General features: G+C 61.3%; 222 protein-coding genes and 2 tRNA genes (2 of these 224 only partly in view). 91 read left to right on the forward strand and 133 right to left on the reverse strand.

Annotation, left to right across the window (positions count from 1 at the left end):
• Positions 1-550, forward strand: partial view of a hypothetical protein gene (locus tag ACM5SV_RS09515; RefSeq protein ID WP_222014382.1) — the 3' portion only. It extends 323 nt beyond the left edge of the window; the window shows 550 of its 873 coding nt (coding positions 324-873); its start codon lies beyond the left edge, outside the window; its stop codon occupies positions 548-550.
• Here ACM5SV_RS09515 and ACM5SV_RS09520 read toward each other — a convergent pair whose 3' ends face one another.
• The 6 genes from ACM5SV_RS09520 to ACM5SV_RS09545 all read right to left on the reverse strand — a co-directional run bounded on the left by ACM5SV_RS09520 (position 551) and on the right by ACM5SV_RS09545 (position 7,984).
• Positions 551-709 (reverse strand): hypothetical protein, encoded by a 159-nt coding sequence (locus ACM5SV_RS09520; RefSeq protein WP_184501200.1) that lies wholly within the window; start codon positions 707-709, stop codon positions 551-553.
• Positions 710-755: 46 nt separating this feature from the next.
• The gene (locus ACM5SV_RS09525; protein ID WP_003546802.1) at positions 756-947 is read right to left on the reverse strand and encodes a hypothetical protein; all 192 of its coding nucleotides are present in this window, start codon (positions 945-947) and stop codon (positions 756-758) included.
• A gap of 131 nt (positions 948-1,078) precedes the next feature.
• The gene (locus tag ACM5SV_RS09530; RefSeq protein ID WP_222014379.1) at positions 1,079-1,978 is read right to left on the reverse strand and encodes a uracil-DNA glycosylase; all 900 of its coding nucleotides are present in this window, start codon (positions 1,976-1,978) and stop codon (positions 1,079-1,081) included.
• 70 nt (positions 1,979-2,048) lie between these two features.
• A complete protein-coding gene (locus ACM5SV_RS09535; RefSeq protein ID WP_130701687.1) occupies positions 2,049-3,341 on the reverse strand; it encodes an Hsp70 family protein in 1,293 nt (430 codons plus the stop codon).
• A 219-nt stretch (positions 3,342-3,560) separates the two neighbouring features.
• Positions 3,561-6,677 (reverse strand): efflux RND transporter permease subunit, encoded by a 3,117-nt coding sequence (locus tag ACM5SV_RS09540; RefSeq protein WP_012756730.1) that lies wholly within the window; start codon positions 6,675-6,677, stop codon positions 3,561-3,563.
• Positions 6,674-7,984 carry an efflux RND transporter periplasmic adaptor subunit gene (locus ACM5SV_RS09545; RefSeq protein WP_222014377.1) on the reverse strand — a complete coding sequence of 437 codons (1,311 nt, stop codon included), beginning with the start codon at positions 7,982-7,984 and terminating at the stop codon, positions 6,674-6,676. The genes ACM5SV_RS09540 and ACM5SV_RS09545 overlap by 4 nt, the downstream gene beginning before the upstream one ends.
• Positions 7,985-8,277: 293 nt before the next feature.
• On the opposite strand from ACM5SV_RS09545, the gene ACM5SV_RS09550 reads away from it, so the two are divergent.
• On the forward strand, positions 8,278-9,156 hold the full coding sequence (locus tag ACM5SV_RS09550) for a phosphotransferase family protein (protein ID WP_222014375.1): 879 nt from the start codon (positions 8,278-8,280) through the stop codon (positions 9,154-9,156).
• A gap of 10 nt (positions 9,157-9,166) precedes the next feature.
• On the opposite strand, the gene ACM5SV_RS09555 is transcribed toward ACM5SV_RS09550, so the two are convergent.
• Positions 9,167-9,955, reverse strand: a complete 789-nt coding sequence (locus ACM5SV_RS09555; protein ID WP_128439201.1) for an SDR family oxidoreductase — start codon at positions 9,953-9,955, stop codon at positions 9,167-9,169.
• A 252-nt stretch (positions 9,956-10,207) separates the two neighbouring features.
• Between ACM5SV_RS09555 and ACM5SV_RS09560 the strand changes: the two genes are divergently transcribed.
• Complete coding sequence (locus ACM5SV_RS09560) at positions 10,208-11,872, forward strand: electron transfer flavoprotein-ubiquinone oxidoreductase (protein ID WP_222014366.1); 1,665 nt, start codon at positions 10,208-10,210, stop codon at positions 11,870-11,872.
• A gap of 135 nt (positions 11,873-12,007) precedes the next feature.
• Complete coding sequence (locus ACM5SV_RS09565) at positions 12,008-12,622, forward strand: L,D-transpeptidase (protein WP_012756735.1); 615 nt, start codon at positions 12,008-12,010, stop codon at positions 12,620-12,622.
• Between the two features lie 98 nt (positions 12,623-12,720).
• On the opposite strand, the gene ACM5SV_RS09570 is transcribed toward ACM5SV_RS09565, so the two are convergent.
• The gene (locus ACM5SV_RS09570) at positions 12,721-13,626 is read right to left on the reverse strand and encodes a DMT family transporter (protein ID WP_012756736.1); all 906 of its coding nucleotides are present in this window, start codon (positions 13,624-13,626) and stop codon (positions 12,721-12,723) included.
• A gap of 96 nt (positions 13,627-13,722) precedes the next feature.
• Between ACM5SV_RS09570 and ACM5SV_RS09575 the strand changes: the two genes are divergently transcribed.
• The gene (locus ACM5SV_RS09575; RefSeq protein ID WP_017993465.1) at positions 13,723-14,244 is read left to right on the forward strand and encodes an Lrp/AsnC family transcriptional regulator; all 522 of its coding nucleotides are present in this window, start codon (positions 13,723-13,725) and stop codon (positions 14,242-14,244) included.
• Positions 14,245-14,267: 23 nt separating this feature from the next.
• Here the strand turns inward: ACM5SV_RS09575 and mgtE are convergent, their stop codons facing one another.
• Both mgtE and ACM5SV_RS09585 read right to left on the reverse strand, forming a co-directional pair.
• Positions 14,268-15,641 carry a magnesium transporter gene (mgtE, locus tag ACM5SV_RS09580; protein ID WP_222014364.1) on the reverse strand — a complete coding sequence of 458 codons (1,374 nt, stop codon included), beginning with the start codon at positions 15,639-15,641 and terminating at the stop codon, positions 14,268-14,270.
• A 315-nt stretch (positions 15,642-15,956) separates the two neighbouring features.
• Positions 15,957-16,970 (reverse strand): zinc-binding alcohol dehydrogenase family protein, encoded by a 1,014-nt coding sequence (locus ACM5SV_RS09585; RefSeq protein WP_222014362.1) that lies wholly within the window; start codon positions 16,968-16,970, stop codon positions 15,957-15,959.
• A 161-nt stretch (positions 16,971-17,131) separates the two neighbouring features.
• Between ACM5SV_RS09585 and ACM5SV_RS09590 the strand changes: the two genes are divergently transcribed.
• A complete protein-coding gene (locus ACM5SV_RS09590; RefSeq protein ID WP_419425186.1) occupies positions 17,132-17,476 on the forward strand; it encodes a winged helix-turn-helix transcriptional regulator in 345 nt (114 codons plus the stop codon).
• Here ACM5SV_RS09590 and ACM5SV_RS09595 read toward each other — a convergent pair.
• The gene (locus tag ACM5SV_RS09595) at positions 17,435-18,679 is read right to left on the reverse strand and encodes an MFS transporter (RefSeq protein ID WP_222014360.1); all 1,245 of its coding nucleotides are present in this window, start codon (positions 18,677-18,679) and stop codon (positions 17,435-17,437) included. The genes ACM5SV_RS09590 and ACM5SV_RS09595 overlap by 42 nt on opposite strands.
• 299 nt (positions 18,680-18,978) lie before the next feature.
• Between ACM5SV_RS09595 and ACM5SV_RS09600 the strand changes: the two genes are divergently transcribed.
• On the forward strand, positions 18,979-19,923 hold the full coding sequence (locus ACM5SV_RS09600) for a diacylglycerol/lipid kinase family protein (RefSeq protein WP_012756741.1): 945 nt from the start codon (positions 18,979-18,981) through the stop codon (positions 19,921-19,923).
• Between the two features lie 34 nt (positions 19,924-19,957).
• On the opposite strand, the gene ACM5SV_RS09605 is transcribed toward ACM5SV_RS09600, so the two are convergent.
• On the reverse strand, positions 19,958-21,310 hold the full coding sequence (locus tag ACM5SV_RS09605; protein ID WP_222014358.1) for a glutamine synthetase family protein: 1,353 nt from the start codon (positions 21,308-21,310) through the stop codon (positions 19,958-19,960).
• An 82-nt stretch (positions 21,311-21,392) separates the two neighbouring features.
• Here ACM5SV_RS09605 and ACM5SV_RS09610 point away from each other — a divergent pair, with 82 nt between their 5' ends.
• Entirely contained in the window at positions 21,393-22,760 is a 1,368-nt protein-coding gene (locus ACM5SV_RS09610; RefSeq protein WP_222014356.1) for an aspartate aminotransferase family protein, read from the forward strand.
• 25 nt (positions 22,761-22,785) lie between these two features.
• Here the strand turns inward: ACM5SV_RS09610 and ACM5SV_RS09615 are convergent, their stop codons facing one another.
• From ACM5SV_RS09615 to ACM5SV_RS09640, 6 genes are all read right to left on the reverse strand, one after another.
• Complete coding sequence (locus ACM5SV_RS09615; protein WP_080518538.1) at positions 22,786-23,088, reverse strand: type II toxin-antitoxin system RelE/ParE family toxin; 303 nt, start codon at positions 23,086-23,088, stop codon at positions 22,786-22,788.
• 4 nt (positions 23,089-23,092) lie between these two features.
• Entirely contained in the window at positions 23,093-23,344 is a 252-nt protein-coding gene (locus ACM5SV_RS09620) for a ribbon-helix-helix domain-containing protein (protein ID WP_017993470.1), read from the reverse strand.
• Positions 23,345-23,522: 178 nt separating this feature from the next.
• Entirely contained in the window at positions 23,523-25,010 is a 1,488-nt protein-coding gene (locus ACM5SV_RS09625) for an ArnT family glycosyltransferase (protein WP_222014354.1), read from the reverse strand.
• A 1-nt stretch (position 25,011) separates the two neighbouring features.
• Positions 25,012-26,511, reverse strand: coding sequence for a glycosyltransferase family 39 protein (locus ACM5SV_RS09630; RefSeq protein ID WP_222014352.1), 1,500 nt, complete (start codon positions 26,509-26,511; stop codon positions 25,012-25,014).
• A 12-nt stretch (positions 26,512-26,523) separates the two neighbouring features.
• Complete coding sequence (locus tag ACM5SV_RS09635) at positions 26,524-27,540, reverse strand: glycosyltransferase family 2 protein (protein ID WP_222014351.1); 1,017 nt, start codon at positions 27,538-27,540, stop codon at positions 26,524-26,526.
• A 137-nt stretch (positions 27,541-27,677) separates the two neighbouring features.
• The gene (locus tag ACM5SV_RS09640) at positions 27,678-29,171 is read right to left on the reverse strand and encodes an ArnT family glycosyltransferase (RefSeq protein ID WP_222014349.1); all 1,494 of its coding nucleotides are present in this window, start codon (positions 29,169-29,171) and stop codon (positions 27,678-27,680) included.
• A gap of 173 nt (positions 29,172-29,344) precedes the next feature.
• On the opposite strand from ACM5SV_RS09640, the gene ACM5SV_RS09645 reads away from it, so the two are divergent.
• Complete coding sequence (locus tag ACM5SV_RS09645) at positions 29,345-30,307, forward strand: lysylphosphatidylglycerol synthase domain-containing protein (protein WP_017993475.1); 963 nt, start codon at positions 29,345-29,347, stop codon at positions 30,305-30,307.
• Here the strand turns inward: ACM5SV_RS09645 and ACM5SV_RS09650 are convergent.
• The 4 genes from ACM5SV_RS09650 to ACM5SV_RS09665 are packed head-to-tail and all read right to left on the reverse strand — an operon-like array spanning position 30,275 to position 32,614.
• Entirely contained in the window at positions 30,275-31,516 is a 1,242-nt protein-coding gene (locus tag ACM5SV_RS09650) for an RNA polymerase sigma factor (protein WP_222014347.1), read from the reverse strand. The genes ACM5SV_RS09645 and ACM5SV_RS09650 overlap by 33 nt on opposite strands.
• Positions 31,517-31,525: 9 nt before the next feature.
• On the reverse strand, positions 31,526-31,885 hold the full coding sequence (locus ACM5SV_RS09655) for a YciI family protein (RefSeq protein ID WP_222014345.1): 360 nt from the start codon (positions 31,883-31,885) through the stop codon (positions 31,526-31,528).
• Positions 31,886-31,887: 2 nt separating this feature from the next.
• Positions 31,888-32,247: a YciI family protein gene (locus tag ACM5SV_RS09660; RefSeq protein WP_221973281.1), complete on the reverse strand. Its 360-nt coding sequence runs from the start codon at positions 32,245-32,247 to the stop codon at positions 31,888-31,890.
• A gap of 10 nt (positions 32,248-32,257) precedes the next feature.
• Positions 32,258-32,614, reverse strand: a complete 357-nt coding sequence (locus tag ACM5SV_RS09665) for a YciI family protein (protein WP_221973280.1) — start codon at positions 32,612-32,614, stop codon at positions 32,258-32,260.
• A 154-nt stretch (positions 32,615-32,768) separates the two neighbouring features.
• Between ACM5SV_RS09665 and ACM5SV_RS09670 the strand changes: the two genes are divergently transcribed.
• Positions 32,769-32,984: a hypothetical protein gene (locus tag ACM5SV_RS09670; RefSeq protein ID WP_260689519.1), complete on the forward strand. Its 216-nt coding sequence runs from the start codon at positions 32,769-32,771 to the stop codon at positions 32,982-32,984.
• Between the two features lie 9 nt (positions 32,985-32,993).
• On the opposite strand, the gene ACM5SV_RS09675 is transcribed toward ACM5SV_RS09670, so the two are convergent.
• From ACM5SV_RS09675 to ACM5SV_RS09695, 5 genes are all read right to left on the reverse strand, one after another.
• Positions 32,994-34,496: an AMP nucleosidase gene (locus ACM5SV_RS09675; protein WP_221973278.1), complete on the reverse strand. Its 1,503-nt coding sequence runs from the start codon at positions 34,494-34,496 to the stop codon at positions 32,994-32,996.
• Between the two features lie 184 nt (positions 34,497-34,680).
• Positions 34,681-34,860, reverse strand: a complete 180-nt coding sequence (locus ACM5SV_RS09680; protein ID WP_012756756.1) for a hypothetical protein — start codon at positions 34,858-34,860, stop codon at positions 34,681-34,683.
• Between the two features lie 210 nt (positions 34,861-35,070).
• Positions 35,071-35,367 carry a type II toxin-antitoxin system RelE/ParE family toxin gene (locus ACM5SV_RS09685; RefSeq protein ID WP_012756757.1) on the reverse strand — a complete coding sequence of 99 codons (297 nt, stop codon included), beginning with the start codon at positions 35,365-35,367 and terminating at the stop codon, positions 35,071-35,073.
• On the reverse strand, positions 35,364-35,633 hold the full coding sequence (locus ACM5SV_RS09690) for a CopG family ribbon-helix-helix protein (protein ID WP_012756758.1): 270 nt from the start codon (positions 35,631-35,633) through the stop codon (positions 35,364-35,366). Before ACM5SV_RS09690 ends, ACM5SV_RS09685 begins: the two co-directional genes overlap by 4 nt.
• A 72-nt stretch (positions 35,634-35,705) precedes the next feature.
• Positions 35,706-36,044, reverse strand: coding sequence for a DUF2147 domain-containing protein (locus ACM5SV_RS09695; RefSeq protein ID WP_128439188.1), 339 nt, complete (start codon positions 36,042-36,044; stop codon positions 35,706-35,708).
• A 443-nt stretch (positions 36,045-36,487) separates the two neighbouring features.
• Between ACM5SV_RS09695 and ACM5SV_RS09700 the strand changes: the two genes are divergently transcribed.
• Positions 36,488-36,757, forward strand: coding sequence for a sel1 repeat family protein (locus ACM5SV_RS09700; protein ID WP_003546876.1), 270 nt, complete (start codon positions 36,488-36,490; stop codon positions 36,755-36,757).
• A 141-nt stretch (positions 36,758-36,898) separates the two neighbouring features.
• Here ACM5SV_RS09700 and ACM5SV_RS09705 read toward each other — a convergent pair whose 3' ends face one another.
• From ACM5SV_RS09705 to ACM5SV_RS09715, 3 genes are all read right to left on the reverse strand, one after another.
• A complete protein-coding gene (locus tag ACM5SV_RS09705) occupies positions 36,899-38,014 on the reverse strand; it encodes a pyridoxal phosphate-dependent aminotransferase (RefSeq protein WP_222014340.1) in 1,116 nt (371 codons plus the stop codon).
• A 97-nt stretch (positions 38,015-38,111) separates the two neighbouring features.
• Positions 38,112-38,513 (reverse strand): pilus protein PilZ, encoded by a 402-nt coding sequence (locus ACM5SV_RS09710; protein WP_003558031.1) that lies wholly within the window; start codon positions 38,511-38,513, stop codon positions 38,112-38,114.
• 199 nt (positions 38,514-38,712) lie between these two features.
• Positions 38,713-39,114 carry a DUF2177 family protein gene (locus ACM5SV_RS09715; protein WP_222014339.1) on the reverse strand — a complete coding sequence of 134 codons (402 nt, stop codon included), beginning with the start codon at positions 39,112-39,114 and terminating at the stop codon, positions 38,713-38,715.
• A 161-nt stretch (positions 39,115-39,275) separates the two neighbouring features.
• On the opposite strand from ACM5SV_RS09715, the gene ACM5SV_RS09720 reads away from it, so the two are divergent.
• The gene (locus ACM5SV_RS09720; RefSeq protein ID WP_128439185.1) at positions 39,276-39,722 is read left to right on the forward strand and encodes a host attachment protein; all 447 of its coding nucleotides are present in this window, start codon (positions 39,276-39,278) and stop codon (positions 39,720-39,722) included.
• A gap of 65 nt (positions 39,723-39,787) precedes the next feature.
• Here ACM5SV_RS09720 and ACM5SV_RS09725 read toward each other — a convergent pair whose 3' ends face one another.
• Positions 39,788-40,654, reverse strand: a complete 867-nt coding sequence (locus ACM5SV_RS09725) for a LysR family transcriptional regulator (RefSeq protein WP_222014338.1) — start codon at positions 40,652-40,654, stop codon at positions 39,788-39,790.
• Between the two features lie 90 nt (positions 40,655-40,744).
• Between ACM5SV_RS09725 and ACM5SV_RS09730 the strand changes: the two genes are divergently transcribed.
• Positions 40,745-41,008: a hypothetical protein gene (locus ACM5SV_RS09730; RefSeq protein WP_113547140.1), complete on the forward strand. Its 264-nt coding sequence runs from the start codon at positions 40,745-40,747 to the stop codon at positions 41,006-41,008.
• On the opposite strand, the gene ACM5SV_RS09735 is transcribed toward ACM5SV_RS09730, so the two are convergent.
• A complete protein-coding gene (locus ACM5SV_RS09735; RefSeq protein ID WP_003558042.1) occupies positions 40,959-41,291 on the reverse strand; it encodes a hypothetical protein in 333 nt (110 codons plus the stop codon). The genes ACM5SV_RS09730 and ACM5SV_RS09735 overlap by 50 nt on opposite strands.
• A 355-nt stretch (positions 41,292-41,646) precedes the next feature.
• Between ACM5SV_RS09735 and ACM5SV_RS09740 the strand changes: the two genes are divergently transcribed.
• Both ACM5SV_RS09740 and ACM5SV_RS09745 read left to right on the forward strand, forming a co-directional pair.
• On the forward strand, positions 41,647-42,087 hold the full coding sequence (locus ACM5SV_RS09740; RefSeq protein ID WP_012756767.1) for a glyoxalase superfamily protein: 441 nt from the start codon (positions 41,647-41,649) through the stop codon (positions 42,085-42,087).
• Between the two features lie 81 nt (positions 42,088-42,168).
• On the forward strand, positions 42,169-43,536 hold the full coding sequence (locus ACM5SV_RS09745) for an MATE family efflux transporter (protein WP_222014337.1): 1,368 nt from the start codon (positions 42,169-42,171) through the stop codon (positions 43,534-43,536).
• Positions 43,537-43,640: 104 nt separating this feature from the next.
• Here the strand turns inward: ACM5SV_RS09745 and ACM5SV_RS09750 are convergent, their stop codons facing one another.
• The 8 genes from ACM5SV_RS09750 to ACM5SV_RS09785 form a co-directional block, all read right to left on the reverse strand.
• Complete coding sequence (locus ACM5SV_RS09750; protein WP_012756769.1) at positions 43,641-43,802, reverse strand: hypothetical protein; 162 nt, start codon at positions 43,800-43,802, stop codon at positions 43,641-43,643.
• Positions 43,803-44,005: 203 nt separating this feature from the next.
• A complete protein-coding gene (locus ACM5SV_RS09755; RefSeq protein WP_012756770.1) occupies positions 44,006-44,839 on the reverse strand; it encodes a helix-turn-helix transcriptional regulator in 834 nt (277 codons plus the stop codon).
• 66 nt (positions 44,840-44,905) lie between these two features.
• The gene (locus ACM5SV_RS09760; RefSeq protein WP_012756771.1) at positions 44,906-45,115 is read right to left on the reverse strand and encodes a DUF1127 domain-containing protein; all 210 of its coding nucleotides are present in this window, start codon (positions 45,113-45,115) and stop codon (positions 44,906-44,908) included.
• Between the two features lie 89 nt (positions 45,116-45,204).
• A complete protein-coding gene (gene iolB / locus ACM5SV_RS09765) occupies positions 45,205-46,002 on the reverse strand; it encodes a 5-deoxy-glucuronate isomerase (RefSeq protein ID WP_222014334.1) in 798 nt (265 codons plus the stop codon).
• A gap of 197 nt (positions 46,003-46,199) precedes the next feature.
• The gene (gene iolE / locus ACM5SV_RS09770) at positions 46,200-47,117 is read right to left on the reverse strand and encodes a myo-inosose-2 dehydratase (protein WP_026157298.1); all 918 of its coding nucleotides are present in this window, start codon (positions 47,115-47,117) and stop codon (positions 46,200-46,202) included.
• 63 nt (positions 47,118-47,180) lie between these two features.
• Positions 47,181-49,031 carry a 3D-(3,5/4)-trihydroxycyclohexane-1,2-dione acylhydrolase (decyclizing) gene (iolD, locus tag ACM5SV_RS09775; protein WP_419425180.1) on the reverse strand — a complete coding sequence of 617 codons (1,851 nt, stop codon included), beginning with the start codon at positions 49,029-49,031 and terminating at the stop codon, positions 47,181-47,183.
• Between the two features lie 199 nt (positions 49,032-49,230).
• Complete coding sequence (locus ACM5SV_RS09780) at positions 49,231-51,165, reverse strand: bifunctional 5-dehydro-2-deoxygluconokinase/5-dehydro-2-deoxyphosphogluconate aldolase (protein ID WP_012756775.1); 1,935 nt, start codon at positions 51,163-51,165, stop codon at positions 49,231-49,233.
• A gap of 92 nt (positions 51,166-51,257) precedes the next feature.
• A complete protein-coding gene (locus ACM5SV_RS09785) occupies positions 51,258-52,133 on the reverse strand; it encodes a MurR/RpiR family transcriptional regulator (protein ID WP_222014332.1) in 876 nt (291 codons plus the stop codon).
• Between the two features lie 207 nt (positions 52,134-52,340).
• On the opposite strand from ACM5SV_RS09785, the gene ACM5SV_RS09790 reads away from it, so the two are divergent.
• The 4 genes from ACM5SV_RS09790 (at position 52,341) to ACM5SV_RS09805 (ending at position 56,684) form a co-directional block, all read left to right on the forward strand.
• Positions 52,341-53,456 carry a Gfo/Idh/MocA family protein gene (locus tag ACM5SV_RS09790; protein ID WP_012756777.1) on the forward strand — a complete coding sequence of 372 codons (1,116 nt, stop codon included), beginning with the start codon at positions 52,341-52,343 and terminating at the stop codon, positions 53,454-53,456.
• 186 nt (positions 53,457-53,642) lie between these two features.
• Positions 53,643-54,860, forward strand: coding sequence for an NAD(P)/FAD-dependent oxidoreductase (locus ACM5SV_RS09795; protein WP_026157300.1), 1,218 nt, complete (start codon positions 53,643-53,645; stop codon positions 54,858-54,860).
• Positions 54,861-55,029: 169 nt separating this feature from the next.
• A tRNA-Ser gene (locus tag ACM5SV_RS09800) sits at positions 55,030-55,120 on the forward strand.
• A 556-nt stretch (positions 55,121-55,676) separates the two neighbouring features.
• Positions 55,677-56,684, forward strand: a complete 1,008-nt coding sequence (locus ACM5SV_RS09805; protein WP_012756779.1) for a porin — start codon at positions 55,677-55,679, stop codon at positions 56,682-56,684.
• Between the two features lie 102 nt (positions 56,685-56,786).
• On the opposite strand, the gene ACM5SV_RS09810 is transcribed toward ACM5SV_RS09805, so the two are convergent.
• Both ACM5SV_RS09810 and ACM5SV_RS09815 read right to left on the reverse strand, forming a co-directional pair.
• Entirely contained in the window at positions 56,787-57,683 is an 897-nt protein-coding gene (locus ACM5SV_RS09810; RefSeq protein ID WP_222014330.1) for an alpha/beta fold hydrolase, read from the reverse strand.
• A gap of 65 nt (positions 57,684-57,748) precedes the next feature.
• Positions 57,749-59,824, reverse strand: coding sequence for a lytic transglycosylase domain-containing protein (locus tag ACM5SV_RS09815; protein WP_222014328.1), 2,076 nt, complete (start codon positions 59,822-59,824; stop codon positions 57,749-57,751).
• Between the two features lie 214 nt (positions 59,825-60,038).
• Between ACM5SV_RS09815 and dapA the strand changes: the two genes are divergently transcribed.
• Both dapA and smpB read left to right on the forward strand, forming a co-directional pair.
• Complete coding sequence (dapA, locus tag ACM5SV_RS09820) at positions 60,039-60,923, forward strand: 4-hydroxy-tetrahydrodipicolinate synthase (protein WP_012756782.1); 885 nt, start codon at positions 60,039-60,041, stop codon at positions 60,921-60,923.
• A 102-nt stretch (positions 60,924-61,025) separates the two neighbouring features.
• Positions 61,026-61,505 (forward strand): SsrA-binding protein SmpB, encoded by a 480-nt coding sequence (gene smpB / locus ACM5SV_RS09825; protein WP_003558077.1) that lies wholly within the window; start codon positions 61,026-61,028, stop codon positions 61,503-61,505.
• Between the two features lie 68 nt (positions 61,506-61,573).
• Here smpB and ACM5SV_RS09830 read toward each other — a convergent pair whose 3' ends face one another.
• Positions 61,574-62,155, reverse strand: coding sequence for an NYN domain-containing protein (locus ACM5SV_RS09830; protein ID WP_012756783.1), 582 nt, complete (start codon positions 62,153-62,155; stop codon positions 61,574-61,576).
• 297 nt (positions 62,156-62,452) lie between these two features.
• Between ACM5SV_RS09830 and rpoZ the strand changes: the two genes are divergently transcribed.
• The 12 genes from rpoZ (at position 62,453) to ACM5SV_RS09890 (ending at position 72,985) form a co-directional block, all read left to right on the forward strand.
• Positions 62,453-62,857 (forward strand): DNA-directed RNA polymerase subunit omega, encoded by a 405-nt coding sequence (rpoZ, locus tag ACM5SV_RS09835; RefSeq protein WP_003558080.1) that lies wholly within the window; start codon positions 62,453-62,455, stop codon positions 62,855-62,857.
• 204 nt (positions 62,858-63,061) lie between these two features.
• On the forward strand, positions 63,062-65,296 hold the full coding sequence (locus tag ACM5SV_RS09840) for a RelA/SpoT family protein (protein ID WP_012756784.1): 2,235 nt from the start codon (positions 63,062-63,064) through the stop codon (positions 65,294-65,296).
• A 193-nt stretch (positions 65,297-65,489) separates the two neighbouring features.
• Positions 65,490-65,639, forward strand: coding sequence for a DUF3563 family protein (locus ACM5SV_RS09845; protein ID WP_012756785.1), 150 nt, complete (start codon positions 65,490-65,492; stop codon positions 65,637-65,639).
• Between the two features lie 160 nt (positions 65,640-65,799).
• Positions 65,800-66,390, forward strand: coding sequence for a DUF2062 domain-containing protein (locus tag ACM5SV_RS09850; RefSeq protein WP_419425181.1), 591 nt, complete (start codon positions 65,800-65,802; stop codon positions 66,388-66,390).
• A gap of 38 nt (positions 66,391-66,428) precedes the next feature.
• Complete coding sequence (acpS, locus tag ACM5SV_RS09855) at positions 66,429-66,833, forward strand: holo-ACP synthase (RefSeq protein ID WP_012756787.1); 405 nt, start codon at positions 66,429-66,431, stop codon at positions 66,831-66,833.
• Positions 66,834-66,990: 157 nt separating this feature from the next.
• Positions 66,991-67,734: a signal peptidase I gene (lepB, locus tag ACM5SV_RS09860; protein ID WP_012756788.1), complete on the forward strand. Its 744-nt coding sequence runs from the start codon at positions 66,991-66,993 to the stop codon at positions 67,732-67,734.
• Positions 67,731-68,450: a ribonuclease III gene (gene rnc / locus ACM5SV_RS09865; protein ID WP_003546941.1), complete on the forward strand. Its 720-nt coding sequence runs from the start codon at positions 67,731-67,733 to the stop codon at positions 68,448-68,450. The genes lepB and rnc overlap by 4 nt, the downstream gene beginning before the upstream one ends.
• 7 nt (positions 68,451-68,457) lie before the next feature.
• Complete coding sequence (era, locus tag ACM5SV_RS09870; RefSeq protein ID WP_012756789.1) at positions 68,458-69,399, forward strand: GTPase Era; 942 nt, start codon at positions 68,458-68,460, stop codon at positions 69,397-69,399.
• A gap of 150 nt (positions 69,400-69,549) precedes the next feature.
• Complete coding sequence (locus ACM5SV_RS09875; protein ID WP_012756790.1) at positions 69,550-70,302, forward strand: Crp/Fnr family transcriptional regulator; 753 nt, start codon at positions 69,550-69,552, stop codon at positions 70,300-70,302.
• A gap of 208 nt (positions 70,303-70,510) precedes the next feature.
• Entirely contained in the window at positions 70,511-70,996 is a 486-nt protein-coding gene (locus ACM5SV_RS09880) for a response regulator (RefSeq protein ID WP_012756791.1), read from the forward strand.
• A gap of 120 nt (positions 70,997-71,116) precedes the next feature.
• Positions 71,117-71,887, forward strand: a complete 771-nt coding sequence (gene recO, locus ACM5SV_RS09885; RefSeq protein WP_222014325.1) for a DNA repair protein RecO — start codon at positions 71,117-71,119, stop codon at positions 71,885-71,887.
• Between the two features lie 102 nt (positions 71,888-71,989).
• Positions 71,990-72,985 carry an aldo/keto reductase gene (locus ACM5SV_RS09890; RefSeq protein WP_222014323.1) on the forward strand — a complete coding sequence of 332 codons (996 nt, stop codon included), beginning with the start codon at positions 71,990-71,992 and terminating at the stop codon, positions 72,983-72,985.
• A gap of 67 nt (positions 72,986-73,052) precedes the next feature.
• Here ACM5SV_RS09890 and ACM5SV_RS09895 read toward each other — a convergent pair whose 3' ends face one another.
• From ACM5SV_RS09895 to ACM5SV_RS09905, 3 genes are all read right to left on the reverse strand, one after another.
• Positions 73,053-73,910, reverse strand: coding sequence for an MOSC domain-containing protein (locus ACM5SV_RS09895; protein WP_222014322.1), 858 nt, complete (start codon positions 73,908-73,910; stop codon positions 73,053-73,055).
• A gap of 9 nt (positions 73,911-73,919) precedes the next feature.
• The gene (locus ACM5SV_RS09900; protein ID WP_222014460.1) at positions 73,920-74,579 is read right to left on the reverse strand and encodes an HD domain-containing protein; all 660 of its coding nucleotides are present in this window, start codon (positions 74,577-74,579) and stop codon (positions 73,920-73,922) included.
• A gap of 136 nt (positions 74,580-74,715) precedes the next feature.
• Positions 74,716-76,617, reverse strand: coding sequence for a putative bifunctional diguanylate cyclase/phosphodiesterase (locus ACM5SV_RS09905; protein WP_222014321.1), 1,902 nt, complete (start codon positions 76,615-76,617; stop codon positions 74,716-74,718).
• Between the two features lie 427 nt (positions 76,618-77,044).
• On the opposite strand from ACM5SV_RS09905, the gene ACM5SV_RS09910 reads away from it, so the two are divergent.
• Both ACM5SV_RS09910 and ACM5SV_RS09915 read left to right on the forward strand, forming a co-directional pair.
• Complete coding sequence (locus tag ACM5SV_RS09910) at positions 77,045-77,398, forward strand: hypothetical protein (RefSeq protein WP_222014320.1); 354 nt, start codon at positions 77,045-77,047, stop codon at positions 77,396-77,398.
• A 138-nt stretch (positions 77,399-77,536) separates the two neighbouring features.
• Complete coding sequence (locus ACM5SV_RS09915; RefSeq protein WP_012756798.1) at positions 77,537-78,052, forward strand: superoxide dismutase family protein; 516 nt, start codon at positions 77,537-77,539, stop codon at positions 78,050-78,052.
• 102 nt (positions 78,053-78,154) lie between these two features.
• Here the strand turns inward: ACM5SV_RS09915 and ACM5SV_RS09920 are convergent, their stop codons facing one another.
• The 8 genes from ACM5SV_RS09920 to ACM5SV_RS09955 all read right to left on the reverse strand — a co-directional run bounded on the left by ACM5SV_RS09920 (position 78,155) and on the right by ACM5SV_RS09955 (position 83,217).
• Positions 78,155-79,039 (reverse strand): mechanosensitive ion channel family protein, encoded by an 885-nt coding sequence (locus ACM5SV_RS09920; protein WP_222014319.1) that lies wholly within the window; start codon positions 79,037-79,039, stop codon positions 78,155-78,157.
• 58 nt (positions 79,040-79,097) lie between these two features.
• Entirely contained in the window at positions 79,098-79,628 is a 531-nt protein-coding gene (locus tag ACM5SV_RS09925; protein ID WP_113547993.1) for a tyrosine phosphatase family protein, read from the reverse strand.
• A complete protein-coding gene (locus ACM5SV_RS09930; RefSeq protein WP_011651215.1) occupies positions 79,625-80,233 on the reverse strand; it encodes a YfbR-like 5'-deoxynucleotidase in 609 nt (202 codons plus the stop codon). The genes ACM5SV_RS09925 and ACM5SV_RS09930 overlap by 4 nt, the downstream gene beginning before the upstream one ends.
• Positions 80,230-81,084, reverse strand: a complete 855-nt coding sequence (locus ACM5SV_RS09935) for a YgfZ/GcvT domain-containing protein (protein WP_419425182.1) — start codon at positions 81,082-81,084, stop codon at positions 80,230-80,232. Before ACM5SV_RS09935 ends, ACM5SV_RS09930 begins: the two co-directional genes overlap by 4 nt.
• A gap of 97 nt (positions 81,085-81,181) precedes the next feature.
• Positions 81,182-81,940, reverse strand: a complete 759-nt coding sequence (locus tag ACM5SV_RS09940; RefSeq protein ID WP_113547992.1) for a hypothetical protein — start codon at positions 81,938-81,940, stop codon at positions 81,182-81,184.
• 18 nt (positions 81,941-81,958) lie between these two features.
• Positions 81,959-82,216 (reverse strand): hypothetical protein, encoded by a 258-nt coding sequence (locus ACM5SV_RS09945; RefSeq protein ID WP_003546972.1) that lies wholly within the window; start codon positions 82,214-82,216, stop codon positions 81,959-81,961.
• Between the two features lie 103 nt (positions 82,217-82,319).
• Positions 82,320-82,766 (reverse strand): TIGR02301 family protein, encoded by a 447-nt coding sequence (locus ACM5SV_RS09950; protein ID WP_171815676.1) that lies wholly within the window; start codon positions 82,764-82,766, stop codon positions 82,320-82,322.
• Positions 82,767-82,800: 34 nt separating this feature from the next.
• Positions 82,801-83,217 carry an NUDIX hydrolase gene (locus ACM5SV_RS09955; RefSeq protein WP_012756805.1) on the reverse strand — a complete coding sequence of 139 codons (417 nt, stop codon included), beginning with the start codon at positions 83,215-83,217 and terminating at the stop codon, positions 82,801-82,803.
• Between the two features lie 71 nt (positions 83,218-83,288).
• Between ACM5SV_RS09955 and ACM5SV_RS09960 the strand changes: the two genes are divergently transcribed.
• Complete coding sequence (locus ACM5SV_RS09960; RefSeq protein WP_012756806.1) at positions 83,289-83,609, forward strand: YnfA family protein; 321 nt, start codon at positions 83,289-83,291, stop codon at positions 83,607-83,609.
• 41 nt (positions 83,610-83,650) lie between these two features.
• Entirely contained in the window at positions 83,651-84,415 is a 765-nt protein-coding gene (locus tag ACM5SV_RS09965; RefSeq protein WP_012756807.1) for an SOS response-associated peptidase, read from the forward strand.
• A gap of 223 nt (positions 84,416-84,638) precedes the next feature.
• Here ACM5SV_RS09965 and ACM5SV_RS09970 read toward each other — a convergent pair whose 3' ends face one another.
• The 5 genes from ACM5SV_RS09970 to ACM5SV_RS09990 all read right to left on the reverse strand — a co-directional run bounded on the left by ACM5SV_RS09970 (position 84,639) and on the right by ACM5SV_RS09990 (position 90,972).
• The gene (locus ACM5SV_RS09970; protein WP_003558132.1) at positions 84,639-84,785 is read right to left on the reverse strand and encodes a hypothetical protein; all 147 of its coding nucleotides are present in this window, start codon (positions 84,783-84,785) and stop codon (positions 84,639-84,641) included.
• A gap of 310 nt (positions 84,786-85,095) precedes the next feature.
• Positions 85,096-85,941, reverse strand: coding sequence for a CDP-diacylglycerol--serine O-phosphatidyltransferase (gene pssA, locus ACM5SV_RS09975; RefSeq protein ID WP_012756808.1), 846 nt, complete (start codon positions 85,939-85,941; stop codon positions 85,096-85,098).
• Between the two features lie 79 nt (positions 85,942-86,020).
• Positions 86,021-86,719: a phosphatidylserine decarboxylase gene (locus ACM5SV_RS09980; protein WP_012756809.1), complete on the reverse strand. Its 699-nt coding sequence runs from the start codon at positions 86,717-86,719 to the stop codon at positions 86,021-86,023.
• 132 nt (positions 86,720-86,851) lie between these two features.
• Positions 86,852-88,729: an ABCB family ABC transporter ATP-binding protein/permease gene (locus tag ACM5SV_RS09985; protein ID WP_113547987.1), complete on the reverse strand. Its 1,878-nt coding sequence runs from the start codon at positions 88,727-88,729 to the stop codon at positions 86,852-86,854.
• A gap of 212 nt (positions 88,730-88,941) precedes the next feature.
• Positions 88,942-90,972, reverse strand: a complete 2,031-nt coding sequence (locus ACM5SV_RS09990; RefSeq protein WP_012756811.1) for a LysM peptidoglycan-binding domain-containing protein — start codon at positions 90,970-90,972, stop codon at positions 88,942-88,944.
• A 155-nt stretch (positions 90,973-91,127) separates the two neighbouring features.
• Between ACM5SV_RS09990 and ACM5SV_RS09995 the strand changes: the two genes are divergently transcribed.
• The gene (locus tag ACM5SV_RS09995; RefSeq protein ID WP_003546992.1) at positions 91,128-91,751 is read left to right on the forward strand and encodes a TIGR00730 family Rossman fold protein; all 624 of its coding nucleotides are present in this window, start codon (positions 91,128-91,130) and stop codon (positions 91,749-91,751) included.
• 115 nt (positions 91,752-91,866) lie between these two features.
• Here ACM5SV_RS09995 and rarD read toward each other — a convergent pair whose 3' ends face one another.
• From rarD to ACM5SV_RS10035, 8 genes are all read right to left on the reverse strand, one after another.
• Positions 91,867-92,781 carry an EamA family transporter RarD gene (gene rarD, locus ACM5SV_RS10000; RefSeq protein WP_222014318.1) on the reverse strand — a complete coding sequence of 305 codons (915 nt, stop codon included), beginning with the start codon at positions 92,779-92,781 and terminating at the stop codon, positions 91,867-91,869.
• A gap of 217 nt (positions 92,782-92,998) precedes the next feature.
• On the reverse strand, positions 92,999-94,612 hold the full coding sequence (gene cimA, locus ACM5SV_RS10005) for a citramalate synthase (RefSeq protein ID WP_012756813.1): 1,614 nt from the start codon (positions 94,610-94,612) through the stop codon (positions 92,999-93,001).
• A 182-nt stretch (positions 94,613-94,794) separates the two neighbouring features.
• A complete protein-coding gene (pip, locus tag ACM5SV_RS10010; RefSeq protein ID WP_222014317.1) occupies positions 94,795-95,757 on the reverse strand; it encodes a prolyl aminopeptidase in 963 nt (320 codons plus the stop codon).
• Positions 95,754-96,230, reverse strand: coding sequence for a GFA family protein (locus ACM5SV_RS10015; protein ID WP_012756815.1), 477 nt, complete (start codon positions 96,228-96,230; stop codon positions 95,754-95,756). The genes pip and ACM5SV_RS10015 overlap by 4 nt, the downstream gene beginning before the upstream one ends.
• Entirely contained in the window at positions 96,227-96,715 is a 489-nt protein-coding gene (locus tag ACM5SV_RS10020; protein ID WP_012756816.1) for a GFA family protein, read from the reverse strand. Before ACM5SV_RS10020 ends, ACM5SV_RS10015 begins: the two co-directional genes overlap by 4 nt.
• The gene (locus ACM5SV_RS10025; protein WP_222014316.1) at positions 96,712-97,188 is read right to left on the reverse strand and encodes a GFA family protein; all 477 of its coding nucleotides are present in this window, start codon (positions 97,186-97,188) and stop codon (positions 96,712-96,714) included. The genes ACM5SV_RS10020 and ACM5SV_RS10025 overlap by 4 nt, the downstream gene beginning before the upstream one ends.
• The gene (cysS, locus tag ACM5SV_RS10030; RefSeq protein WP_222014315.1) at positions 97,185-98,576 is read right to left on the reverse strand and encodes a cysteine--tRNA ligase; all 1,392 of its coding nucleotides are present in this window, start codon (positions 98,574-98,576) and stop codon (positions 97,185-97,187) included. The genes ACM5SV_RS10025 and cysS overlap by 4 nt, the downstream gene beginning before the upstream one ends.
• Positions 98,577-98,643: 67 nt before the next feature.
• On the reverse strand, positions 98,644-98,871 hold the full coding sequence (locus ACM5SV_RS10035; protein WP_155739757.1) for a hypothetical protein: 228 nt from the start codon (positions 98,869-98,871) through the stop codon (positions 98,644-98,646).
• Between the two features lie 59 nt (positions 98,872-98,930).
• Here ACM5SV_RS10035 and ACM5SV_RS10040 point away from each other — a divergent pair, with 59 nt between their 5' ends.
• A complete protein-coding gene (locus ACM5SV_RS10040; RefSeq protein ID WP_164564509.1) occupies positions 98,931-99,680 on the forward strand; it encodes a GH25 family lysozyme in 750 nt (249 codons plus the stop codon).
• Positions 99,681-99,689: 9 nt separating this feature from the next.
• Here the strand turns inward: ACM5SV_RS10040 and ACM5SV_RS10045 are convergent, their stop codons facing one another.
• The 4 genes from ACM5SV_RS10045 to radA all read right to left on the reverse strand — a co-directional run bounded on the left by ACM5SV_RS10045 (position 99,690) and on the right by radA (position 104,266).
• Complete coding sequence (locus ACM5SV_RS10045) at positions 99,690-100,430, reverse strand: SDR family NAD(P)-dependent oxidoreductase (RefSeq protein ID WP_113547978.1); 741 nt, start codon at positions 100,428-100,430, stop codon at positions 99,690-99,692.
• Between the two features lie 80 nt (positions 100,431-100,510).
• Positions 100,511-102,001, reverse strand: a complete 1,491-nt coding sequence (purF, locus tag ACM5SV_RS10050) for an amidophosphoribosyltransferase (protein ID WP_017993519.1) — start codon at positions 101,999-102,001, stop codon at positions 100,511-100,513.
• Between the two features lie 148 nt (positions 102,002-102,149).
• Positions 102,150-102,776 carry a CvpA family protein gene (locus ACM5SV_RS10055; protein ID WP_128407196.1) on the reverse strand — a complete coding sequence of 209 codons (627 nt, stop codon included), beginning with the start codon at positions 102,774-102,776 and terminating at the stop codon, positions 102,150-102,152.
• 89 nt (positions 102,777-102,865) lie between these two features.
• Positions 102,866-104,266: a DNA repair protein RadA gene (gene radA / locus ACM5SV_RS10060; protein ID WP_026157303.1), complete on the reverse strand. Its 1,401-nt coding sequence runs from the start codon at positions 104,264-104,266 to the stop codon at positions 102,866-102,868.
• A 160-nt stretch (positions 104,267-104,426) separates the two neighbouring features.
• Between radA and ACM5SV_RS10065 the strand changes: the two genes are divergently transcribed.
• Entirely contained in the window at positions 104,427-105,062 is a 636-nt protein-coding gene (locus ACM5SV_RS10065) for a LysE family translocator (protein ID WP_012756825.1), read from the forward strand.
• A 9-nt stretch (positions 105,063-105,071) separates the two neighbouring features.
• Here ACM5SV_RS10065 and alr read toward each other — a convergent pair whose 3' ends face one another.
• The 7 genes from alr to ACM5SV_RS10100 all read right to left on the reverse strand — a co-directional run bounded on the left by alr (position 105,072) and on the right by ACM5SV_RS10100 (position 112,032).
• Positions 105,072-106,241 (reverse strand): alanine racemase, encoded by a 1,170-nt coding sequence (gene alr, locus ACM5SV_RS10070; RefSeq protein WP_222014459.1) that lies wholly within the window; start codon positions 106,239-106,241, stop codon positions 105,072-105,074.
• An 89-nt stretch (positions 106,242-106,330) separates the two neighbouring features.
• Positions 106,331-107,827, reverse strand: a complete 1,497-nt coding sequence (locus tag ACM5SV_RS10075; protein WP_012756827.1) for a replicative DNA helicase — start codon at positions 107,825-107,827, stop codon at positions 106,331-106,333.
• 372 nt (positions 107,828-108,199) lie between these two features.
• Positions 108,200-108,778, reverse strand: coding sequence for a 50S ribosomal protein L9 (rplI, locus tag ACM5SV_RS10080; protein ID WP_012756828.1), 579 nt, complete (start codon positions 108,776-108,778; stop codon positions 108,200-108,202).
• A gap of 22 nt (positions 108,779-108,800) precedes the next feature.
• Positions 108,801-109,787, reverse strand: a complete 987-nt coding sequence (locus ACM5SV_RS10085) for a DUF2232 domain-containing protein (RefSeq protein ID WP_221967472.1) — start codon at positions 109,785-109,787, stop codon at positions 108,801-108,803.
• A 155-nt stretch (positions 109,788-109,942) separates the two neighbouring features.
• Positions 109,943-110,191, reverse strand: coding sequence for a 30S ribosomal protein S18 (gene rpsR, locus ACM5SV_RS10090; protein WP_003547038.1), 249 nt, complete (start codon positions 110,189-110,191; stop codon positions 109,943-109,945).
• Between the two features lie 14 nt (positions 110,192-110,205).
• Positions 110,206-110,673, reverse strand: a complete 468-nt coding sequence (gene rpsF, locus ACM5SV_RS10095; protein ID WP_003547040.1) for a 30S ribosomal protein S6 — start codon at positions 110,671-110,673, stop codon at positions 110,206-110,208.
• Between the two features lie 315 nt (positions 110,674-110,988).
• Positions 110,989-112,032: an aldo/keto reductase gene (locus ACM5SV_RS10100; protein ID WP_222014313.1), complete on the reverse strand. Its 1,044-nt coding sequence runs from the start codon at positions 112,030-112,032 to the stop codon at positions 110,989-110,991.
• A gap of 215 nt (positions 112,033-112,247) precedes the next feature.
• On the opposite strand from ACM5SV_RS10100, the gene fabD reads away from it, so the two are divergent.
• The 7 genes from fabD to gmk all read left to right on the forward strand — a co-directional run bounded on the left by fabD (position 112,248) and on the right by gmk (position 118,833).
• On the forward strand, positions 112,248-113,192 hold the full coding sequence (gene fabD, locus ACM5SV_RS10105) for an ACP S-malonyltransferase (RefSeq protein WP_222014312.1): 945 nt from the start codon (positions 112,248-112,250) through the stop codon (positions 113,190-113,192).
• 51 nt (positions 113,193-113,243) lie between these two features.
• Complete coding sequence (fabG, locus tag ACM5SV_RS10110) at positions 113,244-113,981, forward strand: 3-oxoacyl-[acyl-carrier-protein] reductase (RefSeq protein WP_003547046.1); 738 nt, start codon at positions 113,244-113,246, stop codon at positions 113,979-113,981.
• Positions 113,982-114,267: 286 nt separating this feature from the next.
• Entirely contained in the window at positions 114,268-114,504 is a 237-nt protein-coding gene (locus tag ACM5SV_RS10115) for an acyl carrier protein (RefSeq protein ID WP_003547058.1), read from the forward strand.
• A 93-nt stretch (positions 114,505-114,597) separates the two neighbouring features.
• Positions 114,598-115,860: a beta-ketoacyl-ACP synthase II gene (gene fabF / locus ACM5SV_RS10120; RefSeq protein ID WP_003558188.1), complete on the forward strand. Its 1,263-nt coding sequence runs from the start codon at positions 114,598-114,600 to the stop codon at positions 115,858-115,860.
• Between the two features lie 183 nt (positions 115,861-116,043).
• Positions 116,044-117,261, forward strand: a complete 1,218-nt coding sequence (gene mltG, locus ACM5SV_RS10125; RefSeq protein WP_222014311.1) for an endolytic transglycosylase MltG — start codon at positions 116,044-116,046, stop codon at positions 117,259-117,261.
• A gap of 18 nt (positions 117,262-117,279) precedes the next feature.
• The gene (locus ACM5SV_RS10130) at positions 117,280-118,167 is read left to right on the forward strand and encodes a YicC/YloC family endoribonuclease (RefSeq protein ID WP_221965084.1); all 888 of its coding nucleotides are present in this window, start codon (positions 117,280-117,282) and stop codon (positions 118,165-118,167) included.
• 3 nt (positions 118,168-118,170) lie between these two features.
• Positions 118,171-118,833 carry a guanylate kinase gene (gene gmk, locus ACM5SV_RS10135; protein ID WP_003547062.1) on the forward strand — a complete coding sequence of 221 codons (663 nt, stop codon included), beginning with the start codon at positions 118,171-118,173 and terminating at the stop codon, positions 118,831-118,833.
• A 44-nt stretch (positions 118,834-118,877) separates the two neighbouring features.
• On the opposite strand, the gene rsmA is transcribed toward gmk, so the two are convergent.
• From rsmA to ACM5SV_RS10170, 7 genes are all read right to left on the reverse strand, one after another.
• Complete coding sequence (gene rsmA / locus ACM5SV_RS10140; RefSeq protein ID WP_017993530.1) at positions 118,878-119,705, reverse strand: 16S rRNA (adenine(1518)-N(6)/adenine(1519)-N(6))-dimethyltransferase RsmA; 828 nt, start codon at positions 119,703-119,705, stop codon at positions 118,878-118,880.
• The gene (pdxA, locus tag ACM5SV_RS10145; RefSeq protein ID WP_012756835.1) at positions 119,705-120,733 is read right to left on the reverse strand and encodes a 4-hydroxythreonine-4-phosphate dehydrogenase PdxA; all 1,029 of its coding nucleotides are present in this window, start codon (positions 120,731-120,733) and stop codon (positions 119,705-119,707) included. The genes rsmA and pdxA overlap by 1 nt, the downstream gene beginning before the upstream one ends.
• A 6-nt stretch (positions 120,734-120,739) precedes the next feature.
• Positions 120,740-121,684, reverse strand: a complete 945-nt coding sequence (locus ACM5SV_RS10150) for a peptidylprolyl isomerase (protein WP_017993532.1) — start codon at positions 121,682-121,684, stop codon at positions 120,740-120,742.
• Between the two features lie 164 nt (positions 121,685-121,848).
• A complete protein-coding gene (locus ACM5SV_RS10155) occupies positions 121,849-124,179 on the reverse strand; it encodes an LPS-assembly protein LptD (protein ID WP_017993533.1) in 2,331 nt (776 codons plus the stop codon).
• Complete coding sequence (gene lptG / locus ACM5SV_RS10160) at positions 124,179-125,267, reverse strand: LPS export ABC transporter permease LptG (RefSeq protein ID WP_012756838.1); 1,089 nt, start codon at positions 125,265-125,267, stop codon at positions 124,179-124,181. Before lptG ends, ACM5SV_RS10155 begins: the two co-directional genes overlap by 1 nt.
• On the reverse strand, positions 125,264-126,445 hold the full coding sequence (lptF, locus tag ACM5SV_RS10165; protein ID WP_012756839.1) for an LPS export ABC transporter permease LptF: 1,182 nt from the start codon (positions 126,443-126,445) through the stop codon (positions 125,264-125,266). Before lptF ends, lptG begins: the two co-directional genes overlap by 4 nt.
• Positions 126,446-126,545: 100 nt before the next feature.
• Positions 126,546-127,319: a phosphatase PAP2 family protein gene (locus ACM5SV_RS10170; RefSeq protein ID WP_221965086.1), complete on the reverse strand. Its 774-nt coding sequence runs from the start codon at positions 127,317-127,319 to the stop codon at positions 126,546-126,548.
• A gap of 144 nt (positions 127,320-127,463) precedes the next feature.
• On the opposite strand from ACM5SV_RS10170, the gene ACM5SV_RS10175 reads away from it, so the two are divergent.
• Together ACM5SV_RS10175 and ACM5SV_RS10180 are read left to right on the forward strand one after the other, a co-directional pair.
• Positions 127,464-128,954, forward strand: a complete 1,491-nt coding sequence (locus ACM5SV_RS10175; RefSeq protein WP_221965088.1) for a leucyl aminopeptidase — start codon at positions 127,464-127,466, stop codon at positions 128,952-128,954.
• Positions 128,954-129,403 carry a DNA polymerase III subunit chi gene (locus ACM5SV_RS10180; protein WP_012756842.1) on the forward strand — a complete coding sequence of 150 codons (450 nt, stop codon included), beginning with the start codon at positions 128,954-128,956 and terminating at the stop codon, positions 129,401-129,403. The genes ACM5SV_RS10175 and ACM5SV_RS10180 overlap by 1 nt, the downstream gene beginning before the upstream one ends.
• Positions 129,404-129,518: 115 nt before the next feature.
• Here the strand turns inward: ACM5SV_RS10180 and ACM5SV_RS10185 are convergent, their stop codons facing one another.
• The 7 genes from ACM5SV_RS10185 to ACM5SV_RS10215 all read right to left on the reverse strand — a co-directional run bounded on the left by ACM5SV_RS10185 (position 129,519) and on the right by ACM5SV_RS10215 (position 138,009).
• Positions 129,519-130,022 (reverse strand): hypothetical protein, encoded by a 504-nt coding sequence (locus tag ACM5SV_RS10185; protein WP_222014458.1) that lies wholly within the window; start codon positions 130,020-130,022, stop codon positions 129,519-129,521.
• Positions 130,023-130,095: 73 nt separating this feature from the next.
• A complete protein-coding gene (locus tag ACM5SV_RS10190) occupies positions 130,096-131,022 on the reverse strand; it encodes a Gfo/Idh/MocA family protein (protein ID WP_017993537.1) in 927 nt (308 codons plus the stop codon).
• A 100-nt stretch (positions 131,023-131,122) separates the two neighbouring features.
• Positions 131,123-133,165, reverse strand: coding sequence for a prolyl oligopeptidase family serine peptidase (locus tag ACM5SV_RS10195; RefSeq protein ID WP_130686208.1), 2,043 nt, complete (start codon positions 133,163-133,165; stop codon positions 131,123-131,125).
• Between the two features lie 68 nt (positions 133,166-133,233).
• Positions 133,234-134,079 carry a polysaccharide deacetylase family protein gene (locus ACM5SV_RS10200; RefSeq protein WP_017993539.1) on the reverse strand — a complete coding sequence of 282 codons (846 nt, stop codon included), beginning with the start codon at positions 134,077-134,079 and terminating at the stop codon, positions 133,234-133,236.
• A 241-nt stretch (positions 134,080-134,320) separates the two neighbouring features.
• Positions 134,321-136,204: an ABC-F family ATP-binding cassette domain-containing protein gene (locus ACM5SV_RS10205; RefSeq protein WP_130686209.1), complete on the reverse strand. Its 1,884-nt coding sequence runs from the start codon at positions 136,202-136,204 to the stop codon at positions 134,321-134,323.
• A 102-nt stretch (positions 136,205-136,306) separates the two neighbouring features.
• Positions 136,307-137,356: a GGDEF domain-containing protein gene (locus ACM5SV_RS10210; protein WP_017993541.1), complete on the reverse strand. Its 1,050-nt coding sequence runs from the start codon at positions 137,354-137,356 to the stop codon at positions 136,307-136,309.
• 143 nt (positions 137,357-137,499) lie between these two features.
• Positions 137,500-138,009, reverse strand: coding sequence for a DinB family protein (locus ACM5SV_RS10215; RefSeq protein ID WP_012756849.1), 510 nt, complete (start codon positions 138,007-138,009; stop codon positions 137,500-137,502).
• A 139-nt stretch (positions 138,010-138,148) separates the two neighbouring features.
• Here ACM5SV_RS10215 and ACM5SV_RS10220 point away from each other — a divergent pair, with 139 nt between their 5' ends.
• A complete protein-coding gene (locus ACM5SV_RS10220) occupies positions 138,149-138,838 on the forward strand; it encodes a glutathione S-transferase family protein (protein ID WP_222014310.1) in 690 nt (229 codons plus the stop codon).
• Positions 138,839-138,919: 81 nt separating this feature from the next.
• Entirely contained in the window at positions 138,920-139,342 is a 423-nt protein-coding gene (gene ndk / locus ACM5SV_RS10225) for a nucleoside-diphosphate kinase (RefSeq protein ID WP_003547097.1), read from the forward strand.
• 84 nt (positions 139,343-139,426) lie between these two features.
• On the opposite strand, the gene ACM5SV_RS10230 is transcribed toward ndk, so the two are convergent.
• On the reverse strand, positions 139,427-139,930 hold the full coding sequence (locus ACM5SV_RS10230) for a hypothetical protein (RefSeq protein ID WP_222014309.1): 504 nt from the start codon (positions 139,928-139,930) through the stop codon (positions 139,427-139,429).
• Positions 139,927-140,472, reverse strand: coding sequence for a CGNR zinc finger domain-containing protein (locus ACM5SV_RS10235; RefSeq protein ID WP_222014308.1), 546 nt, complete (start codon positions 140,470-140,472; stop codon positions 139,927-139,929). The genes ACM5SV_RS10230 and ACM5SV_RS10235 overlap by 4 nt, the downstream gene beginning before the upstream one ends.
• A gap of 64 nt (positions 140,473-140,536) precedes the next feature.
• On the opposite strand from ACM5SV_RS10235, the gene ACM5SV_RS10240 reads away from it, so the two are divergent.
• On the forward strand, positions 140,537-141,433 hold the full coding sequence (locus ACM5SV_RS10240; RefSeq protein WP_222014307.1) for a branched-chain amino acid ABC transporter permease: 897 nt from the start codon (positions 140,537-140,539) through the stop codon (positions 141,431-141,433).
• Position 141,434: 1 nt separating this feature from the next.
• Here the strand turns inward: ACM5SV_RS10240 and ACM5SV_RS10245 are convergent, their stop codons facing one another.
• From ACM5SV_RS10245 to ACM5SV_RS10265, 5 genes are all read right to left on the reverse strand, one after another.
• Entirely contained in the window at positions 141,435-141,896 is a 462-nt protein-coding gene (locus ACM5SV_RS10245; protein ID WP_222014306.1) for a molybdenum cofactor biosynthesis protein MoaE, read from the reverse strand.
• Between the two features lie 258 nt (positions 141,897-142,154).
• On the reverse strand, positions 142,155-142,409 hold the full coding sequence (gene moaD / locus ACM5SV_RS10250; protein WP_012756855.1) for a molybdopterin converting factor subunit 1: 255 nt from the start codon (positions 142,407-142,409) through the stop codon (positions 142,155-142,157).
• Entirely contained in the window at positions 142,406-142,996 is a 591-nt protein-coding gene (pgsA, locus tag ACM5SV_RS10255; RefSeq protein ID WP_003547103.1) for a CDP-diacylglycerol--glycerol-3-phosphate 3-phosphatidyltransferase, read from the reverse strand. The genes moaD and pgsA overlap by 4 nt, the downstream gene beginning before the upstream one ends.
• 215 nt (positions 142,997-143,211) lie before the next feature.
• Positions 143,212-145,254 carry an excinuclease ABC subunit UvrC gene (gene uvrC, locus ACM5SV_RS10260; protein WP_222014305.1) on the reverse strand — a complete coding sequence of 681 codons (2,043 nt, stop codon included), beginning with the start codon at positions 145,252-145,254 and terminating at the stop codon, positions 143,212-143,214.
• Positions 145,251-146,018, reverse strand: a complete 768-nt coding sequence (locus ACM5SV_RS10265) for an SDR family oxidoreductase (RefSeq protein ID WP_012756857.1) — start codon at positions 146,016-146,018, stop codon at positions 145,251-145,253. The genes uvrC and ACM5SV_RS10265 overlap by 4 nt, the downstream gene beginning before the upstream one ends.
• Before the next feature lie 365 nt (positions 146,019-146,383).
• Between ACM5SV_RS10265 and ACM5SV_RS10270 the strand changes: the two genes are divergently transcribed.
• Entirely contained in the window at positions 146,384-147,019 is a 636-nt protein-coding gene (locus ACM5SV_RS10270; protein ID WP_012756858.1) for an outer membrane protein, read from the forward strand.
• An 85-nt stretch (positions 147,020-147,104) separates the two neighbouring features.
• On the opposite strand, the gene ACM5SV_RS10275 is transcribed toward ACM5SV_RS10270, so the two are convergent.
• Positions 147,105-147,701: a glutathione S-transferase gene (locus ACM5SV_RS10275; RefSeq protein ID WP_222014304.1), complete on the reverse strand. Its 597-nt coding sequence runs from the start codon at positions 147,699-147,701 to the stop codon at positions 147,105-147,107.
• A gap of 60 nt (positions 147,702-147,761) precedes the next feature.
• Positions 147,762-148,631 (reverse strand): 23S rRNA (adenine(2030)-N(6))-methyltransferase RlmJ, encoded by an 870-nt coding sequence (locus ACM5SV_RS10280; RefSeq protein WP_221973248.1) that lies wholly within the window; start codon positions 148,629-148,631, stop codon positions 147,762-147,764.
• A gap of 16 nt (positions 148,632-148,647) precedes the next feature.
• Here ACM5SV_RS10280 and ACM5SV_RS10285 point away from each other — a divergent pair, with 16 nt between their 5' ends.
• From ACM5SV_RS10285 to ACM5SV_RS10295, 3 genes are all read left to right on the forward strand, one after another.
• A complete protein-coding gene (locus ACM5SV_RS10285) occupies positions 148,648-150,852 on the forward strand; it encodes a molybdopterin-containing oxidoreductase family protein (protein ID WP_222014303.1) in 2,205 nt (734 codons plus the stop codon).
• Positions 150,849-151,442: an NUDIX domain-containing protein gene (locus tag ACM5SV_RS10290; RefSeq protein ID WP_012756860.1), complete on the forward strand. Its 594-nt coding sequence runs from the start codon at positions 150,849-150,851 to the stop codon at positions 151,440-151,442. Before ACM5SV_RS10285 ends, ACM5SV_RS10290 begins: the two co-directional genes overlap by 4 nt.
• Positions 151,443-151,586: 144 nt before the next feature.
• Positions 151,587-152,756: an alpha-D-ribose 1-methylphosphonate 5-triphosphate diphosphatase gene (locus tag ACM5SV_RS10295; RefSeq protein ID WP_012756861.1), complete on the forward strand. Its 1,170-nt coding sequence runs from the start codon at positions 151,587-151,589 to the stop codon at positions 152,754-152,756.
• On the opposite strand, the gene purN is transcribed toward ACM5SV_RS10295, so the two are convergent.
• Entirely contained in the window at positions 152,753-153,424 is a 672-nt protein-coding gene (gene purN, locus ACM5SV_RS10300; protein WP_012756862.1) for a phosphoribosylglycinamide formyltransferase, read from the reverse strand. The two genes, ACM5SV_RS10295 and purN, sit on opposite strands and share 4 nt — an antisense overlap.
• Positions 153,421-154,494: a phosphoribosylformylglycinamidine cyclo-ligase gene (gene purM / locus ACM5SV_RS10305; protein WP_017993551.1), complete on the reverse strand. Its 1,074-nt coding sequence runs from the start codon at positions 154,492-154,494 to the stop codon at positions 153,421-153,423. The genes purN and purM overlap by 4 nt, the downstream gene beginning before the upstream one ends.
• A gap of 246 nt (positions 154,495-154,740) precedes the next feature.
• Between purM and ACM5SV_RS10310 the strand changes: the two genes are divergently transcribed.
• The 4 genes from ACM5SV_RS10310 to ppx all read left to right on the forward strand — a co-directional run bounded on the left by ACM5SV_RS10310 (position 154,741) and on the right by ppx (position 160,374).
• On the forward strand, positions 154,741-155,865 hold the full coding sequence (locus tag ACM5SV_RS10310; protein ID WP_012756864.1) for an AI-2E family transporter: 1,125 nt from the start codon (positions 154,741-154,743) through the stop codon (positions 155,863-155,865).
• Positions 155,858-156,571 carry a DnaA regulatory inactivator HdaA gene (gene hdaA / locus ACM5SV_RS10315; RefSeq protein WP_012756865.1) on the forward strand — a complete coding sequence of 238 codons (714 nt, stop codon included), beginning with the start codon at positions 155,858-155,860 and terminating at the stop codon, positions 156,569-156,571. Before ACM5SV_RS10310 ends, hdaA begins: the two co-directional genes overlap by 8 nt.
• A gap of 65 nt (positions 156,572-156,636) precedes the next feature.
• Complete coding sequence (locus ACM5SV_RS10320; protein WP_012756866.1) at positions 156,637-158,841, forward strand: RNA degradosome polyphosphate kinase; 2,205 nt, start codon at positions 156,637-156,639, stop codon at positions 158,839-158,841.
• Positions 158,842-158,853: 12 nt separating this feature from the next.
• Positions 158,854-160,374 (forward strand): exopolyphosphatase, encoded by a 1,521-nt coding sequence (gene ppx, locus ACM5SV_RS10325; RefSeq protein WP_012756867.1) that lies wholly within the window; start codon positions 158,854-158,856, stop codon positions 160,372-160,374.
• Between the two features lie 275 nt (positions 160,375-160,649).
• On the opposite strand, the gene ACM5SV_RS10330 is transcribed toward ppx, so the two are convergent.
• The 4 genes from ACM5SV_RS10330 to ACM5SV_RS10345 all read right to left on the reverse strand — a co-directional run bounded on the left by ACM5SV_RS10330 (position 160,650) and on the right by ACM5SV_RS10345 (position 166,054).
• Positions 160,650-162,008, reverse strand: a complete 1,359-nt coding sequence (locus tag ACM5SV_RS10330; protein ID WP_222014302.1) for an esterase-like activity of phytase family protein — start codon at positions 162,006-162,008, stop codon at positions 160,650-160,652.
• A 105-nt stretch (positions 162,009-162,113) separates the two neighbouring features.
• Entirely contained in the window at positions 162,114-163,175 is a 1,062-nt protein-coding gene (locus ACM5SV_RS10335) for an adenylate/guanylate cyclase domain-containing protein (RefSeq protein ID WP_128405757.1), read from the reverse strand.
• Positions 163,176-163,352: 177 nt separating this feature from the next.
• Positions 163,353-164,498, reverse strand: coding sequence for a ribonuclease D (gene rnd, locus ACM5SV_RS10340; protein WP_128405758.1), 1,146 nt, complete (start codon positions 164,496-164,498; stop codon positions 163,353-163,355).
• A 164-nt stretch (positions 164,499-164,662) separates the two neighbouring features.
• Complete coding sequence (locus ACM5SV_RS10345) at positions 164,663-166,054, reverse strand: multicopper oxidase family protein (RefSeq protein WP_128405759.1); 1,392 nt, start codon at positions 166,052-166,054, stop codon at positions 164,663-164,665.
• A 253-nt stretch (positions 166,055-166,307) separates the two neighbouring features.
• Here ACM5SV_RS10345 and aspS point away from each other — a divergent pair, with 253 nt between their 5' ends.
• Positions 166,308-168,098, forward strand: coding sequence for an aspartate--tRNA ligase (gene aspS / locus ACM5SV_RS10350; protein WP_017993558.1), 1,791 nt, complete (start codon positions 166,308-166,310; stop codon positions 168,096-168,098).
• Positions 168,099-168,161: 63 nt separating this feature from the next.
• On the opposite strand, the gene ACM5SV_RS10355 is transcribed toward aspS, so the two are convergent.
• Positions 168,162-169,328: a serine hydrolase domain-containing protein gene (locus tag ACM5SV_RS10355; protein WP_128405761.1), complete on the reverse strand. Its 1,167-nt coding sequence runs from the start codon at positions 169,326-169,328 to the stop codon at positions 168,162-168,164.
• A 66-nt stretch (positions 169,329-169,394) separates the two neighbouring features.
• Between ACM5SV_RS10355 and ACM5SV_RS10360 the strand changes: the two genes are divergently transcribed.
• Entirely contained in the window at positions 169,395-170,036 is a 642-nt protein-coding gene (locus ACM5SV_RS10360) for a TetR/AcrR family transcriptional regulator (protein ID WP_017993560.1), read from the forward strand.
• Between the two features lie 58 nt (positions 170,037-170,094).
• Here ACM5SV_RS10360 and ACM5SV_RS10365 read toward each other — a convergent pair whose 3' ends face one another.
• Positions 170,095-171,282: a membrane protein gene (locus tag ACM5SV_RS10365; protein WP_017993561.1), complete on the reverse strand. Its 1,188-nt coding sequence runs from the start codon at positions 171,280-171,282 to the stop codon at positions 170,095-170,097.
• Between the two features lie 235 nt (positions 171,283-171,517).
• Between ACM5SV_RS10365 and parC the strand changes: the two genes are divergently transcribed.
• Complete coding sequence (gene parC / locus ACM5SV_RS10370; protein ID WP_003558286.1) at positions 171,518-173,773, forward strand: DNA topoisomerase IV subunit A; 2,256 nt, start codon at positions 171,518-171,520, stop codon at positions 173,771-173,773.
• Positions 173,774-174,031: 258 nt separating this feature from the next.
• Positions 174,032-174,490: an SRPBCC family protein gene (locus ACM5SV_RS10375; RefSeq protein WP_012756877.1), complete on the forward strand. Its 459-nt coding sequence runs from the start codon at positions 174,032-174,034 to the stop codon at positions 174,488-174,490.
• On the opposite strand, the gene ACM5SV_RS10380 is transcribed toward ACM5SV_RS10375, so the two are convergent.
• The 6 genes from ACM5SV_RS10380 to hemB all read right to left on the reverse strand — a co-directional run bounded on the left by ACM5SV_RS10380 (position 174,480) and on the right by hemB (position 178,593).
• On the reverse strand, positions 174,480-174,872 hold the full coding sequence (locus tag ACM5SV_RS10380) for a type II toxin-antitoxin system death-on-curing family toxin (RefSeq protein ID WP_017993562.1): 393 nt from the start codon (positions 174,870-174,872) through the stop codon (positions 174,480-174,482). The genes ACM5SV_RS10375 and ACM5SV_RS10380 overlap by 11 nt on opposite strands.
• Positions 174,869-175,090, reverse strand: a complete 222-nt coding sequence (locus ACM5SV_RS10385) for an AbrB/MazE/SpoVT family DNA-binding domain-containing protein (RefSeq protein ID WP_012756879.1) — start codon at positions 175,088-175,090, stop codon at positions 174,869-174,871. The genes ACM5SV_RS10380 and ACM5SV_RS10385 overlap by 4 nt, the downstream gene beginning before the upstream one ends.
• Before the next feature lie 59 nt (positions 175,091-175,149).
• Positions 175,150-176,037: a DMT family transporter gene (locus tag ACM5SV_RS10390; RefSeq protein WP_017993563.1), complete on the reverse strand. Its 888-nt coding sequence runs from the start codon at positions 176,035-176,037 to the stop codon at positions 175,150-175,152.
• Positions 176,038-176,814, reverse strand: a complete 777-nt coding sequence (locus ACM5SV_RS10395; RefSeq protein WP_003558295.1) for an arginyltransferase — start codon at positions 176,812-176,814, stop codon at positions 176,038-176,040.
• A 206-nt stretch (positions 176,815-177,020) separates the two neighbouring features.
• Positions 177,021-177,479 (reverse strand): RDD family protein, encoded by a 459-nt coding sequence (locus ACM5SV_RS10400; protein ID WP_003547150.1) that lies wholly within the window; start codon positions 177,477-177,479, stop codon positions 177,021-177,023.
• 100 nt (positions 177,480-177,579) lie between these two features.
• Positions 177,580-178,593 (reverse strand): porphobilinogen synthase, encoded by a 1,014-nt coding sequence (hemB, locus tag ACM5SV_RS10405; RefSeq protein WP_012756882.1) that lies wholly within the window; start codon positions 178,591-178,593, stop codon positions 177,580-177,582.
• A gap of 229 nt (positions 178,594-178,822) precedes the next feature.
• Here hemB and ACM5SV_RS10410 point away from each other — a divergent pair, with 229 nt between their 5' ends.
• From ACM5SV_RS10410 to ACM5SV_RS10440, 7 genes are all read left to right on the forward strand, one after another.
• A complete protein-coding gene (locus ACM5SV_RS10410) occupies positions 178,823-179,260 on the forward strand; it encodes a DUF6163 family protein (RefSeq protein WP_026157306.1) in 438 nt (145 codons plus the stop codon).
• A 128-nt stretch (positions 179,261-179,388) separates the two neighbouring features.
• A complete protein-coding gene (ldtR, locus tag ACM5SV_RS10415) occupies positions 179,389-179,904 on the forward strand; it encodes a transcriptional regulator LdtR (RefSeq protein WP_003547156.1) in 516 nt (171 codons plus the stop codon).
• A 445-nt stretch (positions 179,905-180,349) separates the two neighbouring features.
• The gene (locus tag ACM5SV_RS10420) at positions 180,350-181,651 is read left to right on the forward strand and encodes a L,D-transpeptidase family protein (RefSeq protein WP_012756884.1); all 1,302 of its coding nucleotides are present in this window, start codon (positions 180,350-180,352) and stop codon (positions 181,649-181,651) included.
• A 216-nt stretch (positions 181,652-181,867) separates the two neighbouring features.
• A complete protein-coding gene (glyA, locus tag ACM5SV_RS10425) occupies positions 181,868-183,166 on the forward strand; it encodes a serine hydroxymethyltransferase (RefSeq protein ID WP_003558306.1) in 1,299 nt (432 codons plus the stop codon).
• 9 nt (positions 183,167-183,175) lie between these two features.
• Positions 183,176-183,652, forward strand: a complete 477-nt coding sequence (gene nrdR, locus ACM5SV_RS10430; protein ID WP_003547190.1) for a transcriptional regulator NrdR — start codon at positions 183,176-183,178, stop codon at positions 183,650-183,652.
• A gap of 3 nt (positions 183,653-183,655) precedes the next feature.
• The gene (gene ribD / locus ACM5SV_RS10435; protein ID WP_222014301.1) at positions 183,656-184,972 is read left to right on the forward strand and encodes a bifunctional diaminohydroxyphosphoribosylaminopyrimidine deaminase/5-amino-6-(5-phosphoribosylamino)uracil reductase RibD; all 1,317 of its coding nucleotides are present in this window, start codon (positions 183,656-183,658) and stop codon (positions 184,970-184,972) included.
• Positions 184,972-185,583: a riboflavin synthase gene (locus tag ACM5SV_RS10440; RefSeq protein ID WP_222014300.1), complete on the forward strand. Its 612-nt coding sequence runs from the start codon at positions 184,972-184,974 to the stop codon at positions 185,581-185,583. The genes ribD and ACM5SV_RS10440 overlap by 1 nt, the downstream gene beginning before the upstream one ends.
• 122 nt (positions 185,584-185,705) lie before the next feature.
• Here the strand turns inward: ACM5SV_RS10440 and rfbA are convergent, their stop codons facing one another.
• The 9 genes from rfbA to ACM5SV_RS10485 all read right to left on the reverse strand — a co-directional run bounded on the left by rfbA (position 185,706) and on the right by ACM5SV_RS10485 (position 194,095).
• On the reverse strand, positions 185,706-186,575 hold the full coding sequence (gene rfbA / locus ACM5SV_RS10445; protein ID WP_012756888.1) for a glucose-1-phosphate thymidylyltransferase RfbA: 870 nt from the start codon (positions 186,573-186,575) through the stop codon (positions 185,706-185,708).
• A 10-nt stretch (positions 186,576-186,585) separates the two neighbouring features.
• Entirely contained in the window at positions 186,586-187,473 is an 888-nt protein-coding gene (gene rfbD / locus ACM5SV_RS10450; RefSeq protein WP_128439633.1) for a dTDP-4-dehydrorhamnose reductase, read from the reverse strand.
• A gap of 3 nt (positions 187,474-187,476) precedes the next feature.
• Positions 187,477-188,532: a dTDP-glucose 4,6-dehydratase gene (gene rfbB, locus ACM5SV_RS10455; protein WP_017993569.1), complete on the reverse strand. Its 1,056-nt coding sequence runs from the start codon at positions 188,530-188,532 to the stop codon at positions 187,477-187,479.
• 6 nt (positions 188,533-188,538) lie between these two features.
• On the reverse strand, positions 188,539-189,117 hold the full coding sequence (rfbC, locus tag ACM5SV_RS10460) for a dTDP-4-dehydrorhamnose 3,5-epimerase (protein WP_222014299.1): 579 nt from the start codon (positions 189,115-189,117) through the stop codon (positions 188,539-188,541).
• Positions 189,118-189,140: 23 nt separating this feature from the next.
• Positions 189,141-191,117: a glycosyltransferase family 1 protein gene (locus ACM5SV_RS10465; RefSeq protein WP_222014298.1), complete on the reverse strand. Its 1,977-nt coding sequence runs from the start codon at positions 191,115-191,117 to the stop codon at positions 189,141-189,143.
• A gap of 250 nt (positions 191,118-191,367) precedes the next feature.
• Positions 191,368-192,174, reverse strand: coding sequence for a hypothetical protein (locus ACM5SV_RS10470; RefSeq protein WP_012756893.1), 807 nt, complete (start codon positions 192,172-192,174; stop codon positions 191,368-191,370).
• A gap of 316 nt (positions 192,175-192,490) precedes the next feature.
• Positions 192,491-193,006, reverse strand: a complete 516-nt coding sequence (locus tag ACM5SV_RS10475; RefSeq protein WP_222014297.1) for a GNAT family N-acetyltransferase — start codon at positions 193,004-193,006, stop codon at positions 192,491-192,493.
• Between the two features lie 10 nt (positions 193,007-193,016).
• Positions 193,017-193,520 (reverse strand): cupin domain-containing protein, encoded by a 504-nt coding sequence (locus ACM5SV_RS10480; protein WP_113545993.1) that lies wholly within the window; start codon positions 193,518-193,520, stop codon positions 193,017-193,019.
• A 215-nt stretch (positions 193,521-193,735) separates the two neighbouring features.
• On the reverse strand, positions 193,736-194,095 hold the full coding sequence (locus ACM5SV_RS10485; protein WP_012756896.1) for a hypothetical protein: 360 nt from the start codon (positions 194,093-194,095) through the stop codon (positions 193,736-193,738).
• A gap of 346 nt (positions 194,096-194,441) precedes the next feature.
• Between ACM5SV_RS10485 and ribH the strand changes: the two genes are divergently transcribed.
• From ribH to ACM5SV_RS10500, 3 genes are all read left to right on the forward strand, one after another.
• Positions 194,442-194,897: a 6,7-dimethyl-8-ribityllumazine synthase gene (ribH, locus tag ACM5SV_RS10490; RefSeq protein WP_017993572.1), complete on the forward strand. Its 456-nt coding sequence runs from the start codon at positions 194,442-194,444 to the stop codon at positions 194,895-194,897.
• Between the two features lie 3 nt (positions 194,898-194,900).
• Complete coding sequence (gene nusB / locus ACM5SV_RS10495) at positions 194,901-195,383, forward strand: transcription antitermination factor NusB (RefSeq protein ID WP_012756897.1); 483 nt, start codon at positions 194,901-194,903, stop codon at positions 195,381-195,383.
• 198 nt (positions 195,384-195,581) lie between these two features.
• On the forward strand, positions 195,582-197,720 hold the full coding sequence (locus ACM5SV_RS10500) for a sodium-translocating pyrophosphatase (protein WP_012756898.1): 2,139 nt from the start codon (positions 195,582-195,584) through the stop codon (positions 197,718-197,720).
• Positions 197,721-197,816: 96 nt separating this feature from the next.
• Here the strand turns inward: ACM5SV_RS10500 and ACM5SV_RS10505 are convergent, their stop codons facing one another.
• Positions 197,817-198,350 carry an outer membrane protein assembly factor BamE gene (locus ACM5SV_RS10505; RefSeq protein WP_012756899.1) on the reverse strand — a complete coding sequence of 178 codons (534 nt, stop codon included), beginning with the start codon at positions 198,348-198,350 and terminating at the stop codon, positions 197,817-197,819.
• A gap of 138 nt (positions 198,351-198,488) precedes the next feature.
• On the opposite strand from ACM5SV_RS10505, the gene ACM5SV_RS10510 reads away from it, so the two are divergent.
• The 6 genes from ACM5SV_RS10510 (at position 198,489) to ACM5SV_RS10535 (ending at position 202,968) form a co-directional block, all read left to right on the forward strand.
• A complete protein-coding gene (locus ACM5SV_RS10510; RefSeq protein WP_017993574.1) occupies positions 198,489-199,130 on the forward strand; it encodes a ubiquinol-cytochrome C chaperone family protein in 642 nt (213 codons plus the stop codon).
• Positions 199,131-199,141: 11 nt separating this feature from the next.
• On the forward strand, positions 199,142-199,696 hold the full coding sequence (locus ACM5SV_RS10515; protein WP_012756901.1) for a YceD family protein: 555 nt from the start codon (positions 199,142-199,144) through the stop codon (positions 199,694-199,696).
• A gap of 98 nt (positions 199,697-199,794) precedes the next feature.
• Positions 199,795-200,841, forward strand: a complete 1,047-nt coding sequence (gene plsX, locus ACM5SV_RS10520; protein WP_012756902.1) for a phosphate acyltransferase PlsX — start codon at positions 199,795-199,797, stop codon at positions 200,839-200,841.
• A gap of 20 nt (positions 200,842-200,861) precedes the next feature.
• Positions 200,862-201,833, forward strand: coding sequence for a beta-ketoacyl-ACP synthase III (locus tag ACM5SV_RS10525; RefSeq protein ID WP_026157310.1), 972 nt, complete (start codon positions 200,862-200,864; stop codon positions 201,831-201,833).
• Positions 201,834-201,938: 105 nt separating this feature from the next.
• Positions 201,939-202,277: an integration host factor subunit alpha gene (locus ACM5SV_RS10530; RefSeq protein WP_003558352.1), complete on the forward strand. Its 339-nt coding sequence runs from the start codon at positions 201,939-201,941 to the stop codon at positions 202,275-202,277.
• 151 nt (positions 202,278-202,428) lie between these two features.
• Positions 202,429-202,968, forward strand: coding sequence for a MerR family transcriptional regulator (locus ACM5SV_RS10535; RefSeq protein ID WP_012756904.1), 540 nt, complete (start codon positions 202,429-202,431; stop codon positions 202,966-202,968).
• Positions 202,969-202,977: 9 nt separating this feature from the next.
• Here the strand turns inward: ACM5SV_RS10535 and ACM5SV_RS10540 are convergent, their stop codons facing one another.
• Positions 202,978-203,325, reverse strand: coding sequence for a response regulator (locus tag ACM5SV_RS10540; protein ID WP_222014296.1), 348 nt, complete (start codon positions 203,323-203,325; stop codon positions 202,978-202,980).
• A 373-nt stretch (positions 203,326-203,698) separates the two neighbouring features.
• On the opposite strand from ACM5SV_RS10540, the gene ACM5SV_RS10545 reads away from it, so the two are divergent.
• Positions 203,699-205,345: an ATP-binding protein gene (locus ACM5SV_RS10545; RefSeq protein WP_222014295.1), complete on the forward strand. Its 1,647-nt coding sequence runs from the start codon at positions 203,699-203,701 to the stop codon at positions 205,343-205,345.
• Between the two features lie 39 nt (positions 205,346-205,384).
• On the opposite strand, the gene ACM5SV_RS10550 is transcribed toward ACM5SV_RS10545, so the two are convergent.
• A complete protein-coding gene (locus tag ACM5SV_RS10550) occupies positions 205,385-205,699 on the reverse strand; it encodes a DUF1236 domain-containing protein (RefSeq protein ID WP_012756907.1) in 315 nt (104 codons plus the stop codon).
• A gap of 324 nt (positions 205,700-206,023) precedes the next feature.
• On the opposite strand from ACM5SV_RS10550, the gene bcsN reads away from it, so the two are divergent.
• The 7 genes from bcsN to ACM5SV_RS10585 all read left to right on the forward strand — a co-directional run bounded on the left by bcsN (position 206,024) and on the right by ACM5SV_RS10585 (position 216,086).
• Positions 206,024-207,004 (forward strand): cellulose biosynthesis protein BcsN, encoded by a 981-nt coding sequence (gene bcsN / locus ACM5SV_RS10555; RefSeq protein WP_128405777.1) that lies wholly within the window; start codon positions 206,024-206,026, stop codon positions 207,002-207,004.
• 58 nt (positions 207,005-207,062) lie between these two features.
• Entirely contained in the window at positions 207,063-209,255 is a 2,193-nt protein-coding gene (bcsA, locus tag ACM5SV_RS10560; RefSeq protein ID WP_012756909.1) for a UDP-forming cellulose synthase catalytic subunit, read from the forward strand.
• Positions 209,252-211,714, forward strand: a complete 2,463-nt coding sequence (locus ACM5SV_RS10565; protein ID WP_222014294.1) for a cellulose biosynthesis cyclic di-GMP-binding regulatory protein BcsB — start codon at positions 209,252-209,254, stop codon at positions 211,712-211,714. The genes bcsA and ACM5SV_RS10565 overlap by 4 nt, the downstream gene beginning before the upstream one ends.
• Entirely contained in the window at positions 211,711-212,757 is a 1,047-nt protein-coding gene (locus tag ACM5SV_RS10570) for a glycosyl hydrolase family 8 (RefSeq protein ID WP_222014293.1), read from the forward strand. The genes ACM5SV_RS10565 and ACM5SV_RS10570 overlap by 4 nt, the downstream gene beginning before the upstream one ends.
• On the forward strand, positions 212,754-215,129 hold the full coding sequence (locus tag ACM5SV_RS10575; RefSeq protein ID WP_222014457.1) for a cellulose synthase: 2,376 nt from the start codon (positions 212,754-212,756) through the stop codon (positions 215,127-215,129). The genes ACM5SV_RS10570 and ACM5SV_RS10575 overlap by 4 nt, the downstream gene beginning before the upstream one ends.
• Before the next feature lie 113 nt (positions 215,130-215,242).
• Complete coding sequence (locus tag ACM5SV_RS10580; protein ID WP_222014292.1) at positions 215,243-215,911, forward strand: HAD family hydrolase; 669 nt, start codon at positions 215,243-215,245, stop codon at positions 215,909-215,911.
• Between the two features lie 98 nt (positions 215,912-216,009).
• Positions 216,010-216,086 (forward strand) — tRNA-Pro (locus ACM5SV_RS10585).
• A 185-nt stretch (positions 216,087-216,271) separates the two neighbouring features.
• Here ACM5SV_RS10585 and ACM5SV_RS10590 read toward each other — a convergent pair.
• Complete coding sequence (locus ACM5SV_RS10590) at positions 216,272-216,904, reverse strand: class I SAM-dependent methyltransferase (RefSeq protein WP_113545984.1); 633 nt, start codon at positions 216,902-216,904, stop codon at positions 216,272-216,274.
• A 536-nt stretch (positions 216,905-217,440) separates the two neighbouring features.
• On the opposite strand from ACM5SV_RS10590, the gene ACM5SV_RS10595 reads away from it, so the two are divergent.
• Positions 217,441-217,659, forward strand: coding sequence for a hypothetical protein (locus ACM5SV_RS10595; protein ID WP_113545983.1), 219 nt, complete (start codon positions 217,441-217,443; stop codon positions 217,657-217,659).
• Positions 217,660-217,665: 6 nt separating this feature from the next.
• Here the strand turns inward: ACM5SV_RS10595 and ACM5SV_RS10600 are convergent, their stop codons facing one another.
• The gene (locus ACM5SV_RS10600; protein ID WP_113545982.1) at positions 217,666-217,899 is read right to left on the reverse strand and encodes a DUF982 domain-containing protein; all 234 of its coding nucleotides are present in this window, start codon (positions 217,897-217,899) and stop codon (positions 217,666-217,668) included.
• Positions 217,900-218,096: 197 nt separating this feature from the next.
• Between ACM5SV_RS10600 and ACM5SV_RS10605 the strand changes: the two genes are divergently transcribed.
• Positions 218,097-218,309 carry a hypothetical protein gene (locus ACM5SV_RS10605; RefSeq protein ID WP_012756917.1) on the forward strand — a complete coding sequence of 71 codons (213 nt, stop codon included), beginning with the start codon at positions 218,097-218,099 and terminating at the stop codon, positions 218,307-218,309.
• Positions 218,310-218,312: 3 nt separating this feature from the next.
• Here ACM5SV_RS10605 and ACM5SV_RS10610 read toward each other — a convergent pair whose 3' ends face one another.
• From ACM5SV_RS10610 to ACM5SV_RS10625, 4 genes are all read right to left on the reverse strand, one after another.
• The gene (locus tag ACM5SV_RS10610; RefSeq protein ID WP_012756918.1) at positions 218,313-218,462 is read right to left on the reverse strand and encodes a hypothetical protein; all 150 of its coding nucleotides are present in this window, start codon (positions 218,460-218,462) and stop codon (positions 218,313-218,315) included.
• A 75-nt stretch (positions 218,463-218,537) separates the two neighbouring features.
• Complete coding sequence (locus ACM5SV_RS10615; RefSeq protein ID WP_003547265.1) at positions 218,538-218,831, reverse strand: helix-turn-helix domain-containing protein; 294 nt, start codon at positions 218,829-218,831, stop codon at positions 218,538-218,540.
• A gap of 73 nt (positions 218,832-218,904) precedes the next feature.
• Complete coding sequence (locus ACM5SV_RS10620; protein ID WP_012756919.1) at positions 218,905-220,086, reverse strand: ROK family transcriptional regulator; 1,182 nt, start codon at positions 220,084-220,086, stop codon at positions 218,905-218,907.
• A 547-nt stretch (positions 220,087-220,633) separates the two neighbouring features.
• Positions 220,634-221,248 carry a GNAT family N-acetyltransferase gene (locus ACM5SV_RS10625; protein WP_221973335.1) on the reverse strand — a complete coding sequence of 205 codons (615 nt, stop codon included), beginning with the start codon at positions 221,246-221,248 and terminating at the stop codon, positions 220,634-220,636.
• 177 nt (positions 221,249-221,425) lie between these two features.
• Between ACM5SV_RS10625 and ACM5SV_RS10630 the strand changes: the two genes are divergently transcribed.
• Positions 221,426-222,183, forward strand: partial view of an extracellular solute-binding protein gene (locus tag ACM5SV_RS10630; RefSeq protein ID WP_128406356.1) — the 5' portion only. Its footprint extends 580 nt past the window's final position; only the first 758 of its 1,338 coding nucleotides appear in the window; the start codon lies at positions 221,426-221,428; its stop codon lies off the right edge, out of view.

Genomic DNA, 222,183 nt, shown 5'->3' on the forward strand with positions numbered 1-222,183 from the left:
GCGGCGGCCACGTCATTTCGAACCGGCCGACGTCAGCCATCAGGGAATGTTTGCCTGGCTTTTCTCCAATCTCGCCGCGCTCGACCTGCTCGACGGCGGTCAAAGGGCCGCCTTATTCCAAGCAAATCCATCACTGATGCGGCTCATTCAGCCGCGCATTGCCCGCCATTGCATCGAAGATGCCGCCTGGCGCGAACCGCCGGAGCAGGTGGCGTTGTTCCTCTGGACGGAAGCCGGCGGCCTCGTCGTCGACAACTTCATCGGCCGGATGGATATGGAAAGCAGCGAGCCGGGGCGGCTGTCCGTCGGCCGTGTCGAAACCCGTGCTCTTGCTGCCGATTTCATGATGTCGCGCACGCACCTGCAGCGGCTGCTGGCAAAAGCGGCGCAACGCGGCTGCGTCGGCTGGTATGACGAGCCGCGCAAGACGCACCTTTGGATATCACGGGATTTCGTCGAGGAATATTGCGCCTGGCAAGCCGTCAAGTTCGCCTATGTCGACGAAGCCTTCGAATGGGCGAAAGCCCAGATCGAGGAAATGGCCGTTTGATCAGAGAACGATCGCCGCTGTACCTGCGCCATTGCACGTGGCGACATCGGCCGGCTTGACCGAGAGCTCGCGCTCATATTCCCGCGCGGCGCAGACCGCGACGCGGATGTGCTCGAAGGTTTCGATGTTGCGCAGAAGCGATATCAGGATCGTCGACATGTTGGGTACTCTTGACACGAAAGGGCAGGCGAAGTGTGCCTGCCGCTCAATATTGCTGGAAGTCCGAAAAAATGGCGTTCGGGCGCGCCGTACGGCTGTTGATGCCGGTGCCGCGGGCAATCATCTGTTCGTTCGTGGCAAAACCGAAACGGCTGTAGCCTTGAGTAGAACGAACCTGGTCGCCGGCGAGGCGAAGGGTTTCAAACCCGCTATGGATAGGACGAAAACGTTTGTTCATGGCCTTGGTTCCTGTGATTCCTCCCAAGACACAGCTGATATTGCGATGCAGCATAGATTCCGCAATGCGTCACGACGGGATGCAGCCATGCGAAAAACGCATGGATTGATTCACAAATTATTCAACCTTGGCTAATTTCTAAGCAAAGAGAGGGACTTAAGCTTCGCTTGAAAGGCGAGCAGGTCGTTCCAGGCCAGCCGCTTGTTTACAGGTGCGGTTAACAGATCCTGCGGATGCAGGCTGGCTATGGCAGGAATGACACAGTCCGCAGCCGCAATCTCCTTCCAACGACCACGCAGGCCGTGAATCGTATCGTTTTCGCCGAAGAAGAAACGCGCCGAAAAATTGCCGAGCAGCAGGATCGCTTTCGGTTCGGCAAGCGCGATCTGCCGCTCGATGAAGGGTCGGCAGATGTCCATTTCCGCCGCCGAGGGCGCACGATTGCCAGGTGGTCGCCAGGGGATGACCTGCGTCAACAGAATGGCTGAGCGCGTCAGTCCGATCGCCGCCAACATCTTGTCGAACAGCTGGCCGGATTTTCCGGAGAAGGGCAAACCCTCGCGATCGTCTTCGGCGCTCGGCGCCGAGCCGATCACCATGATCCCGCTTTCGGCATCGCCGCTGGCAAAGATGGTCGAGCGGGCGCTGTGCTTGAGGTTGCAGCCGTTGAAGGTTTCGATTGCGGTCTTGAGCTCGACTAAAGATCGCGCGGTTTCGGCGACGAAGCGCGCCTGCTGCACCGCCTCGCCATCCGGGATTGCCGGTTGCGGACCGGACGCTGCGCGTTCGGCAGGCGCTGGGCGGGCTGCGGTGTTCGGGCGCGCCGGTGACTGACCTGGGGCAGGGCGTTCCCCAGCGGCGGGACGTTGCTGCTGCGCCTGTGCCGCCGGGCGGCGGGCGGCCTTCATTGCCTCGAACTCGGCGAAGCGATCGATCGCCTCTTCCTCCAGCAGCCATTCCACGCCGGCATCGGCATGGAAATGCAGAAGCGCTGCGAGCTCGGCTGGGGAAAGGTCGTTGGCGGAGATCATGTGGGCAAGCTTAACGGAGTGACAGGGGCATTGAAAGGGCGGGCGGCAGATTGCCCGTCCTTGTCTGCCTCTATTGCACAGTCCATTGCGCGATGTCGTCGCGTTCGCCGATCAGCGCCAGGCCATGGGCGATCGACAGCAGTTCACCGCCGCTTTCGATCCGATCGCGCTCGAAGCGTTCGGTGAAGATGCGGCGCACCGCCGGCACGAAAGAGGTGCCGCCGGTCAAGAACACCTTGTCGATCTCCGACGGTTTCGTCTCGGTCTTGTCGAGCACGTCGTCGAGCGCGCCTTCGATGCGGGCAAGATCATCGGCGATCCAGCCTTCGAAGTCGCTGCGCTTGATGCTGCGATGTCCACCGCGGCCGAGCGGTGCGAAATCGAAAGGCGCCTCCTCGGATGCCGAGAGCGCCATCTTCGTCGCCGACACCGCCTGATAAAGCGGGTAGCCCTCGTCGTGGTCGATGAGGTCGATGAAGATTTCGAGCTTTTCCGGTTCCAGGCTGGTGCGCACCAGCTTCTTCAGATCCTCGAATTCGCGCGTCGTCTTGAAGATCGACAGCTGGTTCCAGCGGCCGAAGCTGGAATAGTAGTTGGACGGCACTTCCAGGATCTTGTCGAAGCTTTTGAAATGGCTGCCCTTGCCGATCAGCGGCGCGACGATGTTGTCGATCATCCTGTAGTCGAAATGGTCGCCGGCGACGCCAACGCCGGAATGGCCGATCGGCGTTGCCGTCAGCTTGCCGGCGACGGTCTCGAAACGGATCAGCGAATAGTCGGTCGTGCCGCCGCCGAAATCGGCGACCAGCACGGTGGCATCCCGCTTCAGGTTCTGCGCGAAATAGAAGGCGGCGGCGACCGGCTCGTAGACATAGTGGATTTCGGGAAAGCCGAAGCGCGACAGCGCCTCATTATAGCGCTCGGTCGCCAGCGCCGGATCGGGGCTGGCGCCGGCAAAATGCACCGGCCGACCGGTGACGATGCGGCTGACATCCGAAGGCCAGTTGTCGCCGGCATAGTTGCGCAGCCGCCGAACGAAGACCTCCATCAGATCCTCGAAATTATGCCGCTTGGCAAAGATCAGCGTGCCCTGGAACAGCGCGCTCGCCGCAAAGGTCTTGATCGACTGCAGGAAGCGACATTCGCCGGGATTGTCGATGAATTGGCGGATCGCCGCATGGCCGGCTTCCACCTTCAGCGCCGATGCGCCGAGCTGGGCATCCTTCATGAAGGAAAGCGCCGTGCGCATGCTGTCTGCCGTACCCTCCGTGCTTGTGAACGCCATCGAGCGGGTCGCCCCGCCATCCGCCATGGCGAGAACCGTATTCGTCGTGCCGAAGTCGAAACCCAGCGCCTGAGCCATGCCCGCACCTCTTCATGCCGATTGTTATTGGAGACGGAGCATCGCTCCGCGAAAGGGCGTAAGCACGCCCCGGAATCAGGAGGGCGGGTGATGCCACAGGGGCGTGACACATTCAAGAGGATTGAAGGCGCATATGTCGCGCAGACATCCTTCTCCTCCCGCCAGGGAGAAGAAGGATGCCGCAGGGCAGATCAGCCATGAAGGTTCAACAGTCCGCCGTTATTCGGCGGCCATCGCCCTTGCCTCGTGCAGCTCCGGCTCCTCGACCTTCTTGTGGCCGATCAGGCGGCCGAGGAAATTGCCGAAGCGGTCCATCTCGACGAAGATGACCGGGGTGATGAAGAGCGTCAGCATCTGCGAGACGATCAGGCCGCCGACGACGGCGATGCCGAGCGGTTGACGCAGTTCCGAGCTTGCGCCGGTGCCGAGCGCGATCGGCAGGGCGCCAAGCAGGGCACAGAAGGTCGTCATCATGATCGGCCGGAAGCGTCGCACGCAGGCTTCGTGGATCGCCGCCGTCGCCTTCTCGCCCGTCGTGCGCATGGTCTCCACCGCCACGTCGATCATCATGATCGCGTTCTTCTTGACGATGCCGATCAGCATCAAGAGGCCGATCAAGGCGATGATCGACAGGTCGAAGCCCATGATCTTCAATGCCAGCAGCGCACCGAATGCCGCGGCCGGAAGGCCTGACAGGATGGTGAGCGGGTGGATGAAGCTTTCATAGAGCACGCCAAGCACGACATAGATGGTCAGCACCGCCGCCAGGATCAGATAGGGCGTATTGCCCTGCGATTGCTCGAAGATTTGGGCCGTACCGCCGTAGGATGTGAAGACGTCTGCCGGCACGCTGATGTCCTTCTTGATCTGGTCGATCGCTGCCGTGGCGTCGCTGAGCGAGACGCCTTCCGGCAGGTTGAAGGAAACGGTGGTCGAGACCAGCTGGCCCGTCTGGTTGATGGTGACCGGGCCGGTGGTGCGTTGGACATGCGCGAAGTTCGAAAGCGGCACCAGGCTGCCATTGGCCGAGGCGACACGGATCTCCGAGAGCTTCTGGTCGTCCCAGGGTTTGCTGGTGTCGTATTCGACGATGACGTCGTAGCTGTCGCCGGTCGACTGGATTTCCGCAGCGGAATATCCGCTGAAGGATTCCTGCAGCGTCGTGCGCAGCGTGTCGTTGTCGATCCCGTAGGCGGCTGCCCGTTCGGTATCGATGACGATATTGGCCTGCAGGGCGTTGTTCTGGGCGTCCGAGGTCACGTCGGTGAACAGCCGGTCCTTGCGCATCGCCGCCTGGATCTTGCCGGCCCAGAGGTTGGTCTGGTCGACGTTCAGCGCCTGCACGACCAACTGATATTGGCTGGCAGTCTGGCGGCCGCCGAAGCGCAGGCTCTGGTTCGGCGTCACGAAGGCCTGCAAGCCGGGGATCTTGTTGATCGCCGTGCGCAGTTCGCGCAGCGTCTGGTCAAGCGGCGCACGCTGCTTCTTGTCCTTGAGTTCGACGAACATCGAGCCGTTGTTTTGCGGCTTGTTCGGATTGCCGCCGATCGTCGACATCACATGGTTGACCGCCGGGTTCGCTTTCACGACGGCTGCCGCCTGCTGCTGCAGCGCCGACATCGCGGAATAGGAAATGTCCTGCCGGGCCTGCGTGCTGATCGTCAGGCGGCCGATATCCTCCTGCGGGAAGAAGCTCGTCGGCAGCGTCATGAAGAAATAGATCGTCAGCGCGACCGAGGCGAGGAAAACCCCGAGGATCGTGGGGCGGTGGCGAAGGCACCAGCCGACAGCCCTGTCGTAGCCGCGCAGAGTCCGTTCGAAGCCGGCATCGAAGATGCGGATGATGAGCGGCGGGCGGCTCTGGTGGTTGGACAGGCGCGAGGCGAGCATCGGCGTCACGGTTAGCGAGACGATTGCCGAGGAGATGATGGCGATGGCAACCACCATGCCGAATTCGTTGAACACGCGGCCGACAACACCGCCCATCAGCAGGATCGGGATGAAGACCGCGATCAGCGAAACCGACATGGAAATGATGGTGTAGCTGACTTCGCCCGCACCCTTGATCGCCGCTTCCCGCACCGGCATGCCTTCCTCGACATGTCGCAGGATGTTCTCGAGCATGACGATGGCGTCATCCACCACGAGCCCCACCGCGAGCGTTAGCCCGAGCAGCGAGATATTGTCGATACTATAGCCGAGCACATACATCATGCCGAAAGTCGAGATCAGCGACAGAGGAACGGCAAGGCCGGGAATGATCGTTGCGGTCGCATGGCCGGTAAAGAGGTAGATGACGAGAACGACGAGGCCGATCGTCAGGAGCAGCGTGAACTTCACATCGGAGATGGCATCGCGAATCGGCTTTGCGGCGTCGTTCATGACGACCGTGTTGACCGAGGGCGGGATTTCGGCATGAAGCTGCGGCAGCTTGGCGTTGATCGCATCGACGACATCGACCGTATTGGCATCCGGCTGGCGCTGGATGGCGAGGATGATGCCACGCTGGCCGTCATACCAGCTGCCGGTATACTGGTTCTCGACGCTGTCCTGCACGTCAGCAATATCGCCGAGATGGATCGGCGCGCCGTTCGGATTGGCAATGACCAGCGAACGGAATTGCTCGGCGCTGGTGCTCTGCGTGTTCGCCGTGATGGTCATGCTCTGCGAATTGTTCTGCAGCGTGCCGACCGGTTGCTGGCTGTTGGCGGCAGCAAGCGCCTTGTTGACGGTGTCGATGCCGATGCCGCGGGTCAGCAGCTTGTTGGGATCGACCTCGACGCGGACGGCATAGGTCTGCGCACCGTAGACGCTGACCTGGGCGACGCCGGGAAGTGTGGAAAGCGACGGCGAGATGATGTTCTCGGCGATGTCGTCGAGCTTACTGCGCGGCATGGTGTTGCTCTGCACCGAGAGCAGCATGACGGGCGCATCGGCCGGGTTGGTCTTGCGATAACTCGGCGGCGTCGTCAGATTGTCGGGCAGTTGCCGGGTGGCATGCGAGATCGCCGCCTGCACGTCGGCGGCGGCCGCATCGATATTACGACTGAGGTCGAACTGCAGCACGATGCTGGTGCTGCCGAGCGAACTGGAGGCGCTGATTTCGGTGATCCCGGGAATGGTCTCGAACTGCTTGATCAGCGGTGTCGAAACCGAGGTTGCCATCGTCTGCGGCGAGGCGCCACTCAACTGCGCCGAAACGTTGATGGTCGGAAAATCGACCTGCGGCAGGGCCGCGACCGGCACCAGCTGATAACCGGCAAGACCGGCCAGAATGACGCCGATGGCAAGCAGCGTCGTCGCGACGGGGCGCTGGATACAGAAATTCGGGATCATTGCTGAGCTCCCACCGCGATCGTCTCGGACGGCTGCTGTTGCCGAGGCTCTTCGGCGGAGGCGACATCAAGCGCCTTTTCGTCGAATTGCTCGTTGATCGCCTGCTGGTCGCTGAGCTGGCCCTGGCCCTCGACGACGACGTGATCGCCTGCCTGAAGGCCCGATTCTATGGCGGTGAAGCCGCCATTTGCACGGGCAACGGTGACGGCCGTCAGATGCGATTTGCCGTCCTTGGCGACGAAGGCGAAGAAACCCTCCGGACCGGGGCTGACGGCAACCGTCGGCACCACCACCTGCTGTTCGTCATTGTTGAAATGCACGACGATGTTGACTGACTGGCCGGGCCAGAGCGCACCGGAGGCATTCTCGAATTTCGCCTTGGCGAGGATCGTGCCCGAGGCCGTATCGACCGTGTTGTCGTAAAAGCTGATTTCGCCCTTTCGCACTTGCCCCTTGGTGGAATTGGGGGCGGTGCTGACCTCGACCGGACCGGCTGCCAGCGCGCTCTTCAGCTCCCGCAGATAGCGTTCCTGCAGGTGGAATTTCACATAGATCGGATCGTATTTCGCAATCGTGACGATTGCCGCCCCGGCACTGAGGAAAGCCCCCTTGCTGACAACGATATCGCCGAGCCGGCCGTCGAAGGGAGCGCGGATATCGGTGTGCTCGAGCAAGATCTGATCGGAGGCCAGCGACGCCTTGTCGGCGTCAACCGTGGCTGCAGCGGTATCGCGGGCGGCGACCGCTTGGTCGAGGCTCTGCTGGGTGCCGGCCTTCTGGTCGAAGAGATCCTGCGCGCGCGTCAATGCGGTCGCGGCTTCCGAAAGCGTTGCCGCGTCGCGCACGATCATCGCATTGTCCTTGTCGACGGTCGCCTTGGCCGTCCGATCGTCCAGCTTGGCGATCAGGTCGCCGGCTTTGACGGTCGCCCCGTCCTGCGCATCGATGCTGACGATCAGGCCCTGTTCCTGTGCGGCAATGGTCGTATTGTCATCGGCATCGGCCCAGCCGGTCGCCGTCACGTCCATCGGCAGAGTCGTTTTCACCGCTGCGACTGTTTTGACGACGGTCGGGCCGCCGCCACCGCGTCTGCGCCCGCCGCCCTGATGTTGCCCACCATCCTGCCCCTGATTCGCCTGACCCTGATCGGCCTGCGCCTGCTGCCCGCCGCCATCGCCGCCGGCCGGCTGCTTGATGAACTGCGAGAGGTAGGGAATTCGGGAGGCATAAGGGACCAGATTCCCGAATTGCCAGACGCCGATGGCGGCAATTGCGATAACGCTGACGGTGATCCAAAATTTCTTCATGGGCGATACCGGTCTTTGGGCAAGGTTGCGGGGGCAAGGTTGCGAATTTTATGCTCCGATTGAGCCACTTATATTGCGGCGCAAAAAAGACATAATTCCCGGCGGGTAATCACTAAGTGGTTATAATGGCTTAAATTTTTGTAATGAATATTCCGTAATATTCAAACTATACTAATATAGAGCCAGTGTAGCCCGGTGCCGTCTGACGGCGGCGGCGAGGGGTTCGCAGGGCGACGATTTCGACCCGTAAGCCCACCATCGCCCGGGAGGAAAAACTAGAGAAGGCAGGTCTCATGACTGAGTTGGACGCCAGCGAATTTCGCTCTCTCATAACAAGTGTGTTTCCTGAGCTCACGGCCTCCGTGTTCAAGCTGGCGGCAAAAGGCTGGGATTCGCTTGCCGTCGACGTCGATGACACGCTGATCTTCAAGTTTCCCCGCAATCTCGGCGCAGAAAGAGCGCTTCAGAAGGAAGCCGCCTTGCTCGAGATCGTTCGGCCGTCGCTGTCGATGGCGGTTCCTGACATGCGCATTCACGACGGGCCGCCGATCTTCTCCAGCCATGCCAAGCTCGACGGCGAACATCTCATTGTCGAAGATTACGATGCGCTTGGCGAAAGCGATCGTCAGCACCTCGCGGAAGATCTCGCGCGTTTTTACGCCGAGCTGCATGTGCTCGATGCCGACCGCATGCGGTCGGCCGGTGCCGGGGCGATCCAGCCATGGCAATCGCCAGAGTCTGTGCGAACAAAGGCTTTGGCGCTGCTGCCGCCTGACATCCGGAGCTTTGCGCAGGTGATCGTTTTCGATTTCGAAGCCTTGCCGCCCGATCCCTACGGCAACATTTACGGCTTCTTCGACGGTCATGGCTGGAACATGGCCTTCGACCATGCGCAAAGGCGGCTGAACGGCATCTATGATTTCGCCGATTCAGGTTTTGGCCCGTTGCACCAGGAATTCATCTACTCGAATTTCATCTCGCCCGATCTGACCGCCCGCATCGTATCGGCCTATGAAATGCTGACCGGACGCAGGCTCGACCGCCGCCGCATTGCGATCCTGACCGGCTTCCATCGTCTGTCCGAACTCGCCGAATTTGCCGACGATCCGGCGAACGTCGAACAGATGATCCGAAGTGTCGCGACATGGGCGGCGGCGGCCCGCGTCGGCTGAGAGGGAATGCTCAGACGGAGCGTGCCGCGCCGCCGTCGCAGCGGATGAGCGAGCCGGTGATATAGCTTGCCGGCTGGCTGCACAGGAAGACCGCGGTTGCGGCGAATTCCTCGACCCTGCCGTAGCGGCCGACCGGAATACGCGCCTCCTTGTCGGTGCGGATCTCCTCGAGGCTCTTGCCGGTCCGCTTTGCCGCAGCCCCGTCGAGATCGTCGAGCCGCGCCGTCAGGATGCTGCCCGGCAGGAGCAGGTTGGTGGTGACGCCGAAGCCCGCCACTTCGGAGGCAAGCGTCTTGCTCCAGCCGGCAAGGGCCGGGCGCAGCGTATTCGACAACGCCAGATTGGCGATCGGTTCGATCACGCCGGATGAGGCAACCGTCAGGATGCGGCCCCAGCCCTGCGCCTTCATGCCGGGCAGCAGCGCATTGGTGAGCGTGATCACGCGCGCGACCATGGAGAGGAAATAGATTTCCAGCTTTTCGCCCGTCATGTCCTCCGTCGTGCCGGGTGTCGGCCCGCCGGTATTGTTGACCAGGATATCGAGCCCGCCGAACTTTTCCTTTACCGCCGTCGTCACCATCTCGACGAAGCGTTCGTCCCCGAGATCGGCCCAGATCCAGTCGGCCCGGCCTTTGCCTTCGCCATTGATCGCCTTGCAATTGGCCTCCAGCTGGTCGCCGCTGCGCCCGCAGAGCAGCACGTTTGCGCCCTCACGCGCCAGCGCCACGGCGATGCCGAGGCCGAGGCCGCGCGAGGAGGCGAGGACGAGTGCCCGTTTGCCCTTGATGCCGAGATCCATGATTGTTCTCCGATAGCTTTGAGCGATGTATAAGGCGCAAGCGGCGGAAAAGGAAAGGGCATGTCAGCGGTTTGATGGCACTTGAAAATTGACGTTGACGTAAACGATATGTAATTCTGCCGCGCGAGGCGTTATCATTGTGCGAATTGGAAGATTGGCTGTCGTATCCCGGCTCGACAATGCTTTCTCGTTTTGACAAGAAAGTGCCATGACGGGGATGACGGCCGCGTGCCGCCAAGCGGAGACGAGTGAATGACCGAGACGACTGAGCTGCCCGAACGCGAGAGCATGGAATTCGACGTTGTGATCGTGGGCGCCGGTCCTGCCGGTCTTGCGGCAGCAATCCGGTTGAAGCAGGTCAACCCTGAGCTGTCCGTCGTCGTGCTGGAAAAGGGTGCCGAAGTCGGAGCCCATATCCTCTCGGGTGCCGTGGTCGATCCCATCGGCATCGACCGTCTGCTGCCCGGCTGGCGCGACGAGGCCGATCATCCCTTCAAGACCAAAGTTAGCGCCGATCACTTCCTGCTGCTCGGTCCGGCCGGCTCTGTTCGCCTGCCGAATGTGCTGATGCCGCCGCTGATGAACAATCATGGCAACTACATCGTCTCGCTCGGGCTCGTCTGTCGTTGGCTGGCGACCAAGGCCGAAGAACTCGGCGTCGAGATCTATCCGGGCTTTGCCGCAACCGAAGTGCTCTACAATGACGAGGGTGCGGTCATCGGTGTCGCCACCGGCGACATGGGCATCGAGAAGAACGGCGAGCCCGGCCCGAACTATACCCGCGGCATGGAACTGCTTGGCAAATATGTGCTGATCGGCGAGGGCGTGCGCGGCTCGCTCGCCAAGCAGCTGATTGCCAAGTTCGATCTGCAGAAAGACCGTGAACCGCAAAAGTTCGGCATCGGCATCAAGGAGCTCTGGCAGGTCAAGCCGGAGAACCACAGGCCGGGCCTGGTGCAGCACTCCTTCGGCTGGCCGCTCGGCATGAAGACCGGCGGCGGCTCCTTCCTCTATCACCTGGAAGACAATCTGGTGGCCGTCGGCTTCGTCGTCCACCTCAATTACAAGAACCCCTATCTCTATCCCTTCGAGGAATTCCAGCGCTTCAAGACCCATCCGGCGATCCGCACCACCTTCGAGGGCGGCAAGCGCCTGTCCTATGGGGCGCGTGCCATCACCGAGGGCGGCTACCAGTCGGTGCCGAAGCTTTCCTTCCCCGGCGGGGCGCTGATCGGCTGTTCGGCCGGTCTCGTCAACGTGCCGCGCATCAAGGGCAGCCACAATGCGGTGCTGTCGGGCATGCTGGCGGCCGAGAAGATCGCCGCGGCGATTGTATCAGGCCGCAGCCATGACGAAGTGACCGAGATCGAGAACGAATGGCGCAAGGGCGACATCGGCCGCGATTTGAAGCGCGTCCGCAACGTCAAGCCGCTGTGGTCGAAGTTCGGCACCGCGCTTGGTGTGGCGCTCGGCGGCTTCGACATGTGGACCAACACGCTGTTCGGCTTTTCCGTCTTCGGCACGCTGAAGCATGGCAAGACCGATGCCCAATCGCTTGAGCCGGCCTCGCAGCACAAGCCGATCGTCTATCCGAAGCCCGATGGCGTCTTGACCTTCGACCGGCTGTCCTCGGTGTTCCTGTCGAACACCAATCACGAGGAAGACCAGCCGGTGCATCTGCAGGTCAAGGACATGAACCTGCAGAAGTCGTCCGAGCATGACATCTATGCCGGCCCGTCGACGCGTTACTGTCCCGCCGGCGTTTATGAATGGGTGGAAAAGGACGGCAAGGATGTCTTCGTCATCAACGCCCAGAACTGCGTGCACTGCAAGACCTGCGACATCAAGGACCCCAACCAGAACATCAACTGGGTACCGCCGCAGGGCGGCGAGGGGCCCGTCTATCCGAATATGTGAGGCGGATTATCCCCACCGCGACAATTCTTGCGTGCTGACGCCTTCGTGATCGCCTTCTGCCGGAGGCTGTTAGCCGTTCGTTAACCATAATTTCCTTAGCTTGCGACATCAAGTTGACGCACTAAGGACACATTCATGACGATCTCCCGCCGGGGCTTTCTGATCGCTCTGCCGCTTTTCGTGGCCGGCTGCTCTTCGACCGGTCTAAACAGCCAGACGAATTATGCCGCACTTCCGGACGAAAAATTCCCGTTGAAGCAGGTGCCGATCGACAAGATCAAGCCGGAGCTCCGCCGCCAGGAAGTGGCCTACGAAACCACGCATGCTGCCGGCACCGTGATCGTCGATACACCTGCGCGCCGCGCCTATTACGTCCTCGGCGGCGGCAGGGCAGTACGTTATGGCGTTGGTGTCGGCCGCGAGGGGCTGGCCTTTGCCGGCAACGCCTATATCGGCCGCAAGGCCGAATGGCCGAGCTGGACACCCACCGAAAACATGCAGCGCCGCGAAGAGCGCTATCGCAAGCTCGCCGGCGGCATGCCGGGCGGCCCGAACAACCCGCTCGGCGCGCGGGCGATGTATCTTTACCGCGGCGGCGGCGACACGCATTTCCGCATTCATGGCACCAACCAGCCGCAATCGATTGGTCTCGCCATGTCGAGCGGCTGTGTCCGTATGATGAACCACGATGTGATCGACCTCTATAGCCGCGTCGAAGTCGGCGCCAGGGTCGTCGTTATCCAGGCCTGAAGTGCCCGTTCGACACTCGGTAAGGACGCCGTCTCCATTGAAAAAGCCGCCGCAGCGAAGGCTGCAGGCGGCTTTCCATTTGCTGTTGGGGCTGGATTTCAGCGGCGTGGCGTGGCGATACCTGTTGACAGCGCCACGCCGATGCCGGTGATCACGGCGGCGCTGATTTCCGTCATGCCGATTGCTTCGCCAAGCAGCAAGCCGCCGCCAAGCGTCGCGAGAACCGGCGTCAGCGCCGTGAAGGCGGCAGCCTGTGTTCCGCCGAGTGTTCTGACGGCGGTGCCGTAGGCGACCATGGCGACGAGGCCGGAAAGAACGCCCTGGCTTAGCACCTGCAGGCCGATCTCCGGGAGAGTAGCCTCTGGCAGCGAGATGCCGAAGACGAGGGCAAGCGCGCCCATGATCAGGAAGGACCAGACGGCGATCAGGGCGCTTGCCTGTACGGCGGTCAGACCGGAGCGGCGGAAGGCATGCGTATAGCTTGCCCAGAGAATGGCGCCGGCCGGCAGTAGCACGAAGCTCGTCCATGGCAGCGAGGCGTCTGCAAGGCTGCGCGTGAGCAGGATCAGCACGCCGGCAACGATTGCGATAAGCCCGGCGATGCGTGTGCCGTCAGGTCTTTCGCGAAACAGCGCAATCCCGATCAGCGCCGCGGCGAGCGGCATCGAGCCGCCGAGCAGAATCCCCGAAGAGGCCGCCGGCGTGGAATGGATTGCCAGCGTGGTCAGCAGGAAGAAGACAGCGCCCGAACCGGACACCATGATCGCCAGCAGGTGAAGCGGCAGGCCCTTCGGCAGCAGTCCCGTCTTCAGCCAGACAGGCGAAAGCACCAGCGCCGGAATTCCGAAGCGGATCAGCCCGATATCGATCGAGCCGAGGGGCGTTGCGGCGCTGTGGCGGGTGACAAGAAACCATGTCGCCCAGATCAGCACGGTAATGGTGCCGCCGGCATAACCCAGTACCTGCGATGGCGACTTGTCGTTCGTGAAAGCAATGGTGGTCATCGTCCTGTCCTTTCTTTCATCCGGAGCCTGTCCGGTTGAAGAGAAGACTAGCGCCAGAGGTCAGGGCATGTCCTTGCTATCTATGGCTCAAAAATCATGCTATGCGCAATCTTCTGCCAATTGATGTCGGCGGGGGTCGCGAAAATGCCAAATCTCGATAAATTCGATATTGCCATCCTGAAGTGCCTGCAGGAGGATGCACGGGCCACAAATGTCGAGATCGCCGAGAAGGTGAACCTTTCGCCGTCGCCCTGCCTGCGCCGCATCCGCAATCTCGAACGGTCCGGGATCATCCGCGGTTACACGGCAGATATCGATCGCAAGGAGGTCGGTCTCGGCCTGACCGTCTTCGTCGAATTCAAGGTCGTCCAGCACAGCCGCGAAAATTCCGAGGCGCAGCAGAAGGCGCTGCTCGCCATCCCCGAGATCGTCTCCTGTTTCCTGATCTCAGGCACGGCCGATTTCCTCGCCGAAGTGGTGGTGGAGGATCTCGCCGCCTACGAACGGCTTCTGACGGAAACGCTGTTGACCCTGCCGAATGTCAGCGACATCCGCTCGAACTTCGCCATCCGCAGCATGAAGACGCATGGGCCGTTGAAGTTGCCCGAGGGAAAATAATTTCCCTCGGGCATTATTGCGGGTTAGAGCAGCGTCCCGCTGAGGATGAGCAGCGCCACCGAGAAGTAGATGACGAGCCCGGTGACATCGACCAGCGTGGCGACGAAGGGGGCCGAGGCGCTGGCCGGATCGAGCCGGAGCTTCTGCAGCACGAAGGGCAGCATCGAACCGCAGATCGAACCGAAGGTGACGATCCCGATCAGGGCGGCAAACACCGTAACGGCGACCATCTGCCAGTGCGGGCCGTAATCGTAAAGCCCGGCCGACTGCCAGAAGACGATGCGGATGAAGCCGACGAGGCCGAGGATCGCGCCGAGCACGACGCCGGTCGGCAGTTCGCGCAAAAGCACCTTCCACCAGTCCGAGAGCTTCAGCTCGCCGAGCGCCAGCGCCCGGATGATCAGCGAGGTCGCCTGCGAACCGGAATTGCCGCCCGAGCTCATGATCAGCGGGATGAACAGCGTCAGCACCACGGCCTTTTCCAGCTCGCCTTCGAAATGCTGCATGGCGCTTGCCGTCAGCATCTCGCCGAGGAAGAGCGCAGCGAGCCAGCCGGCGCGCTTGCGGATCATGCCGGCGAAGCTGATCTTCATGTAGGGCTGGCCGAGCGCCTCCATGCCGCCGAACCTCTGGGCCGCTTCCGTCGTGTCTGATATCATCGTGTCGATCACGTCGTCGACAGTGACGATGCCGAGTATTTGCCCCTGTTCGTCGATGACGGGCAGGGCAAGCAGGTCGTGCTTGCGGATCAGCCGGGCGACATCCTCCTGCTTCATCAGCGGATCGGCCGAAACCGGCGCGCCCTTCTGTGCCACGGAAAGGATCGAAGCCTCCGGCTCGCCGGTGATGAGGCGACGCAGCGTCACCACATGCAGCAGCGCATGGCTGACCCCATCCAGCACATAGATGGCGTAGACGGTCTCGCGCGAGCGTTCGACCTGGCGCACATGGTCGAGTGTGCGGGCGACGGTCCAGCTGTCAGGCACACTGACGAACTCCGTCGTCATGATGCCGCCGGCCGTGCGCGGCGGATAGCCCATCAGGTGCTGGATCGCGATGCGCACCGGTTCGTCGAGGCTGGAGAACAGCCGGGCGCGGGTCTCGCCGTCGAGTTCGAGCAGCACGTCGGCGACGCGGTCGTTCGACATGCCGTGCAGTAGCCGGGCGGCATCCTCGGCGCTGATCAGCGCAAGGATCTGTGCGGCGTTGCGAAGCTCCGGCCGGTCGAGGATGTTGACCGCATAGTCCAGCGGCATGCCGCATAGAACACGCCCGGCGTCCTGGACGCTCAGCGCGTTCAACGCTTCGACGCGTTCGGCGATCGTTGCGCCGCGGCTGTTGTTGATGAAGGCACGGGCGGCGTGGCCTGCCCGAAGAGGGAAGCGATTGATATTCATTTGAGGCTCGCCTTTCCGTCGATCCGCCGTAGCGTCCGATCAGGCGAGCCGACAGGCGTCGGTCAGCGCACGAGGGTCGCGTACGGCAAAGGCAATCGACTGCTACTGTCGCTTGGCATCGTTATGATGGCTCCGTTGAAATCCGTGGCTGACGAGTGTCATCCACGTGAATGCTAGGTGGTCCCGAACGCGGAAAAAGTCAAGCGGGATAAATGCTTAACGCCAGAATGCCGCACCCCTTGATGCGGCATTCCAGGCGGACATGGTTTGTAGATCTTGCTGCTCCGAAAAACACCGGCCCTGCCGGCTGCGATCTCAGAATCCTGCAAGCACCGCTTTGCCCCTCATCCTGCCGCTTTCGACCATGGCATGCGCCGTCTTGAGGTTTGACGCATTGATCGGCCCGACGATCTCTGAAAGCGTGGTGCGGATCTTTCCGGCGTCGACGAGTTCGGAAATCTTGTTCAGCAGCTTGTGTTGCTCGATCATGTCAGGGGTGCCGTAGAGCGGGCGGGTGAACATCAGCTCCCAATGGACAGAGACGGCCTTGCGCTTGAAGGGTACGATATCGAGCGTCTTCGGATCGTCGATCAATGCGAAGCGGCCCTGCGGCGCAATCGCTTCGACGATGTCGCCGATATGGCTGTCGGTATTGGTGGTCGAGAATATGAATCCCGGCGCGCCGATGCCAAGCGCTGCCACCTGCGGCGCGATCGGCCTAGAATGGTCGACGACATGATGCGCGCCGAGTTCCTTCACCCAGTCCTGCGTTTCCGGCCGCGAGGCCGTGGCAATCACCGTCAGGTCGGTCAATACCCGGGCGATCTGAATGGCGATCGAGCCGACGCCGCCGGCGCCGCCGATGATCAGGATGGAGCGTCCCGCTCCCGAAACCGCGTCCTGCACCTTCAGCCGGTCGAATAGCGCTTCGTAGGCCGTGATCGAGGTCAGCGGCAGGGCGGCCGCGGCCGCGAAATCGAGGCTCTTCGGTTTGGCGCCGACGATACGCTCGTCGACGAGATGGAATTCGGCATTGCTGCCCGGGCGGCTGATGACGCCGGAGTAGAACACCTCGTCGCCGGGCTTGAACAGGGTGACATCAGCGCCGATGGCCTTGACGATGCCGGCGGCATCCCAGCCGAGCACCTTGAGTTCGTCTGCGGGCGGCGCGGAATGGGCGCGCACCTTCACGTCGACGGGATTGACCGAAACGGCTTTGATCTCGACGAGCAGATCGTGGCCTCCAGCCTCCGGCATCGGCAGCTCGACATCGATGAGCGAGGTCTCGGCGGAGATCGGCTGGGGCGTTCTGTAGGCGACGGCGCGCATGGGAAACTCCTGTGTTCGTTGCACGGAAGCTAGATGCGCACTATAGTCTGACAACGCAAGAATGCACAAATTCTGTACGTAGTACCCAAAAGGATACTGTAAAATGTCATTGCCGCGCCAAGCTCGTCAAGAATTTCCCCGGTTGCCCGGTCGAAGCGACGCTGACTTACCTCGACGGGAAGTGGAAGGGCGTGATCCTGTTTCATCTGATGCAGGGAACCCTGCGCTTCAATGAATTGCGGCGTAAGCTGCCGGCCGTGACCCAACGCATGCTGACCAAGCAGCTGCGTGAACTGGAAGAGTCTGGCCTGGTATCACGCACCGTCTATCCGGTCGTGCCGCCGAGGGTCGAATATGCAATGACGCCGCTCGGCATGACGCTGAAGCCCGTCATCCAGGCATTGGCCGCCTGGGGCGACGATTATGTCTTCTGCAGCCCGGAAGGCCGCGAGCTGCGCTTGGCCTCAGACGGCCTGCGCGCTCCGGTCGCGGCGCTCGAGGCGTAGCGAGGCTGCAAAGACGAACAGGCCGAGGAAGGACAGCGCCGCGCCGACATAACCGGTTGCCGCAAAACCGTACCCCCCGGCGATGACGAGGCCGCCGAGCCAGGCGCCGATCGCATTGGCGATGTTGAAGGCGGAATGGTTGGACGCGGCCGCAAGCGTCTGCGCGTCGGCGGCGACATCCATCAGCCGCGTCTGCAGCGCCGGGCCGGCGGCAAAGCCGCAGCCGACGAGGAAGACGGAAAGCCCGAGAAAATAGGGATTGGCGGCGGTCAGCGAGAAGGTGGTCAGCACGACGATATTATAGATCAGCGACCCGCCGATCGTGCCGAGCAGCGATTTGTCGGCGAGCCACGAGCCGATGAAATTGCCCGCATTCATGCCGACACCGAAGAGGACCAGCATGATCGGAACGGCCGTTTCCGGCAGCATCGCCACCTCAGTCGTCGTCGAGGCGATATAGCTGAACATCGCGAACATGCCGCCGTAACCGACGGCGGCGATGCCGAGCGTCAGCCACACCTGCGGCCGGCGGAAGGCGCCGAGTTCGCGCAGGAAGCCCGCTTCCGCGGAAACCCTGTCCTTCGGAACGTAGAACCAGATCAGCACCACGGTCAGCAGGCCGAGCACGCCGACCGAGAAAAACGCCACCTGCCAGTCGAGCGACTGGCCGAAGAAGGTCGTCAACGGCGTGCCGAGAAGTGTGGCAACGGTCAGGCCGAGCATGACGCGGCCAACGGCACGGGCGCGGCGATGCGCCGGCACCATCGAGGCGGCGACAAGGGCCGCGACGCCGAAATAGGCGCCATGCGGCAGGCCGCTGACGAAGCGCAGCAGCGTGAAACTTTCGAAGGTCGGCGCCATGGCGCTCGATATATTGCCGGCGGCAAAGATCAGCATCAGGGCCAAAAGCAGCGTGCGGCGCGCCATCTTCGCAGCGAGCACGGCAATAACAGGTGCGCCGACGACGACGCCGAGCGCATAGGCGCTGATGACGTAGCCGGCTTGCGGCGTCGTGACCGAGAAGGTCTGGGCGACATTGGGCAGCAATCCCATGATTGCGAATTCCCCGGTGCCGATGCCGAAGCCGCCGCAGGCGAGCGCCAGCTGGACCAGCGCCACGGTCATTGCCGATGGCAGCGCTTCATCCTGGCGATCAATGGAGTTCCGGCTATCGACTGAAATATTGGCGGCAATCTCACTCACGAGAGCTCCTCGAGGCGGTTTCTGCTTGGCAATGGCCGCTGGCGCAGGCGCAGCCGCAAGCCGATCGGTGGAAATGGCGGGAGGTGGAGACGATGTCTCCGATAGACCATCTATCCGTGAGCTCTCGGCTGTCGTCGAGTGCATTTTTTGCAGTGCAGCGTCCTGCTATGTGCATACGTCTATTGCAATTTTTGCATTTCTGCCCTTTGTCAGGAAAGAAGGCTGCGCTTGAAATCGGCGATACCGCAACCATCTCAGGGCAAGGCAGGAGCATTTCCGCGCCAGAGACGGGAGCTCTTATGAAGCTTGTAGGCTTTTTCAATCGCGACGGCGGGACCTTCAAGACCACCGACATGCTGGCCTATGAGAAGAGGGCGGAGGCGGCTTTCCGCGAAGCGGGGCACGATTTCGACGCCATCGTCTTCTCAGGAAAGGAAATCGTTCCTGCCATGGAGCGGGCGGCCAAGCGCGACGATATCGACGGTATCGTTGCCGGCGGCGGCGACGGCACGATTTCGGCGGCGGCATCGATCGCCTGGAAGAACGGAATTGCGCTCGGCGTCGTGCCGGCCGGCACGATGAACCTCTTTGCCCGCTCGCTGCGTGTGCCGCTCGATATCTGGCAGGCGCTCGATGTGCTTGCCTCCGGCGAGGTCGACAATGTCGATATCGCCAGCGCCAACGGCCGGCCCTTCATCCACCAGTTTTCCGCCGGCCTGCATGCCCGCATGGTGCGTTACCGCAACGCTTACAGCTATCGGTCCCGGCTGGGCAAGATCCGGGCGAGCACGAAGGCGGCTTTGGGCGTCATCTTCAACCCGCCGGAATTCGAGGTCGAGTTCGAGGCGATCGGCATGCGCGAGCGCCGCAGGGTGTCGGCGATCTCAGTCTCCAACAATCCCTTCGGCGAGAACGCGCTGCTCTACGCCGATAATTTGAGAAGCGGCGAACTCGGCTTCTACACGGCAAATCCGCTGAAACCCCTCGGTGTCGCCCGCCTCGCCATCGACATGCTGCGCGGCAAGGTCCGCGAGAATGCCGATGTCATGGTGATGCATCCGGCCGAAGTGCACCTGCATTTCCCGAAACTACGCTCCAAGGCTAATTGCGTCATGGACGGCGAGTTGCTGCCGCTCGAACGCGACGTCTCGATCCGGCTGCATCCGGGCGAATTGAAGGTTCTCGTCAAGCAGGGTCTCGCCGCCCAGGTGAATGCGGACGAACGCCGCGAGCCCGCTGCGTAAGTCGGCCGGCTGCGTAAGTCGGCGTCGCGTAATTTCAGAGCCGCGGCAGATAGGTGCGGTAATCGAAATCCGAGACGGTGCGCAGATGCGCAAGCGCTTCCTTGCGCTTGGTGTCGCCATAGAGCGCCTGATAACGCGCGCCGAAGATATCGGTGATGAAGGGCGAGGTGCGGAAGGTCTCGACGGCGCTGAGGAAATCATGCGTCAGTCGCGCCGTATTCGCAGGTATGTACGAGGGCGTCGTCTCTTCGCCGGGGTCGAGTTCGCCGTCGAGACCGGCGAGCATGCCGCCGAGGATCGCTGCCAGCAGCAGATAGGGATTGGCGTCGGCGCCGGCGACGCGGTGTTCGATGCGTGCGGCCGGGCCATCCTTGTCGGGTATGCGGATCGCCGTGCCGCGATGGCCGCTGCCCCAGGTCAGATCGACAGGCGCAAACGAGCCCGGCTGGAAGCGGCGGTAGGAATTGGCGAAGGGGGCGAAGATCAGCTGCGCCGCGCGCATGGTATCGAGCAGGCCTGATATCACCGATTTGAGCAGCTTCGGCTCGCCGCCCTTGGCATCGAGGATGTTGCGGCCTTCACCGTCGATGATGCTCGCATGCACATGCAGACCGGAGCCGGCATGTTCGGAATAGGGCTTGGCCATGCAGGTCGATTTCAGCCCGTGGCGGCGCGCCGCCTGTTCGGCGATGCGCTTGAGATAGAGGCAATCGTCGGCGGCTGCCAGCGCATCCGCGCGGTGCAGCAGGTTGACCTCGAACTGGCCCGGACCGAATTCCGCCGTCGTCGCATCCGCCGGCAGGTCCTGCGCCCTCGCATAGGCCCTCAGGGTCTGCAAATAGCCATCGAGCGCGTCGACGGCGCTCATGTCGTAGAGCTGGAAACCGTTCGGTTGGCCGCGATAGCTGAGGCTTTCGGGCGGGCAAGGGCGTCCGGTCTCGCGCCAGTCTCCCGACATCACGTAGAATTCCAGTTCGGTGGCGACGACGGGCGTTAGCCCGCGCGCCGCATAGCGCTCGACCACCGAGGCGAGGATGGCGCGCGGATCCATGAAGCTCGGGCTGCCGTCGAATTCATGCATGGTTGCGAGCACCTGCATCGAGCCCTCGGGCGCCCAGGGCATCGGCGCCAGGCTGCGTCGGTCGGGGACGACTTTGCCGTCGGGATCGCCGATCGTCAGCGACAGGCCGGTGATATCGTCATTGTCGTCGCCCCAGATGTCGAGCGATTGCGTCGAGGTCGGCAGACGGATGTCACCGGCCCAGACCTTGTCTTCGGCGCCGGGCGGAAGCTGCTTGCCGCGCAGGTCGCCGTTCATGCCGACGATCAGGATCTCGAAACGCGGGTCGTCGCCTTTCGTCTTGCCGTCCATCCTGTCGCTTGTCATGACCTTGAAAATCCCCCGGGACAAGGCCAAGCTCCTATCCCATCGACATCAGCCTTTCAATCCGCGAGGGTCTTTACCAATCATGCCCGATACTTACCCACCCTCGAATCTTGCCGCGATCGACGCCGCGCACCACCTGCACCCCTTCGCCGACATGAAGAAGCTGAATGCCGAGGGCGCGCGTATCATCCAGCGCGGCGAGGGCGTCTACATCTTCGACAATCACGGCAGGAAATATCTCGACGGCTTCGCCGGCCTCTGGTGCGTCAATATCGGCTACGGCCGCCGGGAGATTGCCGACGCCGCCACCAGGCAGATGAATGAGCTGCCCTATTACAACACCTTCTTCGGCACGACCTCGACGCCGGCGACGCTGCTTGCGCAGAAGGTCACCTCCCATGCCGGGGGGCGGTTCAACCATATCTTCTTCACCGGCTCCGGCTCGGAGGCGAACGACACCTGGTTCCGCATGGCCCGTGTCTACTGGAGCGCCGTCGGCAAACCGTCGAAGAAGATCGTCATATCGAGGAAGAACGGCTATCACGGTTCGACCGTCGCCGGCGCCAGCCTCGGCGGCATGAAATACATGCATGAGCAGGGCGATCTGCCGATCCCTGGAATCGTCCATATCGGCCAGCCCTATTGGTACGGCGAGGGCGGCGATCTCTCACCCGCCGAATTCGGTCTCAAGGTTGCCCGCGAGCTCGAAGCGAAGATCGACGAACTCGGCGAGGAGAATGTCGCCGCCTTCGTCGCCGAACCCGTGCAGGGGGCTGCCGGCGTCATCATCCCGCCCGAGACCTACTGGCCGGAGATCGACCGCATCTGCAAGGCGCGCAATATCCTGCTGGTGACCGACGAGGTAATCTGCGGTTTCGGCCGTCTGGGCGCCTGGTTCGGCCACCAGTATTTCGGCGTCGAGCCCGATCTGGCGCCGATCGCCAAGGGGCTTTCCTCCGGCTACCTGCCGATCGGCGGCGTACTCGTCAGCGACCGCATCGCCGATGTGCTGATCAACGATGTCGGCGACTTCAACCACGGTTTCACCTATTCCGGCCACCCGGTCTGCGCTGCCGCAGCCCTCGAAAACCTGCGCATCATCGAAGAGGAAAGACTGGTCGAGCGCGTGCGCGACGATATCGGCCCCTATTTCGGCAGGGCCTGGGCAGAGCTCGCAGACCATGATCTGGTCGGCGAAGCCGCCAGCATCGGCCTGATGGGCGGACTGCAGCTTGCCGCCGAGAAGAGCACGCGCGCTCGTTATGCCAAGCCCGATCAGGTCGGTGCGCTGGTGCGCAACCACGCGCTGGTGAACGGTCTCGTGCTGCGCGCCACCGGCGACCGCATGCTCGCCTCGCCGCCGCTCGTCATCAGCCACGCCGAGGTGGACGAGATGGCGAGGATCACCAGGCTGGCGCTCGATTTGGCCTGGAAGGAACTGAAATCCTGATTGCGCTCAGCCCAGCTAGCTGGGCCTAAAGCTCGAAATCCTGCGACTTGATATCCTCGGCGCCATGCTTGACACGTAGGACCACGATGCGGTCGTGATAGGAGCGGTAGTAGATGCAGCGGTTCCGGTAGGGCAGGCCGCGCAGGCCTTCCGCAATGTGGTCGCGTGGAGATCCGGTGAAGTCCACTTCGGCGATCCAGGCGATCTTCGCGGTCAGGTCGGCCAGAAACTCATGCGCGTAGTGGGGGCTGCTCTCGGCGATATAGCGTCGAATATTCCGCAGATCCTCAATGGCGGATGGAGCGATAATCAGGCGTTTCGGTTTGATGGCCTTAGCTTTCGTTCATGACGTCTTTGAGGAGCTCCGCGCCGGTAGCGTATTCCTTGCCGAGGCCGGCTTCGATCTCGGCATCCGCCGCCTGAATATCCTTACGCAGCACCTGCATTTTCAGCTCGTGGTCGGCGAGCATACGGATGCCTGCCCGCACGGCCTCGGTTTCGGTGCCGAACCGGCCATTGCGGACAAGATCCGATAGAATCCCGTCATAGGTATCGCCAAGGGAAAAGGTTTTTGCCCGTGCCATGTAGATTTACTCCCTGCTCTTAGTGTATGACAAATACAATACTTTTACAATATTCGAGCATGCTGGATATGGCCAACGAGCTAATGGCTCAGCGCCTCCGAGCACAGTGAATGAGATAGCGAGGATCACGAAACTGGCGCTGGATTTGGCCTGGAAGGAGCTGAAATCCTGATTGTGCTCAGCCCGGCTGGTTGACCCAAGCATAGCCGAAACGGTAGCGGTCGTCGCCGCGCCCATAGAGATAGGGCACGTCGATCACCGACGCCTGCGGTGCGGACACGCCGAGATGGGTCTGCAGCCATTCAGCCATATCAGGCGGAAATGCTTCGCTTCCTCCCCTCTGCGGGAGGAGCCACACCAGGAGAAGCGGTCGCCGGCCGGTAAGATCCGGGTGGAAGCCAGGATAATCCACCGAGAGGATCGGCACGCCGGGAATATCCTGCCTGAGATTGCCGGCGAGCAGGCTGTCCCCGGCAAGGATCGCCGCCGGTTCGGCCTGTTTGCGCAAGGTTTCCAGCATGCCGGCATAGGGCCTGTTCAGCCGCTCGTAATGACCGGAAAAGCGCGCAGTCGCAACGCTCCCGTAAAGGGCCGCCGGCACGCCGATCATGATGACGGCGACGATGGGCATGAAACGCCGGAACGCCCTGTCTGTCGCGACGCCCACTGCCTCGATCTTCAGGCAGAAATAGAGCGGCAGGATGAAGAGCATCGGCACCAGCCAGCGATCCTTGATGCCGGCCGCGCCGCCGAAGACGATCAGAAGCAGAATGCCGGCGAGGAAGACGAGCATCATCCGCTCGAACAGCCGCGTCCATTCCGAACCGGCGGTCAGCGCCGGACGAAGGCTCTTGCCGAAGACGATCGCGAACACCGCCACAGTCAATCCGGCAAAGCTGATGATGGCGAGAGCCAGAGAACTGATGCCCATGGACACCTGCTTAAGATAGCTCGCATCGCCGCTCGCGGTCATCTTCTCCAGGGTGCGTGCGGTGGCGAAATCGAGATTGTCCTTCAGCCAGAAGAGATGCGGCAGGGTGATGACGAGCGCCACCGCCGCCGTCAGCACCAGCCGCCAGTCGAAGATCCGTGGCCGCAGGCGCGCATCCGAGAGCGCGGCAATGAGGGCTGCCGCCGGCAGGATCGCGAAATTATATTTGGCAAGCAGGCCGAAACCGATGCCGATGCCTGATATCAGATAGGAGGCAAGGCTCGGCTGCTTCAGGCTGCGGATGAAGCCGTAGAAGAAGATGCTGGCCGAGAAGAACACCGCGACCGTGTGCGTCAGGTCGCGCTGCATCTCGAAAGCCATCTGCGGGATCGTCAGCAGCCCAAGCGTGGCGATCGCCACCAGCGCCTTGTCGCGCAGGATAAGCCGCGCGGTCAGGCCGTAGAGCACGTAGGAGCTGAACAGCAGTAGGTTCTTCACCACCGAAAGGGCGGTTAGCGAGACGCCCGCAAACTGGAAGACGGTGTATTGCAGCCAGTTGTAGAAGGGCGGCTGCGGGCCGTAGCCGGCGGCAAGCCATTGCGAGCGGAAGGCCTGTTCGGCCTCGTCGAGATCGAGCGAATGCGAGGTTGCGAGCCGCACGCCGACCTGGAGCACGAAATAGGTTGTCAGCAGAACGAAGATCCAACTGATGTCGCGACGGCTGCTCTCGGTCATTCTATCTGGTCTCCGGCCGAACCCAGGCGTAGCCGAGCGCGAAATTGTCGCCCTGGCGGCCGAAATAATAAGGAAGCGACAGCGAGCCGATCTCCTGCAGCGCAATGCCCGCCGCCGTCAGCGCCGAAGAGAACCGCTCCGGCATGACCGCATCGGCAGCCGTCGCCGTCTTTTTGCCCCGCCAGACGATCAGCACCGGCCCCTTGGCATCGTCATAGGCCGGAATGCCCGGCGCCGGAAAATCCGGGATCACCACCGGTACATCGGGAAATTGCAGCCGCATGTTCCCGCCGATATAGGGGTCGGAAGCGATCACCAGCGCCGGTTCCACCTGTCGTGTCATCTCGCGCGAAAAACCTGCCATCGGCACATTCGGCCGGCTATAGGTGCCGATCAGCCCGGCGCCGACGACACGGAAACCGAGGGCGATCAGCACGCAGGCCATCAGCACCGGCAGTACCGGCCGGAGGCGGCGCAGCCCGGCGGAAAGGTCGAGCCCGGCCGCCTGCATTTTCGCCAGGAAATAGATCGGCAGCACCAGCAGGAACGGGTCGAGCCAGCGCTCGCGAACCGTGGTGGAGCCGGTGAACAGCACGATGAGAGCAATGCCGGCGAGACTTGCGAGCATCATCCGCTCCATCATCCCAGTCCAGCGGTTGCCCGCCGAAAGCGCCCGGACAAAATCCCGGCGGAAGGTGGCGGCGAAGATCACGACCGGCAGCGCCGCAAAGGCGATGATGGCAACGAGAAAGGCGAGAAGGCCTTTGCCGATCCGCACGGCGCCGGCCGGTTCGCTGCCGGCGGCCATCTTGACCAGAGTGTCGGAGGAGGCGAATGCGAGATTTCCCTGCAGCCAGATCGCGTGCGGCAGGACGATGACAAGCGCGACAGTGATCGCCGCCAGCATGCGCCAGCCGAGCGCCCTGCGCCGCCATTCGGCATCGGGCAGGATGGCGATTAAAGCGACGACTGGCATCAGCGCGAAATTATATTTCGAGATCAGCCCGATGCCGGTCGCAAGCCCGAGCAGCAGGTAGCTGCCGATATCGGGGCGGTCGAGCGTGCGGAAGAACCCATAGAGAAACAGCGAGCTGGCAAAGAGCAGCGCCGTCGTGTGGGTCAGATCCTGCTGGGCCATGTAGGAGACCTGGGGCAGGGTGATCAGCGCCAGCATGCCGACGGCGGCAAGCGCCTCGTCCTTCAGCGCCCGCCGTCCGGCAAGGCCGTAGAAGAGATAGGATAGGAACAACAAGATGTTCTTCGGGACAACAAGCGCGCCGATCGACATGCCCGCCACCGAAACGGCGGCATATTGCATCCAGTTGTAGAAGGGCGGCTGCGGGCCGTAGCCCGCCAGCAGATATTGCGAGAAGAAGGATTGCTCGGCCTCGTCGAGCTCCAGCGAATGCGGAAGCGCGATGCGCAGAGCGATGTTGAGCACGAAATAGGCTGCAAGCAGCAGGCCCGCGGTTTTGATCGTCCTCGTCGCGCGCTCCAGCATCGTGCTGCCGGCTTAGGCTTGGGTTTGATCGTCGAAGATCTGCCGCACGATATAATTCGGAGAGGCATCGTCGCGGTAATAGGTGCGCGCGATCATTTCCGCCAGGATGCCGGTGGTGATCATCTGCACCGACGACAGCAGCAGCACGACACCGACCATCAGCATCGGTCGCGTGCCGATGTCGTTGCCCAGGATGAACTTGTCGAAGCCGAGATAGAGCAGGATCAGCATGGCGAGCGCGCCGAGGCCGAGACCGAGCGAACCGAAGAAATGCCCCGGCCGCGCCTTGTAGCGCATGAAGAACATCACCGACAGCAGATCGAGGATGACGCGGAACGTGCGCGAAATGCCGTATTTCGAAACGCCGTGCTCGCGGGCATGGTGGGTGACGGCCATCTCGCCGATGCGCGAACTCGGGACGACACCGGCGACCCAGGCGGGGATGAAGCGGTGCATCTCGCCCATCAGCTTCACCTGCTTGATGATCGAGGCACGGTAGATCTTCAGGCTGCAGCCGTAATCATGCAGTTTGACGCCGGTGATGCGGCCGATCAGGGAGTTGGCGCACCAGGAGGGGATCTTGCGCAGGAACAGACCGTCCTTGCGGTTCTTGCGCCAGCCGACCAGAAGGTCGAGTTCACGCCGTTCCAGCTCGGAGACCATCGAAGGAATATCCTTCGGGTCGTTCTGCAGGTCGCCGTCCATCGTCGCGATCAGACGCCCGCGGGCGGTATCGATGCCGGCCTGCATGGCGGCAGTCTGGCCAAAGTTGCGCTGCAGCTCGACGATCCTAAGCGCCAGCCCCTCGCCTCCGACGTATTTGCGGGCGTTGACGAGCGTCGCATCCGTGCTGCCGTCATCGACGAGGATTAGCTCCCAGCGATGGGGGTAGCTAACCATCGCAGCCACGACACGCTCGATAAGCGGGCCGACGCTTTCCTCTTCGTTGAAAATGGGCACGACCAGCGACAGTTCGAGCGATTGTACCGGATCATTCGTACCGCGAATGGGCTCTACGGTTGTCTGCAACTTTCATCTCCAAAAGGCCGGACGGCCGAGCAAGCCTTACTGCTGCCGCCGCACTTGCGGAAGGCTACTACATGAAGTGTCCGCCGGTTGCCAGCCGGCAATGGCGGTTTCCCATAATCGGCTGATCTGCCGCGGCGCTATTTGGCGCCGCCTTCCACCCAGGAGTAACCTATGGAGAAGCTGCGTTTGCCGTCACCGAAGAGATAGGGCAGCGTCAGCGTCTTCAACTCCTGCAGATGAATGCCCGATCTCACGAGGTCATTGGCGAAACCGGGGGAAATTGTCGGGTCATCTGCGGTCTCGCCGCGCCAGATAACCAGAACCGGTCCCTTCGCGTTCGCATATTCGGGAACCCCGGCACCCGGAAAGAACGGGATCACGACGGGAATGTCGGGAAACTCCAGCCGCATGTTGCCTGCCACGAACTTGGTTCCCGCCAAAATGAGAACCGGCTTGCGGGTCGCGGTCAATTCAGTCACGTAGCCGGAAAAGGGTACGTTCGTTCTCGTATAAGTGCCGATATATTGAATGCCGACGATCCGGAAAAGAAGGATCGACAGGATGACGACCATGAAGACCGGCACCACTGGCCGGAAGCGGGCAAGACCGGCGGAAAGATCGAGGTCTGCGGTTTCCAGTTTCAGGAACAGATAGATCGACAGGACGAGCAGGCATGGGTCGAGCCAGCGCTCGTGGATATCGCTCGCGCCGGCGAACAGGATCACGCCGACGAAGGCGAGTAGGCTGATGACCATCATCCGCTCGATCACCCGGATCATCGGGCTGGAAGAGGAGAGCGAGCGAAAGAAGTCGCGCCGGAAGGCGGCAGCAATGAGAACGATCGGCAATGCGACGAAGCCGAGGACGGCGATGATGAGAGATAGCAGTCCCTGCCCGATGCGGGGGAGGCCGGCCGGGGCCAGGTGTTCGGCGGTCATCCGCTCCAGCGTCGGCGCAGAGGCGCTGGCGAGATTGTCAGGCAGCCAGAGCGCATGCGGCAGCACGATCAAAATGGCAATGACGGCCGCCGGCAGCAAACGCCAGTCGATGAGACGGTTGCGCCATTCCCGCTCCGGCAGCACGGCGATCAGGGCGGCAAATGGCAGGATAGCGAAATTATACTTCGAGATGAGCCCTATCCCGGTGGCGATGCCGATGAGGAGATAGCTCCCGATCGTCGGCCGGCGCAGCGTGCGGAAAAAACCGAATAGGAAGAGCGAGGTCGCAAACAGCAGGGCAACCGTATGGGTCAGTTCGCGCTGCGCCATCAGGCCGACCTGCGGCAGGGTAATCAGGCTCAGCATGGCGATGGCTGCGAGCGAACGGCTCTTCAGTACCTCGCGGGCAGCAAGCCCGTAGAAGAGATAACAGCCGAAGAGGATGATGTTCTTGGGCACCGAGAGCACCCACATCGATATGCCGGTCACCGAAACGATGGCATATTGGATCCAGTTGTAGAAGGGCGGCTGCGGGCCGTAGCCGGCGAGCAGGTATTGCGAGTAGAAGGATTGCTCCGCCTCGTCGAGATCGAGCGTATGCGGCAAGGCGATGCGAAGCGCGATGTTCAGCAGGAAATAGCCTGCCAGAAAAATGCTTGCGCTCGTAATGCTTTTGGTAATCCGCTCCAACATCGTCTCCACGTCAAGCCGGCAAGGCGCCGTCACGGCGCTCGGATCGTCGGCGTGGAAGCCTGTTCGCCACCGCCGCCATCAACTCCGCCGTTGTGCGCAACCTTCATTTCTCCTAAAAGGCCTGGCGACGGAACCGCTGCCTATGCCGAAGCCAAGCGAGGAATGCCTACTACATGAAGAGTTCGATCGTTGAAAGCCGGCAATCCTGGTTTATGCGCAATCGCATGACCGTTCTGACGGTCGTCATCGTCGCAGCCTATGGCCTCTTCATCCAATGGTTCTGGGGTTGGCCTGTTATCATCAGGCAGTGGGCCGATGTCGGCGCGGGTCCGGTGATCGGTGCGCTGGTGCTGCTGACGAGCACCTATTTCCTGCGCACCTGGCGCATCTATGATTATTTTCCGAAGGAAACGGCTGGCCGGTTCGCGGTCCTCTTCCGCGTCACGCAGATCCACAACCTGTTGAACATCATGCTGCCCTTCCGCACCGGCGAGACCAGCTTTCCGCTCTTGATGCGCACCGAATTCGGCATTCCGCTGACGCGCGGAACCTCGGCGCTGTTCGTCATGCGGCTGCTTGATCTGCACGCCCTTCTGGCCGCCGCCGGCATCGGTTTTGCCGTCGCTTCAGCCGATGCGGCTGTTGCCTGGTCGCTCTGGACGGTCTTCCTGTTGCTGCCGGTCGCGGCTTTCGCCGCCCGCAAGCCGCTGCTGCGCCTGGCCGCCAGACTGCTGCCGAAGAAGGCGCAGAAATTCGTCGCCGAGATCGAAAACGGCTTGCCGCTCGATGCCATCGCCTTTGCGCGCGCCTGGGCGATGACCATCGTCAACTGGCTGGTGAAGGTGATGGTGCTGGCCTGGGCGCTCGGCCTGATGGGTGTGTTGCCGATGGCCGCAAGTTTCGGCGGCGCGCTCGGCGGCGAGCTCTCCTCCGTGCTGCCGATGCATGCGCCGGGCGGCGTCGGCACCTATCCGGCCGGCATCACCGCCGGCGCCATCGCCTTGGGCGCCTCGAGCGAGCGGCTGGCCCTGGCCGCGCTGGCGCAGGCAAGCGTCAATGCCCACCTGCTGATCATCGTCTCGGCACTGACAGGCACCGCGATTTCACTGCCGCTCGGGCGTCGCGGCAAGCTCTGAAATCCGTTTTCTCAAAAACGCCTGCTCCGGCTCCTGCCGGCAGAGAGACAGCGCCGTTTCATAGGCCTCGATCGCCTCATCGGTCCGGCCTAAACGGCGCAGGAAATCGGCGCGCGCCGAATGGGCGAGATGATAGGCCTGCAGCTCCCGGCGTCCCAGAATGCTATCGACCAGATCCAGCCCCTTCGCCGGCCCTTCCGCCATCGCAATCGCCACGGCGCGGTTGAGCTCGACGATCGGGGAGGGCTGCGCCGCCAGAAGCAGATCGTAATAAAAGGCGATCTGCCGCCAGTCGGTCTCTTCAGCAGCCGGCGCCCGGGCATGTTCGGCGGCGATCGCCGCCTGCAGCGTATAGATGCCGATCTCTCCGGCTTCCATCGCCGCGGCGAGCAGCGCCAGGCCTTCCGCAATCTTCGCATGATCCCAGAGCGAGCGGTCCTGATCGGCAAGCAGCACCAGCGATCCGTCCCCGACGCGGCGGGCGGTGCGGCGGGAGTCCTGCAGCAGCATCAGCGCCAGCAGGCCGGAAACGTCGGGATGCGGTAGCAGCGCCAGAAGCAGCCGCGCCAGACGGATCGCCTCTGCGGTCAGGTCGGCGCGGACCACCTCCTCGCCCGAAGAGGCCGAATAGCCCTCGTTGAAGACGAGGTAGATAACGTGCAGCACCCGGTGGAGCCGCGGCGGCAGCGCCTCGCGGCCCGGCACCTCGTAGGGGATCCTCGCCGCCCGGATCCTGCCTTTGGCGCGCACGATCCGCTGGGCGACCGTCGGCGCCGGAATGAGGAAGGCATGGGCGATCTCTTCGGTGGTTAGCCCGCAGATTTCCCTCAGCGCCATCGCCATCTGCGCATCGGCCGGAATGAGCGGATGGCAGCAGGTGAAGATCAGCCGCAGCATGTCGTCCTCGATCGGTTCCATGCCGCCGATCTCCGTTGCATCGGGCGTGTAGAGGCTGTCTTCGATATGATGCTGCGAAGCATCGAAACGCGCCCGCCGCCGGATCGTGTCGATCGCCTTGAAGCGCCCCGTCGAAACGAGCCAGGCGACTGGATTGCCGGGAATGCCGTCCGCCGGCCATGTCCGGGCGGCCGCGGCTAAGGCGTCGTGAAGCGCTTCCTCCGCCCGGTCGAAATCGCCGAGCAGGCGGATCAGCGTCGCCAGCACCCGGCGCGACTGCGTCCGATAGATTTCCTCGATCACGCTTTCCAACGGCGCACCTCAGTCCGGCAAGGTTAGCATCCGCACGGGCCTCAGTTCGACCGCGCCGAAACGCGCCGACGGGATCCGTCCGGCAATTTCCCTGGCTTTCACCACATCCGGCGCTTCGATGACGTAGAAGCCGGCCAGATGCTCCTTCGTCTCGACATAGGGGCCGTCGGTGGCAGACAGTCTATTGTTTCGAACCTGCAGCACGATCGCCTTGTCCGGCATCTCAAGCGCATCGGCATGGATCATGATGCCGTCGCGGCGCAGCTTCTCGTCGAAGGCGAAATGCGCTTTGACGAGTTCATCGGTTTCATCAGGCGTCAGCGTCCCGTCCGTGTCGGCGCTGTTATAAATCAGGCAGATGTAGCGCATGGCTATTTCCCATCCTGGATGGCGTAAGTCGGGCGCACTTCGATTGAGCAATATTTGAGGATCGGAAAACTCGACGCAATCGTCTTCGCCTCCTCGATATCCTCGGCTTCGATCAGCACAAAACCTCCGAGGTGCTCTTTGATTTCGGCAAATGGGCCATCGGTCGCAAAGGCTTCGCCATTACGCAGGCGGACCGTGACCGCCGTTGACGGTTCATGCAAGGCGAGCGCCACCAGCAGATGACCGCTCTCTCGCCAGCGATTGTCGCTGGTGATGCACTCCTGTGTGAGCGCATCCCATTCGGTCTGAGGGACCAGCTTGCTTTTTTCCGTGTCGAACCAGATCTGGCATAGAAATTTCATTGGTCTCTCCTCATTTAGCTCCGAATTCGTGGATTGGCCGCACTTCGATCGCCCCGAGCCTGGCCAGCGGAATGCCTGACGCAATGCGGATCGCTTCGTTGAGATCCTTTGCCTCAATCAGGATGAAGCCGCCGAGCGCCTCCTTCGTCTCGGCGAAGGGACCGTCGGTCACCGACATCTCGCCACTGCGCACCCGCACGGTCACCGCCGATTTCGGCGGCTGCAGCGCCTGGGCGACGATCATATGCCCGCTTTCGACGAGGTCCTTGTCATAGTCCAAGGAATTGGTGTCGAGTTCTATCTTTTCCTCTTTCGTCATGGCGTCGAGTACCCCGCCATCGAACCAGACCTGACAAAGATATTTCATCGCGGCAGCCTCCTTGTGAGCGTTTCAATAACCTTGGACGACCGAGCTCCACGCATTTCGACAGCGGTGGAAAAAATATTTGTCCCGGCCGGCTGTCGAAATCGCAAGGCAGCACTCGACAAGGCTTCATCGAAACCTGTCGAGGAGAACGGAAATGAGCATTCTTGAATTCGCCCTGGCAAGCCAGGTCTGGGCTCGCCGCCACGAGAAGCGACAGCTGGCACTCGACGATACCGATGCGCTGAAGGCTCTTCTGCGCATCGCTTTCGTCACCGTGGCCTTCACCCTGCTGATATCAGGGGTGAACCTTGCCGCCGCCAGGCCGCAGATGCTGGCCGAGGGGTCGGCGCCGGTCGTCACGGGCAGATGAGGAAACGGCCTATTGGAAAGCCGTTTCGAAGAAGCTGCGCAACTTGCGTGAATGCAGCGCTTCCTTCGGCATGGCGGCCAGCTTCTGGACGGCGCGGATGCCGATCTGCAGGTGCTGGTTGACTTGCGTGCGGTAGAAGGCCGTCGCCATGCCCGGCAGCTTCAATTCGCCGTGCAGCGGCTTGTCGGAGACGCAGAGCAGCGTGCCGTAGGGCACGCGGAAGCGGAAGCCGTTGGCGGCGATCGTTGCCGATTCCATGTCGAGCGCGATTGCGCGCGCCTGGGAGAGCCGCTTCACCGGCCCGCGCTGGTCGCGCAGTTCCCAGTTGCGGTTGTCGATCGTGCCGACGGTGCCGGTTCGCATGATGCGCTTCAGCTCGAAACCCTCGTAGCCGGTGATTTCGGCAACGGCGGCTTCCAGCGCCACCTGCACCTCGGCCAGCGCCGGGATCGGTACCCAGACCGGCAGGTCGTCGTCGAGAACATGGTCCTCGCGCATATAGGCATGGGCGAGAACATAGTCGCCGAGCCGCTGGCTGTTGCGAAGACCGGCGCAGTGGCCGAGCATCAGCCAGGCATGCGGGCGCAGCACGGCGACGTGGTCGGTGATCGTCTTGGCGTTGGAGGGGCCGACGCCGATATTGATCATGGTGATCCCGGCATGGCCCTTCTTCTTCAGATGGTAGGCCGGCATTTGCGGCAGGCGGGTGAGGGCGGAATCCGTTTCCGGCGCGTGCGAGCCGGGCAGGGTGACGACATTGCCGGGCTCGACGAACGCAGTATGGCCGTCGCCGCCCTCCGCCATCAGCTTGCGCGCCCAGCTGCAGAATTCGTCGATATAGAACTGGTAGTTCGTAAACAGCACGAAGTTCTGGAAATGCTCGGCATGTGTCGCCGTATAATGCGACAATCGGGCGAGCGAATAGTCGATGCGCTGCGCGGTGAACGGCGCGAGTGGCGAGGGCTCTCCCGGCGGCGGGATATATTCGCCGTTGGCGATCTCGTCGTCGGTGGTGTTGAGGTCGGGCGTGTCGAAGATATCGCGCATCGGAATGTCGACGAATGCGTTGGTCGATGCTTCCACATGCGCACCCTCGCCGAAGGCGAAGTGCAAGGGGATCGGCGTCGTCGATTCCGAGACGATGACAGGAACGTTGTGGCTCTTCATCAAGAGCGCCAGCTGCTCCTTCAGGTAATGCTTGAAGAGCTTCGGCCGGGTAACTGTCGTCGTATAGATGCCGGGTGCCGTGACATGACCATAGGAAAGCCGCGAATCGACATGGCCGAAGCTTGTCGTCTCGATGCTGACCTGTGGATAAAAAGCGCGGTAGCGCGAGGAGATCGGCGCGCCCTGTGCGAGTTCGGCGAAGCTCTCGATGAGAAACGCCGTATTGCGCTCGTAAAGCGCCGTCAGCGCCTCGACCGCCTTGGCGGGATCATCGAAACTCTCAGGCTGGAAAGGCGGTGGAGAGGAAATGTCGAGGGGCGACAAAGGGGGGATTCGTTTGTTCATGACACATTATAGAGAGTTGTTCTTGACAAGCAAACGACGCGCGCCGACGGATTCCGATTTTTTATCCTGCTGCCTGTCCGATGCGATGTCGTCCAAAAGTGTGCAGCGGTTTTGTATGACGATCTGCATAAATCAAAGACTTAAAGCGCATTGCATGAATTCGGTTCGATGCGATGCGCTTTAGTCAGCGCACCGCAGGCGCGCAGAAGGTGCCGTTTCTCTCCAGGCAGGTATAGCTCGCCCCGAAATGCGACTGCGCCCCGCCGCCGCCTTCGTGCACCACGACTGCCGAAAACGTGATCGCGAAGATCGCCGCAAACAGCGTGATGATGCTAAAGCGTCTTGCCAGAATATAGATGTTCATCCCCTTATCCCCGATACGCAACTCTATCGTGACAAGAGTTTTGGCATGCGATGGCTGAACGGGTGCTGAGATGCCGGTTCATCAGCCGTTCAGCTTGCCGGACAGGCTCGGCCGACCGCCAGAGGCTTGGAGGCATGCCGCGTCGACATGCTTGGCGTTTTGGATGATGGCTGCGCAGGTGCGCTACGATACGCTTATAAGTTGGTTCGGCTATTCTTCGGCCGGCCAATCCCGCGCGGTATGGATCACACGCAAGATAACGACGCTTTCACGTCCCGCGATCGACCGCAGCTCATAAGAAATTATGTAGGGGAGCCGGGTGAGGGATTTTTCATAAGTGCCAGCTACTCGCCCTGGCCGACCGGTTGCAAATTCCCCAAGTTTCTTGCCGGCTTCCTCGATGGCGTCCACGACCCTTTCGGCCGCATCGGGGCTGTCCTTCGCGATGTAACGCAGAATTTCCAGATTATCTTGGTGTGCTTCCTTCGACCAAAGAACCGGCCTCATCCGCGCGGGGTCTTCCTGCGCTTGGCATCTTCGATGACCTCACGCATTTCGGCGACAGCCTGCTCGTGCGGTATAACGCGCCCAGCTTCCGCATCGGCCATGCCCCGCTTGATACCCTCGATGATTTCAAGCTCGCGCTCCACATAGGCCGCTACGGCCTCGCCAGCGAGGAACGATTTGCTGCGGTGCGTATCGGCGGCAATCCTGTCGAGCTTTTCTTTTACGTCGGGGCGGACCCGAATCGTCATGGTCGTGCTGCCGGCCATTTCGAAAACTCCTGTGTTGAACTGTGTACAATCTAACACATGTCGGCCTTGCCAGCTATCCCCCGCGTTCTCTCAGAGCCGCGTCCAGGTCTGAGACTTGCAAAGGATCTTCATCACGCAGCCCTGCATCCTTAGCGAATTGCCGGAAACCTTGCCCGCGCCGCTATAGGTCTTTTCGGCGGCCGGGTCGGTGATCTCGCCGGCATAGCTGCCGCCGGTTCCAGCAAGCGTGCCGATCTTCCGGCCGGCATATTTACCGGTCTTCAGCGTCACGCAATAACTGCCGCCGCAGGATGCGATCACCGCCGTATCACCGGCGGCCGTCTTCCAGCTGCCGACGATCGGCTCCTCGGCATGCGCGATACCCGCGATCACTGTTATGGCGCCGGCGAGAATGAAGCTGCGGATCATCTTTTCCTCCATGATGTCCCTGTTCGGCCGTGAAAATAACTGACGCGAACGTAAAGGTAAATAAGGTCAATCACTATCATGCTGACTGCTGAAAAACGGGAGAAAAAGCTATGCGGCGAGCGTTCAAAGAGATCGCCTCCTGATTTCATGATGAACGATCCGTTTATTTTCAAATCTGAATCTTTCGTAAAACCCGCTCGAAAATCCTTAATTCGCAGGGAGTCCGATGTTTAACGAAAATCCAATTTTACCAAGTGTTTGCACTTTGTTTGTCTCAAATTAATCATGCATTTTAGGCGTTTTTTGAAAGCCGTTTGGCATAGTGAACCCATCAAACGAGCGGGGCAAACCCGCCGGACCGAAAGGGCCGCAATCCGCGATAGACGGCAAGGCCTAGAGGTAAAACAGGGTCAGTCATAAACAGGCTAACAGGGATAAAACCGATGGCACGCTTTGAAATGCACAATGCTGAAACGGCCACCATGGGTGGCGACAACAACAGCGCCGATGTCTTCTGCGAAATGGGTCTGATGTATGCGACCGGCCGCGGCTGCGAAGTCGATCTCGTTGCAGCCCACAAATGGCTGAACATCGCCGCAATCAAGGGCAACGACCGCGCCGCCGAGCTTCGTGCCGACGTGGCCGCCGCCATGGACAAGATGCAGCTCGCAGCAGCGCTGCGCGCCGCCCGCGAGTGGATGACGGTTCACTAAGACCGTCTCCGATCAGGAATTCGACAAGAGCAGCAATAACAACCTCAAAAAGAGGGGGCAGGCGGGGCGCTTTGGACGGGGCCGACGCCGGGAGAAGAGAACCGCGACCGGATTTCCTCCACCGGCCGCGGTTCTTCTGTTTTATCGGCCGATCTTTTTCAGAACCTGCGGCAGAGCCTGTTCGAGCAGCGCCATATCCGTCTCCGGCCCGACGCTGATGCGGATGCAGCGGTTGAGGGGCGCCACACCAGGCATGCGGATGAAGACGCCGTGCTCTATCAGGCCGTCGACGATCGACCGTGCATAAGAGCCGTCGCGCCCTGTGTCGATCGCCACGAAATTTGTTGCCGAGGGCAGGGGGACGAGGCCGTTCGCCCGGGCGATGCCGCCGATCCGCTCCCGCGCCGCATGGATTTTCCCGACCACCTCGACGAGATAGGCCTGGTCCTTCAGCGCCGCGAGCGCTGCAGCCGTTGCCAGCCGGTTCATGCCGAAATGATTGCGGATCTTGTCGAAGGCCTGCGCCGTGCCTGCCGTCGAGATCACGTAGCCGGTGCGTGAGCCGGCAAGCCCGTAGGCCTTGGAGAAGGTGCGGGTGCGAACGACGTTCGGCATTTCGATCAGCGAGGAGACCGACGGCAGCGAACCTGATGGTCCCGTCTCGCTATAGGCCTCGTCGAGCACCATCAGTGTCGTCTCGGGCAGCGAACGGGCGAAAGCGACGATGCTGTCGGCATCCCACCAGCTTCCCATCGGATTGTCAGGATTGGCGAAATAGACGAGCGGTGCGTTCTCGCGCTTCACCGCATCGAGCAGCCCGTCGAGATCCTCGCGGTCGTTTGCGTAGGGAACGGTCACCAGCCGGCCGCCGAAACCGGCGACGTGGAAATTGAAGGTCGGATAGGCGCCGAGCGAGGTAACGACGGGCGCGCCCGGCTCGATCACCAGCCGGACGATCTGGCCAAGCAATTCGTCGATGCCGCTGCCGATGGCGATATTGGCGGCCGAGACGCCGAGATGGGCGGCCAGCGCTTCCCTGAGCGCGAAATTCTCCGGGTCATTGTATTTCCAGATATTGCCGGCCTCTTCGCGCATCGCTGCAAACACGGAAGCGGCTGGGCCGAAGCCGTTCTCATTGGCGCCGATGCGTGCCGAAACGGCAAGTCCGCGCTGGCGCTCGATCGCCTCGGGGCCGACGAAGGGGACTGTGGAGGGCAGGGCGCTGGCAAGATGTGTAAAGCGCGAAAAGGCGGACATGCGACGGCAGTTTCCCGGACATAATGACAATTGGCGAAACAATAGGCCCGGGCACGGCCAACGCAAGCAAGATTATTTCCGCAACGACTCGGCCTGTTCAGGCGCGGAAGATCGGCGCGCGTCGGGCAGCGATTGCTTCCATGTTGCCGACAAGGAAATCGGTGCGGACGACGCGGCGCAGAACCTCGGGGTCCATGATGTTGATGAACCGCACCCCGATGCGTTCCTTATGGCGATAGACCTCGGCGCAGCCGATCCGGTAGGCGAGGCCGAGAATGTTGAGATAATAATGCTTTGGCAGGCCGGCCGTGGTCGAGACGATGAAGGTGGCGCCGCCCTGGGAGATATCGATGATCTCGGCGCTTCGCATGGAGACGCCTGTGAGGCACGGCCGGACGGCGACAATGCGGGCTGGCCGTTTGACACTGAATTCTTCCCAGCGCAGGTCGTAGACAGCGGACTTGACCGTGGCAAGGTGTGTGGCGCGGAGCATAGTCATTCACATTCTCCGTCAGACGGGGCACATTTGGGGTCTTGATCGCGAGCAAGCTGGGGTCTTGCTCGAACCAAGGTCACATGAATGTTTTGCACATTCGTCAAATATAAAATGACAATTTTAACGAGTTTAAACTTTGTGCCCAAGCGGGACGCCCGATGTTCATAATCGGGACGCGGGCTTTCATCTCCAGGCTCCCGTTTCAGCCAAAAAATCTGACGGCGAGATATCCGCCGGCGGCAGTCAGCGCCGTCAGGGCCGTGCCCCAGACCATGTCGACCAGGCTCATGGCGAGCGGCCAGTTGCGAAGCGTAGCGAGATTGGTGATGTCATAAGTGCCATAGGCCGCCAGTCCCAGAATGGCACCGTGGAGAAACGCGGTGGCGATCGAGCCCGCCGACAGCGCCGGCAGCACGGCAAGCACAACCACCGCGGCGGCGAAGAACAGGTAGAACAGTGCGCCGACCGCGAGATTAGGCGAGGGCAGCATCAGCGCTCCCAGCTGATCGCGATAGAAGTTGCGGGCAATGAGGCCGAGCCATATCCCGTCGCAGACGAGAAGAGTGAGAAAGGTGCCGGCATAGGCGAGCAGTGATGTCTTCATCGTCAATCTCCCGAGCTTGGCCTTTCTACGCAGCAAGGGCCGACCGGATCGCCGCCCGTGCGATTTCGGTGCAATTTTCCCGAACTCTTTCAATGGCCGAGCGTTGTGCCTTGATCGATGAAGCACGGCGCGCTTCGAATGACGACAGCGAGGAGTTGAAGATGACTGATGTCAAAATCCCTTGGGAATCATGGGTTGTGGTCTGCGATGGAGCCAAGGCTCTGATCATGCAGAATGCCGGCGATGCCCAACTGGTGAACCTGAAGGTGCTGGAAACCCTGACGCAGCCGAGCGCGCCGGATCGCGAGATTGGCGCCGATAAGCCTGGCCGAACCCATGCTGCGAACGGACTGAGCGGCAGCGCTGTCGAGGAGACCAGTTGGCAGGATCAGGCCGAAGCCGAATTTCTGAAACAGGTAGCGGTAAAGCTCGACGAGTTGGTACAGGAAAAGAAGGCCCGTCGCATCGTCCTCGTTGCACCGCCGAAGGCGCTTGGCGCGCTGCGGCCCGCGCTCCGCGCCGATACGCAGGCGATGATCACCGCGGAAGTGGCGAAAGACTATACCAATATGCCGGTCGACGAGATCGAGCGGCATCTCGCCGCCTGAGCCGACAAAAACCTAACTATTAGGGAACGCGGGTCGAATGGCCCGCGTTTTCTCATGCCGTTGCGTCAAGCCGATGATCTCTGCCCGGAAAACAGCTCTTCATGATCGGCAAAGAGCGCCGCCAGACGGTCGATGACGATCCTGACCTCTGGCCGTTGCCGTTCGTCGTCATGCGCGACGATCCACATCTCGTAGGTCAGCTCGTCGATCACAGGCCCGGCGCGGACGAGCCTGCGCTCCTGATCCCCAATGAAACAGGGAAGCACCCCGCGGCCGGCACCGCCGCGGATCAGGTAAAAGAGCATATGCGGCGTGTTCGTCCAGCTGGTGATCCAGGAATCCGGCTGTTCGAACGTCCATTTGTCCGCTGGCGTGATGGCGGTATCTGTGCCGAGCGAGATCCAGTTGCAGTTTTTCTCGTCATAGCCGGCCGCCTGATAAGCCGCATGCGCCACCTTGACCGAACGGCGGATCGCGACGTTGCCGCTCTCCGGCCGGCTGTGGCGAATGGCGATATGCGCCTCGCGATAGGTGAAATCGACGCTCGTGTCGCAGGTCTTGTAGCACATGCGGAAGCTGTCCTTCGGTGTCCAGACGCTGGCCAGATGGTCGGCGACGAAGCGCGAGGTCCAGCTGTCGGCGGCCGTCGAGACGATCGGCAGTGTCAGCACCTCGCCGCGCCAGTCGGAGATCGCACGCGCTGCATCCTGCATCAGCCGGACGCGATCGAGCAACTCCTGCCCGTCCTTGGCGAGCAGATAACCGGTGGGGCCGCGGCTGAACAGCGAGCGGCCGGTCACCCGTTCGAGCGCCAGCATACGCCGGCCGATCGTCGGTGCGCTGAGCCCGGTGCGCGTCGCCGCCGCCGAAAGCCCGCCGCCGGTCGCAACATGGAAGAAAAGCTGCAGGTCGTCCCAGCTCGCATCTTTCATGGATGAAAACCCCCTTTCCCCAGCGCCTCTACATCGGAAGGGCGCGAAGGCTTAGCTCAAGTGCTCCAGCAATAGATGGAGGATGAAGCAATGGATCTCAACTGGGTTATTCTCTTCAGGGAAATCGAAATCTGCAATCGCCGAATCCGCCGCGATCGCTTTGCCGATCCGCTCGCCGATCCGCTTGATCGTCCGGAATGGCGTGGATTTCTCTGGACCGTTTCGATCATCGCGCGTCTTGTCGCAAGACGGGCTGCAGAAACAAAGGTGCCGTGCCGCGATGATTCGCGGATCGGAAAAAGCCTCAGGTTTCGAAGTTCAATCGCAACACGTGGTGCAGGAATTCCGGATTGATCAGCATGTTGAAGCTGATCGTCACCAATTCACCTTCGCGCTTGACCACGGTCGCACCGATCTCGTCATGGATGCCGAGGATTTCGAGGAAGAAATGGCTCGGCATTTCCAGGTTCGGGCTGACTTCGAGCAATGCGCCGGCAAGCGTGATCGTGCGGATCAGGCAGCGCACCTGCGTTCCGGTGCTGAGGTGATGGCCGACGAAGATGATGTTGCCGGGCCTGTCGAGATTGAATTCCCTGTAGGCACGTTCCGGCTTGGGGTGTTCTGTGTCGAGGTGCATCTGAAAGGCCCTTTTAGCCTCCGCTTGTAATACGACAGGATATTACGTGAAGAATGCTGACATTTGCTGAAGAACATCGTTAAAAATTGAATGCTTATGTGACCGCTGCGGGAAAATCGCACCGATTTCGTGCAGATTTGCCCCAAAGTTGCGCATTCCCAAGGCAGATGCGCCATTCTTGACATGTCGGCGGCGTTCGCGCATACAAAGGCCGGTTCGAGGCACCGGCCGCTCGCGGATGAAAATCCATGGTGAAGTCCTCGCGATCATGGTCACGGCCCTTTGTGCATGCTGACTGGCGGCAATGCGAGCTCCCATCCACAGTCGAAGAGCATGCCTTGCGAAGGCTCACGCCATGACGACGACCTATCCTGCCATTGAAGAATTGAAGGCTCAGGCCAAGCGCCTGCGCCAGGCGATGAACGATCGCGGCACCCCGCTGACCCACAGTGCGGCTCTGGAAATGATTGCCCGCCAGCACGGTGTACGCGATTGGAACACGCTCGCGGCCCTTGCGGCAAAGCCCAATGCCAGCCCGAAGACACCGCTCTTCGTCGGCGCGCATATTCGCGGCCGTTATCTCAATCAGCCGTTCACCGGCGAAGTCCTGGCGCTTTCGGCCCTGCCGGGCGGCGACCTTCACAGGATCACCATCCATTTCGACGAGCCGGTGGATGTCGTCACCTTCGAGAGCTTTTCAGCCTTTCGCCGGCGTGTGAACGCGCAGATCGATGCCGACGGCGTGTCGCCGAGGAAGACCTCGAACGGCGTGCCGCATTTGGTGCTCGATCTCTAGATTGTTTTGTCCTTTTGAGGCCGTCCGGATCCAAATGATTTAGCCGGATCGGGCCCTGCCTCCTATCGCACGGATTTCTCCATGACCGATCTTTCCGAAGGCAATGCCTTTCTCACCGGCTGGCTGCCGGGCGTCTTCATCAAAACGGCGGCACCGATCGTCGCGATCACCACCGTCAACGGCCTGTTCACGGTCGTCGACGCCTATTTCCTTGGCGCCTATGTCGGCCCGGATGCGCTCTCTGCCGTCAGCCTGATTTTTCCCGGTTTGATGCTGCTGGTCGCCCTGCAATCGCTGGTCTCGAACGGTATGGCGAGTATCCTCGCCCGCCGGCTCGGCGCCGGCGATCGTCAAGGCGCGCGTCGGGTGTTTGCCGGCGCGCATGCGCTGGCGCTCGCCGTCACCCTCATCCTCAATCTGGTCTACTGGATCGTTGGCCGACAGATCATCGATGCCGGTGCTGCCGGCAATGCTGCCGTGGCCGATGGCGCCATGCTGTTCATGGGCGCGATGATCGCCTGTGCGCCGATCAGCTTCTTCCTGTCGCTGCATCTCGACGGGCTGCGCTGCGAAGGCAAGATCGGTTTCATGACCTTGGTGATGCTGTCGGCCTCGCTGCTCAACATCTTCGCCAACTGGCTGTTCATGGCGGTGATGCATTGGGGCGTGCTCGGTTCGGCAGCCGGCTCCATCGCATCGCAATGCGTCTGTCTCGCAGCCGTGCTCGCCTTTCGCTGGCGCCGGCCGGCGGCACTAAGGCCGTCTCCGGGGTTGGCTCTTGCCGAATGGCGCGGCATCGTCGCCTTCGGCGCGCCGATGAGCCTCGGTTTCATCGGCATATCGCTGGCCTCGGCCGCCATTCTGATCAACATCTCTCTCTGGAGCGAACATGACTATGTCGCGACGGTGGCCGCCTACGGCATCATCACCCGGATCATGACCTTCACCTATCTGCCGCTGCTTGGTCTCAGCATCGCGCTGCAGACGGTCGCCGGCAACAATCACGGCGCCGGCCTCCGGCTCCGCGTCGGCCGCAGCCTGCAGATCGCCATGCTCGCCGCACTCGTCTATTGCACCCTGGTGGAGATCATCGTCGAGCTGCTGGCCGGCCGCCTCGGCGCCGTCTTCGTCGCCGATCCCGCGATCATTGCCGAGGTCAGGCGAATTCTGCCCTGGACGATCGGCGCCTATTTTCTCTTCGGGCAGATGATGATCCTGTCATCCTATTTCCAGTCGATCGGCGATGCGCCGCGTGCGGCGATCTTTGGCCTGTCGCGGCCCTATCTGCTCACCCTGCCGCTTACCTTCCTGCTACCCTTCGTCTTCGGCGAACAGGGGATCTGGATGGTGCCGGTCTTTGCCGAGGCAGGCATGTTCATCCTTGCCTTCCTGGTGCTGTCGCAGAACGCCAAACGCCGGGGCTGGCGGTACGGGCTTCTGCCCGTCTAAAGCAATTCCAGCAAAACGGTGCAACGGTTTGCGTCCGGAATTGTGCAGAATAAAGATATAGACGCAAAAGCCGCGCCGGGAGCGCGGCTTTTGCCTGATATCGTCTATTCCTTGCCGCTCGAAGCGGCCGTTGTCGCGGCTTCCGCCTCATTCAGCGCCTCGGCGCATTCCTGGCAGCAGACCTCGACAGTCTTGCCGCCGAGCTTGACGGTGATGGTCTCCGCACCGAGTTCGCAGTCGCAGGCGGCGCATGTGGTCTTCTTCATCTGATGATCCTCCGTTGATCGTCCCGCGATCGGGACAGGCTGATAAGATCATTGAAGTCCGCATTGCCGCTGTCGAAATCTTTAGCGATCGACCCCCCGCATAATTCCTTAAATTGGGATCGATTTAAGGAATTATGCGGGGATTCAAAGTGCTACAGCGTCCTTGCGGCTCTCGAAAAGACCCGCGGCGCTGTAGGCTTTCACTAGCGCCGCAGCTGCGCCGCGCGTTGGAATTCGGCCGGAGTCTGCCCGAAAGTCTGCTTGAAGGAAGCGCTGAAATGGCTGTGGCTGGAAAAGCCGAGGTCGAGACCGAGCGCGGTCAGATCCTCATATTGGCCAAGCAGATCGAGCGCGCGGGCAAGCCGCAGCCGCAGCTGGTAGCGGTAAAGTGGCGTCGCCTCGACCTGCTGGAAGACCTGCGTGAGATAAACCGGCGAGACGCCCACTTCGGTGGCGATTTCCGAAAGTGTCCAGCGCCGCGCGAGATCGGAGGAGAGCACCAGCTTTGCCCGGTCGACGAGCTTCTGTCGGCCGGCGCTGGCGCCCGCCGCATGCGATGTGCGCTCGCCGAGCGAGCGGCGCACCAGCGTCAGCGCCAATATTTCCGCTTCCAGCGTTTCGGCGACGTTGCGGCTGAGACCATGACGCAGGAGAGCGACCAGCGCCTGCGCGCGCGGATCGATCCGCCGGCGCTGGCGGCGAAAGGCAAAGGGCGGGCCGGGCTGCGCCTGCTCCTTCGGCGTGAGCTCTTCGAGCATGGATTCGTCGATCGCCAGATCGATGCAGGCATCGCCACCCTCGATTGGGTGGCTGATCCGGTATCCCTGGCCGGCATTGAAGAACAGAACCTGATTGGCTTCGGCCACCGTATCATTGCGGCCGACATGCCGCATGAATACGCCGCGATAGGGATAGACGAGGCTCGTCTTGTGAGCGCATTCCTCGTCGCTCTTGTGGCGGCATTCGCCATTGCAGACGATGTCACGAATGGTGACCGTCTTCGTTTTCAGGAGCGGCGCTGTTGAAAACTGCGACATTGCATCTTCCGGGTCAGACAGGCCGCCCGATGAGGCGACCTAGCGGCACAATATCACGCTTAAGTTTCAGCAGCGACTGTAGACATGGACGTCGCTTTCGGTCTGCCCCCTGGAAAGGCCGATATCCTTCAACTGCTCGTCGGACAGCTCCATCAGAGCATTGCAGTTGCGCCGTTCGTTCATTTTGCGCGCCAGCCACTGTGCTGCGGTGACTATAGCAAGGAACAGGCCGGGCCGCATATTGCGGGCCGAGATTGTGGAATTCGAGCTATGCATTGTGATCCTCCATCCGTGATTGGATGGAGGCAGTGAACCATCAGCGGCGGTTCCGCGCTGTCAGATTATTTAGCGATCGAACGCGACGCTTACGCTTTCAGCAGCCACTCGTGCTCGGCGGCATTGTGGAATTTCCAGATCCGCTGCGGTCCGGCCATGACGTTGAGGTAATAGAGGTCGTAACCATGGCAGGCGGCGCAGGGGTGATAGCCTTTCGGCACCAGCGTCACGTCGCCGTCCTCGAGCGCCATCGCTTCGTCAAGGGAGCGATCGTCGGTGTAGACGCGCTGGAAAGCGAAACCCTGCGGCGGGTTGAGCCGATGATAATAGGTCTCTTCCAGGAAGCTCTCGTTCGGCAGGTCGTCCTGGTCGTGTTTGTGCGGCGGATAGGAGGAGGTGTGGCCGCCTGGCGTAATCACCTCGACGACGAGCAGTGAATGCGCCGAACTGTCGTCTTCCGGCATGATATTGTTGACGTAGCGCACATTCGTGCCCTTGCCGCGCGTCACCTGCGGATGCGTGCCGGGCGGGATTTCTTTCGCCTGATAGGTGCCGCCGCCGGGTGCGGAGCAGACGGCGAGCTCCAGATCGGTCTCCGCCGTCACCGACCACGTCGATTCCATCGGGATGTAGAGCGCATGCGGCGCACCTTCGAACGGGTTCATGCGGCCGCCGAGCGTGCCGAAATCCTTGGTGCCGGCAGACGCTTTGCCCTTGCCGGTCACCCAGACGAGGCAGACTTCGCGATCACCCGTCTCTCCCGAAACGGTCTCGCCCGGCTTCATCCGATGCAGATCGAAGCCGACATAGGTCCAGCCGGCGTTTTCCGGGGTGACATGCGTGACGCGGCCATACGTGCCTGATGGTTTCACCTTGAGATTTGGCATTGGTGTTTTTCCTCGTAAGTTGGAAAATTCCCCTCCCCAACCCCTCCCCACAAGGGGGAGGGGCTAACCTGCCGTGCTGTCTCGCCCATATTACGGCCTTCCTTTTTTCAAGGTGGCCGGCATCTGGTGCGGGGCGGTGCCTCAGGTTAAGTCCCTCCCCTTGTGGGGAGGGGTTGGGGAGGGGTCTTTTGCTCCCGCTATCCCTTAGGAAAGCCTTCCGTTTCCACGGTATAGCCCGCAGCCGTCATGACGCGCATCAACTCGGCGTGACCGATCTCGGCCATTTTCTGCGGCGGAGCCTTGCGCGGATCCTGTTCGGCCTCGACAACGAACCAGCCTTCATAGCCGTGATCGGCCAGCCGCTGGACGATGGCGCCGAAATCGAGCGAGCCGTCGCCCGGCACCGTGAAGGCGCCAAGTGCCACCGCATCGAGGAAGGACTGCCGGCTGCGATCCAGTCCATCCACCACAGGTTTGCGGATATCCTTGACGTGAACATGGTTGATGCGGGCGTGGTGGTTCCCAATGGCGCGCAGCACGTCGCCGCCGGCAAAGGCGAGATGCCCGGCATCGAGCAGCAGCGGGATGCCTTCGCCCGAATGGCGCATGAAGGCGTTGAGTTCCGGCTCGGTTTCGACGACGGCCGCCATGTGATGGTGATAGGAAAGCGGCATGCCCTGCTCGGCGCACCATTCTCCGAACCGTGTGACGCGGTGCGCATAGGCCTTCATCTCGTCATCGGAAAGGCGAGGCTTGGTCGCGAGCGGCTTGGAGCGGTCGCCCTGGATGGAACGGCCGACTTCGCCATAAACGATGCAGGGCGCGGCGACGGCCTTGAACAGTTCGATCATCGGCGCGATGCGGTCCTTGTTGGCGGCAAGCTCCTCGTCAACAAGCGTGCCCGAGAACCAGCCGCCGCACAGCGTGACGTCGGCTGCACGGAGAATCGGCAGCATCACCTTTGGATCGTCGGGAAAGCGGCGGCCCTTTTCCATGCCGGTAAAGCCGGCACCGCGCGATTGCCGCAGGCATTCCTCCAGGGACACATCGTCGCTGAGCTCAGGAAGATCGTCGTTCCACCAGGCGATGGGCGACATGCCGAGTTTGGCCTTCATCAACATTCTCCTTAAAAGCATTGCGGAAGAGCTCTGCTCTTCCGAAAAAATGATAGCGATAGATCAGCCGATACGCTGGGCGGCGCGTGCTTCGACATAGCCCTTGCGCGCTTCGTTGACCTCTTCGCGCGGGCTGACCTCCGGCACCGCGACATCCCACCAGTGGCCGCCGGCCTCCGTGGTAATAAGCGGATCGGTGTCGATAACGAAGACCGAGGTGCGATCGTTCTTCCTCGAGTCGGCGATCGCCTGCTCCAGCTCGGCGATCGAGGCGACCTTGACGGCGATGGCGCCCATGCTTTCGGCATGCGCGCGGAAATCGATCTCCGGCATCACCTCGTGGTAGGAGTCCTTCAGCAGATTGTTGAAGTTGGCGCCGCCGGTTCCCATCTGCAGCCGATTGATGCAGCCATAGCCGCGATTGTCGAGCAAGACGATGTTGAGCTTGAGGCCGAGCATGACCGAGGTGGCGATCTCGGAATTCATCATCATGTAGGAACCGTCGCCGACCATGACGACCACATCCCGTTCGGGACGCGCCATCTTGGCGCCAAGCCCGCCGGCGATCTCGTAGCCCATGCAGGAAAAGCCGTATTCCATGTGATAGCTGCCCGGCGCCGTCGCCGGCCAGAGCTTGTGCAATTCACCGGGAAGGCCGCCGGCAGCGCAAAGCACCGTCGTATTCTCACCGCCGATCGTGCGCGCCACCGCGCCGATCACCTGCGCATCGGAGGGCAGGGCGGCATTGGTCGTCGCCATTGCCCTGGCCGCAGCCTCCATCCAGACCTTCTTTTCCGCAGCCGCCTTCTCGGTGAGGGCGGCCGGCGCCTTCCAGCCCGAAAGTCCGGCCGAAAGCGCCTTCAGCCCTTCGCGGGCATCTGTCACCAGCGGATAGCTGTCGTGCTTCACCGCGTCATAGGCGGCGATATTGAGGCCGATCATCTTCAGGCTGTCATTCTTGAACAGCGCCCAGGAGCCGGTAGTGAAATCCTGGCAGCGCGTGCCGACGGCGATAACGAGATCCGTCTCTTCGGCGATCGCATTCGCCGCCGACGTGCCGGTGACGCCGACCGAGCCGAGTGCCAGCGGGTGGGTCTCGTTGATCGCCGACTTGCCGGCCTGGCTGACGACGACGGGAAGGCCGTGGGCCTCGGCAAAGGCGGTAAGCTCCTTCGTCGCCTGCGAATAAAGCACGCCGCCGCCGGCAACGATCACCGGCTTCTGCGACGCCTTGATCAGCGCGATGGCATTCGCCAGCTCGTCTGCATCCGGCTGCGGCCGGCGGGTCGTCCAGACTTTTTCATCGAACAGGCTTCCCGGATAATCGAAGGCTTCTGCCTGAACGTCCTGGCAGAGCGACAATGTCACCGGGCCGCAATCCAAGGGGTCGGTCAGGACCTGCATGGCGCGCTTCAGTGCCGCGATGATCTGCTCGGGCCGGGTGATGCGGTCGAAATAGCGCGAAACCGAACGGAAGGCATCATTGGCTGAAACCGTGCCGTCGCCGAAATCCTCGATCTGCTGCAGCACCGGATCCGGCGCGCGGTTGGCGAAGACGTCGCCCGGCAGGAAGAGAACGGGAATACGATTGACATGCGCCACGCCGGCGGCCGTCACCATGTTCAGCGCGCCGGGGCCGATCGAACTCGTGCAGGCCATGAAGCGCGTGCGGAAATTCGCCTTGGCATAGGCGATCGCGGCATGCGCCATGCCCTGTTCGTTGTGAGCGCGATAGGTCGTCAATTCATCGCGCACCTGATAGAGCGCCTCGCCGATGCCGGCGACGTTGCCGTGACCGAAGATCGCCCAGACGCCGCCGAAGATCGGCACTTTCTTGCCGTCGACGATCGTCATCTGTACCTTGAGGAAATGCGTGACGGCTTGCGCCATCGTCAACCGTATCGTCTTGCCCATCGGGTCCTCCCGCAATCTTTCTTTTCGCGCTTTTCCCTCCCCAACCCTCCCCACAAGCGGAGGGGTTAACTTGCCGGGCTCCCTTCATTCTCGCCGCAACGTCTCCTCCAATGGGAAGCTTGCTGATGGCGTGAGGCGGTGCCCGGGTTAAGTCCCTCCCCTTGTGGGGAGGGGGTGGGGAGGGGTCTTAATTCTAAGTCTACTGATGTCCGCGGGTCTTCAGCCACGCCTCTGTCAGTTGCCGGAAGCGGCCGGCCATATCGGCGATCGCTTCCTCGTCGTTCATTTCGCCCGAAAGCCAGGCGCGCGCCGGATCGGCAAAGATCGTCCGGCCGACGGCGAAGCCCTTCACGGAGGGGGCAGCCAGCGTCGCCTCGAAGCAGGAGATCAGCTCGTCGGCGGGCGCCTCGAGCCCCAGCAGCACGATACCGCGGCACCATGGATCATTTTTGGCGATCACCGCATCGATCTTTTTCCAGGCCTCACGGGATGCTTGCGGCTCCAGCTTCCACCAGTCCGGCTTGATGCCGAGCGCATAGAGCTCCTCCAGCGCGGTCGCGATGGTATCGTCGGTCAGCGGACCGTTCTTGCCGGCGATGATCTCCACCAGCAGCTCGCGGCCAACCTTGCGGGAGGCCTCGAACAGAGTGCGCAGCTTCTCCTGCTGCTCCGTCTTCAATTCAGCCGGATCATCAGGATGATAGAAACACAGGCACTTGATGCAATGATTGAGCGGCCATTCGACGAGCTGCGAGCCGATATCCTGGCTGAATTCGAAGCGCAGCGGCTTCGAGCCCGGCAATTCCACCGGCCGGCCGATCCAGGAGAAATTCTTCGTCGCCGCATCGAAGAAAGCGTCGCGGCCGAAGCGTTCGTCGATCAGCATGCCGTAGCCGTCGCGGCCATTCGAAACCCGCGCCGCCGCCGCGACCGCCAGCCGCTTGAAGGCGACGATCTTCTCGTGGCCGACGCCGAGTTCATCGGCGACGCTGACGAGCTGCGAGCGGTGGTCGATCGCCAGCGCCATCAAAAGCGGGATTTCGCCGCGCCGGGTCGATGCCCAGTGGATATGGTTGATCGCCTCGTCCTTGCGCAGCGCCCGGTGTTTGCTTCCGGTCGTCAGGAAGAAGTCGAGTTCGGCCCAGGTCGGATATTCCGGCGAGCAGAGCAGGCGGGAGACAGCGAAGGCGCCGCAGGCATTGGCCCAGGTCGCACAGGTCTTCAGCGGCTCGTCGCGCAGGAAGCCGCGCAGGAAGCCCGACATGAAGGCATCGCCGGCGCCGAGCACGTTGAAGACTTCGATCGGGAAACCCTGGCCGATGATGCCGGCTTCCAGATCGTCGGCAATCGGCCCGTCATAGACGATGCAGCCCATGGCGCCGCGCTTGAGCACGATCGTCGCCGGCGACAGGCGGCGAATCTCCTTCAGCGCGCCGAGCACGTCGTCGGCGCCGGATGCGATCAGGACTTCTTCTTCGGTGCCGACGATGAGATCGCAGTCGGGCAGCGTCTCCTTCATCTTCGAGGAGACTCGGTCGGATTTCACATAGCGCTCGAAGCCTTCCGCATGCCCGGCAAGGCCCCAGAGGTTCGGTCGGTAATCGATGTCGAAGATCACCTTGCGGCCGTTCGCCTTGGCGATGCGGATAGCCTTGCGTTGCGCGGCTTCGGTATTCGGCCGTGAGAAATGTGTGCCGGAAACGAGAACGGCGCGCGACGATCTGATGAAATTTTCGTCGATATCGCCTTCATCGAGCGCCATGTCGGCGCAGTCCGAGCGATAGAAGATCATTGGCGACACGCCCTCGGCCTCGACCGCAAGCAGCACCAGCGCCGTCAGCCGCTCCTTGTCGGTGATGATGCCGTCTGTGGCCACACCTTCGCGCGCCGACTGCTCGCGGATGAAGCGTCCCATCTGCTCGTCGCCGACGCGGGTGATGAGGCCGGATTTGAGGCCGAGCCGCGCCGTGCCGATGGCGATATTGGCGGGGCAGCCGCCGACGGACTTGGCGAAGGAGCCGATATCCTCCAGCCGCGAACCGATCTGCTGGCCGTAAAGATCGACCGAAGAGCGGCCGATGGTGATCACATCAAGCGCCGGCTCCGGCTGTGAATCCGGATTCGATTGTACCATGATGTCCTCCCGCTAGATTTTGCGCGGCTTCCAGTGCCTGCGAATTTTCAATAATGAAACATCGGTTCCGATATTTTGTCAATTCGGAATGTTTATTCCATTTTGCCTTTTACAGGTTTTGACGGCTGATCCTTGCGCCGCCGTTCAGCGATTGCAACCGGTAATGCCATGGTGAGCGCCATCGAGGCCGAAAGCGAGCGGAAGCCGGCGAAATCGGCCTCCGCCACCTCGAACCAGTGCGTGGCGCAGGCGGCAAGCGGCGAGAAGGCCGAATCGGTGATCGCAATGACGGGAACGCCGCGATCGGCAAGCTCCTGGCTCTGGCTGAGGCTGTCGGCCGCATAGGGCGAGAAGCTCGCCGCGATCGCTGCATCCTTCGGTGTTGCGAACTGCACCATTTCAGGGTCGACGCCGTTCGGCGAGGCGACGATCTGGTGGCGGATGTTGAGCTTAGAAAAAGCGTAGGTCATGTGCGCCGTCAGCGGGTAGGAGCGCCGTTTGGCGATCAGGTAGATCGTTTCGGCGTTGGCAAGGATATTCACCGCTTTGGTGAAAGTATCGCTCTGCACCGTTGCGGCCAGCCGGTTGACCGACTGATTTGCCGCGGCAATGAAGCCGGAGAGCAGATTGGCGTCCTCATCGTCGCCGCTCGATTGCTCCAGCGTGACGAGGCGCTCTTCGTAGCTCAGCGTCCGGTCCCGCAATCTTTCGCGAAAGATGCTCTGCAGGTCGGAAAAGCCTCCATAGCCCAGATGATGCGCCAAGCGCACCAGCGTCGAGGGTTGGACGTCGGAGGCCGCCGCGATGCTCGCCGTCGTGCCGAAGGCGATCTCATCGGGATTGCCGAGCGCGAAGGCGGCGACCTGTGCCAGCCGCTTCGGCATGCTTGCCTTGCGCTCGATGATGGTGCTGCGCAGGCTTTCGAAATCGCGCGGTACACGCGCGTGCCTCTGGGGATCGTTATCCATGCTTGCGGCTCACGAGATGAAACAAATATTCCATATTATCGAACATAAACGATTTCAAACGACACGGCTAATTGTTTTTAATCCCCTGTAATTGAAGGCTTTTGGACAATCTCTTCGCGAAGAACGCAGAAATGCCTGTGAGTAGGTCCCTTGTCAAAATGATCCAAATATTCCAAAAATCCGCGCGCAGCTCTGGAGGAGACGGAAATGAAGCCACTCGGCATCGGTTTGATCGGCACCGGTTATATGGGCAAGTGCCATGCATTGGCGTGGAATGCAGTAAAGACGGTGTTCGGCGATGTCGAGCGTCCGCGTCTCGTGCATCTGGCCGAAGCCAATGCTGGGCTTGCTGAGACTCGGGCCGGTGAATTCGGCTTCGAGAAGGCAACGGCCGACTGGCGGGCGTTGATCGCCGATCCCGAGGTCGACGTCGTCTCCGTCACCACGCCCAATCAGTTCCACGCCGAGATGGCGATTGCTGCCCTTGAGGCCGGCAAACATGTCTGGTGCGAAAAGCCGATGGCGCCGGCCTATGCCGATGCCGAGCGCATGCTGGAAACGGCGAAGAAATCCAGCAGGGTTGCCGCCCTTGGCTATAATTACATCCAGAATCCCGTCATGCGGCACATCAAAACGCTGATTGGCGAAGGCGCCATTGGCACAGTCAATCATATCCGCGTCGAGATGGACGAGGATTTCATGGCCGATCCCGATGTCTTCTTTTATTGGAAGAGCGAGCTTTCCGCCGGCTACGGCGCGCTCGACGATTTCGCCGTGCACCCGCTGTCCCTGCTCTGGTATCTCTTCGGCCATGTCGAGGCCGTTATAACGGATATGGTGAGGCCCTATGCCGATCGCCCGTTGAGCGAGGGTGGCCGCCGTGCCGTCGAAAACCACGATGGCGCCAACGTGCTGATGCGGCTTGGCGGTGGCATCTCCGCCGTGTTGATGGCGAATCGCGCCGCCTGGGGTCGCAAGGGCCGGATCGCCCTGCAGATTTACGGCTCGAAAGGCTCGATCGTCTACGATCAGGAGCGGATGAACGAATTCGAACTCTATCAGGCCGACGGCCGCGGCTCCGAACAGGGTTTCCGCAAGATACTGGCGGCACCCGCCCATCAGCCTTATGATCGCTTCATCCCGGCGCCAGGCCACGGCCTCGGCTTCAACGATCTGAAGATCATCGAATGCCGCGAGCTGATCCGGGCAATATCAGGCGAACCGTCGTCGATTGTGACATTCGAAGACGGTCTCAGGATAGAAAAGTCGGTGCATGCCATGGCACAGTCCTTCCACGAGCGTCGCTGGATCGAGATCGGCTGAATGTAAGAGGCCGCTTTCCGTTGACGGGGCGTGGGCTACTGCATAATCCATGAAATCGGGATCGATTTCAGGGATTATGCAGAAACTCAAAAATGCGACTGCGTCCTTTGCGCGTCTGAAAGACACGCGGCGCTGTCGGGAATAGGCCTTGGCGTGGTTGTCGGGCGCAGCTTCAGGAGCGAGATCGTGACGGATAGACTGGTGATCATCGGCGCGGGACAGGCCGGTTTCGCATTGGCAGCCAAGCTGCGTGCGTTGAAGGATACGCGCCCGATCACCCTCATCGGAGCAGAGGACGTCGCCCCTTATCAGCGCCCGCCGTTGTCGAAGAAATACCTGCTTGGCGAAATGGCCTTCGACCGCCTGCTGTTCCGCGCCGAGCACTGGTATGCCGACAATGACGTCGACCTTCGCCTTTCGACTTGGGCCGAGCAGATCAAGCCGGACAGCAAGCAGGTCCTGCTGCAGGACGGCTCCGTTCTCGATTACGGCACGCTGGCGCTCGCCACCGGCTCGACGCCGCGCCGGCTGCCGGCCGCGATCGGCGGCGATCTCGAAGGCGTCTATGTCGCCCGCGACAAGCGCGATGCCGATCTGCTGGCCGAGGAGATGCGCCCCGGCCGCCGTGTTCTGATCATCGGTGGCGGTTATATCGGCCTCGAGGCGGCAGCCGTTGCCCGCCATCGCGGTCTGGAAGTCACTGTCATCGAGATGGCCGACCGCATCCTGCAGCGCGTCGCGGCGAAGGAGACCGCCGACATCATGCGCGCGATCCATGAGGCCCACGACGTGGTGATCCGCGAAAAGACAGGGCTCAAGCATCTGATCGGCAAGGATGGCCGCGTCACCGGCGCCGCACTTTCCGACGGATCAGTCATCGACATCGATTTCGCCGTCGTCGGCATCGGCGTCGCGCCGAACGATCAGCTTGCCAAGGAAGCCGGCCTCGAAGTCGCCAACGGCATTGTCGTCGACGAATTCGCCCGCACCTCCGATCCGGCGATCTTTGCCGCCGGCGATTGCGCCGCTCTTCCCTGGCAGGGTGGTCGCATCAGGCTCGAATCGGTGCAGAACGCCGTCGACCAGGCCGAGGCAGCCGCAGCCGTCATCGCCGGCGGCAGCGAGCCTTATGTACCGAAGCCGTGGTTCTGGTCCGACCAGTATGACGTCAAGCTGCAGATCGCCGGCTTCAATCTCGGTTATGACGAGACGCTGCTGCGCCCCGGCACCCGCGAAGGCGCCCATTCAGTCTGGTACTTCAGGGAAGGCCAACTGATCGCCGTCGATGCGATCAACGACGCGAAAGCCTATGTGACCGGCAAAAAACTGCTGGAATCCGGTACCAACCCCGATAAATCGATTCTCGCCGACCCTTCTGCGGACCTCAAGAGCCTGCTCGGCTGAGCTCGGCTTGTTCATCGACGAGAACGAAGCGCGATCAAATTCCGCGGATTGCGGCAGGAAACGCTGTCGGTTTGCGTAACCAGCCGAATTGCAGCTCGCTGCATTTCTTCTGGTGAAAACTCAAAAAACCCTTGCATTCACAGACCGGTCGCCATAGTTAGGCCGCACCGGAGAGGTGGCCGAGTGGTCGAAGGCGCTCCCCTGCTAAGGGAGTATACGTCAAAAGCGTATCGTGGGTTCGAATCCCATCTTCTCCGCCATTCCGATTTCCTGAGCACGCGTCGATCGTTTTTCTGGCAGGGAATCATTTTCGCTTAGTCGGCTAGGCCGGGCGACAAAAAAATCTCTCTGCCTCGAGCGAGAGAATCGCCTGCGGGAATCACCTCCCGCGCTCAAGCCACCGGCAGGGGCGAAAGCGGATCGGTGCATGTCCGGTTACGCTTCCGGCAATCATGAATCCCCCGCAAGTGCCGCATTTTGTCAAAAAAGTGTCTCGAAAGTGTCGTTAGGCGCATGTCCAATTCTTTGTTGGGCCGACCTAAGCCTCCGCAAAATCAGGGTTTTCTTAACAAAGCATAAAGGAAACCGGGGCCGGCTGCCCGACTTGTGTCCTTTCAGCAACAGAATGTCGGGAAGGCTTCCTCAAATGCCCTATCTACACAAGTTGGTGATTGCGTGACGGCTTCCGTCTTGTATTTTCAACCTCGGAAGCAAGGGCGACTGATCGTCCACTTCTTGAAACACGGGGATGGGGCAGGGAACGCTGCTCAGCGAAAGATCCCAAACCCGATCGAAACTTTGAATTGGAGGTCATTTATGAACATCAAGAGCCTTCTTCTCGGCTCCGCTGCTGCTCTCGCAGTAGTTTCCGGTGCTCAGGCTGCTGACGCTATCGTTGCTGCCGAGCCGGAACCGGTTGAATATGTTCGCGTCTGCGACGCTTACGGCACCGGCTACTTCTACATCCCGGGCACCGAAACCTGCCTGAAGATCAACGGCTACATCCGTTTCCAGGTCAACGTTGGCGAAGACATCGGCGGCGATTCTGACTGGGATGCAACGACCCGCGGCCAGGTTCAGTTCACGGCCAAGAGCGACACCGAGTATGGTCCGCTGACCGGCGTCATCGTCATGCAGTTCAATGCTGACAACGCCACCGATCAGGCTGCCAAGCTCGACTCCGCTTACCTCGACATCGCGGGCTTCCGCGCTGGTCTCTTCTACAGCTGGTGGGACGATGGCCTCTCCGGCGAAACCGACGACATCGGCTCGCCGGTCACGCTGCACAACTCCATCCGTTATCAGTACGAAACCGACTCCTTCTACGCTGGCATCAGCGTCGACGAACTCGAAGACGGCTTCTACAAGACGGACGAAGAAGCCAACAACGTTGGTGTTGCAGTCGGTCTCGGCGGCAAGGCTGGTGCATTCAGCTACCAGATCACTGCAGGCTACGACGTCGACAATGAAGACGGTGCTGTCCGTGCAATGGGTACGGTTGACATCGGTCCTGGTACGCTCGGCCTCGCTGCCGTATACGCTACCGGCCCGAGCTCCTACTACACCAAGGCTGAATGGGCTATCGCTGCCGAATACGCTATCAAGGCAACCGACAAGCTTAAGATCACCCCTGGTGTCCAGTACTACAGCAACTACTACGTTGCTGGCGACGACTTCAGCGACAACGAAGCTTGGAAGGTCGGTCTGACGGTTGATTACCAGATCGTCGACAACTTCTACGCCAAGGCTTCGGTTCAGTACCTCGATCCGGAAGATGCTGACGACTCCACGACGGGCTACTTCCGCCTGCAGCGTTCGTTCTAATCTGATCTGACTTCGGTCAATCAGGAAAGCCCGGCTCTCGAGCCGGGCTTTTTGTATTTGGACGAATGGCCCATTGTGCCAGTTGACCAGTGTCGATCAGGTTTATCGGCGGGTGGCGAGAAAAGCTCGAAGTGCTGTCGGGATATTGCCGAGATGCGGGAGCGGGGCATGTCCTTGCCCTTCGGCAGCATGTCGGATCAAGCCCGGATGCCGCCGTGCCATTTCACCGGCGGTTTCCTGTGAAAGCAGCGACGTATTGTCACCGCGGATCAGCATCAGCGGCAACCGGCTCAGGCTTTCGAATTGCTCCCAGAGATCAGGCAGCGGCTGGCTGAAATCGATCGATTTGAGCGCCTCCGCGATCGCCGGGTCGAAATCGGCGACAGGCCTTCCATCGATATCGCGATAAAGGGCAAGCGCCATCTCGCCCCAGTCTTGCTCTGTAAGCGCGGTAAACGACGCGCCATGATTTTCCTTCAATATAACGGCCGCCTCGTTCCAATCCGCCGGCTTTCGACCGCTGTTGAGGTAATCGCGGATCCGCGCCAGCCCCACAGCCTCAAGCACAGGCCCGATGTCGTTGAGGATGACAGCCTCGAGAAGATCCGGCCGTGTCGCCGCGATCAGATGCAGGATCAGCCCGCCCCGCGACGTGCCGATGAAGATCGCCCGCTCGATGCCGAGTGCTGCGCAGGCGGCAATGACGTCGCCGGCTTCGATGGCGAGATTGTAGTTCGCCTTGTTCTCATCCCATGCCGAGTTTCCCCGCCCGCGCGAATCGAGTGCAACCACCCTGCGCGGCACTTTTGTGTCTCGGGAAAGAAGCAGTGCAAGCGGATGAAAATCCCGCGTATTGCGGGTCAGGCCGGGCAGACAGATCACCGGCATCCGTCCGGCGGTCGCCGCCCGGTCGGACAGGTAATCGCGGGCATGAAGCCTCAACCCATCAGAAGAAGTGAAAAATCGTTCCTGAAAACCGCCTTCATCCGTATCCGGCATCGCATCCCTCGAGACCTGTTTGATCCCGAAGATGTAGCTTGCTTTTCGAGCCGCGCCAAACGGCTTCAGGAGGCGCTGCGTCCGCCGATCAGGTCGCGCTCGATATCGGTGGACTGGCCGAGACGGGCTTTATAAACTTCGTAATTCTCCATCACCCGCTGCACGTAGTTGCGCGTTTCGGGGAAGGGGATGCGTTCGATCCAGTCGACGATCTCGTCGATCGGCCTGCCGCGCGGATCGCCGTAACGGCCGATCCACTCCGGCACCCGCTTCGGCCCGGCATTATAGGCGATGAAGGTGAGGATATAGGAGCCGCCGAAGGCATCGATCTGCTCACCGAGATAATGCGCGCCGAGTGTCGCGTTATAGCCGGCATCGGCCGTCAGCTTGTCCTTGGAAAAGGCGATGTTGTGGCGCTTGGCCACCGCCTGGGCTGTCCCCGGCAGAAGCTGCAGCAGGCCGCGCGCGTTCGCCGCCGAAACGGCGGCCGGGTTGAAGGCGCTTTCCTGCCGGGCGATGGCATAGGCGAGTGCCTTGCCGGAACCTGTTATATTGGCGTTCGCCGGGATCACGCCGACCGGAAAGGCAAGCGCTGCGACATCGATGCCGCGCCCATAGGCGATCTTGCCGATCTGCAGCGAGAGATGATGATCGCCGGATTGCTCGGCCCGTGCTGCAAGGACGGCCAATTCGCCGGGGCTTTGCAGTTGGTCGGCGAGCGCGAGATAGAGAATGGCGGCTCGCCATCCATGGCCGGCGGCCTCCAGTCGGGCGATCGCCTGCACGGCTTCGCGTGCCTGGAAGCGCTGCCGGTCGGCCGTGCTCGGTGCGGGATAGGTGACATCAAGCGTCTTTCGCCCCAGCCTTTCGGCCGCGAGCTGGCCATAGAAGGTGCCGGGAAAATTCGCCGCCTTCGCATAGAATTCGCTGGATTTGCCGGGGCCTCCGGCCTCCGCTGCTCGTCCCAGCCAATACCAGGCGCGTGAAACCGAGATCGGCCCGTTTGATGTCTGGAGGATCTTGCGGAAGTGTCTTTCCGCCGTTTCCGGGTCCTGCAGGCCGCGAAGTGCGTACCATCCGGCATGGAATTCAGCCTCGACGATATCCGTCGGGCTCGTTGCCGCGTAGTTTGCGACGATGCGATAGGCAGGCTTGAATTGTCCCTGGTCGACGAGGCCACGGCTGACGATGCGCTGCTCGTTCCACCATTCGCCGGAATTGACGAGTTCGCTGCGCTCGGGCGGCATCTGCTCCAGAAGCGCTGCCGCCTCGGTATATTTGTCCTGCCTGCGCAGATACTCGATCCGCGCAAACAGCAGGCCGGCATCGCCCCGCCATTTTGCATCGACGGCGTTGAGCAGCGCGCCGGCATTGCCGGCTTTGGCGTCAACGGCAGCCCAGGCCGTATAGAGCGACTGGGCCTGGCCCATGTCGCCGAAGCGCTTGGCCTGCGCCACCCGGCCGCGATACATCAGATAGTCCATCCGCGCCTTGTGGTCGGCAGGCGTCAACAGCGCGGAAAACTCGATGAGGATCTTGTCCTCGGTCGCCTTGTCGAGAGCCTCCTCGCGCCAGACCTTGCGGATATATTTTGCCGCCTGCGCCTGCTTACCTGACGCAACCAGCGCCCGGCCGAGAATGACGGCGCCCTGCATCGTCTCAGGCGCGGTATCGCCGAAGGCGGCGAGCACGGCGGGAGGGGCGGGATTTTCGTCATAGATCGCGCGTTCGGAATAGGAACGCAGCCGCGAAAGACCCGGCCAGCCCTTGAGTTCCTGTGCGGCGCTTGCGATTTCATAGGAGGGAACGCCCTTCAATCCGGAAACGGCGATCGCCCAGGTGAGGATATGGCGGTCGAGCGTCTCGTTGCGCATGCGGTCGCGGATCGAAAGCGCCAGCTGCGGGTCTTTGTCGGAAAGCGCATCGAGGCCGGCTTTCAGGTCGCCATTGACAGGCGCGATGGCCGGATTCCGCGGAATGGCGCCCGTTGTAATCGATTCCGGTAAGGCTGTCTCGGGAATGAAGCCAAGCGGCTTGACGGCAGGCATGGAAGCGCTCTCGCCGGGAAGCGGCGACGCAACACTGCTCCACGCGGCGGCAATGAAGCCGAAGGCGGAGAGAATCAGGACAGCTTTCTTCATCCGGGATCTCGCAACGAAAACACGCCCTGCCATTTGGCTAGAGGCATCTTAACGAAACCTTACCGTACCAGGTAAAATTCATTCACATCTGCTATCGGAATTTGCCCTAAACCGAACTCTGCGCGCTTGTCGCGATGATTTCGGCGCTCTATGGTGCGCAACTCTTATTCATGGAATGCGGCCGAAGCAAGGATTTGGTCGTGAGGAGCTTTGCATGTTCAATGGGTCCATTCCCGCCCTCGTCACCCCCTTCACGGATGCCGGACTGATCGACGAAGACAGCTTCGCCGCTCATGTCGACTGGCAGATCAAGGAAGGCAGCGGTGGTCTCGTTCCGGTCGGCACGACAGGCGAATCCCCGACGCTGTCGCATGCCGAGCACAAACGGGTGGTCGAACTGTGCATCGAAGTTGCCGCAAAACGCGTTCCCGTCATGGCCGGCGCCGGCTCGAACAATACACGTGAGGCGATCGAGCTTGCCCAGCATGCCGAAAAGGTCGGTGCGAACGCCGTTCTGGTCGTCACGCCCTATTACAACAAGCCGACGCAGAAGGGTTTGATCGCCCATTTTTCGGCGATCGCCGAGGCCGTCGATCTGCCGATCTATATCTACAATATCCCCGGCCGCTCGGTGGTAGACATGACGCCGGAAACGATGGGTGCGCTCGCCAAGGCGCACAAAAATATCGTCGGCGTCAAGGATGCGACGGGCAAGATCGAGCGCGTCTCCGAGCAGCGCATCACCTGCGGCGCGGATTTCAGACAATTATCCGGCGAGGATGCGACGGCGCTCGGCTTCAACGCCCATGGCGGTGTCGGCTGTATTTCGGTAACGGCCAATGTCGCCCCGCGCCTTTGCGCCGACTTCCAGGCGGCAACGCTGGCAGGCGACTATGCCCGCGCCCTGGAATATCAGGATCGGCTGATGCCGCTCCACAAGGCGATCTTCCTTGAGCCGGGTCTTTGCGGCGCCAAATACGGGCTCTCCAAACTTGGCCGGATGAGCCGCAACGTTCGTTCGCCCCTGCTTTCGACGCTGGAGCCGGCAACGGAATCGGCGATTGACGCCGCGATGCGCCATGCAGGCCTGTTGAACTGACGAGACCGGCCGTCTTCACAAGACGGGGTCTCTCCCTTACATAGAGGGCAAGGAATGAGGGCGCGGCTTTTCGCGCTCTAAAAAAGCAATTGGAATATCGTCATGGCCCCCAAAGGCAGCCAGCGCGTGGTGAACAAGATCGTGGCCGAAAACCGCAAGGCCCGCTTCAACTACGAGATCATCGATACTTACGAGGCGGGCATCGTGCTGATGGGCACGGAGGTCAAGTCGCTGCGCGAAGGCAAGGCCAATATCGCCGAATCCTACGCCTCGGATGAGGGCGGTGAGATCTGGCTGATCAATTCCTATCTGCCGGAATATCTGCAGGCCAACCGCTTCAATCACGAGCCGCGCCGGCGCCGCAAGCTGCTGCTGTCGGGCCGTGAAATCCATCGTCTGCGCTCTGCCATCAACCGCGAAGGCATGACGCTGATCCCGCTGAAGATCTATTTCAACGATCGCGGTCGGGCGAAGATGGAACTGGCGCTCGCCAAGGGTAAGAAATTGCACGACAAGCGCGAATCCGAGAAGGAGCGCGATTGGAACCGGCAGAAGAGCCGCCTGCTGAAGGCTCATGGCTGACCGCGCTGCCGTGGTTTATGATCACGTCCTGATCGTCGCGGCCAATCCGGTTCGGGATGATGGCGAGATCAATCCTCGAGATCACTGACCGGGGCGACTTCGACCGGGCGTGGCGCCCGCTCGGAGGGGTCGCGACCGATTTCAGCCTTCAGAGATAAGAGATCGATGAAATGATCGGCCTGACGGCGCAGGTCGTCGGCAATCATCGGCGGCTGGGTCGCCATGGTCGAGATCACCGAGACCTTGCGGCCTCTGCGCTGCAACGCCTCGACCAGGTTCGTGAAATCACCGTCGCCCGAGAAGATGACGAGATGATCGACCGTTTCGGACTGTTCCATGGCGTCGATCGCAAGCTCGATGTCCATGTTGCCCTTGATCTTTCGGCGGCCCATGGAATCCGTGAATTCCTTGGCGGGCTTGGTGACGACTTTGTAGCCGTTGTAGTCGAGCCAGTCGATCAGCGGCCGGATCGATGAATATTCCTGATCTTCGATCAGAGCGGTATAATAATACGCGCGCAGCAAATATCCGCGTTTCTGGAACGCTTTCAAGAGCTTGCGGTAATCTATGTCAAAGCCGAGGCTCTTGGATGCAGCGTAGAGATTGGCGCCGTCAATGAAGAGTGCAATTTTTTCGCGTGGGTCAAACATCGCTTACCAATCCAATGAGAGCAATCGAAATCCGCATGGGACAAACTTAAATAAAAACAATAGCTTGTGTTTCGATTTCGATCCGGTCCTTACTTTATGAATTATTCATATATGAAAGATTTAGGGCACGATTCGACATATTCCAAGCAACCTTCGGTGGAATTATGACATTCTCCATGGGAATCTAGCTCAGCCGCGGATAAAGACGAGGGGAGCCGGAATGAAAAACTTGTATTTGCCCGGTTTTAATTGTATCGGGCGTGTTAATCCCGAAATGACGACCGTAAAGGACAGGCAATGGCCCGTGTCACAGTTGAAGATTGCATCGACAAGGTGGAGAACCGCTTCGAGCTGGTTCTGCTCGCCAGCCACCGCGCCCGGCTGATTTCCCAGGGTGCCTCGATCACCATCGATCGCGACAACGACAAGAACCCTGTGGTGGCCCTGCGCGAAATTGCCGATGAGACGCTTTCGCCGGATGACCTCAAGGAAGATCTGATCCATTCGCTGCAGAAGCATGTCGAAGTCGACGAGCCCGAACCCGATCCGGCAAGCATGATCGCCGCCGGCGGTGTCGCCGCAGCCGACAGCGAAGAGCAGGACGACGTGCCGGAGACGATCACTTTCGACCAGATGTCGGAAGAAGAGCTGCTCGCCGGCATCGAAGGCCTGGTGCCGCCGGAAAAGAGCGACGACTACTAAGCGCGTCTGCCGGATCCTCTGTCGCATCGCATCAATGCGATCGCCCGGTCGCGCTGATGCGATCCGGAAAAAGCTGCATGCGATGCAAAAGAGCGACGATTACCAATCGTCAATCTTGCACCTTTATTGCTTAGGCATATTATTGCCCATGTGTGCGCCAATCGTTGATTGGCGCGCTTTTATTTTTATCGGAGTGGCTTTGGAATGATGCGGCAGTACGAGCTCGTGGAGCGGGTTCAGCAATACAAGCCCGATGCCAATGAAGCACTGCTGAACAAGGCCTATGTTTATGCCATGCAGAAACATGGCCAGCAAAAGCGCGCGAGCGGCGATCCCTATATTTCCCATCCGCTCGAGGTCGCCGCCATCCTCACCGACATGCACCTCGATGAATCGACGATCGCGGTAGCTCTGCTGCACGATACCATCGAGGACACGACGGCGACGCGCGCCGAAATCGATGAACTCTTCGGCGAGGATATCGGCCGCCTGGTCGAGGGTCTGACCAAGATCAAGAAGCTCGATCTCGTCACCAAAAAGGCCAAGCAGGCGGAAAACCTGCGCAAGCTGCTGCTCGCCATTTCCGACGATGTGCGCGTGCTGCTCGTCAAGCTTGCCGACCGCCTGCACAATATGCGCACCCTCGATCACATGTCGGCCGACAAGCGTGCCCGCATCTCCGAGGAGACGATGGAAATCTATGCGCCGCTCGCTGGCCGCATGGGCATGCAGGACATGCGCGAGGAACTCGAAGAGCTCTCCTTCCGGCATATGAACCCGGAAGCCTACGAGACCGTCACCAAAAGGCTGGAAGAGCTTTCGAAGCGCAACGAGGGCATCGTCAAGAAGATCGAGGCCGAGCTGCGCGACCTTTTGGTCGCAAGCGGCCTGACGAGCGCCTACGTCAAGGGCCGGCAGAAGAAGCCCTATTCGGTCTTCCGCAAGATGCAGTCGAAGTCGCTTTCCTTCGAGCAGCTTTCCGATGTCTACGGCTTCCGCCTGATCGTCGAGGATATCCCTTCCTGTTATCGGGCGCTCGGCATCGTCCACACGCGCTGGCGCGTCGTGCCCGGCCGCTTCAAGGACTATATCTCGACGCCGAAGCAGAACGATTACCGTTCGCTGCACACCACCATCGTCGGTCCTTCCAGCCAGCGCATCGAACTGCAGATCCGCACCAAGCGCATGCACGAAATCGCCGAATTCGGCATCGCCGCCCACACGCTCTATAAGGACGGCGCCACCAATGCCGATGGCGACATCCTTTCTCGCGAATCCAATGCCTATTCCTGGCTGCGCCATACGATCGAGGCGCTGGCCGAGGGCGACAGCCCGGAAGAATTCCTCGAGCACACCAAGCTCGAGCTGTTCCAGGACCAGGTCTTCTGCTTCACGCCGAAGGGCAAGCTGATTGCCTTGCCGCGTGGCGCCACCCCGATCGATTTCGCCTATGCGGTGCACACCAATATCGGCGATACCACGGTGGGCGCCAAGATCAACGGCCGCATCATGCCGCTGGTGACGCGGCTTGCGAATGGCGACGAGGTCGAGATCATCCGCTCCGGCGTGCAGGTTCCGCCGGCCGCCTGGGAGGAGATCGTCGTGACCGGCAAGGCGCGCGCCGCCATCCGTCGCGCCACCCGCATGGCGATCCGCAAGCAATATGCCGGCCTCGGCCACCGCATTCTCGAGCGCACCTTCAACAGGGCCGGCAAGATTTTCTCGCGCGAGGCGATGAAGCCGGCGCTGCACCGTCTCGGCCAGAAGGATGTCGAGGATGCGATCGCCGCTGTCGGCCGCGGCGAAATGTCTTCGCTCGACGTGCTGCGCGCCGTCTATCCTGATCATCAGGACGAGCGCGTCACCGTGAAGCCCTCCGGCGATGACGGCTGGTTCAACGTCCGCAGCGCCGCCGGCATGATCTTCAAGATCCCCGGCAAGACCAAGGCAGGGCACGACGGCGGCCATTCGGAAATCGACGCCGATGCCGATATCGGGCCGATCCGCGGCCTGTCCGGCAATGTCGACGTCAAGTTCGCGCCGACCGGTGCCGTGCCCGGCGATCGCATCGTCGGCATCATGGACCAGGGCAAGGGCATCACCATCTATCCGATCCAGTCGCCGAGCCTGCAGCGCTTCGACGATCAGCCCGACCGCTGGATCGACGTCCGCTGGGATCTCGACGAAGCCAATAAGTCGCGTTTCATGGCGCGCATCATGGTGAATGGGCTGAATGAACCCGGCACGCTTGCCAAGGTCGCCCAGACGGTGGCCGGCATCGACGTCAATATCCGCTTGCTGAACACGGTGCGGGTGGCGGCCGATTTCACCGAAATGATGCTCGAGGTCGAGGTCTGGGACCTGCGTCAGCTCAACCAGCTGCTCGCCCAGATGAAGGAACTGGATTGCATCGCCACGGTCCGGCGGCTCTACGAGTAAGTTTTTATTAAGCCCTCAGGGATTTGAGCGAAAAATTGCACATTTTATGGTCGTTTTAGGATCGGAATGGCGCATCAAAAAGGCGAGTAATGCAGTGAGTGCATGGCTGTCTCCATGTTGCGGTGGTGGTAATTAACCTCTGCTAGGCCTATCTTCTGGTCATCGAAACGTAAACAGAAGATGAGACAACGTAATGTTTGACCCTATTAAGAAATTCGCTCGTGCCTTTCGCGCTCCGACCACGCAGGAACGTGAAATGGCATATTTGGATGGCTCGTTCGACCGTATCGACCTCGAGTTTCGTCAGCGCCAGGTCGATCGCGGTCTGTTCCGTAATCGCTGACACCAAACTTATACTTGAGACGAGTGAGGGACGTTATGCATAACGGACGCCCCTCGGCATGAAGAAGCTCCTCTTCACAGAGAGAAATGAGGGGCGGATTTTCGAGCGGTATCATTTGCCGCTCTTGTCATGGTGGTGTGCACTGCACTAAATACCGGCCATGTTGTTTCGCCGTCGCAAACCTGCGGGATTCAAGGAAAAGATGCGGGAGCTTTTATGGCCTCGCAAGGGTTTCCTTCGCCCGATCCGTTACCTGACAATGCGCGTCCTGCACCTGAGCGCTTCGCCGCATGCGGTTGCCGCCGGCGTCGCTGCGGGTGTCTTCGTCTCGTGGACGCCTTTCATCGGCGTGCATTTCGTCATGGCTTTCGTCATCACCTATTTCCTCTCCGGTAGCATGGTGGCCGCCGCCCTCGGCTGCGCCGCCTTCGGCAATCCGCTGACCTATCCCTTTATCTGGGGGATCACCTGGGAGATCGGACATTTGCTGTTGAGCCGCAAGGATCAACTGGCCGGTCAGACGGTGGATCTCGCCGCCCTTTTCCACAAGCTGAACTTCACTGAGCTATGGAGGCCGGTGCTGGAGCCGATGCTGGTCGGCGCCATCCCGCCGGCGATCGTCACTTCCGTTGCGCTCTATGCGCTGACGTTCTACACCGCCAGGGGTTTTCAGACGCGCCGGCATATACGGTTGATGGAGCGGGCGCGCCTGCGCCTTGCCGTTCCAGCCGGCAACATGCCGAGCGTATGAACCCGATCAAGAATTCTTAAGCGACGGAAGGCTCCGGCATGATCATCGGCATTGGCAGCGATCTGATCGACATTCGCCGTGTCGAGAAATCCATCGAGCGCTTCGGCGAGCGTTTCACCCATCGTTGCTTCACCGAGATCGAGCGCGCCCGTTCCGACAAGCGGGCAAACCGTGCCGCATCCTATGCCAAGCGTTTTGCCGCCAAGGAGGCCTGTTCCAAGGCGCTCGGCACCGGCATAGCGCAGGGCGTCTTCTGGAAGGACATGGGCGTCGTCAACCTGCCGAGCGGCAAGCCGACCATGCTTTTATCGGGCGGCGCCGCGCTGATCCTCGAATCACTGCTGCCCGTGGGCCACAGGCCCGCCATTCATTTGACAATAACGGATGATTATCCCTTGGCGCAGGCCTTCGTCATTATCGAGGCGTTGCCCGAGAGCCTCTGATCGTGACCTCGGGAGCGTTGATCGCGACCTCGGGCGCTGTTGATCGCGACCTCTCGTCGCTTTTGATGTTGTCGCCATTGCCGCAACCGGTCGAAGCCGCTAGAGAGAACGACAGAAAGAATTGCGCCGCCGCGGCGTCTTGAAGGAATAAGACTGCGTGTCCGAAAAAGTCGAAGCCAAGCCGAACGCCCTCTGGGAAAATATCAAAGTCATCATCCAGGCGCTGATTCTGGCGATGGTGATCCGAACGGTGCTGTTCCAGCCCTTTACCATTCCGTCCGGTTCGATGATGCCGACGCTGCTGGTCGGCGACTACATCTTCGTCAACAAGTTCGCTTACGGCTATTCGAAATATTCGCTGCCCTTCTCGCCAGATGTTTTCAGCGGCCGCCTGTTCGGCGCCGATCCGAAGCGTGGCGACATCGTCGTCTTCCGTTTCCCGCCGAACCCCGAAATCGACTATATCAAGCGCTGCATCGGCCTGCCCGGCGACCGTATCCAGGTTACCGACGGCGTGCTCTACGTCAACGGCAAGCCGGTTCCGAAGGTGGCGGACGGTGCGTTCACTTCGGATTACAAGCTCGACCCGGGCGAGGACGTGCCGGTGTTCCGCGAAACGCTCGACGACGGCAAGTCCTACGACACGCTCGATCAGTCGCCGGTGTCGCGTGGCGATAACACCCGCGAATTCATCGTGCCGGAAGGCCATTATTTCATGATGGGCGACAACCGCGACAACTCGCTCGACAGCCGCTTCGACGTCGGCTTCGTGCCTGCCGAAAATCTTGTCGGCCGTGCCAGCGTCATCTTCTTCTCGCTCGGCAACGACACCTCCTTCCGCGAAATCTGGAAGTGGCCGACGAACATGCGTTGGGACCGCCTCTTCAAGGTTGTTGAATGAGTAAGGCGCAGACGCTTTCTGCGGCGGACCGCGCAAAGCTTGAAGCCCTGATCGGTCATGACTTCGCTGAAAAGGAACGCCTGGATCGCGCGCTGACCCATGCCAGCGCCCGCACCGAAAAGGGCGGCAATTACGAACGGCTGGAATTCCTCGGCGACAGGGTCCTTGGGCTCTGCATCGCCGAGCTTCTGTTCCGCACCTTCGGCACAGCAGGAGAAGGCGAGCTCTCGGTTCGCCTCAACCAGCTCGTCAGCGCCGAAACCTGTGCCGCGGTCGCCGATGAACTCAATCTTCATCTCTATATCCGCACCGGCGCCGATGTGAAGAAACTGACCGGCAAGCGGATGATGAACGTGCGCGCCGACGTCGTCGAAAGCCTGATCGCCGCGATCTATCTCGACGGCGGCCTCGAAGTCGCCCGCCGGTTCATTCTGCGTTACTGGCAGGGCAGGGCGGTGCGGGCCGATGGCGCCAAGCGCGACGCCAAGACCGAGCTGCAGGAGTGGTCGCATGCGAAATTCGGCGTCACGCCGATCTACCGGGTTGATGAACGCAGCGGACCGGATCATGATCCACGCTTCAAGGTGACGGTGGAAGTTGCTGGCATTAAGCCCGAAACCGGCGTAGAGCGGTCGAAGCGTGCCGCCGAACAGGTCGCGGCAACGAAGATGCTTGAGCGCGAAGGCATTTGGCAGCAATCGCCTGCCGGAAACTGACGGGACAATGACACAAGAAGAAGAGATCGCGGCCGAAGCTGCCGCAGAAACCAATGGTCCGACGCATTCGGGCTTTGTCGCGCTTATCGGGCCGACCAATGCCGGAAAGTCGACGCTGGTGAACCGCCTCGTCGGCGCCAAGGTCTCGATCGTCAGCCATAAGGTGCAGACGACGCGGGCCATCGTCCGCGGCATCGCGATCCATGACAATGCCCAGATCGTCTTCATGGATACGCCTGGTATCTTCAAGCCGCGCCGCCGGCTTGACCGCGCGATGGTGACCTCGGCCTGGGGCGGTGCGAGGGATGCCGATCTGATCGTGCTGCTGATCGACAGCGAGCGCGGCCTGCGCGGCGATGCGGAAGCCATCCTCGAAGGCCTCAAGGAAGTCCGGCAGCCGAAGATCCTGCTGCTCAACAAGATCGACCGCGTCAACCGCGAGGATCTGCTGGCACTGGCCGCTGCCGCCAACGAGAAGATCGCTTTCGAGCGCACCTTCATGATCTCCGCCGAAAACGGCTCCGGCTGCGACGACCTCATGGACTATCTGGCGAAAACGCTGCCGGAGGGGCCGTGGTACTATCCGGAAGACCAGATCTCCGATCTGCCGATGCGCCAGCTCGCCGCCGAGATTACCCGCGAGAAGCTGTTTCTGCGCCTGCACCAGGAGCTTCCCTATGCCTCGCATGTCGAAACGGAGACGTGGGAAGAGCGCAAGGACGGCTCGGTGCGGATCGAGCAGGTGATCTATCTCGAGCGTGACAGCCAGAAGAAGATCGCGCTCGGCAAGGGTGGTGAAACCATCAAGGCGATCTCGACTGCATCGCGCAAGGAATTGTCGCAGATCCTCGAACAGCCGGTCCATCTCTTCCTGTTCGTCAAGGTTCGCGAAAATTGGGGTGATGATCCCGAGCGGTTCCGCGAAATGGGTCTCGATTTCCCGAAATAAGCATGGCAAGGATTTCGCCGGGTTGGCGCCAGCCCTTTGTTTCCGCATAAAAAATCCGCCTCGCTCATGGAACAAATCCATGCTTTGCGCATTCCTTGATGAACGGCGCGCCAATGTTGGCGCGCCGATTTTGCGACGGCGGGGGCAAGTATGGCGACGTCGAGACCCATCAATTCTTTCAAGACCCCTTGCGAGCAATGTCCTTTGCGGCCCCTGCCGCATTTCAGGGAATTCAGCCGTGACGAGCTGGAATTCGTTTCGAGCTTCAAGAGGGGTGAGCTTGCCGTCGATGCCGGCTCCACCATCCTCGTCGAGGGCGCACATAGCGCTCACCTCTTCACGGTGCTTGCCGGCTGGGGCTTCCGCTACAAGATGCTGGAGGACGGGCGCCGCCAAATTCTGAACTATATCATGCCGGGCGACCTGGTCGGTCTGCAGGGAACGATTGCCGGTGAAATGCAGCATTCCGTCGAAGCGCTTTCGCCCGTGTCCCTTTGTGTCTTCGAGCGTGACAGGCTGATGACGCTCTACAACAAGCACGCCTCGCTCGCCTTCGACATCACCTGGATCGCCGCGCGCGAGGAGCGCATCCTGGATGAGCATCTCCTGAGCATCGGCCGCCGCACGGCGCTGGAAAGAGCAGCCTACCTGATCGCTTTCCTGTTCGAGCGCGGCCGGAAGCTCAATATCTTCAACGGCCGCAAATTCATCCCCATCACCCAGCAGCACATTGCCGACACGCTCGGCCTTTCCATCGTTCATACCAACAAGACCTTGAAAAAGCTCAGCGAACGTGGGTTGATCCGCTGGCAGGAGCGCGGCTGCGAGGTGCTGAACGGCGAGGAGTTGATGGCGATCGCCGGCTGGGAAGGGCTCGGAGAGGGCAAACGCCCCTTCATCTAAAGCGCGTTGCGATCTTTCAGATTCGCGCCTCGCGCTTTAGGTCTTTGTTTTGCGCATGCCGCTGTCGCAAAACCGCTGCACACTTTTGCGCGACATGCCTGGCCAAGCAGCTTGGTTATGTCTTTTTTAAATGCAGATTAGCAGCAGGCAAAATAAACTCGGCCGTCGTCTTTCCTCCGATTTTGATTCTTATCGACCGGGCAGAAAAATGGTTTATTCAGAAAAGGTGGCGGAATTCACCGATAGCGTGCCATGCGGGGCACCGGAGGGCAATGATGTTGGCGAAACGGCCGGGGCGCTGCGACAGGCGCCCGACGAGGGGCATCGAATCATGAGCGCAATCCGTGTTCTGGTTCTTGAAGACAGTTTGATCATCGCGATGGAGGCGGAGGATATTCTGCGCCTGGCCGGCGTCGAGAGCATCGATATCGTCGGCAGTTTGGAACAGGCGAGGGCTGCCATCGCTGCGGAGAAATATGATTTCGCCCTTCTTGACGTCAATCTCGGCGAGGGCATGAGTTTCGGATTTGCCCGCCATCTTCTCGATATCGGCATCCCTTTCGGCTTCGTTAGCGGCTATTCCGATACCGGCGATTTCCCGCCTGACCTGCAGCACATACCGCTTCTGGTGAAGCCGTTCGACGAGACGGCGATGCGGGAATTCCTGCAGAGGCTTTTCCCGGCTGTCGCCTGAAGGGGTCCATGACGAAGCCAGGCCTTGCATTGCAGCGCGTCTTTTCAGACGCGCAAAGGACGCTGTAACGCGTTGAATTATGCAGTAGGATGGATTCGTCAGCCGTAAGGACTTCTTTCGATGCAGTGGCAGGACCATGCGATCATTCTGGGCGTTAAACGCCACGGGGAGACGAGCGTCATCGTCGAGGTGATGACGCGTGATCGTGGCCGCCATCTCGGCCTGGTGCGCTCCGGACGCTCGCGCGCCATGCAGCCGGTGCTGCAGGCGGGCAATGCCGTGGAAGTCATCTGGCGTGCCCGGCTTGACGAGCATCTGGGCGAATTTCGCGTTGAGCCGGTGACGCTGCGCGCTGCCCGGCTGATGGAAACGGCGACCGCCGTCTACGGTGTCCAGGCGATGGGTGCGCTGCTGCGGCTGCTGCCGGAGCGTGATCCGCATCCGCACCTCTTCGATGCGCTTGAGGTCATCCTCGATCACCTGCATAACCCGGCCGATGCTGGCGAACTCTTCGTGCGTTTCGAGCTTGCGGTGCTGAATGATCTCGGCTTCGGCCTCGATCTTGCCGAATGCGCCGCGACGGGCGCCCGTTCCGATCTCGTCTATGTCTCGCCGAAATCCGGCCGCGCCGTCAGCCGCGCTGCTGGTGCGCCCTGGGCGGACAAGATGCTGCTCCTGCCGCCGTTCCTCCGCATCGAAGGCAATCATGCGGCCGACTTCGAAAGTCTCTCAGCCGCATTCCGTCTGACAGGGTTCTTTCTGCATCGCCATGTCTACGAGCCGCGCGGGATCGAAGCCGTAGCAGCCCGCGACGGCTTCGTTCAGGCGGCACTCAAGGCGCTTAATCCAACCCCACGGACGCTTTCTGTTCCGAACGGTGTTTCCGCCTGACCTCCGTTTTTTACCGGTGCAAAACATCCTCCGGATTTGGCGGTTTACCCGCTCATGAGCGCCTCCTATGTCTTCACAGGACTGCCAATCAAGGAGGATCTCATGCTGACCAAGCCCGCATCATCGACAACGATCACGCTCTGGAATGGCCGCGAAATACCGCGTCTCGGCATGGGATGCTGGGCGATCGGCGGTCCCTTCTTCGCCGGCGACACGCCGCTAGGCTGGGGTGATGTCGACGACGATGAATCCGTGGAAGCGATTCACCGCGCCATCGAACTCGGCATCCGCTTCTTCGACACGGCCTCGAACTACGGCGCTGGCCACTCGGAGGAAGTGCTCGGTCGGGCGATCGGCAATCGCGACGATATCGTCATCGCCACCAAGTTCGGCTTCGCCACCGATCCGGAAACCAAGCAGGCAACCGGCGCCTTCGCCGATGAGGCCTTCATCCGCCGTTCGGTCGAGACCTCGCTGCGCCGCCTCGAGCGCGATCGTCTCGATCTCCTGCAGTTCCACCTCAATGATTTTCCGCTGGAACAGTCGGATGCCGTCTTCGATACGCTGGAGGCGCTGCGCGCCGAAGGCAAGATCGATGCGTTCGGCTGGAGCACCGATTTTCCCGATCGTGCCGCCCATCATACCAGCCGCCAGGGGTACGTCTCGATCCAGCATACGATGAATGTTTTCGAACCGGTGCCGGAGATGATCTCGGTGATCGAGGGGAAAGGCCTGATGTCAATCAATCGCGGTCCGCTGGCGATGGGGCTGCTGACCGGCAAGTTCACCGCCGACAAGGCAGTGGGCGCCAAGGATGTCCGTGGGGCGGCCCTCGACTGGATGGTCTATTTCAAGGACGGGCGTATTGCCCCGGAATTCGCCGCACGGCTCGATGCCGTCCGCGATCTCCTGACATCAGGCGGCCGCACGCTGACGCAGGGCGCGCTTGCCTGGCTCTGGGCACGCTCGCCGCGCACCCTTCCCATTCCGGGCTTCCGCACTGTTGCCCAGGTGGAGGAAAATGCCGGCGCGTTGGAAAAAGGACCGTTGCCGGCCGATATCATGGCGGGCATCGATGCCGCGCTCGATCGCGTGTGATGCTCTAACTCTTTGTTTTCACGCAATTCCGGACGGAAAACCGCTTCGCACTCTTCCCGGAATTGCTCTATGCTGCGGCGCCGCGCTTAAGCGCCCAGCCTTCCGGCCTCTCTTCAACGATGCGGACGGTGTCACCGATTGTGATCCTGCCGCTGCCGCGCGGCGTGACGTTCCAGCCGAAGAGCGGGCCCGGCACGCGCCGGTCGGCCGACATGCGGATGCGGCCCATGGCCGGCATCGGGTTTGGTCCCTCGCGGGACCCGGTCAACTGGTCCTGAGTCGTCATGATGCAGCGGGAGCAGGGCTTGACGAGATCGAAGCGGATGCCGGCGATCTCGATCGCCGCCCAGCGGTCCTCCGGCCAGGCCTCGTCGGTATCGACGACGATGTTCGGACGAAAGCGTTCCATGCCGACACTGCCTTTGCCATGGGCGGCGAGATCGGCATTTAACGCTTTCAGCGAGCCGGTCGTCGTTACCAGGATCTGATAGCCGTCGGTAAAGGTGACGGGCGTGGCTTCACCGGCCCATTCGGCATTCGCCGTCCGCCGTGCCTGCCCGTCGAAGAAGACGAGGCGCACCTCGCGGCCAAGCCATTCGGAAAGCTGCCGGTTGCTCACCGGATCGGCGACGGCGGCGCTGACGACAGATTTCCATACAGTCACATCCATGCGGGTTTCAGGCCGAGGCGGCGCTACCGATATGTCCGTTTTCCCCTGCATCAGCAGCCGAAAGGCGCTCGCTTCCGGTCGCACTTCGATGCGCGCGAGGTCGGGCAACTCGCGCTGGGTGATGAAGTGCCCTTGCGCATCGGTGATCATCGCCCGCCGGTCGCCGGGAAGCCCATAGGCGTCGATGTCGGCGGCCGGCAGCGCAATGCCGCGGGCGCTCTTGAGCGGGTAGATGAAGAGGTCGCTGACACGCATGTTGTGCTCCTAGATTTCATCCATGAAGGCCGAGAGGAATTCGCGCAGGCTTTTATCGCGCGCGGCCGCCAGCCTGCGGCCGGTCTCGGTCTGGAATCCTTCCGCCAGTTTGAACAGCTTCGTCTCGAAATGGTCAATGGCATAACGCTTGTCATCGAACGGGCGGTCCGCTGCCGCCGGGTCGAACGGATCGTAGAGCCTGGATCCCAGTCGCCCGGCGATATAGAAGCAGCGTGCGACGCCGACCATGCCGATCGCGTCCAGCCGGTCGGCATCCTGCAGGATCTTCGCCTCCAGCGTCTGCGGCGTCACCCCGGCCGAGAAACTGTGCGCGGTGATTGCGTGGGCTGCGTCTTCGATATCGGCCTCGCTCCAGCCGAGTTCCGCCAGGATCGCCGATGCCTTCTCCGCCGCCAAAGCCGATGCTTTTGCCCGCAGCGGCGAATTCTTCTCGACGGCGACGCAGTCGTGCAGCAGCACGGAAGCGGCAAGAACTCGCCCGTCGCCGCCTTCTTCCGCATGGATGCGCATGGCATTCCTGAAGACGCGCAGAATATGGGCAAGATCGTGCGAGCCGTCGTCGCCGTCGGCCGCATGCGCAATCAGCGCCGCGGCAAGCGTTTCGTGTGGGGAGAAGGCTTCAGCCGCCAACATAGCGCCACCTGTCATGAGGAAGATCGTTTTCCGCCGATAGGCATCGGCGCGGAATGGAATGCGGGCGGTAAAAGGATGCGACAACGAAGATCTCAGGAATCGCAGCCGAATTTGTAGCGGCTTGCCGTGCGAGTCGCAATCGAGAGGGATCTCAGTGCTTGGCTTCAGGAAGATGCGTCACGCCGCCGTTCGGCGGCAGGGAGAGAAGATGGGGCACGTCACGCGCCGGTCGCGGCGGACTGATGTGATAGCCTTGGATCTCGTCGCATTCCTCGCATTCGAGCAGCGCCAGCTGCGCGGCCGTTTCGACGCCCTCGACGGTGACGCGCATGCCGAGCGCATCGCCGAGCAGGATGATCGCGTGCATGATCGCATGCGCTTCCTTGTTGTCGACGATGTCGTTGACGAAGGACTTGTCGATCTTGATCTTGTCGAAGGGGAAGCTCGAGAGATAGCTCAGTGAGGAATAGCCGGTTCCGAAATCGTCCATCGAGATGCGGATGCCGCGCTCCTTCAGCGCATGCAGGATCGGCAGCACGTCGCTTAGATTTTCCATCAGCACGCTCTCGGTGATTTCGAGTTCAAGCCGCGACGGCAACAGCGCAGCGGCGGCAAGCGCCTCGCTGACATCTCGCGTCAGGTCGCTGCTGCTGAATTGGATTGCCGAAACGTTGACGGCGATCTTGATGCCCTCCGGCCATTGCGCTGCATCGTTGCAGGCCCGGTGCAAAACCCAACGGCCGATATCAACGACAAGGCCCACCTCTTCGGCAAGCGGAATGAAATCCATCGGCGGAACGCGGCCTCGAGCCGGGTGGTTCCAACGGATCAACGCTTCGAAGCCACAGATGCGCCGCTGCACGAGGTCATAAAGCGGCTGGTAGTGCAGCTCGAATTCTTCATTCTCAACGGCTGCTCTGAGGTCCGCCTCCAGTGCGTGGCGCAGCTGGATCTGCGCTTCCATCTCGCTGGCGAAGAAACGTTCGCGTTTGCGGCCGTCCGCCTTGGCATGTGACAGCGCCACGCCGGCATTTTTCAACAGGATATCGGTTTCCTCGCCATCCTCAGGGGCGATTGCGATGCCCATGGAGACGCTGAGCTCCACCTGTTTTTCGCCGTGGAGGAATGGTTTGGAAAGCTCCCGGCGGATCCGCTCGGCAAGCGCCGTCACGTTCCGGGGCTGCTGCCTGCCCGTCTGCAGGATGGCGAATTCGTCCGAGCCGAGGCGCGCCAGGGTGTTTTCCGAACCGGCCGAGGCTCGGATGCGCTCGGCGACCTGCAGCAGGATCTTGTCGCCGGCCGAAACGCCCATCGTGTTGTTGATCGATTTGAACCGGTCGAGATTGAGGTGAACGAGGGCAATCTGCTGATCTGGCCTGCGCTCTGTGAGCGTCGCATCCACCTGCTCGCGGAAATGGATGCGATTCGGAAGGCCGGTCAGCGGGTCGTGGTGGGCGAGATAGGTGATGCGCTCGGCCGCCCTTCGATCCTCGGTAATATCGGCATGAATGGAAATGTTGCTGCCGTCGGAAAGGATAGTCACCATGCTCTGGATGATGCGGCCATCGTCCATCAACCATTCGCGCCGACGGAGACTACTGCTCCTTGCGGTTGCGGAGGAATGTCGCCCGGACCGCCGGCCGGGCTTGGCGCTGGCGCTCTCCGTGCCGCGCATTTTGGCCGTGAGATCGGCGATTGTCGCGCCGGCAATGACATCTTCGTCCGTCAGGTCGAAGAGCTGGCGGAAGCGGGTGTTGGAAAGCGTCAGCCGCTGGTCGGCGTCGAAGACGCTGAGACCGAGCGGCAGGTTGTTGAGGATGATTTCGAAGAGCTTTTTCTGTCCGTCGAACGCTTTGCTGAGGGCGGAAATATTGCCTCTCAGCGCATGGTTTTCCCTTAGCAGCGTTTCCGCGCTTCTCTCGATTTCGTCATAGTCGCTTTCATGGACGCGATAGGTCGCGATCACAAGATCCATCAGGCGCTGCGCATCGATCGATCCATCGGCGGTGACGGCCTCGGTACATTGCCGCCAGAAGAGTGCTTCAGCTTTCATGTGAATGCGTCTCGCGGGACGACAGCGGAGGGAAGCGTCCTCGTTTGATGAACGTGCCTCATTTCGCCGGACATAGAAGACCTTTCTAAAATGAATACAGAGATTGATTTTGATAAGCTGGACGCCTGCTGGTGATGCGTGAATGCCCATTTTGTATGGCCCGGATTAATATTCGGTTGCAGTGCAGCAGAGACCTCGCGGCGTTAGACGTCTGTTTTATATGTGAAAAATACCTGAAATACGGAGAAAAGCGGCCCCCTGATGCTGGCAGAGGCCTGCGCTCGCGCATTCCGTTAACTTTTGTCAATCATCGTTAATGAGAAGTTAACAACTTATTGACGCACTGCGCAAATCAGTTTAACCACCGAGTCAACAGTGATTTTCCCAGTTCGTATTGCGTACAAACACCACCGGCAAAAGGCGGTGAATGGAGGTTTGTATGACCAGCACCACATCCGTTTCAGACACGTCATATGCATATCTGGCGACTCTTTCGCGTCTCGATGCCAATGGCGATGGCGTCCTCAGCCGCGGCGAACGTGCCGCCGATGAGAAGCCCGGCATCATCAAAGAACTCCTCGACGAGGACAAGAACAGCGAGACGCAGCCGAAGTTTTCCGGCAGCCTGATTGCGCTGATGATGGACACGCGTGACAGTGCCACGGCAAGCAGCATTGCCGTTTCCTATCCATTGCAGCAGACCGCGCCGCCGACAGGCGATCAGCCCGAGGATCTCTACCGCAAGACCTACGGCCAGTTCGATTTCGACGCGGTCGCCTGAATGGCGTGCCGATCCGGATGATCAAGCCGGCCGTTGGTCGGCTTTTCTCGTTACGTCTTCTTCGTGCGATCTTCCTCGGTCAGGAACACCTTCCGGTTTGACACGTTCAGAAGGACAACCGGACGGAAGGAGATCTCCATGAAAGCCATGCGCATTATCGCCGCCCTGAGCCTGCTTGCGGTTGCATTGCCGGCGGGCGCTCAGGACAAGCAGACGGCGGTTGCCAATTTCGTCGGCAAGGACGGCAAGGAGGACGGTCGCGCGCAACTGACGGCTGCCGCCACTGGCGGCGTCCTGATCGAAGTCGAGATATCGGGACTGCCGGTGAATAAATGGGTGGCCTTCCATGTTCATGAGACCGGCCGCTGCGACGCCGCGACCCATCACGAATCGGCGGGCGGCCACTTCAATCCTGAGAAGGCCGAGCACGGCATTCTTGCCGCCAAGGGTCCGCACGCCGGCGATATGCCCAATCAATATGTCGGGCAGGACGGCGTGCTGCGGGCGCAGGTCTTCGACAGCATGGTCACGCTCGACGGCAAGACCGACGGCATTCGCGGCCGTGCATTGATGGTGCACGCCAATTCGGATGATTATCGAAGCCAGCCTTCGGGTGATGCCGGGGAAAGACTTTCCTGCGGCGTCATTCAATAGGCTATGGCGCAATTCTCAGATCGGCATCGATTAACAACAAAATTGGGAATTCGAAGTGCACAGCGCCGCGGGTCTTAAAAACACCCGCGGCGCTGCAATGTCTTACTGCCGCGTCGGCGTCGGTTTTTCGGCCGTCGCCTTGCCGTTGGACGTTTTTGCCGGCGCGGCATCTGAAGCATCCGGCGCAGCGTCAGGATTATCGTCGAAGGCGAGTTTCACGCGCTTCACCATGTCACGGCTGACCAGCCACCAGTCACCGGTCTTTGCCCAGTAGCGCAGCGCTACGGAGATCGTGCCGTCACCAAGGCTGTCGATGAAGACGCTGGGTGCCGGTGACGTCAGCACCCTGGAATCGGCTTTGGCAAGGTTCATCAGCCTCTCCATCGCCAGATCGATGTCATCCTCATAGGCGACGCTGATTTTCAGCTCGTTCCGCCGGGTGGGTTCGCGGCTAAAATTGGTAATCGGCGTGTTCCAGAGCGTCGAATTCGGCGCCAGCCGGTAAAGCCCGTCGCCGGTTTTGAGCTCGGTTGCAAACAATCCGATTTCGCGTACCGTGCCGGCCACGCTGCTGGTCTCTATATATTCGCCGACGCGGAACGGCCTGAGGATCAGCAGCATGATGCCGGCGGCGATATTCTGCAGCGTGCCTTGCAGCGCCAGTCCGATCGCCAGGCCTGCCGCGCCGAGGGTTGCGATGATCGAGGCGGTCTGGACGCCGAATTGACCGAGCACGGTGATGAACACCAGAATGAGCAGGGCATAGCGCAGCACATTGGTGAAGAAACGCGCTAGCGTCTCGTCGATGCCATGAACGCGCGACAGGCCTTCATAGGCCCAACGACTGGTAAAACCGGCCAGCGCCCAGCCAAGAACGAGAAGGATCACCGCCCCGAGGACAGAGAAGGAATATTGCACGGCAAGCGCGCTTGCCTGGCTGAGCGCCGTTTGCGTGGCGAGGAGGACATCGGCTGCCTGGTGTTCCATGATCTGGCCCTGTCGATTGTGCGTGATCGGGGCCTAGATGGAGCGGCTGGCGGCAGCGTCAACCGCAAGCGGCGTCCCGGATAGCAAGGACGAAGGGCGCGTTGCCGTCGGCATCGGCGCCACGTCCGATTGCCCGCACCGCCGCAACCAGCCGGCCGCTGCGGCCGAGCAGCGCGTCACCGATTTGGATCAGCCGGGCATTCGGTGTCGCGAAAGGCGAGGCGGCCCGCAGCCGGCGGGCAAGCGTTTCGTCGCTTTGATCGGGTGCCAGCGACAGCGCGGCGATGAGGGCTGCGGCCGGCGATCGCGACACACCCATCCAGCAATGGATGAGCAGCGGCGTCTCCTGCCGCCACGAGGCGGCAAAGTCGATAATCCCGCGCACATGCGTCTCATCAGGCGCTACGAGATTGCCGGTGCCCTTGAAGACGATGTCGTTCATAGCAAGCGTCAGATGACGTTCGGCCGCGATCACGCCCGGCCGGTGAAAGGCCTGCTCCTTGGCGATCAGGCTGATCATGTCGCGCGCCTTGTGGCGCACCGCCATCTCCGCGATGCGCGACAGCGGCGAGACGACGATGAAGGTCACGATACCATCTCCCGCTCGACCTCGATCGCGGCGAAGCGCTCGCAGAACAACCGCTGTGCTTCGATGGCCGGCAAGGGCTCGATCATCAGCATGTCCTTGCTGATGCCGCGCGGCTGGCCGAAGAATTTCTGTGCCTCGGCAGGTGTGAAACCGGCAAGCACGGTCGCTTCGAAATAGGCGGCGATCGTATCGGCCTTTTTGATTCGGTCCTTGAGGTCGCGCGAGGGATGCGGCGGCAGGCCGAAGCGCAGGTGCACGGCGGCCTCCAGCCGCTTTTCCACCGTCTTGTAGCCGCCGCCGACCACCGATTTGAATGGCGATATCATGTCGCCGATCACATATTCGGGCGCATCGTGCAGCAGCGCCATCAGGCACTCCTGCGGCCGCGCGTCGTTGAAGCGACGGAAGATATCCTCGACGACGAGACTGTGCTGGGCCACCGAGAAAGCATGATCTCCGGAGGTCTGGCCGTTCCAGCGGGCCACACGCGCAAGCCCATGAGCGATGTCGATCAGTTCGACATCGAGCGGCGAGGGGTCGAGCAGGTCGAGCCTGCGCCCGGACAGCATGCGCTGCCAGGCACGCGGAGCTTTCGGTGTTGTCACGCGCTGGCCTCGTCGGCGCTGGCGGGAAAGACGAGACCGGACCATGCCGGCAGGACGAGGGACACAGGCGTGTCGCCGGCGAGCAGCGGCGTGCCTGCCGCCATCGCCGCGCCGGCGCGGTCGATGCGCACGATCGCAAGTCCATTGCCGCCTTCGACCGAACCGAGTGTTCCCACAGGCTTGCCGGCGGCGGTGATCTCCGTCCCGGTCCCTGGCAGGGCCGTTGCGGCGGACACTGTCACGACGCGCCGGCGCGCGGTGCCGCGATGGTGCATGCGCGAGACGACCTCCTGGCCGACATAGCAGCCTTTCCTGAAGGAGAGGCCACCGTTGAAATCCATCAGCACGTCATGCGGGAAGGCGTCCTGCAGGGCAAAGTCAGATCCTGATGTGACGATGCCGTGGCTGATGCGCAGCGCGTCGTAGAGCACTTCTGCACCATCGCCGTGTCTTCCTGCCCGACGGGTGAGCGTGACGCCCGCCTTGGCGAAGCGACTGTCTCGGGCACCTTGGCTCTCCCGGACGCCCTCGGCACCCTCGTCCCAGGAAACGGTAACGCCCTCTTCGGTGCTTGGCGAAAGTGTGACGGCGGCGCGCAGCTTGTACATCGTCAGCCGCTTCAACAGGCCGTCGCGCTGGCCGGCATCGGTTTCGATCATGTAGCCGTCGCCGTCCTGCCAGATCATGAAGTCGAACAGGATCTTGCCTTGCGGCGTCAAGAGTGCCCCGGGCCGCGCCTCATCAGGCCCAAGCGCGGTGATATCGGTGGTGATCAGGTTCTGCAGGAAGGATTGGGCTTCCGCGCCGCTGACGAAGAGCAATGAGCGGTCTTTCAGGAATACGGCTGGCATGGCGGAACCTGTCGCGTTGGTCATCGCTCAGAGGTATGTCTTCATGAGGTGGATCGCAAGCGCCATGCGAACGTGGAAAGCGCAGCCAAGACGGGCATCAATCGCCCGCTGTGAAGAATTTCCATTTACCCTGAGGCGTAATGCCGAGGCGGTAGAAATTATATCCGCCGAATTCCTGCATGTCGGAGAGATCGCCGGCAGTGACGATGCGCAGCAGTTCAACACGCTCCGGCGGCGTCAGCGTCTTCAGGTCCTTCTCGGCAAAATAGGGCCAGACATACATGTCGTCTGCTGTGCCCTGGCCGACATGTACGAAGCCGGTCGAGACGATGTCGAGCATGATGGCAAGGATCTCGTCACCGTCAGGATCGCCCGACAGATCCTTCAGCGTGCCGATCGGATCGTCGGTCGGTTCGCCCACAGTCACCTGTGTCTGGTCGGCACCAGTGCCCATCAGCGGCCGCAGTCGCTCGAGATCGCCGGAGGCGGCCGCCTCGACGATCTGCTCGCGCATCTTGCGAACCGGCTCTGGCACCTTGCTGATGTCGTAGATCACCTCGGCAGGCTTGGAATTGTCCTGAGCGCCCGGCGTCTTGTCGACACCCTGATTGTTCTGGCTGTTGACCAGCGGATCGGCCATGGGAACGCCGGGAGTGGTCCCGCCCTGCGGCTGGCTCTGACCCTGAGCGCCTCCCTGTGCGGGCGGCGTCTCGTTGGCGGCCTGGCCGGGGATCTTGTGCAGTTCGGAAAGCGCGTAGGCTGCCGGCGCAAGGAAAACATTGCCGGCGGCGAGGCTGAACGCAAGCAGCACCGGCGCGAGGGAAATTCGCGAAACTTTCTCTTTACCGGTGTGCATCAAACTCTCTGATAACAATTATTGCAGGGTGCGGTTCGCGGAGAATTCGCCGGCAAGCATGCGCTCACGCAGCGAATCCAGCAGGGCTTCGGCGCTCTTTTCCCCATGCAATCTGATTGTCTCGCGCAGCGCATGTGCAATGGCGGCATCAGCGATGATTTCAGGCTCGATCCCGTCGGCCATGCCGTCGGCCCAAGCCTCGTTCTGGTACTCCAGAGCTGCCTGCATCTTTTCGTGGACGATCATGTCGTCGATGTCGTTGAGGCTTGCTTCCATTGTCTTTTCCTCAGAACTTCTCATGTCTTACTGCACCGTTAACAACACTAACAGCCTTTTCCCAAAACGACACGTCCGCTTGCGAAAACAGGTTAATTAAACGTCAATTTCCAAAGCGCGAGGTAATTTCTGTGGCAAGTGTTGCACCTTCGTTACGGTAGCGCTCTTCTGCCACGATGGCCGCCGGGGTGCAATCCGTATAGACCGAGGCGAAGGCGCGATAGCCGCGATTGAAGGCCGCTGTCAGCTTTTCCTTGCGCTGCGGCTCGTTGCCGGTCTCCGAATCGAGCAACTGCTGCATGCTGTTTCGCCACTCGTCGCCGCCAGGCGCCTTGCAGAGCGTTCTCAGATAATGCACCGAACCCAGCACCTCGGCGAACCGCGCCAGCTTGTCGTCATAGGGCACGATCACAGCAGGTGGGGGCGCAATTTCCTCCTGCTGTGGAGGCGGCGTATTCTTGCCCTGCGCCATCGTGGGGCCGGCGAGCACGAGCAGGGACAGGAAAACGCGTCGAACGGGAATCATGCACCCAGTTGATACGTTGAGCATGACGGCAACAAGGCGTGCTTCAAAGTTTCCACGTCTATTCGCCGCCCGCCAGCCGTTCCGCGCATTCGAGCACGCTCTGCGGCACGGGCAGCCGCCGGATTTCCTCCACCGTGTACCAGCCGAGGGCGGCCGCATCGTCGGCGGCTTCCGCCACCGCGTCTTCATCCGCATCGACCCGAAAGACCGATAGCAGGAAATGGCTGTTGACGCTGCCGTCGGCCGCATGCGTCTTCAGGTCGTAGGTCGAAAACAGCCGCGGATTCCGTGCCGAAATGCCGGTCTCTTCATGGAGTTCGCGCAATGCCGTTTGCTCCGGCGTTTCGCCAGGCTCGGCCCGCCCGCCGGGAAAGGCATACATGTCGGCGGAAGGCGGATTGCGTCGCAACACCAGAAGGAATCGTCCATCACGTTCGAGAATGGCGGCTGAGCCGGGTTTAGCGGTGGAGGTCATCGGGACTGCTCTTGCTGTGATGGCTCATCTTATCGAATGAATAGTGCCACGAGGATTCGAAAGGTGCTTCCGTGACCTACATCATTTTTGCGTTTGCTGCCCTCTTCGAGATCGCCGGCTGCTTTGCCTTCTGGGCATGGCTGAAACTCGAAAAACCCGTCTGGTGGCTGGCGCCGGGCATGGTCTCCCTGGCGCTTTTCGCCTGGCTTCTGACGTTGGTGCCGAGCGAGGCCGCCGGCCGCGCCTTCGCAGCCTATGGCGGCATCTACATCCTCGCTTCGCTGCACTGGCTGTGGCTGGTCGAAGCCCGCGTGCCTGATCGTTACGATATCGGCGGTGCGCTGATCTGCCTTGCCGGCGCCAGCCTCATCCTCTTCGCGCCGAGAGGCTGAGGCGTCTTGACGGAGCACCGGCCGGGTGCAAAGACAAGCCGATGTGTGGACGCTTCGCCCTGACAATCTCCAGCGTCGACCTGCGCGACGTCTTCTCCGGTCTCGATTTCGACGATTTTCCGGCGCGCTACAATATCGCGCCGACGCAACCGATCCTCGTTGTCATATCAGGCGAGGGCAGGGAGCAGGGCAGCAACTTGGCCGACCGGCGCGCCGTGCTCGTGCGCTGGGGCCTGACGCCGGGTTGGGTCAAGGATCCGAAGGATTTCCCGCTGCTGATCAACGCGCGCTCCGAAACCGCGATCGGCAAGGCCTCCTTCCGCGCCGCCATGCGTCATCGCCGCGTGCTCATCCCGGCCTCCGGTTTCTATGAATGGCATCGTCCGTCGAAGGAAAGCGGCGAGAAGCCGCAGGCCTACTGGATCAGGCCGCGCCGGGGTGGGGTCATCGCCTTTGCCGGGCTGATGGAGACATGGTCCTCGGCCGACGGGTCCGAGGTCGATACCGGCGCGATCCTGACGACATCAGCCAATTCAGCCATATCAGCGATCCACGATCGCATGCCCGTCGTCATCAGACCTGAGGATTTCACGCGCTGGCTGGATTGCAAGACTCAGGAGCCGCGCGAAGTGGTAGACTTGATGCAGCCGGTTCAGGATGATTTCTTCGAGGCCGTACCGGTCTCCGACAGAGTCAACAAGGTTGCCAACATGGGCCCCGACCTGCAGGCGCCGGTCGTCGTCGAAAAGCCGCTGAAGGCGCCCGACAAGCAAAAGCCTGACGGCGGCCAACTCAGCTTCTTCTGAACACTATCCGCCATCCCTGCAGGCCGTCGGCGACCTATCGGCGCCGACGTCTCACATAAGCGACGGCGATGCATCGCTTCCTCCATCAGGTTTTTCGCGTTGTGCTTGGTCGCCAGAGCGTTGTCGGGAGATTTCCGACGATCGCCTCGTCATTCGCTTCGTCAGCGGTGCCTAACGCATGTAACCCGAAAGCACGCGTGATTCCAATTTGAAGCCTTCCGCTTCAAGCGGATTTTTTGACGCTGGTCGGCTTATGCTTCGCCATCAGCGATGCTGCGGCAACAGCCTTCAGGCCGACGGGGCGATAATTGGCGGCGAGGTCTGGCTTGGCCGCCTGCTGTTCGCCGGTACTGCTCTTCTTCGAAGTCACGATACTCTCCTTGCGTGGTTCTTCCCTGGGTATTTTATAGTTTGATGTTTCATCACGAATAGCGACAAAACGGGGGCGTCGCTTATCAGGATTTGTAAACGCGCACCATAATTCGCGAGGCTTAACTGAAGCCTACGTTGGTTAATACTTACTGAAGAGAGCAGTTCCAATAAAAGTCTGAAAGCGGTTTTCTGGGGAAAAGCGCAGAACAGCTTCATCCGGATAAAACGCATGCTTTTCCCGGGGATACGTCAGAACGAAGGGAGAGAAGCATTTCCGTCATTCCAAGAAATCCGGAAATGCTAGGAGATCAGATGTGCCGGCCGATATCGTCGTCGCCGATGCCCGGCTCCTCGATCGTCAGCGTCCCGTATTTCCGCCGCCATTTACGGGCGCCGAAGGGAAGCGATACGAGGTAGGCGGCCACGGTGAAGACCATCACCTCCCAGGTGTAGCTCATCAGCAGAGCCACATAGAGCACGACGCCGAGCATCATCGGCAACACGAGGTCGCGCCGCAAGCGGTTGCCTTCCGATTTGCCCGACCAGACCGGCAGCCGGCTGATCAGCAGGAAGGCGATGAGCACGGTGTAAATCGACGAGATATAGGCGAAGGTGCGATCCGTCGCCAGCCCGAGGAAGCCGAGATAGACCGGCAGCAGCACAAGCATGGCGCCGGCCGGCGCCGGCACGCCGACGAAATATTCCGATTGCCAGCTCGCCTTGTTCTCGCGTTCGGCCATGACATTGAAGCGGGCAAGGCGAAGTCCGGCGGCGATCGCATAGATCAGCGCGGCGATCCAGCCGAGCGAGCGCGCCTGGTCGAGCGCGAAGACATAGACGACGAGGGCGGGTGCGACGCCGAAATTGACGATGTCGGCAAGCGAATCCATCTGCGCGCCGAACTTAGAAGTCGCCTTCATCAGCCGCGCTACGCGCCCGTCGATACCGTCGAGGAAGGCGGCGAGCAGCACCATGGAGACGGCGAGCTCGTAACGATTCTCGAAAGCCAGCCGGATGCCGGTCAACCCGGCGCAGATCGCCAGAATGGTGATAAGGTTCGGAAAGACGAGCCGGAGCGGGATTTCGCGCAGACGCGGGCCGCGGGCGGAATCATCCGGCCCATTGGGCTCGAAAGGCGGAAAAGGCGTTTCCATATCGCGTTCCAATCGTTCCTAAGGCAATTCCAGCAACAGTGCGTAGCGCTTCTGCACTTCCGTGAAAAGCTCACCCGCTCTAACTGCGGCGGCTGATGACGGGACCCTTGGCGGAGGCGAATTCGGCGATGACGGTTTCTCCCGCAACCGCCGTCTGGCCGAGCGAGACGCGCGGCGCAGCACCGGCGGGCAGGAATACGTCGAGCCGCGAGCCGAAACGGATCAGCCCGAAGCGCTCGCCGGCATCCACCGGCTCGTTGGGGTTTGCCCAGCAGAGGATGCGCCGCGCCACGAGGCCGGCGATCTGCACGACGCCGATCTGGCCGTGGCGGGTTTCGATCACCAGCCCGTTGCGCTCATTGTCCTCGCTCGCCTTGTCGAGCTCGGCGTTGACGAAGCTGCCGGAGCGGTAGTTGATGCTGATGATGCGCCCGCGCATCGGCGCCCGGTTCACATGGCAATTGAAGACGTTCATGAAGACCGAGATGCGCAGCATCGGCTCGGAGCCGAGGTTGAGCTCGGCCGGCGGGGTCACCATCTGGATCGCCGAGACCTTGCCGTCGGCGGGAGAGATCACCAGGTCGTCGTCCTGCGGGGTCACGCGCTCCGGATCGCGGAAGAAATAGGCGCACCAGAGCGTGAAGATCATGCCGATCCAGAAGAGCGGCTTGAAGATCCATCCCAAGACCAGCGATGCGACGAAGAAGGCGGCAACGAAGGGATAACCCTCCTTGTGCACGGGGACGATCGTGTTGCGAACCGTGTTGAACAGGCTCATGCTGCCGGTCTCCTTGCGTTTTCATTTTTGCTGGTTAGCGAAAAACCGTCTCCGGGGCAATGCTGCGGCATCGGCCCTGGTTCCCACGCCGGGTTTCTGAACAACAAAAGCCGGCCGGCGTCGGTTTCCCCCTCAGCTTGCCGGAGCAAGTCGTGTTATCACGCCGAGGTCGTCGCTTTCGCGCACCTGCTTCAGATGTTCCTCCGCCTGTGTCGCCTCGCGCTGGCGGTTCCACATCGAGGCATAAAGGCCGTTCCTTTCGAGGAGGGCTGCATGTGTTCCGCGCTCGGCGATCTCGCCGCTTTTGAGCACGATGATTTCATCGGCGCTGATGACAGTCGAAAGCCGGTGGGCGATAACAAGCGTCGTGCGGTTCTTCGAAACCAGGTCGAGTGCTTCCTGGATTTCTCGTTCCGTCGTCGTGTCGAGCGCCGACGTCGCCTCGTCGAGGATCAAGATCGGTGGCGCCTTGAGGATGGTGCGGGCGATCGCCACCCGCTGCTTCTCGCCGCCCGAAAGCTTCAGCCCGCGCTCGCCAACCTTGGTTTCGAAACCCTCGGGCAGCGTTTCGATGAAATGTGCGATCTGCGCCACCTCGGCCGCTGCAAAGACCTCGCCGTCGCTGGCCGATGTGCGGCCGTAGCGGATGTTGTAGGCGACCGTGTCGTTGAAGAGCACTGTATCCTGCGGCACCATGCCGATCGCCGTACGCAGGCTCTTCTGCGTCACCTTGCGGATATCCTGGCCGTCGACGGTGATCGCGCCGCTCTGGATATCGTAGAAACGATAGAGCAGGCGCGACAGCGTCGATTTGCCCGCACCCGACGGACCGACGACGGCGACCGTCTTGCCGGCCGGCACCTCGAAGGAAATGCCCTTCAGGATCGGACGGGCCGCGTCGTAGGCGAAATGCACGTCCTTGAAGGAGATCGCGCCCTGGCCGATCCGAAGTTCGGTCGCATCGGGCGCGTCTTTGACTTCGGTCTGCACCTCAAGCAAATCGAACATCTGCTCGATATCGGTCAGCCCCTGGCGAATTTCCCGGTAGACGAAGCCGATGAAGTTGAGCGGTACGGAAAGCTGCAGCAGCATCGAATTGACGAAAACGAAATCGCCGACCGTCTGCTCGCCGCGCTGCACGGCCAGCGCCGACAGCACCAGCATGATGGTCGTGCCGATGCCGAAGATGACGCCCTGGCCGAAGTTCAGCCAGCCGAGCGAGGTCCAGACATCGGTTGCCGCCTTCTCGTAGCGTTCCATCGATTTGTCGAAGCGCTTGGCCTCCATCTCTTCATTGCCGAAATATTTGACGGTCTCGAAATTGAGGAGGGAGTCGATCGCCTTGGTATTGGCGTCGGTATCGCTATCGTTCATCGACCGGCGGATGGCGATGCGCCAGTCGGATGCGCGGATCGTGAACCAGATATAGGCCCAGACGGTAAAGGCGGTAACGGCGAGATAGGAGAAGCCGTAGCCCCACCAGAAGATCACTGCCGTCAGCAGGAATTCGATGACGGTCGGGACCGAATTGAGGATCGTGAAGCGCACGATCGTCTCGATGCCCTTGGTGCCGCGCTCGATGATGCGCGACAGCCCGCCGGTCTTGCGCTCCAGATGGAAGCGCAGCGACAGCTCGTGCATGTGCACGAAGGTCCTGTAGGCGAGCTGGCGCACCGCATGTTGTCCGACGCTGGCAAAGAGCGCGTCGCGCAGCTGATTGAGGCCGAGCTGGATCAGCCGGGTGATGTTATAGGCGATGACAAGCGCGATGGCGCCGGCCAGCAGCGGCGGCACCGAGCCGGCAAGATCCATCCTGCCATTCAGCGCATCGGTCGACCATTTGAAGAAATAGGGAACGAGCAACAGTACGAATTTGGAGATCAGCAGAAAGACCGAAGCCCAGACGACGCGCATCTTGAGGTCGGGCCGGCCGGCCGGCCACATATAGGGCCAGAGGTTGAGAAGCGTCTGCGGCAGGTTGGATTCCGAGACTGTCTTGCCGTTTGCCATGATTGTCTCCAGCCCGGATGGGCTTGCCGCGATTGCGGCGATTCGATGCCGGCAAGAGCGCGGAACCGGGACGTGCCTGAAAGCGCTTCCCACAACCCGCAGCCGCCACCGCCAGATAGGGTGCCGGGCGGACGAATACAACAATTGCTGGGGTAAGGAAACGACGAGGCCGGGCGCTTGTCCCGCCCGGCCTCGTCGTGTTGTTTTGCAGCTTAGAGATGCTGGCCGGACATGCGCTTGCGGTGCAGCTCTTCGGCATTCGGCAGTACATCCTTCGGCAGGCCGAAAATCTGGCCAGGGCGGATGCGATCGGGATTGATGATCTTGTCCTCGTTGGCGATGTAGATCGTCGTGTAGCGAACGCCGAGACCATAGGTACGGCGCGAGATCTGCCAAAGCGTGTCGCCGCGGCGAATGATGACCGCCGCGTTGTTCGCCGTCAGCGGCGCCTGTTCGATCGTCTTCGGCTGGTTGCTTCCGACCTCGTTTGCAGACGGCGTTGCCGGCGCGGGTGCGGCGGTGAGCTCGGCAATCATCCCGCCCAGCTTGTCGAGTGCGGCGCCGACCGACTTCGCATCCCCAGGCAGGCCCTGCAGCAGCTTCAGCGCATTGCCGGCGACCTGTGAGGAGGAACCTGACGCTTGCTTGAAGACATCAGGCGCATCGGCGGCCGGGCGGAAGTCTGCGACGGAGCGCAGCGCAAAGTCCGTTGCCGAGCGTGCTGCCGCAAGCTGTTCGGCGCCGGGCAACTTGCCATCGGCAAAAAGCCCCTTCAGCAGGCCGAAGGCCTTGCCGACTTCGGCTTTCAGTTTGCGGAGCTCGCCTTCGTCAAGCGGAACCATCGAGGAAGCACCGTTCGCATCTGCGGGGGCCGATTGCGCGGCGACCCTCACCTGATCGCCGGCGGGGCGATTGAAATTCACCGACGCACGCACGATCACCTTGCCAGTGGGATCGACGACATCGACGCGGATCTTGTGGTCGCCGACCGAAAGCGCCACCACACCGTCGATGACGAAATGGCCGTCGGAGCCGGCAGTATCCTGGCCGACGAGGCTGTCGTCGGCATAACCGATGACCTTGGCATTGGAGCGCGTCGTGCCGGCAATGAAGATCTTGTTGCCTTCGATCTCGACGGCATTGACCATCACGTCGGGTGCATTCGTCTTATCCGGTGCGGCAGTGCCGGGAATGGCCGGTGCCGTATCAGCGCCGCCGGAGGGTGTGTCGGTGAGGTTCGGCGTCTGCAGCGCCAGCTCGCCGGTTGGTGCAGCCGAGCTTTCACCGGTTGCCGGCTTGTCCGCAGGCGGCGCCATCGGATTGGAGGCGTCGGCAACTTCGGTTCCGGCCTTCGGCGCGGTGATGATGCGGCTCGCCGCGCCGGGTTTGGAAACCATGGCGAGCAGATTGGCGCCATTGCCATCCTTCGGCACGGAAATGGTCGCGACTTCTTCGGAAAGCGTGCTCTTGCCGTCCTTGCCCGTGAACTTGAGCACCAGCTGGTGGTCGCCGGCTGGAAGCGGATCGTCGAGAACGGCAGCAAAATCGCCACTCGCATCGACATTGGCCGTCGTCACCACCTTCTCGCCGTCGAGCACCTCGAGCTTGCCGTTCGGTTCGGCGGAACCGGCAATCACCGTCGATCCGTCGGGCTCGACGCGCAATACGTCGAAGGCGGGAAGTTTCGGGCCGGTATTTTCCGCTGCCGTATTCGCCCCAGGGGCGGTCTCCGGCGCACCGGTCAGCGCAACCTCGGCCTTGGCGATCGCGGCAAGCGCATCGGCGATGTTCTCGGGCAGCGACCGGACGATGGCGAGCGCCTTCGCGCCACCGTCCTTGGCCTTGGCGGCAAGGGTCTGGGTCGCGGGATCGAGGCCCTCGGGAATAGTGAAGCCGGCAAGTGCGGTCAGCGCGTTGACGGCCTTGGTTTTGGCGGCAGTGAAGACATCGATGGCAGGGCCTTTGCCGTCGGCAAACAGCGCCTTGAGCTCGCTGAGCGACACGCCGGCATCGGCCGAAAGGCGGCCGACCTGATCGGCGACCGCAGCCGCATCGCCCACAGCGGAGCGCGATGTCTTTGACGCCTCGTTAACCGTGTTCTTGAGCTCCGTGCTCGCCTGGTTGATGGCGTCGCCGACCTTGGTTGCATCGCCGCCGATACGCGGCATGACGACAAACACCATCAGTAGGATTGCGATTGCGAGGACTGCAAGAGCCAGCAAGCCGGCACGGTTCTTCATCATTATGTCTCCCAGAGCGGCAATTTGCCGTAATACCCAAAATTGCTAGCGATTCCCGTTGCTTTCCACAAGCATTCAAAGCAATTAGGCAAGCTAGGCACGCTGCTTTTCAGTCAATTTTCTTGACTGCATTGAAATGGAATAGTTGTTTTGCCCTCATGACCGAACAATCTGTATCGATTCGATCCATCTGCGTTTACTGCGGCTCCAGGCCGGGACGCGATCCTTCCCACATGGCGGCCGGGCGTGCTCTCGGAAGAGAGATCGCCGAATACGGCCTGCGCCTCGTCTATGGCGGGGGTACCAAAGGCATCATGGGCGCGGTTGCCAGCGGCGTGCTTTCAGGCGGCGGTCAGGTCACGGGCATCATTCCCGAATTCCTGATCGATATGGAAGCGACTCGCCACTCGCTCGGTCAGCTGAACGAACTCATTGTAACCCCTGACATGCATGCGCGCAAACACACCATGTTCGAGCGCTCCGATGCCTTCGTCGCGCTGCCCGGCGGCATCGGCACGCTGGAGGAGATCGTCGAGATCATGACCTGGGCGCAGCTCGGCCGCCACGAGAAGCCGATGGTCTTCGCCAACGTCAACGGTTTTTGGGATCCGATGATGGAACTGATGCGCCATATGACCGAAGAAGGCTTCCTGCACACCGCCCACCGGGTGCAGCCACTCGTCGTCGACGAGATCCCCGGCATCATTCCGGCGATCATGGCCCAGGCAGCCCAGCTCGCCGCCGATCGTGACGGCGAGGACGAGGTGATTTCGAAGATGTAGGGATTCAATGCATGTCGCCCAAAAGTGTCCAGCGGTTTTGGGACAAAGACATGCATAAAACAAAGACCTGAAGCGCGTCGCATGAATCCGATTCGACGTGACGCGCTTTAGCGCCTCAGCGCCCGCGGCTTCCCTTCAGCATCGACCAGCTATAGAGGAACAGCCCCGCCCAGATCAGCGGGAAGGCGATCATGCGCGCCGTGCCGAATGGCTCGTGGAAGACGAAGACGGCGATCAGGAAGATCATCGTCGGCGCGATATACTGCATGATGCCGATCGTTGAGAGTTTCAGCAGCTTGGCGCCGTTTGCATAGATCATCAGCGGCACGGCGGTGATGACGCCGCAGCCGAGCAGCAGGGTCGTGTCGGCAAGACCGGTGCGGTACAAATGGCCCTGGCCGCTGCCGAATTCCAGATAGAGAATGTAGAGGAGGGCCGGCCCGCTGAGGATCAGCACTTCCAGGAAGAAGCCCTGGTTCGGCCCGAGCGGCAGCGTCTTGCGCAACAGGGCGTAGAACCCCCAGCTGACCGCCAGCGTCAGCGCCACCCACGGGATGCCGCCGCTGTCCAGCGCGAGAATGGCGACGGCAAGCGCCGCAAGCGCGATCGCCGCGATCTGCAGCGGTTGCAGCTTTTCCTTGAGGAACACCGCGCCGAGGAAGATGCTGAACAGCGGATTGATGAAGTAGCCAAGTGCTGCGTCGAGCGAATGGCCGGCGCCGATCGCCCAGACATAGGTGCCCCAGTTGACGGTGATCAGCGACGCCGTCAGCGCCGCCATCGCCAGCATGCGCGGCGAACTGAGTGCTGCGCGGATATCCTGCGTGCGCCCGAGCACGATCAGCACGATGCCCGCCACCGGCAGCGACCAGACGATACGATGGGCGATCACCTCGGCCGGCGAGATATGCGCCACCGCCTTCATGTAAATCGGCAGAAAGCCCCAGAGCAGATAGGCCGTCAGCGCGAAGGCGAACCCGCGCGGACTGTCTTCGTTCTTGGCCAACGGAACGGATGCATCGGTCGACATCGGTGTTTCCATCTTTGTTCTTCTTCTGATCCGGCCTAGCTTAAGCGCCGTGAATAGGCCAATTCATTTCGTTGAATGAAGGGTAGAGGATTTGAACCCGGAGACGAAGCGATAGACGATAATATATCCGACGTCCGTCGCTGGAAGACGAAGTCCGAAGGAAGCGAACGGTATTCGGGCGAGGGCTGGGACCCCTACGCCGAGCCGCGGAAAAGGTTTATTCCGCCGCGATCTTGCCCGCCAGCTGCCGGTTCTTCATCAGCTTGTAGATGACCGAATCCATTAGCGCCTGGAACGAAGCGTCGATGATGTTCTCCGAGACGCCGACCGTCCACCAGCGCACCCCGTCGCTGTCGGTGGATTCGATCAGCACGCGGGTGATCGCCTCCGTGCCGCCATTGAGGATACGCACCTTGAAATCGGCGAGCACCAGATCGTCGATCTCGTGCTGGTACTTGCCGAAATCCTTGCGCAGCGCGAGGTCGAGCGCGTTGACCGGGCCTTCGGCATCGGCAACTGACATCAGCGTCTGGCCGTCGATGGTGATCTTGACCACCGCCTCCGAGACGATCTTCACACGGCCGAGACTGTCGAAGCGGCGCTCGATCATCACGCGGAAGCCTTCGATGGTGAAGAATTCTGGGATCGTGCCGAGCGTGCGGCGGGCCAGCAGCTCGAAGCTCGCATCCGCGCCCTCATATGCATAGCCGATCGATTCACGTTCCTTGACGATCGAGATCAGCAGGTCGAGCTTCGGATCGTCCTTGGCGACCTCGATGCCGCGCCGCTTCAGCGCATTGATGAAGTTCGCCTTGCCGCCCTGGTCGGAGACCATGACCTTGCGGAAGTTACCGACGGTTTCAGGCGGCACGTGTTCATAGGTCCGCGGATCCTTGAGCAGCGCCGATGCGTGGATGCCGGCCTTGGTGGCGAAGGCTGAGGCGCCGACATAGGGCATCTGGTGATCCGGCGAGCGATTGAGCAACTCGTCGAAAGCATGCGAGAGCCGGGTGAGGTTGAGCAGCCGCTCCTCGTCGATCGCCGTTTCGAAACGGCTGTTGTAGGCGCTCTTCAGCGCCAGCGTCGGGATCAGCGTCACCAGATTGGCATTGCCGCAGCGCTCGCCGATGCCGTTCAGCGTACCCTGGATCTGCCGGACGCCGGCGTCGACGGCGGCAAGCGAATTGGCAACCGCCTGACCGGTGTCGTTATGCGCATGGATGCCAAGACAGTGGCCGGGAACGCCTGAGGCTATCACCGCCTCGACGATGGCGCGCACCTCCGGCGGCTGCGTGCCGCCATTGGTGTCGCAGAGTACAACCCAGCGGGCGCCACTCTCATAGGCCGTCTTGGCGCAGGCGAGCGCATAGGCCGGATTGGCCTTGAAGCCGTCGAAGAAATGCTCGCAATCGACGATCGCCTCCTTACCCGCGCCAACCGCCGCCTTGACGCTTTCGGCGATGCATTCGAGGTTTTCCTCGTTGGTGCAGCCGAGCGCCACCGCGACATGATAATCCCAGCTCTTGGCGACGAAACAGATGGCGTCGGATTTTGCCTGCAGCAGCCCGGCAATGCCGGGATCGTTGGAGACCGAAACGCCCGCCCGCTTCGTCATGCCGAAGGCGACGAAACTGGCCTGGCTGGTGCGCTTCTCGCTGAAGAAGGCGGTATCCGTCGGATTGGCGCCGGGATATCCGCCCTCGACGTAGTCGAGGCCGAACTCGTCCAGCATGGCGGCAATCGCAATCTTGTCCTCGACGGAAAAATCGATGCCGGGCGTCTGCTGCCCGTCCCGAAGCGTCGTGTCGAAGAGGTAGATGCGTTCTTTCATGTCGTTTCCTCCCGCCAAGCGGGTTGTAATGAAGTGCGGATGCTGCCCCTCATCCGGCTGCCGCCACCTTCTCCCCGTTATGACGGGGAGAAGGGATATGCCGCACCGTATCGCGGGGCACGTCCCCTCTCCCCGCGGGCGGGGAGAGGGTTAGGGTGAGGGGCTGCCCCCAATGCTAACGATCAGTCTTGCTTCCTGGCAAACTTATCCGTCGCCCGGATCAGCCGATCGAGAATCCCCGGCTCCGAATAGGCATGGCCCGCACCCTCGATCAGGTGGAACTCCGCCTTCGGCCAGGCCTTGTGCAGCAGCCAGGCATATTTGGCCGGGCAGGGCATGTCGTAGCGGCCATGCACGATGACGCCGGGAATATCCTTGAGCCTGCCGGCATCGCGGATCAGCTGTCCCTCGTCCATCCAGCCGGCATTGACAAAGAAATGGTTCTCGATGCGCGCAAATGCATAGGCGAATTCCGGCTCCTCGAACTTGAAGCTCGTCGAAGGTTCCGGCAGCAGCGTGATCGTTTCGCCTTCCCAGATGCTCCAGGCCTGCGCCGCCGCGAGGCGCACATTCCTGTCCTCATGCGTCAGGCGGCGATGATAGGCATGCATCATCTCATGCCGCTCTTCCGGCGGAATCGGCGCGATGAACCGCTCCCACTTGTCAGGGAACATCTCCGAGACGCCGAATTGATAATACCAGTCGAGCTCGGCCTTGGTCAGCGTATAGATGCCGCGCAGGATGAGCTCGGAGACGTGCTGCGGATGCGTCTCGGCATAGGCGAGCGCCAGCGTCGAGCCCCAGGAGCCGCCGAACACCTGCCAGCTGTCGACGCCGGCCATCTCGCGCAGCCGCTCGATATCGGCGACGAGGTGCCAGGTCGTGTTGGCATGCAGTTCCGCATGCGGCGTCGACCTGCCGCAACCGCGCTGGTCGAACAGCATGACGTCGTAGAGGGCGGGATCGAAGAGCCGGCGATGGGCGGGCGAGATGCCGCCGCCCGGGCCGCCATGCAGGAAGACGGCGGGCTTGGCGCCAGGCGTGCCCGAGCGCTCCCAATAGATCACATGGCCGTCGCCGACATCGAGATGGCCGGAAACATAGGGTTCGATTTCGGGATAGAGCGTGCGCAGTATCTCGGTCATATCTTCACGCCTTTCGCCGGCCAGACTTCGGTGTCGTGATCGGGATGCTGGAAGGAGATGATCGCCTCCTGCCGGGAGTAGAAATCCTGATCCTTCAGCACCGGCGCCTCGAAAATTTCCTCGACCCAGGGCAGGCGGGCCTCGTAGTTGACCTGGATCAGCGGTGCGAGGTCGCTGCGGTCGTCGAAGGTGCCGATCGCAAGCTCCAGCCCGCCCGGATGACGATAGGTCATCGGCGTGCCGCAATTGTTGCAGAAGCCGCGTTCGATATTGACCGAGGACTGGAAGTAGTTCGGCTCGCCGCGTGTCCACTCCATCCCTTCCTCAGGCGCGGTAACGAGCGCCGAGAAGAAGCCGCCGAACTGCTTCTGGCACATGCGGCAATGGCAGATTGAGGGTCGCCCCAGTCTGCCCGAGATGCGGAAGCGCACGGCACCGCACTGGCATCCGCCTGTCTTGATCGTGTCCGTCATGAGGTTTCTCCGAGGGGCCAGCTTTTCGTGTCGTGGTCGGGGTGTTGATGGTTGCTTGCCGCGATCGCATTCTCGCGGTCGGGCGTTTCAGCCTGTGGTTCCAGCGGCAGGCCGTCCAGCGCGTGAAACCAGGACATCTTGCGGCCGGTGTTCGATTGCATCACCGGCTTGACCGCATCGGGATCATCGAGCGATCCGAGCGTGATGTTGATGAATTCCGCCTCCGGAATATCGTAGAACAGCGGCGTGCCGCAATCGCCGCAGAAGCCGCGCCGCACCAGATCCGAGGACTGAAACCATTTCGGCGCGCCGCGCGTGAAGGTAAAATCGCTGCGCATCACGCCGGCAAGCGGCATGAAATAATTGCCCGCCGCCTTCTGGCACATGCGGCAATGGCAAAGATGGGGATAGCCGAGTTCGCCTTTGGCGCGGTAACGCACCGCCCCGCACTGGCACCCGCCGCTTTTGTCTGATTCCGTCGTCATCCGATCTCCTCGGGTGGCCATGCCTGCGTCTCATGATCAGGATGCTGGCAGGAGACAAGCTCAAGCAGGAAGGGGGCGGCTTGCGCATCCTCTTCCGTCCGGTGGCCCGGCAATTCGTGCAGATGATCGACGAAACCGATCTTGCCCTCGATGCCGAATTGGATCACCGGCGGAAACGCCGAAGGGTCGTCAAAGGCGCCGGCGGCAATCGCCATTCCATCCGGCGCCTCGTAGGTTAGCGGCGTGCCGCAATCGCCGCAGAAGCCACGCTCGACGAAATTGGAAGAGCGGAATCTTTTCCGCTCTCCGCGTGTCCATTCGAAATCGGCGCCGCGTACTGAGACCAGCGGCGCATAATAGGCACCGAACGCCTTCTGGCACATGCGGCAATGACAGATCGACGAATCCTTGACGTCGCCGCTGACGCGGAAACGGATTGCTCCGCATTGGCAGCCGCCGGTATAGGTGGTCATCTCTTGACCTCCCACGTCGTCACGCGCTCGCCCGTTACCGCATCCTTGCCGTCCTTCAACTGGATGCCCTTCGCCGTCAGTTCGTCGCGGATCTTGTCGGCCTCGGTGAAGTTCTTCGCTTTCAGCATTTCGAGACGCATTGCGACCAGCGCATCGACCGCCGATGCGACGGCTTCGTCGATTTCCATCTTTTTCGGCAGCAAGCCCAGCAGGTCGGCCGTTGCGGCAAAGACGGCACTGGCTGTGGGATCCGTATGCGCAGCTTGCGCCAACGCATGTAATGCCTGCACCGCGGCCACCGTATTGAGGTCGTCGGAAAGCGCGTTCAGCACGGATTCATCGGGCGCCGCATCGCCGACTTCTGCCGCCGGCCATTTGGCGAGCAGACGTTCGGCTTCTTCCAATCGCTTGATCGAGAAATCGATCGGCTCGCGGTAATGCGTCATCAGCATGGCAAGGCGCAGCACCTGGCCCGGCCATTTGCGGCCGCCGAAGGTTTCCGTGTGCAGCAACTCGTGGATGGTGACGAAATTGCCTTCGGATTTCGACATCTTGCGGCCTTCGACCTGCAGGAAGCCGTTATGCATCCAGACATTCGCCATCACCTCGGTACCGTGGGCGCAGCGCGACTGGGCGATTTCGTTTTCATGATGCGGGAAGATCAAGTCCAGCCCGCCGCCGTGAATGTCGAAGACATTGCCGAGATAGCGCTTGCTCATCGCGGAGCATTCGATGTGCCAGCCGGGCCGGCCACGGCCCCATGGGCTCTCCCAGCCGGGCTCGTTGTGGCTCGACAATTTCCAGAGCACGAAATCGCCAGGATGCTTTTTGTGTGCGTCGACAGCGATGCGGGCACCCGCCTGCTGCTCGTCGAGCGGACGCTTCGAAAGCTGACCGTAATCCGCCATGGATTTGGTGTCGAACAGCACTTCGCCCGATGCAACATAGGCATGGCCGTTGCCGATCAGCTTCTCGATGATCTCGGTCATCTCGACGATATTGTCGGTGGCGCGCGGCTCGAAGTCCGGCTCCAGGCAGCCGAGTTCGGCGACATCGGTGTGAAATTGCGTCTCAGTCTTTTCCGTGACCGCGCGGATCGCGTCGTTGAGCGGCAGGCCCGGATGGTCCCGAAGCGCGCGCGCATTGATCTTGTCGTCGACGTCGGTGATGTTGCGGGCATAAGTGACGTGGTCTTCGCCATAGCCATGGCGCAGCAGCCGGAACAGCACGTCGAAGACGATGACCGGCCGGGCATTGCCGATATGAGCGAAGTCATAGACAGTCGGGCCGCATACATACATGCGGACATTGTTTGGATCGATCGGCGAAAAGACCGATTTTTCCCGTGTCAGCGTGTTGTACAGCTTCAGTTCCGGCGTCGCGTCCATTTCACTCTCCCAAATGCACGATCAGAAAAATATCGCGACCGGCGGACCGGGGCGTTTCGCATCTTGACTATTTGGGAGACGAAAACGGCCGGGCCAGCGCTCGCGCTAGCGAATAATCTTCCGGCAGATAATGCAGATAACCGTTTTCATGGCGGGTTTTATGGCCCGGTTCGCGCTTCCGGTCAAGGGGCGAAGAGCGATCCAGCGGCAACAGAACCCCATCCATCCGATGAATCGATCGCAGCAACCAACGTCTTTGAAACCAGTTGGCGCGCCCTTGAAATTCGCGCGCCATTTTCGCGCCGCAAATCTCCCATAGCCGGTTGAAAAGCTGTTGTTAATAGGGAGGAAGGGATGCGGAGACTGGCTCGATCGACGATCGGAGCGACTGCAGTTCTGGTGATCGCATTCGCTGCATATTTGGCATACGATTTCGGGATGCTTCGCTTCAACAATCCCTCTCTCAGCAACTATCCAATCCAAGGCATCGATGTCAGCCATCACCAGGGTGATATTGATTGGAAGGTTGTTGCCGCGCAGCCGAATGTCCGCTTCGCCTTCATGAAGGCGACCGAAGGCGGAGACCATCGGGATTCCAAGTTCGCCGACAACTGGCAGCGCGCCGGCGATGCTGGAGTGGTCAGGGGCGCCTATCATTTCTTCACCTTCTGCCGCCCGGGCAAGGATCAGGCGCAGAATGTCCTCGCGACCGTCCCAAAGGAGCAGGGAACTCTGCCGATCGCCGTCGATCTGGAGTTTGTCGGCAATTGCAACAGGATCCCGACGATCGAGGAAATGGTTGCTGAGGTGAACGCCTTTTTCACCGAGTTGAAGGGCACTTTTGCGGAAAAGCCTATTTTCTACGTCACCCAGGAGTACTTTGATCAATATCTGAAAGGCAATGAATCGCGCTTCCCCGACCACTATCTGTGGCTGCGCAGCGTGTTCAGGGAGCCGAGGCAGGAAGAGTGCAGTCGTTGGTCGATCTGGCAATTTGCCGATAACGGCACATTGGACGGCATCCAGGGACCGGTCGACCTCAATGCTCTATGCCCGTCGGAAGCGGGCCTGGCGCATCTGTTCCCAGCAGCTGCCGCGAACTAAGACTCAAGCTTATTCAGGCAGCCGGTAATCGACGAGCTTGTTCTCCCGGACGATGAACAGCTTGCCCGTCTCGGTCACCCCAGGCCCCAGCAACGGCAGGATCGCCTTTGCGACGTCGGAGGGATGCGGCAGCGTCTGCGGATCTTCTCCGGGCACCGCCTGCGCCCGCATCGCCGTGCGTGTCGCTCCCGGATCGACGCTGGTGACCCGTAGCGGTGTGCTTTGGCTCTCGCCGGCCCATGTGCGTGCCAGCGCTTCGACGGCGGCCTTGGAAGCGGAGTAGGCGCCCCAGAAGGGGCGGCACTTGTGGGCAGCACCCGATGACAGGATCACCGCGCGGCCGGCATCCGAGCGGGCCAGCAGCGGGTCGACCGAGCGGATCAGCCGCCATGTCGCGGTGACGTTGATGGTCATCACCTTCTCGAACACTTTCGCTTCGATATGGCCGATCGGCGAAATGACCCCAAGCACGCCGGCATTGGCGACGAGGATGTCGAGTTTGCCCCAGCGCTCGAAGATCGAGCCGCCGAGCGCATCAATCGCATTCATGTCGGCAAGGTCGAAAGGCACGAGCGTCGCCGTGCCGCCGACAGCCTTGATCGCATCGTCGAGGTCCTCGAGCCCGCCAACCGTGCGTGCGCAGGCAATCACATGAGCGCCGGCTTTGGCAAGTTCCAGCGCTGTGAAATAGCCTATGCCACGCGACGCACCGGTAACGAGTGCGATCTTGCCCTCAAGATTGATATTCATGATGTCGTGTTCCCTCACGAAGGGAGAGGGGTTCGATTGAACCCCTCGGGATGGGACAATGGAAAAGCCGGCGCGCCGTGTCAGCCGTTGCTGGCAAGCATCGAAATCTTGTTGCCCATGGACTCGCCGTTCTTGTCGAGCAGGCGGGTCGGATAGTCGCCGGTAAAATAGTGGTCGGTGAACTGCGGCCGAGCCGGGTTGCGATCCTCACCGCCGACAGCGCGATAGAGGCCGTTGATCGACAGGAAGGCGAGCGAATCGGCGCCGATGTATTTGGCCATGGCTTCGACGTCGGCATACTGGTTTGCCAGCAGCTTTTCGGCATCGGGCGTGTCGATGCCGTAGAAATCCGGGAAGAAGATCATCGGGCTTGCGACGCGGACATGGACTTCGCGCGCGCCGGCTTCGCGGATCATCTGCACGATCTTGAGAGACGTCGTACCACGCACGATGGAATCATCAACCAGCACCACGCGCTTGCCTTCGATCATCGCCCGGTTGGCCGAATGCTTCAGCTTTACGCCGAAGGCGCGGATCTGCTGCGTTGGCTCGATGAAGGTGCGCCCGACATAATGATTGCGGATAATGCCGTATTCGAAGGGAATCCCGCTCTGCTGTGCATAGCCGAGTGCTGCCGGCGTGCCGCCATCCGGCACCGGCACGATCACGTCGCCATCGACGGGCGATTCCTTGGCGAGGTTCATGCCCATGCTCTTGCGCGTCGTATAGACGTTGCGGCCGCCGACGACCGAGTCCGGGCGGGCGAAATAGACATATTCGAACAGGCAGAGGCGCTCCGGCTGTGGCTTGCTAGGCTTGCGCGCATCGATGCTGATCGAGCCGTCGGGCTGGATTTCACAGATGATGACCTCGCCGTTCTCAACGTCGCGGATGAACTTGGCGCCGATAATGTCGAGCGCGCAGGTCTCCGAGCAGAAGATCGGCTTGCCGTCGAATTCTCCCATGACCAGTGGGCGGATGCCGGTCGGGTCGCGCGCGGCAATCAGCTTGGTGCGCGTCATGGCGAGCATCGAATAACCGCCTTCCATCTGGCGAATGGCATCGATGAAGCGGTCGGATGTGGAAGCGTGGCGGGAGCGGGCGATGAGGTGGAGGACGACCTCGGTATCGGAGGTCGACTGACAGATGGCGCCGGTCGCGATGATTTGGCGGCGCAGCGTCAGGCCGTTGGTGAAATTGCCGTTATGGGCAATGGCGATGCCGCCTTCTTCCAGTTCGGCAAAGAGCGGCTGCACGTTGCGCATGGCCACTTCGCCGGTTGTCGAGTAGCGGGTATGACCGATCGTAATGCTGCCGGGCAGGCGGGCGAGCGTCATCGGATTGGTATAGTGGTCGCCGACGAGGCCCATGTGGCGCTCTTGATAAAAGCGCTTGCCGTCGAAGGAGACGATGCCGGCCGCTTCCTGTCCGCGGTGCTGCAAGGCATGCAGGCCGAGCGCCGTGAGCGCGGCGGCATCGGGATGTCCCAGAATTCCGAAAACCCCGCATTCTTCATGCAGCGTATCTCCGTCGAGCGGATCGTCGGTCGGGAAGGAATGGGACTGGTTCATTTCTGCGGGCCTCTGCTCTCACAAGAATGGATCGGCATTTCCAGAAATAGCTGAGCCCGGCGGAGCTGGAATGCTCGGCCGGACCCTCATTTCATGTCCCGCTCAAATGGCAATTGCCGGAAGGCGGGTCAAGCTCTTGAACACTGTGTCAATTCGCCGGCTGCTGCGCGCCGCCTGCAGGCGCGGTCGGTGCGTCTTCCGCCGGAGCCTGGTCGCCCGTCGGCGGAGTGGTACCTTCGGCGCCCTGTGCCGGCGGCTGCAGCTTATCACGGATGCTTTCCGGTATCATCTGGGCAAATTGCTCCGGCAGAATCGATTTCAGCTTCACGACCATCGAATCCAGGAAGGGCTTCGACTTCGCTTCGTTGACCCAAGCCGGACGGTGGTCGGCATCGACGAGCCAGTTCCAGAAGGCGACGGCGACGACCAGGAGCAGCACGCCGCGCGCTGCCCCGAACAGGAAGCCGAGCGTGCGGTCGAGCGCGCCGACACGGCTGTCGATGATGAAATCGGCGATCTTCATCGTGATGAAGGAGATGACGATGAGCGCGATCAGGAAGACGACCGCTGCCGAACCGACGATCGCGATGCGGTCGTCATCGGTATATTTCTTCGCATAGGGCAGCAGGTACGGATAGAGATAATAGGCAGCGGCGGCCGAACCGCCCCAGCTCGCGATCGAGAGGATCTCGCGCGAAAAGCCGCGGACCATCGCCAGCACCGCGGAGAAGAGCACGACGCCGATGACAATACCGTCGAAAATCGTAATGGGCATGTAGATTCAACTCCAGGACTGCCGCTTGGCGGCCGTGTCGTGCCTTATCGTGTGCTCCTATATCATCACCACTCTTGGCAATGAAAGGATCAAACGTCGTCTTCCACACGCAGCGCTCCCTTCGATCCGGCAATGCGCGCGACCAGATCCGGCAGGCTTGCGACTTCGCTCCAGCGCCCGCCGGGGCCCTTCGGCAATTCGGCGGAGGCGGACGGAAGCAGCGCTGCGGAAAATCCCAGCTTCTCGGCTTCCTTGAGACGCTGGGCGGTGTGCGCAACCGGCCGGATGGCACCCGACAGGCTGACTTCGCCGAAATAGACGCAATCGGCAGGAAGGGCAATACCGGCAAGCGAGGAAACGAGCGCCGAGGCGACGGCAAGATCGGCCGCCGGTTCGGAGATGCGGTAACCGCCGGCGACGTTGAGATAGACGTCGTGCTGGCCGAGCCTGACGCCGCAATGGGCTTCCAGCACCGCAAGGATCATCGACAGCCGTGCCGAATCCCAGCCGACCACGGCGCGCCGCGGTGTACCGAGCGAGGTCGGCGCCACCAGCGCCTGCACCTCGACGAGAATGGGGCGGGTGCCTTCCATGCCGGCAAAGACGGCAGCACCCGGCGATTTTTCGTTGCGCTCACCAAGGAAGAGCTCGGAAGGATTGGCGACTTCGCGCAAGCCTTTGTCGGACATTTCGAAGACGCCGATCTCGTCGGTCGGGCCGAAGCGGTTCTTGACTGTGCGCAGGATGCGGTAGTGATGGCCGCGATCGCCTTCGAAATAGAGCACGGCGTCGACCATGTGCTCGACGACGCGCGGCCCGGCAATCTGACCGTCCTTGGTTACGTGGCCGACGAGCACCATGGCGGCCCCCGTCTGCTTGGCGAAACGGATCATTGCTTGGACGCCGGTGCGCACCTGCGTCACCGTTCCCGGCGCCGATTCGGCAAGCTCGCTCCACAGCGTCTGGATGGAATCGATGATGACGAGGTCCGGCCGCTTGCCCTCGGCGAGCGTCGCCAGAATATCCTCGACATTGGTTTCGGCCGCCAGCATCACGTCGGTATCGGCCGCCGCAAGGCGTTGTGCCCGCAGCCGCACCTGCGCCACGGCTTCTTCGCCGGAGACGTAGATGATCTTGTGGCCGCGCCGCGCAAGGGCGGCGGCGGCCTGCATCAGCAGCGTCGATTTGCCGATGCCGGGATCGCCGCCGATCAGCACCGCCGAACCGCGCACGAAACCGCCGCCGAGCGCCCGGTCGAGCTCCGACATGGCGGTATGGATACGCGGTGCCTCTTCGATCTCGCCGGAGAGTGCCGTCAGCGCCACTGGTCGGCCCTTCTTCGGCGTCTTACCAGGACCGGAGCCGATCCCGCCCATCGGGTCTTCCTCGACGATGGTGTTCCACTCGCCGCAGTTCTCGCATTTGCCGGCCCAGCGGTTATGAACCGTGCCGCAACTCTGGCAGATGAATTGTGTCCTGGCCTTCGCCATCAATTACTCTTTCAGTCCGGGTTCGCGAGCGACGCGACGCGCCGCTTCATCGAATCATTGTCGTGCTTGAGATAATGGCTATCGCAACGGATCAAAACTAATGATTTCCCCATCAGCGCACCCATGCCTATCCTTTGCTCCTCATTCGGAACGGTGGAAAATGTTCGATTATTCGTTTGCGCACTGGCTTGCATTTCTTTCGGCGGCGGTTCTGCTCAATCTCTCGCCCGGTCCCGACATCGCTTTCATCCTCGGTCACACGATGAAAAGCGGAAAACGTGCCGGTTTTTCCGCGCTGTTCGGCGTCTGGTCCGGCGCCTGCCTGCATGTGCTGATGGCCGCACTCGGCCTCTCGGCCATACTTGCCGCTTCCGCCGTCGCCTTCTCGACAGTCAAATGGATCGGCGCCGCCTATCTCGTCTGGCTCGGGATTCAGGCTTTGCGCTCCGGTGGCGGCGATGGCCTGATAAAGGCTGCTGGTGAAAGTTTGCCGGTGGCAAGGATCTACCGGCAGGGAATTCTGGTGTCGCTGCTCAATCCCAAAGTGGCGATATTCTTCCTGGCCTTCCTGCCGCAGTTCGTCGTCGAAGGGGCAGGGCCGGCATGGGCGCAACTCATGCTGCATGGCGCGCTCATCATCGTCGTCGCTGCCTTCATCGAACCGCCGCTCGTCCTTCTCGGCGGGCGCCTTGCGGATGCAATCAGGCATAATCAAAAAGTCGGACTCTGGCTCGACCGCGGCCTCGGTGCGCTTTTCGTGGCGCTCGGTGTCCGTCTCGCCCTCAGCAGCCGCTGAGTAGGAAGGCTATTCTTCGGCCACGTAGCGCCGCTCGTGGCGGAGCCCCATGCTGGTCAGGATCTCGTATCCGATCGTGCCGGATGCCCGCGCCACATCGTCCACCGGCATGTTCTTCCCGAACAGTTCGACATAATCCCCGGCGCGCACGGCATTGTCAGGCAGGTCGGTGATATCGAAGATCGTCAGGTCCATGGTGATCCGGCCGGCAACCGGAACCTTGTGTCCGGCGATGAAACCTTGCCCGCCTTGCGGCACCACCTGGCGCAGTGGCACGCCGCCGCTCGACTGGCTGCGCATGTAGCCGTCGGCATAGCCGGCCGAGGCGATCGCCAGCCGGCTTTCGCGGCGAAGCTGCAGCGCCCGCCCATAGCTGACGGTCTCGCCGGCTTCGACGCTGCGCACCTGGATGATGCGCGCTTCCGCCGTCGCCACCGGCCGCATCGGGTTCGCCATGCCACTGACCGCTTCGCCGCCATAGAGCGCGATGCCGGGGCGGGTCAGGTCGAAGTGATAATCCTCACCGAGAAAGATGCCGGCCGATGCTGCAAGACTTGAATCGATGCCTTCATAAGCGGTGCTAACCCTGTGGAATGATTCGAGCTGCTGCCGGTTCATCGCATGGCTGGGATCGTCGGCGCAGGCGAGGTGGCTCATGACAAGCACAGGCGCGAAGCTCGCAGGCCGTGAGACGTCGTCGGCGAGTGCGATCGCATCGTCGAAATGCAGTCCGAGCCGATTGAAGCCGGTATCGACATGCAGCGCGCAGGGATAGTCGCCGTAATCGGCAAGCACCGCCATCCAGAAGGCGAGCTGCTCATCGGAGGAAATCACCGGCACCAGATCATTGTCGAAGAAGCGCCGCTCGGTGCCCGGCCATATGCCTGAGAGCACGAAGATGCGCGCCTCGGGCGCATAGAGGCGAAGCGTCACGCCCTCGTCGACGGTCGCGACGAAGAAGTCGCGCGCGCCTGCCATATAGAGCGCTTCGCCGGTATCCTCGATGCCCATGCCATAGGCATCCGCCTTGACGACCGCCGAGGCGCGCGCCGCACCGGAGCGGCGCGCCATGTCGCGCCAGTTCTCCGTCAGGGCGGTCAGGTCGACGGTCAGCCGCAGGCCTGCCGAGGCAAAATTGTCATCTTCGGGGGCGTCGAAAAATTCGCTCATGATCCGCATCGAAAAGAGGCCGGAGAAGGATTCTCCGGCCAGTTTAAAGGTCAACTATGTCAAGGGAAAGCCCGGCGTTGCACCCAGCATCCGCGCGATCAGTGCTCTTCATATTGGGTGAAGGAGGGATCGGCGAGATCGGCAAAACGCGTGAATTCCGCCTGGAAGGCGAGCTTCACCGTGCCTGTCGGCCCGTGGCGCTGCTTGGCGATGATCACGTCGGCCGTGCCCTTGACCTTGTCGAACAGCGCCTCCCATTCCGGATATTTCGGATCGTGGATGTCGCGCGGCTCCGAATTCTTGACGTAATATTCCTCGCGGAACACGAAGAGCACGACGTCGGCGTCCTGCTCGATCGAGCCGGATTCGCGAAGGTCGGACAGCTGCGGCCGCTTGTCGTCGCGGCTTTCGACCTGACGCGAGAGCTGCGACAGTGCGATGATCGGAACGTTGAGCTCCTTGCCGAGCGCCTTGAGGCCGGTGGTGATTTGGGTGATTTCCTGCACGCGGTTGTCGCTGGATTTGCCCGAGCCGGTCATCAGCTGAATGTAGTCGACCACAAGCACATCGAGGCCGCGCTGGCGCTTCAGACGGCGCGCGCGGGCCGAAAGCTGGGCGATCGAGATGCCGCCGGTCTGGTCGATAAAGAGCGGCACCTTCTGCATCATCATCGAGCAGGCGACGAGCTTTTCGAAATCGGCATCGTTGATGTCGCCGCGGCGGATCTTCGAGGAGGAGACTTCCGTCTGCTCGGAGATGATACGGGTGGCGAGCTGTTCCGACGACATTTCGAGCGAGTAGAAACCGACGACGCCGCCGTTCTTTGCCTTCATGCTGCCGTCCGACTGGACTTCGCCTTCGTAGGCGGCGGCGATATTGTAGGCGATGTTTGTAGCAAGTGAGGTCTTGCCCATGCCGGGGCGTCCGGCAAGCACGATCAAGTCCGACCGCTGCAAACCGCCCATCTTGGAATCCAGCGAATGGATGCCGGTGGAAATGCCGGAAAGCCCGCCGTCACGTTCCTTGGCGACGGCCGCCATGTCGATCGCCAGCGCGACCGCATCGTTGAAGGCCTGGAAGCCGCCGTCGTAGCGGCCGTTTTCCGCCAGTTCGAAGAGGCGGCGTTCGGTATCCTCGATCTGCGACTGCGGCGGCATGTCGAGCGGCGCGTCATAGGCGATGTTGACGACGTCCTCGCCGATGGTAATCAGCGCCCGGCGCAGCGCCAGGTCGTAGATCGCCCGGCCGTAATCCTCGGCATTGATGACGGTGACGGCATTGCTGACCAGGCTCGCCAGGTATTGCGAAACCGTCATGTCGCCGACCTTCTCGTCGGCTTTCAGGAAGGTCTTGATCGTCACCGGATTGGCGATCTTGCCCATGCGGATGATATCGCCGGCAACCTCGAAGATCTTCCGATGCAGCGGTTCATAGAGATGGATCGGCTTCAGGAAGTCCGACACCCGATAATAGGCGTCGTTGTTCATCAGGATCGCACCCAGAAGCGCTTGCTCGGCTTCGATATTGTTGGGTGCTTCGCGATAATGCTGCTCCGACGGGGCAACAGCTGCAATCTTTCGAGCGGCGTCGTTCATCATCATCCGTTCTGTCTTTTTCCAGCTCCGGATTTGCAATTCCGGACGCGAAAATCAAGAGGCTACGAAAGGAGCGGGGGCTCGCTTCGCCTAAATCCTGAACGCTGTGCACGTTGTTCGACTTCTCCACAGTCTTGGGCGACACAAAGGAGAAATACTGGCAGTGTCACCCGCACGACACGGTATGGCGCCGACTCAGCCCATCCGCTTCGGAGAATGTTATTTTAGCGCGATGCGATAAGGCACGCAGCAAAAACATCCGGAAGATCCCCTTAAAAAAGCGAACCGCTCGGCAGCTCACATCGAAGGGGTGGAAACGAAAAAGCCCGGCGCGGTGGCCGGGCTTCTCTCTCGCGGATCGCTCCGACGAAATTATGCTTCGTCTTCGTCGACGCCGTCAGCTTCCGGATCGAAGAAGTCTTCCGGACGCAGCGCGTCTTCGTCGACGCCGTAGATCGCGTCGACCGAGGTGAGTTCTTCGCCCTTGGACTGGCGCTCTGCCTCGTCGGCAGAACGGGCAACGTTCAGCTCGACGTGGATTTCGACTTCGGCATGCAGCTGCAGCTCGACCTTGTGCAGGCCGATCGACTTGATCGGCGTGTTGAGGTGAACCTGGTTGCGGCCGATGTTGAAGCCTTCGGCGCCGAGAATATCGACGACGTCACGGGCAGCAACCGAACCGTAGAGCTGGCCGGTTTCGCCGGCGGAGCGCACGACGATGAAGGACTTGCCGTCGAGAACGTCGGCGACCGTCTGGGCTTCCGACTTGCGCTCGAGGTTGCGGGCTTCGAGCGTCGCGCGCTCGGCTTCGAAGCGGGTCTTGTTGGCGGCGTTGGCGCGCAGCGCCTTGCCGAGCGGCAGCAGGTAGTTGCGGGCAAAGCCGTCGCGAACCTTTACGGTTTCGCCCATCTGGCCGAGCTTGGAAATGCGTTCGAGAAGGATGACTTGCATTTTCTTTTTCCTTTCTTGTGTCTCAGATTTTCGTATCGGATTGTTTGGGGGCATCAGCATCTTTCGTCGGGGTCAGTGCGATCGCCTTGCGCGTATCGCTGAGACCGAGAACGAGGATGAGGAGAGCTGGCAGCAGCATGAGCATCGAGGCCAGATAGCAGAGGATGAGGGCCGGTATGCGCCAGTCCTTGCCGCGCGTGCGGAAATGCAGCGAGGCGAAACCGGAAAGCATGAAGCCGGCGCCGAAGGCGCCGATCACGGTCGCACCGACCAGCGCCGGAACGCCGCCGAAAAAGCAGGCGGCAAGCCCGGCCAGGAAGATGAAGATCGAGTTGCGGTTCATCCGCAGCGACGAGGGAATATCCTCGCGCGGACGAAGGCCACGGCCGGACGCTGCAACGATGCGCACGGCGAAATAATAGGCGGCAAACAGCATGCTGACCCACATGCCGCCCTGCAAAGCCGGCAGCATCAGCAGGATCAGCGACTTGGTCTGCGCGGTCGCTGCCGGATCGGGCATGAATTCCGGCTGCTGCTGCTTGAGCGAGGTGATCAGCAGATCGACGATCGGATCGGTGATCTCAGGCCCGTAGCCGATAATCACACCGATGACGATGACGGCGAGCGTCACCAGACCGCAGAGATGCAGCAGGATATCGGAGAGCGGGTACCAGGCAAGCAGATGGTCGGGGCCGCCGAGTTCTGAGGCCGGACGCGCCAGATTGGCGAGATGGCTCAGCCAACCGGCCGGCAGCAGCGTCACCATCGTCATGATCAGCGCGAAGGAAGGCGAGATCAAGATCGCGCCGAGGGCCGCAGCGGTGACGACGGCCGAGACCGCGGCGGCATTGCCCCAGCCGAGCCCGACGATCAGGATCGGCAGCGCCGAGGCCGTATAGAGAAGCGCGCTGAAAAACGACGGCTGCATGCTCGCGCCCAGCACCAGCAGGGCGGCGGTCAATCCGGCGAGTGCGCCGATCAGCAGCGTTTTATTGTTCGGTCGTTTCAAGGTCGCTGTCCTGCTTCATCAAGCAGTTAGAGGATGTTGCTGAATCAAATTCAGAAACGTCTCAACATGGGTTTTAAGAGTTCCGATCCGCGCCCATCGCGGAAGGGAAAGGGAAGGCACGAATGCCTTCCCTCAAAGGTGTTGGCGTCGACCGATTAGGCGACGACGTAGGGCAGCAGGCCGAGGAAACGGGCGCGCTTGATCGCCTGAGCGAGTTCGCGCTGCTTCTTCTGGGAAACGGCCGTGATGCGGGACGGAACGATCTTGCCGCGCTCGGAAATGTAGCGCTGCAGCAGGCGTACGTCCTTGTAGTCGATCCGCGGCGCGTTGGCGCCGGAGAACGGGCAGGTCTTGCGGCGGCGATGGAACGGGCGGCGGACCGGAGCGGAGGAAGTTTCAGACATATCTCAGATCTCCCTTATACACGGTCTTCGCGCGGACGGCGCGGACGGTCGTCACGGTCGCCGAAGCCACCTTCACGCGGCGGACGCGGGCCGCGGTCACGATCACCGAAGCCGCCTTCACGCGGGCCACGGCCGCCTTCGCGCGGACGGTCGTCACGGTCGCGCTTCTGCATCATGGCAGACGGACCTTCTTCATGCTTCTCGACGGCGATCGTCATGTAGCGAAGAACGTCTTCGCTGATGCGCATCTGACGTTCCATTTCCTGGACGGCAGCAGCCGGTGCATCGATGTCCATCAGGGCGTAGTGCGCCTTGCGGTTCTTCTTGATGCGGTAGGTGAGGGACTTGAGGCCCCAGTTCTCGATACGCCCGACCTTACCGCCATTCGCTTCGATCACACCCTTGTACTGTTCTACGAGGGCATCGACCTGCTGAGCGGAAATATCCTGCCGGGCAAGGAATACATGTTCATAAAGAGCCATGACAGCTTTGCCTTTCTTGCGTTTGGTTCAACCCGATATTCGGCGGCTAAGCCTCAACGACTGCTCCTGATTGGGCGGACCCAGGCAAGAAAGCGTTTCCGAGACGGTCGAGAGCGGAGACACGGGAGGCTGGAACGCTTCCGTTCCGAGCGATTTCCGTGAAGAAACCGGCCCTCCGTTCAGCCACCAGCCAGAAGACCGGGTTAACGAACAGGGCGGCTTATACGGATTTTTTGGGCAAAGGCAAGCGCAATCGGACACCCGAACCCGATGCCGGCCAATGGTCGGCATCGGGCAGGCGCCAAACAAATAGGATCAAAGCGTCAGCGGATACTGCCGGTGCACCTTGGCGATTTCCGCCAGGATCTCGTTCGAAAGCGTAATGTCGGCCGCGCCGATATCGATTTTCAACTGCTCCATCGAGGTCGCGCCGATGATGGCCGAGGCCATGAAGGGCCTGGAAAGGCAGAAGGCGAGCGCCATTGCTGCCGGGTCGAGGCGGTATGTTGCAGCGATCTCCAGATAGGCTTTGGTCGCCGGCTCCTGTAGCGGCTGCAGGCGACCGCCGATATCGTGGTTGATCGAGCCGCGCGAACCCTTCGGCCTGCCGCCATCGACATATTTTCCGGAGAGGATGCCGCCGGCGAGCGGAGAATAGGCGAGCAGCCCGACATCCTCATGATGCGAGAGTTCGGCGAGATCGAGGTCGAAATGGCGGTAGAGCAAGTTGTATTCGTTCTGGACGCAGGCGACCCGCGGCAGGCTCTTCTGTTCGGCGAGCGTCAGATATTTCTGTATGCCCCAGGTGGTTTCGTTGGAAAGGCCGATCGCGCGGATCTTGCCTTCCTTCACCAGCACGCCAAGCGTTTCCAGGATGTCGAGCATATTGGCGACGGCCTCGTGGCGGTTCTGGTTGAAGGGATTGTAGCTCCAGTTCTGACGGAAATGGAAATGGCCGCGGTTCGGCCAGTGGATCTGGTAGAGGTCGACGTAATCCGTCTTCAGCCGCGCCAGGCTGGCTTCGAGCGCCAGGCGGATATTTTTTGCATCGGCACCTTCGCCACCACGTATATAGTCGCGGCCGCGGCCGGCGACCTTGGTGGCGAGCACGATATCGCCGCGCTTGCCGGTCTTCTTGAACCAGCTGCCGATATAGTCTTCCGTCCAGCCCTGCGTAGCGGCCGAAATCGGGGTGGTCGGATAAAGTTCGGCCGTATCGAAGAAATTGACGCCCTTTTCGACGGCGTAGTCCATCTGCGCATGAGCATCGGCTTCGCTGTTCTGCGAACCCCAGGTCATGGTGCCAAGGCAAATCTCTGAAACGGAAATCTCGGTGCGGCCTAGCGAATTGTACTTCATGGAAAAACCTTGGGAGAGAGGTGACAGCCTTGGGAGGGTTCGCGCAAATCTAGGCTGGATTTGGCGGAGCGCAAGAGCAAAAACCGGGCATTTGCGCCAGTGCGAAAGGCTTTGCGCAGAATGAGCCGCCACTTGACTCTGCCGGAAAGAATGTCAATTGGAGGCAAAACAGCCTCAAGGGGCGTATTCAGGGGCATGAGCCAGGGAATATGAGAATGACCATTGCTTTCACTTTTCCCGGTCAGGGCAGTCAGGCCGTCGGCATGGGCAAGGATCTCGCCGAGAATTTCGCCGAAGCCCGCGCCGTCTTCGATGAGGTCGATGACGCGCTCGGTGAAAAGCTTTCGGACGTCATGTTCAACGGTCCCGAGGATACGTTGACCTTGACGGCGAACGCCCAGCCGGCGCTGATGGCCGTCTCGATCGCCGTCGTCCGCGTTCTCGAAGCCAAAGGGCTGGATCTGAAGTCCAAGGTCGCCTACGTCGCCGGCCACTCGCTCGGCGAATATTCGGCACTGTGTGCCGCCGGCACCTTTTCGCTCGCCGACACCGCGCGGCTGTTGCGTATCCGCGGCAATGCCATGCAGGCAGCCGTCCCCGTCGGCGTCGGCGCCATGGCTGCAATCATCGGCCTCGAACATGCCGACGTCGTTGCCGTCTGCGAGGCAGCCACCGCTGTCGGCGCCTGCCAGATCGCCAACGACAATGGCGGCGGCCAGATCGTCATCTCGGGCGAGAAGGCAGCCGTCGAAAAAGCGGCCGGCCTTGCGACCGACAAGGGCGCCAAGCGTGCCATTCTGCTGCCAGTCTCCGCTCCCTTCCATTCGGCGCTGATGGCGCCTGCCGCCGACGCCATGCGCGAGGCGCTGGCAAAAGTCGCCAAGTCCGATCCCGTCGTGCCTGTCATCGCCAATGTCCGTGCCGCCCCGGTGACGAGCGCCGACGAAATCGCGAACCTCCTCGTCGAGCAGGTGACCGGCCAGGTCCGCTGGCGCGAGACGGTGGAATGGTTCGCTGGAAATGGCATCACGACGCTTTACGAACTCGGCTCCGGCAAGGTGCTGACCGGCCTTGCCCGCCGCATCGACAAGACGATCAACGGCATCTCCGTCAACGGTCCGGCGGATATCGACGCGGCCGTCGCCGCCCTCATGGCCTGATTGGTATCTCCGGACACCGGATTTGGTGTCCCTTATATAAGGAACGTTTCCATGCTCGATCTTTCCGGCCGCAAGGCTCTCGTCACCGGCGCATCGGGCGGTATCGGCGAGGAAATCGCCCGCCTTCTTCATAAGCAGGGCGCCGTCGTCGGCCTGCATGGCACCCGCGTCGAGAAGCTGGAAGCGCTGGCCGCCGATCTCGGCGAGCGCGTCAAGATCTTCCCGGCGAACCTGTCCGACCGCGATGAGGTCAAGGCGCTCGGCCAGAAAGCCGAGGCCGATCTCGAAGGCGTCGACATTCTCGTCAACAACGCCGGCATCACCCGCGACGGCCTCTTCGTGCGCATGAGCGACGAGGACTGGGACAGCGTCATCGAAGTGAACCTGACAGCGACCTTCCGCCTGACGCGCGAATTGACGCATCCGATGATGCGCCGCCGCTATGGCCGCATCATCAACATCACTTCCGTCGTCGGCGTCACCGGCAATCCGGGCCAGGCCAATTACTGCGCCTCCAAGGCCGGCATGATCGGCTTCACCAAGTCTTTGGCGCAGGAAATTGCCACCCGCAACGTGACGGTCAACTGCGTGGCACCCGGTTTCATCGAGAGCGCCATGACCGGCAAGCTGAACGATAAGCAGAAGGAAGCGATCATGGGGGCGATCCCGATGAAGCGCATGGGCACGGGTGGCGAAGTCGCTTCGGCGGTTGCTTACCTTGCGTCCTCCGAGGCTGCCTATATGACGGGCCAGACGCTGCACGTAAACGGCGGCATGGCGATGATCTGAAACGACAAACCGCTGGCATGGGAATATTTCCGCCAATAGCATGTTGAGCAATCACGAACCGTTGATTTTCTGGCTTTGCGGCAGACATAAAGCATGTTAAGCGGGCCATGACTGTGAACAGTCGTCCCGAGAAAGCAGACGGACCGGCGGGCTTTTTGCAAGCCTGGGACATCTCTGAAGCCGGGTAAACGAGTTTGCCGAGGATGTCTGAAAACATCGCAGGCTGAAACAGGGTAGGGGTGCCGCGATGGCATTCCGATCAGGACATAAGGTCGAGGAAACCGACATGAGCGATATCGCAGAACGCGTAAAGAAAATTGTTATTGATCATCTTGGCGTTGATGCCGACAAGGTCGTCGAGAGCGCCAGCTTTATCGACGATCTGGGCGCTGACTCGCTCGACACGGTCGAACTTGTCATGGCTTTCGAAGAAGAATTCGGCGTTGAAATTCCTGACGACGCTGCCGACTCGATCCTGACGGTCGGCGATGCAGTGAAGTTCATTGAGAAGGCCCAGGCCTGATCCTGTGAATTTGAGAAAGGGCGGGCCTGGAGTCCGCCCTTTTCTTTTCGGCATATTTCTCCATAGAACATAAGAGACGGGGGAAAGCACGCGATGAGACGTGTCGTCATCACCGGTACCGGCATGGTATCACCCTTGGGATGCGGAACCGAGGTGACGTGGTCCCGGCTGCTTGCCGGTCAGAACGGCGCCCGCCTCGTCACCGAATTCGAGGTCGATGACCTTCCCGCCAAGATCGCCTGCCGTATTCCTATCGGTGACGGCACCGACGGCACCTTCAATGTCGATCAGTGGATGGAGCCGAAGGAGCAGCGCAAGGTCGATCCCTTCATCATCTACGGCATGGCCGCCGCCGACATGGCGCTTGCCGATGCCGGCTGGCATCCTGAAACCGATGAGGACCAGATCGCCACCGGCGTGCTGATCGGCTCCGGCATCGGCGGCATCGAAGGCATCGTCGAGGCGGGTTACACCCTGCGCGACAAGGGCCCGCGCCGTATCTCCCCTTTCTTCATTCCCGGCCGCCTGATCAACCTCGTCTCCGGCCAGGTCTCGATCCGCCACAAGCTGCGCGGACCCAATCATTCGGTCGTCACCGCCTGCTCGACGGGTGCGCATGCGATCGGCGATGCAGCGCGGCTGATTGCGCTGGGTGATGCCGACGTCATGGTCGCCGGCGGCACGGAATCCCCTGTCAGCCGCATTTCGCTTGCAGGTTTTGCCGCCTGCAAGGCGCTGTCGACCCAACACAATGACGACCCGAAGAAAGCGTCGCGCCCCTATGATCGCGACCGCGACGGCTTCGTCATGGGCGAGGGTGCCGGCATTGTCGTGCTTGAGGAACTGGAACATGCCAAGGCGCGCGGCGCCAGGATCTACGCCGAAATCGTCGGCTACGGCCTGTCGGGCGATGCCTATCACATCACCGCGCCGTCCGAAGACGGCGAGGGCGCCGGTCGCTGCATGGCGATGGCGCTGAAGCGCGCCGGGCTGACGCCGGCCGATATCGACTACATCAATGCCCACGGTACCTCGACCATGGCCGACACGATCGAACTCGGCGCCGTCGAGCGGCTGGTCGGCAATGCGGCGTCGAAGATCTCCATGTCCTCGACTAAGTCGGCGACAGGACACCTTCTCGGTGCTGCAGGCGCCATCGAGGCGATCTTCACCACGCTCGCCATTCGCGACAATATCGCGCCGCCGACGCTCAATCTCGACAATCCCGAACGTGAGACGGCGATCGACCTTGTCCCGCACAAGGCGCGTGAGCGGGAAATCAATGTGGCGCTGTCCAACTCGTTCGGATTCGGCGGCACGAACGCGTCGCTCGTACTGCGCCGCTACGCGCAATAAGAGTCCTGCAAGCGGTGTAATGGGTCTCCCTTGCACCGCAGGCCGGCCGTCCTCTACGTTGCGTGGCAGGGCGTGCGAAAGCATAACGACCGGCAGCGGCGTCGTTGAACGGCGGCAGAACCTGCTTTTGCCGCATTGCTTCGCGAAATAGCGAAGTGAGGGTCAAGTTTTAGAGGATTGCCGGTGAGCGATACGACGAACCAGAGCAACGATACCCAGGCGCAGAAGGGACCGATCATCCCGAAGTCGCCGAGCGAAGCCCTGCGTCCGGAACGCGTTCCGGAGCCGCCGAAGCGGTCCAAGAAAGCCCGCGGCCAGGTCGTTCTTTTCCTGAACTTCATCATGACGTTGGCGGTTCTGGTCTGTGTCGTCGCCATCATCGGCTTCTACTACGCCACATCGACCTATCGGAATCCCGGTCCGCTGCAGACCAACACCAATTTTATCGTCCGCAACGGCGCTGGTCTGACCGAAATCGCCTCGAACCTCGAGCGCAACGCGATCATCAGTGATGCCCGCATCTTCCGCTATCTCACGGCAACGCATCTTTCTGCCGGTGAGAGCCTCAAGGCGGGTGAATACGAGATCAAGGCGAGGGCATCCATGAGAGATATCATGGAGCTGCTGAAATCGGGCAAGTCCATTCTCTATTCCGTTTCCTTCCCTGAGGGACTGACGGTCCGACAGATGTTCGACCGCATGCTGCAGGATACCGTGCTGGAAGGCGACTTGCCGGCGGCATTGCCGACCGAGGGTAGCCTGCGTCCGGATACCTACAAATTCTCGCGCGGCACCAAGCGCTCGGAAATCATCGAACAGATGGCGGCTGCGCAGCAGAAGCTCGTCGATCAGATCTGGGACAAGCGCGACTCGTCGCTGCCGCTGCGGTCCAAGGAAGAATTCGTGACACTCGCCTCGATCGTCGAAAAGGAAACCGGCGTTCCCGACGAGCGAGCCCACGTCGCCTCCGTTTTCCTGAACCGGATCGGCAAGGGCATGCGCCTGCAGTCCGACCCGACGATCATCTACGGCCTCTTCGGCGGCGAGGGCAAACCGGCCGACCGGCCGATCTACCAGTCGGACCTGAAGCGGGATACACCTTACAACACCTATGTCATCAAGGGTCTGCCGCCGACGCCGATCGCCAATCCCGGCAAGGATGCGCTGGAAGCCGTCGCCAATCCCTGGAAGACGCAGGACCTCTATTTCGTCGCCGACGGCTCCGGTGGCCATGTTTTCGCTGCGACGCTCGAGGAGCACAATGCCAACGTCAAGCGCTGGCGCAAGCTCGAAGCCGACAAGGGTTCGGACCCGAACATCGCAGTCGACGGCCAGCCGGAAGAGCAGCCGGCGGATAGTGGCGCGACCGTCGCGCCGCCGAAGAAAAAGAAGATCAACTGAGACTTTCGGGAGGCACGCATGGCTTTGCAGTCCATGACCGGTTTTGCGCGGCGCGAGGGAACGAGCGGCCGCTGGCGCTGGGCATGGGAATTGCGCTCGGTCAACGGCAAGGGCCTCGACCTGCGCTTGCGCCTGCCGCCCGGCCTCGAACGCATGGAGGCAGACGTCCGCCGCCTCGCCGGCGAAAGCTTCAGCCGCGGCAACCTGCAGGCATCGCTATCCGTCACCGCCGACGAGAACCGTTTCGAGGCGGTGCTGAACAGGCAAGCGCTCGCTGCCGTGCTGGCCATGCGCGAGCAGTTGGACGGTGTCATCGATCCGGCGCCGCTGAAGCTCGATACGCTGCTTCTGGTGCGCGGCATCGTCGAGTTCCGCGAAAGCGAGGATGGCGAGGAGGCGCTTGCCGCCCGTGACGCCGATATCGCTGCCGGCCTTCTGGCCGCGCTTGCCGATCTGAGAGCAATGCGCGAACAGGAAGGGTTGGCGCTGGCCCGCATTCTTCACGACCACGTCACGACGATCGAAGGTCTGACTCGGATGATCGAGGCCGATCCCTCGCGCTCGCCGCGGGAGATCGCTGCGCGGCTTGCTGCGCAGGTTGCCTTGTTGATGGACGGCATGGCCGCGCTCGACCGCGACAGGCTGCATGCCGAAGCCGCGCTACTGGCGACCAAGGCGGATCTGCGCGAGGAAATCGATCGTCTGAAGGCTCATGTCGCCGCAGCGCGCGATCTCCTGGTGAAAGGTGGCCCCGCCGGGCGCCGGCTGGACTTCCTTGCACAGGAATTTAACCGCGAATCGAATACCATCTGCTCGAAGTCGAATGCTTCGGCGGTCACCGCTGCCGGCATCGAGCTGAAAGTCGTGATCGACCAGTTCCGCGAGCAGGTCCAGAATTTGGAGTAAGACATGAAACCGGCGAAATCCTCGCCCGTGCAGATCGCCCGCCGCGGTCTGATGCTTGTCATCTCGTCGCCGTCGGGCGCCGGCAAGTCCACCATCGCGCGCACGCTGCTGGAGACCGACAGGCAAATCGGCCTTTCCGTCAGCGTCACCACGCGCCAGCGCCGCCCGAGCGAAGTCGAGGATGTGCATTACCACTTCAAGAGTGTGCGCGAGTTCGAGCGGCTGCGCGATAGCGACGCGCTGCTCGAATGGGCCGAGGTGCATGGCAATTTCTACGGCACGCCGCGCGAGCCGGTCGAGCAGGCCATGGGCGAAGGCCGCGACATGCTCTTCGACATCGATTGGCAGGGCGCCCAGCAATTGCAGGAGAAGATGTCGGCCGACGTCGTCTCGATCTTCGTGCTGCCGCCGACCATGACCGAGCTTCAGTCGCGGCTGCATCGCCGTGCCGAGGATTCCGAGGAGGTCATCCAGACGCGCCTCGCCAACAGCCGCGCCGAGATCGCCCACTGGCGCGAATACGACTATGTCATCGTCAATGACGATCTCAACGCCGCCCTCGACGCCGTCCAGTCGATCGTCAAGGCCGAACGCCTGCGTCGCGACCGCCGCCACGGCATGTTCGACTTCGTCCGCGAGTTGCTGGAAGAGACGCCGTCGCTTTAGAGTAAACTCCTGGGAAAACCGCTTCGCACCTCGCTGGAGTTGCCCTACAGGCTGTTCGCGAGAAGGCAGAATTCCTCGACGGACAAGGTTTCAGCCCGCCGCGCCGGATCGATCCCGGCCTTGACGAGCAGGCTCTCGCCGCCGAGCGGTTTCAGGCTTTGACGGAGCATCTTGCGGCGCTGGCCGAAGGCGGCCTGCGTCACCTTTTCCAGGTTGGCGACGGCGCAGGGTATGGGGGTGTCGCGGGGTATGAGATGCACGACCGTCGACGTCACTTTCGGCGGCGGCGTGAAGGCTTGCGGCGGCACGTCGAAGGCCATGCGTGCCTCCGTCCGCCAGCCGCAGAGCACGCCCAGGCGGCCGTAATGGTCATCGTCTTCGTTGGCGACGATACGCTCGCCGACTTCCTTCTGAAACATCAGCGTCAGCGACTGCCAGAACGGCGGCCAGGCTTTCGGCAGCAGCCAATTGACCAGCAACTGCGTGCCGACATTGTAGGGCAGGTTGGCGATGATCTTGACCGGGCCTTCCGGGACCAAGGTCTCGAAATCAATCTTCAGCGCATCGCCTTCGATCACCTCCAGCCGGCCGGGATAATGATCGGCGATCTCGGCGAGTGCCGGCAGGCAGCGGGGATCCCGCTCGATGGCGATGACCTTTCTGGCGCCGAGCGCCAGGATCGCCCGCGTCAATCCGCCAGGGCCGGGGCCGACCTCAACGATGGTCGCCTCTTCGAGTGTACCCGCCGTGCGGGCGATCTTCTGCGTGAGGTTGAGGTCGAGCAGGAAATTTTGCCCGAGCGCCTTGCGCGCATCGAGGCCGTGACGCTGGATGACGTCGCGAAGCGGCGGCAGGCCATCGAGTGCTGCCATCAGCGACGGCTTTCCACACTGCGGCCGAGTTGCGCGGCGAGCTTCAGCGCTGCGACGAGGCTGTGCTCGCGCGCCAGTCCCTTGCCGGCAATGCCGAAAGCTGTGCCGTGATCCGGCGAGGTGCGCACGAAGGGCAGCCCGAGCGTCACGTTGACGCTGTCGTCGAAACCAAGTGCCTTGGCCGGGATCAGCGCCTGATCGTGATACATGCAGATGGCGACGTCGTATCGCGACCGCGCCTCGTCATGAAACATCGTATCGGCGGGCAGGGGGCCGATCGCATCGATGCCCTCGTCGCGCAGGCGCTCGATCGCCGGGCGGATGACGTCTTCGTCCTCCGTGCCGATCGCTCCGCCTTCGCCCGCATGCGGGTTGAGGCCGGCAACGGCGAGCCGCGGTGCCTCGATGCCGAAGCGCTGCTTCAGGTCTTCATGGGCGATCCGGCAGGTTTCCATGATCAGTTCGCCCGTCAGCGCCGCCGGCACGTCCCGGATCGGAATGTGGATGGTGACGGGAATGGCCCGGAGCTTCGGTCCGGACAGCATCATGACAGGTGTCACCGGCCGGCCGGTCGCCCTGGCGGCGAGATCGGCGAGAAATTCGGTATGGCCGGGAAACCGGAAACCTGCCTCGTAAAGCACGGCCTTGGCGATCGGATTGGTGACGACCGCGAGCGCTTCGCCGCTGATGACAAGCGACACGGCTTTCTCGATCGACGCGATCGTGCCTTTCGCCGTCGCCTCATGCGGTTCGCCGGCCACGACCTCGATACCAGCAGGTATGGTCATGACGGGCAGCGCGTCGGCAAAAATCCCGGCGGCTTCGCTGGCTTTATCGGTCTCGCGAATCGAAACCGCCAGATTGAGCTGGCGGGCTCTCAGCGCCAGAACATCGGGGTCGCCGATCAGGAAGAAGGGTGGCAGCCCGAGTTCACGCCGCCTCAGCCAGGCCGTCAAAGTAATATCCGGCCCGATGCCGGCGGGGTCGCCCTGGCTCAGCGCAAGCGGTCGCGAAAACGGTATCGCCATTGTCGGTCAGCGATAGGCGATCTGCGCCTTTTTGCGCAGTTCATCCAGGTATTTCTTGCTGTTTTCGTTTTCCGGGCTGGCGTCCTTGCCACCCTTGGACTTGTCGAGATCTTCCTGGCGGAAAACCATCTCGGCGGCCTGGTCGTCGGAGACCTGCCGCTGGCTGCAGATTGCCAGATATTCGACGCCCTTGTCGGTGACGCGGGTCCCTGTCGTGTTGCCCTTGGCCTGCTCGACCAGCGGCTTCCAGTCCGGCGGGATCTCGGGGGCGAGCATGCGGCCGAGATCGCGCACGGAAACGTCGCGCATCGTCGCGGCAAACACCTTTGCCTGATCGCAGCCCGGAAATTTGGAGCGCGACGCCTCGGCCTCGCCCTTGCGCTTGCCGGTGATGGCGCCGCGCTTGGCTTGCGGAATGACGAAGATGACCTGCTGCAGCATATATTCCGTCGTCACCGGCTTCTGCTTGTTGTTCTGCATCATGCGCGAGACGAGATCATAGTTCGACAGCCGTGAGGTCGAGCCGTAGCGGGCGTTGACGACACGCGGCCAGCTCATCTGCACGGCGATGAAACCCTTGAAATGATCGACGCCGACGCCGGCGCGATCGAGGATCTGCGACATCTGCTCAGGGGAAAGCTTGTTGCCGCTGGAAAAGCGCGCGAAAGACGCATCGACGTCCTGCTGCGAAACCGACATATGGACGCGGGTGACTTCCTGCCGCTTGAGCGCCTCGTCGATCAATTGCTCCTCGGCGGCCTTGGCATCGGCCTTCGTATGCTGCAGGCGCAGGAAAGCCTGGCGCTTGGCGACATCGCCGCTGGTGATGGCCGTGCCGTTCACCACCGCCTTGACTTCACTGGCCGCAAGCGCTGGACCGGCAAGGCCCGTCAGCAATGCAAGCGCTGCCCCGGCGAGGAACTTGGTTATGGCATTTTTCGCGTGAATCATCTGTTGACCTCCCGATAGCGTCGCGAGACGTTGTTCGCGGCGTTCTTACCACAGTGCGAGACACGGCGCGAAACCCCTATGCCTCAGATATCGACTGGCGGCAATGTCCTGCACAGGCTTACGGCGAAAGAATGGCTTCAGCCCATCTTTGCGCCGTCCGTCAGTCATTCCAGGGTGTCGGTGCCGATCTTGATGTCGCCGAGCGTGCGGAAGGTCAGCCGAGCGCCGATCGTCCAGTCGCTTGCCGTCTCGTCGTCGGAATCCCTGCTGTCCGTATAGGCGATCGTGAAGATCGTGCATTCGTCTTCATAAGAGAGGCCGAGCGTCCGGCGGCTGATCACATCATTGTTCAGATCCCAGGCAATGCCGCCGAAGATGGACCAGTAATCCTTGAACTTGACCCTGCTGTTGGTCTGGATCTCGTCATTGTCCTCGGCGAAGCCATATGCCGGCTGAGCGCTAAGATGAGTGTAGGTCAGCTGCGTCGAGAAGGTGTCGTTCTGGTAGGCCGTCGTCAGGTCGCCGCGGCGGAATTCGAAGTCCTTCTCGTCGAGGCGGTAGGAGGCTGCGACGGAAACGCCGTACGGTGTTTCGACGCCGCCAAGGCCGACATAATCGGAGCGGTCGGTTTCAAGGCCCGAATCCGCACCGACATTGACGAGGTCATCGGTCGCAAACGAATTCTGGCCGGCGATCTGATAGGATTGGCCGAAGATGCCGTGCAGCTTGTAACCGCTGTCGAATGTACCGGTGTACTGAACGCCGACATTGGCGCGGGTACCGCCTTCGATCCGGTCGTAGCCCGAGAACTTGTCGCGGTCGAACAGCGAGGTGGCGTCGAAGACGAAGCTCTGCGCATCTTCGTTCGGCAGGCGCCCTGCGAGCTGCTCGTCGGGGCGGGCATAGATCTGTGCGATCGGCTCGAGGATATGGGTGCTATTGTCCGTCGTCATCAGGATCGGATAACGCATCTCCAGCCCGGCCGTGAACATCGAGCGGGTGGCGGAATTGCCGTCGACATAGTTGCCTGTGTAGCCTGTAGGATCATCCATATTCAGCGCGAAGGCATCGCCGCGCGCGGCCAGCAGCGGCGTGATCACCAGGCCGGTCGGCGTGACATAGGTGCGCTTCCATTGCAGCTCGGCAGTCAGCCGCGAGGTCTGGCCCTTCAGGCCGCGGAAGCGGTCGAAGCCGTCGACGGTATAGAAGTCGTCATGGGTGCGCGAAATATTCGTCAGGTTGACGTCCGCCGACAGTTCGCCGCCTGCAAGCGGCTGCGGCGCCACATAGTGGTAATCGAGCGACGGATAGACGATCGCCTGCTGCTTTTCAGCGGTATTCGTCCGATCGGCATCCTGGACGTCGAAATAGAACGCCCGCATGTCGAAATAATTGCGTTTCCCGAGCCCTGTCAGGTAGATCTGGTTGGTACGATCCGTACCGGTCAGGCCCCGCAGCTTGTACGTTTTCGAGAAATTGTTGTCGCTCTGCATCATGACGTCCCAGCCGAACGTCCAGCGCGGATTGATGCGGAATTCGGCCTTCGATGCCACCATGCCACGCTGGTTAGCTTCGGCATCGGTGGTGCCGGAGCTGAAATTGCCCGGCTTTGCCTGGTCGATGCCGGCAACGCGCAGGATATGTGTGCCATTTTCAAAGCGCTGGCGGAATTCGCCTTCGATGAGGAAGCCCTGGGCCGTGTAGCCCGTCGCGGTGACCGTCGCATCCATGCTCGGCGAGATCACATAATAATAAGGAACGGAAAGACCGAAGCCGAGATTCTGCGACAGGCTCATCGTCGGGAAGAGAAAGCCCGACTTGCGCTTCACCGTATTGTCGGGAACTTCGATGAACGGCAGGAAGGCGATCGGATGGCCGAGCAACTCGAAGCGTGCTCTCTCCAGACGGATCGTATGCGTCTCACCGTTCTGGATCACCCGCTGGGCCTTGACCTGCCAGAAGGGCGCGCGCTTCGGATCTTCGGCGCAGGGAAGGCAGGCCGTGTAGACGCCCTTGTTGAGAATCATCTTCGTGCCGCCGACGCGCTCGCCGCTTTCGGCGACGATGCGGGTATTGTCGGCGGTCTCGATGCGCAACGAGTTCAGGAACCCGTCGGCAAAATTGTCGGTCACATCAAGGTTGTCGGCATAGATACGGTTGCCGTCCGGGCTGACCAGCTCGACATTGCCAAGCGCCATCATCCGGCCGGTCTTCTGATTGTACTCGACCTTCTGCGCGACCATCTTGTAGCCGCCATAGTTGATCTGCACGCCGCCAACCGCCGACACCAGGTCGGCGTCACGGTTATAGACCAGTTCATTGGCCGAAAGCAGAAGCTTGGCCCCTTCGGGGATCTTCGTCTCGATATTTTGTTCAGGCGCGCTGGCCTGGCCGTAAGAGGCCGGGACGCTGCCGAAATAGGAACATAGAGTCGCGCCGACAAGCAGGGCAACCAGCTGTTTACTAATAAAATACTTGCGGTCGCCTGCCGCCACTAGCCGTCCTCCTGATGAAGCAGAATAGTCGCACCCAAGGCCAGCGCGACGACCACCGGTATCCACGTCGCCACGAAGGGGGGCACAACTCCACTGCTTCCGAATGCCTTTACAAGCACGGTGATGACATAAAGCATGAAGCCCGAAAGGATGCCACCCAGAATCACGGAGCGGGATTGGTTGAACCGGCTAAATTTTAGGGACACTGTTGCGGCTATGAAAGTCATGGCCACCAGCAGCAATGGCTGGGACAACAGGGAGTTGAATTGCGTCTCCAGCGCCTTGGTCGAGATGCCGAAGGATTTGGCCGCCGCAATCCGGTTGGAAAGGTCAAAGAAACCAATTGTTTCCGGCGCTGTCAGCCGCTCCTGGACGAAGTCCTGTTTCAGATTGGTGCGAAGTTGAACCGAAGCTTTACGCACGGGGATTTCGCCAGGCTTGCGCTCGACAACGTTGTTAAGTTGCCAGTAACCATCTTCCAACTTTGCCGTGGCGGCGTCCTGTCTCAGAATGACCTGACCGCTTGAATCGAAATGGATCAGCACCGCGTCGATCAGCTTGGTTCCGCTCTCTTGGACCGTTTGGGCGCCGATGATGACATCGTCCCGGCCGCTGATCTGGCGCAGCCACGGAATCTGCGGTGCCTTGCGCAGAACCGCGTTCTCGCCGCGCCAGTCGGATTCGACCAGCAGCGCCTGGCGCTGTCCCCACGCGGCAAGTGGGTTCAGCGCCGCCATCGTCAACAGGCCGAGCACCAGCGAGCCGGCGATGAAGGGGAACATGAACTGCCAGACCGAAATGCCGGCTGCGCGCGTGACGACGAGTTCATATTTGCGGTTGAGGCCGATCAGCACCGTCATGCCGACGAAGAGAGCTATGAACGGCACCGTCTGCTGCAGGATGAGCGGCAGGCGCACGGCGGTCATCAGGACGCCGCCGCCGATCGTGTAGCCGGGGAGGCCGGACATGCGGCCCGCCGTCTCGCTGAAATCGAGGAGGAAGGAGATCGCCGAGACGCCGATCAGGAACCAGCCCGTCGTCACCAGATAGCGGCGAAAGAAATAACGCGACAATGTCCCGAACATCATTGGGCAGCGCCCCCGCCGGTCCTGCCGGTCACGGCAAGCAGCCTTTCCTGCATCCCTCTCCAGAAGGACGAAATCCGGTCCCGGATGAACGACGGCATGACCAGTCGTTTGTGCAGGCCGAGGAAGACGATCGAGACGATGCTGCTGACGATCGGGATGGCGTAGAGGACGGCGATATATTCAGGGTCGGTATCGATCTGATTGGCCGCGTAGAAGGCCGCCCATCGCATCGCGAAGGCATAGGCGAGAGCGCTCACCATCGGATGCAGCCGCGCTTCGCGGTGCGAGCGCGCATCGCCGGCGATCGCCAGCGAAAACAGCGCAAAGACGACGGGCAGGATCCAGTCGGTCAGCCGCCGATGCAGTTCGGCGCGGTAGCTCTGCGGCCGGATCGTATAGTCCTTGTCGGCCGGATCCGGATTGATCAGGAACCACAGGTCACGGTCGCTGGCGCGCAGCGTCGCCTGACCGCGATTCTCCGTCATGTCCGAGAGGTCGAAGGAATAGGAATCGAAATTGATGACTGAGACGTTGCCATCGGGCGTTTTGCGGTGCACTTCGCCCTCATGCATGATCAGCGTCGTGCCCGTATCGTCGACGGCGCCTTCCTTCGCATAATAGATCAGTTCGTAGGCCGGGTCGCGCTCGTCGGCGACGAAAAGGCCCTTCAGCATGCGGCCGGCCATCCGCTTCGAGATCTGCACATACAGGCCTTCATCGAGCTTGCGGAAGGTCTTTTCCTCAATCACCGAAGAGAGGAGGTCAGCATAGGTCTCGGCGATCATCTGGCGCACGACGGTCTTTGCGCGCGGCTCGACGACGTTGTCGACGAAGAATGAAAAGACGCTGATGGCGGCGGCAAGCAGCAGGATCGGACGGATCAGCACGCTGCGCCGCGCCCCGGCCGCATCGATGACGGTCAGCTCGGAATCATTGTTCATCGTCGTCAGCGTCTGGGTGATCGCGATAACGAGAGCGAAGGGCAGCACGACGGGAATGATCGACGGCAGGATCATCGTCGCCAGCTTGGCGAACGAGCCGATCGACTGGCCGCTGTCGGTAACCAGATTGATGCGCTGCAGAACCTGAGTCGTCCAAATGATCGCCAGAACGGGCAGGAGCGCCACGAGAAACATCTGGCCGACGCGCCGCAATATGTATGTCTCGAGTAGTTTCATGCCTGCCCTTGAAAGCACCTGCACGCCCAAACGGCTTTGCAGGAGAATCCCTCTACGCTCTTTGTCGCGCTTTTGCGACAAGCTGGTGTCAAAAATTCATTCAAATTTCAGAATTTTTTTGATGCTGTTGCGACTCAGTTAACGCCAGCAATGCGGCGAAGACGACAAGCGAGGAAAGCCATCCGAGAACGACGTCGGAAAGGTAGTGCGCGCCGAAGGATAGCCGCATCGCCGGGGTGAGGATCGAGATCGCCGCCACGGGCGGCGCCAGCGCATAACGCAGGGATTTCGGAACAAAGAGCAGAAGGCAGAAGAGCCAGCCGGCGCTTGCAGCCTCGCCTGAGATGAATGAGCAGTTCGAAACGCATTTACCGGCAAGCGAACCTGCCTCGGCGAAATGCAGCGCACCGCCGAAAATATCCGTCTGTATCGGCCGCGGCCGGCCCCAATGTTCCTTCAGGACGACATTGACGAGCAGCACCGGCCCGATCAGCAGCGTTCCGAGCGCGACTTTGAGCTTTTGCGCCCGCGCAGCGTTGAAGGTCGCGCCATGCTGCCGGTAGCACTCGACGAGTTTCCACACCATCACGATCGCCACCACATAGGGCAGGCGGAAGAAGACGGTGCGCAGCAGGTCGAAGGCCGCGACGTCGCGATAGGGAAAGCCGCCGCAGATGCTCCCGGCAGCAGCAGCCGCGTCGCAATCTGCGCCCACGAAAAAAAGCTGGGAAAAATAGATGTCTATTGCGGGGAAGGCCCGGAAGACGGCAAGCAGCGCCCACCACGTCCAAAACAGCAGCATGAATGCACCGAAAGTCGTTTTCGGCAGGCGGATTGCCAGGTCCCGCCATCGATTTTTCGAAAAAACTGTCAACGCTAATATCTACGAAACTGACGAAAACATGAGAGCCCTGATGGCTGCGGGCGACCATAACAATTGTCGCAAGCCATTGACAGACCCGCCAAAGGCGAAATTATCCGCGACGGACGGATTTCAAAGAATCCCAGCGGAGAAGACATGTCAGCAAAGTTGGAAATTTCATTCTCGAAGTCGGCAAAGCCCAATGGCGGCCTGGCGATCCTGTTGAAGACTGCGGAGGCCGACAGCGCTGCCGGCGCCGATACGGTCGACCCGGCAGGCGTGATCGTCAAGGCTGCCAGGATCGCCCGATTCTCCGCGAAATCCATGAGCGGGCTCGATATTGTCGCCCCCGAGGGCGCGCCCGTCGAGCGCATCGTCGTCATCGGGCTCGGCAAGGCCGCCGAACTCACCGCCCATGACTGGCTGAAGGCCGGCGGTGCTGCGGCATCGAGAATCAAGAACACCGACAAGGCCGCCGTCTTCATCGACGTGCCTGGCCTCGCGACCAGCGCGCGGGCAGCCGCCGATTTCGCGCTCGGCATGCTGCTGCGCGCCTATAGCTTCGATACCTACAAGACGAAGAAGGGCGATGAGGAGGAAAAACCGGCGAAGTCCGTCAAGGTGACGATCGTCACCGCCGATCCGGCTGGTGCCAAGAAGGCGTTTTCCGATTCCGAAGCGATCGCCGGCGGCGTCAATCTGGCCCGTGACCTCGTCAATGAACCGCCGAACGTGCTCGGTCCCGTGGAGTTCGCCGCCAAGGCGAAGGAACTGGAAAAGCTCGGCGTCGAAGTCGAAATCCTGACGGAGCGCGAAATGCGCCGCCTCGGCATGGGCGCTCTTCTCGGCGTCGCCCAGGGCTCCGTGCGCCCGCCGCGCCTGGCGGTCATGCAGTGGAAGGGCGGCAAGGGCAAGGATCGTCCCGTCGCCTTCATCGGCAAGGGCGTCGTCTTCGATACCGGCGGCATTTCGATCAAGCCGGCGGCCGGCATGGAAGATATGAAAGGCGATATGGGCGGTGCGGCAGCCGTCACCGGCCTGATGCATGTGCTCGCCTCCCGCAAGGCCGCCGTCAACGCCATCGGCATCATCGGCCTGGTCGAGAACATGCCTGACGGCAACGCCCAGCGTCCTGGTGATATCGTCACCTCGATGTCCGGCCAGACGATCGAGGTGATCAACACCGATGCCGAGGGCCGCCTCGTGCTCTGCGATGCGCTCTGGTATTGCAACGACCGCTTCAAGCCGCAGTTCATGATCAATCTCGCCACGCTGACCGGTGCGATCGTCGTGGCTCTCGGCAACGTGCATGCCGGCTTGTTCTCCAATGACGACCAGCTATCCGCCCAACTGACGGCAGCCGGCCTGTCGAGCAACGAAAAACTCTGGCGCATGCCGCTCGGCAGGGATTACGACAAGCTGATCGACAGCAAGTTCGCCGATATGAAGAACACCGGCGGCCGACAGGCGGGCTCGATCACCGCCGCACATTTCCTCAAGCGGTTCGTGCAGGACACGCCTTGGGCGCATCTCGATATTGCCGGCACGGCGATGGGCTCGCCGCAGGACGAGATCAACCAGTCCTGGGGTTCCGGCTTCGGCGTGCGCCTGCTCGACGAACTCGTTCGCGCCCATTATGAATCCTGATGACGGACGTTCTCTTCTATCATCTGACTGAAACCAGGCTGGAGGACGCGCTTCCGCCGCTCATCGACAAAAGCGTCGAGCGCGGCTGGCGCGTTGCCGTCCAGACGCGCGAGCCGGCGCGGCGTGATGCTCTCGATCAGCATCTGTGGACTTTCCGCGAGGAGAGCTTCCTGCCGCACGGCACCGACGAGGCGGATTTCGCCGAAAGCCAGCCGGTGCTTTTGACGGTGACGCCGGACAATGCCAATGCGGCGACCGTGCGTTTCATCGTCGACGGCGCCGAGCCGCCGCCGGCCGATGCCTATGAGCGCATCGTCTTCATGTTCGACGGTCATGACCAGGAGCAACTGGAGGCCGCCCGTGCGCAGTGGAAGAAGCTGAAAGGCGAGGGGCACAACCTCACCTATTGGCAGCAGACGTCAGAGGGGCGTTGGGAGAAGAAGGCCTGAGCGTTTTACCGACACCAGAGCATGGCGCGTCTTTTTAGACGCGCCAGGACACTGTAACACTTTGAATTGCTGCATGAAGCCGTCCAGCTTCGCTCTCACCGGCTGGCGGTAGCCGTTATCCTTTCGACCCTTTGTCCTCGTCGAGGTTCGTCAGGATGTTGAGGGGGACGATCCCGCCAGCACTTTCCGACGCGTCGAGCGCCTCGACTGCCAAAACATGCTTTCCATTCGGACTGACAAAAGCGAATGCCCACGCCTTGTCGGCAAAGGTGCTGACCGGCATTTCCGCCCAGCCGGCTTGATGAACAAGGCGTTCGGCATAATAGGCTTTGATGGTCTGCGGTTCGGTGCTGCTGGCGAGATTGCGCGCCAGGATGCGCATGGACTTCTCTCCGAACCGCCCTTCCAGTTGGCCCAACACCCTGCGAGTGGCCTGCCAATCCTCTGCCTGGGTCGCCGATCCGAAGGAATATTCCTCGGATCGGGAAAGGCCCGGTGCATCAGGCGGCATGGCGACCTGTTCGCTCCAACATGCCGCAAGGCCGAGAAGCGGTACCACAAGGATGCCAATCTTCAACACGCGGAAAAATCGGCCCTTGCGGCCAATTTTATTGCTCATGAGCGGCTGCCCCCGAACACTATTGCCATAGGCCGGCAAATCTTGCCGGTTTTCTATGACGTTATTGCGACGCTCAGTCGTGGAAGGCGTCGACGAATTTCCGCTTGCCGAGCATGAAGGCATCGGCGACGTGGCGCAGCGGCGCGAGATCGACATCCGATTTGCCGGCCTTGATGATTTCGGCGAAGCGACGGTAGAGCGAGGGATATTCCTGCTCCGGCTCGGCGAACCTCAGCGCGCCGTCGATCAAAAGCTTGGCGCCGCCCTCGGCGAGCACCATCTGGCCGGCTGCCGTCTCCGCGACGATGTCCCAACTCTGCTTGCCGGTCTGGCGCCAGTCGAATTCGGCGTGAACCGGCAGGCCGTCAGCATTGCGGAAGTGAATGTCGGCAGCGATCGGCGCATCGCGATTCTCGGGAAATTCGAGCACGGCCTCGGTGATGAAGATCGGCCGCGGCAGGATATGGGTGACGATCGATAGCGCGTTGATGCCGGGATCGAAAACGCCGAGGCCGCCGGCCTGCCAGATCCATTCCTGGTTCGGATGCCAATGGCGGACATCCTCCTTCCAGATCACATGCACGCTTTTGATCGTCGTCGCGGCAAGAAACGCCTTGGCCGCCTCGACGCCCGGCGCGTAGCGCGAATGCCAGCTGGCAAAGAGCGACGCACCCTGCTTGTTCGCCAGCGCTTCGAGATCGGCCACTTCGCTCAGCGTCGCGCCGGGCGGCTTTTCCAGGAAGACGTGCTTGCCGGCGACGAGCGCCTTATAGGCCGCCTCGTAGCGATATTGCGGCGGCATGCAGAGCGAAACGGCATCGATCGAGGGCTCGGCGTCGAGCATCGCTTCGATCGTCGTATAACTCTTGACGCCTTCGACCGTGCCGTGGCGGCTTGCCGTGGCGACGAGTTCGAAATCCGGGTTCTTGGCGACGGAGGGAAGGTGCTGGTCGCGGACGATCTTGCCGACGCCGACGATGGCGAGGTTGATAGGAGACATGGTGTTTCGCTCGAGCCTGTATGAAAAGTATGATTTATTGACCTGTTTGTATTCAGAAAGAGGCGCGCCGACAAGCTCTCCTCCTCCATTCTATCGCATCCTAGCGCATGATGGTTTGGCGAAGGAAGCTGTAACCCATCGCCGCGCGGGCGGCGCGCTCTTCGGAATTGCCGTCGCCGCCATGCCCGCCGGAGCCGAATTCATGGAAGAGCGGCCGGTGTCCTTCTTCCTCCAGCCGTGCGGCAAAGCGGCGCGCATGCGAGGGATGCACCCGGTCGTCATTGGCGGAGCTTTCGATGTAGATCGGCGGATAGCTGACCTTGGTCGCCGGCCCGACATTGTGAAGCGGCGAATAACCGAGCATGAAATCCCGGTCCACCGGCGTCTCCGGATCGCCATATTCGTCCATCCAGGCTTGCCCTGCGGTAAACAGGTGGAAGCGTGTCATGTCGAGAACCGGCACCTGGCACCAGACGGCGCCGAAATCGTCGGGATAGCGCGTCAGCATCACGCCGGTCAGCAGACCGCCATTGCTGCCGCCCTGGCAGGCCATCCGCGACGGCACGGTATAGCCGCGGGCGACGAGATCGCGCGCGATGGCGACGAAATCGGCAAACGCCCGGTCTCGCCCCTGCCGCTTGGCGCTGCGGTACCAGTCGGGCCCGAATTCGCCGCCACCGCGGATATAGGCCTGCACATAGGCGCCGCCTTGTTCCAGCCAGCGTCCTGTCACGCCGGAATAGCTTGGCGACAACGGGACATCGAAGCCGCCATAACCGTAAAGCAGCACCGGCAGCGCGCCTTTGGTCCACTGCTTCGGCAGGACAAGCCGGTAGGTAACCCTCGTTCCGTCCTCGGAAACAGCCTCCAGCAGTTCGGATGACATATCGGTGGCATCGAAATAGCTCGGCGCCGCGGCGACGAAAATCGGCTCGGCCTGCTTGCTGCGATCCGACAGCTCGAGGCGGTAACAGACGGGCGGCTGCAGGAAGCCCTGGCCGATGATGTGGAGCGTATCGTCGCCAAGATGCAGATCCGCATGGAGCGGCCTGAAGTGAGCCGTCTGCATATCCGCCGGCAGTGCGATCTCGCGCTGTTCGGCATCGGGCCTTGTCAGGTCCAGCACCATGAGACGCGGACGCAGCCGATCGGAGATGATGAAGACGCACCACTCCTGCATCAGCATCATCTGCGCGATGGACTGGCCCTCGCCAGGCTGAAACAGGATCCGCTCCGGCCCGAGCATGGCCGTCTCCGAGGCGGGGTCGAAGCGTTGCAGCACGAGGCTGCCGGTCGCAACGCGTTCATCGGTCTTTGCCCGCCAAAGGCAATGATCATGATTGAACTGGAAATCGGCTTCCTTAGGCAGATCGATGCGTCGCTGTGTGCCGTTATCGGCGATCAGGAAAGCGCTCGCGACGCCGATCTCGTGGGCGGCGACGAAAATATCGATCAATCCGCGATCCGCTGAAGCGCCTGATAGGGCAGGGTCGATGACGAGATTGAAGCCATAGACGTCCTCGTCTGCTGCTTCGAACATGACGGCGGCATCTTCCGGTCGCTGCCCGCGCTTCAATCGCCGTCCGACGCGCGGCCATCCCGAGCGGGTCGCCGAAAATCGGTCGATGGAACCGAAATAGCAGATTTCGTCGCGGCTCAGCCAGGTGGCATGCGATCGCGCGGCCGGTGTATCGAAGCCGCCCTCGACGACCTGTTTCGGTTCGGCGTCGAATTCGAGCAACCGGAGAAGGTCGGAGCCGCCGTCCGAAAGCGTGAGCAGCACCCGCGTCGGCTCCCATGGGCAGGTGACGGCGCCGCGCCAGTTCCAGCGCTTGCCTTCCCTGACGCAGAAGGCGTCGAGATCGAAGACCGGCTCCCAGGCGGCGTCCGGCAGCGGCTGCTGGTCTGCCGGCAGGCGGAGCCAGATGCCGAGAGGATTGTCCTTGCTCTGCCGGAAATCGAACAGCCACTCGTCTCGGCGCATCGGAACGATCAGCCTGTCCTGCCGCTCGATCAGCGCCTTGATCGCGTCGCGATCCCTCTCGAATTCAGGTGTTCTCAGTGCCGCGTCGGAAACCCGGTTGTGCTCGTCAATGAACTGGCGGGTGCGCGGATCGTCGTCCGTTTCGAGATGAAGGTTCATATCTGACCTGCCGGCTTCCGTTGACGTCGCACTGATCTAGGCAGCCAACCCGGGCTTGGCAACCCGCCTTAGCGGATCGTCACGAAATCGGCCGAGGCAACGACGGTGTTCGGCACCTCAGTCTTCTTGAATTTCAGCGTCACCACCTTGTAGCCTTCGGCTTCGAGCCTCGAGAGCAGGCTCGGCAGCATCGCCACCGTGCGTTTGTGGATGTCGTGCATCAGGATGATGCCGCGGCCGCGCTTGTGTAAGAGGTTCATCGTCCGCTGCGTCGCGGAGACCCGCGTCGTGGTGAAATAGTCTTTGCTGTCGATGTCGACATCCATGACCACCATGTCGCGCATGGCGATCGCAGCACGCAGCCTGTGGCTCTCGGCAAGATAGGGGAAGCGGAAGAAGGAGACATCGGTTCCGGTCGCCTTGGTCACCGTCAATTCGCCCTTGATCACCTCGGCCATCGCCGCGTCGAAACTCAGCGAAGCGAGGTTGGCGTGGTCATAGGTGTGACTGCCGATCGTGTTGCCGTCCTGGGCGACCTTGCGGGCGAGCGCCGGATGCATCTCGGCCATTTCGCCGACCATCATGAAGGCGCCCTTGACGCCGAACTGGTCGAGGATTGCCAGCACCTTGTCGGTCCGGCCGGGGATCGGGCCATCGTCGAAGCTCAGGATCACTTCCTTGTCCTGCAGCTTGAGCTCGGCGAGCGAGGAGACCTCCAGCGTCCGTCCGGCGAGATGGTGCGGGCCGGCAAGGCGCGGCGCCGCATCGTCGCCGGTATAGGCAAGCGCCCGTCCCTCGGGCGCGATCACCGAGGAGGTCTTGATCGAGGTATCGGGAGCGGCTTGTCTGGTGGTGCTGCAGGCGGAGAGGGCGGCCGTGAGGGCCATGCAGGACAGAATGAAAAAACGATACATGGAAAGGGCTCAACAAATCGGTAACGAATGTTGAGACAACCTTTCGGATTATGGTTAATGATCGGTTGATAATGGCCGGAATTGCGTTGATGTGCGGCACTTCGCCACGCTTTCGATAGAGTATGATGCCGAAAAGTGTCAGCGGTTTTCGGACGACATCATGCTCCAACTGTTTAATTTAGAACAGGATTCAGATTTTAGGCCGATCCGGCCTAAAATCATCCTGTTCTAAGGCCTGTGGCTATCCCGCCATCGCTTCTTCGTATTCGGCCGACAGCATCAGCCAGTCTTCCTCGGCAGCAGCGAGTCTTGCCGCAGCCTCGCCGCGTTGCTTCACCTTTTCGGCGGCCTTGGCGGGCGTCTTTTCGTAAAGGGCCGGATCCGCAAGTTCCGCATCAAGCGCCTGAATCTGTTTCTCCAGCTTCGCCGTCAAGGATTCGATTTCGTTGATCTTTTTCCTGAGCGGCGTCAGCGAGGCGCGGCGTTCGGCATTGAGCTTGCGCTGGTCGGCCTTCGACGTCGCATCTTCAGTCAGCTGCGGCTTTTCTTCTTTTTTTTTACCGGAACTGACGATGAGGTCGCGATACTCGTCCATATCGCCTTCGAAGGTCGTCACCGTACCGCCGTTGACCAGCCACAGCCGATCGACGGTCGCTTCGATCAGATGGCGATCGTGCGAGATCAGGATGACGGCGCCTTCGTAGTCGTTCAGCGCCTCGATCAGCGCGCGGCGGCTGTCGATGTCGAGGTGGTTGGTCGGCTCGTCGAGGATCAGCAGATTGGGCGCATTGAAGGCGGCAAGCCCCATTAGCAAGCGAGCTTTTTCGCCGCCGGAAAGATCCTTGGCGGCCGTCGCCATCTTCTCGGTCGCAAGCCCCATCTGGGCGACGCGGGCGCGCACCTTGGCTTCCGGCGCACCGGGCATCAGGCGGCGCACATGCTCCACCGGCGATTGCTCGGGAATGAGGTCGTCGAGCTGGTGCTGCGCGAAGAAGCCGATCTTCAGGCTCGGCGCGATCTTCACTTCACCGCTTTCCGGCGCCAGCCGGCCGGAGATGAATTTGGCGAAGGTCGATTTGCCGTTGCCGTTCGAGCCGAGCAGGGCGATGCGGTCGTCATTGTCGATGCGCAGATTGAGGTTCTTCAGGATCGGATTGCCGGGCTCGTAGCCAACGGCGCCGCTCTGGATCGCGACGATCGGCGAAGCCGGCTGCTTTTCCGGCTCGGGAAAAGTGATCGGCTGTACGTGGGCCTCGATCACCGCGGCAACCGTTCCCATGCGTTCCAGCGCCTTGACGCGCGATTGTGCCTGCCGGGCCTTGGAAGCCTTGGCCTTGAACCGGTCGATGAAGCCCTGCAGATGTTTGCGCGCCGCGTCGTTCTTGGCCTTGGCCTTGGTCTGCAGCTCGTCGGCTTCCGCCTTCTGTCGCTCGAACTGGTCGTAACCGCCGCGATAGAAGGTGAGCTTCTTCTGGTCGAGATGGACGATCGCATTGACGGCATTGTTCAACAGGTCGCGATCGTGGCTGATGATGATGACAGTGTGCGGATAGCGCCTGACATAATCTTCCAGCCACAGCGTGCCTTCGAGGTCGAGATAGTTGGTCGGCTCGTCGAGCAGAAGCAGATCCGGCTCGGAAAACAGCACGGCGGCAAGTGCGACGCGCATGCGCCAACCGCCGGAGAAGGAGGAGGCGGGGCGGGCCTGCGCGTCCTTGTCGAAGCCGAGGCCGGCAAGAATGCTCGCCGCGCGCGCTTCGGCCGAATGCGCGTCGATATCGACAAGGCGCATCTGGATTTCTGCGATGCGGTGCGGATCGGTTGCCGTTTCCGCCTCGGCAACGAGGGCCGTGCGTTCCTTGTCCGCGGCAAGCACGATCTCGATCAGCGCGTCTTCGGTCGCCGGCGCTTCCTGCGCCACCTGGCCGATGCGTGCAGCCTTGGGGATCGACACCGTTCCGCTCTCCGAGCCGAGATCGCCGGTGATGACGCGAAAAAGCGTGGACTTGCCGGCGCCGTTGCGCCCGACGAGTCCCGCCTTCGTGCCTGAAGGCAGCGAAACGCTGGCATTGTCGAGGAGCAGGCGCCCGGCGATGCGGGCGGAAATATCGGTGAGCGTGATCATGGCCGGCGTTTTGGCCGAAAGCGCCCGCCAAGGCAAGAGCGCTTGTCAGTCCTGGAGCATGATGCCCAAAAGCGGGAGTGGTTTTCGGACCTCCGGCGGGATCTAGCGGCCGAAAGCCTGCACCGGCAGTCGGGGGTTCGACTGCGCGGCGAGAAGCGCCACGCGGGCATTGGCCTGCAATTGTCCCGGTGTTGCCGCGTCGGTGCTGAGCGCCACGCCGATCGAGATGGTGAGCCTGCCGGGATCGGCCTTGTCGGATGTCGCGAAGACCAGATTGTCCTCGACGGAGGCGCGCAGCCGTTCGGCAATAGCAATCGCATCCTGCATGCCGACATTGGAAAACAACAGGGCGAATTCGTCGGCCTCGGTGCGGGCGACGAAATCGTTTTTCTTGACCGACTTGCTGAAAAGGCCGGCAAGCTTCTTCAGGAGCTTGTTGCCTGCCTGGGTGCCGTATTTGTCGTTGAGATCGGTGAAATTGTCGATATCGACCATGATCAGTGCGCTGCCGGCGGCACCTTCTTCACGCTTGTAGAGATCGGCGATCGTCCGGTTCAGCGCGATGCGGTTTGGAAGCCCGGTGATCCTGTCGGCGATCGCGGCCGATTGCATCGCCGAAATGCCGCGCTCCAGCGTTTCCAGCGTCTTGATATCGTCCTGCAGCTTCGCGCCGATTTCCATCTCGGCTGCAAGAACTGTCGAAAGCGAGGCAGTGAGATAATCGACCTCGCTGAGGAAGGCGGCAAGGCTCTGGTCGTCTTGGCCGGAGACGGATTTCAGGATGGCGCCGCAGGCGCGCGCAAAGGCGTTCTTGTGCTTCAGCCCTTCGGCAAGCCGCTCCGCCACGTCGCGCAGCATCCGGCTCGCCTCGTTCCGCGACGTCTCGCCCGCCAGCCCGCAATGGCCGACGAGCCGGTATTTCAGGCCGAGTTCGTCGAGCATCGGCTGCTGCGGCTGAGGGCCGAGTGCTGCAATATCCTGCGCAAGGCCTGCATTGAGCCCGATGATCGCCTCATGAAAGAGTTCGTAATTGCGCGGGAGCGCCGCAACGTTCAGGCGCGCCATGTGCTGGGCGATCTTCTGAATATCCGCCATCGGCGCCGGGCGCGCAGCCTCGCGCGGCACCAGTGCGTTTGCGCTTCCATTCTGCATGACGATCCCTCGCGACCCGGCCTCATTTCTCAGATCAGGCTATGCCCGCAAGCGTTTAAGAGAGGCTGAATTTTCGACGGGAAGCCTGGGATTCACGGGTGGAACCGGCGAAGGCGGTTAATTCAGTCTTGATGGTGAAGGTCTTACATCCACTCGCGGCCCTCGCTACGGAGGAAGTAGATGAGATCCAACGTGAGGCTCGGCTTGCCCAGCGCCGTCAGCGTCATGTGGCACTGGCCGCGATGATGGGTCTGGTGGTTGAAGAGATGCGCGAGCGCTGGCGCCAGCGGCTGGGTGAATTCGCCCGGTTGCGTCACCGGCACATAGGTGAAGTCGGCGGCAAGGGCTGCCTCGTCCAGCGTGTCCATCCAGGCAATGATACGCTCGTCCTCGGCTTTGCGCGCGGCAGCAAGCGCATCCAGTTCTTCGAAGAGCAGGGCATCGAGTGTCGTCGGTGCCTCGCCGGCACCGCTGAAGCGCTTCATCCATATCCGGTCGGCGACGATCAGATGATTGAGCGTGCGATGCAGCGAGCCGAAAAAAGCGCCGTGGTCGCTGCGGAATTCCGCGTCGCTGAGTTCGGCCGCAGCCGCATAAACTTGCGTGTTGGCCCAACGATTATAGGCGGCGAACATCCTGTAATGTCTTAGCATTCAGACCCTCCCGGATTGGTCGCGGCAGTCTAGCCCTTTTCCCCGGAAATCGCAGTGATGCGCCCATGAAATTTCCTGATTTGATCGCAGCCGCTTTCTGTCGTGGAATGGATGGAGCTACGATCTCGAAAGGACTGTTATGACGAGAGCCCTCTATTCCCTCTGCGGCGCCGATGAGCGGCGCTTCTTTTCGCCCCATTGCTGGAAGGCGGTGATGGCGCTGGCGCATAAGGGCCTTGATTTCGAGGAGATTCCGACGACCTACGCCCGCATCCGCGCGATCGGCGGCGGCGTCTCGTCGATCGTGCCCGTTCTCGACGACAATGGCCGACTGGTCCCCGACAGTTTCGACATCGCCCTTTATCTGGAGGAGGCCTATCCCGAGCGGCCGCCGCTGTTCAACGGCGAGGGCGGCAAGGCGCTATCGCGGATGGTGGAAGGCTATTCGCAGATGATCATCCATCCGGCGATCATGCGCATCGCTCTTCTCGATATCCATGCCAACCTCGATGAGGACGACAAGGCCTATTTCCGTCAAAGCCGGGAGGCTCGGCTCGGCAAGCCGCTGGAAGTGGTTGCCGCCGACAGCGAGGCGGAGAAGGCCGCCTTCGGCGCCAAGCTGGAGCCGCTGCGGCACATGCTGAAGTTCCAACCCTTCATCGGCGGGCAGACACCGCTCTTTGCCGACTATATTGTCTTCGGCGCGCTGCAATGGCTGCGTGTCTCCGCCGGTCTCGCCATGCTGGCCGTCGACGATCCCGTCATGCTCTGGTTCGAACGCTGCCTCGATCTTCACCAAAGCCGCGGCAGGACTGTGACAGCGGCGTGAAATTGCCGCCTACCTCTTGTTTTCGGGCGTTGGGGCGGGTAAAGACCGCCCACTTTTCCCGAGACAACAGAGGATTTGACTATGGCGATTGAACGCACCTTCTCGATGATCAAGCCGGACGCAACGAAGCGCAACCTGACGGGCGCCATCACCAAGATGCTCGAAGATGCCGGCCTGCGTGTCGTCGCTTCCAAGCGCGTCTGGATGAGCCGTCGCGAAGCCGAAGGCTTCTACGCTGTTCACAAGGATCGTCCCTTCTTCGGCGAACTGGTCGAAGGCATGACATCCGGCCCGACCATCGTTCAGGTGCTGGAAGGCGAAGGCGCGATCCTCAAGAACCGCGAGATCATGGGCGCGACCAACCCGGCAAACGCTGACGAAGGCACGATCCGCAAGGTTCACGCTCTGTCGATCGGCGAAAACTCCGTTCACGGTTCGGATGCTCCTGAAACGGCTGCCCAGGAAATCAAGTACTGGTTCTCCGATACCGAAATCGTCGGCTGAGGCCACGCTTCGGCATTCGCTGGCAATGCCTTGAATTGACTCTCGAAAGCCGGGGCCTTGCTCCGGCTTTTTCTATGCATTTCTCTATGCAGGGCATTTGTCGGTATTCGAGAAATCGACGGTGCCGTCAGGCTTGAAGACCTCCGGGTTCTTTTCATAAAGCGCGCCGAGTACGAGCGGCTTGCTCGGCAGGACGGTCTGGTCGAGGTCGGACCGAAACTGCGTCTTCAATTCCTGCAGCACCTTGCCGTCCTTGTCGACCAGCCGGACACTCACGGAATAGGGGCGGTCCTTGCGCACGCAGTGCAGTTTTTCGCTCTGCAGCGCGATCTTGTCATCGATCGGGTAGATCTTCTGGTTCAGCACCAGCGGATCGCCTCCTTCAGGATTTTCAAATTCGGCGATGATGACCGAACCGTCGGGGATGGGCCCTGTCTTCTTCAGCGTCAGCAGATAGGTGGCGCTCGCCACCCGATAGTTGAAGACGAAGAGATGGCCGGTGACCTCGACCAGGTTTTCAGCCTGTCGCTGGCAGGCGGAAAGTAGAAGGGCCGCTGCTGCGACCATCGCGATCATATATTTCCTCATGGCGTCTCCTCCTTCTTGCGGCGATAGTGCCGGTTCGCCTTGGTGCGGTTGCCGCAGACCGCCATGTCGCACCAGGCCCGGCTCCTGTTCTTGCTGCGGTCGATGAACAGCCAGCCGCAATTGCCGCAGATCTTCATGCGCTGGGGATCAGGCATGGCGATCAGCCGCAGCGCCGAATGGGCGGTCGCCGCGGCCAGGCTGCCGGGGCTTGCTTCGCGCAACGCCTGAGCCAGCGCCTCCAGCAGGCTGGCGAGCAATTGGTCGTGGCCGCCATTCAGTATACGCTTGCGGAAATAGAGGTCGATCGCTTCCCGCTGCGCGATGAAATCCGCCTCGTTTTCCGCCGCCACCGGCGCGATGTCGCCGAAGAGGGCACGCTCGGCGCAGAATTCGGCAGCGGCGCGGGGAAAGCTCCGCATCTGGTCCCTGACCGCGAAGCGGTCGATCCGCCGCGTTGCATCGTGGCGCAAAACGACGCTGTTGGCGACGTCGAGCGCCAGTGCGCCGCCGGCAAACCGGTGAGGGGTCCAAGCAAAGCTCATAATGAAATTATAACTAGCGAAATGGGTTTTACCAGTTATAATTTTGGTGAGCGGAGTGTCTGGAATGGCCTATCTTCTGCAGCAGCTGGCGAATGCGGTTCCGCTGGCCGCCCTCTATGCCGCGCTCGCCTTCGGTTATGCCGTAGCCTTCGGCGTGACGAAGCGGGCCGACATCACCTATGGGGCGATCTTCGCCTTCGCGGGCCAGATCCTGCTGCTCTTCACCGAACTCGCCTATGTCAGGTTTTGGCTGGTGCTGCCGGCCGCACTTGCCGTCGGCGCCTGCGCTTCCATCGTCTATTCCCTGGCGGCAGGCCTATGGATCGGCCGCTCGATCATGCTGCCGCTGGTCAGCAAATCGCCGAATACGGTCATCGTCGCTGCCCTCGGCATCATGATCGTGCTGATGGAGACCGCCCGGCTTGCCGCCAATACCCGCGCCATCTGGTTGCCGCCATTCCTGAACGACACGGTCGTCTTCTGGAGCGACGGCCTGTTCAAAGTGACGCTCACCCATATCCAGCTGATCAACACGGCGCTGATGTGCGTGATCGTTGCAGTTGGTACGCTGATCCTCAGGCGCACGGCCTGGGGCCGTGTCTGGCGCGCCGTCACCGATGATCCGCTGGCCGCCGAGCTCTGCGGCACCAGCGCCGATCGCGTCTTCCTCGTTGCCTATGCGGCCGGGGCGCTTGTCGCCACGATCTGCGGCATCCTCGCCACCTTCTATTACGGCTCGATGGATTTCGGCGCCGGCCTGATGTTCGGGCTGAAGGTGCTGCTGATCGCAGCCGTCGGCGGCTATTCCGATCCGCTGCGCTCGGCAGGCGGCGCCGCCGGGCTTGCCGTCGTCGAAACCATGTGGGGCGCTTACGGCCCCTTCGTCTGGCGGGATCTCGTCATCTTCTCGCTGCTCGTCCTGCTCCTGGTCATGAGCCGCAGGGAGCGCGTGGTTCTCTAATTTACTTCCACTTGTCGCGCGCTGCATCGTCGGCGTCTTTGGCCGCGACCCAGTCGCCGGTGGCGCCGTCCTTGCTGTGCTCCTTCTTCCAGAAGGGGGCTGCGGTCTTCAGGAAATCCATGACGAAATTCGCGCCGTCGAACGCCGCCTGCCGGTGCGGTGCGGCTGCGACGACGAGCACGATGTTCTCGCCGGCGGCGATCTTCCCGTAGCGGTGGATGGCGGTCAGCCCGAGAAGCCCGAAACGCGCGATGGCAAGATCGCCGATGCGCCGCATCTCCGCTTCGGCCATGCCGGGATAATGCTCGAGTTCGAGGGCCGCCAGCGTGCCGCCTTCATCGCGGCAGAGGCCGGAAAAGGTGACGACGGCGCCGATGCCGGATTTGCCTTTGGAGAGCAGATCGACCTCGGCCTGCAGGTCGAAGTCCTCATGCTGGACGCGGATGGTGGGGGTGATGGTCACAGCGAAGTCCTTCGCTGCTTTGATGTGATTGCAAAGAATGCCGAAAGGCTGTGCCGCGGAAGCCCCCCTCTGCCCTGCCGGGCATCTCCCCCACAGGTGGGGAGATCACAAGTGGCGCGCTCTTCCTGCCCATTTACCGTTTCGCCGGGCTGAAACGTCGATTGTTTGAGGAAACCCGTGCGCCCAGCCAATCTCCCCACCTGTGGGGGAGATGCCCGGCAGGGCAGAGGGGGGTGATGTGGCACCACCATCACCGCCTCATCCCCCCGTCATCGGCGGAAATATGCCGATCTCTTTCGCCCCTGATATCGGCTCGTCATGCTCGACATGCTCCATGTCGAGCGCCACGCGGATCACGTCGGGATATTGAAGTGCGGTCTCATATTCTTCTCCCAGCGTCTTCAAATGATTCAGGAGATCGGCGACGGTGACGACGGAGGAGGGGAGGTCGATCTCCTCCTCGCCCTTGCCGATACGCTCGCGCACCCAGGCGAAATAGACAAGCCGCGTCATTCCTCGTCATCCACGATATGTTTCACCCCGGCGCGGAAATAGTCGTAACCGGTATAGATGGTCAGCAGTGCGGCGATCCACAGCAACGCGATGCCGGTCTGCGTCGTATAGGGGAAAATCTCGTCTCCGGCCGGGCCGGCGAGCAGGAAGGCGATGGCGACGAGCTGCAGAGTCGTCTTCCACTTGGCAATCCGCGTCACCGGTACGCTGACTTTCAGCGCCGCCAGATATTCGCGCAGTCCCGACACCAGGATCTCGCGGCAGAGAATGGTGATCGCCGCCCAGATCGACCAGCCGGCGATTGTCTGGTCGGCCGCGACCAGGAGAAGGATCGAGGCGACCAGCAGCTTGTCGGCGATCGGGTCGAGCATGCGGCCGATATTCGACGTCTGGTTCCAGATGCGCGCGAGATAGCCATCGAGGAAATCGGTGAGCGAGGCGATGACGAAGATCCACAGCGCCACCCAGCGCGCCGTATTGCTGATCGACAGCCTGCCCTCGATGAAGAAGCAGAGAACGATCAGCGGTACGGCGAGGATGCGGCCGTAGGTCAGAAGATTGGGAATGCTATACGCACGCGATGCCATGGGATCGTTTCTCTGAATTGATGCGCCGCTGCAGCGCCGCGCGTCTTTTCAGGCGCGCAAAGGACGCTGTAACACTTTAGAATATCCGCATCGAGCTTTCCGAAAGTCGATTCCGATTTTCGGGCCGATGCGGTAGATGACGGCTTTGGCCGCGGACCGTCAACATTCTTTCTGTCTTTTCACCGCCTTTGCGTGGAATTTGCGACGGACGCCGGTTATTTCGCGGCGTCGTCATGGAAATGGTTATAGACCTGCTTGGCGACGGCTTCCGATATGCCTTCCACCGCCATCAGGTCGGACAGGGCGGCGCGCGAAACCGCCTTTGCCGTGCCGAAATGCTGAAGCAGCGCGCGTTTGCGCGACGGGCCGATGCCTCCGATCTCGTCGAGCGGGTTCTTGATCATTTCCTTCTTGCGCCGTGCCCGGTGCGAGCCGATCGCGAAACGGTGCGCCTCGTCGCGCATGCGCTGGATGAAGTAGAGCACCGGATCGCGCGGCGGCAGCGTGAAGCTCTCGCGTCCCGGCGGGAAGAAGCGTTCACGCCCGGCGTCGCGGTCGACACCCTTGGCGATGCCGATCGCTGTCACGCTGTCGGTGATCCCGAGTTCGGCAAGGATGGCGCGCACCGCCGTCATCTGCCCCTGGCCGCCGTCGATGAGGATAACATCGGGCCAGGTCGGGAAGGGCATGTCGGCGGCGTCGGGTGTGGCCACCTGCGCCGTCCGGTCAGGAATGCCGTCCTCCTTGATCAGCCGCGAGAAACGCCGCGACATCACCTCCTTCATCATGCCGAAGTCGTCGCCGGGCGTGATGTCGGTCGATTTGATGTTGAACTTGCGGTACTGGTTCTTGACGAAACCTTCCGGCCCCGCGACCACCATGCCGCCGACGGCATTGGTGCCCATGATATGCGAGTTGTCGTAGATCTCGATCCGCTGCGGTGCATAGGCAAGCCCGAACGTCTCCTTGAAACCTTCGAGCAGCCGCGACTGCGACGCCGTCTCGGCAAGCTTTCGCCCATGTGCCTCACGCGCATTGCCGACGACATGGTCGACCAGATCGCGCTTCTCGCCGCGCTGCGGCACGAGGATGGAAACCTTGTGGCCGGCCTTTTCGCTGAGTGCTGCGGCGAGCAGCTCCAGCTCCTCGACCGTCTGCGACAGCATGATCTGCTTCGGCACCGGCTTGTCGTCGTAGAACTGCGCCAGGAAGGAGTTCAGCACTTCGGCGCCGGAAAGCTGCGGATCGGCCTTCGGGAAATAGGCGCGGTTACCCCAGTTCTGGCCGGTGCGGAAGAAGAACACCTGGATGCAGGAGATGCCGCCCTCATGATGGATGGCGAAAACGTCAGCCTCCTCGACGCCGGCCGGATTGATGCCCTGATGGCTCTGCACATGCGACAGTGCGGCGAGGCGATCGCGATAGATCGCCGCCCGCTCGAAGTCGAGGTCTTCGGCCGCCTGGTTCATCGCCTCGGCCATATGCGACTTCACCTTCTGGCTCTTGCCGGACAGGAAGTCCTTCGCCTCCTGCACCAGTTCGCCGTACCCCCCATCGCTGACCTCGTGGGTACACGGCCCGGAACAGCGCTTGATCTGGTAGAGCAGGCAGGGGCGTGTGCGCGTTTCGAAGACGCTGTCGGTGCAGGTGCGGATCAGAAAGGCGCGCTGCAGCGAGTTGATCGTCCGCCCGACCGCGCCGGCCGAAGCGAAGGGCCCGAAATAGTCGCCCTTTCGCGCTCTCGCACCGCGATGCTTGAAGATCGCCGGCGCCCGGTGGTCGCCGGTGATGAGGATATAGGGAAAGGACTTGTCGTCGCGCAAAAGCACATTAAAGCGCGGCCGCAAGCGCTTGATCAGATTCGCTTCCAAGAGCAGCGCTTCGGTTTCCGTGCGCGTCGTCACGAATTCCATGTTCGCCGTTTGGCGCACCATCTGGGCGATGCGGTTGGAATGCACGCGGCCGACGGCGTAATTGTTGACGCGCTTCTTCAGGCTGCGTGCCTTGCCGACATAGAGCACGTCGCCCTCGGCATTGAACATCCGGTAGACGCCGGGGCTGTTCGGCAGCCGCTTGACGAATTCGCCGATCAGTTCCGCGCCGAGAAGCCCGGTTTCATTGAGGCTGCCCGCATTCCAGTCGACAGCAGCCGCAAGCGGCACGGCGACGGAAGCGTCGCCTTCCACTTCGATATCGTCTTCGCTCTCATCCGTCTCGTCGTAGAGAACGCCGCCATCCGGCAGCTTTCGTCCGTTCATTCCGTAATCTCCGCCACATCGGGCGTCTGCCAGGCAAGGTGCTGGCCGCCGTCTAGGGCAATCATCTGGCCGGTGACCGAGGGCGTGTCGTAAAGGAAGCGAATCGTTTGTCCGAATTCCTCCAGCGCCGGCCCTCGCTGCAAGATAAGGGCTGAGACCTGCGCTTGGAAGTCCTCCATCGCCTGCCGCTCGCTCGGCATCGACGGGCCGGGGCCGATGGCATTGACGCGGATGCGTGGCGCCAATGCCTGTGCAAGTGTCTGCGTCGCCGTCCACAGCGCGGATTTGGAGAGGGTATAGGAATAGAAGCTGGGCCTCAGCGCCCAGACCCGCTGGTCGATGATATTGACGATCAGCCCCGCTGCCTCAGCCGGCATCTGCTGCGCGAAGGCCGCAGCAAGGATAGAGGGCGCACGAACATGCAGGTCGAAGTGCAATGCCCATGTGGCGGCATTGAAACTACGCGCGGAATCATGCTGAAAAACCGACGCATTATTGATGAGCAGATCGACCGGCCCGAGCGCTTCCGACGCCTTCGCGACCAACGCGCCCGTTTCGCCGATATCGGTGAGATCGGCTTGCAGCGCGATCGCTCGATATCCCTTCCGCCGCAATTCCGCCACCAGCTCTTCGGCCTCACCGATCGAGCCGTTCGCGTGGATGGCAACGGAAAAGCCATTTGCAGCAAGGTCTTCGGCGATTGCTCGGCCTATTCTCTTAGCAGCCCCTGTTATAAGGGCCGAGCGAAGTCTTTTGTGGTTCAAAATCGTGCCTTCTGATCCCGCGAGTCTGTCTGCAGACTATATAGGCGCCGACGGTGATTATATAAATAGGCCGTTGCGGTTGCCTCGGGGAGAGGGGTATTCTATGTATTATTTAAGAATGCGATTTCTTAAAATAAGTATTTTCAGTTTAACACTTCAGTATGGTTAATGAAGTGTATGTTGCGCCAAAGCAACATCGAATTTCAGCCATGCGGAAGCCACAATGATATCACAATTTGGCTCTTTCAAATCCGCATTTGAGTTCCAATTTCAGCCTCGATCCGGAAGGGACATCTGGCAATATCCCGCCAATGCTTCACTGATAGACAGATGACAAGCGGCGCGGGACTGAAAGGAGACTAAGTATGCGTGTACTCATTGCTGGCCTCATGGCCTCCGTTTTTGCGATTGCCGGCCTCTCGGCAGCTCAGGCGGCCGATGCCGTCGACCAGATTCCGGAAGCACCGGTCGCCCAGGACGCTCCAGTCAAGCCGGCAGGCAACTGGGAAGGCTTTTACCTCGGCGGCGCCGGCACCTACAACATGGGTGACTTCGGTTCCGACCGCCACACCTACGGTTTCGGCGGCCAGGTCTTCACCGGTTACAACTGGCAGCAGGGCCAGATCGTTTACGGTGTTGAATCCGATCTCGGCTACAGCGGCGACGACGTCTCCTCGGGCGGCGTCAAGAACAAGTATGGTTGGAACGGCTCCGTCCGTGGCCGCGTCGGCTACGACATGAACCCCTTCCTGCTCTACGGCACGGCCGGTCTTGCCATCGGCGACGTCAAGGTTTCCGACGACACCTCGGACGAAAGCAAGACGAACTTCGGCTACACGGTCGGCGCCGGCGTCGAAGCCTTCGTGACCAACAACATCACGACGCGCCTCGAATATCGCTACACCGACTACCAGAGCAAGGATTACGACCTCGACTCCGGCAGCTTCTCGCGCGGTTACGACGAGAACAGCGTCAAGCTCGGTATCGGCGTCAAGTTCTAGGCTCGTCGAATATCCGAACATCGAAAAGCCGGGCACGTCGCCCGGCTTTTTGATGTCTGCTCGTTGCTCCAGACGCTGAGCCCGCTCAGCCCTCGGACTTGAGCTCGCTATGGGCCGGGAATTTCTTGTCGAACTGCCGCTGCCAGTCGATCAGCGGCGCATGATCGGCTTCCCACTGGTCCTTGAAGCGCAGCTCGAGATAATCGAGCGTCGCGGCCAGCGCGAAATGCCCGCCATTGAGCTTCTTGCGTGTTTTCGGCGGACTGGCGCTGAGATGAGCGAGCGCGCTCGTAGCCTTCTTCCACTGCCGGTCTATCCACGGTTGGTGAATTTTTTCCTCGTCGCGGAAGCGCCGCTCGTAGACGATCGCCAGCAGGCAGTCGCAGATGCCGTCGCAGAGCGCCTCGAGGATTTCCGCATCCGTGCGCTTGCCGTTCTTCGAAGGGTAGAGCCCGCCCTTCGTCAGCCGGTCGAAATAATGCATGATCGCCACGCTGTCATATATCGAGACCCCGTCATCGGTCAGCAGCGTCGGGATCTTGCCGAGCGGATTGTTGTCCACCAGGATCGCCGGTCCGGTATTGGTGTCGACCCGGATAGCGTTCAGCTCCAGCCCGAGAAAATGCGCGGCCATCCGCACCTTGTTGGAATAGGGCGAGGCGGGCGAACAAAGGAGCTTCATGGGACACCTGATGAGATTGTGGCGCTGCGGCGCGGACTATTCCTGAAGCAGCTTAACGGGTCAATCGTCCTTGACCGCCTTGTTCTCGCCGCGCAGCCAGAAGGCGCGGTGCGAGGCAAAACGGTCTTGCGCCAGATGGTCCTTCAATGCGGGCAGCAATTGGTGCAACTCGTCCTTCAGCGTGAAGGGCGGGTTGACGATGACGAGGCCTGAGCCCGTCAGTCCGGTAATGCCGCGGTCGCTGCGGACGGCAAGTTCGGCGCAGAGCATTTTCGGGATGTCGAGCGCCTGCAGGCTCTCGTGGAATTCCTTGATCGGCGCGCCCTTCTTCAGCGGGTACCACAGGCAATAGGTGCCGCCGGGAAAGCGCCGATAGGCCTTTTCCAGCCCTTCGGCCAGCCGCTGATATTCGTCCTCCTCCTCGAAGGGCGGATCGACCAGCACGATGCCGCGCTTCTCCTTCGGCGGCAGATGCGCGCCGAGTGCCAGCCAGCCGTCAAGCTCGGTGATGCGGGCGTGGTGGTCGCCCTCGAACAGCCGGTGCAGCCTGACATAGTCCTCGGGGTGCAGTTCCATCGCCGACAGCCGATCTTGCGGCCGGAACAGCATGCGCGCAAGTTTCGGCGATCCGGGATAGAAACGGATGCCGCCCTGCGGATTGAGTTCGCGGATTGCCGAGAGGTAGGGCTCCAGCAGTTCGGAAACCTGAGGGCCGAGGTCTGCCTCCATCAGCTTGCCGATGCCATCGAGCCATTCGCCGGTTTTCTGTGCTTCTTCCAAGGAGAGGTCGTAGAGCCCGATACCGGCATGCGTGTCGAGCACGCGGAATCCGCCATCCTTCTTCTGCATGTAACGGATCAGCCGCGTCAGCACGACATGTTTCAGCACATCGGCAAAGTTGCCCGCGTGATAGATGTGGCGGTAGTTCATTTTTGCTGATGTCCGTATGAATTCGCGTCATGGGGAATTTTTGTGGCTTTTGGCCGTGCAAGCCTTGGAATATACAAATGCCATGAACATTGCGACCCCCATCCACGCCAAATCAGAAAAGCCGGACAACAGGGTGGGCCACACCGCCTGTCCGCATGACTGTCCCTCCACCTGCGCGCTGGAGGTCGATATATCAGAGGACGGCCGCATCGGCCGTGTGCGCGGCGCCAATGACCATTCCTACACGTCAGGCGTCATTTGCGCCAAGGTCGCCCGTTACGCCGAGCGGCTCTACCATCCCGACCGCCTGATGCATCCTCTACGCCGCGCCGGCGCCAAGGGGGCAGGGCGGTGGCAGCAGATTTCCTGGGACGATGCGCTGGATGAGATCGCCGAAGCCTTTGTGAAGGCCGAGGCAAGGGACGGCAGCGAGGCGATCTGGCCCTATTTTTACGCCGGCACCATGGGCTGGGTGCAGCGCGATTCCATCGATCGCCTCCGTCATGCCAAGCGTTACTCCGGCTTCTTCTCGTCGATCTGCACCAACCCCGCCTGGACCGGCTTCACCATGGCGACCGGCACGCTGCGCGGTCCCGATCCGCGCGAGATGGGCCGCACCGATTGCGTCGTCATCTGGGGCACCAACGCGGTGTCGACCCAGGTCAATGTGATGACCCACGCCATCAAGTCGCGCAAGGAGCGCGGCGCGAAGATCGTCGTCATCGACATTTACGACAATCCGACGATGAAGCAGGCCGACATGGCGCTGATCGTCAGGCCGGGCACCGACGCCGCACTCGCCTGCGCCGTCATGCACATCGCCTTCCGCGACGGTTACGCCGACCGCGATTACATGGCGAGATACGCCGATGATCCCGCCGGTCTCGAAGCGCATCTGAAAACCAAGACGCCGCAATGGGCCGCTGCTATCACCGGCCTTTCGGTCGAGGAGATCGAAGCCTTCGCCAGCCTCGTCGGCACGACGAAGAAGACCTTCTTCCGCCTGGGTTACGGCTTCACCCGCCAGCGCAACGGCGCGGTCGCCATGCATGCGGCCGCCTCGGTCGCCACCGTTCTCGGCTCCTGGCAATATGAGGGCGGCGGCGCCTTCCATTCGAACAGCGATATCTTCCGCATGAACAGCGCCGAACTGACCGGCCGGTCGATGAAGGATGCCGATATCCGCATGCTCGACCAGTCGCAGATCGGCCGCGTGCTGACCGGCGATGCCGTGGCGCTGCGCCATCGCGGCCCGGTGACGGCTATGCTGATCCAGAACACCAATCCCGCCAACATCGCCCCCGAGCAGCGCCTCGTCAGACGTGGCTTTGCCCGTGAGGACCTCTTCGTTGCCGTCCACGAGCAGTTCCTGACCGAAACGGCCGAGATCGCCAATATCGTCATTCCGGCAACGATGTTCGTCGAACATGACGACATCTACCGGGCCGGCGGCCAGAACCATATCCTGCTGGGGCCGAAGCTGGTCGAGCCACCGCCCACCGTGCGCACCAATCTCTTCGTCATCGAGGAACTGGCCAAACGCCTCGGCGTCGCCGATCGCCCAGGCTTCGGCTTTACCGCCCGCGAGATGGTCGACCGCATCCTCGAATCGAGCGGCCTGCCGGATTACGATCATTTCCTCGAACACAAATGGTTCGATCGCCAGCCCGCTTTCGAGGAAGCGCATTATCTGAACGGCTTTGCCCATCCGGACGGCAAGTTCCACTTTCGCCCGGACTGGATCAATCAGCCGGCGCCGAACAAACCGCCGGCGGCAATCGGCGCGCTCGGTCCGCACGCAGCGCTTCCAGACTTCCCCGATCAGGTCGATGTCATCGAAGTCGCCGATCCCGAGCATCCCTTCCGCCTCGCCACGTCGCCGGCGCGCAACTTCCTGAATTCGAGCTTTTCGGAAACCAAGACCTCCCGGCAGAAAGAAGGCCGCCCTGAAGTGATGATCAATCCGGCCGACGCCGAAGCCAACGGCATCACCCATGGCGATCTCGTCCGCATCGGTAACAGCCGCGGCGATCTGCGCATCCACGCCCGCATCACCACTGAAGTGAAATCAGGCGTGCTGATTGCCGAGGGCCTTTGGCCGAACAAGGCGCATGTCGACGGCGAGGGCATCAACGTCTTGACCGGCGCCGACCCCGTCGCGCCTTATGGCGGTGCGGCCGTGCACGACAACAAGGTCTGGCTTCGCAGGGACGCAGCATGATGCAGCCGAAATCCCGGGTGAAAATCGCCGGCGAGGAAACCCTGTCGAATGGGTGGACGCGGCTGAGCAGCTATCTGCTCGACTATATCGACCGCAAGGGCGCAACCCATCGGTTGAAGCGGGAAGTCTACCACCGCACGCCCGCCGCCTGCATTCTGCTTTATGATCCCAGGCGCGACCTCGTCGTTCTCGTCCGCCAATTCCGCCTCGCCGTTCATCTCAACGGCGATCCCAGCTGGATAATCGAGGTGCCGGCAGGCCTTCTCGACGATGACCATCCCGAAACGGCGATCCGTCGCGAGGCGATGGAGGAGACCGGCTATCGCCTGCGCGAGGCGCGCTTCCTGTTCAAATCCTACACCTCACCGGGTGCCGTCACCGAAGTGGTCCACTTCTTCGCAGCCCTCGTCGACATCGCCGACCGCGTGGCCGAAGGCGGCGGCCTGGACGAGGAGCACGAGGATATCGAAGTCCTCGAGATTCCGCTCGACGAGGCGGCGACGATGATCGAAACCGGCGAGATCTTCGACGTCAAGACGATCGTGCTTCTGCAATGGGCCTTGTTGAACAGGGCAAAGCTGACAGCGTGAATCTGCGGAGCGAGCGCATCGGGTCATTTCCAAAGCGCAAGTTTCCGCTTTAAGATGATACGGCGCGAAATTTCATACGACTGTCACGTAGCAGTTCTATGCGCTGCGGTTTGTCAATCATCGGATGCGGTCAGGAGAAAGCCCATGTGGCTCAGCAATTTCACCCTCGTTCTCCCAAACGAGGTGGTGAGTGAAGGTTCCGTGCGTGTTGAGGGTGGCGTCATCGCCGAGATCCGGCCGGAGCCGGTCGCCGGTGCTGCCATCGATGGCGGCAGGCGGCTGCTGATGCCGGGATTCGTCGATCTCCACGGCGACATGATCGAGCGCGAGATCGCCCCGCGGCCGAACGCGACGATGCCGATCGATTTCGGCATCCACGAACTCGACAAGAAGCTTGCCGCCGCCGGTGTCACCACGGCGTTTGCCGCCGTCTCTTTTGCGACCGAAAGCGTCTACGGCCACGTCCGCTCGCTGGAGACGACATCGGCGGTGATCGAAGGCATCAACCGCCTGCGTGATGATCTGCTGATCGACCACCGCGTCCACGCCCGTTACGAGATCACCAATGTCGGCGCAGCGCCTGCACTCGAACGCCTGCTGAATGCCGATCAGATCGACATGGTCTCGCTTACCGACCATACGCCGGGTCAGGGCCAGTACAACAACCTGCAAAGCTACATCCTTAGCATCTCCGAGCGCCGCGCCATCTCCGAGGAAATGGCGGCGGAGATCGTCGCCAAGCGCATTGCCATGCGCAACAATGCTGACATCGAGGCCAAGCTGAAGGAGATCGTCGCGCTGTCGCTGAAGCACAAGCTGTCGCTTGCCTCGCATGACGATGACAGCGTCGAAAAAGTCGCCGAGATGCACGATCTTGGCGTCACAATCAGCGAGTTTCCGGTCACCGCGCCTGCGGCCGAAGAGGCGCGCCGCCGCGGCCTCTGGACGCTGATGGGCGCGCCGAACGCGCTACGCGGCCAGTCGATGTCGGGCAATCTCAGCGCGCTCGATGCCGCAAGGGCCGGCCTGCTGAGCGTCATCGCCGCCGATTATCATCCAGCTGCCTTCGTGCCTGGCATTTTCAAGCTTGCCGACATGGTGGACGGCGGCCTGCCGGCAGCCGTTGCCATGGCGACCGGCAATGCGGCCCGTTCCGCCGGCCTGTCGGATCGCGGCGAGATCGCCATCGGCCAGCGCGCCGATCTGGTCGTGGTCGAGCCGGGTGATATCAATCGCATCCGCGCCACCTTCCGCGCCGGCCGCTTCGTCTACAGCGACGGCACGCTGCATCCGTTAAGGGCGCTGGCGGCTTAAGCGCGGTCGCCGATCAGCGAAATAAGCTGGGTCTTGGGTGCGGCGGTCGAAGCCTCCGCGCCGACGGCCTTGCCGCCTTCCATCGTCACACGGCCTTCGGCAAAGAGCCGCAGCGCTTGCGGGTAAATCTGGTGTTCGATGGTGAGCACACGCGCGGCAAGGCTTTCGGCCGTGTCACCGGAAAAAACAGGTACGGCCGCCTGGCCGATCACCGGCCCCTCATCCATGCCTTCGGTGACGAAATGCACCGTGCAGCCGGCGATCCGCATGCCGGCGTCGATCGCCCGCTGATGCGTATGCAGGCCCGGAAATAAGGGCAGCAGGGAAGGGTGGATGTTGAGCATCCGGCCTTCATAACGCTGGATGAACGTCGCCGTCAGCAGCCGCATATAGCCTGCCAGGCAAAGAATATCGGGTTTAAGCTCGTCGAGCGCCGAAAAGATCGCCGCCTCATGCGCGTCCTTGCTGGCGTAGTCCTTGCGGGGAAAAGCGAATGTGGCAATGCCTTCGGCGGCGGCCTTGGCAAGCCCGCCGGCATCCGCCTTGTCGGAAATCACCCCGACGATCTCGGCCGGATAGTCGGCTGCCTTTGCCGCCGCAACCAGCGCCATCATGTTGGAGCCGCTGCCTGATATGAAGACGACGGCGCGTTTGCGCGGCGAACTCATATGGCAAGCGTGCCCTTGTAGACCGTGCCGGCAGCGCCTTCTTCGCGGGCGATCATGCGGCCGAGCGTGATAACTGTCTCGCCCTCGGCTTCGAGAGCCGCGGAAACCGTCGCGACATTCTCGCCGGCAACAACGGCGATCATGCCGACACCGCAGTTGAAGGTGCGCAGCATTTCCTTGGATTCGACGCCGCCCGTCTTGGCGAGCCATGAAAACACCGGCGGCACCTTGACGGCGGCAAGATCGATCTCGGCCGTCAGATGCTTCGGCAGCACGCGCGGAATATTTTCCGGGAAGCCGCCGCCGGTGATGTGCGCCAGCGCCTTGATGGCGCCGGTCTCGCGGATCGCCTTCAGAAGCGGCTTCACATAGATGCGTGTCGGCTCGAGCAGGGCTTCGCCGAGCTTCTTGCCCTCGGCGAACGGCGCCGGTGCATCCCAATCGAGGCCGGACAATTCGACGATCTTGCGCACCAGCGAGAAGCCGTTGGAATGAACGCCGGAGGAGGCAAGGCCGAGGATCACGTCACCCTCGGCAATATCGCCGGATGGCAGGAGCTTGCCGCGTTCGGCCGCACCGACAGCAAAGCCGGCGAGATCGTAGTCGCCGGAGGAATACATGCCGGGCATTTCGGCCGTCTCGCCGCCGATCAGCGCGCAGCCGGCCTCGCGGCAGCCGGCGGCAATGCCGCCGACGATGGCCGCACCCTGATCGGGGTCGAGCTTGCCGGTCGCGAAATAATCCAGGAAGAACAGCGGCTCGGCGCCCTGTACCACGAGATCGTTGACGCACATGGCGACGAGGTCGATCCCGACGGTGTCGTGATAGTCGGCATCGATCGCGATCTTCAGCTTGGTGCCGACGCCGTCATTGGCGGCGACGAGAACCGGATCGGTAAAACCTGCCGCCTTGAGATCGAAAAGCCCGCCGAAGCCGCCGATCTCGCCGTCGGCGCCGGGACGGCGGGTCGAGCGCACCGCCGGCTTGATCTTCTCGACGAGGAGGTTGCCGGCATCGATGTCGACGCCCGCATCGCTATATGTCAGGCCGTTTTTCCCAGACTGGCTCATGCTGGTCTCCGATGGCTATTTCAGGCGGCAAACGTGCCGCGTCATCTGCCGGTCGCAATTGCATGACAGGGGCTTTTATGCAAGCGCTGCATGGCAAAAGCCCCCAATTTCCCGCGTCTTCTTCCGGCCTTTCCGGGATTTGGCGCGACAGGGTTGACCATCTTTGCGCCTGCATCCTATGTGCTGAATGGCCGCTTCGGATCGCATGCGGCGTTCGGCGGCGGCGAGCGATCAGCGGGGAAGGCAATGCCACAGCAAGTCAGTGGGAACATTCTCAAGCGTCAGATCTTCTTCTGGCTGGCGGCGCTCGTCTTTTTCATCGCCTTCCTTTATGTCTTCAGCTCGATCCTGTTGCCCTTCATCGCCGGCATGGCGATCGCCTATTTCCTCGATCCGGTGGCCGACCGGCTGGAGCGGCTGGGTCTGAGCCGCATGATGGCGACCATCGGCATTCTCGTTGCCTTCGTCATCGTCTTCGCGCTGGCGCTGATGATCCTCATTCCGGTGCTGATCAGCCAGTTCAACGATTTCGCTCAACGTCTGCCGGGTTATATCAGCCAATTGCAGCAGTTCATCACGCAGGCGCAGAATTCGCTGCTGCCGGACTGGGTCGAGAACCAGATGGGCGCGATCAAGGACAATCTCTCCGGCATCCTGTCGGAGGGCATGGGCTTCCTCACCGGGCTCTTTGCGCAGATCTGGAATTCCGGCAAGGCGATCGTCGACGTCATATCGCTGCTTGTGGTCACCCCCGTCGTCGCCTTCTACATCCTGCTCGATTGGGACCGTATGGTCGCCAAGGTCGATCAGTGGATCCCGCGCGATTATGTCAGCGATGTTCGCCAGATCGCCAAGGAGATTGACCAGGCAATCGCCGGTTTCATTCGCGGCCAGGGCTCGCTCTGCCTCATCCTCGGCATCTATTATGCCGTCGGCCTTTCTCTCGTCGGGCTGAATTTCGGCCTGCTGATCGGCCTCTTCGCCGGCATGATCAGTTTCATTCCCTATGTCGGCTCGATGGTTGGCCTCGTGCTCGCCATCGGCGTGGCGCTTGTGCAGTTCTGGCCCGATTATCCGTGGATCGGGCTGGTGCTCGTCGTCTTCTTCAGCGGTCAGTTCCTCGAGGGCAACATTCTGCAGCCGAAGCTCGTCGGCTCCAGCGTCGGCCTGCATCCGGTCTGGCTGATGTTTGCGCTGTTTGCCTTCGGCGCGCTCTTCGGTTTCGTCGGGCTTCTGGTTGCGGTGCCGGCGGCTGCGGCCGTCGGCGTCCTTGTTCGTTTCGCGCTTTCGCGCTACCTTCAGAGCGATCTTTATTTTGGCGGGTCGCCCAGTGGCCGCGCCCGGAAGACGAAATCAGTTCCCAATGAATGACGTGAAGAACGCTGATCCGAAGCGCAAGGCCGGAGAGCAGCTGCCGCTGGTCTTTTCGCACGATGCCGCAAGCGGGCGCGACGACCTGCTGATTTCGGAGCGTCTTGCCGCCGCCGTTTCGATCGTCGATGCCTGGCCGGCATGGCCGTCGCCGGTCGTCGTGCTCGCCGGCCCCGTCGGCTCCGGAAAATCGCATCTCGCCCGCATCTGGCGGGAATTGAGCGGCGCCGTCGACATCCATCCCGAGCTTGGCTCCGACGCCGCAATTGCTGCCGCCGCCGGCCCGGTGCTGTTCGAGGATGCCGACCGCCTCGGCTTCGACGACAACGCGCTCTTCCACGTCATCAACAGCGTCCGCGAAAACGGCACCAGCCTGTTGATGACCAGCCGCCTCTGGCCGATGTCGTGGCCGGTTTTGCTGCCCGATCTGCGCTCGCGCCTGAAAGCGGCAACCGTCGTCGAGATCGGCGAACCCGATGAGGCGCTGTTGTCGCAGGTGATCGTCAAGCTCTTTGCCGACCGGCAGCTTTATATAGATGACAAACTCGTGCTCTATATCGTTGTCAGGATGGAGCGGTCGCTGAACGCGGCCCAGACGATCGTCGAAAGGCTTGACCGGCTGGCCCTGTCGCGGGGCACGAAAATCACCCGGTCTCTTGCTGCCGAAGTATTGAATGAATTGGGAAATTCGGAACCGGCCGATTGACTGTCACAGTTCCGTCGTCAAACTGATATAATTGCCTTTGCGGTTGATAACGGGGTAAGCGGACCATGGATAGTGCAGTCGCAGAACAGCAGGAACTTACTCCTGAGATCAACGACAACGTCCCGCCGCTGGAAGAGCTGCTCAAGAGCCCCGAACGCTTCATCAACCGGGAGTTCTCCTGGCTGCAGTTCAACCGCCGTGTTCTGGAAGAGACTTTGAATACCGAGCATCCGCTGCTCGAGCGCGTCCGCTTCCTGTCGATCTCCGCCGCCAACCTCGATGAATTCTTCATGGTGCGTGTCGCTGGCCTCGAGGGTCAGGTGCGCCAGAACATCGTCATCCGCAGCCCCGACGGCAAGACGCCGGCCGAGCAGCTCGACTCGATCCTGCAGGAGATCGACCATCTGCAGATGGAGCAGCAGGCCTCGCTCGCCGTCCTGCAGCAATATCTCGCCAAAGAAGACATCCTGATCGTGCGTCCCGGCGCCTTGAGCGATGCCGACCGCCAATGGCTGGCCGCCGAATTCGAACAGGCGATCTTCCCTGTTTTAACGCCGCTATCGATCGATCCCGCCCATCCATTCCCGTTCATTCCGAACCTCGGCTTCTCGATCGGTCTGCAGCTGGTCAGCAAGAATGGCCGCGAGCCGATGACGGCGCTGCTGCGCCTGCCGGTGGCACTCGACCGCTTCGTCCGCCTGCCGGATGATGGAAACACCATCCGCTACATCACGCTCGAAGATGTCGCCAACATCTTCATCCACCGGCTCTACCCGGGTTACGAGGTGCAGGGCTCCGGTACGTTCCGCGTCATCCGCGACAGCGATATCGAAGTCGAGGAAGAGGCCGAGGATCTCGTCCGCTTCTTCGAAACGGCGCTGAAGCGGCGCCGTCGCGGCAAGGTCATCCGCATCGAGACCGACTCGGAAATGCCGGCGTCGCTGCGTCAGTTCGTCGTTCAGGCGCTCAATATCCCTGATAATCGCGTCGCCGTTTTGCCGGGCCTTCTGGCATTGAACACCCTGTCCGAGATCACCAAGGCGCCGCGCGAGGATCTCAGGTATGCGCCCTACAATGCGCGATTTCCCGAGCGTGTTCGCGAGCATGCCGGCGACTGCTTCGCCGCCATTCGCGAAAAGGACATGGTCGTCCACCACCCCTACGAATCTTTCGACGTGGTGGTCCAGTTTCTGCTCCAGGCTGCGCGCGATCCTGATGTCCTGGCGATAAAGCAGACGCTTTATCGCACCTCCAACGACAGCCCGATTGTCCGCGCGCTGATCGACGCCGCCGAAGCCGGCAAGTCGGTGACGGCGCTGGTCGAGCTCAAGGCTCGCTTCGACGAAGAGGCGAATATCCGCTGGGCGCGCGATCTCGAGCGCGCCGGCGTGCAGGTCGTCTTCGGCTTCATCGAGCTCAAGACCCACGCCAAGATGTCGATGGTCGTCCGGCGCGAGGAAGGCAAGCTGCGAACCTATTGCCACCTCGGAACGGGCAACTACCACCCGATCACCGCGAAGATCTATACAGACCTCTCCTATTTCACTTGCAATCCGGTGATCGCCCACGACATGGCGAATATCTTCAACTTCATCACCGGCTACGGCGAGCCCGAACAGGGCATGCAGCTCGCCATCTCGCCCTATACGATGCGCCCGCGCATCCTGCGCCACATCGAGGAAGAGATCCAGCACGCCAGGAACGGTGCGCCTGCCGCGATCTGGATGAAGATGAACGCGCTTGTCGACCCCGACATCATCGATGCGCTCTATCGCGCCAGCCATGCCGGCGTCGAGATCGATCTCGTCGTGCGCGGCATCTGCTGCCTGCGCCCGCAGGTGCCCGGCCTTTCGGAAAAGATCCGCGTCAAGTCGATCGTCGGCCGCTTCCTCGAACACAGCCGCATCTTCTGCTTCGGCAACGGTCACGGCCTGCCATCCGACAAGGCGCTGGTTTACATCGGTTCGGCCGACATGATGCCGAGAAACCTCGATCGCCGTGTCGAAACCATGGTTCCGCTGACGAATCCGACCGTTCACGAGCAGGTCTTGTCACAGATTATGCTCGGCAACGTGATTGACAATCAACAAAGCTACGAGATATTGCCCGACGGTACGTCGCGACGCATGGAAGTGCGCAGGGGCGAAGAACCGTTCAATGCGCAGCAGTATTTCATGACCAATCCGAGCCTGTCGGGCCGTGGTGAAGCTCTGAAGTCCAGTGCGCCGAAGCTGATCGCCGGCCTGCTCGAAGGCCGCAACAACAAGTAAAACTGGACCTAAATGGTTGAATCTGAAGCCCAGGGGCGCCTTCCGGGGATCGCCCCGGTCTCCGTCGTCGATATTGGATCGAATTCTATTCGTCTTGTCGTCTACGAAGGCATGTCCCGTTCGCCAACCGTCCTCTTCAACGAAAAGGTCCTCTGCGGCCTCGGCAAGGGCGTCGCCCTTACCGGCAAGATGGATGAAGACAGCGTCGCGCGGGCTTTGGCGGCGCTGCACCGTTTCAAGGCTTTGTCCGATCAGGCGCGCGCTGCCACCATGTATGTGCTGGCAACGGCGGCCGCGCGCGAGGCGAGCAACGGTCCTGATTTCATCCATCAGGCGGAAACCATCCTTAACCGCAAGGTTCGCGTGCTCTCCGGCGAGGAGGAGGCGAAATTCGCCTCGCTCGGCATCATCAGCGGTTTCTACAATCCTGACGGCATTGCCGGCGATCTCGGCGGCGGCTCGCTGGAACTGATCGATATCAAGGGCAAGGAGTTCGGCAAGGGCATCACGCTGCCGCTCGGCGGCCTGCGCCTGTCGGAATATGCCGGCGGTTCGCTCTCCAAGGCCCAGAGCTTTGCCCGCAAGCAGCTGAAGACGGCAAAGCTGCTGTCGAAAGGCGAGGGACGCACCTTCTACGCCGTCGGCGGTACCTGGCGAAACATCGCCAAGCTGCACATGGAAATCACTCATTATCCGCTGCACATGATGCAGGGTTATGAGGTGTCGTTCGAAGGAATGATGCAGTTCCTCGACCAGGTGGTGACCGCGCGCGACTCCAGGGAGCCGGCGCTGCAGGCCGTTTCCAAGCACCGCCGTTCGCTGCTGCCTTTCGGCGCCGTCGCCATGAAGGAAGTGCTGAGCGCGATGAAGCCGTCGTTGATTTCCTTTTCGGCGCAGGGTGTGCGCGAGGGATATCTTTATTCGCTGCTGTCGGAGGCCGAGCGCCGCGCCGATCCGCTGCTTGCCGCCGCCGGAGAACTGGCGATCCTGCGTGCCCGTTCGCCGGAGCATGCCCGCGAGCTGGCGGAATGGACCGGCCGCATGATGCCCCTCTTCGGCATCCAGGAAACCGAAGAGGAAAGCCGCTACCGTCAGGCCGCCTGTCTGCTGGCCGATATCAGCTGGCGCGCCCATCCTGACTATCGCGGTCTGCAGGCGCTGAACGTCATCGCCCACTCTTCCTTCGTCGGCATCAGTCATCCCGGCCGCGCCTTCATCGCGCTTTCCAACTATTACCGTTTCGAAGGCCTGCATGACGACGGCGCCACTGGTCAGCTGGCGCAGATCGCCACGCCGCAGCTCATCGAGCGCGCCAAGCTGCTCGGCGGCATGTTGCGCGTCGTCTATCTCTTCTCGGCCTCGATGCCCGGCATCGTCAAGAACCTGACCTTCCGCAAATCTTCGAGCCCGGACCTCGACCTCGAATTCGTCGTGCCCCCCGAATATCGCGACTTTGCCGGCGAACGCCTGGACGGCCGCCTGCAGCAGCTGTCGAAGCTGACGAACAAGCGGTTGGCGTTTCGATTCGAATAGGGTAATTCCGCTGCTCGCCGTATTTGATCGTTTCTTTTCGTGCCGAAACCTCGCTCCTCCCTCATTCCTGTGCTTGTCACAGGAATCAAGCGCGCCCAAGTCCTTGGGCGCGAAAGACTCTTTTCCCTTGAGGTATTGATTCAATCACGGCGCGGACGCGCCGTGGCTGGATTCCTGTGACGAGCACAGGAATGAGGGAGGCTGAGGTAATGCCTTCTGCAAAAAAAAGGCGGCGCTGACCGCACCGCCCTCCAGATGTCCTCAGGATTTTCTGCTTACTTCGCGTTCAAAAACTCGCCAACCTCAAGCAGGCTGAACTCGTTATTGTCGGCCTTGTCGACGGCGCGGCCGGCCGAGAAGGGCAGGTTGTTGTCGTTGCCGATGATGATGTGCGTGGCGTCGACGCGATCGACGTTTTCGATCGTCACGAACGGAATGTCGTAGACGCCGTCCTTGCTGCCGGCCTTCTTCTTGTTGTCGGGGTCCTGAATGTTCAGGAGGTCGATATAGCCGATCTTGCGGACCGCCTTGCCGACATTGGCGTCGTTGAACTCGATCTTGTAGACGCGCTTCAGCACGGCCGGAGCTTCGAAACAATCCGGCTTCGGCTGCTTCGGGTCGGCGCAGGCCTTGTCCGTCGTGCCGGCGCCGTTGTCGCGCTCGATGACGAGAGCGGTGGTGTCGTCGAGCACGTTGAAGTCGCCGATCGATACCCCCTTGTCCTCGAACGGATAGAGCCAGCTGCGGCCGGTCCACTTCTTGGACGCGACATCGAACTCGATGACGCGGATGGCGGTGTGGCCGTCGATGGTTTCCACCGTGCCGTCATCCTTGTAGATGGCGCCTTCGAGCAGGCCGTAGAGCTTGGCGCCGTCCTTGGACATGGCGAGGCCCTCGAAGCCGCCGGAGCGCTTCAGATTGAAGACCGGCATCTTGGCGGCCGGGTTGGCCGGAACCGAGAGAAGTGGATTGTCGGGCGAAAGCACCGGCTTGCCGTCGAGCGTCGTCGGGATGACGTCGGTGAGGCGGCCTGACGTGTCGAATTTCAGGATGTAGGGACCGAATTCGTCGCCGAGCCAGAAGCCGTCGGCAACCGGCTGGATCGACTCGATGTCGAAGTCGGCGCCGGTGAGATAACGCGTGTCGCTGCCTTCGAGAACGATCGGGAACGGAGCAATCTTGTTGGGGTCGGAGAGGAAGAGGTTCTTGACGACTTCAGCCTTGTTGCCGGCCCAGTCGAACTTCATCTGGTGCAGGAAGAGCATGGAGTCCGACGAGTTGGACTTCGAGCCGAAGCCGTTGTCGGAGAGCGTCCAGAAGGTGCCGTCGGCCATCGTCTTGACGCCCGAGAAACCCTGGATCGGCTGGCCGTCGAAGGGAAGCTTCAGATCGGTGATCCGGGCGCCGTCCTTACCGGGAACGGTGCCGAGCGCTTCGGTGCGCTTGCGGTCCGGCGTCGTAAACTTGCCGGAATGCTTGAGGAATTCGGGGGCATCTGCCGGTGCCGGAACCATGGTGTTGGCAGGCAGGATCGCCTGGCCGGCGAGCTTGACCGGGAACTGCTGCTGGTCGGCCGAAGCGGCGCCCGCGACCAGGATGAAAAGCGATACGGAAGCAAAAAGGACGTTCTTCATAATATCCCCGTGGAGTGGATTGCAAAGGCCTTCCGCTTAGCAGGGCTTTAATGTCAGCGAATTGACGGTTGGGTGAAGCTTTGGTGACGTAAGGTCAGACGGTGCTCAGCCGTGCAGAATGACGGCCGGCGTTTTCAGCACGGTGACCGCGCGCGAGGAAAGCGCCATGACGCCGAGTGCCTGGCCGCGTCCCTTCACGGCATGGGTGCCGAGATCCTCGCAGGATATGTCGTCGGGAAATTTCATGCGCCGGGCAAGCTCGCTGGAGATCAGAATCGATCGGTTCAGACTGCGGCAGAGCGTCTCCAACCGGGCGGTGGTGTTCACCGTATCGCCGAAATAGCTGATCTTATGATGATCCACACCGATTTCGGCGGTGATGATCTCGCCGCCGTGAAGGGCGGCGCGGAGCTTTGGCACCTGCCCGTAATTTTTCCGCCAGCCGGCGGCATTGGCTTCGATATCGGCAAGGATATCGAAGATGCAGCGCACGCAACGCGCATTCTTGACGCCGCGGGCAAGTGGCCAGGTGATGATCGCCGCATCCCCGACATAGTCGTTGATCATGCCCTTGTGGCGCCTGACGGGTTCGGCAAAGGTCGCAAACAGCGAGCTCAGCAGCTGTTGCGCCCTGAGGTCGCCGTGCTTTTCGGCAAAAGCCGTCGAATCGACGAGGTCGATGAACAGAAAGACGCGTTCTTCCTTGACCGGATTGCGGTAGCGGCTGATGAGCATGCTGAGGAAAACTTCACGACCAAGCAGTTCTCGCACGCGCAAGACGAAGATCAGCATCGTGCAGACCGCCAGGGCATAGAGGAAGACTTCGAACGGCATGATGACGAGGTCGAGGAGCGACACCGGCTTCACCATGCCGAGCGACCAGAGCAGCAGGCCGGCGCAGGCAAAGCCGATGCTCATCAGGATTTCGTAGATCAGCAGCTCGGTGATGATGAAGGCGAAGGTCGGCAGCTTCTGGATGCGCCGGTAGAGTGCTCGAAACAGCACCTTACGCTCGAAGGCGAGGATCGGCATGCCGATGAAGAGCGCGAAGATCGCCCCGACAATCGGTGTCTGATTGGAGTAGAACATCAGATCATAGATGACGCCGCTGGCCGCAAGGACGATCGTGATCAGGATCCAATTCTGTGTCGGAGATATTTCCCGCATGCCGCCTCTGCGCCGTGATGTTGGTTAAGGCCATTGTTTCAGGCCGGAAAAAACCGTCAAGCGAATTCGAATCTACAGCGCCGCGCGTCCTTTTCAGACGCGCGGCGCTGTAGCATTTGAATGACTGCGTGATTTTGTCCTAAAATCGATGCCGATTTAAGGCGTGATGCACTCGCCTCAGAGGCTGACGGTTTCGACCTTCCGGTCGACGAAGCGCAGAGCGATCGCGCCCTGGATCAGTTGCAGTGCCGGCTCGCCGAAAAGATCGCGCCGCCAGCCGTGCAGGGCGGCGACTTCGGCCTTCTCGCCCTCGGCGGCGATCTTGTCGAGATCCTCGCTGTTGGCGATCACCTTCGGCGCCACGCCGTGTTTTTCCGATATCAGCTTCAGCAGCACCTTCAGCAATTCGACGGCAGCAGCGGCCCCCTCGGGCGCCTGCGCCTGGCGCGGTACATGCGGCATATCGGCCTTCGGAAGAGCAAGAGCGGTGTTGACGGCCTCGATGACCGCGGCGCCGGAAGTCGAGCGCTCCCAACCCTTCGGAATGGTGCGCAGACGGCCGAGCGCCTCGGTATCCTTGGGCTGCTGCTGGGCGATCTCGTAGATCGCATCATCCTTCAGCACCCGCGAACGCGGCACGTTGCGGGCGCGCGCCTCGCGTTCGCGCCAGGCGGCGACATATTTCAGGATCGCCAGCTCCTGCGGCTTGCGCAGGCGCATCTTCAGCCGCTGCCAGGCATCGTCGGGATGCATGTCGTAGGTTTCGCGCGACTCGAGAATGTCCATTTCCTCGGAGAGCCAGGAGCTGCGGCCTTCGCGATCGAGTTCCGCCTTCAGTGACAGGTAGACGTCGCGCAGGTGGGTGACGTCAGCCAGCGCATAATCGAGCTGTTTGTCCGAGAGCGGCCGGCGGCTCCAGTCGGTGAAGCGCGACGACTTGTCGATATGGACGTTCTTGATGCGGCTGACCAACTGGTCATAGGAGACGCTGTCGCCGAAGCCGCAGACCATGGCGGCGACCTGCGTGTCGAAGATCGGATGCGGAATGAGATTGCCGCGATTGAAGATGATTTCGATGTCCTGGCGCGCCGCGTGAAAGACCTTCAGCACCTTCGTATCGGCCATCAGCTCGAAGAAGGGGGCGAGATCGATGCCCTTGGCCAGCGGATCGACGAGAACTTCCGTCGTCGGGCTTGCCATCTGGATCAGGCAGAGCTCCGGCCAGAAGGTCGTTTCGCGCAGGAATTCGGTGTCGATGGTGATGAAGTCGGACTTGGCCAGCTCTTTGCAGGCGGCCGCCAAATCGGCGGTGGTTTCGATCATATCATTTCATTCGCAAGGAAAAGGTCGGTTGAACCTTCCTTCTCCTTTCGGTTCGATATGTCAATACAACAGCATACGCTTCGAGCATTGCTGGCGAAGAATCACGTCCAAACTGAGGCAAGGTGCGATGCACGGCTGCAATCGCGGTGAAAGTGCAGGCGGCCTCAGCTTACCCTGAGATAGCTCGTCATCCCCGTCTTCTGATGCTCGATGATATGGCAATGCAGCAGCCAGTCGCCGGGATTGTCGGCGACGAAGGCAAGCTGCACCTTCTCGTCCGGCTGGATGAGATAGGTATCGGAGACCAGCGGCATCACCTCCCGCGTCGAGGAGGAGATCACCGTGAAGCTCATCCCGTGCAGATGGATCGGATGGGCATGCGGCGTGGTATTTTCCAGATTGAAGACATAGCTCTTGCCGAGCTTCAATTCCGCCAGCGGCGCCGTCGGATCGGGTGTATCGCCTGGCCATGGCACCTTGTTGATGGCCCAGAAACTGTAGCCCAGCGTGCCGCAAATGCTTTCGACGGCGGCATTCTCGGCAGTGGCGCTCAGTATCAGCGGGATCTGCTCGGCAGCGGTTAGATCGGCCTTCGGGACGGGGTTGTCGACAAGCGGCCCGAGATCTTCGATGGCGCGCTTCAACGATGATCCGACCGCGCGCAGGCTGGCGATCGTCTTCGGCGCCGTGCCGCGGATATCCTCCAGCGTCGCGACCGCGCCTTCATCATCCGGCATGCGCATGGCAAGATCGAGCCGTTGACCCGGTCCGATCTGCAGCAGGTCGAGGGGAAAACGCTTCGGCACCGGATTGCCGTCGATCGCAATCACGGTGGCATCGGCGCCTTCCATCTTCAACGAGAAGATCCGCGTCACGTCGGTCACGGCAATACGCAGCCGCACCAGCCCGCCGGCCGGCGCGTCATATCGTGGTTCCCGATGCCAGTTGGCGGTGCGCACCGTGCCGTAGGTGCCGGTCTTGGCAGCATCCCGCGGCCGGAAGGGAGCGATGAATTGTCCATCGCCGCCGAGCCGCCAGTCGCGCAGGTTCAGCACCACCTCGGCATCGAATTCCGGATCGGCCGGATCTTCGACGACGATGACACCGGTCATGCCGTGCCCCATCTGCGTCAGCGTGTTGCAATGCGGATGATACCAGAAGGTGCCGGCATCGGGCGGCGTGAAGGCATAGTCGAAGCTGTCGCCGGTATAGACGTAAGGCTGCGTCATGAACGGCACACCGTCCATGCGGTTGTCGATGCGCAGCCCGTGCCAGTGGATCGTCGTCGGCTCGTCGAGTCCATTTTTCAGCCGCGCGGCATAGGGCCGCCCCCTCCTCATCCGCAGGACCGGCGGCATGCCGTCATGGCCCCAGCTCATGATATCCGTGGTCGGTCCCGCCTCGGTCAGCATGGCTTCGGTCTTCACTGCCGTCAGCAGCTGCGGCTCGGGAGCCGCCTCGGCAAAACCGTATTTACCGGCAATGCCGATGCCGACACCATAGGCACCCGCAACAGCGGATGCCTTCAAGAGGTTGCGGCGGCTAAGGAGAGGCATGCGGACGCTCCACGGTGAGAATGCCGATCCTTGTAAAGTTGACCGGCAGCTTCAGCAATACAGGAAGCGCGGCCAAACTGCCGCAGCATACGGGTCGCAGCCTCGCCATAAACGCGTGCCAAACGCCCGGCCGCGTGCGCCAAGCCTTGACAAATCGGAGCGTCCATGCGCTTTTCCGCCCGATTTTCTTGTCGGCGCTTGAGGGTCTTGGAACCCTTGCTGCCGTCTTAAGCCACATCCAGGATTTGAGATCATGCATCGCTATCGCAGCCACACATGTGCCGCCCTCCGCAAGTCGGATGTCGGCTCGACCGTCCGTATTTCCGGCTGGGTTCACCGCGTTCGCGACCATGGCGGCGTTCTCTTCATCGACCTTCGCGACCATTACGGCATCACCCAGGTGGTCGCCGATCCTGATAGCCCGGCCTTCAAGATGGCGGAAACCGTGCGCGGCGAATGGGTCATCCGCATCGATGGCCTCGTCAAGGCGCGCACCGAAGACACCGTCAACAAGACCATGGCGACTGGCGAGATCGAGCTCTACGCGCAGGAGATCGAAGTCCTCTCCGCCGCCAAGGAATTGCCGCTGCCGATCTTCGGCGAGCCGGATTATCCCGAAGACGTCCGCCTGAAGTATCGCTTCCTCGATCTTCGCCGCGAAACGCTGCACAAGAACATCGTCAAGCGCACCCAGGTGATCTCCGCCATGCGCCGCGAAATGGGCAATGTCGGCTTTACCGAATATACGACGCCGATCCTGACGGCCTCCTCGCCGGAAGGCGCGCGCGACTTCCTCGTGCCGTCCCGCATCCATCCCGGCACCTTCTACGCGCTGCCGCAGGCGCCGCAGCAGTACAAGCAACTGCTGATGGTGGCGGGCTTCGACCGTTATTTCCAGATCGCGCCCTGCTTCCGCGACGAAGACCCGCGCGCCGACCGCCTACCGGGTGAATTCTACCAGCTCGACCTCGAAATGAGCTTCGTCACCCAGGAAGACGTCTGGGACACGATGGGTCCGCTGATGACAGGCATTTTCGAAGAGTTCGCCGAAGGCAAGCCGGTCACCAAGGAATGGCCGCGCATCCCCTATGACGTGGCGATCCGTAAATATGGTTCGGACAAGCCGGACCTGCGCAACCCCATCGTCATGGAAGCGGTCACCGAACATTTCGCCGGCTCCGGCTTCAAGGTCTTCGCCGGCATGATCGCCTCTAACCCGAAGGTCGAGATCTGGGCGATCCCGGCAAAGACCGGCGGTTCCAGAGCGTTCTGCGATCGCATGAATGCCTGGGCGCAGTCGACCGGTCAGCCTGGCCTCGGCTACATCTTCTGGCGCAAGGAAGGTGACAAGCTCGAGGGCGCCGGCCCGCTTGCAAAGAACATCGGCGAGGAGCGCACCGACGCGATCCGTACCCAGCTCGGTCTCGATGACGGGGACGCCTGCTTCTTCGTTGCCGGCGATCCGGCGAAGTTCTACAAGTTTGCCGGTGAAGCCCGCACCAAGGCCGGCGAAGAGCTGAACCTTGTCGATCGCGACCGTTTCGAACTCTGCTGGATCGTCGACTTCCCGTTCTTCGAATGGAGCGAGGAAGAAAAGAAAGTCGATTTCGCGCACAACCCGTTCTCGATGCCGCAGGGCGGCCTCGAAGCGCTGCAGAGCCAGGATCCGTTGACCATCAAGGCGTTCCAGTATGATGCCGTCTGCAACGGCTTCGAAATCGCCTCAGGCTCGATCCGTAACCAGTCGCCGGAAACCATGGTGGCCGCCTTCGAGAAGGTCGGCCTCAGCCAGCAGGATGTCGAAGACCGTTTCGGCGGCCTCTATCGCGCCTTCCAGTACGGCGCCCCCCCCCATGGCGGTGCTGCCTTCGGTATCGACCGTATCATCATGCTGCTCGTCGGCGCGAAGAACCTGCGCGAAATCTCGCTGTTCCCGATGAACCAGCAGGCCCAGGACCTGCTGATGGGCGCGCCGAGCCCGGCAAGCCCGACACAGCTGCGCGAGCTCTCGATCCGGCCGATCCCGCCGGTCAAGAAAGACTGAGATCATCTGATCCCGAATGCAAAAGCCCGGCAATCGCCGGGCTTTTCTGCTTGTATCGTTCGTTCACAATGCCGCGTAGATCGCCTCGCGAAGATCGACTGTGAACTTGCCCCACATGCCCTCCAGCGTCGTGTTGGTCAGTGCAACGACGGTCAGCCCATTAACCGGGTCGATGAACCAGCTATGGCCATAGACGCCGCCCCATTTCAGCGTGCCGGTGGGGAAGGGGACGCCTGCCTCGGCCGGATCGGTGATGACTGACCAGCCAAAGCCAAAGCCGGAGCCGGGTTCGTGCTGCTGGCGGTGGCCGTTGGCCTGGTCCGTCGCCATCATCCCTACGGTTTCGATCGAGAGCAGCGGTGCACCACCTCTACGGATGGTTTCGAGTATGGCCAGGACGTCACCCGCCGTTCCCGCCATGCCGGCGCCGCCGGAATGATAGGAGGCGGGGTCGAAGATGCGGTTCGGCGCGAAGCGGATGGGGCCCATCAGCGACATCACCAGCGCAGTCTCGCCCATCAGCGCCGGTTCCGGTGAAGCGTCCATATAGGCCGCTGCCAGCCGGCTGCGGTCGCGAACCGAAAACGCGGTATCGGCAAGGCCAAGCGGTTTCGTCACCAGTTCAGCGACGGCCTCGCCTAGCGGCACTCCGGTTTCCGCCTCGATGACGCCGCCGAGAACATCCATGGCAATGGAATATTGCCAGTCGCTGCCCGGCGCGAAGCGCAATGGCGCGCTGGCGATCCGCCGCAGGTTCTCGGCGAGCGGCAACCCGGGTTCAGCGAGGCCGTCGGAAACACCGGCGTGGGCATAGGCATCGTCCTCTTCGAAGAAGCTGTAGCTGAGGCCGGACGTATGGGTCAGCAGGTGGCGGATGCGAATGGTTGCTTCGCCACCGTCAGGCAGCCTCGGCCGGAAGTCCGGCAGCCATCTCGTCACTGGGTCGTCGAGCCCGATTCTCGCCTGTTCGACGAGCCGCATCGCGGCGATGGTGACGATCGGCTTGGTGATGGAAGCAAGCCTGAAGATGGTGTCCTCACGCATCGCCAGACCGCTTTCGCGGTCGGCAAGGCCGGCGGCGCGGCGATGCACGATCTCTCCGTCGCGGGCGACGAACACCACCGTTCCCACAAGCCGCTTGTCGTCGAGCGCGCTTGTGATGGCTGCATCGACCGCTGCGGCAAGGGATGAATTCCTGTCGGCGTCTGCCATTTCGAGGGGAAGACTCATCAGATTAAACCTTCTATAATCACAATGACCGTTCCTGAATATAGAAAGCCGTTTCGAATTTCTAGAGTGATCATTGTGAAAAATAGCCGAGACGTGGAAAATTCTACCGCCCGACGCCGCGGCCGTCCGCCGGCCTTCGACCGCGAGACAGTGCTGTCGGCTGCCCGCGAGACCTTCTGGGCGCATGGATATGAGGGCGCCTCGATCGCCGATCTCACTGCCGCCATGGGCATCACGCCGCAAAGTCTCTATGCCGCCTTCAACTCGAAGGCAGATCTCTATCGAGCGGCGCTGGAGCAGTACCGAGCGCTAGGTTCCGACACGTTTTCCGCGCTTGGCGAGCCGATCGACACCGTCTCCGCCTTCGAGCGCATATTGCGGGGCTCGGCTGCGATTTTCTCGGCTCCGGAGCATCCGAAAGGCTGCATGATCTCGACGGCTGTGCTGAACTGCGCCAGCGAGAATGCCATGATCGCCGACCATGTCGCAGCGATGCGTCGTCGGTCGCTGGACGCTTTCACGGCGAGGATCGAGCGTGGCATCCGCGAGGGCGACATGAAGTCCGACACGAACCCCCGCGCGCTGGCGCGCTTCCTCGCTGCCATCATCCAGGGCATGTCGGTGCAGGCGAGGGACGGCGCATCGCTAGAGGAATTGTTTGATATCGCAGTCCTCGCCATCGCCGAGGTTGCCCGTCACCGCGCCTAAAAACGAAAAGGCCCGGCAGGTCACTACTGCCGGGCCTTTCGTCGCGAGATCGAAGCGATCAGTCGTTGGCGGTAACCTTGACGCCAAGCACCTGCGGCAGCGTGTTCGGAGCGCCCATGGCAGCGCCCACGATCGTCGGGAACGGCACCGGCTTTTCAGGGGCGGCCTTGACGGTCAGGCTCTTCGGATCGTCGAGGAAGGTGTTGACGGCAGCCGAAACGGCGTTCTGCAGTTCCGGGATATTGAGCTGCGCGATCATGATCGGCGTCATCGCCTTCAGCGAATCCGCCATCTGCTTGCCGGACATGTTCTGCTGCGAACCGGCATAATCGAGCGCGCGCTTGGTGATCGAGGCATCTTCGAAGCGCACCTGCGCCGCCTCGAAGGACAGCTGCTGCATCAGGCCGAGCATGGCAAGACCGAGTGCCTGCTGCGATTCTTCCTTGTTCGCACTGGCTTCAGATTGCTTCATCGCATCCTGCAGCGACTTTACGAAGGCCATCGTGTAGCCCGAGATCTTGAAGCCAAGGTTCAGCTTGCCGATGTTGGTGAAGTCGAAGGCGAATTCCGAAATGTCGATCGTGCCGGGGGCAAGTTCCCAGGCACCCTTCATGGTGATGTCGCCCTGGATGTGCTGCAGGGCCAGCTTCTCGATCGCGTCCTTGCTCTGCGGATCCTCGGCTTTGCTGAGGTCGGCCTTCATGCTTTTGAAGGCGCCGTCGAAATCGAAGCCGGATTCGTCTTCGCGCAGTGTCAGATTGACGTCGGTTTCGAGCAGCGAGAACACTTCCGCCCCATCCTTGACCACCTTCAACGGGCCGGTATGAGCGGTTTCGTAGAGCATCATCGTATCGAGCGTGTCGCCGCCCGCCGTTGCCGGGATCGAGATGCCGCCGAGCGTCAGCTCCTGCGCCGTGACCGTGACGCCGTCTTTCGTGGTGTTGATATCGGGGAAGGCGGCCTCTTCGATGTAATAGCCGCCATCCTCGTCTTCTTCGACACCGGAAAGGGTGACTTCGCCGACGGCCAAGCTTTCACCGCCGGCCGATTTGACGCTGACATTCTTCAGCGTCGCGGTCGTGCCGTCGATATCGACGGCGTCAGCCGAAATCGTTCCGCCCTGTACGGCATAGGCGGCATTGAGCTTCTTCAGCAGATCGGCGCCGTCGAGGGCGAAGGCCGAACCGGCGAGCGAGAAAAAGGCGGCGCCCGACAGCATCAGCCGCGTTGTCCGGGAAAAGTTCATGGGGTGATTCCTCTGGTGGCGTGGTGGCGGTTGGAAATCTGCAGTTACGCTACTACGGATTAGGCCCGCTTTATATTTGCGGATCTCTAAATTTCTGTTGAGAGGAACGGCAAACGAAGTCCAAATTGCGGCGGAACGTTTGTCTCATCCTTTGATGTCAGTCCCAAGACTTCATCCACAGCTGCAATGGCCCCGATTCCTTGCCCGCCGGCCTCTTCTGAGCTAGTCAGAACCTATGGGACAAGAGATTTTGCCGCCTTCAGGCGGAGACGACGATCACATCCAGCCGGTCGACCTCAAGGCGGCGCTCGAGCAGCGTTACCTTGCCTATGCGTTGTCGACCATCATGCACCGCGCCCTGCCTGACGTGCGCGACGGGCTGAAGCCTGTCCATCGCCGCATCGTCTATGCGATGAACGAGATGGGGCTGAGGCCGAACTCGGCCTTCAGAAAATGCGCCAAGATCGTCGGCGAAGTGATGGGTAACTACCATCCGCACGGCGACCAGTCGATCTACGACGCGCTTGCCCGTCTCGCCCAGGATTTCTCGCAGCGCTACACGCTGGTCAACGGCCAGGGCAATTTCGGCAATATCGACGGCGACAGCCCCGCCGCCATGCGTTACACCGAATCGAAGATGACGGCGGTCTCCGAACTGCTGCTTGAAGGCATCGATCAGGATGCCGTCGATTTCCGCGACACTTATGACGAATCGAATTCCGAGCCGGTCGTCCTTCCCGGCGCCTTCCCGAACCTGCTCGCCAACGGCTCATCCGGCATCGCCGTCGGCATGGCGACTTCGATCCCGTCGCACAATGCCCACGAGCTTTGCGACGCTGCCCTGCATCTGATCAAGCATCCCGATGCGACCGTCGAAAAGCTCGTCGAATTCATTCCCGGCCCGGATTTCCCCACCGGCGGCATCATCATCGATAGCCGCGACAGCATCATCGAGAGCTACCGCACCGGCCGCGGCGGTTTCCGCGTGCGGGCGAAATGGCAGACGGAAGATCTCGGCCGCGGCGGTTACCAGATCGTCATCACCGAAATTCCCTTCCAGGTGCAGAAATCGCGGCTGATCGAGAAGATCGCCGAGCTGCTGATCGCCCGCAAGCTGCCGCTGCTGGAAGATATCCGCGACGAATCGGCCGAAGACATTCGTGTCGTGCTGGTGCCGAAGACCCGCAGCGTCGATCCGACGATCCTGATGGAATCGATGTTCAAGCTGACGGAACTCGAAAGCCGCTTCCCGCTCAACATGAACGTGCTCTCCATGGGCCGCATCCCGCGGGTCATGGCGCTGAACGAGGTGTTGAAGGAGTGGCTGGACCACCGCCGCGAAGTTCTGCAGCGCCGCTCGCGCTTCCGCCTGGCGGCGATCGACAGGCGCCTCGAAATCCTCAGCGGCTTGCTGGTCGCCTACCTCAACATCGATGAGGTCATCCGCATCATCCGCGAGGAGGACGAGCCGAAGCCGGTCATGATGGCGCGCTGGGATCTCACCGACAATCAGGTCGAGGCGATCCTCAATATGCGGCTGCGCGCCTTGCGCAAGCTGGAAGAGTTCGAGATCCGCAAGGAATTCGACGAACTCACCAAGGAAAAGGGCGAGATCGAGACGCTGCTTTCCTCCGACGACAAGCAGTGGCAGACGGTCGCCTGGGAAATCGGCGAAGTGAAGAAGAAATTCGCCAAGGCGACCGAGATCGGCCGCCGTCGGACCCAGTTTGCCGACGCGCCCGAGACCGACGAGGAAGCGATCCAGCAAGCGATGATCGAGAAGGAACCGATCACTGTCGTCATTTCCGAAAAGGGTTGGATCCGCGCGTTGAAGGGCCATATCGCCGATACGGCGACGCTGACCTTCAAGGAAGGCGACGGCTTGAAGATCGCCTTCCCAGCGCAGACCACGGACAAGATCCTGATCCTCACCACAGGCGGCAAGGCCTTCACCCTCGGCGGCGACAAGCTGCCGGGCGGTCGCGGTCATGGCGAGCCGCTGCGCATCATCGTCGATATGGATAACGACCAGGCGGTGCTGACCGCTTTCGTCCATGATCCCTCGCGCAAGCAGCTGATCGTCTCGACCGCCGGCAACGGCTTCGTCGTTCCCGAAGCCGAGCTGGTCGCCAATACCCGCAAGGGCAAGCAGATCATGAATGTCGGGCTGCCCGAGGAAACCCAGCTGCTCGTGCCCGTCAGCGGCGACCATGTCGCCGTCGTCGGCGAAAACCGCAAGCTGCTGGTCTTCCCGCTGGCCCAGGTGCCGGAAATGTCGCGCGGCAAGGGCGTACGTCTGCAGCGTTACAAGGATGGCGGCATTTCCGACGTTCGCTGCTTCGCGATATCGGACGGCCTCGTCTGGGAAGACAGCGCCGGTCGAACCTTCACGAAGAACAAAGACGAGCTTGCCGAATGGCTGGCCGATCGCGCCACCGCCGGCCGCACCGTGCCGAAGGGTTTCCCGCGTAGCGGCAAATTCGCCGGCTAAAGCATAACAGCGTCCCGCGTCCTTTCAGACGCGCAAAGGACGCCGTAACAATTTGAATTGCTGGATAATTTATCCTTCAATCGATTCTGATTGAAGGAATTATCCAGTAAATTCCGCCCCCGACTCTTGGCGGGCGCAACAACTCCTCTATCTCATTGATGTTACCAAAAATACGAACAGGCCGGCTCGGAAGGCGGACGAGATGGCCGCGGCCCGTGCGCTTGGGGAAGTGCGCGTGCCCTTAACGGAGGAAAATCGATGCCCGCCAGCACCATCAAACTGCATGTCAGCCACACCTACAAAGCGCCGCCCGCCGTCGTTTACGACGCGTGGCTCAACCCCGAAATCGCCCGCCGCTTCCTGTTTGCGACCGATGACGGTCATGTCATTCGCGCCGAAATCGATCCGCACGTCGGCGGCCGTTTCTTCGTCGTCGACCGCCGCCCGACCGGCGACGCCTTTCATCAGGGCGTCTTCCTGGAACTGAAGCGCCCGCAGCGCATGGTCTTCAGCTTCTCCGTCGAGGAGCACGATCACAATTGCGACCGCGTCGAGATCAACATCGAGCCTCTCGGCGGCGGCAGCCGTCTGACGCTGACCCATGAAATGTGCGCCGAATGGGCCGAACACGAGGAAAAGACCCGGCAAGGCTGGGCGCATGTGGTCGAAGGTCTTGGCAGGGAACTGGAGCAGCAGCAGTTCAAGGCTACGGGCTGAGGGGTACGCTGAAATCCCGCAGGAAGCGGGTAGCGCCTTCCTCGTCGATCTCGCCGGCGGCTACCTCTAGTACAAATGCAATGATCTGCGCGTTGTCGGCATTGATGACATAGCGGTTGATGTAGAGAAACGTAAACGCCGCAAGATAGCCTGTGCGCTTGTTTCCATCCACGAATGGGTGGTTTCTGACAATGGCATAGAGATAGGCTGCGGCGAGTACGAAGATGTCTGTCTCGCCGGATGCAGCCTTGTTAAGCGGGCGTGCCAAGCTGGTTTCCAATGCATTGGTATCCCGCAGGCCAGCCAGACCGCCATGCTCGGCAATTTGCTCATCGTGCATATTTTCAATTGCTTGGCGGCTCAGCCACTTAAGCCGTATCATTTTGCGAGTTCGCGGAGCGCCACCCGATATTTTTCCATGCCGATGCGGGCTGCCCGCATTTGCTCGGCAAGGTCGGCGGATTCCGGTACAAGCTGAATATTACCCTCGACCTCTCGCAGTTCGAGGCTGTCGCCGCTGCTCAAGCCCAGCCGCTGCAGTACCTCTTTAGGGATAATAACGCCCTCGGAATTGCCGATCTTTCGAATTGTGACGTTCATCGCCTCATCCTCTGTGTGGTAACGGCGTTATAACACGGCAGCGAAACGGCGACAACGTCCTAACCTGCCATTTGAACGATGCTTTTCCTCCACACTATCCAGACGGAATGGGCTGCGATCGCCGCCACCAGGATGCCGCCGCCGACCAGCGTCATCGGCGCCGGCGTTTCCGCAAAGATCAGCCAGACCCAGATCGGTGCGAGCACGGTTTCGAGCAGGTAGAACATGCCCACCTCCGGCGCGGAGAGGTAACGCGGCCCGGTCGCCAGACACCAGAAGGCGAGTGGCATCATCACCGCGCCGTTAAAGAGGATCCAGGCGGGATGCTCGATCGAAAAACCGCCTGCCGGCATGACCGAGATCAGGCCGATCGCCGCTGGCAGTACCGTCGAAAGCAGCGAGACGAAACCCATCTCCCGGCGTGAGGCGCGGCTGATGGTGATGGCGGCGGCAATGATGAAGGCGGTAAGCAGCGCCATGCTATCGCCGAAAAGATGGCCGCCCGAAAGCCCGTCCCGGACGATCAGGCCGACTCCGAAGATCATCGCCGCCATGGCGAGCAGTGTTGCCAGCGCCGGCCGCTCCTTGAGGAAAATCCAGGAAAGCAGGGCGGCGAACATCGGATTGAAGGCGACGATGAAAACGACATTGGCCGTCGAGGTGTTGAAAACGGCGAGAAGGAAGACCACCGTCGTCAGGCCGTAGAGCAGACCGGTGACGAGGCCCGGCCAGCCCGGCACGAGCACTGGCCATCGCCCCTTGGCGATCCTGAGCGCCGTTGCCACCAGCAGCGTCACGCCAAGGGTCGCGATGCTTCTCGCCGCAAGAATCGACCACAGCTCGCCGTTGGCGAGCCTCATCAGCGGGATATCCACGGAAAGCGCCAGCCCGCCGATCGCCGTCAGCAGCAGGCCCTTCCGATGGTCGGAAAGAGCGGTGGGGAACATTCAGTCGTGGGTGCTCTCGGGCATGGACGAGGGATCGAAGCGTTCCCAGCCGCGCGGGGTCAGATGCTCCTGCGGCTGGAAGCGCGTCTTGTAGTCCATTTTCCGCGACCCTTGAACCCAGTAGCCGAGGTAGACATGCGGCAGCCCCAGCGCTTTCGTGCGTCTGACATGGTCGAGAATCATGAAGGTGCCGAGCGAACGCCGCTCAAGCGCCGGATTGAAATAGGAATAGACCATCGATAACCCGTCGCTCATCGTGTCGGTGAGGGCGGCGGCAAGCAGCTCGCCCTTTGGCCGCTGCTCCAGTCCGGAGCCTTCTTCGCGCCGGCGGTATTCGATGATTCTCGTATTCACATGCGTGTCTTCGACCATGATTGCATAGTCGAGCACGGTCATGTCGGACATACCGCCCTGCTGGTGGCGAAAATCGAGATAGCGTCGGAAGAGCGAATATTGCTCGCTGGAAGGCTGGGCCGCGAATTCGGTGGCGATGACGTCGGAATTCTCGGCAAGCACCCGCTTCATCGATTTCGTCGGCTCGAATTCCTGGGCGAGAATTCGCACGGAAACGCAGGCGCGACAGGATTCGCAGGCCGGGCGATAAGCGATGTTCTGCGAGCGGCGGAAACCGCCCTGCGTCAGGATGTCGTTCATCTCGGCGGCGCGCGGGCCGACCAGATGGGTGAACACCTTGCGCTCCATCTCATGCGGCAGGTACGGACACGCAGCCGGAGCCGTCAGATAAAACTGCGGTGATGGCGTCGTCTGCGTATTCATTTGTCGCGGAAATTTCCTTGTCGAGACCGTGCCGTTTCCTGACAGCATGACCTAAGAATAAAAAACGTCAACAGCGGGGCGCTTTTCGCCCTTCATATCAGTCTTCTAATTTTAGATATGGAGCGCCGGCACCCGCCGGCAAAGAGAAGGCGGAGACTTTATTTCGTCTCCGCCCCGGGATCGCAGTTAGGGTTTCAGCCAAAGTCTCAAGCTGTGCGCACCGTCGCCGTGCCCACCAGCAGGTCGTGGACGAGACGGCTGCGTTCGATGAACAGGCCGGCAAGCAGGATGAGCGGCGTCAGCACCGAGTTGAGGATCCAGAACAGTGCCAGATGCACGATCGCCGTCATGAAATCCATCGGCCGTCCGTCGACGCGCACGATCGCGATTCCCATGGCGCGCATGCCGAGCGAGGCCTGGCTCGGCCCGCCCACAGTCAGGCCGAAGTAAATGCCGGCGACGATGACGAAGAGGGCAGGGTAGAGAAAGAAGCCAAGGCCGAGCGTGACGATCGACAGGAAGAACAGCACGATCGCCGCGGGAATGCAGAGCAGGGCCACGATGACGTAATCGAGAATGAAGGCGAAGACCCGGCGGCTCAACACGCCGCTATAGGCGCGCCAGTCCTCCGGTGCGGCATAAAGCGGATTGGGGTTGTAGCTCATCTCAATCTCCTCAGGAAAAGCGATGCCGCTGATATGGTATCGGCAGGGCAAAATGCAATATTTGCTCTAGATTCGGATGATTTGGGCCGGTTCGGCCCAATCACCGCTTGGCGAGAATTTTCGCCACTTCGACCGCGAAATAGGTGAGGACACCGTCGCATCCGGCCCGCTTGAACGACAGCAGCGTTTCGAGCATCGCCCGCTCGCCGTCGATCCAGCCATTCATCGCCGCCGCCTTGATCTGCGTATATTCGCCGGACACCTGGTAAGCGAAGGTCGGCAGGCCGAAGGCCTCCTTCATCCGCCAGCAGATATCGAGATAGGGCAGGCCGGGCTTGACCATCAGCATGTCGGCGCCTTCCTCGACGTCGAGGGCCGCATCGCGGATCGCCTCGGTGCCGTTGGCGGGGTCGATATAATAGGTCTTCTTATCACCTTTCAGCAGCCCGCCAGTCGAGATCGCCTCGCGATAGGGACCGTAGAAGGCAGAGGCGAATTTCGTCGCATAGCTCATGATGCCGACGCTCTGGTGGCCGGCGGCGTCGAGCGCCATGCGGATTGCGCCGATGCGCCCGTCCATCATCTCCGACGGCGCAATGATGTCGGCGCCGGCATCCGCCTGCATCACGGCGGCGCGCGCCACCTGGTCGACCGTCTCGTCGTTGACGATCTCGCTGCCTCTGAGGATGCCGTCATGGCCGTGGCTGGTGAAGGGATCGAGCGCGACATCGGTAATGATGCCGATATTGGGCACCGCCTTCTTGATCGCCGCCGTCGCCTGATTGATCAGGTTGTTGGCTTCGAGGCTGTTCGAACCGGTCTCGTCGCGCAGCTCCATCTCGATATTCGGAAAGGTGGCAAGGGCCGGAATGCCGAGGCCGGCCGCTTCCCGCGCCGCTTCGACCGCCTTGTCGATGCTCATCCGGTTGACGCCCGGCATGGCCGGGATCGGATCGATGATGCCGGAACCCGGCACGATGAAGATCGGCCAGATCAGGTCGTCGACCGTCAGCCGGTTTTCCTGCACCAGCCGGCGTGTCCAGTCCGCCTTGCGGTTGCGCCGCATGCGGCGATGACCGGTGATGTCGTCGACGAGATGCGTCCTGTCCTGCATGATATCTGTCCTTGGCCCATTCCATTTATCGGAGCGCTCATTATCATGGCGCCTGGAAAATCCAAACCGGACGATTGGCCGCGGCGGAAAAACCTCTGGCGCATAACCCGAAAATCGGGCTCGATTTTCGGGTTATGCGCCAACTCAATGTTATAGAGCGTCCCTGGCGCGTCTTGTCAGACGCTCGGACGCCCTTGTGAAGATGCAACCCCAAACCGATGTCTGCGCTATGGAAACCGAATCCCCAACGATACCGAAACGCACACTGGCGGATATCCTCTTCATTCTCTTCCTGAGACTGGTTGCCGTCTCCTGCTTCTGGTTCGGCCTGCAATATTGGGCGATGCTCGTCGGCTATTCGCTGGTCGGCGCCGGCCGCTTCGATCTTTTGAGCCTGCCGTGGAAGGTGGCGAGCACCAGCCTTGCCGTGCTCTTCCCCGTCGCCTCCCTCGGCCTCTGGCTGACCGTCTCCTGGGGGCCGGTCATCTGGGTGCTGGCGGCTGGCGGACAAATCCTCATGTATGGCCTGCTGCCGGATATTTTCGGCCCCAACCAGCTGATCATCCTGCTGCATGTGATTGTCGCCGTCGTCTACTTGATTTTCCGCCTGCTGCTCTGGCTGGAAAAGCGCCGGCATCGCCGCCAGGTAAGTGTTGATTTACCCTGAGACAACGTGGAGTTACCGGTAAGGCTCCGTTAAGCCTGCGGTTTAAGTCGAATTTTATATGTATTCGATAGGGTCTCACTCAAGGCGGGAAGAAAACACACCGCCAAACAAACAGTGAGGCAGTCAATATGAACACGAAAATCAAGCCGCAGGCGGTATCGACCTTCCGTGACCAGCAGGACCACGACATCCGTGATCTTTACATGGAATCCCTTCATCTCGTTGAACGTCTGCACCGTCGTCTTCTCGACGTCATCAAGGACGAATTCGACCGTCAGGGTCGCAGCGACGTCAACGCCATCCAGGCGCTGCTCCTTTTCAACATCGGCAATTCCGAGCTGACCGCCGGCGAGCTGCGCTCGCGTGGTTACTATCTCGGCTCCAACGTCTCCTACAACGTCAAAAAGCTGGTCGATCTCGGTTTCATCAACCACCAGCGCTCGCGCATCGACCGCCGCTCGGTCCGCATCAGCCTGACCGAAACCGGCCAGGATATCGCCGAAACGGTGGCCAAGCTCTACGAACGCCACATCGCCTCGATCGACAAGGTCGGCGGCATCGGCACCGACGAGTTCACGCAGATGAACAAACTGCTCCAGCGTCTGGACCGCTTCTGGAACGACCAGATCCTGTATCGCCTCTGAGATCCCTGACCTCCTTTCAGGGTTAATCAAAACCGGATGCGTCCCTGCGCGTCCGGTTTTTGCCGTTTGCTCTCGCGTGGCATCTTTGCAACGCATGGCAGGCAAGCGCAAAGGCCTGTATTCAAGCCGTTTTTTAGCCGTTATTAACCGGCACGCTTTACCCCGCCATATGGTTCGTTGCGCCCTGTTTCCGGCATTCGGCAAGTCCGTCTTCCCACTGGCAACACGAATTGGCCATATTGGTGTGGCAGCGGAAGGCTTAACAACCGGCGCTTTCAATAGACCGATCAGGAATGTTCAGGCTGCCGCATCGCAATCTTGTGATGGGGCAAGCGGAATCTTTCGGTGTGCCGGGACAACGAATGGATTGGGATCTGCGTTAAAGCGCAGTGATATCGCAAAAGGCCGCAGGTTTTCTTTATAGCGGCATTCAGTGGTTGGGACTATGTCAAAGAAAAACGGAATTGAAGCTCTTTCGCGCCGCGCCTTCCTTGCGTCCGCGGCAACGGTTGGCGCCAGCGCGCTTGCCGCGCCGGCATTCGCGCAATCGGCGCTCGATACGCTGATCAATGCGCCGCGCCGCGGCAACTGGGACGACCAGTTCGACGCCAAGGCGGCGTCGCGCACGGCGACCGCCATGGTTTCCAACACGCCGATCCTTGGGCCCCAATCGGTCGCGAGCGCCCAGCAGGCGATCATGCAGTATCAGCAGATCGCCGCAGCCGGTGGCTGGCCTGAGGTCAACCCCGGTGACCAGCGCCTGCAGCTCGGGGTCAGCTCTCCAGCCGTCCAGGCGCTGCGCCAGCGCCTTGCGATCACCGGCGACCTGCCGCGCGAGGCCGGCCTGTCCAACGCCTTCGATTCCTATGTCGACGGCGCCGTCAAGCGCTTTCAGGCGCGTCACGGCCTGCCGGCGGATGGCGTTCTCGGCGAATTCACGCTGAAGGCGATGAACATCCCCGCCGATGTCCGCCTGCAGCAGCTGAACACCAATGTCGTCCGTCTGCAGACCTTCCCTGAAGACTTGGGCCGCCGTCACCTGATGGTCAACATCCCGGCAGCCTATGTGGAGGCTGTTGAAGACGGCAGTGTCGCGACGCGCCACACAGCGGTTGTCGGCCGCTTGAGCCGCCCGACGCATCTCGTCAATTCGAAGATCTACGAGGTCATCCTCAATCCTTACTGGACGGCACCACGCTCGATTGTCGAGAAGGACATCATGCCGCTGATGCGCAAGGATCCGACCTATCTCGAAAAGAATGCCATTCGTCTGCTCGACGGCAAGGGCAATGAAGTCGCCCCCGAGACTATCGACTGGAACGGCGAGGCGCCGAACCTGATGTTCCGTCAGGACCCCGGCAAGACCAACGCCATGGCGTCGACGAAGATCAACTTCTACAACAAGAACGGCGAGTACATGCACGACACGCCGCAGCAGGGCCTGTTCAACAAGCTGATGCGCTTCGAATCGTCGGGCTGCGTCCGCGTCCAGAACGTGCGCGACTTGTCGAACTGGCTCTTGCGCGAGACCCCCGGCTGGAACCGCCAGCAGATGGAGCAGGTGATCGCAACCGGCGTCAACACGCCGGTCAAGCTCGCCACGGAAGTTCCGGTCTATTTCGTCTACATCTCTGCTTGGGGCATGCCCGACGGCATCGTCCAGTTCCGCGACGACATCTATCAGATGGACGGCAATGCCGAGCTGGCGCTCGACACCACGGCGGGAATGGAACAGCCGGTCCAGTAAGCGGCGACCTCTGCATCGCAATCTGAAAACCGCGCTTTCCGGCGCGGTTTTTCTTATGTGCGCAAAGGCGCTGCCTGCTACGGCGTCAGGCTTCGGTGTCGTACGACCGCAAAAGAGCGCAAGCGCGCGCTTTGCTCAGCAAATGTCGTTCTTCGTATTGCCCTCGCCACGGCGGAAGGCTAATACCTCAGCGCATTCCAGTTGAGGAGCCCGCCCATGACCAATGCTTCCACCGAATCCTTCTTCAATCGCTCGCTTGCGGACGTCGATCCGGACATTTTCGGCGCGATCGGAAAGGAACTCGGTCGCCAACGGCACGAGATCGAACTGATCGCTTCTGAGAACATCGTCTCCCGCGCCGTGCTGGAAGCCCAGGGCTCCATCATGACCAACAAATATGCCGAGGGTTATCCCGGCAAGCGTTATTACGGCGGCTGCCAGTTCGTCGACATCGCCGAGGAACTGGCGATCGAGCGCGCCAAGAAGCTGTTCGGCGTCAATTTCGCCAACGTCCAGCCGAATTCCGGTTCGCAGATGAACCAGGCCGTATTCCTGGCGCTGCTGCAGCCCGGCGACACCTTCATGGGTCTCGACCTGAATTCGGGCGGTCATCTCACGCATGGTTCGCCGGTCAACATGTCCGGCAAGTGGTTCAATGTCGTCTCCTACGGCGTACGCGAAGGCGACAACCTGCTCGACATGGATGAAGTCGCCCGCAAGGCCGAGGAAACCAAGCCGAAGCTCATCATCGCCGGCGGCACTGCCTATTCCCGCATCTGGGACTGGAAGCGCTTCCGCGAGATCGCTGACTCTGTCGGCGCCTATCTGATGGTCGACATGGCCCACATCGCCGGTCTTGTCGCCGGTGGCGTTCATCCGTCGCCGTTCCCGCATTGCCATGTCGCGACGACGACGACCCACAAGTCGCTGCGCGGCCCGCGCGGCGGCGTCATCCTCACCAATGACGAGGATCTGGCGAAGAAGTTCAATTCGGCTGTCTTCCCTGGCCTGCAGGGTGGCCCGCTGATGCACATCATTGCCGCCAAGGCTGTGGCCTTCAAAGAGGCGCTGCAGCCGGAATTCAAGGATTATGCCGCCCAGGTGGTCAAGAACGCCAAGGCGCTGGCCGAAACGCTGATATCGGGTGGCCTTGACGTCGTCTCCGGCGGCACCGACAACCACCTGATGCTGGTCGACCTTCGCAAGAAAAATGCCACCGGCAAGCGCGCAGAGGCAGCCCTCGGCCGCGCCTATGTCACCTGCAACAAGAACGGCATTCCCTTCGATCCGGAAAAGCCCTTCGTCACCTCGGGTGTGCGCCTCGGCGCGCCTGCTGGAACGACCCGCGGCTTCAAGGAAGCGGAGTTCCGCGAGATCGGCAATCTGATCGTCGAGGTTCTCGACGGTCTGAAGGTCGCCAATTCCGATGAAGGCAATGCCGCCGTCGAAGCCGCCGTGCGCGGCAAGGTGGTCAGCCTCACCGACCGCTTCCCCATGTATGATTACTTGGGATAAGGAGCAGGGATGCGCTGCCCCTATTGCGGTTCGGAAGATACCCAGGTCAAGGATTCGCGCCCGGCGGAGGACAACACGTCCATCCGCCGGCGGCGTATCTGTCCCGATTGCGGCGGCCGCTTCACCACGTTCGAACGTGTGCAACTGCGCGAGTTGATGGTCATCAAGAAGACCGGCCGCAAAGTGCCCTTCGACCGCGACAAGCTGGTGCGCTCCTTCGAGGTGGCGCTGCGCAAACGCCCGGTCGAGCGGGACCGCATCGAGCGCGCCGTGTCCGGCATCGTGCGCCGGCTTGAAAGCTCCGGCGAGACCGAGATCTCCTCCGAGCAGATCGGCCTGCAGGTGCTGGAAGCCATGAAGAGCCTCGATGATGTCGGCTTCGTGCGCTACGCCTCGGTCTATCGGGATTTCTCGCTTGCCGAGGATTTCGAGAAGGTCATTTCCGAAATCAACGCCAAGATCGCCCGCGACCCGCTGGACAGGTGAGCCATGAGCATCACGCCGCATGACGAACGTTTCATGGCGGCGGCGATTCGCCTGTCGCGCTGGCATCTCGGCCGCACCGCCACCAATCCTTCCGTCGGCTGTCTGATCGTCAAGGACGGCGTCATCGTCGGCCGTGCGGTGACGGCGCTCAGTGGCCGCCCGCATGCCGAGACGCAGGCGCTCGCTGAGGCCGGCGCGCTCGCCCGCGGCGCCACCGCTTATGTGACGCTCGAACCCTGCTCGCATCACGGCAAGACGCCGCCCTGCGCCGAGGCGCTGATCGCCTATGGCGTTGCTCGCGTCGTCATCAGCGTCACCGATCCCGATCCGCGGGTCTCCGGTCGCGGCATCGCCGTGCTGCGCGAAGCCGGCATAGAGGTGGATGCCGGCGTGCTGGAGGCTGAAGGCAGGCACTCGCTTGCCGCCTATCTCACCCGCCAGACGAAGAACCGGCCCTATGTGACTCTCAAACTTGCCGTTTCCGCCGATGGCATGATCGGCCGCGAAGGGGAGGGGCAGGTAGCGATAACAGGCCCGGAGGCCCGCGCCCAGGTGCAGGCGCTGCGCGCCGAAACCGATGCCATCCTGGTCGGCATCGGTACCGCGATTGCGGATGATCCGCTGCTGACTGTGCGTTCGCCAGGTCTTGAATCGCAATCGCCGATCCGCATCGTCCTCGATCCTTCCCTGGCATTGCCGCCGACCAGCAAGCTCGTCGCGACGGCGCGGGAAGTGCCGGTTATCGTGGTGGCGAGCGAGGAAGTGTGGCCGTTGTCGGCGGATGCGGAGGGGCTACCCCCCTCTGTCCTGCCGGACATCTCGCCCACAAGGGGGGAGATCGGCAAGGAGCCTGCTCCGCGTTCTCCAGCTTCCCATGATGATGGTTTCGCCTCCAGGCAAGATGTGGGGCAAGAGGCTAGCCCCCAGCCAATCTCCCCACCTGTGGGGGAGATGCCCGGCAGGGCAGAGGGGGGTAACCCACCCGCAGGCGTCACAGACATGGACTCCCGCCGCGCAGCCCTCGAAGCCGCAGGCGTCGAAGTCGTCCATTGCAATCCCTATCATCCGGAAGTCCTGTTGTCGGCACTCGCGACGCGCGGTATTTCCTCGCTTCTGGTCGAGGGCGGTGCAAAGACGGCGCGGCTTTTCCTCGAGGCTGGCCTTGTGGACCGCATCCAGCTTTATCAAGCGCCTGTTGTGATCGGCGAGCGCGGTATTGAATCCCCGCTTGATGCTACCGACATACCATCGGGTTTTGCCCATACGGGCACGCTGATGTTCGGCGGCGATCGCCTGGACGAATACGAAAGAGGGCTTTGATGTTCACCGGAATAGTCACCGATATCGGTACGATCGAATCCGTTTCACCGCTGAAGGAGGGCATCAAGCTCCGCGTTGCGACGAGTTACGACCCGGCGACCATCGATATGGGCGCATCCATCTCTCACTCCGGCATCTGCCTCACCGTCACCGGCCTGCCGCCGGAAGGCAGCAACGGCCGCTGGTTCGAGGTCGAGGCCTGGGAAGAGGCGCTGCGGCTGACGACGATCGCCACTTGGCAGGAGGGCAGCCGTATCAATCTCGAACGGTCGCTGAAGATCGGCGATGAACTCGGCGGCCACATCGTTTCCGGCCATGTCGACGGCAAGGCGGAAATCCTCTCGGTGACATCAGAGGGCGACGCCACACGCTACCGTCTGCGCGCGCCCGAACATCTGGCGAAATTCGTCGCCCCCAAGGGTTCGCTTGCTCTCGACGGTACTTCGTTAACGGTCAATGCCGTCGACGGCACGGATTTCGATGTGCTGCTCATCCGCCACACGCTCGAGGTCACCACCTGGGGTGATCGCAAGGCCGGCGATTTCGTCAATTTCGAAGTCGACACCATGGCGCGTTACGCCGCCCGGCTGGCGGAATTCCCGAGCACTTGAATCAAAACCTGTAACGGTTTCTAGGGTCACACCACGACTGGCATGCTGGGCGCGAAACATCATCAGGCGCTCGTCGACGCATCCAACTGCATGTCTGCGACGCGGCGCCAGCCCCCGATAGCTCACCAATCCGGGGACAGCTTCGTCAGATACTGGCCGTAGGCACTCTTGCCGAGCTTGTCCGCGAGCTTGGCGAGGTCGTCCTGCGAGATGTAACCCATGCGCCAGGCGACCTCTTCGGGGCAGGCGATCTTGAAGCCCTGGCGTTTCTCCAGCGTGCTGACGAAACCTGCGGCATCGAGCAGGCTGTCCGGCGTGCCGGTGTCGAGCCAGGCATAGCCCCGGCCCATCAGCTCCACGAAAAGCTGGCCGCGCTCGAGATAGGTGCGGTTGACATCGGTGATTTCCAATTCGCCGCGCGGTGACGGCTTCAGGTTGGCGGCGATATCGACCACCTGCTGGTCGTAGAAATAGAGGCCGGTCACCGCCCAGTTCGATTTTGGCTTCTTCGGCTTCTCCTCGATCGACAGGGCATTCATCTTTTTGTCAAAGCCGACAACGCCATAGCGTTCCGGATCGGTGACGTGATAGGCGAACACCGTTGCGCCTTCCCGCCGACCCGTGCCGGATTTCATGATTTCCGGCAGTCCGTGCCCGTAGAAGATGTTGTCGCCGAGAACGAGTGCCGAGCTGTCGCCGTGCACGAAGTCGGCGCCGATGATGAAAGCCTGGGCGAGGCCGTCCGGGCTCGGCTGTACGGCATAGGTCAGCGAGATTCCCCATTGCGAGCCGTCCCCAAGAAGGCGCTTGAAGGCTTCGACGTCGTGAGGCGTGGTGATGATCAGCAACTCCCTGATGCCTGCGAGCATGAGCGTCGTTAGCGGATAGTAGATCATCGGCTTGTCGTAGACCGGCATCAACTGTTTCGAAACGGCCTGCGTGATCGGATGCAGACGCGTGCCTGTGCCGCCGGCGAGAATAATTCCCTTCATGCCCATCTCCTTAAAGACCCTTATTCAAAAGGTCTTGCATGACAAAAGTCATGGACTGCTTCCACTCCGGCAGCCGGATTCCATAGGTTCTGGCGAGCTTGTCGCCGTTGAGACGTGAATTGGCGGGCCGCTTCGCCGGTGTCGGATAGTCCGCCGTCGGGATGCGCTCGACGCCGACGTTTCTGCCGCCGGATTTAGAAAGCTCCGTGAATATCTCTTCGGCGAAGTCCGCCCAGCTTGCCTCGCCGCTGCCGGTCAGGTGAAAGGTGCCGCGCAGCGATGGCGCAGGGTCCGCTACGATACGGGATGCGATCGCAAGAATCGCGTCGGCGATGTCGAGTGCCGAGGTCGGGCATCCTGTCTGATCGGCGACGACGCGAAGATGATCGCGCGTCTCGGAAAGCCGCAGCATCGTTTTCAGGAAGTTTGCGCCAAAGGGCGAATAGACCCAGGCGGTACGCAAGATGACGTGGTTCGGGTTCGCCGCCGCGACGGCCTTCTCGCCCGCGAGCTTCGAACGCCCATAGACGGAGATCGGCGCCGTCGCATCCTCTTCGGAATACGCTGAGGCCTTGTCGCCGCTGAAGACGTAGTCGGTCGAAATGTGGATGACCGGGGCCCCGATCCGCGCAGCAGCCTCGGCAACCGCCCCGGCGCCTGCTGCGTTGACGGAAAAAGCAAGCTCGGGTTCGCTCTCGGCCTTGTCGACCGCCGTATAGGCAGCCGCCGAGACGATCACATCCGGCCGCAGAGCCGAGAAGGCGGCTGCGATGCTTGCAGGATCCGCGAGGTCCATTTCCGGGCGCCCGACCGCGCTGATTTCGACGCCCATTTCAGCGCCCCGTCTGAGCAGCGACTGAACGACCTGGCCCTGTTTGCCGGTGACGGCAATGCGCATCGCTTATCGTCCCTTGAAAACGCCGAGGCGTTCGCCGGAGTAGACATTTTCGCGCAGCGGCCTCCACCACCATTCGTTTTCCAAGTACCAGTGCACGGTCTTCTCGATGCCGGTTTCGAAGGTCTCTTGCGCCTTCCAGCCGAGTTCGCTTTCGAGTTTGGAGGCATCGATCGCATAGCGTGCGTCGTGTCCGGGGCGGTCCGTGACGTTGGTGATCAGGCGTGCATGCGGTCCCTTGTCACTGCAGACGCCGTCGAGAATAGCGCAGATGCGATGAACGACATCGATGTTCCTGCGCTCATTGCGGCCGCCCACATTGTATTTTTCGCCGGGGCGCCCACTGGATGCGATCGTGAAGAGCGCGCGGGCGTGGTCTTCGACATAGAGCCAGTCGCGGACATTCGCGCCATTGCCGTAAACCGGAAGAGGCTTGCCCTCCAGTGCGTTCAGGATCATTAGCGGAATGAGCTTTTCGGGGAAATGGAACGGGCCGTAGTTGTTGGAGCAATTCGAGACAACGACGGGCAGGCCGTAGGTGCGGTGCCAGGCGATCGCCAGATGGTCGCTGGCGGCCTTGGAGGCGGAGTAGGGCGAGGACGGGTCGTAAGGCGTCGTCTCCTCGAAGAGGCCCTCGTCGCCGAGCGAGCCGTAGACCTCGTCCGTCGAGACATGCAGAAAGCGGAAGGCACTCTTGCGGCGAGCGTCGAGCCCATCCCAATAGTGCCGTGCGGCATCCAGCAGGCTGAATGTGCCGACGATGTTGGTCTGAATGAAATCGTCCGCGCCCGAGATCGAGCGGTCGACATGGCTCTCTGCCGCGAGATGCATGACGATATCAGGGCGGAAGGACGCGAATGCTTCCTGCATCCTGGCGCGGTCGCAGATGTCGGCCTGCAGGAATTGATAGTTCGGCGCCGATTCGACGGATTTCAGCGATGCCAGATTGCCGGCATAGGTCAGCGTGTCGACATTCAGCACCTCGGCGCCGATCTCGCTGACGAGATGGCGCACCAATGCCGATCCGATGAAGCCCGCTCCGCCCGTGACCAGTATGCGCATCGTCGATCAATCCCTGGGTTGCTGTGCTGAACAGGAAAAATGGCCTGGCAGGTCGGCGAGCCGCGGCAGTATCTTGTCCTTGTCGGACAATACCATGTCTCTCTCATAGAAGGGCCAGCGGATACCGATCGCCGGATCGTTCCACGCGATGCCCCGATCATGCTGCGGGCTGTAGGGTGCGGTTACCTTGTAGCTGATGACGCTGTTCGGCTCGAGCGTTGCGAATCCGTGTGCGAAACCGGCCGGTACCCAGAGCTGCATACCATTTTCCGGCGAGAGCTCCTGAGAGAGCCACTTACCGAAGCTCGGCGATCCCTCGCGGATATCGACGATGATATCCATGATCCGCCCGGCAAGACAGCGCACCAGCTTGCCCTGTGCGAAGGGCGGTATCTGGAAATGCAGCCCCCGGACGGTGCCGGTCTGCGCCGAAAGCGATTCATTGTCCTGGATGAACGTGACGTCGGCCACATTTTCCCGGAACCAGGCATCCTTGAATACTTCGGAGAAGTAGCCGCGGTGATCGCCGAAGCGCGGCGGCGTGATCGCAATGATGCCCTCGATGGCCGTGGTCTCAATACGCATGACTTACCTTTTTGCGGCCTTTATCAAGCGCCCGCCCTCATGACGCTCATCAGCATGTCCGCCTGCGAGCGGCTTCGCATGGCCGCAAGGCCTGCCGCGGCAATGGCATCGCGCTCGTCGGCATCTGCGATCAGCTTGTAGCAGCGCTCGATCATGTCGTCATAGGGCTCAATTGCCAAGCCGCCGATGAAGGGCTGAAGGTCCGGATCGCGGATGTCGCCTTCAGTCAGCACGCAAACGCGATTGGCGAGCAGATAGGAAATGCGCACGATCTCGAAGACGCCGCTCGCATAATGATGGATGTTGATCACGATCTTGGCGCGGGCAATCGCCGCATCGCGTTCCGCGCCGTAGATGTTGAAGAGGTGCGCGACCTCGAGCCCGCCGTCCTTCAGCGTCTTCAGGATATGGTGGCGGCGTTCGTTCATCGAGCCGTAGAAGAGCACGTCGATATCTTTGACGGTGGCGTGCTGTATCTGGCTGAGGCAGCCGCTATAGCCGATCTCGAGCACGCCGGCGTGATCAATGCCCTTGGCGGCGAGATTCTCCCGGTTGCGCGGGCTGTAGTCGAGAACCGGAAGCGACTTCAGGATCGAGGTGTAGCGCGAATTGATCCAGATGCTTTCTTCGGACACCTGCTCGAGATTGATGACGACGCTGTCGTTCGGCAGATGGCTGACGATTTCAGCGGGGAGAAGATTCCCGCCATAGATGATCGGCGCACGGCCGGCGAATGCGTTCATGTCCCGGGTGATCGGTGCCGAGCCGCCGAGTTCCTCGAAGGCGCCCTGTAGGCCAAGCGCGACTTCGTCGAAGGCATGGCTGTGATTGTAGTTGTCGGGCGTCACGATCCAGATGCAATGACGGTCCCTGTGTGCCTGCCATCCGCCGGCAAAGGGCTGCAACTGGTTGCGGAGCGGCTGCTCGATCTTCGGCGCGGCTGATATAGCGGGCCTTTCCGTCCGCATCGGCTGCTGTGGTACTGGGGAAGCGCCTGACGCCTGCGGGGCATAGGCGCGCATCAATTCGCGGCCGCCGATAAATTGGCCGCGCGGCATCCAGCCGGGCGGATCATCAGCCCCCCAGATAAGGTGCGGCTGCTTGATCAATGGTTGACGGCCCTCCTGCCAAGAGGTCAAGTGGGCCTGGTCGCGGCTCTGAAGAAAAGCCTCCTTGGCGGCGAAGAGACCATGCAGCATCCGGCCGAGGCGGACGCCGAACTTCCACTCGAAATGGGCCGGCGCCGGCACGAAGGCGGCGATCTTCAATCCTTTGGCAGCAGCCTGCTGGACATAGAGCCCGAGCAGACGCTCGATCACGAAGGGGCGCATCGTCGCGTTGGCGTCGCGTGAATACTGCGCCGAACCGGCATAGGCAGTGCCCGCCGGCGTGCCGAGGCGCGCTTCATTTTCCAGCGATCCCAGAATACGTTCGCAGAAGGCGAAGTATCCGGACCAGAACTTCCTGTTGCCGCAGAAATAGTTGCAGAACGCGAAGGCGGTTTTGTCCTGCGGCGGTGCGATCGGATAGCCGAGCTCCTGGATATGCAGGAAGATCGGATCCATGCCTGGATGGCCGCCAAGCAGCGAATGTTCCCAGACGTTGCTGTAGATCGCGGCGTGGCCGATCAGTGGATTGTAGAGATAGGCATCCGCACCTTCCGCCCTTGCCTTTTCCGCCTCGGTGACAAAAGATGGGAAGCTCGTGACGGACTTCATCTCGAATTTGCTGGAGAGCAGCCCCCAAAACACGTCGTCGCCGAGGCCGATCGCCTCGTGATGCTGATGCAGCGTGAGGAAGAGTTCATATTCGCGGGTCGTAGCCTGCGTATTGAACGAGATGTCGAGCGGCATGGCAGCCGCATCGAGCTGGCTGCGCTGCGAGGGATCGAGATAAGGCTGATAGACAATGACGGATCCAGTGCCCGCAGCCTTCTCCGTGAGAAGCGCCAGATCAGGAAGACCGGCCGGCAAAGAAGAAATGGGCTGATTGATCGTCAAGGTATTGTCCTTCGCGAAGGGCTGCCGTCTGTATGGGAAATCCGCAGAACGGCAACTCGAGCCTGTTTGGTGCCTACTATTTGAGGTGAAGCTTGCGCCACACTGTTCGCAGAACTTTCACTGGTCAGCCTGGCGGGAGTGTGGGAGCTCGACTATCTGGGGTCGGCTTTTTCTAGCCAGCTTCATTGGCTCAGCCGCTTCTGCTGCCAGTATCGCAAAGAGTTGCGATTTTACGTTGGGCCGCCTCGGTTTATACGCCGCTTTTGTAGACCCCATCATTCGATACGGTCGCTATTTCTCCGAACAAGGACCCAGGTAAGCTATTGCCATAGAGTTCGGCTATCCGTTTGATTAGAAGATAGCTTCCCAGACGCTCCTGGCAAAATGAGATCGCACGTTTCTGCACGGGGTCTTCGGATTGAAACGGTTGATATCGTTTCGCAAATTCAAAAGACGGCGCCACAAGGCGCACAAAAGTATCCAGCCACCAGTCCGTCGGATACGTGCCGAGTTCAATGCCTCCAGGAACGAAAGTGCTGGAATTAAAAAATTGCAAAGCTTCGGCTTGCGTTAAAGTGTTTGCTTCGATTGCAAACGCTGTATATCGCAGGAAGTCAACAATATTGTGGAAGCGTGCATAGTGTTGAGATATGTTATGGAGATTTAATGGCCGAGGTAAGAAGAAGCTTTCTGTAAAAATCGCCGGATTCTCCGGTTTTATGATTCCTACTTCTTCTGAGGTTGCTGTATTCATCCCGGGATATTCGGGATTTGGTGTTCCTATTTTTAGTCGTGTTAAAAATTTACGATACTGCCAGATAGTAATGTTGCGAGGCTTTGCTGCTTCTTCGGAAACGACTTTCGCGATTACGATCGTTCCCAGCGATCCTGACAATTTCGCGTGAATCTCCTCCGGCTCGCTGAAAAAATCATAGCCGGCAATGACATCCATTCCCTTGTTGTCCAAAGGAGGTTTAGAATTGAGCCATATGATTTTCGAGCCCTCGGGAGGAGGGTAGCTCGGCAAATCCTTGTGGCAAACAATGAAAATGGTCATATTTGTGATCAGCCTCTTATGGATGGGGAGTTTCTGCCGGCTGCAATTACCACGCGGCTCGCCCGTCAATGCTTAGTTGTGTCAAGGTGGCGGACGGCAGTATTCCAAGCGTTTCTGCCTCTTGTCAGCGACTCTAAAGTGCGTTCCTTGCGCGTAGCAGGTGCGAAGTCCGGACCCATCCGGGGATGAAGTTGGGTGTCGCAAGTTGAGGGTGTCGATATCCATTTTCTTAAACTTGCCGTTGCTGTTGGCGATGGCGGCAAATGTCAGCAAGCCCGCAATGGCGCGCGCTATGTTGCCCGCTTGGTGGAATTCCCTACCGCGAAAACTGAATGATCTCGCCATTGTACTGTGTGCGCGCCGTCTCGCGGAAGCCGAGCTTGGCTGCGACCCGCAGCGAGGCCTGGTTCTCGGGGCTGATGATGCAGCTCATCGGTTTTCCTGGGAAATGCGTTTCCGCCCAGCCGATCAGGACGGTCAGCGCCTCGGTGGCATAACCGCAGCCGTGCGCCGAAGGCATCAGCGCCCAGCCTACCTCCATCGTCCCCTCGATCGAGGGTTCCATCTCGCGCCGGGCTTCGAGGAAGCCCGCTTCGCCGATGAACCGGCCGCTCTCCTTTTCGACGATCGCCAGAAAGCCGAAGCCCATATGGTGCCACATGCCGGCAATGCGCAGCATGCGGCTCCAGCTCTGCTCGCGTGTCGACGGCACGCCGGTGATGAAGCGCACGACATGCTCGTCCGCCCATAGTGCCGCATGCGCGTCGAAATCGTCGAGGCGGTGAGGGCGAATCGTCAGCCGCGCCGTTTCGAGAGTCGGAATGTCGGTCACATCGGATCCTTCATGCGCCGGGCTCGCCGTCCCAATAGTCGAGATCGCCTTCCGGCCGTCCGATGTGGCGGAAGCGCCCGGTTTTTGTACCGTCTCTATTGGTCTTGGCAAGGAACTTTCCGGAATCTGGATATTCGACGATCTCGGTCTTCGCCATGGTCGAGATGCCGAGATAGACGAGTGTGGCCGTGCCGGTGTTGATGATCTGGTGCGCCGTTTCCGGTCCGCCTGCCGGCGCGCCAAGCACGTCGCCAGCCTTGATCGCATGGCGCGCGTCGCCGAAGCGGTATTCGCCGGCGCCCGCGATCACATAGAAGAGCTCGTCTTCGACGTGATGGTTGTGGAAGGGACAGCCCGATTTGCCGGGCGGTACCTCGTTGTAGCTGACGCCGAGCCCGGCCAGGCCAAGTAGCGCGCCGAAAGAGGTGTCGGTGCTTTCATAGAGCTCGCCCTGTTTCCAGTGGTCGAGCTTGAGATCGGCGGTATTGATCACCGCCTTCTGTTCCGTTGCCATGACGTCCTCCTGTTTCAACAAGAGAAGCCGTCATCCCGGGAAAATTCAATGATTATCTGGGCCTATCTCTGATATCCCCAGCATGGGCGGAGAGGAGACCGCCGCCCATGCTATGAGCGCCACGCATCGAACAAGGTGCGCCAGACGCTCGATCCCTTTTAACCCACGCATACCCCCGAAGATCGTTCCGATTTTCGGGGGTATGCGCTGGAGCGTCAGCGGACGTAGAAGGTCAAGCTTCCATCAGCTGCCTGCTCGGCGTTGACGATGTTGCGGACGTCGACGCCTTCGTTGTTGAGCCGGTGGGCAAGCGACCTGTTGGCGTCGATCGAGGCCTGGATGCCGTGAACGGCCTGACCAGAACGTTCCGGTGCCGAGCGCGGACCGGTCGTCTCGTCGTCGAGGTTACGCCAGTTGTGGACCTGCTCGACATTGAAGTCATTGCCGTGGAAGGTCCTGAGTGTCTGCTCGATGCCCTGGGCCGTGTTCATCCCAAGGCTTTCGGCCCGGCTGACGCCGGCAAAGGCGAGGGAAGAGAGGGCGGCAGCGAGGGTGATGGTGAGAACGCGGTGCATGATTGGTATCCTTTCATCTGCTTAGACGGTCGGCTGTCGTTGCAGGGGATCGTCTGCGTCACGACATGGAATTGGCGTTCTCGCATTCGCGATTCAATGGGTTAAGCCACTGAAAATCCATTAAGAATTGTTCATAAAAATTGCCTTCGAATTGCCGCTTTCCGGGCGACCGGGAAAGCTGATTTGAGAGGCTTGCCCAGCTGTGCATCTATAGTGCTGCTATCCCCTTGCAGAATTTCGTCTTTCGTATTGCGGCATCAGGCGAAATTGCTTGCCATTCGGCCGAAGGCATGTTTTGACCGCGGGCTGCCGAGTGGGTAAATGTCCCGCCAACCGAAGGTGAACCATGCCGAGAGAGACCGCTCCCCATATTTTGATCGTTGAGGCCCGCTTCTACGACGACATGGCCGACGCCCTGCTCGAAGGCGCGACCTTCGCATTGACAGAGGCCGGCGCCACCTTCGAGGTCGTCACCGTCCCCGGCGCACTGGAAATTCCGGCAGCGATTGCCATGTCGCTCGATGGAGACGACAATGGCGGAACGCATTATGACGGCTATGTCGCCCTCGGCATGGTCATTCGCGGCGAGACCTATCACTTCGATATCGTGTCGAACGAATCCTCTCGCGCCTTGATGGATCTTGCGGTCAGCGAGTCCCTTGCCATCGGCAACGGCATCCTGACCGTCGAAAACGACGAACAGGCATGGGCGCGCGCGCGCCGCACGGATAAGGACAAGGGCGGATTTGCCGCTCGTGCAGCTCTGACCATGATCGAGCTGAAGCAGAAACTGGGTGCATAACGAATGAACGACGACAAGACGGAACGGCCGGTCAAGACTGCAAACCAGCGGGGCGCTGCCCGTCTTGCTGCCGTTCAGGCACTCTATCAGATGGATGTCGGCGGCACCGGCGTTCTGGAGATCGTCGCCGAATACGAGGCGCACCGTCTTGGCCAGGAACTCGACGGCGCGACCTATCTGAAGGCCGATGTCGCCTGGTTCCGTTCCATCGTTTCCGGCGTCGTGCGCGATCAGGTCCGCCTCGATCCGCTGATTGCCGCAGCCCTGCAGGATGATTGGGCCTTGTCGCGCCTCGACAGCACCGTGCGCGCCATCCTGCGCGCCGGCGTCTTCGAGATCACCGATCGCAAGGACGTTCCGGTGGCGGTCATCGTCACCGAATATGTCGAGATCGCCCAGGCCTTCTTCGATGACGACGAGCCGAAGCTCGTCAACGCTGTGCTCGACCGCATCGCAAAGCAGGTCCGCGGCGAGGCGAAGAAATAAGTCTTTAGCCGCCAAATAATCCCCCTACGTCTTTCTTCGTACCGCAATGGTTTTCGCCCCTTGCGGTCTTGACGCCACGTGATCGACCACGCAATCTCCGCACCGCTTAGCTGTGGCATTTCTGTGGAGAGGAAGGCGATTCGGCGGCGTATCTGCCGGAGAAGGAGTGATCTCCGGCCTATGGGAGGAAAGAGCGAAATGACGATTCTTTTATGCGTAATCGCATGCGGTCTGCTCTCGGTGGTTTATGCCGCCTGGGCAACCCGGTCGGTGCTTGCCGCCGATCAGGGCAATAGCCGCATGCAGGAGATCGCGGGCTATATCCGCGAAGGCGCTCAAGCCTATCTGACGCGCCAGTACAGAACCATTGCCATTGTCGGCGTTGTTGTTTTCATTTTAGCTTGGCTGCTTCTTTCCGGCGAGGCCGCGATCGGCTTCCTGATTGGCGCCGTGCTTTCCGGTGCTGCTGGTTTCATCGGCATGCACGTCTCCGTCCGCGCCAATGTGCGCACCGCCCAGGCGGCTTCCGTCAGCCTTTCCGCCGGCCTCGACATCGCCTTCAAGTCGGGTGCGATCACCGGCATGCTGGTGGCTGGCCTGGCCCTGCTCGGCGTCTCCATCTACTATACGGTATTGACCATCGGGCTCGGCCATGAGAGCGGCTCGCGCGAAGTCATCGATGCGCTGGTGGCGCTCGGCTTCGGCGCGTCGCTGATCTCGATCTTCGCCCGTCTCGGCGGCGGCATCTTCACCAAGGGCGCCGATGTCGGCGGCGATCTGGTCGGCAAGGTCGAAGCCGGCATTCCCGAAGACGATCCGCGCAACCCGGCAACGATTGCCGATAACGTCGGCGACAATGTCGGCGACTGCGCCGGCATGGCCGCCGACCTTTTCGAGACCTATGCGGTCTCTGTCGTCGCCACCATGGTTCTCGCCGCGATCTTCTTTGCCGGCGCGCCGATCCTCCAGTCGGCGATGGTCTATCCGCTGGCGATCTGCGGTGCCTGCATCATCACCTCGATCATCGGCACTTTTTTCGTCAAACTCGGCTCGAACGGCTCGATCATGGGCGCTCTCTACAAGGGCTTGATCGTAACCGGGCTGCTGTCGATCGTCGGCCTTGGTGCTGCCACCTCGCTCACCATTGGCTGGGGATCGATCGGTTCCGTCGGAGGCGCCGATATATCCGGCACGCACCTCTTCCTCTGCGGCATCGTCGGCCTTGTCGTCACTGCGCTGATCGTGGTGATCACCGAATACTACACCGGCACCGGCAAGCGTCCGGTCAATTCGATCGCCCAGGCCTCGGTCACCGGTCACGGCACCAACGTCATCCAGGGCCTGGCCGTTTCGCTGGAATCGACGGCCTTGCCTGCCATCGTCATCGTTGGTGGCATTCTTGCCACCTATCAGCTCGGCGGCCTGTTCGGCACCGGCATTGCGGTCACGGCCATGCTCGGCATCGCCGGAATGATCGTCGCGCTCGACGCGTTCGGACCGGTAACGGACAATGCCGGCGGTATCGCCGAAATGGCGCATCTGCCGCCGGAGGTGCGCAAATCCACCGATGCGCTTGATGCCGTCGGCAATACGACCAAAGCCGTCACCAAGGGCTACGCCATCGGTTCTGCCGGTCTCGGCGCTCTGGTTCTCTTCGCGGCCTACTCTTACGACCTCAAATATTTTGCGGCGAATGGCGACAAGTTCCCATATTTTGCCGGCATCGGCGAAATTTCCTTCGATCTTTCCAACCCTTACGTGGTGGCGGGATTGATCTTTGGAGGTCTCATTCCCTACCTCTTCGGTGGCATCGCCATGACCGCCGTCGGCCGTGCAGCCGGCGCGATCGTCGAGGAAGTCCGCCGTCAGTTCAAGGAAAAGCCCGGCATCATGCAGGGCACGGAAAAGCCGGATTACGGCAGGGCGGTCGACATTCTGACTAAGGCCGCCATCCGTGAGATGATCGTGCCGTCGCTGCTGCCGGTGCTGGCGCCGATCGTCGTCTATTTCGGCGTGCTTCTCATCTCCGGCTCCAAGGCCTCCGCCTTTGCCGCCCTCGGCGCATCGCTGCTAGGCGTCATTATCAACGGCCTCTTCGTCGCCATCTCGATGACATCAGGCGGCGGCGCCTGGGACAACGCCAAGAAGAGCTTCGAAGACGGTTTCGTCGACAAGGACGGCGTGCGTCACATGAAGGGTTCGGATGCGCACAAGGCCTCCGTCACCGGCGATACCGTCGGCGATCCCTACAAGGATACCGCCGGCCCCGCCGTCAACCCGGCGATCAAGATCACCAACATCGTCGCGCTGCTGCTGCTCGCCGTTCTCGCCGGATAAACAACGCCGCCGGCTTGGCACAATTCAAGCCGACACAGCGACCATAAAAAAACCCGCCGGAGCGATCCGGCGGGTTTTCGTATGAGGCGTGTCCGATCAGCGCAGGCTGCTTGGGTTCTGCGGCGTGCCGCCGGCGCCGCCGCCGAACAGGCTGCGGGCAGCACTCGCGGCGCTGCCGCCGGAAAGCATCTGTTGCAGGAAGGTGAGTTCCTTGCCGCCGGTCGGCGTGACGCGTCCGATCGTGTCGAACACCTTGCCGTCCTGCAGCGCATAGTTGGCGCGGCGGCTGACGACGCCGTCCTTGTCGAAATAGATCGCCAGAACGCTCTGATCGACGACCTTCAGTTTCTGGAAGGCGACCGCACGCGTGCGCCGCTGCGAGATGTAGTAGAAGACTTCGCCGTCGAAGGTCGCCGTCGTCGACGGGGTGCCGAGCGAAAGCAGCACCTGCTCGCGGCTGGAGCCTTCCGGAACGAGGTTCAGCGACTGCTGGTCGGCGACGTAGCCGCCGTTGAGAACGGTGCTGGTCTGGCAACCGGAGAGAGCGGTAGTGGAGGCAATTATGAGGGCAATGGCCGCATTGCTGAAGAATTTCATGTCAGACTTGAAATACCGTTTCTTCAACGACATCTACTCCCTGTGAGTGTCGATAGCAGCCATTCTGGGCCTTGCACGCTTTACCTCCTGCAAAACCATTGTGGCCATTCCGGGTCGAATGTCCCGAATTCGCTTCGCTGACGCGTCGAAGGCGTCGTCCCGAAACTGGCCATGAACGGCATTGCAATTCGCGCCTGCTTCGGTAAACCAGCTTTCGAAATCATGCAACAAGGCCAAACGCCAGCCGGCATGAAGAATGAGGCATTTCCGGAAAAAACAATGATCCTCGGGCTCTTCCGCAAGAAAAACAACAATCAAGCGATCGTCGACAGGCAATATGCGGCGTTGGCGGCGGCCGCGCGCATGCCGGAACTCTACGAGCGCCTCAATGTGCCGGATACGGTCATGGGCCGTTTCGAGATGCTGTCGATTGCCATGATTCTGTTTTTTCGCCGCACCCGTGCTTCCGCCACCAGCGGCCAGGAGATCGCCCAGGAGATCGTCGACGCTTTCTTCCAGGATATCGACTATTCGATCCGGGAACTCGGCATCGGCGACAACAGCGTGCCGAAGCGCATGAAGAAGCTCGCCGGCATGTTTTACGGCCGGCTCGAAGCCTATTCGAAGGCGATGGACACAGGCGATGCCGAAGCCCTCGCTCTTGCCCTTCAGCGCAATATCTACCCCGAAACCTCGGCGCCGGCCGATATGTCCGGTCTCGCCGGATGGATGATGGTTGCAGAATCGCATCTGTCCGCCGCGGCCGAAGAGGTAATCGCCACCGGTTCGGCAACGCTCCCGCCGGTCAGCTGAAGGAGGAAACGATGCAGAATGATCGGGACGGTGTTCCCTTCTCCTATCACGTCAAGGTCGGCCATATCTCGGCCAACCCCGTCGAGGTCCATGTCGAAGCCGACGCCAGCGAACTGAAGGCGTTGGCCCGGACCTGGAATGTCGTCTCCGTCGACGATCTCAGCGCCGATCTGCAGATTGCCCGCTGGAAGCGCGACGGCGTGCGCATCAAGGGCCGGGTGAAGGCGAAGATCGTCCAGTCCTGCGTCGTGACGCTGGAACCGGTCGAATCCGCCATCGACGAGAGCTTCGAGCAGATCTTCGTGCCGGAGGGCTCCAAGCTTGCCCGTCAGGCCGGCAACGACGCCGGCGAGATGCTGCTCGATCCAGACGGTCCCGATCTGCCCGAAAACTTTGTCGGCGATACGATCGACGCCGGCGAGGTGGTTGCCGAATTCGCCGCGCTCGCGATCGATCCCTATCCGCGCAAGCAGGGTATCGAATTCTCCGGCCACGTCGAAGACAGCGGCGAGGACGACAAAAAGCCTTCCGCTTTCGCAGCTCTCAAGGACTGGAAAAAGGACTGAAGCCCCTCTGGCATTTGACACAATTCAGTTGTAAGCGACGCCAAAACCGGTATTTTGGCCGAAATTTCGCCCTCGGCGAAAAGAAGGATCAGGGACGCGTGATCAGAATATCTCTCGACCTCATGGGTGGCGACTTTGGTCCCCAGGTTGTCATCCCCGGCGCCGCCAAGGCGTTGGATCGGCATCCGGATATTTCCTTCGTTCTCTACGGTCTCAAGGAACAGTGCGATCCGGTTCTCGCCAAATTTCCGAAACTCAAGGAAAAATCGATCTTTCACGACTGCGAGCTTGCCGTCGCCATGGATGAGAAGCCGAGCCAGGCGCTGCGCCGAGGCCGCTACATCTCCACCATGTGGCGCTCGATCGAGGCGGTGAAGACGGGGGAGGCCGATGTCGCGGTCTCGGCCGGCAATACCGGCGCACTGATGGCGATGGCGAAATTCTGTCTGCGCACGATGGCCAATATCGAGCGTCCGGCGATTGCCGCGATCTGGCCGACGCTGAAGGGTGAGAGCATCGTGCTCGATGTCGGCGCGACGATCGGCGCCGATGCGCAGCAGCTGATGGATTTTGCCCTGATGGGCGGCGCCATGGCGCGCGCGCTTTTCGAAGTCGAACGTCCGACGGTTGGCCTTCTCAACGTCGGCGTCGAGGAGATGAAAGGCCAGGAGGAGGTCAAGGAGGCAGGCCGGCTGTTGCGCGAGGCAAACATCGACTCGCTCGAATATTCCGGCTTCGTCGAGGGCAACGACCTTGGCAAGGGTACGGTCGACGTCGTCGTCACCGAAGGATTCTCCGGCAACATCGCGCTCAAGACCGCCGAAGGCACCGCCAAGCAGATCGGCGAATATCTGCGGGCCGCCATGTCGCGCACGCTGCTCGCCCGTATCGGCTACCTCTTCGCCAAAAGCGCCTTCGACATGCTTCGCGAGAAGCTCGATCCGAGCAAGGTCAATGGCGGCGTGTTTCTCGGCCTGAACGGCATCGTCATCAAGAGCCATGGCGGGGCGAATGCCGAAGGCATCGCAGCCGCCATCGAAGTCGGCTACGACATGGCCAAGAACGGCCTCAATCAGAAAATAGAAAACGATCTTAAGAAATATCATGCCAAGCGGCTGCCCCCGATGGGCCCGGAAGCGGCATGAGCGATGGGGTTCAATCAAAGATGATCCGTTCAGTGGTTCGCGGGTTCGGAGCCGCACTTCCGAAGCGCGTGATGACCAATCGTGACATGGAGGCCATCGTCGACACATCCGACGAATGGATCGTCCAGCGCACCGGCATCCGCCAGCGTTATGTCGCCGGCGATGACGAAACGACGGCGTCGCTCGGCGAGGCCGCCGCACGCGCAGCGCTTGCCAATGGCGGCCTGACACCTGCCGATATCGATCTTGTCATCTGTGCCACCTCGACGCCGGACAACACGTTTCCGGCCACGTCGGTCAACATCCAGAACCGGCTCGGCATGAGTCACGGCTTCGCCTTCGACGTCCAGGCCGTCTGCACCGGTTTCGTCTATGCGGTGACGACCGCGGATGCCTATATCCGCGGCGGGCTGGCAAAGCGCGTTCTCGTCATCGGCGCCGAAACTTTTTCGCGCATTCTCGACTGGAACGACCGTACCACCTGCGTGCTTTTCGGCGACGGCGCCGGCGCGATCATACTCGAAGCGACCGAAGGCAAGGGAACCGTTAGCGATCGCGGCGTGCTGACCGCGCATTTGCGTTCCGACGGCTCGCACAAGGAAAAGCTCTATGTCGATGGCGGACCGTCGACCACCGGCACTGTCGGCAAGCTGCGCATGGAAGGTCGCGAGGTCTTCAAATACGCCGTCGGCATGATCACCGATGTCATTCAGGCGGCTTTCGATTCGACCGGCACCACTGCCGATGACCTCGACTGGCTGGTGCCGCACCAGGCCAATCGCCGCATTATCGACGGTTCGGCGAAAAAGCTGAACATCGATGCCGCGAAGGTGGTCATCACCGTCGACCTGCACGGCAATACGTCGGCCGCCTCGATCCCGTTGGCACTTGCGACCGCTGCCGGCGACGGCCGCATCAAGAAGGGCGACCTGGTGATGCTCGAAGCGATGGGTGGCGGCTTTACCTGGGGTGCGGTTCTGCTGCGCTGGTAGGCACGAATCCTAAAAAACTGGCGGCGAACAAGAGCTTGACCGTAAGGCGCAAGACAAATACTCTTCGTGCGATTTCACAAAATATTTTGTATGGGCGGGGAAACCATGACCGGAAAAACAGTGACGCGAGCAGACCTGGCGGAATCCGTTTTCCGAAAGGTTGGGCTTTCCCGGACCGAATCTGCGGAACTGGTCGAAACCGTCATCGACGAGATCTGCAACGCCATCGTGCGTGGTGAAACCGTCAAGCTTTCCTCCTTCGCCACCTTCCAGGTGCGCGACAAGAACGAACGAATCGGCCGCAACCCGAAGACCGGCGAGGAGGTTCCGATTTCCCCCCGCCGGGTCATGACCTTCAAGGCATCGAACGTGCTGAAGACGCGCATCCTCAAGTCGCATGTTGCTCGCAAGATCAAGCTGAAGCCGCAGAATCCGGCTCCCTGATAATTGGCTTCCCGTTTCGGAAACGGCTTTTTTTCTCCCTCGCACTCTCCATCCTTGTGCGCAACGTCAAGACATGACTTGAATTGTCGGCGCCAAACCGTTGAAATATGATGAGTCGCCGTAGGATCGAGCCGCGAGGTCGCGTAACAGCATGACGTTGGACAAGAGCCCCGATGCCTTTCGCACCATCAGCGAAGTCGCAGACGATCTTGATCTGCCGCAGCATGTGCTGCGCTTCTGGGAGACGCGTTTTCCCCAGATAAAGCCGATGAAGCGCGGCGGCGGCCGTCGCTACTATCGGCCGGAAGATGTCGACCTCCTCAAGGGCATCCGGCATTTGCTCTATGATCACGGCTATACGATCAAGGGTGTGCAGAAGCTTCTGAAGACCAACGGCAACAAGTTCGTCATATCGGTCGGTCATGGCGACCTCGCCAGCGTCGAGGCGCTAGCGTCGGGCGTGCAGGACACGGGTGCTGGGGAACCGCGCGTCGGCTTGGCCGACGAAGACCAGATCGTCGGCCGCGCCAAGCCGCCGATCACCCGCCGGTTCTTCAATTTCGTCGCCGGAGACGACGAGCAGGAAGTCTCGATCGGCAAATCGAGCGTTGGCAAGGAAGACAGGGCGCTGCTGCAGGAGGCGCTCTATGACCTCCTGGAATGCAAGCGTCTGCTCGATCAGGTGCGCTGAACAGGAACGTCAGGCTTTGGTAAGCCGCTTCATCGCCTGTTCGAGTTCGCTGAGCTGGAAGGGTTTTTGCAGCACAGGCAGCGTGCTTGGGCTGCTGCCTTCAGGTGCGGTACCGTATCCCGTCGCATAGAGATAGGGTTTTCCGCGTTCATCGAGCAGCTTTGCGACCGGCAGCGAACTCTGCCCTGCAAGCGAAACGTCGAGAATTGCAGCGTCGAACTCCGTATCCCTGGCGGTTGTCAGCGCCCGTTCCAGATCGGGCGCGCTCGCGCACACCCGGTAGCCCAGATCGACGAGCATGTCCTCGAGCAGCATGGCAATCAGCGTGTCGTCTTCGACGATGAATATGTCTTTCATGATCCGGTTCACCCATTGCCCCCTTGCTAAAGCATGTCGCGCAAATTGTGAGCGGTTTTGCGATAACGACATGCCTAAAAACAAAGACCTAAAGCGCAAGGAGCGAATCTGAAAGATTGCGACACGCTTAGGCATGGAGGTTTATGTGGACTGCTTGCACGGCTCGTCAAGACGCCGTGGTCGGCAGTGCGAGAAACAGCATATTGCCGGTTGAAATTCGATGTGCAAAAGCTGGATGCCGTCTTTGCAACGGCTCCCGCATAATTCCTTAAATCGGAATCGATTTATGGAAAAAATTATGCAGCAATTCAAAGTGTTGCAGCGTCTTTTGCGGCTTTCGAAAGACGCGCGGCGCTGTAAGAAGGGGTGTCGGATGGATTTGCTGAGTGCCACGGATTGGCTGCGTCACAGGCCGGGTTATACATATCCGCTGGCCATTGCCTTCGTTGGCCTGACGTTTCTTCTGAGGCTTGCCGCCAGCGACTCTCTCTCCGGATTTCCCTTCCTGAGCTTCCTTCCGGCGATATTGCTCGCGAGTTTCATAGGCGGCGCCGGGCCGGGCTTTGTCGCGACATTGGTTGCCGGTTTCATTGTCCAGCAGTTTTTCGTCGAGCCGCATAATGTTTTCTGGCCGGCCAGCGCCGGCCAATGGGTCGGCCTTTCCACCTATCTTATCAATGCCGTGATCATCGTTGGCCTGATGGAGATGATCATCATCGCCCATGGCAGGCAAAGCCGCCTTCGCAGTGAACTGAACAGCTTCAACACGCGCCTCGAACAGACAGTGGTCCAGCGCACTGCCGAGCTCAGGCACGAGATGGAAGAGAATGCTGCCGCTCAGGCGCAGGTCCGCCAGTTGCAGAAGATGGAGACGATCGGCCAGCTGACCGGCGGCGTCGCCCATGATTTCAACAACATGCTGGCAATCATCATCGGCAATCTCGATCTCGCCCAGCGGCGCCTGACCGGCAGCGAGGATCCTCGCCTGCCATACTCCATCCAGAATGCCAGAGACGGGGCGCAGAGAGCGGCGGTGCTGACTGCGCGTCTTCTCGCCTTCTCGCGCCAGCAGCCGCTCGCCCCTGAGATGATCGACCTCAACAAGCTAGTCGGCGGCATGTCGGAGCTGCTGCGTCGCACGCTCGGCGAGCACATTCGGATCGAGACTGTGCTTGCCGGCGGCCTTTGGCCGAGCTTTGCCGATTTGAGCCAGCTCGAGAATGCCATCCTGAACCTTGCCGTCAACGCTCGCGATGCCATGCCGGGCGGCGGAAATCTGACGATCGAGACCGCCAATACCGAACTCGACGAGCGATATTCGCGCATGCATTCGGAGGTCGAGGCAGGCCAATATGTGATGATCAGCATCACCGACACCGGCACCGGCATGTCGCCGGAAGTGATCGAACGAGCCTTCGACCCGTTCTACACGACCAAAGGACCCGGTAAAGGCACCGGTCTCGGCCTCAGCCAAGTTTACGGCTACGTCAAGCAGAGCGGCGGCCACATCAAGATCTATTCAGAGATCGACAGGGGCACGACGTTGAAGATCTATCTTCCCCGTCTTGTCGGCGCGGCGGACGCCCGGTTGAATGTCGCCGGCGCCCAGCCGCTTCCTCAGGGCAGCGTCAAAGATACGATCCTGGTGGTGGAGGACGATGAGAACGTCCGCACCATGACCGCCGAAAGCCTGCATGAACTCGGTTACACCGTATTGCAGGCGGCTAGCGGCATGGAAGCGCTTATGCTTCTGGAGCAAAATGCGGCAGTCGACCTGATCTTCACCGATATCGTCATGCCGCAGATGAGCGGACGCCAGCTTGCCGATATCGTCCGGGAAAAATGGCCGGCGATCCGGATCCTCTATACGACCGGCTACACCCGCAATGCCATCGTTCACAATGGGGTGCTCGATCACGGCGTTTCCCTGCTTGCCAAGCCCTTCAGCCTCGAGCAGCTCGCCCACAAGATCCGCGAACTTCTGAATGTACCGGCGAGGATGGAAGATGAGAGGACGTGAAGCCGAAATACGGCCGCACGTCCATAGTTCAAGATCGGGTTATTCCAGGACCTGGATGATGCGATGCGTCTTCGGCTCGACGATCACGCGTCGCTCGTTGACGACGGTATAACCGTAGCCGTCAATATCAGGCACGGTATGCACTTCGACGGTATCGGGCAGCGTCGTGCCGACCGCGATGTCGCCTTCATAGACGACGGAAGGTGTGTTTTGCTCCATCACATAGGTGCGCACCTCGCCGGGCAATACGACTGAGCCGGTCGGTGCGGGATCGGTGACGATGACGGTGCTCTGCGCGAAGGCGGCAGAGCTGATGGTCAGCATGGCGGCCGCAGCCAGCATGGTCTTGCGCATTGGATTTCTCCTTTTCCTACCTAAGACATCAAGGCAACGCTGGCCATGCGGCATAGTTCCCCGCGGCTTTTCGCAACAGCAGTGACAGACGCAATGAGAGCATTTAAGTTGTTACTAAATTAATTTTTGCATCATACGGTTGATCTGCCTGAACAGCGTTCGAAAAGAGCCCAGATGGTGATGTTAGAGCTCGCTTGTTTACTTTTCGCTAACCATGTTGGACGTTTATTCTGAACGGACGACCAACCGGTCGTTGATTCGACGATCCGTCGCGTTTCGGCTTGCGAATGGATCTCTAGAAAGACGATTGCGGCGGCTCGAGACATGCGCTTGCGGAAAACAATATTGCTGGTGGCCGTGGCGGGCATGATGGCCGGCTGCACATCGACAGGCGGTGTGCGCCAGCCTTCCGCGCCGGAAACCGTGGCGCCTGAAAAGGCGCTGGTCCTGCCGCCGCCGGGCGGCCCGTCGATCGTCAGCGTCGTCGAGCGCAAGCGCGGCAACGGCGTCGAGCAGACGATCTCGCTGTTTACCTCATCCTCCGTGCCCGGTCAGAATTCCCTGAAGGTCCAGTTCTTCGGCGCTTCCGGGGCCAATCCCGGCGCCGGCAATGCCGGCTTCAGCAAGATCAATGAGAGCGGCATTGCCCGCGAGGTGGCCCGTTCGGCCCCCGGCGTGCCGATGGCGACGTCGGCGACCTTCCTGCAGAACGCCTATGGCCCCTTCGGTTATGCCTCCGGCCGCAGCCGTGCCGGCGACACCTGCGTCTATGCCTGGCAGCAGATCCGCTCGAGCACCAACGCCAATACCCAGGCGCGTAATTTCGGCATGATCCAGCTGCGCCTGCGCCTTTGCGATGCGAGAGCGAGCGAGCGCCAGTTGCTCGGCATCGTCTATGGCTACACCGTCACCGGCACCTTCGACGGCGAGGTCTGGAACCCTTACGGCAATCCGCCGCCCGCCGACGTGGCGCTCGGGCGCACCGGCGCACCGATCTATCCCGACGAGGGCGGTTATCGCGCCAGCCCGATGCCGATCGGCTACGAGCCGGCGCCTGCCGTTGTCGGCCGGCCGCGGGCCGCTGCCGTTCGCAGCGCCTGGACCGCGCAACCAGCTCAAGGCGTCGCAGCGGTGCCGGCGCCTATCGGCCCGCGCGTGCCGCTGCCGGGAGAGGCGCCACTGACGAGCGCAAGGCCGGATGCGGCCGCCGCGCCAATCGAACAATCGGTAAGGGCGATCGGCGTCACCGTGCCTTCGCCGGACTGCATAGGCGACGCGGCCATGACGGCCGCCTGCCAGAGATAATGAGCATGCCCGCGGGCGCCAGATGATGCCCCGGTTGAGCAATTTCGAAGGAACGTCTATGCGCAAAGCCCGCAGTGTCATCATATGGGCCGTGGTTTCGCTCTGCATGATCGTGCTGATCACGCTGCCGGTCAACCTGCAGACCCAGCTCATCACCAGCATCACCGTCGTGACAGTCATGGCGCTGATCAAGGTGCTGAAGGGCGAGGGGACCTGGCGCCTGGTGGCGCTCGCCTTCGGTACGTCGATCGTGCTGCGCTATGTCTACTGGCGCACTACCAATACGCTGCCACCTGTGAATCAGCTGGCAAATTTCATTCCCGGCCTGCTGCTCTATCTTGCCGAAATGTATAGCGTTGCGATGCTGGCGCTCAGCCTCTTCATCGTTGCCACACCTTTGCCGTCACGCCCTTCGCGTGCCGCCAAGAATGAGCGTTTCCCTCATGTCGACGTCTTCGTACCATCCTATAACGAGGATGCCGGCCTGTTGGGAAACACGCTGGCCGCCGCCAAGGCCATGGATTATCCGGCCGAGAAGTTGCATGTCTGGCTGCTCGACGACGGCGGCACCCTGCAGAAGCGCAATTCCGGCAAGCTGCTCGAAGCCCAGGCGGCTGCCGCCCGCCATATCGAGCTGAAGCAGCTCTGCGACGATCTCGATGTCCACTACCTCACGCGCGACCGCAACGAGCACGCCAAGGCCGGCAATCTCAACAACGGCATGAAACATTCGACCGGCGAACTCATCGCCGTCTTCGATGCGGACCACGCGCCGGCCCGCGATTTCCTGCTGGAGACGGTGGGTTACTTCGAAGACGATCCGAAGCTCTTCCTTGTCCAGACCCCGCACTTCTTTATCAATCCCGATCCGCTGGAACGCAACCTGCGCACCTTCGACAAGATGCCGAGCGAGAACGAGATGTTCTACGGCATCATCCAGCGCGGCCTCGATAAATGGAACGCCGCCTTCTTCTGCGGCTCGGCCGCGGTTCTGAGCCGCAGGGCGCTCGAATCCCAGAACGGCTTTTCCGGCATCAGCATCACCGAGGATTGCGAGACGGCGTTGGCGCTCCATGGCAGCGGCTGGAACAGCATCTATGTCGACAAGCCGCTGATCGCCGGCCTGCAGCCAGCCACCTTCGCAAGCTTCATCGGCCAGCGCAGCCGCTGGGCCCAGGGGATGATGCAGATCCTGCGCTTCCGCTTTCCGCTTCTGAAGCGCGGCCTGACGATCCCGCAGCGCTTCTGCTACATGTCCTCCACGCTTTTCTGGCTCTTCCCATTCCCGCGCACGATCTTCCTGTTTGCGCCGCTCTTCTACCTGTTCTTCGATCTGGAAATCTTCACCGCTTCGGGCGGTGAGTTCCTCGCCTATACGCTTGCCTATATGCTCGTGAATCTGATGATGCAGAACTACCTCTACGGGTCGTTCCGCTGGCCCTGGATTTCCGAGCTCTACGAATATGTCCAGACTGTGCATCTGCTGCCGGCCGTCGTCTCCGTCATGCTCAATCCGAGGAAACCGACCTTCAAGGTCACTGCCAAGGATGAATCGATCGCCGTCAGCCGTCTGTCGGAAATCAGCCGTCCGTTCTTCGTCATCTTTGCGGTGCAGATCGTCGCGCTCATCATCACCATCTACAAGATTTATGCCGAGCCCTATAAGGCCGACGTCACGCTCGTCGTCGGTGGATGGAATGTCATCAACCTGATCATGGCCGGCTGCGCGCTGGGTGTCGTGTCGGAGCGCGGCGAGCGCGCCTCGTCCCGTCGCGTCAGGGTCAACCGGCGCTGCGAATTCGGCGCCAACGGCAAGTGGTACACGGCTTCGATCGAGGACGTCTCTGTCCACGGCGCAAGGCTTCACATCTTCAACAAGCAGCTCGACGAGATGCTGGTCGGCGCCGTCGGCGAAATCCGCTTCCGGCCCTATAGCGGTGCGGATCTGGAAACCCTGCCGCTCATCGTCCGCAATATCGAGCCGTCGGGCGACATCAGCAATGTCGGCTGTCAGTACGTGCCGAAAAGCGCCCTCGACCATCGTCTGATCGCCGACCTGATGTTTGCCAATTCCGGCCAGTGGACAGAGTTCCAGGCCTCGCGCCGCCGCAATCCGGGCCTGATCCGCGGCACCATCTGGTTTCTCGGCATGTCATTCTACCAGACGAGCCGCGGCCTCGTTTACTTCTTCCGCAGCATGCGGCCGGAGCGAGAAGCCCAGCAGCAGGCGGCAAAGGTCAACGCTGGATGAGAAGCATCGTAGCCGCCTCGCTTCTCCTGCTGAATGCTTCCGCCTTCGCCCAGGCGCAGACGGCACCCTTCGACATGTCCGGCGAGCGGCCGCCCGGTGCGTCCGTTACCCCGAGATTGACGTCGCCCACGCCGCCCGCAGCAGCCACTGCGCCGGTTCCCGTCACGCCTCCGGTTTCCGTCATACCCGCACCTGCAAGCCCGGCTGCTCCTGCTCCCGTTCCTCCGCCGATCGCCGCCCAGCCACCGCAGTCGCCGTCGCCCGCGCCACAGCCTGCCGCCACGGCAAATAGCGTTGCGCCGCCGCGTGCCGGCGACGTCCGTCGCTTCGTCGTGCCCTTTTCGAAACTCGGCCTCGGCGGTGAATACGACCGTCGGTCATGGTCGGTCTATCTGACGCCGGAGCAGGCGGCGGCCAAGGCAAGCTTCACCTTCGCCTACCAGAATTCCATCGTCGTCGCGCCAGAGGCCTCCGCGCTGACCGTCTATCTCAACAACCGCCCGATCGGCCAGCAGCGCGTCGGCTCGCCGGATGGCTCTTCGGCCGTCACCTTCGAGGTTCCGCCCGGTCTGTTGCAGCCGGGCGCCAACCTCGTCACCTTCGAAGCCAATCAGCGCCACCGCACCGATTGCAGCATCCAATCGACTTATGAACTGTGGTCGAATATCGATCCGGCCGGAACCTATCTGAGTTTTGCCGGCAGGGATGCCGCCCAGCTATCGAGCGCCGACGCAATCCGCGCCATCGGCGTCGACGGCGCCGGAAAGACGGAGTTCGACATCGTTGTCCCGGCGCTGGAGCAGCCGGGAACCACCAAGCCGCTGCTACGGCTGGCGCAGGGCCTGTCGGTGTTGAGCAGCATGCCGAACCAGATATTCGCCTTCAACACCGCTTCGCTTCCGGCTGGCGGGCCCGGCAAGCTCAGCGTGCTCGTCGGTACCGCGGCGGAGCTGCGGCCGCTCTTTCCCGACCTGCCGCCCGGCGCCGAAAGTGCAGCACTCGCCGCCTTTACCACCGATCCGCGCAGCGGCTCGCCGGTGCTTCTGATCAGCGGCCCCTCCTGGCAGGCGGTCTCGTCGGCGATCGATACCATCGTCTCCCCGACGGACCGGTCCTCGGATGTTCGTCGCGACGTGCTGACCACCGAGCGCTGGAGCGCGCCGAACGCGCCGCTGGTGTTTTCCGACACGAACATCGCTTTGTCTCAGCTCGGTGTGAAGACCACCGAATTCTCCGGCCGGCGGTTGCGGACCAGCTTCAATATCGCCGTGCCGGCCGATTTTTATGCCAATGCCTATGGCGAGGCGAAGGTGCTGCTCGACGCCGCCTATACCGATAACGTGATGCCCGGCAGCCACATCGATATCTACGTCAACGACAACATCGCCTCCACCGTGCCGATCACCACGACATCAGGCGGCATTCTCCGTCATCTGCCGATCCGCGTGACCATGCGTCACTTCAAGCCAGGTCTCAATTCGGTGGCGATCGAGGCGATCCTGATGACCAAGGACGATGCCGTCTGCGCGCCGGGCTCGACCGCCGGCGCCACCCCGCGTTTCGCCCTGTTCGATACCTCCGAGCTGCAGATTCCGGATTTCGCCCGCGTCGGTCAGCGTCCGAATCTGGCCGCAATGGCCGGCACTGCCTATCCCTATGGTCGGGCCACGGAGCCGACGCCGCTCTTCATCGATCGCATCGATGCCGATACGCTTTCGGCCGCCGCCACGCTGCTCGGCCAGATGGCGATCACCGCCGGCCATCCGATCGCCGTCGAAACCGTCGCCTCGCCGAATACGATCGGCGATCGTGACGCAATCTTCATCGGCTCCATCTCGCAGATGCCGACAACGGCGCTGTCGCAGACCAATATCTCCACGACGAGCCAGGCCTCGTGGCGTCCCGTGCCGGATACGCAGGTGGGCGTCGTCGATACCGGTACGGCCTTCGAGGAGTGGAATTCCAAGGTCAGCGGCGGTGTCTTGCGCAACCGGGTCACTGCCTTCCGCGAGTGGCTGTCGCGCAATTTCGATATCTCCCGCAGCTCGCTGCAATTCATCCCCGGCGCCGAGCAGATTTTCACGCCGGCCAACGCCGATACGCTGCTGGTCGCCCAAGGCTCCAGCCCCGCGGGAGCCGGCGCCTGGACCGTGGTGGCGGCGCCATCGGCGAAGGACCTGCGCGAAGGGCTCGAGGTTCTGACCGCGCAACTGAACTGGCCGCAGATATCAGGCCACATCACCACCTATTCGAGCAAGACAGGCAAGATCGAAACCGTGCCCGTCACCCGTTTCGATTTCGTGCCGTCCACCCCCTGGTCGATCGCCAATTACCGCCTGATCGCCGCCAACTGGCTGTCGACGAATATCCTCTCCTACGCCTTCCTGCTGGTCGTCTTCGTGCTGCTGATCGGGATCACCACCTCGAGCATGCTCAGAAAACTGGGCCGGTCCAAATGAGGCGGTGGCGCGCGCTCCTGCTGGCGGCAACGGTCGCGCTCGCGGCCGCGAGCCCGCCTGCCGTTGCCCAGCAGGCGATGATCAATGCCGGCGCATGGGCGGCCTACAAGGCGAAGTTTCTCGATGCGACCGGCCGCATTATCGATAACGGCAACGGCAATATCAGCCATAGCGAAGGACAGGGCTATGGCATGCTGCTCGCCTATCTCTCAGCCAGTCCCGCCGATTTCGAACAGATCTGGTATTTTACCCGCACCGAGCTGCTGCTGCGCGACGATGGCCTGGCCGTCTGGAAATGGGATCCGAACGTCAAGCCGCACGTCACCGACACCAACAACGCCTCGGACGGCGACATGCTGATCGCCTATGCGCTGGCGCTTGCCGGCACGGCGTGGAAACGCAACGACTATATCCTCGCTGCCTCCCGAATGGCGCAGGCGCTGCTTGCCGAAACCGTTGTGCACGCGGCCGGCCACACACTTTTGTTGCCGGGGAGCCAGGGTTTTGCCGCTACCGACCGTGAGGACGGCCCCGTCGTCAACCCGTCCTACTGGATTTACGAGGCGATCCCGGTGATGGCGGCGCTCGCTCCGTCGGATGCCTGGCAAAAACTGTCGGATGATGGCCTAACGCTGTTGAAGACGATGCAGTTCGGCCCGCGCAAGCTTCCCGCCGAATGGGTGAGTCTCAGCGGCCAGCCGCAGCCGGCGCAGGGTTTCGACTCCGAATTTGCTTATAACGCCATCCGCATCCCGCTCTATCTCGCTCGTGGCGGCGTCACCGACAAGGCGCTGCTGACCCGTCTGCAGCAGGGAATGTCGCAAGACGGCGTTCCCGCCACCATCGATCTGACCACCGGCCGGACGAAGACTGTGTTGCCGGACGCAGGTTATCGAATTGTTAACGATGTTGTGGCCTGTGTAGTCGATGGGACCAAGTTGCCGGTCTCGGCCCTGCAATTTGCGCCCACACTCTATTATCCGTCCACGCTTCAGCTGTTGGGGCTGGCCTATATTGGGGAGAAGCATCCAGAGTGTCTGTGAAGTCTTCTCTCGTGGCGGTTTCAGCGGCAGTCGTGGTGGCAACCCTCGTCACCGGGCTGAAAGATCGTGCCGCTCTGCAGGAAAAATTCGGCCTTGGGTCTGCCGGCAAGCCGGCACCGGAGCTGATGATGATGGGCCGCATCAAGCCGGAGGTTCCTGCCGGCAATTCCGAATTCAATGCGCAGCTCGTCGCCGACAAGATCGAGGCGATCACTTCGCCGTCGCCGTCACCACCGGACACGTCCGATTCGGATGCCGCTGAACCGCAGCCTGCAGCACCGCAGCCTGCGGCACCTCAGACGGCTGCTCCGCCGGCTCAGACCGTCGCCCAGCCGGCACCAGTGACACCCCCAATCGTTTCCGCGCCGCCGGCTCCGCAACAGGCGGCCGCGGCGCCGCAGCCTGCCGTCGATGAAAGTGCGCTTCGTTATTTCGCCAGCCGCGGCGACAAGGTGCGCCTGCAGGCCGAGATCTCCCGCCTTCAGGCGCTCTATCCGAACTGGGTCCCGCCGGCCGATCCGCTCGCCGTGCCGCAGAATGGCGACAAGCAGCTCGAGGCCATGTGGCAGCTCTATTCGGATGGCCGCTATGCGGAGCTGCGCAAGGCCGTCGCCGACCGCCAGGCAACCGATGCCGGATGGCAGCCGCCGGCCGATCTGCTCGACCGGCTTGACGTCGCCGAGGCCCGCGCCCGCCTCGTCAATGCTTCGGACCTCAAGCAACATGCGACTGTGGTCGATATCGCTGCTGCAACACCGAGCCTGCTCACCTGCAGCGAGATCGATGTCCTCTGGCGCGTCGCCGAAGCCTTCATCCAGACGGAGAGGGCGCAGCGCGGCCAGGACGCCTACGCTTATATCCTGAAGAACTGCACCAATCCGGCCGAGCGGCAGGCGACGGTCGAGAAGGCCTCGACGCTGCTTGCCTACCAGCCGATGCAGGCGCTGCTCGCGCTGGAGAGGCCTGCTGCCGACGGCAGCAAGGAATTCAATGCGATTCGCGACAACCTCGCCCGACGCTTCATGGCCGAGGGCGATGACGATCCGAATCTCGCCATCGCGCCTGATTATATCGCCCGCCTCGAAAAACTCGCCGGGACGGAGGGGCTTGCCTCCGATGCGCTGCTGCTCGGCTGGTACCAGCTTCGCCGCAACAATGATGCCGATGCCGAGAAATGGTTCCGTGCCGCTCGAGCCAAGCAAGATTCGGCGACCGCTTCGCAGGGGCTGGCGCTGGCGCTGATCGCCCGCAAGGCGCCTGAGGAAGCCGAGGACGTGATGTTCCGCTGGCGCGCCGATTCCGACGACGCGACATCAACCTATCTCGCCGCTACCGCAAACCTGATGGCGTTGGAGCCGCCGGCCGATCTGGCCGAAGACGTGCTGCACCGCATCGCCACCGAGGTCATCGCCCGGAAATATGTGCCGACGGCGCAGCAATTCGGCTGGTATGCCCGTTCCCTCAACCAGTTCCAGACCGCCGCACGCTGGTTCGAGACGGCGCTTGCCTGGAAACCCGATGACGAACCGTCCGCCTATGGCCTTGTCATCACCCGCGAGCAACTGAGCGACCGCAAGGGCGTACTCGACCTCCAGCGTGCCTGGACCGGCCGGTCGAGCCGGATCACCAACCTCGAAGACACGTCGTCCCTGATGCCGAATGCTGTCACGCAGCCGCCGGCGAAGGGGGGGCTTGCCGCACAGCAACCGGCTCAGCCGACGCAGCGTCCCCCGGCCGAGCCGTTTCCGGCCGAGCGCCGCGTCACCCTGCAGCCGGGGTCGGAAGTAGTCGTTCGCGCGGCAGGGCCATCTATGGAGACGGTCAACGTCCCACGCGGTCCGCGCCAGACGCGCGGCTGCTCGACGACAATCGATGCGGGGCAGCTTAAGCCGGCCGACGCGCTGTCGCGCGGCTGGTGCCTGATGGATATCAACCGGCCGATGGAGGCGATCTCGGCCTTCGAGGCGGCATTGCAGAGTCCGGCCCGCAAGGTCCGCGAAGACGCAGCCTATGGCCAAAGCCTTGCCTATCTGCGCGCCGGCCTCTCCGGCAATGCCGCCGTTGCAGCCACCAAAGCACCGCAGAACCGCCAGCGCGCCGCCGAGCTTCAGGTGGCGATCCTCGCCGACCGTGCGCTTTCAGCCTTCGACGCCGGCCGTTACCGCGAAACCCTCATCTATCTTGATCAGCGTGCCCAGCTGCAGCAGGAGCGCATCGACCTGATGGTTCTGCGCGGCTACTGCTACCTCAATCTCAAAATGTACGGCGATGCGACCCGTATCTTCGAAGCCGCTGCCGCGACCGGCAGCCGCGACGCCGCCCGCGGTCTTGCCGACGTCCGTAACGTCACCCACCCAGACACCAACAACTGACGTTGACGCCGTTTCCGCTCTCCGCTAGTCGCTTGCGTAGCTTCTAAATACCACAGCGTCCCTTTGCACGTCTTCAAAGACGCGCGGCGCTGTGACACGCAAGGAAACGCCCCGTGCCCGCTCTCCATGACATCCTCAACAGATCCTATGACGCCTTCCTTTTCGACATGGACGGAACGCTGCTGAATTCTATTGCCGTCGTCGAACGCGTCTGGAGTGAATGGGCAAGACGCCATGGCTTCGAGCCGGCGGTCTTCTTGAAGACGATCCATGGCATCCGCGCCTCCGATGTGATCCGCGGACTCGGCCTGCCCGGCGTCGATCCGGCCCATGAGGCGGATCTGCTGCTCGCCGAGGAAATGGAGGATGTCTCCGGCATCGTCGAAATCCCCGGCGCCGTCCGCTTCCTCTCCGCCATCGCCGAGGGCCGATGGGCAATCGTCACTTCGGCGCCGATCGAGCTCGCCAGGCGCCGCATGGAAGCCGCCGGCATTCCGATGCCGAAGGTCATCGTCAGCGGTCAAGAGGTCAAATCAGGCAAGCCCAGCCCCGAAGGATATCTGCTCGGCGCAAGCGGCCTCGGCGTCGATCCGAAAAAATGCCTGGTCTTCGAAGATGCCGTCGCCGGCATTCTCGCCGGCGAAGCCGCCGGCGCCGACGTTACCGTCATCACCGAAACGCACGCCACGCCCTTCGAAACGCCGCATTTTTCGATCGCCAACTACCAGGCGTGGCAGCCCATCCAAACCGCCGAAGGTCGGCTGAAGCTCGCCGCGATCTGAGCATTGCGGCAAACTACTCCCTTTTTGTTGGAGGCGAGGTTTTTCCGCTTGCATTGCACGCGCTGAAAAACTAAACGAAACAAGCCGTTTCGGCAGGTCGGGGCGTAGCGCAGCCCGGTAGCGCACTTGACTGGGGGTCAAGGGGTCGCTGGTTCGAGTCCAGTCGCCCCGACCATTTATCCCCTTGAAATCCCAGTCAGAATGTCACTTTTTCGTCCCGCTGCCGGCGGAGAAGGCGACGAGGCATTGGCAGAAATGCTAAAACGGGAGCCGAACGCCCCGAACGAAAATGTCATTTGTTCATGTTGTAGACGAGCTTTAGCGCCGCCATTGCAAGCGGCGGCGGGGCTTCGACCGCTTTCAGTACGGTTTCTGAGCGATCGCGATCATCGATTTCGCCAGCAGCGGAATTCTCCCGACATATTCGAAGTCGACGTCTTCGAAGCCTGTTTCGACCAGGAGCGTGCTGAGCGTTTCGGGAGACCAGAATTTGATGTGGCCATGGTCCTTGAGGGGCATAAAATGGTCGTCCATCTTTCCGCTGACGGCCAATGCCAGATTTTTCCAGTAGCCGTGAAAAGGCGTCGACATAACCGCGATGCCGCCAGGCTTTACCAGATCATACATGGTGGCCGAGAAAGCCTTAGGATCATAAACATGCTCCACCACCTCGAGGCTTATCACCGCATCGAAGGTCCCATATCGGCTGGAAAGATCTTCGTATCCGGAGCCGATTTCCAGCGGAAGATCGGGGTGGGCCGTTCTCGCTTTTGCGATGCCGTCCTGGGAGGGATCGACGCCGACGACGTCATAGCCTTTCTCCGCAAGCACGGCTGCAGCACCGCCGGTGCCGCAACCGAGGTCGAAGACCGCCGTTTCTTTTGCCTCCTGGAAACTGTTCTCGAGAACATCGACAACGGCCGGCAGAATATAGGAATGGGCGGTCGCCGGTTTGGCGTGTATATAGGTAGTAGCGTCCAGTTCGATAGACATTTTACCTCCTGAAAACCTGAAGAAGTGAGCCGCCAATGGTACGGCGGACTTTGACGGGAGTGTGGTGTCGTTGTGGTATTACGGTGATTAACGCCGAAGGCGTCCGTGGCGACTAAGCGTCACTGCCGATTGGCAGCACCGACAGCGCGAGACATTCTCCAGCACGCCCGACGCTCGCCCGCCGGATCCCGAAGCTGATTGACAGGGTGCCCTGAAGATGCTGAAAACGGCCCGCGTTCAGGTTTGCCGCATTTTCGTGGTTCAAAGCGCCGCTACATCCGGCTCCGCCCGGTTCGACCATTTAAACTAAATAATGTGATGAAATACCCTTTGAAGGTGTATCGCAAATAAATCCTTTAGTTCTTTTTGGTACTGCCTCAGTTGGGAGAGGTGGTATTTGTTGCCGTTTGTTAAGGTTATACCCAGTTTGGAAGTTAACAACCCAGTTTTGGATTGAAAAAAACCTGAAGCCTCTTCGCATTCTCGTGAATATGTGTAGATTAACATTGTCCCTGTCACAGATAGCCTAGTCGAGCATGACGGATATGAAGCATAATCTAACTTGCAGGCAGAGCCTCGCCAGCGCGTTCCAGGCTCTGTCGGACGAGGCCGTCAAAGCCGGCTGGTCGGAAGGCGATGTCGCCCTCGCGCTTGCCGAGCTCGCCGAGGAGCGGGTAGTCGAGATTGCCGCCAGGGTGATCATGGAGGGCTCCATCCATCCCCAGTTGGTCGCCGCTGGCGGCCGTAACGGCTAACCGCTCTTACACCAGAAGTCCCGCCGTCTTCGCCGCCGTGATGAAGGAAGCCTGTGCTGCGCCTGGGCTGCGCAGTCCATCGAGCGCATCCAGGCAGTGCTGGCGCGCAACGCGATAATCGCGCCCCCGCTTGCTCGGCCACCGTTTCAGATATTCGACGGCCTCCCAGACGGTGGAAACGATCAGGCTGCTGTTTGGAGAAACGACCCGGACGGGGGAGGGAAAGCGTTTTTCACTCACGTCTGCACTCACTGATTCCTGCTACCAAACGCGGCCAGAACGCGCGGGATAAAATTTTGTTCCATGATTTTGTTCCACAAGAATTTGCGTAGTTGCTAAAGTTCAGACCCTCGCGCATAATCACTTTAGGGTCGGTTGCGGAGGGCGGCCGGCGATGCAAGCGTGGATGCGTTTGCCCTCGGAGGAGATGCGGCGTGATGTTACGATCATCAATTCATCCGCATGATTTGCCGTTATTTTCGGAAGATCTCGATCTGCTTTCGCAAGTGCTCGAAAAGGTATGCGACGAACGCGGCCTCGCCAGGACGACGCCGGAGGCCGAGCGGATCGGTGCGGTCATCATCCAGCTCTACAGGCAGGGCGTGAAAGACGGCGGCAAACTCGCCGACCTTGCAAAAACCTATCTCTAAAGATCAGTTCTGCTCGATCGAGACACCGTTCTTACCGATGCTCATCTCGATGCCTTGAGGCTTGCTTTCCTCGTGGAAGATATAGGCGCCGAGGCCGATGACGGCGACGACAAGAACACCGATGATGACGTAGAGACCATTGCTGCGGTTCAAGAAACTGCCCCCGATATGTTATAGGCCCCGATATGTTGTGGGACAGCGAAACGCGCGGGCGTCCGATTGGTTCCGTCAGTCGTCGTTGGCGGCGTTGAGATTTTCCGGCCGGATGCCGTCATCGCTGGAGGTGCGTGCTCGTAACCGGATACCGGGGCCGCCTTCATCCTGATTGCCGCTCGACAGGAAGATGATGCCGTTCGCCTCGAGGGTGCTGCGCACGTCGAACAGCGCGTGCGGCTCACCCGCGAATTCGCCGTTTTCCAGCGCCATCACGGTCTCGACCGGCAGGCCGCTGGCGGCGGCGAGCTCTTCGATGCTCATTCCGATCATGGCGCGGGCGCCGCGTATCTGCGTTGCTGTTATCATGATAGAAAATCTAGCGCATTTCCAGCGCTTCTCAAGTGGCGGCGCTGCACGTTGGCTCTCAGGCACGCGCTCTTCAAACTTCCCTCAATTTTACACCAAATAGATCGTCATGCATGCGCTCAACCGCGATCCCCATTCCTCCCATCAGGGCGGCGCGGTTCCCAAAGCGACTGATCTCGATGCGCGGCGGATAAGGCGTACAACGCGGCAGGAAACCGCGGATGGCATTGACGAGTTCCAGTCTTGCGCCGATGCTGCCGCCGGTGATCACCAGTTCAGGATCGAGAGCCGCTCCGATTGCAGCAATAGCGACTGCGACCAGCCGTGCCGTCTCTTCGATGGCAGCCGCAGCACTTGTTTCTCCTGCATTAAACGCGGCGAAGAGATCGGCCACAGTGGAGGCGTTACGCCCGCCGAAACCGACGTAGCGGCGCAACATCGCGACGCTGCCGACCGCACTCTCAAAGGTTCCAAGCGTAAATCCGCCAGGATCAAAAGCATCTCCGCCGATCGGAAGATAAGCGATTTCGCCGGCTGCCCCACGCGCGCCGCGCAATAGCGTTCCGTTGGCGATGATGCCCATGCCGACGCCCGTTCCGAGAGCAACGAAAGCAAAATTGCTGGTTTCGATACCGTGTCCCCGCCATCTCTCCCCTTGCGCGGCCAGGTTGACGTCATTTTCAACGATCACCGGTATCCCCATTCTGTCGCTGAAGACTTGCCGCAGATTTATGGCATCGATGCCGGGGATGCTTGGCGCTACGTTGATATGCCCGGTGGCCGGATCGAGCACACCAGGACTGCCTAGAACGACGAGACGGAGTTTGTCGGCAGTCGTCCCGGCCGCAAACGCGAGTTCCACGATAAGATCGCTGAACTGATTGACGAGATGCACTCCGCCGCGCGGGTCGGTGGGTACTTTGGTTTCAGCAACCACGTTCCCCAATAGATCGCAAATAGCCGCAGCAATCTTGGTGCTCCCGAGATCGATAGAGACCGCCAGTCCCGCCCTGGCATTGATTTCATAGGTGATCGCATTCCGGCCCGGACGACCATCAGTCTGCCCGACTGGTTTCAGCCATCCGTCATCCTCAAGGTCGCGCACGACATCGGAAATCGTCTGCTTTGACAAGCCGGTTAGCTTGGCAATATCGGCGCGGGAGATCGACCCGTTCGCGAACACGGTTCGGATGACGGCATTGGTTGAAATTTTTCGTGCGATCGGAGTCTGTGCGACAGAAGATGTCATTGCCATCCGGCTAGCTCAGTCCAATTAGTTCGGAGCGCATACTTAATGGGGCGATATTGGATCACAACCATCGCCAATAGCCGAGATTCAATACATCGAAGCAGGCCATTTGTCTATGTCCTTGACAAATGAGAGACCAACTGTAGGCTTGAATTAACGTGCGATGAAAATGCGCGATACAATAAAGAGGGTCGATGAGAAGTATGCGCCATAGGTATCGTCTGATTAGCCGTGCGCCCGCCAAGATCGTCCAAAGAGGAACTGGTCTGGGCTTATCTGGCTATTTCCTCTTTCGCGTGCCGCCGACTCCTTAAACCCGGCTTCCGAGGATTTGCTCATGATGAAGCCCTCGACTGATGGACAGCTTTTCGCCGAGCAGCCTGTTTTACTGCCAATAGCATCATGCCTTCAGGCTGACGTTTATCCGGATGGGCACGCTGACCTCACCGTGTGGGGAGCAGGCAGCTTTGGGCGTGTAAGATTTTCTCCAATCGAGGGTACTTACACCCATGAGACAGGGCCTTTCCGTGCCTCGGAGGAGCCAGGAAATGCTTCAACCCAATCCTGCATCGATCCGCATTGCGAAGGCGACGGAGCCATCCCGCTCGAATTCGGAAAAGCCGAGGCGACGGTAAAAACCCTTGGCGCGTTCGTTGTTCGGGTCGACCCCGAGATGCACGCCGCCGACCCCGTGATTCCGAAGGGCTTGAAGCTCCGTGCCGATCATCCTGCGCCCCCAACCGCTTGCCTGCAGTCCGGGAAGGATGTTGATGTGGAGATGCGCGGAATACTGGTCTTGAAGCCATGCCGTTCCGCTGCGCGGATTTTGAATTCGCTCCATCACGTCGGCGTCGCGCGGACGGGTGGGTGCCAGTCCCGAAATCTGCTGGCGGACGAACGGCCACCAGTTTGTCTGCAAGTCTCTGTCGAACCTACTGGTGTCCGGCACCCCTACGACATAGCCGACCGGCCGGTCGTCCTGAACGAGAACAAAGGCAAAGTCTTTGGCGAATTTGAGGTAGGGTACCGACCAGATGTAGCCGGGCAGATGCGGGTCGCTATAAAGCGCGCTGGCATCCTCACCGCCATTCGCGGTTTTCAGGCAGATGTCGAAAAAGGCATCGATATCCGCTTCAATCGCGGGGCGGATGAAGCAGCTGGTGTCCATCACTTTGCCACCTCCTGCGTGGCGCTTTGTCATTTTGGGTCGCGAGAGGAGCGGATGCATTGACGATTACCTCAGATTCGCCAGCCAGGCAAAGCTCTGGGGGAAGAAAACGTTCGGCCGCTGCTTGGTGCAAGGCCTGAGCGGGGAGTGGAAAATAAACCAGATGAGGTGGAGCAGATGACAAGAACCGTGAAATCGATCAGCATACTGCCGGCATACGGATTGAAAGCAGCTGTCGCGCTTGCTGGCGCGGCGCTTTTGAGTTTTGGCCTTTCGACAGCCGCGCGCGCCGACGACCTGGCCGTGTGGGATGACCAAACCTATGAAGGTCAGAGTGCGGTCATAGAGCAGCTCAACAAGGAGTTTGAAGCTGCCCATCCCGGCGTCACGATCAAACGCACCGCCCGCACCTTTGATGACATGAAGTTGACGCTGAAGCTTGCGGTTTCGGCAGGTGATGGCCCTGTCATCACCAAAGTCAACCAGGGTGCCGGTGACATGGGGGCGATGGTCAAGGAGGGATTGCTTCTGCCGGTCGACGACGACATCAAAAAATATGGCTGGGATAAACTCCAGTCGGATTCCGTGCTTGCTCGAGACCGCTGGGAGGATGGAAAATTTGGGGTCGGTAAGACCTACGGCATATCAGGTCTCGCCGAGATCGTTGGCCTCTACTACAATAAAAAAATCCTCGCCGATGCGGGAGTAGCGCTGCCGCAAACCTTCGAGGAGCTGTTGGCCGGTCTCGACAAGCTGAAGGAAAAGGGCGTTCCGCCCTTCATGATGGGCTCTGCAAAGCAACATCTGGCCCTGCACATGATCGGCGCCATCGACCAAGCGCATATCGACGCCAGCAATCGCGCCGAGCTTGACGATCTGATTTACGGACGTGGCGGCTCCTGGAACACCAAGGGGAACATCGAATCCGCCAAACT

The organism is Rhizobium sp. CRRU65 (assembly GCF_048551595.1).
Lineage (GTDB): Bacteria > Pseudomonadota > Alphaproteobacteria > Rhizobiales > Rhizobiaceae > Rhizobium > Rhizobium leguminosarum_J.

What these genes read in the sequence shown, in the direction of transcription:
- ACM5SV_RS09520 (WP_184501200.1), bottom strand. Translation starts at nt 709, where the DNA reads ATGTCGACGATCCTGATATCGCTTCTGCGCAACATCGAAACCTTCGAG.
- ACM5SV_RS09525 (WP_003546802.1), bottom strand. Translation starts at nt 947, where the DNA reads ATGAACAAACGTTTTCGTCCTATCCATAGCGGGTTTGAAACCCTTCGC.
- ACM5SV_RS09530 (WP_222014379.1), bottom strand. Translation starts at nt 1,978, where the DNA reads ATGATCTCCGCCAACGACCTTTCCCCAGCCGAGCTCGCAGCGCTTCTG.
- ACM5SV_RS09535 (WP_130701687.1), bottom strand. Translation starts at nt 3,341, where the DNA reads ATGGCTCAGGCGCTGGGTTTCGACTTCGGCACGACGAATACGGTTCTC.
- ACM5SV_RS09540 (WP_012756730.1), bottom strand. Translation starts at nt 6,677, where the DNA reads ATGATCCCGAATTTCTGTATCCAGCGCCCCGTCGCGACGACGCTGCTT.
- ACM5SV_RS09545 (WP_222014377.1), bottom strand. Translation starts at nt 7,984, where the DNA reads ATGAAGAAATTTTGGATCACCGTCAGCGTTATCGCAATTGCCGCCATC.
- ACM5SV_RS09550 (WP_222014375.1), top strand. Translation starts at nt 8,278, where the DNA reads ATGACTGAGTTGGACGCCAGCGAATTTCGCTCTCTCATAACAAGTGTG.
- ACM5SV_RS09555 (WP_128439201.1), bottom strand. Translation starts at nt 9,955, where the DNA reads ATGGATCTCGGCATCAAGGGCAAACGGGCACTCGTCCTCGCCTCCTCG.
- ACM5SV_RS09560 (WP_222014366.1), top strand. Translation starts at nt 10,208, where the DNA reads ATGACCGAGACGACTGAGCTGCCCGAACGCGAGAGCATGGAATTCGAC.
- ACM5SV_RS09565 (WP_012756735.1), top strand. Translation starts at nt 12,008, where the DNA reads ATGACGATCTCCCGCCGGGGCTTTCTGATCGCTCTGCCGCTTTTCGTG.
- ACM5SV_RS09570 (WP_012756736.1), bottom strand. Translation starts at nt 13,626, where the DNA reads ATGACCACCATTGCTTTCACGAACGACAAGTCGCCATCGCAGGTACTG.
- ACM5SV_RS09575 (WP_017993465.1), top strand. Translation starts at nt 13,723, where the DNA reads ATGCTATGCGCAATCTTCTGCCAATTGATGTCGGCGGGGGTCGCGAAA.
- mgtE (WP_222014364.1), bottom strand. Translation starts at nt 15,641, where the DNA reads ATGAATATCAATCGCTTCCCTCTTCGGGCAGGCCACGCCGCCCGTGCC.
- ACM5SV_RS09585 (WP_222014362.1), bottom strand. Translation starts at nt 16,970, where the DNA reads ATGCGCGCCGTCGCCTACAGAACGCCCCAGCCGATCTCCGCCGAGACC.
- ACM5SV_RS09600 (WP_012756741.1), top strand. Translation starts at nt 18,979, where the DNA reads ATGAAGCTTGTAGGCTTTTTCAATCGCGACGGCGGGACCTTCAAGACC.
- ACM5SV_RS09605 (WP_222014358.1), bottom strand. Translation starts at nt 21,310, where the DNA reads ATGACAAGCGACAGGATGGACGGCAAGACGAAAGGCGACGACCCGCGT.
- ACM5SV_RS09610 (WP_222014356.1), top strand. Translation starts at nt 21,393, where the DNA reads ATGCCCGATACTTACCCACCCTCGAATCTTGCCGCGATCGACGCCGCG.
- ACM5SV_RS09620 (WP_017993470.1), bottom strand. Translation starts at nt 23,344, where the DNA reads ATGGCACGGGCAAAAACCTTTTCCCTTGGCGATACCTATGACGGGATT.
- ACM5SV_RS09625 (WP_222014354.1), bottom strand. Translation starts at nt 25,010, where the DNA reads ATGACCGAGAGCAGCCGTCGCGACATCAGTTGGATCTTCGTTCTGCTG.
- ACM5SV_RS09630 (WP_222014352.1), bottom strand. Translation starts at nt 26,511, where the DNA reads ATGCTGGAGCGCGCGACGAGGACGATCAAAACCGCGGGCCTGCTGCTT.
- ACM5SV_RS09640 (WP_222014349.1), bottom strand. Translation starts at nt 29,171, where the DNA reads ATGTTGGAGCGGATTACCAAAAGCATTACGAGCGCAAGCATTTTTCTG.
- ACM5SV_RS09645 (WP_017993475.1), top strand. Translation starts at nt 29,345, where the DNA reads ATGAAGAGTTCGATCGTTGAAAGCCGGCAATCCTGGTTTATGCGCAAT.
- ACM5SV_RS09655 (WP_222014345.1), bottom strand. Translation starts at nt 31,885, where the DNA reads ATGCGCTACATCTGCCTGATTTATAACAGCGCCGACACGGACGGGACG.
- ACM5SV_RS09660 (WP_221973281.1), bottom strand. Translation starts at nt 32,247, where the DNA reads ATGAAATTTCTATGCCAGATCTGGTTCGACACGGAAAAAAGCAAGCTG.
- ACM5SV_RS09665 (WP_221973280.1), bottom strand. Translation starts at nt 32,614, where the DNA reads ATGAAATATCTTTGTCAGGTCTGGTTCGATGGCGGGGTACTCGACGCC.
- ACM5SV_RS09670 (WP_260689519.1), top strand. Translation starts at nt 32,769, where the DNA reads ATGAGCATTCTTGAATTCGCCCTGGCAAGCCAGGTCTGGGCTCGCCGC.
- ACM5SV_RS09675 (WP_221973278.1), bottom strand. Translation starts at nt 34,496, where the DNA reads ATGAACAAACGAATCCCCCCTTTGTCGCCCCTCGACATTTCCTCTCCA.
- ACM5SV_RS09680 (WP_012756756.1), bottom strand. Translation starts at nt 34,860, where the DNA reads ATGAACATCTATATTCTGGCAAGACGCTTTAGCATCATCACGCTGTTT.
- ACM5SV_RS09685 (WP_012756757.1), bottom strand. Translation starts at nt 35,367, where the DNA reads ATGAGGCCGGTTCTTTGGTCGAAGGAAGCACACCAAGATAATCTGGAA.
- ACM5SV_RS09690 (WP_012756758.1), bottom strand. Translation starts at nt 35,633, where the DNA reads ATGGCCGGCAGCACGACCATGACGATTCGGGTCCGCCCCGACGTAAAA.
- ACM5SV_RS09695 (WP_128439188.1), bottom strand. Translation starts at nt 36,044, where the DNA reads ATGATCCGCAGCTTCATTCTCGCCGGCGCCATAACAGTGATCGCGGGT.
- ACM5SV_RS09700 (WP_003546876.1), top strand. Translation starts at nt 36,488, where the DNA reads ATGGCACGCTTTGAAATGCACAATGCTGAAACGGCCACCATGGGTGGC.
- ACM5SV_RS09705 (WP_222014340.1), bottom strand. Translation starts at nt 38,014, where the DNA reads ATGTCCGCCTTTTCGCGCTTTACACATCTTGCCAGCGCCCTGCCCTCC.
- ACM5SV_RS09710 (WP_003558031.1), bottom strand. Translation starts at nt 38,513, where the DNA reads ATGACTATGCTCCGCGCCACACACCTTGCCACGGTCAAGTCCGCTGTC.
- ACM5SV_RS09715 (WP_222014339.1), bottom strand. Translation starts at nt 39,114, where the DNA reads ATGAAGACATCACTGCTCGCCTATGCCGGCACCTTTCTCACTCTTCTC.
- ACM5SV_RS09720 (WP_128439185.1), top strand. Translation starts at nt 39,276, where the DNA reads ATGACTGATGTCAAAATCCCTTGGGAATCATGGGTTGTGGTCTGCGAT.
- ACM5SV_RS09725 (WP_222014338.1), bottom strand. Translation starts at nt 40,654, where the DNA reads ATGAAAGATGCGAGCTGGGACGACCTGCAGCTTTTCTTCCATGTTGCG.
- ACM5SV_RS09730 (WP_113547140.1), top strand. Translation starts at nt 40,745, where the DNA reads ATGGATCTCAACTGGGTTATTCTCTTCAGGGAAATCGAAATCTGCAAT.
- ACM5SV_RS09735 (WP_003558042.1), bottom strand. Translation starts at nt 41,291, where the DNA reads ATGCACCTCGACACAGAACACCCCAAGCCGGAACGTGCCTACAGGGAA.
- ACM5SV_RS09740 (WP_012756767.1), top strand. Translation starts at nt 41,647, where the DNA reads ATGACGACGACCTATCCTGCCATTGAAGAATTGAAGGCTCAGGCCAAG.
- ACM5SV_RS09745 (WP_222014337.1), top strand. Translation starts at nt 42,169, where the DNA reads ATGACCGATCTTTCCGAAGGCAATGCCTTTCTCACCGGCTGGCTGCCG.
- ACM5SV_RS09750 (WP_012756769.1), bottom strand. Translation starts at nt 43,802, where the DNA reads ATGAAGAAGACCACATGCGCCGCCTGCGACTGCGAACTCGGTGCGGAG.
- ACM5SV_RS09755 (WP_012756770.1), bottom strand. Translation starts at nt 44,839, where the DNA reads ATGTCGCAGTTTTCAACAGCGCCGCTCCTGAAAACGAAGACGGTCACC.
- ACM5SV_RS09760 (WP_012756771.1), bottom strand. Translation starts at nt 45,115, where the DNA reads ATGCATAGCTCGAATTCCACAATCTCGGCCCGCAATATGCGGCCCGGC.
- iolB (WP_222014334.1), bottom strand. Translation starts at nt 46,002, where the DNA reads ATGCCAAATCTCAAGGTGAAACCATCAGGCACGTATGGCCGCGTCACG.
- iolE (WP_026157298.1), bottom strand. Translation starts at nt 47,117, where the DNA reads ATGAAGGCCAAACTCGGCATGTCGCCCATCGCCTGGTGGAACGACGAT.
- iolD (WP_419425180.1), bottom strand. Translation starts at nt 49,031, where the DNA reads ATGGGCAAGACGATACGGTTGACGATGGCGCAAGCCGTCACGCATTTC.
- ACM5SV_RS09780 (WP_012756775.1), bottom strand. Translation starts at nt 51,165, where the DNA reads ATGGTACAATCGAATCCGGATTCACAGCCGGAGCCGGCGCTTGATGTG.
- ACM5SV_RS09785 (WP_222014332.1), bottom strand. Translation starts at nt 52,133, where the DNA reads ATGGATAACGATCCCCAGAGGCACGCGCGTGTACCGCGCGATTTCGAA.
- ACM5SV_RS09790 (WP_012756777.1), top strand. Translation starts at nt 52,341, where the DNA reads ATGAAGCCACTCGGCATCGGTTTGATCGGCACCGGTTATATGGGCAAG.
- ACM5SV_RS09805 (WP_012756779.1), top strand. Translation starts at nt 55,677, where the DNA reads ATGAACATCAAGAGCCTTCTTCTCGGCTCCGCTGCTGCTCTCGCAGTA.
- ACM5SV_RS09810 (WP_222014330.1), bottom strand. Translation starts at nt 57,683, where the DNA reads ATGCCGGATACGGATGAAGGCGGTTTTCAGGAACGATTTTTCACTTCT.
- ACM5SV_RS09815 (WP_222014328.1), bottom strand. Translation starts at nt 59,824, where the DNA reads ATGAAGAAAGCTGTCCTGATTCTCTCCGCCTTCGGCTTCATTGCCGCC.
- dapA (WP_012756782.1), top strand. Translation starts at nt 60,039, where the DNA reads ATGTTCAATGGGTCCATTCCCGCCCTCGTCACCCCCTTCACGGATGCC.
- smpB (WP_003558077.1), top strand. Translation starts at nt 61,026, where the DNA reads ATGGCCCCCAAAGGCAGCCAGCGCGTGGTGAACAAGATCGTGGCCGAA.
- ACM5SV_RS09830 (WP_012756783.1), bottom strand. Translation starts at nt 62,155, where the DNA reads ATGTTTGACCCACGCGAAAAAATTGCACTCTTCATTGACGGCGCCAAT.
- rpoZ (WP_003558080.1), top strand. Translation starts at nt 62,453, where the DNA reads ATGGCCCGTGTCACAGTTGAAGATTGCATCGACAAGGTGGAGAACCGC.
- ACM5SV_RS09840 (WP_012756784.1), top strand. Translation starts at nt 63,062, where the DNA reads ATGATGCGGCAGTACGAGCTCGTGGAGCGGGTTCAGCAATACAAGCCC.
- ACM5SV_RS09845 (WP_012756785.1), top strand. Translation starts at nt 65,490, where the DNA reads ATGTTTGACCCTATTAAGAAATTCGCTCGTGCCTTTCGCGCTCCGACC.
- ACM5SV_RS09850 (WP_419425181.1), top strand. Translation starts at nt 65,800, where the DNA reads ATGTTGTTTCGCCGTCGCAAACCTGCGGGATTCAAGGAAAAGATGCGG.
- acpS (WP_012756787.1), top strand. Translation starts at nt 66,429, where the DNA reads ATGATCATCGGCATTGGCAGCGATCTGATCGACATTCGCCGTGTCGAG.
- rnc (WP_003546941.1), top strand. Translation starts at nt 67,731, where the DNA reads ATGAGTAAGGCGCAGACGCTTTCTGCGGCGGACCGCGCAAAGCTTGAA.
- era (WP_012756789.1), top strand. Translation starts at nt 68,458, where the DNA reads ATGACACAAGAAGAAGAGATCGCGGCCGAAGCTGCCGCAGAAACCAAT.
- ACM5SV_RS09875 (WP_012756790.1), top strand. Translation starts at nt 69,550, where the DNA reads ATGGCGACGTCGAGACCCATCAATTCTTTCAAGACCCCTTGCGAGCAA.
- ACM5SV_RS09880 (WP_012756791.1), top strand. Translation starts at nt 70,511, where the DNA reads ATGGTTTATTCAGAAAAGGTGGCGGAATTCACCGATAGCGTGCCATGC.
- recO (WP_222014325.1), top strand. Translation starts at nt 71,117, where the DNA reads ATGCAGTGGCAGGACCATGCGATCATTCTGGGCGTTAAACGCCACGGG.
- ACM5SV_RS09890 (WP_222014323.1), top strand. Translation starts at nt 71,990, where the DNA reads ATGCTGACCAAGCCCGCATCATCGACAACGATCACGCTCTGGAATGGC.
- ACM5SV_RS09895 (WP_222014322.1), bottom strand. Translation starts at nt 73,910, where the DNA reads ATGCGTGTCAGCGACCTCTTCATCTACCCGCTCAAGAGCGCCCGCGGC.
- ACM5SV_RS09900 (WP_222014460.1), bottom strand. Translation starts at nt 74,579, where the DNA reads ATGACAGGTGGCGCTATGTTGGCGGCTGAAGCCTTCTCCCCACACGAA.
- ACM5SV_RS09905 (WP_222014321.1), bottom strand. Translation starts at nt 76,617, where the DNA reads ATGAAAGCTGAAGCACTCTTCTGGCGGCAATGTACCGAGGCCGTCACC.
- ACM5SV_RS09910 (WP_222014320.1), top strand. Translation starts at nt 77,045, where the DNA reads ATGGAGGTTTGTATGACCAGCACCACATCCGTTTCAGACACGTCATAT.
- ACM5SV_RS09915 (WP_012756798.1), top strand. Translation starts at nt 77,537, where the DNA reads ATGAAAGCCATGCGCATTATCGCCGCCCTGAGCCTGCTTGCGGTTGCA.
- ACM5SV_RS09920 (WP_222014319.1), bottom strand. Translation starts at nt 79,039, where the DNA reads ATGGAACACCAGGCAGCCGATGTCCTCCTCGCCACGCAAACGGCGCTC.
- ACM5SV_RS09935 (WP_419425182.1), bottom strand. Translation starts at nt 81,084, where the DNA reads ATGCCAGCCGTATTCCTGAAAGACCGCTCATTGCTCTTCGTCAGCGGC.
- ACM5SV_RS09940 (WP_113547992.1), bottom strand. Translation starts at nt 81,940, where the DNA reads ATGCACACCGGTAAAGAGAAAGTTTCGCGAATTTCCCTCGCGCCGGTG.
- ACM5SV_RS09945 (WP_003546972.1), bottom strand. Translation starts at nt 82,216, where the DNA reads ATGGAAGCAAGCCTCAACGACATCGACGACATGATCGTCCACGAAAAG.
- ACM5SV_RS09950 (WP_171815676.1), bottom strand. Translation starts at nt 82,766, where the DNA reads ATGCTCAACGTATCAACTGGGTGCATGATTCCCGTTCGACGCGTTTTC.
- ACM5SV_RS09955 (WP_012756805.1), bottom strand. Translation starts at nt 83,217, where the DNA reads ATGACCTCCACCGCTAAACCCGGCTCAGCCGCCATTCTCGAACGTGAT.
- ACM5SV_RS09965 (WP_012756807.1), top strand. Translation starts at nt 83,651, where the DNA reads ATGTGTGGACGCTTCGCCCTGACAATCTCCAGCGTCGACCTGCGCGAC.
- pssA (WP_012756808.1), bottom strand. Translation starts at nt 85,941, where the DNA reads ATGGAAACGCCTTTTCCGCCTTTCGAGCCCAATGGGCCGGATGATTCC.
- ACM5SV_RS09980 (WP_012756809.1), bottom strand. Translation starts at nt 86,719, where the DNA reads ATGAGCCTGTTCAACACGGTTCGCAACACGATCGTCCCCGTGCACAAG.
- ACM5SV_RS09985 (WP_113547987.1), bottom strand. Translation starts at nt 88,729, where the DNA reads ATGGCAAACGGCAAGACAGTCTCGGAATCCAACCTGCCGCAGACGCTT.
- ACM5SV_RS09990 (WP_012756811.1), bottom strand. Translation starts at nt 90,972, where the DNA reads ATGATGAAGAACCGTGCCGGCTTGCTGGCTCTTGCAGTCCTCGCAATC.
- ACM5SV_RS09995 (WP_003546992.1), top strand. Translation starts at nt 91,128, where the DNA reads ATGACCGAACAATCTGTATCGATTCGATCCATCTGCGTTTACTGCGGC.
- rarD (WP_222014318.1), bottom strand. Translation starts at nt 92,781, where the DNA reads ATGTCGACCGATGCATCCGTTCCGTTGGCCAAGAACGAAGACAGTCCG.
- cimA (WP_012756813.1), bottom strand. Translation starts at nt 94,612, where the DNA reads ATGAAAGAACGCATCTACCTCTTCGACACGACGCTTCGGGACGGGCAG.
- pip (WP_222014317.1), bottom strand. Translation starts at nt 95,757, where the DNA reads ATGACCGAGATACTGCGCACGCTCTATCCCGAAATCGAACCCTATGTT.
- ACM5SV_RS10015 (WP_012756815.1), bottom strand. Translation starts at nt 96,230, where the DNA reads ATGACGGACACGATCAAGACAGGCGGATGCCAGTGCGGTGCCGTGCGC.
- ACM5SV_RS10020 (WP_012756816.1), bottom strand. Translation starts at nt 96,715, where the DNA reads ATGACGACGGAATCAGACAAAAGCGGCGGGTGCCAGTGCGGGGCGGTG.
- ACM5SV_RS10025 (WP_222014316.1), bottom strand. Translation starts at nt 97,188, where the DNA reads ATGACCACCTATACCGGCGGCTGCCAATGCGGAGCAATCCGTTTCCGC.
- cysS (WP_222014315.1), bottom strand. Translation starts at nt 98,576, where the DNA reads ATGGACGCGACGCCGGAACTGAAGCTGTACAACACGCTGACACGGGAA.
- ACM5SV_RS10035 (WP_155739757.1), bottom strand. Translation starts at nt 98,871, where the DNA reads ATGGCGCGCGAATTTCAAGGGCGCGCCAACTGGTTTCAAAGACGTTGG.
- ACM5SV_RS10040 (WP_164564509.1), top strand. Translation starts at nt 98,931, where the DNA reads ATGCGGAGACTGGCTCGATCGACGATCGGAGCGACTGCAGTTCTGGTG.
- ACM5SV_RS10045 (WP_113547978.1), bottom strand. Translation starts at nt 100,430, where the DNA reads ATGAATATCAATCTTGAGGGCAAGATCGCACTCGTTACCGGTGCGTCG.
- purF (WP_017993519.1), bottom strand. Translation starts at nt 102,001, where the DNA reads ATGAACCAGTCCCATTCCTTCCCGACCGACGATCCGCTCGACGGAGAT.
- ACM5SV_RS10055 (WP_128407196.1), bottom strand. Translation starts at nt 102,776, where the DNA reads ATGCCCATTACGATTTTCGACGGTATTGTCATCGGCGTCGTGCTCTTC.
- radA (WP_026157303.1), bottom strand. Translation starts at nt 104,266, where the DNA reads ATGGCGAAGGCCAGGACACAATTCATCTGCCAGAGTTGCGGCACGGTT.
- ACM5SV_RS10065 (WP_012756825.1), top strand. Translation starts at nt 104,427, where the DNA reads ATGTTCGATTATTCGTTTGCGCACTGGCTTGCATTTCTTTCGGCGGCG.
- alr (WP_222014459.1), bottom strand. Translation starts at nt 106,241, where the DNA reads ATGCGGATCATGAGCGAATTTTTCGACGCCCCCGAAGATGACAATTTT.
- ACM5SV_RS10075 (WP_012756827.1), bottom strand. Translation starts at nt 107,827, where the DNA reads ATGAACGACGCCGCTCGAAAGATTGCAGCTGTTGCCCCGTCGGAGCAG.
- rplI (WP_012756828.1), bottom strand. Translation starts at nt 108,778, where the DNA reads ATGCAAGTCATCCTTCTCGAACGCATTTCCAAGCTCGGCCAGATGGGC.
- rpsR (WP_003547038.1), bottom strand. Translation starts at nt 110,191, where the DNA reads ATGTCTGAAACTTCCTCCGCTCCGGTCCGCCGCCCGTTCCATCGCCGC.
- rpsF (WP_003547040.1), bottom strand. Translation starts at nt 110,673, where the DNA reads ATGGCTCTTTATGAACATGTATTCCTTGCCCGGCAGGATATTTCCGCT.
- ACM5SV_RS10100 (WP_222014313.1), bottom strand. Translation starts at nt 112,032, where the DNA reads ATGAAGTACAATTCGCTAGGCCGCACCGAGATTTCCGTTTCAGAGATT.
- fabD (WP_222014312.1), top strand. Translation starts at nt 112,248, where the DNA reads ATGACCATTGCTTTCACTTTTCCCGGTCAGGGCAGTCAGGCCGTCGGC.
- fabG (WP_003547046.1), top strand. Translation starts at nt 113,244, where the DNA reads ATGCTCGATCTTTCCGGCCGCAAGGCTCTCGTCACCGGCGCATCGGGC.
- ACM5SV_RS10115 (WP_003547058.1), top strand. Translation starts at nt 114,268, where the DNA reads ATGAGCGATATCGCAGAACGCGTAAAGAAAATTGTTATTGATCATCTT.
- fabF (WP_003558188.1), top strand. Translation starts at nt 114,598, where the DNA reads ATGAGACGTGTCGTCATCACCGGTACCGGCATGGTATCACCCTTGGGA.
- ACM5SV_RS10130 (WP_221965084.1), top strand. Translation starts at nt 117,280, where the DNA reads ATGGCTTTGCAGTCCATGACCGGTTTTGCGCGGCGCGAGGGAACGAGC.
- gmk (WP_003547062.1), top strand. Translation starts at nt 118,171, where the DNA reads ATGAAACCGGCGAAATCCTCGCCCGTGCAGATCGCCCGCCGCGGTCTG.
- rsmA (WP_017993530.1), bottom strand. Translation starts at nt 119,705, where the DNA reads ATGGCAGCACTCGATGGCCTGCCGCCGCTTCGCGACGTCATCCAGCGT.
- pdxA (WP_012756835.1), bottom strand. Translation starts at nt 120,733, where the DNA reads ATGGCGATACCGTTTTCGCGACCGCTTGCGCTGAGCCAGGGCGACCCC.
- ACM5SV_RS10150 (WP_017993532.1), bottom strand. Translation starts at nt 121,684, where the DNA reads ATGATTCACGCGAAAAATGCCATAACCAAGTTCCTCGCCGGGGCAGCG.
- lptG (WP_012756838.1), bottom strand. Translation starts at nt 125,267, where the DNA reads ATGATGTTCGGGACATTGTCGCGTTATTTCTTTCGCCGCTATCTGGTG.
- lptF (WP_012756839.1), bottom strand. Translation starts at nt 126,445, where the DNA reads ATGAAACTACTCGAGACATACATATTGCGGCGCGTCGGCCAGATGTTT.
- ACM5SV_RS10175 (WP_221965088.1), top strand. Translation starts at nt 127,464, where the DNA reads ATGTCAGCAAAGTTGGAAATTTCATTCTCGAAGTCGGCAAAGCCCAAT.
- ACM5SV_RS10180 (WP_012756842.1), top strand. Translation starts at nt 128,954, where the DNA reads ATGACGGACGTTCTCTTCTATCATCTGACTGAAACCAGGCTGGAGGAC.
- ACM5SV_RS10185 (WP_222014458.1), bottom strand. Translation starts at nt 130,022, where the DNA reads ATGAGCAATAAAATTGGCCGCAAGGGCCGATTTTTCCGCGTGTTGAAG.
- ACM5SV_RS10190 (WP_017993537.1), bottom strand. Translation starts at nt 131,022, where the DNA reads ATGTCTCCTATCAACCTCGCCATCGTCGGCGTCGGCAAGATCGTCCGC.
- ACM5SV_RS10195 (WP_130686208.1), bottom strand. Translation starts at nt 133,165, where the DNA reads ATGAACCTTCATCTCGAAACGGACGACGATCCGCGCACCCGCCAGTTC.
- ACM5SV_RS10200 (WP_017993539.1), bottom strand. Translation starts at nt 134,079, where the DNA reads ATGTATCGTTTTTTCATTCTGTCCTGCATGGCCCTCACGGCCGCCCTC.
- ACM5SV_RS10205 (WP_130686209.1), bottom strand. Translation starts at nt 136,204, where the DNA reads ATGATCACGCTCACCGATATTTCCGCCCGCATCGCCGGGCGCCTGCTC.
- ACM5SV_RS10210 (WP_017993541.1), bottom strand. Translation starts at nt 137,356, where the DNA reads ATGCAGAATGGAAGCGCAAACGCACTGGTGCCGCGCGAGGCTGCGCGC.
- ACM5SV_RS10215 (WP_012756849.1), bottom strand. Translation starts at nt 138,009, where the DNA reads ATGCTAAGACATTACAGGATGTTCGCCGCCTATAATCGTTGGGCCAAC.
- ACM5SV_RS10220 (WP_222014310.1), top strand. Translation starts at nt 138,149, where the DNA reads ATGACGAGAGCCCTCTATTCCCTCTGCGGCGCCGATGAGCGGCGCTTC.
- ndk (WP_003547097.1), top strand. Translation starts at nt 138,920, where the DNA reads ATGGCGATTGAACGCACCTTCTCGATGATCAAGCCGGACGCAACGAAG.
- ACM5SV_RS10230 (WP_222014309.1), bottom strand. Translation starts at nt 139,930, where the DNA reads ATGAGGAAATATATGATCGCGATGGTCGCAGCAGCGGCCCTTCTACTT.
- ACM5SV_RS10235 (WP_222014308.1), bottom strand. Translation starts at nt 140,472, where the DNA reads ATGAGCTTTGCTTGGACCCCTCACCGGTTTGCCGGCGGCGCACTGGCG.
- ACM5SV_RS10240 (WP_222014307.1), top strand. Translation starts at nt 140,537, where the DNA reads ATGGCCTATCTTCTGCAGCAGCTGGCGAATGCGGTTCCGCTGGCCGCC.
- moaD (WP_012756855.1), bottom strand. Translation starts at nt 142,409, where the DNA reads ATGACGCGGCTTGTCTATTTCGCCTGGGTGCGCGAGCGTATCGGCAAG.
- pgsA (WP_003547103.1), bottom strand. Translation starts at nt 142,996, where the DNA reads ATGGCATCGCGTGCGTATAGCATTCCCAATCTTCTGACCTACGGCCGC.
- uvrC (WP_222014305.1), bottom strand. Translation starts at nt 145,254, where the DNA reads ATGAACGGACGAAAGCTGCCGGATGGCGGCGTTCTCTACGACGAGACG.
- ACM5SV_RS10270 (WP_012756858.1), top strand. Translation starts at nt 146,384, where the DNA reads ATGCGTGTACTCATTGCTGGCCTCATGGCCTCCGTTTTTGCGATTGCC.
- ACM5SV_RS10275 (WP_222014304.1), bottom strand. Translation starts at nt 147,701, where the DNA reads ATGAAGCTCCTTTGTTCGCCCGCCTCGCCCTATTCCAACAAGGTGCGG.
- ACM5SV_RS10280 (WP_221973248.1), bottom strand. Translation starts at nt 148,631, where the DNA reads ATGAACTACCGCCACATCTATCACGCGGGCAACTTTGCCGATGTGCTG.
- ACM5SV_RS10285 (WP_222014303.1), top strand. Translation starts at nt 148,648, where the DNA reads ATGAATTCGCGTCATGGGGAATTTTTGTGGCTTTTGGCCGTGCAAGCC.
- ACM5SV_RS10290 (WP_012756860.1), top strand. Translation starts at nt 150,849, where the DNA reads ATGATGCAGCCGAAATCCCGGGTGAAAATCGCCGGCGAGGAAACCCTG.
- ACM5SV_RS10295 (WP_012756861.1), top strand. Translation starts at nt 151,587, where the DNA reads ATGTGGCTCAGCAATTTCACCCTCGTTCTCCCAAACGAGGTGGTGAGT.
- purN (WP_012756862.1), bottom strand. Translation starts at nt 153,424, where the DNA reads ATGAGTTCGCCGCGCAAACGCGCCGTCGTCTTCATATCAGGCAGCGGC.
- purM (WP_017993551.1), bottom strand. Translation starts at nt 154,494, where the DNA reads ATGAGCCAGTCTGGGAAAAACGGCCTGACATATAGCGATGCGGGCGTC.
- ACM5SV_RS10310 (WP_012756864.1), top strand. Translation starts at nt 154,741, where the DNA reads ATGCCACAGCAAGTCAGTGGGAACATTCTCAAGCGTCAGATCTTCTTC.
- hdaA (WP_012756865.1), top strand. Translation starts at nt 155,858, where the DNA reads ATGAATGACGTGAAGAACGCTGATCCGAAGCGCAAGGCCGGAGAGCAG.
- ACM5SV_RS10320 (WP_012756866.1), top strand. Translation starts at nt 156,637, where the DNA reads ATGGATAGTGCAGTCGCAGAACAGCAGGAACTTACTCCTGAGATCAAC.
- ppx (WP_012756867.1), top strand. Translation starts at nt 158,854, where the DNA reads ATGGTTGAATCTGAAGCCCAGGGGCGCCTTCCGGGGATCGCCCCGGTC.
- ACM5SV_RS10330 (WP_222014302.1), bottom strand. Translation starts at nt 162,008, where the DNA reads ATGAAGAACGTCCTTTTTGCTTCCGTATCGCTTTTCATCCTGGTCGCG.
- ACM5SV_RS10335 (WP_128405757.1), bottom strand. Translation starts at nt 163,175, where the DNA reads ATGCGGGAAATATCTCCGACACAGAATTGGATCCTGATCACGATCGTC.
- rnd (WP_128405758.1), bottom strand. Translation starts at nt 164,498, where the DNA reads ATGATCGAAACCACCGCCGATTTGGCGGCCGCCTGCAAAGAGCTGGCC.
- ACM5SV_RS10345 (WP_128405759.1), bottom strand. Translation starts at nt 166,054, where the DNA reads ATGCCTCTCCTTAGCCGCCGCAACCTCTTGAAGGCATCCGCTGTTGCG.
- aspS (WP_017993558.1), top strand. Translation starts at nt 166,308, where the DNA reads ATGCATCGCTATCGCAGCCACACATGTGCCGCCCTCCGCAAGTCGGAT.
- ACM5SV_RS10355 (WP_128405761.1), bottom strand. Translation starts at nt 169,328, where the DNA reads ATGAGTCTTCCCCTCGAAATGGCAGACGCCGACAGGAATTCATCCCTT.
- ACM5SV_RS10365 (WP_017993561.1), bottom strand. Translation starts at nt 171,282, where the DNA reads ATGAACTTTTCCCGGACAACGCGGCTGATGCTGTCGGGCGCCGCCTTT.
- parC (WP_003558286.1), top strand. Translation starts at nt 171,518, where the DNA reads ATGGGACAAGAGATTTTGCCGCCTTCAGGCGGAGACGACGATCACATC.
- ACM5SV_RS10375 (WP_012756877.1), top strand. Translation starts at nt 174,032, where the DNA reads ATGCCCGCCAGCACCATCAAACTGCATGTCAGCCACACCTACAAAGCG.
- ACM5SV_RS10380 (WP_017993562.1), bottom strand. Translation starts at nt 174,872, where the DNA reads ATGATACGGCTTAAGTGGCTGAGCCGCCAAGCAATTGAAAATATGCAC.
- ACM5SV_RS10385 (WP_012756879.1), bottom strand. Translation starts at nt 175,090, where the DNA reads ATGAACGTCACAATTCGAAAGATCGGCAATTCCGAGGGCGTTATTATC.
- ACM5SV_RS10390 (WP_017993563.1), bottom strand. Translation starts at nt 176,037, where the DNA reads ATGTTCCCCACCGCTCTTTCCGACCATCGGAAGGGCCTGCTGCTGACG.
- ACM5SV_RS10395 (WP_003558295.1), bottom strand. Translation starts at nt 176,814, where the DNA reads ATGAATACGCAGACGACGCCATCACCGCAGTTTTATCTGACGGCTCCG.
- ACM5SV_RS10400 (WP_003547150.1), bottom strand. Translation starts at nt 177,479, where the DNA reads ATGAGCTACAACCCCAATCCGCTTTATGCCGCACCGGAGGACTGGCGC.
- hemB (WP_012756882.1), bottom strand. Translation starts at nt 178,593, where the DNA reads ATGCAGGACAGGACGCATCTCGTCGACGACATCACCGGTCATCGCCGC.
- ACM5SV_RS10410 (WP_026157306.1), top strand. Translation starts at nt 178,823, where the DNA reads ATGGAAACCGAATCCCCAACGATACCGAAACGCACACTGGCGGATATC.
- ldtR (WP_003547156.1), top strand. Translation starts at nt 179,389, where the DNA reads ATGAACACGAAAATCAAGCCGCAGGCGGTATCGACCTTCCGTGACCAG.
- ACM5SV_RS10420 (WP_012756884.1), top strand. Translation starts at nt 180,350, where the DNA reads ATGTCAAAGAAAAACGGAATTGAAGCTCTTTCGCGCCGCGCCTTCCTT.
- glyA (WP_003558306.1), top strand. Translation starts at nt 181,868, where the DNA reads ATGACCAATGCTTCCACCGAATCCTTCTTCAATCGCTCGCTTGCGGAC.
- nrdR (WP_003547190.1), top strand. Translation starts at nt 183,176, where the DNA reads ATGCGCTGCCCCTATTGCGGTTCGGAAGATACCCAGGTCAAGGATTCG.
- ribD (WP_222014301.1), top strand. Translation starts at nt 183,656, where the DNA reads ATGAGCATCACGCCGCATGACGAACGTTTCATGGCGGCGGCGATTCGC.
- ACM5SV_RS10440 (WP_222014300.1), top strand. Translation starts at nt 184,972, where the DNA reads ATGTTCACCGGAATAGTCACCGATATCGGTACGATCGAATCCGTTTCA.
- rfbA (WP_012756888.1), bottom strand. Translation starts at nt 186,575, where the DNA reads ATGAAGGGAATTATTCTCGCCGGCGGCACAGGCACGCGTCTGCATCCG.
- rfbD (WP_128439633.1), bottom strand. Translation starts at nt 187,473, where the DNA reads ATGCGCATTGCCGTCACCGGCAAACAGGGCCAGGTCGTTCAGTCGCTG.
- rfbB (WP_017993569.1), bottom strand. Translation starts at nt 188,532, where the DNA reads ATGCGCATACTGGTCACGGGCGGAGCGGGCTTCATCGGATCGGCATTG.
- rfbC (WP_222014299.1), bottom strand. Translation starts at nt 189,117, where the DNA reads ATGCGTATTGAGACCACGGCCATCGAGGGCATCATTGCGATCACGCCG.
- ACM5SV_RS10470 (WP_012756893.1), bottom strand. Translation starts at nt 192,174, where the DNA reads ATGACCATTTTCATTGTTTGCCACAAGGATTTGCCGAGCTACCCTCCT.
- ACM5SV_RS10480 (WP_113545993.1), bottom strand. Translation starts at nt 193,520, where the DNA reads ATGGCAACGGAACAGAAGGCGGTGATCAATACCGCCGATCTCAAGCTC.
- ACM5SV_RS10485 (WP_012756896.1), bottom strand. Translation starts at nt 194,095, where the DNA reads ATGCACCGCGTTCTCACCATCACCCTCGCTGCCGCCCTCTCTTCCCTC.
- ribH (WP_017993572.1), top strand. Translation starts at nt 194,442, where the DNA reads ATGCCGAGAGAGACCGCTCCCCATATTTTGATCGTTGAGGCCCGCTTC.
- nusB (WP_012756897.1), top strand. Translation starts at nt 194,901, where the DNA reads ATGAACGACGACAAGACGGAACGGCCGGTCAAGACTGCAAACCAGCGG.
- ACM5SV_RS10500 (WP_012756898.1), top strand. Translation starts at nt 195,582, where the DNA reads ATGACGATTCTTTTATGCGTAATCGCATGCGGTCTGCTCTCGGTGGTT.
- ACM5SV_RS10505 (WP_012756899.1), bottom strand. Translation starts at nt 198,350, where the DNA reads ATGTCGTTGAAGAAACGGTATTTCAAGTCTGACATGAAATTCTTCAGC.
- ACM5SV_RS10510 (WP_017993574.1), top strand. Translation starts at nt 198,489, where the DNA reads ATGAACGGCATTGCAATTCGCGCCTGCTTCGGTAAACCAGCTTTCGAA.
- ACM5SV_RS10515 (WP_012756901.1), top strand. Translation starts at nt 199,142, where the DNA reads ATGCAGAATGATCGGGACGGTGTTCCCTTCTCCTATCACGTCAAGGTC.
- ACM5SV_RS10525 (WP_026157310.1), top strand. Translation starts at nt 200,862, where the DNA reads ATGATCCGTTCAGTGGTTCGCGGGTTCGGAGCCGCACTTCCGAAGCGC.
- ACM5SV_RS10530 (WP_003558352.1), top strand. Translation starts at nt 201,939, where the DNA reads ATGACCGGAAAAACAGTGACGCGAGCAGACCTGGCGGAATCCGTTTTC.
- ACM5SV_RS10535 (WP_012756904.1), top strand. Translation starts at nt 202,429, where the DNA reads ATGACGTTGGACAAGAGCCCCGATGCCTTTCGCACCATCAGCGAAGTC.
- ACM5SV_RS10540 (WP_222014296.1), bottom strand. Translation starts at nt 203,325, where the DNA reads ATGAAAGACATATTCATCGTCGAAGACGACACGCTGATTGCCATGCTG.
- ACM5SV_RS10545 (WP_222014295.1), top strand. Translation starts at nt 203,699, where the DNA reads ATGGATTTGCTGAGTGCCACGGATTGGCTGCGTCACAGGCCGGGTTAT.
- ACM5SV_RS10550 (WP_012756907.1), bottom strand. Translation starts at nt 205,699, where the DNA reads ATGCGCAAGACCATGCTGGCTGCGGCCGCCATGCTGACCATCAGCTCT.
- bcsN (WP_128405777.1), top strand. Translation starts at nt 206,024, where the DNA reads ATGCGCTTGCGGAAAACAATATTGCTGGTGGCCGTGGCGGGCATGATG.
- bcsA (WP_012756909.1), top strand. Translation starts at nt 207,063, where the DNA reads ATGCGCAAAGCCCGCAGTGTCATCATATGGGCCGTGGTTTCGCTCTGC.
- ACM5SV_RS10565 (WP_222014294.1), top strand. Translation starts at nt 209,252, where the DNA reads ATGAGAAGCATCGTAGCCGCCTCGCTTCTCCTGCTGAATGCTTCCGCC.
- ACM5SV_RS10570 (WP_222014293.1), top strand. Translation starts at nt 211,711, where the DNA reads ATGAGGCGGTGGCGCGCGCTCCTGCTGGCGGCAACGGTCGCGCTCGCG.
- ACM5SV_RS10590 (WP_113545984.1), bottom strand. Translation starts at nt 216,904, where the DNA reads ATGTCTATCGAACTGGACGCTACTACCTATATACACGCCAAACCGGCG.
- ACM5SV_RS10595 (WP_113545983.1), top strand. Translation starts at nt 217,441, where the DNA reads ATGACGGATATGAAGCATAATCTAACTTGCAGGCAGAGCCTCGCCAGC.
- ACM5SV_RS10605 (WP_012756917.1), top strand. Translation starts at nt 218,097, where the DNA reads ATGTTACGATCATCAATTCATCCGCATGATTTGCCGTTATTTTCGGAA.
- ACM5SV_RS10615 (WP_003547265.1), bottom strand. Translation starts at nt 218,831, where the DNA reads ATGATAACAGCAACGCAGATACGCGGCGCCCGCGCCATGATCGGAATG.
- ACM5SV_RS10620 (WP_012756919.1), bottom strand. Translation starts at nt 220,086, where the DNA reads ATGGCAATGACATCTTCTGTCGCACAGACTCCGATCGCACGAAAAATT.
- ACM5SV_RS10625 (WP_221973335.1), bottom strand. Translation starts at nt 221,248, where the DNA reads ATGGACACCAGCTGCTTCATCCGCCCCGCGATTGAAGCGGATATCGAT.